The organism is Nocardiopsis quinghaiensis, from assembly GCF_008638365.1.
Classification (GTDB): domain Bacteria; phylum Actinomycetota; class Actinomycetes; order Streptosporangiales; family Streptosporangiaceae; genus Nocardiopsis; species Nocardiopsis quinghaiensis.
This window is the reverse complement of the sequence record NZ_VWVU01000003.1, coordinates 228,586-423,282: the sequence shown is the minus strand read 5'-3', so window position 1 is coordinate 423,282 and position 194,697 is coordinate 228,586. Positions and strand designations below refer to the sequence as shown.

The window sequence follows — 194,697 nt, the reverse complement described above, 5'->3', positions numbered from 1 at the left end:
ACATCGCCTGGTTCAACAACGAACGGGTGCATACCTACCTCGAGGGCCTGAGCCCGGTCGAGTACCGAGCCCAGGCCCTGACGGCCTAACCTTCAATTAGCCGGTCCAACATCTGGGGCCCAGTTCAGGTGACCCGGGGCCCTTGCCGTCGTGTCCGCGGTACCCGGGACTACTCGGAGCCGGGCTCCTCGGGGTGGCGGCGCAGGTGCAGGATGGCCGCGACGAGGCCGCCCCACAGCAGGACGATGGAGACGACCATCATGACGATCGCGCTGACGGACATCAGCGGTCCCCCTCCTTGTCGGTGTTCTGGGCGCTTGCGGTCCTGCTCTGCTCGGCGTCCTGGGCGGCCAGAACGTCAGCCCGCTTCCACGGGATGAACGAGAGGACGACGCCGAAGACGATCGCGCCGATGGCCACGCCCCATCCGGCGGTGAGCAGGAACCCGGACGGGTAGCCCCCGTAGTTCTCCATCAGCTCCGTGCGCAGGCTGTCCCACATCATGAAGCCGAGCAGGACGGGAGTGATGACGCCCAGGGCGACCTTCCACCACAGGCCGAGTCGGAGAGTGGAGACCGCGTTGGCGTGGTTCTGGAACATGGGCAGCCTGCGCAGGGCCCACGCGAACACGACCAGCATCACCAGGGCGGCCAGGGCGATGCCGTACTGGTTGATGAAGTGGTCGAACACGTCCAGGTAGTGCAGTCCCTCGGGTGTGGGGAAGAGCAGGATCGAGACCAGCGCGGTGAGGCCGCCGACCAGCAGCACGGACGGGACGCGGCCCAGGCCGGTGCGGTCCCGCACGGCCGAGATGTTGACCTCCACGATGCTGATCAGCGAGCTGACGCCCGCGATGGTCAGGGACCCGAAGAAGAGCACGCCGAACAGGGCGCCGCCGAAGGGCAGGGTGGAGATGATCTGCGGGAAGGCGACGAACGCCAGGCCGATGCCGGAGGTGGCGACCTCGTCGACACCGGTGCCGGCGGTGGTGGCCATGAAGCCCAGGGCGGCGAACACGCCGATACCGGCGAGCAGCTCGAAGGAGCTGTTGGCGAAGCCCGCCGTGATGGCGGTTCCGGTCAGGTCGGTCCTGCGCCGCAGGTAGGAGGCGTAGGTGACCATGATGGCGAAGCCGATGGACAGGGAGAAGAAGATCTGTCCGTAGGCGGCCACCCACACGCTCCCGTTGAGCATGGCGCCCCAGTCGGGGGTGAACAGCGCGTCCAGACCCGTGGCGGCTCCGTCGAGGGTGAGCGCTTGGACGACCAGGACCAGGAACAGCACCACCAGCAGCGGGATGAAGATCCTGTTGGCCTTCTCGATGCCGTTGCGGATGCCGAGTGCCAGGATCAGCAGCACCACGGCCCACACGCCGATGAGCGGCAGGGCGACTCCGGGAACGTAGCCCGAGATCGCGCCCGGTGCCTCGCTCATCTGGAGGTAGTCGCCGAAGAAGAAGGCGTTGGGGTCGTCGCCCCAGGACTCGCGCACGGAGAAGACCAGGTAGGCGCAGCTCCAGGCGATGATGGCCCCGTAGTAGACCGCGATCACGAAGCAGATGGCCACCTGCCACCAGCCGATGGCCTCGGCGGGTCTGGCGATGCGCCGGTAGGACAGCGGCGCGGAGGAGCGGTAGCGGTGCCCGATGCTGTATTCGAGGATCAGCAGCGGTACACCTGCGGTGATCAGGGCGACGAGGTAGGGCACCAGGAAGGCGCCGCCACCGTTCTCGTAGGCGATGTAGGGGAATCGCCAGATGTTGCCCAGGCCGACGGCGGATCCGATCGCCGCCATCAGGAAGCCCGCGCGCGTCCCCCACTGCTCGCGAGTCTGTTGGACCATGTTCAGGTCTCCTAAATCATCCCGTAGTTCGCGATCCGCACGGTAGCAGGAGTTGGCCTGGTCAGCATCGTGGGGCGTTCCTGCTGGGCATGGTGTCGCTCGACCATGGGTCTTTCGGTGGCTTTTGTCTTGGCTCGCACAGTGCCCCAAAGTTCCCAAGGAACACTTACCGGACATCTTCAGGCGTGCTTGCGCGTGCGCGTGGCGCCGGTGCCGAGGGCGGGGGAGTGGGCCGCGCGGAGGAGGCCCCGTGCGGCGCCGCCGCGTACCTAGGAGTGGTGGCGCGGGCGTGCCCGCTCGCCGAAAAGCGGGTGACGGCCGGGCGGTGCCGTGTCACGGTGGAACTCCCCGGCGGAGGAGTCCTGCGGTGAGCGACTGCGTGTTCTGTCTGATCAGGGACGGCCGGGCCCAGGGCAGCGTCGTCTACGCCGACGACCTGGTGCTGGCCTTTATGGACCTGTATCCGGTCACACCGGGGCACGTGCTGGTGGTGCCGTGCGAGCACCTGGTGGGGCTGGGCGAGGTCGGCGACGCGCTGGGCGGGCGGTTGTGGGGGGTGGCCCGGCGGGTGGGTGGAGCCCTGCGCGCCGCCGCGCGGGGCACCGACTCGGGGGGTGTGCGCTGCGAGGGGGTCAACCTGTTCCTGGCCGACGGTGAGGCGGCGGGCCAGGAGGTCTTCCATGTGCACCTGCACGTCTTCCCGCGCTTCGCGGGCGACTCCTTCTCCGTCCGGGCGGTGTGGGAGGAAGCCGGCCGCGGCGAGCTGGACGGCCACGCGGCCAGGCTGCGCGCCCTGCTGACCTGACCTGGCATAGCCGTGCTGACCAGCGGGTACGCGGATCCGCGCACGCATGTCCCCGGGTTCTGGGCCCACGCGCCGACACCGCGTGTGGTTGCCGCGCATCCGGTACGGACCGCTCGCGTCGTGGCTGGTCCAGGGGTCCCTCTGGTGCGAAAGGTGGGTTTGGCGTACGCTGGAAAGCGCTTTCACACGGAAGGATGGTAACAACCTATGGGTGATCACATGCTGGGTGTCGCGATGAACGGCGTCACCGGACGCATGGGATACCGGCAGCACCTGACCCGGTCGATCCTGGCCATCCGCGAGGCGGGCGGCGTACGCCTGCCCGACGGATCCCGGATCATTCCCGAACCTGTCCTGATCGGGCGCTCCGAGCGCAAGCTGCGCGAGATCGCCGAACTCCACGGAATCGAGCGGTGGTCCACCGACCTGGACTCCGTGCTCTCCGACGACGACGTCAAGATCTACTTCGACTCCCAGATCACGCACGCCCGCGAGGCCGCCGTACGCGCCGCCATCACCGCCGGCAAGCACGTCTACGTCGAAAAGCCCACCGCGAGTACGCTCAGCGCCTCCCTGGAACTGGCCAAGCTGGCCCGCGACGCGGGCGTGCGCAACGGTGTGGTCCAGGACAAGCTGTTCCTGCCCGGCCTGATCAAACTGCGCAGGCTGGTCGAGAGCGGCTTCTTCGGGCAGATCCTGTCGGTGCGCGGTGAGTTCGGCTACTGGGTCTTCGAGGGTGACTGGCAGCCCGCGCAGCGCCCGAGCTGGAACTACCGTGCCGAGGAGGGCGGCGGCATGGTGCTGGACATGTTCCCGCACTGGCACTACATCCTGGAGCACCTGTTCGGTCCGGTGCGGGCGGTCACCGCCAAGGTGGCCACCCACATCCCGCGCCGCTGGGACGAGAACGGCGAGCCCTACGAGGCCACCGCCGACGACTCCGCCTACGGCATCTTCGAGTTGGACGGCGGTGTCATCGCCCAGATCAACTCCTCCTGGAACGTGCGCGTGGCGCGCGACGAGCTCGTGGAGTTCCAGGTCGACGGCACCCACGGCAGCGCCGTGGCGGGGCTGCGCTCCTGCCGTGCCCAACACCGCTCGGCCACGCCCAAGGCGGTGTGGAACCCCGACCTGGAGGACCCGGGCCGCTACCGCGACCAGTGGGAGCCGGTGCCCGACAACGCCGAGTTCCCCAACGGCTTCCGCGCCCAGTGGGAGAACTTCCTGCGCCACGTGGTCCTGGACACGCCCTTCCCGCACGACCTGCTCTCCGGGGCCCGCGGCATGCAGATGGCCGAGGCCGGACTGCAGTCGGCGCGTACCGGGCGCACGATCGAACTGGACGAGGTCACCCTCGCATGAACACACTCCTGCTACCCACCACCGACGGTGCCCTCTCCCCCCACACCCTGGTCGGCACCCCCGTCGACACCTCCCCGCTGCCCCCCGCGCGCTCGCGCACCGCCTACGCGGCGGCCCACGTGGTCGCCGACCCCCTCTCCCCCAACGCCCCCGGGGCACCCGCACGCCTGGACTGGGACGCCACCCTGGCCTTTCGCCATCACCTGTGGGACCAGGGGCTCGGCGTGGCCGACGCCATGGACACCGCCCAGCGCGGCATGGGCCTGGACTGGGCGGCCACCGCCGAGCTGATCCGCAGGTCGGGGGCGGAGGCCGCCGCGCGTGGCGCCGCCCTGGCCTGCGGCGTGGGCACCGATCAGCTCGATCCTTCGCACGCCGATGTGGAAAGCGTTATCACTGCGTACGGGGAGCAGCTCGACGTCGTCCAGGGCGCCGGTGCCACACCCATCCTGATGGCCTCCCGCGCCCTGGCCGCCGTCGCCTCCGGCCCCGAGGACTACGCCAAGGTCTATGGACACCTGCTGCGCCAGGCCGACCAGCCGGTCATCCTGCACTGGCTGGGCACCGCCTTCGACCCGGCCCTGGCCGGGTACTGGGGCCACGCCGACCCGGCCGAGGCGATCGAGCCGGTGGCCGCCCTCATCGCCGAGCACGCGGCGAAGGTGGAGGGCATCAAGGTCTCCCTGCTCGACGCCTCCCTGGAGGTGCGGCTGCGCCGCCTGCTTCCCGAGGGGGTGCGCCTGTACACCGGTGACGACTTCGACTACCCGGACCTGGTCCTGGGCGACGAGCACGGCCACTCCCACGCCCTGTTGGGCATCTTCGCCGCCATCGCGCCGGCCGCCGCCCGCGCGCTGGCGGCCCTGGACGAGGGCGACACCAAGGGTTACCGGGCCCTGATGGACTCCACGGTCCCCCTGGCCCGGCACCTGTTCGCCACGCCCACCTTCTACTACAAGACCGGTATCACCTTCCTGGCCTGGCTCAACGGCCACCAGAAGGGCTTTCACATGGTGGGTGGGCTGCACAGCGCCCGCGACCTGCCCCACCTGGCACAGGCGGTGCGCCTGGCCGACGCCGCCGGGGCCCTGACCGACCCCGACCTGGCGGCGGCACGTATGCGGGCGCTCCTCGAAGTCTCGGGGGTGCGGCAGTGAGCACGGTTTCCGACGACGCCACGACGGCCGCTCCCACGGTGGTGGACGTGCCCTCCGGTCTGCCCGCGGCGATACCCACCCCCCGACCGGGTGACCCCCGGCTCTCACGGCTCTCGCTCAACCAGGCCACCGTCAAGTACTGGAGTCTGTCCCAGGCCGTGGACGGTTGCCTGCGCGCGGGAGTGCCCGCCATCGGTGTGTGGCGCGAGCCGGTCGCCGAGATGGGCCTGGCCCAGGCCGCCCGCCTGTTGCGCCGGTCCGGGTTGCGGGTGTCCTCCCACTGCCGTGCCGGATTCCTCACCGACCCCGACAGGGCCGCGGCCCTGGAGGACAACCGACGCGCCATCGACGAGGCCGCCGAACTGGGCGCACCCTGCCTGGTCATGGTGCTGGGCGGCATGCCCGACGGCGACCGCGACCTGGTCGGAATCCGGGAACGAGCGGCGGACGCCCTCGCCGAGTTGGTGCCCTACGCCGCCGAGCGCGGGGTGCGGCTCGCCCTGGAGGCCCTGCATCCGATGTTCTGCGCCGACCGGGCCGTGCTCTCCACGCTGGGTCAGGCCCTGGACCTGGCCGAGCGCTTCGACGCCGCCGCCGTCGGCGTGGTGGTGGACGCCTACCACGTGTGGTGGGACCCGCAGGTGTGGGAGCAGATCGCCCGTGCCGGGGCGGGCGGGCGCATCGCCTCCTTCCAGGCCTGCGACTGGGAGTTGCCGATCCCCTCCGACGCCCTGCTGGGTCGGGGCATGGTCGGCGACGGCCACGCCGACGTGGGCGCCCTGCGCCGCGCGGTGGACGCCGCGGGCTATGACGGCGACATCGAGGTGGAGATCTTCAACAAGCGGGTCTGGGAGGCCGACGGCGACGACGTCGTCGCCACCGTGGCCCGCCGCCACGTCCAGCATGTCCTGTGAGGTGGTCCGGGGACGCTCCGGCGTCCCCGGACCACCCCGGTAAGGAGTACGAGGAGCAGTATGAACTTCGACGGAATCCTGTTCTTTCCCCTGACCCCCTTCGACACCGGGGGAGGGGTGAACGAGACCGTGCTGGCCGAGCACGTGGCCTCGGGTGTGGAGCACGGTGCGGGCGGGGTGTTCGCGGCCTGCGGCACCGGTGAGGTGCACGCCCTGTCGGCCGCCGAGCACGCCGCCGTGGTGCGGCGGTCGGTGGAGGTCACCGCGGGCCGTGTGCCGGTGGTCGCCGGCGCGGGCGGCAGCGTGGGCACCGCCATCGAGCAGGCCCGTGCTGCCAGGGAGTTGGGCGCGGACGCGGTCCTGCTGCTGCCGCCCTACCTGGTGGGCGCCCCCCAGCGGGGGCTGGTGGAGTACGTGCGCACGGTGACCTCGGCCGTGGACATCCCGGTGGTGGTCTACCAGCGCGGTTCGATGGTCTTCACTCCCCAGAGCGCGGCTGAACTGGCCCGGATCCCCACGGTGGTCGGTATCAAGGACGGGGTCGGGGATCTGGGGCGGATGCACCAGATCGTGCTGGCGGTGCGTGAGGTGCGCGGTGAGGAGTTCACCTTCTTCAACGGGCTGCCCACGGCCGAGCTGACCGTGTCCGCCTACCGGGCGGTGGGGGTGCCGCTGTACTCCTCGGCGGCGTTCGCGTTCGTGCCCGAGGTCGCCAACGCCTTCTACACCGCCTTCCACGCCGGTGACCCGCTGGCCGACGCCCTGATGCGCGAGTTCTTCGAGCCGCTGGTGCGCCTGCGCGACCGGGTGCCGGGGTATGCGGTGTCGTTGGTCAAGGCGGGCGCCCGGCTGCGCGGGGTGGACATGGGCGGGGTACGGGCCCCGTTCGTGGAACCCACCGCCGAGGAGGAGGCCGCCCTGACCGAGCTGATCGGGACCGGCCTGTCCCTGGCCAAGGGGGCGTGAGCGTGCGTGTCACCGAGGTGGGCGCCCGTGCCTTCCGGCTGCCGCTGCACCGTTCCTGGGACGGGGGCGTGGACCGCAACGACGTCGTCGTGGTGCGGGTGTCCACCGACGCCGGCCTGGTGGGCACGGGTTTCGCGTGGACCCCGCTGATCGGGGCCCGGGCGGTGGCCGCTCTGGTCAACGACGACGTCCGGCCCGCGCTGGTGGGGCAGCGGGCCCATCCGGCCCGGTGGGAGGAGCTGCGCTGGCACCTGCGTGAGGCGGGTACCAGCGGGCTCACCCTGATGGCGCTGGCCGGGGTGGACATCGCCCTGTGGGACCTGAGTGCCCGTGCGGCGGGGATGAGCCTGGTGGACCTGGTGGGACGGCGCCGGGAGTCGGTGCCCGCCTACGGCAGCGGGGTGAACCTGGACTACCCCCTGGAGGACCTGCTGGAGCAGGTGCGCGGATGGGTGCAGGCCGGGCACTCGGCGGTCAAGATGAAGGTGGGCTCGTCCGACCTGGCCCGCGACGTGGAGCGGGTGGGGGCGGTGCGCGAGCTGGTGGGTTCCGAGCGCCTGCTGATGGTGGACGCCAACCAGCGCTGGGACGTGCCGCGTGCGGTTCGTGCGCTGGAGGCGCTGGAGGATCTGGACCCGCACTTCGTGGAGGAGCCGCTTCCCGCGGAGGACCTGGAGGCGCACGCCCGGCTGCGTGAGCGCACCCGGATCCCGTTCGCGGTCGGGGAGAACCTGCGCACGGTCGCGGAGTTCGAACGGGCCGTGGAGTTGGGGGTGTGCGACGTCGCCCAGCCCAACGTGGTGCGGGTCGGCGGCATCACCCCGTTCCTGCGGATCGCGGAGTCGATGGCGCGCCGGGGCGTGCCGGTGGCTCCGCACCTGTTGCCCGAGCTGTCGGGGCAGTTGGCGCTGTGCCTGCCCCGGGTGGCCATGGTCGAGGACATCGACCGGGCCTCCTTCGCCGCGCTGGGCGCGTTGGCCCGCCCCAGCGGGGTGGAGTTCGACCGGGGCCGGGTGAGCGCCGAGACCGGGCACGGCCACGGCCTGGTGTTCACCGACACGCTCACACCGGTCGCGGACGCCTCCCCCTAGCACCGGGTGCGCGACCGGCGGGCCGGGGTACCCCGTGGCGGGGTGTCCCGGCCTTGTCGTGAGTACGGGTACTCACAAGGGGTGGGTGCGGGTACCGATGCGCGGGGACGGGTGCGTTCCTAGGTTCGGGGGCATGACTTCCTTCCTCGGCCACACCGCGATGGTCCTGCACTTCTGCTTCCTCGGCTTCGTCGTCTTCGGCGGTTTCCTGGCCTGGCGCCGGCCCCGACTGTTCTGGGTGCACCTGGGCGTGGCCGCCTACGCCCTGGGCATCGTCATCGTCGACTGGCCGTGCTTGCTGACCGGGATCGAGAACTGGTCGCGGCTGGAGACCGGGCGCGCGGTGATGGAGGACGGCTTCATCGACTTCTACCTGACCGGCATCCTGTATCCGCGTGAGCACCTGCTGACCTCGCGCCTGGTCATGGCGGGGACCGTGGCGGCCTCCTGGGCGGGCGTGGGGTGGGCGCGCCTGCGGTGGCGCTTTTCGGAGCGGACCCGGGTGTGAGCCGCCGGGTCGCTTCGGGGACGGCGTCGGGGGCGAGCCGCTGCCGGAGTTCGCCATGGACCGTGAGGAGTCGGCCCGGCGGACCACGGGGTCAGCGGGTGGGCGGTGCGGTGCTCTCGCGTTCGACGACCTCGCCCCGCACGGTGATCACACGGGGCTGGTCACTGGGCTCGCCTTCCAGGGCGAGCAGGGCGGCCCGTTCGCCCATCTCCTCCAGGGGAAGGCGCACCGTGGTCAGCGCGGGGGTCAGGTCGCGCAGGGTGGGGATGTCGTCGAACCCGGCCACCGACAGGTCGGCGGGCACCCGCAGTCCCAGGTCGCGCAGGGCCGCCATCGCCCCGGTGGCCATGACGTCGTTGACCGCGAACAGGCAGGTGGCGTCGGTGCCCACCGCCATCAGGCGTCGGGTGGACTCATAGCCGCCGTCGCGGGTGAAGGCGCCGTGCACCACGTTGTGGTGGGCCAGTTCCAGGCCTGCTCCCGAGAGCGCGGAGTGGAAGCCGTCCAGGCGTTCGCGGGCGGTCTGCAGGTCGGTGGGACCGGCCAGGATGGCGAACTCGCGGTGTCCCTGGGCGATGAGGCGGCGGGCCAGGTCGGCCGCGCCGGTGTGGTTGTCGGGGGTGACCGTGTCGGCGGGAAGGCCCTCCTGGGACACGCACGCCACCTGTCCGCCCTGGCGGCGGAACATGAGGATCTCCTCGGACAGGCGCCGGTTGCTCTCCTCGTCGGTGGAGCGCGATCCGACCAGCACCACCGCGCGGGCCCGGTGCGCGCGCAGCGTGGCCAGGATGCGGCCCTCCGTCTGCGCGGAGCGGCTGGTGGTGCCCAGCACCAGGACCAGGCCCTGCTCCTCGGTGTGGCGGGTGACCCCGGCCGCGATCGAGGAGAAGTAGGGGTCGGAGATGTCGTGGACGAGCAGTCCGACCAGGGAACTGCTGTTGCGGGCCAGGGTCTGGGCCGAGGCGTTGGCCAGGTAACCGAGTTCCTGGGCGCTGGCGGTCACCTTGTCCCGCAGGCGCTGGCTCACCTGTCGGGTGCTGCCGTTGATCACCCTCGAGGCTGTCGCCAAGGACACCCCGGCGTGCTCGGCGACCTGTTCCAGGGTCACGTAACCGGACTCCACGCCGCTCCCTCTCCTGCCTCGGCCCACGGGAAAACTCTTTCCTAGCCTAGCGGAGCCCTCAGCCCGCTCACGTATGTTCTGATGTCTCCCTCACCTCGTCAGTCCCTGTGGCCTCCGGAGGGGGCGGCGGATCCGCCGGTCTCGGTGCGCAGCTGTTCGCGCCAGGTCCGTGTGGGGGTCCAGCCCAGGGCGGTGCGGGCCGCTTCGGAGGAGAACACGGCGCGGCCGTCGGCCAGGGCGGCGGCCGCCGCCGCGGTGGCGGGGTGGTGCTGGGGCAGCAGGGCGTCGACCGGTCCGGTGGCCAGGGGGTCGGGGGCCATGGCGTTGAACACCTGCCCTCCACGGATCTTGCCGGGGTTCTCCACCACCAGGGCGAACAGCTCGGCGGCGTCGCGGGCGTCGACGTAGTTGAACAGGGAGGTGGCGGCCAGCGCGGGGTCGGCCAGCCGCTCGGCCATGGTGTGTCCCAGCTGGGTGGGGGCGCCCTCCCACTCCTCGGGGGCGACCACGTATCCCGGGCGCACGCCCGACAGGACGCAGGTACGGGCGGTGCGTGCCAGGGCGCGCACGGTGTCCTCGATGATCGTCTTGCTCAGCCCGTAGGCGTGCCAGGGCGCTACCGGGTGCTCCTCGTCCAGCGGCAGGTAGCGGGGTGTCCAGGAGGGGGTGTTGTACCCGTAGACGGTGGGGCTGGAGGCGGCCACCGCCGAGTGCGCGCCGTGGGCGACGGCGGCGGAGAGCACCGCCCAGGCCAGTCCGGTGTTGACCTGGAGGGTCTCCACGTCGGGGCGTGCGAAGGGCACGGCGATCCCGGCCAGGTGGACGACCGCCTCGGGGCGGGCGCGGGTGAAGGCCTCCTCCAGCGCGGCGGGGTCCAGCAGGTCGGCGGTGATGCCCTCGACGCCTTGGGGTTGGCCTGCCGGAGCGGTGTCCACGGAGGTCACCTGGTGTCCGCGGGATGCCAGGACGGACACGACGCTGCGGCCGAGACGCCCGGAGCCGCCGGTGACGAGAACGCGCATGGGTGTTGTCTTCCTTCCGTGCCCCGGTCGGTCCGGGGCGGTTGTGCACAGGTCAGGCTGGGCTCTGGTGCCGCCTGGTGGGGCGGGCCTGACGTTGGTGTCAGGGGCCCAGGGGTCTTCGGTCTCGTGCTGCCCTTGTCGGGGGTCGCCCGCGCTCCCCGCCTCAGGTGTTCAGGTCAGCTCCCGCGCGGAGGCGGCCAGGTCCCGCAGGGCCCCGTCGTCGGGATGCCCGTCGCACACCGCCACGCGCAGGCGCCGCTGCAGGCGCTCGCCCTCGGGCAGGGGCAGGCGTGCGTCCCAGGCCAGTGCGGGCCCCACCCCGGGGTACTCCTCCGCGCGCAGGAACCAGGGGTCGGTGTGCCCACCGGGCTGGAGGAAGAGCAGGGTCCATCGTCCACCGTCCTCGCCCGTTCCGGCCATGGCCAGCCACTCGGCGCGCGAGCCCTGCAGGGCCTCCTCGCCCCGCAGCCCGCCGTCGCCGGTGACGGCGGGAGGGGTGGCGGCGAGGGGTGCGCGCCAGAACAGGCCCCCGTATCCGGCGCCGGGGCGTCCGTTGGTGGCGGGACTGCCGATACTCAGCTCGCGTCCTGAGGTGTTGCGCAGATCCGTGCGCACATCCAGCACCCAGGTGTGTTCGTCCAGGCCCGAGGCGCGCACGGTGCGTTCCTCACGCAGGAGTTCGGCCCCCTCCGGGTCGGTCCACGACAGGAGTTCGACGCGGCGGTCCTCGCCCAGCTCCAGCCAGGACAAGTGCCGTTGGCGGCCGTGGTTGTCCAGGAGCACCGACCCCCGGTCGCGGGTGAAGGTGCGCCCGCCCCAGAAGCTGATCCCCGACACGTCGGGCACGGCCACGCTCATACCGAAGTGGTGCAGGTGGTCGGCGGGCCGTTGTTCGGTGACCACCGTTCCCGCACGGGTGCGTACCGGGTGCAGGTAGGGGCGCGGGGACAGGGCCGGTTCGATGTCGGTTCCGTCGTGCAGGACGGCCAGGGTGCGACCGTCCAGGGTCAGCGTGTTCACGGTGTGGCCTTCGGGTCGGCCGACCCCGCCGGGGAGGCGGGAGACCAGGCGGGGTCGAGTTCGGAGAACAGCGCCAGGTGCTCGGCGCTGCGGTGGATGAGGGTGTCGATGCCGGGGATGATCCGGCGCACGCCCTCGTCGGTGTGGTGGACCTGTTGCCTGTGGTCCGGGACCGCCACGGGGTCGGGTGCGGTGCGCACCGCTTCGAGCACGTGCATGAACGCTCGGGTGGCCGGGGGCGGGACCAGGAGCGGCTCCTCCCCGCGCAGGTGGGCGAGGAGGTTGGTCAGCAGGGGGGTGCGTGGATGGGTGGTGGTGACCGGGGTGCGACCGGGCCGGTGCAGGGTGAGGCGGTCCAGGGTGTACTCGAAGTCGATGCGCCCGCGCTCGCCGTGCACCACCAGGCGCGGTGGCAGGTGTTCGGGCGCGCACAGGGTCACCGCCAGGGTGATGGGCAGGCCGTCGGCGGTGTGTACGCGCACGCAGGAGGTGTCGTCGGCCTCGATGGGGTGGGCGTGGAACATCTCCAGTTCCACCCGGGCCGGTGCGTCGGCCTCGGCCTGGGCCACGGCCAGGGCGGTGGCCAGTGCGTGGGCGAAGGGGTTGGTCAGCGCGCCGTCCACCACGTCGCGCCCCTGCAGGCGGCGCCGGCCGGCCCAGGGGGCGCGGTCGTAGTAGGCCGAGGTGCGCACCCAGGTGCCCGAGCCGCCGATACCGCGCACCCGGCCCACCGCTCCCTCGCGCACGAGGGCGCGCACGGCTTCCACGGCGGTCGACCCCAGGCTCTGAAAGCCCACCTGGCAGGCCAGCCCGGAGGCGTCCACGGCCGCGTTGAGCTGCTCGAACTCCTCCAGGGTCGCGGTGGTGGGCTTCTCCAGAAGAACGTGGGAACCGTGCTCCAGCGCGGTGCGGGCCAGGGACAGGTGGGTGTGGATGGGCGTGGACAGGATGGTGATCCGCGCGCCGGTGCGCTCGATCGCCTCGCCCAGGTCGGCGTGGCAGGGCAGCGGGCCGTGTCCCTCCAGGTCGTCGCCGTCGGGGACGGGACGCTGGTCGCACAGGCCCACGAGCCGGACCTGGCCGCTCTCACCCATCTCGCGCAGGGCGCGAAGGTGGGAGCGGCCGTGCCCGTGGACCCCGGCCAGCAGTACGGGCACGGGCGCGCCCATCAGCTGTTCCCGAGCAGGTCGGCGACGCGGATCGGGGTGCCCGAGGTGATGGAGGCGTTGGCGGCCAGTCCGGTGAGCAGGGCGTTGCCACCGTCGGCGTGGTCGGGGCGGATGCCGTCGTCGCCGCCGCCGAAGAGGGAGTCGAGCATGAGCTGGTCGCCGCCGCCGTGGGTGCCCTCGCCCACCGCGACCTGGATCTCCTCGGGCGGCTGCCAGTGGCGGCGCAGCCACAGCCGGGCACTGGTGTGTTCCTTGGGGGCGGGCATACCGCGCACGGGCGTGGCCTCGTCCTGGTGGGGCGAGGTGTACTCGAACTCGGTCATGTCCAGTTCCAGGCGGCCCTCGCTGCCGGTGACGGCGATCCGGTAGCCCTCCCAGGGGGCGTAGGCGACCAGGTGGTAGGTGAGCCGGGCGCCGGTGTCGTAACCGACCAGCACGGACATGTCGTCCTCGATGGTGATGCCGGGGCTGAAGACGTTGAGGTCGCGGCGGTAGCCGTCCTCGTGTTCGGCCTCCAGGTACAGGGCCCTCAGGTCGGGGCTGTCCTCCATGTGCAGGGCGAAGGGGTCGTGCTCGGCGGCGTCCTCGCCGTGGCCGCGCTCGTAGTCGGCGGCCAGACCGTGGCGGCGACCGTTCTCCTCTCCGTAGAAGAACAGGCGGCCCGAGGCGAACACGTCGGTGGGCCGGGCGCCGATCCACCAGTTGACCAGGTCGAAGTGGTGGCTGGCCTTGTGCACGAGCAGGCCGCCGGACTGGGCCTTGTCGCGGTGCCAGCGGCGGAAGTAGTCGGCGCCGTGGCGCAGGTCCAGCAGCCACTCGAAGTGCACCGAGCCGACCTCGCCGATGGTCCCGGAGGCGATGAGGTCGCGCATCTGGCGGTGGACGGGGTTGTAGCGGTAGTTGAAGCCGACGGTCACCCGGCCCCCGGTGCGGGCCTGGGCCTCGTTGATGCGCCGCAGCCCGTCCAGGTCCGCGGTCATGGGTTTCTCGGTGATGGCGTCGAGGCCGGCGTCCAGGGCGGCCACGACGTAGTCGGCGTGGGTGCGGTCGACGGTGCACACGATGACCTCGTCGACCCTCTCCTGCTTGAGCATGCGGGTGAAGTCGTCGGGGGAGTGGGTCGGCACGGGATCGAGGCCGGCGTCGGTGACGATCCGGTTGTGCACGGCCATGCGGGTGCTGTTGGTGTCGCAGAGGGCGACCAGTCGCCCCCGGTCCCGATGGGATCCGACCAGGGCCCGGGTGTACATCCGAGCGCGGGAGCCGGTGCCGACGATCGCGTACCTGCGTAGGGTGGTGTGGTTCACACAGGGCATGGTAAACGCTTTCCCCGCTGGGCGACAAGGGCGCGGCCCAAGAAGAAGCCACTCCGCAACTCTCAACGCAGGGTGTTCGAACTTGCTCGGAAAGTGATATTCCTTGCGGAAAACCGCGCCAGGAGCGGGCTCGTGGGGCGTCGGGGAGACCTCGGGAGGGTAACGATCTGGGGCCTGGATCACACTTTTCGGGAAACGTGCCGTTGACACCCATGTAACCCGGTGCTAGAAACTGAACATCTTAGTACGTGGATAGCGCTTACCAAAACGGGTTTTGGCAGTTCATCCCGTGTTCTCGAACACAGAGCGTACGCGCCCTTCCGAACGAGATTGGCAGTTTCCATGAATCCAGGACCGCACGCGTCCGCCAGCGTCCCGGCGGTGGCCCCACAGGAGGGTGGATCCCCGTGAGCGCCCTCCTGCAAAGGCGGCCCCCCAAGGACCCGCAGAACACGGCCGCCCCCAAGCCGGGAACGCGGGCCGGCAAGAGGCCGGCTCAGGGCAGGAAGCGGCGAGAGAACCTCGCCGCCTACGGTTTCCTGACCCCCTGGTTCCTCGGCCTGGTGTTCATCACCGCGGGACCCCTGCTGGCCTCCCTGTACTTCTCCTTCACCGACTACAGCCTCATCGGCGACCACAACTGGGTCGGCCTGGAGAACTACGAGCGGATGCTCAGCGACGAACGGCTGTTCAGCGCGCTGAAGGTCACGTTCGTGTACGTGTTCGTGTCGGTGCCGCTCCAGTTGGCCCTGGCCCTGGCCCTGGCGATGGTCCTGGACCGGGGTGTGCGGGGACTGCCCCTGTACCGGTCGGTGTACTATCTGCCCTCCCTGCTGGGCGGCAGTGTGGCCATCGCCATCCTGTGGCGCCAGGTCTTCGGTGCCAACGGCCTGATCAACCAGTTCCTGGCCTTCTTCGGCATCCAGGGCGAGGGCTGGGTCTCCCACCCCGACTACGCACTGGGCACCCTGATCGTGCTCAACGTGTGGACCTTCGGCGCACCCATGGTGATCTTCCTGGCGGGCCTGCGGCAGATCCCCGCCATGTACTACGAGGCCGCCGCGGTGGACGGAGCGAGTCCGCTGCGCCGCTTCTGGAACATCACCGTGCCGATGCTCACACCGATCATCTTCTTCAACCTGGTGCTGCAGTTCATCAACGCCTTCCAGACCTTCACCCAGGCGTTCATCGTCAGTGGCGGCACCGGCGGGCCCTCCGACTCCACGCTCTTCTACACGCTCTACCTCTACCAACGCGGCTTCGGCGCCTTCGACATGGGATACGCCTCGGCGATGGCGTGGCTGCTGCTGATGATCATCGGCGGGTTCACCGCGGTGAACTTCTTCGCCTCCAAGTACTGGGTCTTCTATGGCGACTAAGACAGGGGCCCCCGTGACCTCCCAGAGGAGCACACGGGCCCAACGCGTACGACGGCTTATCACCCACATCGGGCTGATCGGGTTCGGGCTGGCCATGCTCTACCCGCTGCTGTGGATGCTCTCCAGCTCCTTCAAGCCCACCGCGGAGATCTTCCGCGCGCCGGGCCTGATACCGGACACCTTCACCGGCGGCAACTATCCCGAGGGATGGACGGCCCTCCAGTTCCCCTTCCACCACTACATGCTCAACTCGGCGATCGTGGTGGGCGGGGCGATCATCGGCAACCTCGTGGGCTGCTCCATGGCGGCCTACGCCTTCGCCCGGCTGGAGTTCCGCGGCAAGCGGCTGTTCTTCGCCATCATGCTCGCCACGATCATGCTGCCGATCCACGTCGTGATCGTGCCGCAGTACATCCTGTTCTCCGAACTGGGCTGGATCAACACCTTCCTGCCGCTGATCGTGCCCAAGCTCCTGGCCACCGACGGGTTCTTCATCTTCCTCATGGTGCAGTTCATCCGTGGACTGCCCAAGGACCTGGACGAGGCGGCGCGCATCGACGGCTGCGGCCACGTCCGCATCTTCTGCCAGCTGATCCTGCCGCTGTCCATGCCCGCCCTGGCCACCACGGCGATCTTCACCTTCATCTGGACGTGGAACGACTTCTTCAGCCAGCTGATCTTCCTCACCGACCCGGAGATGTATACCGTTCCCGTAGCCCTGCGCACCTTCGTCGACTCGACCTCGCAGACCTCCTGGGGTCCGCTGTTCGCCATGTCGATCGTCGCTCTCGGGCCGGTTTTCGGATTCTTCCTCGCGGGACAGCGATACCTCGTCAAGGGCATCGCCACCACCGGAATCAAGTAGTCGAAGGGAAACAGACACATGCGTGCACACCCTGGCAACGGGCGCCCCCAGGCCCGTCGCCGTAATCCCCTCCTGTCCGTGGCCGCGGGGGTGGGCGCCATCGTCATGGTGGCCACCGCCTGTGGTGGTTCCGGCTCCGACGACGACGGCGTCGTCGAGCTGCGCTTCGCCTGGTGGGGAGCGGACGATCGCCACTCCACCACCCAGGAGGTCATCGACCTGTTCGAGGCCGAGAACCCCGACATCGAGATCGTGCCGGACTACACCGACTGGGCCGGGTACTGGGACCGTCTGGCCACCAGCACCGCCGCCGACGACGCGCCCGACATCATGACCCAGGAGGAGCGCTACCTGCGCGAGTACGGCGACCGCGGCGCCCTCCTGGACCTCAACGAGGTCGGCGAGCAGCTGGACCTGTCCCAGATCGACCCGCTGGTGGCCGAGAGCGGCGACCTGGACGGGCAGACCTACGGTGTGGCCACCGGCGTGAACGCCTACGCGATCCTGGCCGACCCGCAGGCCTTCGAGGAGGCGGGCGTGGAGATGCCCGACGACTCCACCTGGTCCTGGGACGACTACGTCGATATCTCAGCCGAGATCAGCGAGGCCACCGACGGCGAGCTCGTCGGCGTCCAGAGCATGTCCTACAACGAGTCGGGCTTCCAGATCTTCGCCCGTCAGCACGGGGAGAACCTCTACAACGAGGACGGCTCGCTCGGCTTCTCCAAGGAGACGCTGGAGGAGTGGTTCTCGGTCACCCAGGAGCTCCTGGACAACGGGGGCCAGCCCAGCGCCGCCGAGAGCGTGGAGATCGAGGCGGGCGGCCCCGACCAGTCGGTGCTGTCCACCAGCCAGGGCGCGATGGCCCACTTCTGGACCAACCAGCTGGGCGGGATCTCGGAGTCCGCCGGGAGCGACATCGAACTGCTGCGCTACCCCGGTGAGACCACCAACGAGCGGACCGGCATGTACTTCAAGCCGGCCATGTTCTACTCCGTCTCCGCGGGCACCGAGCACCCGGAGGAGGCGGCCCGCTTCGTGGACTTCCTGCTCAACAGCAACGAGGCGGCCGAGCTGATCCTGGCCGACCGCGGCCTGCCCGCCAACGTGGACGTGCGCGAACACATCCTGGGCTCCCTGCCCGAGGCCGACGCCCGCAGCGCGGAGTTCCTGTCCGAGATCGAGGACACGATCGTGGACGGCAACCCGCCGCCGCCGATCGGCGCCGGCGAGGTCGTGAACATCACCAAGCGCGTCAGTGAGGAGATGGCCTTCGGCGATCTCACCCCGGCCGAGGCCGCCGAGCAGTTCATGTCCGAGGTCGAGACGGCCACCAACGGCTCCTGAGCCACCCCCTGAGCCAGATCCGGAGAAAAACCGGGCCCTGCGGGAGACTACTCCCCTCTCGCAGGGCCCGGTTCCCGTGTGTACGGGCTCGGTGCCCCACAGGCCGGCCCCCAACCCCGCGTGCCCTCGGCTCGGCCCCGGCCTGTGCCCGGGGACCTGTTCAGGGTGCGATGGGGGCCTGGGGCCGGCGGGGCGCGGCCCCCGATTCCGGTACGGGGGCGGAGGGCACGGCGGTCTGGGCGACGAAGGCGCCCGTGACGATCACGACCGAGCCCAGGATCTGTACGGGGGTGAGCGCCTCGCCCAGCAGCACCCACGCCAGCACGATCGCGGTCACCACCTCCAGATAGGCGACCCCTCCGGCCACCTGCGGGGACAGTCGCCGGATCGCCGAGATCCCGAGGAAGTAGGCGAGGGCGGTACACACCAGGCCCAGCCACAGGGCGGCCGCCCAACCGGGGAGGCCGAACCCGCCCAGCACGACCGGGTCGGCCAGCACCCCCCCAGGGCAGTGTCCAGGGCTGGGCGAGGGCGCCCAGCAGTACCGCGGCCACCAGGGAGCCGAAGGCGACCACGGCCAGGGGGTCGGTGTCCTCGCCCATGCTGTCCGACAACAGGAAGAAGGCGGCCTGCGCGGCGGCGGCGCCCAGCGCCAGCGCCACCCCGACGGCGTCCAGGTGCATGCCCGACCACACCTCCAACAGCAGGCCCACCCCGGCCACCGCCAGGACCACGCCGACCACGGCGGCGGGGGAGACGCGGGTGCGGCGCACCACGCGCAGCCACAGCAGGACCAGGACCGGGCCGAGGAACTCGATGAGCAGGGCGATGCCCACGGGGATACGGGTGATGGCGGCGAAGTACAGGGCCTGCACGCCGGCCATGGGGAAGACGCCGTAGGCCAGGACCAGCATCGGGCGGCGCCGGGCGGTCCGCCAGTGGGCCAGTGCCACGGGCAACAGCAGCAGCGCCGCCCCGGCCACGCGCAGCCAGGTGACGTGGAGGGGGTCCAGCCCCGCGTCCAGCAGGGGGCGGGCGAACACACCCGAGCCGCCGAAGGCGAGCGCCGAGGCGAGTGCGAAGGCCAGCCCCGAGGGGCGGTGGCGCGCGGGTGGCACGGACACGGCGGCGCTCCCGGGGATTGGTGGGGACATGGGACCGCTGACGAGCATACGGTCGGCGGAGGAGTGTCGCGCGGCGCGTCCTCACGGCCACAGCTCGGTCTGTCCGGGCACCTGCCCGTGCTCGGTGCGGGCCCGGCCCAGGCACCGCCGGCAGGTCACCGCCCCGGTCGCGGGGAACAGCCGCAGCGGGTCCGCCGCGGCGTGGCAGGACACCGCGGGAACCTCGATCCCGGCCCACATGTGCGTGGTCAGCCCGTGCACCACCGTGCCCCGCCCGATCCGGACTCCGTCGGCGTTGGCCAACTCCTGGCGGCGGCGCAACGTGGCGGCCAGGTGCTCGACCTCGGTGTCGGTGAGCTGCTGTTCGGTGTGCTCAGGCATGTGTCCCAGGATGGCCCAGGGACAGGCCCCCGCGGGCCATCGCGGACGGTACGGGCGTGAGGTGGACACCGCATCGTCCGGTTCCCGAGGGGGAGGGCACGGGCGCCTCGGCCGCTCTCCCGGCCGCGCTGGGATTCCCCGGCGACAGGCGCCGCACGTTCCAACGGAGCGGCTGAGGTTTGGCGGCCTTCACCCATGGACACCATAGGTAACCAGGAGTCACTAGTAGATACCTAGAGTGATGGGATTCGCATGAAGAGCACCAGTCGGACGCTGACCGTCGTCGCCCTGGCCCTGGTCGGCTCCCTCGTCGCCGCCAGCCCCGCAGCCGCCGCCCTCGGGCTCGGTGGCGGCGGTGGTATCGGTGGTGGTGTACTCGACAGCATCCTCCGTGCGCTCCCCATCGGGTGAGAAGGCGCACTGAGACGTCGATGCGCACGCCGTGCCGGCTCCGAGTACGGCGACGGGCATGAAGGCCCGCACCTCCAGCCGGGAGGTGCGGGCCCTCGTTCGTTGTCGGGCGTCCCCGGACCTCAGCGGGCGGGGCGCGGGGATGTCGGGTTCCTCGTTCTCCGCTCCCTCACTCCGGTGGGCGGAGCCGCCCGGCGGCACCGGCGTCGCTGCCGCGGAACGTCGCAGGCGCGTGTGAGTTCGGGCTCTGCCCGGTTGAGGAGGCCCCATGTCGTTCCAGGCCTATCTGGACTCCGTCGAGGACAAGACCGGCCTGCTCCCTCGCACGCTCGTCGAGCGTGCCAAGGAGAGGGACTACGACGGTTCCGCAGGCGTCTCGGGCGGATCCCCGTGATCGGTTACGGAGATTCCGTGGACCGTGCCCCCGAGGCGGTCAGCCGCGCTGTGTGCAGTCCGTACCGCGCGAACACCAGTTCACCGCTGCTTCCCGGACTGCCCGCCGAGCGTGCGGGAGCGGGGTTCGCACGCTCCACTGTCTGTCTGGGAACGGTCTACTACCAGAGCTCGTTCACGATGGTCTCGGCGTCCTCGACCTGGTGCTGGTAGCGGTCGGGGTAGGCCGAGCGCTGCACATCCTGGGCGACCTCACCGAGCGGCTCGTCGTCCCAGCTGCCGTCGGGGTGTACGCGGTCCAGCTCGTCGTAGAAGGCGTTGGTGGCCCAGGTGGGGTCGAGCCGCTGCTCCTGGGAGCCATAGTGGTCGCGCTGCTGGAACAGGCCGACGCTGTCGCGGTCGCCCCAGTCGAGGTTGTCCAGGTGGGTCTCGACGATGGAGGTGGCGACCGCCATGGTGGCGGCTTCCTCACCCAGGTCGCGCTCCTGCGCCGCCTCGACCATCGCGCGGGCGTTGTCGACGTGCTCCTCGGTCATGTTGCCGGCCATGTCGTCGTTCAGCTTGTCGTTGAGAGTGGCGGCGAGCTCCTTGTCGGAGGTCGTGTCCGCGGCGGCCACGCCCGGACCGGCCAGGAGGAGTCCGCCGGTGATGAGCAGGCTGGAGGTCGCGGTAAACGTCAGCTTGGGTATCGATCGCATAAAGTTCACGCATGCAATGTATGCGCTGGTCAAAGCTTTGGACAGTGTTTGAAACCACTTCGCAGGGGTGGGAAAGACAACACCAAGTCCGAGCAACCTCTGGGCCATCACCGGCGGGACCAGCGCGAGCGTGACCGGGATGGTGCCCCCTGGTGGCGGTTCTGGCGGCGCCGACCGCTGGAAGACGGGCCTTCCTGCGGCCAGAACAAACCTTGGGACACGAAGCCCGCCGCCTGGCAGACTCACCTGCCATGGGCAAGATCTACGACACCATCGACGCGCGGTTGACGCGCTTCCTCCTCGACCAGCCGGTGTTCTTCGTCGGCAGCGCGCCCCTGGCGGGCGACGGTCACGTCAACGTCTCCCCCAAGGGCATGAGCGGCACTTTCGCCGTCCTCGGTGAACACCAGGTCGCCTACCTCGACTACACCGGATCGGGCGCGGAGACCATCGCGCACCTGCGTGAGAACGGGCGCGTCACGATGATGTTCTGCGCGTTCGGCGGACCGCCGAAGATCGTCCGCCTGCACGGCCGCGGACGCGTCGTCCTCCCCACCGACCCCGACTTCGACGGACTACGGTCCCACTTCCCCAAAGAGCGCGTTCAGGGCCAGCGCGCCGTCATCGTGGTCGACGTGCACCGCGTCTCCGACTCCTGCGGGTTCTCGGTTCCGCTCATGGACCTGCGCGGCGACCGCGACCTCCTGGACCGCTACCACGAACGCCACGACACCGACTACTTCGACGAGTACCACCTCACCCGCAACGCCACCAGCATCGACGGACTGCCCGCCCTGCCCGGGATGTGAGGAACGACGGGACAGGACCCGGCGGTCGGCTTCCCAGGCCTTCGGGGCCGAGAGGCCGCCGGCTCGGTCAGACCCGAGGCGGCCGGCCGCTCCCCCGACCGTCAGACGGGGCGGGTCGGCCTTTCCTCATCCCGGTCCTGGTCGTGGTCGACGTGTCCGTGCAGGTCGCGGTGGGCCAGGTCCACGGTGTGCCCGCGGCCGCGCAGGCGTTCGGCCACGTCACGGGCCACGGTGGGAGCGCGGTGCTCACCGCCGGAGCATCCCACGGCCAGGACCACGTCCTCGGTGCCCGGCCCGGCGACGAGGGCCTCGGTGGCCGCGACCAGAGCCTCGGTCAGGGCGCTGACACCGGGGGTGGCCAGGACGTGCTCGCGCACGCGGGCGTCGGGAAAAACCAGGTCCGGCAGGTGTGGGGCGGGATTGAGGAAGTGGTCGCGAAGGTCGGCGACCAGGTGGGCGTCGTCGGGGGCGTCACCGTGGAGGTAACCGAAGCTGATGACGTGGAGGGCCTGCACAGTGGGTCCTTGGGGTTGTCGGTGTCTGGAACCGGGGTCTGGCACCCCGAGGGGCCGGGTGGGTTTCACCCGCATCGCGGGGGGTGCGGGACGGGCGGAGCCGTCACCGGGTGGGCTCGGACGGTTTCGGGCCCACGCTCGAAGGGTGGCACGGGCGGGCCCCGTAACACCCCGCTCCGCTCTACGCCGGTCGCCAGTCGCCGGGTGCGGAGCGGCCGGTGGGTCAGGACTGCCCGGCGTGGGTGGAGAGGTCGAGCTGGACCCAGGCGATGTCGTGCCAGGCGTCGAACTTTCGGCCCGCCTTCCGCATGACGCCGACGTCCTCGAAGCCCAGGGACCGGTGTAGGCCCAGGCTGGCGTCGTTGGGCAGGCTCATGCAGGCGATGGCGGTGTGCATGCCGCGTTCGGCCAGGCGGGGCAGCAGTGCCCGGTAGAGGGTGCGGCCCGCGCCGGTGCGGCGGCGGCCGGCCCGGAGGTAGACGCTGACCTCGCATGTCCACCGGTAGGCGTCCCGGGGGCGGAAGGGGCCGCCGTAGGCGTAACCCGCGACTCCCTCCAGGTCCTGGAGGACGATCCAGGCGTGTCGTTCCTGGGCCGCGTCGATCCGGTCGGCCATCTGCCCTGCGGTGGGCGGCTCGTACTCGAAGGTGATCGCGGTGTCGGTGACGTAGGGCGCGTAGACCGCCGCGCACGCCTCGGCGTCCGCCCGGGTCGCGTCGCGGACGGTGAGGGTCGGCATCGAACTCATGTCAACCATAGTAGGCGTCGATGTCTTCTATAATGAACACATGAGCGACGACCTGGGCACGGCCCTCGCCCTGGCCCTGCAGGAGCTGCGCCAGGCCCGCGGGCTGAGCGGAGGCGCCCTGGCCGAGCGTTCCGGTGTCTCCCGGGGCATGATCAGCCGGATCGAGAACGGCGACGTCCAGCCCACCGCCGCGTTGCTGGGCCGCCTGTCCGCCGCGCTGGGCATCACCCTGTCGGAGCTGATCGCCTTCGCCGAACAGGGCGACCGGCGCCTGGCCCGTGCGCATGAGCAGCCCGTGTGGACCGATCCGGAGACGGGGTACCGGCGGCGCGCGGTCTCGCCCGCGGCCGGTGGACCGCTCGAGCTGGTGGAGGTCGAACTGCCCCCGGGCGCACGGGTGGCCTTCCCCGTGGAGGCCTACACCTTCACCCACCACCAGATCTGGGTGCTGGAGGGCACGCTCGCCTTCTCCGAGGGAGGTGTCGAGCACGTGCTGGGCACGGGCGACTGCCTGCACCTGGGCCCGCCCGAGCCGTGCGAGTACCGCAACCCGGCCGGAGAGCCCTGCCGCTACCTGGTGGCCGTCGCCCGCCGCCAGGCCTGAACCGGCCCCGGCGTGGTCGGACCGGAGGCGGTTCAGCCGTTCGGTCCGGTCAGGGCGGCCAGGAACACCGGTCGCTGGTCGGCCAGCCAGGCCTGACGGCGGTCCCATCGTTCCCACCCACCCAGACGTTCCAGGTCGCGGACGAAGAGCCCGTCACCGCTCTCGACCCGCCCGGCCACGAAGGCGCGTGCGACGGCGGTGTACTGCTCGACCACCCCGGGCAGGGAGTGGCGCTCGTCGAAGGAGAGCCCGTAGGCGTCGGCGAGAACGCGCAACCGCCGGGGGACGTCGAGCCCTTCGCGCGGTGTCCCGGCCGCCGACACGGGATCGAGTGCGGGCACCAGGTAGTAGGCCAGGGCCGCCACGTCCCAGACCGGGCGGCCCGGTGCGGCCAGGTCGAAGTCGATCAGGGCCGCCGCCCGGCCTCGGCGGAAGACGACGTTCTCCAGGCACGGGTCGTTGTGGCACAGGACCGGTCCGCCCTCGGGGTCGGCCAGGTCGCGCGACCAGGGGGCCGTGGTGTCCACGGGTACGCGCGCGGCGCCCTCGTGGTAGCGGTGCAGCAGCTCGGCGGTCGAGCGCAGGGCCTGTTCGCTCATCGCCCACGCGGGAAAGGGTGGCAGCGCCACGTCGCCCTCGACGAAGCCGAGCTCCTCGCGGCCGTCGTCGCGCAGCCGGAGCGGGACGGGTGCGCCGTCGAACCCTGCCCGGGCCAGGGACCGCAGGTGGGCATGGATGGCGGGGGAGGCGGGGGTGGCCGTGCGCACGACGCGGTCGCCGTGGCGGAAGACGGTGTTCATCATGCCGCCGGTGAGCGGTCGGCCCTTCTCCTCGGCCGGGTCGCCGGGGTCACTGGAGTGGGTCATCGTTCTCCGTCGCTCTCGGAAAGAGGCGGGACAGGGGAAGAGCGGGATAAGGGTATGAGATGACAAGGGTGGTTTTGCGCGTTTTCCCTGGTGAAAGCGGCAAAAACAACGGGGCGTTTTTCCGCCCAACCGCACCCGCACCTGTGTTCGTCCCGCTACCGTGAGACCGGAAAAGGAAAACCCGGTCGGTGCTGACAACACCGAGCCGGGTTGTGGCCGCCTGCCTGCGCGAGCAGGAGAGCGGCCCACCGCTTCCCTGAAGACACCAGGAAAGCAGCTCACCATCTCCCTGCAAACCCAGGAAGACAGCGCATGCCGCAGTCTAGCGTTTCCGGCCCTGCCGTAGCAGCGATATCGAACATGTCGCGCGTCGAAGTCGCGCACGAGGCACCGCTGTCGCCCGCCCCGACCCACCTCTCGCCCCGCAAGCGTCCCCGAAAGAGCATGAGCGGTGTCAGGTTCAGGCCCGGCCTGTGGGTCGTCGACGCCCTCAAGGCCGGGCACATGCCCAGCGCCAGCGCGCACACCGTCGCCACGGTCATCGCCGACGCCGCCGACGCCGACGGCCGCTGGTGTTTTCTGTACCTGGAAACGATCGTCGACCGCTGCGGCGGGACCGTCAGCCTGCCCACGGTCAAGCGGGTGATCGACGAACTCGTACGAAAAGGACTGGTCCGCAAACTGTCGCCGTCGCAGAAGCGGGAGTTCTTCCACGAAAGCGTCGCGTCGAAGAGCATGTGGAAGGAACGCCTGCCGTCGGTGCTGGAGTTGATGATCCCCGCCAGCGCTTTTCCGTCGGCGGAACTGAGGAAGATCAACCGGATACGTGCGTCGCTGGGGGAGGAGCCGCTGACCGAGCGTTCCCGCCCGCGCCCGGAGGTGGAGGAGGGGGCTCACCGTGAGTCCGGTGCCAGCTCACGACGAGCTACAGACGTTTCCCCTAAGAACCCTTCCCCGAACAAACCCGGTCCGTCCGTCCGTGGGAGCTCAGGCACAGCTCGCGCGCCCGCGCGCGAGGCACCGGACGGACACGACGTCGGCGGTGGTGGCGGTGAAGTGCGGCGGGAGCCGAGCGGCAGGGCCTTGGAGCTCTTGTCCCGCGTTCCCGACGCGGTCCTGCGCAACCCCGGCCCGGACCGGGCTGCGCTGGCCCACGCCGTGGACCGGCTCATCGCGCAGGGGCTGACCCAGGAGGAGCTCGTCGCGCTCCTGGGCGGCCTTCACGCCTCGCGCCGCCCCTTCGCCGCGCTCATGCGTCGTCTCAAAAGCCCGGAGGACGCACGCGCCTTCCTCGACGGCCACCTGGGCGCGGGCGTCCATCGCCCTGCGGAACGCGCCTCGCCCCCGGGCCTGGGCGGGATCCCCCTGCCCCGTTGCGGCGAGAACGGCTTCGACGTGGAGGGCGGGGACATGTTCGCCCGGCCCATGGAGTTCGTGGTCGACGCGCAGGGTACGGCGCCGCGCACCTGCCCCGACCACCCGGGCGTACGCAACGTCCCAGGCGGGACCTGCCGTGTGTGCGGCAGAACGTGTCGGTCCGTGCCCGGCGAGATCCTGCATCCGCCTGCCCCCGCTGTCGCCGCACCGGCACCACCGGCCGAGGTGTCCGCCCCCGAACACGCCTGCGGCGTCCCCGCTGAGGAGACGGAGACCGATCCTGCGGTGTTGGAGCTGATACGGGCCTCCCTCACACCGCCATGCCATGAGGATCCCCGCCCTGTTCGTCCCGCTCGTACCGCCAAGCGCCTGCCCACCGCCGGGGCGCGTGCGGCGGTGGACACCGTGCGCGAGCAACTGGCCCGTCTCCGACCTCGGGAGCCGGGGTGAGGCCTGGTCACGGCCTCACCGCGCCGGTGCGAGCAGGACCGGAACCGGATACGTCGGAGGTTTTCCCCACGCGTGAGTGGGGATGCGCTGGTATGGGCGCGCCATATGGCGGAAACACCCGCGCAACACAGCCTCGAAGCGGGCGACCGCATCCGGACTTCGCTGACATCTCCCGCGAGCTGGAGGGATTCCCGTCCCGGTAGAGCGTGAGCCGGTCTGGCGCATGCTGGGCCACAAGATTTATGTTCATATCGAGGTAATACACTCCTAACACAGCCACGGCCCGCAGGCGTGAGGACCTCAGAGCCTCGGGTCATCCGACGCATGGCGCCAGCGTGCGCGTTTTTCGAGGTTCCCGACACAACGGCGTGTGGGGTGCCCGTTCCACATGAGCCGAAAGGAACGCCACCCATGCCCTTCTCCTCCGAGGCACGCCGAGACCACCACCCCGGGGTCCGGTCGGCCTATGAGCACATGGCTCGCCGCAACCCCGACGAGCCGGAGTTCCAGCAGGCGGTCCTGGAGGTCCTGGACGACCTCTCACCTGCCCTGACCAGGCATCCCGAGTACGCCGAACAGCGCATCCTGGAGCGCCTGTGCGAGCCCGAGCGCCAGCTCATGTTCCGGGTGCCCTGGCGCGACGACCAGGGACAGGTGCACATCAACCGGGGCTTTCGGGTGGAGTTCAACAGCGCGCTGGGCCCCTACAAGGGCGGCCTGCGTTTCCACCCCAGCGTCGACCTGGGCGTGATCAAGTTCCTGGGCTTCGAGCAGATCTTCAAGAACGCGCTGACCGGTATGAACATCGGCGGCGGCAAGGGCGGCAGCGACTTCGACCCCAAGGGGCGCTCGGACGCGGAGATCGAGCGGTTCTGCCAGTCGTTCATGACCGAGCTGCACCGCCACCTGGGCGAGCACACCGACGTCCCGGCCGGAGACATCGGCGTGGGCGCCCGCGAGATCGGCTACCTGTTCGGCCAGTACCGGCGCCTGGCCAACCGGTGGGAGGCCGGAGTGATCACCGGCAAGGGCCTGGAGTGGGGCGGCTCGCGGGTGCGTACCGAGGCCACGGGGTACGGCAGCGTGCTGTTCACCCAGCGCATGCTGGAGCGTGTGGGCAAGGCGCTGGACGGACAGCGCGTGGTGGTCTCCGGATCGGGCAACGTGGCGATCTACTCGGTGGAGAAGGCCCAGCAGCTGGGCGCCACCGTGGTGGCCTGCTCCGACTCCGCCGGTTACGTGGTCGACGACAAGGGCCTGGACCTGGATCTGCTCAAGCAGATCAAGGAGGTCGAGCGTGAGCGGATCAGCGTCTACGCCGAGCGGCGCGTCGGCGCCCGCTACGTGGAGGGCGGCAGTGTGTGGGACGTGCCCTGTGACGTGGCGCTTCCCTCGGCCACCCAGAACGAGTTGGACGCCGAGGCGGCACGGGTTCTGGTGCGCAACGGGGTGATCGCGGTGGCGGAGGGCGCGAACATGCCCACCACTCCGGAGGCGGTCCAGGTATTGCGTGAGGCGAAGGTGCTGTTCGGGCCGGGCAAGGCGGCCAACGCCGGGGGTGTGGCCACCAGCGTGCTGGAGATGCGCCAGAACGCACGGCGGACCTCGTGGTCGTTCCAGCACGCCGAGTCCGAGTTGGCCGAGACGATGGCCGACATCCACGACCGCTGCGAGGAGGCGGCCGAGCGCTACGGGACCCCGGGCGACTACGTGCTGGGCGCGAACGTGGCCGGGTTCGAGCGGGTGGCGGGCGCGATGCTCGCCCAGGGGCTGATCTAGCAGGGCCTGCCACGGCCGGGGCGCTGACGAGGGCGCCCCGGGCTCAGCCGTGCTCCAGCCGGTATCCGCCGGCCGGCGCGCGCCGAGTGTGGCGGCCGACCGGCGGTGCTGTCCGCGGTCGGCCGCCGTGTGGGTTCTAGGTCCTCACCACAGGTGGTGGACCTGGGGGCGGATGAGCTCGTCGTAGATCTCACGGACCCGGGCGTGTGTGGCGGCGTCCAGCGGGGGCAGCTCGGCGGCGGCCGCGTTGCCGTGTGCCTGGTCGGCGTTGCGGGCACCGGGGATGACGACGCTGACACCCTCCTGGTCCAGGATCCAGCGCAGTGCGAACTGGGCCATGGTGGCGCCCTCGGGCACCAGCGGGCGCACGCGCTCGACCGCCTTCAGACCGGTGGCGTAGTCCACGCCGGAGAAGGTCTCGCCCTTGTCGAAGGCCTGGCCCTCCCGGTTGAAGTTGCGGTGGTCGTCCTCACCGAAGGAGGTGTCGGCGGTGAACTTGCCCGACAGCAGGCCGCTGGCCAGGGGGACGCGCGCGATGATGCCGACACCGGCCTCGCGGGCGGCGGGCAGGACCCGCTCCAGGGGCTTGTGCCGGAAGGCGTTGAGGATGATCTGGACGGTGGCGACGTTGGGGCGGGCGATCGCGGCCAGGGCCTCCTCGCAGGTCTCCACCGAGACGCCGTAGGCGCGCATGCGGCCCTCCTCGACCATGGCGTCCAGGTCGTCGAAGACGGCGCCGGTGTCGATGACCCGCGCGGGCGGGCAGTGCAGCTGGACGAGGTCGATGGTGTCCACGCCCAGGTTCTCGCGGGAGCGGTCGTTCCAGGCGCGGAAGTTGTCGGGGCTGTAGTTCTCGGGAACCTGGTTGGCGCGGCGGCCCATCTTGGTGGCCACGGTGATGCCCGGGCGTTCCTTGAGCAGCTGGCCGACGAACTGCTCGCTGCGGCCGTCGCCGTAGACGTCGGCGGTGTCGAAGAAGGTGACACCGGCGTCGGCGGCCGCGTGCAGGGCGGCCAGGGCGTCGGTCTCGCTGACCTCCTCCCCCCAGGAGGCTCCGATCTGCCAGGCGCCGAAACCGACGACGCCGACGTTCTTGCTGGTGCGGCCAAGTACGCGTGTTTCCATAGGGTCGATCCTAAGCCCTTGGGAGCGCTCCCAAATGCACATGGTCCGATGATCCCAACTCGGCATCCGGGCCGCTCGGAGTGCGAACGCGGGCCGGATCGCTCCGGGTGGGCGGAGGGGCCCGTGTGCGGCGCCGGAGGCCGCACCGTGCCGTGGAGCGCCGTGTCGGCGACGTTCACCCGACCGCTACCACTGGTCACAGTGAGTTCACAGCACGTTACCCGCGGGCGGTTACCTTCACTGCGTCAGCTTCCCCCTGGCAGAAAGGCACCGCCTTGTCCCGCTTCGCTGCCCGCCGCACCCTCGCCCTGTTCGGCACCACCCTGCTGGCCCTGACCACCGCCGCGACCGCCGCACCGACCGCGGCTGCGGCCACCACACCCGAGCGCGTGGTCCTGTCACCCACCGCCGCCCCCTCCACCTCCCAGACCCTGACCTGGCGCTCGGACACCTCGAACACTCCCACCCTGCAGATCGCACCGGCCGCCGACCCCGGCCAGGTCACCGCGGTGGAGGGCACCAACACCTCCTCGGTCCGCGGCACCTTCCACGCCGCCACCGCCACCGGCCTGAGCCCCGACACCGCCTATCGCTACCGCATCGGCGACGGCTCCTCCTTCAGCCCCTGGCGCACCTTCACCACCGCAGCGCAGGGGGCCGAGCCCTTCACCTTCCTCTACTTCGGAGACGTCCAGAACGGCATCTCCACCGGCGCCGCCCCCGTGGTACGGGCCGCGCTGGAGGCCGAACCCGACGCGGAGCTAGCAGTGCACTCCGGAGACCTCATCAACTCCGCCAACAGCGAGTCGGAGTGGAGCGAGTGGTTCGACGCCTTCGGCCCGGAGACCACCGGCACCATCAACCACATCACCACCCCCGGCAACCACGAGTACTCCCTGTTCTCCCTGAGCCGTTACTGGGCCCCGCAGTTCCCCGGCGCCGGCAACGGGCCCACGAGCGGCACCCACCTGCCCCAGACCGTCTACCACACCGACTACCAGGGCGTGCGGTTCATCGCCTTGAACTCCAACTACCGCAACGCCGCCCCGCTGAGCAGCACCTCCTGGCTGGCCACCCAGCAGCGCTGGCTGGAGCAGGCCCTGGCCGACAACCCCCACGAGTGGGCGGTCGTCACCTTCCACCACCCGGTCTTCTCCAACAGCCCCAGCCGTGACAACGGCCCCTTGCGCCGCTCCTGGCTGCAGACCCTGGAGGAGTACGACGTCGACCTCGTCCTGCAGGGCCACGACCACTCCTACGCGCGCGGCAACCTGACCGCCAACCGCACCGGCGACCCGGCCGTGCAGACCGGTCCGGTCTACACCGTCGCGGTGACCGGCACCAAGATGTACGACGTCTCCGACGACAACTGGACCGGCAACGGCGCCGAGGCGCGCGTGCAGATGGCCGACACCCAGACCTTCCAGACCATTGAGGTCGACGGCGACGACCTGTACTACACCGCCCGCACCGCGGACGGGACCGTCGTGGACTCCTTCACCATCGACAAGAGCGACGGCAAGCGCGTCACCGACACGTTCTGACCTCATCACGGTGGTGCCCCCAGTAGGTCGGGGGCACCGCCCGTGCTTCAGGGCTCCGCTCCGGTCGACGGCCTGGGCCCGAACCGCTCACGGTAGGCCGAGGGGCTGGTCCCGGTCTGGGCGCGCAGGTCGGCGGTGCCGCCCAGACCGCTGGTACGGGCGATCACCTCCGGTCCCAAGCCACCCGCCTCGATCAGGCGGCATGCCGGAAGCACCCGCTCCGAGCGCAGCCAGGACAGCGGAGCCGTGCCCAGTCCCGGCCCGGAAGCGGCGGTGCAGGGTCGCGGTGCTGACCGGGGGGCCGGGGTGTCTCTCACCGCGCCAGGCTGGATCGCGCGGGCGGGGGGAGGCCCGGTTCCGGGGCTGTGGACGACCCGCCGCACGGGGACGGCCATGCCTTCGAGCCACCGCGTCGCGCTCTGTCGTGTCGCGGTTCCTGTACCGACCGGCACCGCATCGGAGTTCACCGCGGTGGCCCGGCCTCCTCCTGAGCTCAGGTGTCCCGGACGCCAACGGCTTCGCGCCCGGGACACCATCCGTCAGGTAATGGTTACAGACTGATCCACTTGTGGGAGGAGATGTTGTTGTCCAGCACCTCGCCCGAACCCCTCCCGGTGTTCGCGTCGAAGGTCCACTGGCGAAGGTTGTTGAGGACCACACCGTTGTGCACACCCCGGTAGGCGCCGGAGTGGTTGAGTCCCCAGTAGACCCGCACGTCGTCGTGGCCACCCGGGTAACCGTTGTTCCACAGCGAGGAGACCTCGTTGCGGCACTTCCCCCAGTGCGAGGAGTAACCCTCCCACGAGGCGCAGTGGCGGCTGAGGTTGAAGTCGTAGTAGACGTGCAGCTTGCCGTCGGCGGCCGCCGAGAGCGGGACCGTGGGCCCGGCTTCGGCGGCCTGTGCGGCGGGGGCGTTCATCACGGCCACGGCGGCGACCGCCATGGCGAGGGCCATCACGCGTTTGGTCTTCACAGGTTCTCCATCTCGTGTGTTTCCTACTTCCTTCGGGAGCGGTGTTCACCCCCGGAGTTCACTGCCGCCCGCTCGTCCGCTCCGCCTCCTCGATGACGGAGCGGGCGCGGGGCAGGGCGTCCAACTGCAGCCGGAGCCTCGCCTCCACCGCGGAGCGGTGCCGCCGCTGCAGTTCCTCGCCGTGGTGCGCGTCCAGGTCCGCCGCCGTCGCGGCCAGTCCGGAGTCGAGGGCGCAGCGCGCCTCCGCCAGCGCGAGCCCGACCTCCTCCTCCCTGGGCAGCGGATCCTCCGGCGGAGGTAGCGCACCGCGGATCTCGGTCGGTGTGGCGTAGTCGTGCCCGGCGGCGCCCATGCACTCCGCCCACGGCCGGACGGCCTCCTGGTAGCGCGGGTCGCTGACGACGCGCTGGTAACGGATCTCGGGCAGGGTGTCGACGGTGGTCTCGGCCTGGAACCACGCCGGAAGGTCGTCGTAGAGCTCACGGTCGGCCCGTGACTGGCATCCCTGGTCGCTGCGGCCGAATTCCATCCCGTCGGGTGCCGTCGCCGTCAGCCCGACGGGACTGGGTCCGTTGGCGGCCCGCAGCGCGGCCGCCCTGCGCTCCTTCGGCAAATGGTCGAAATAGCGCTGGTTGGGGTCGTTCTCGTGCGATTCGGTCGCCTCGCGCTGAAGCTCGGACCCGTACCCGTGTTCGGCGGCCCAGTCCGGATCGTCGATGACGTAGCGGAATTCCCGGTCCTCGGAAGGGGAGCCCCCGGATACTATCCAGTATTCGAAACCGTGATTCCGCATGCATTCTCGGAGAAGGAGTTGTTCGGCCCGTTCCAAGGTGCCCTCCTCCTTCGGGGTGAGTGCGCGCACGGGGGCGTTCTCCGGATCGCGCCCGTCGAGGCAGGAGGCCGTGAAAAGCGTGGTCAGGGACACCAGGGCCGCGCCTGTGGCCAGAGCGGCCACGCGGTTCCTGTGGTATTTGTGGTGCGTTCCCGCCGCCGTCGTCCCCATGTCCCCTCCTTTGTTGTTCGCCCTTCAACGATTTCCCCTGTCAGGCTCGTTGGTTATTCTTCACCCTCGGCGCCGAACTCCGGTGTACGTTTTCCTTCGGACGACAACGTGACCAGATGATCCAGAAGTGCTGGAGAAGTCCGAAATGTCAAATAATAGTTCGGGGCTGCGCATCTATTTCAGCCGTGATGATCTCCTGCGAATTCGACTGACCGATTCCGCCGATCTGATGTGGGAGACCGTCAACAGCCTTCACCTGCTCCAGCACAGGGGCGGAGCGCTGTTCTTCGACCCGTGGCGCGACGCGGCCCGCAGGGCGCTGCTGGACGGCGGCGCCGGGGAGCGCGCACTGCGCTTCCTGTTGGCCCTGGCCCCGTACGCGAGCTACTGCCCGGACTTCCTCACTCCGGCCGACGCCGGACCCAGCCCCGACCTCAGCGTCGAGACCGTGCTGAGCACACCGGTCCCCCGGATCCGAGAGGAACTGCGCGTCCTGTCCGACCACGGCCATGCGTCTCCGGCACTCGGTCTCCTGGCCAGGGGCGGCCCCGACGCCATGCGCCTGCTCGGCCACGCCCTGCGTATCTACCACCGAGCCGCCCTCACACCGTTCTGGTCCCGGATCCGCGCCCACGTGCACGCGGATCTGATCCAGCGCGTTCGGACCCTGCGGGGCGGCGGCGCCGAAGCGCTCCTGTCCTCCTTGGGCCCTGAGGTGCGATGGAGGCCGCCGGTCCTGGAGGCCGACTATCCCTTCGACCGCGAACTCCACCTGAACGGGCGCGGCCTGCTCCTCACCCCGTCCTTCTTCTGCTGGGCCAGGCCCGTGATGCTCGCCGACCCGGAGCTGCCACCGGTACTCGTCTATCCGGTCGAGCGCAGTCTCGACTGGGCGCAGCGGACGCCACGGCCGACGAGTCTGGAGCCGCTGATCGGCTCCACCCGGTCCCGGCTCCTCGCGCTGGTGGCCGAGGGCGGGGTGTGCACCACTACCGGCCTCGCCCGCACGGCCACGGTCTCGCCCGCCACGGTGAGCAAGCACCTGAACGTGCTCCGCGAGGCCGGTCTGGTGCGCAGCCGACAGGAGGGGAAGTACGTCCTGCACGGTGTCACCGACCTCGGGCTGGACCTACTGCGCAGGTCCTGAGCACCGGGCGTGACAGGGGCCGGTTCCGTCGCACGCGGCGGGTTCGGCGAGTCGGAAAACCCGGTGACGTCGGGGGAGCGGTCGGCCACAATGGCCCGATGGTCGACCGCCTCTTCTCACGACCGGACATGGCCGGGCTCTACGACTCCTTCTGCTTCTGGGGCTGTTCCCCCGACGACGACTTCTACCTCGACCTGGTGATGGACGCCCGTTCGGTACTGGACGTGGGCTGCGGCACCGGGCTGCTCCAGCGGGTGGCGCGCGAGCGCGGCCACACCGGGCGCCTGGTCGGGCTCGACCCGGCCGACGCGATGCTGGAGGTCGGGCGGCGCGACCGCGACGACATCGAGTGGACCCTCGGCGACCTGGCCCGCGGCCCCTACGACGGGAGGGCGGGCGGCCCCTATGAGGACGAGTTCGACCTCGTGGTCATGACCGGCCACGCCTTCCAGGTGCTCACCACCGACGACGAGCTCCGGGAGGCTCTGGCCGCGGTGCGCCGGGCACTGACCGAGGACGGCCGGTTCGTGTTCGAGACACGCAACCCCGCGGTACGGGGCTGGGAGGCCTGGCATCCCGAGCGGGTGCGCACCGTGACCACTCCGGACGGGCGCGAGGCCACGTCGGTGCACCGACTGGAGAGCGTGGAGGGCGAACTGGTCACCTTCACCTCCAGCCACACCGTCGAGGGGTGGACCGAACCGGGGCGCAGCCGCAGCACGCTGCGCTTCCCGGACGCCGACACCCTGAACGGTTTCCTGGCCGAGGCCGGGTTGGGCGTGAGCGCTCAGTACGGCTACTGGGACCGCGGCCCGCTCACCGAGAGCAGCGAGGAGATCATCACCTTCGCGCGTTCGAGCTGATCCGCGCCTCCACCCCGTCGAGCAGGGCGTTCAACCCGAACTGGAAGGTCTCCCACGCCTCCTGCTCCAGGTAGGGCTCGTTCTCGTTCTCGTTGTCGAAAGCACCCTGTTCGGCCATGAGGGTCAACACGGGGAAGCGCTCGGAGAAGTCGGGCGCCACCTCCTCCAACTGCGCCGAGCGCGCGTACCACCACTCGTCCTCGGGCACGCCGGTGACCGCGAACGCCCGACGCGCCTCGGCCGCGGTCCGCACGGGTCCGCTGACCAGGGTGAACAGGTTGCCGTAGGTGCTGCGGACCTGGGCGGCGCCCAGCCCGGCGCGATGCAGCACCGAAGCCAGCGACTCGAAGAGCCTGTACTCGTTGGGGCCCAGCACGGGCCGGGCCTGGGAGATCTCCAGGGTCCAGGGGTGGCGCAGGTAGAACTCCCACAGGCGGGTGGCCCAGGATGTCGTAGCCGTCCGCCAGCCTTGTTCCCCGTCGGCCTCCGCGGCGTCGGCCAGCTCGCCGAACACGTGGTCGTACATCAACTCGATGAGCTCGTTCTTGCTGGCCACGTAGGTGTACAGGGACATGGCGGTGCGCCCCAGGCGCTGCCCCACAACGCGCATCGACAGCGCGTCCATGCCCTCCTCCTCGGCGACGGCGACGGCGGTCTCCACCACCAGGTCCACGCTGAGCTCGGGTTTGGGGCCGGGTGCGGTACGCGCGGTCCCGCTGTCGGGGGCGCGCCACAGCAGGGCCATGGAGCGACGGGCGTCCCCCTGTCCGGCGTAGATCACCACTTGCGTCTCCTTATGCCATAAACTAGCGTTCTTGAAATATTAGTTTACCCTATAAGTAATCTCTGGGAGCAGCGTGCCCTCCGAACCCGTCACCGCGGACACCCACGACACCATCCAGGTCAGAGGGGCCAGGGAGAACAACCTCGCCGACGTCTGCGTGGACATCCCCAAACGGAGACTGAGCGTCTTCACGGGCCTGTCCGGCTCGGGGAAGTCCTCCCTGGTCTTCGGCACGATCGCCGCCGAGTCCCAGCGGCTCATCAACGAGACCTACACGACGTTCGTCCAGTCGTTCATGCCGAGCCTGGGCCGCCCCGACGTGGACAGCCTGCGCAACCTGAGCGCGGCCATCATCGTCGACCAGGAGCGGATGGGCGCCAACTCCCGCTCCACCATGGGCACCGCCACCGACGCCTCCGCCATGCTGCGCATCGTCTTCAGCAGGGTGGGCACCCCGCGCCTGGAGCCCTCCAGCGCCTTCAGCTTCAACCACTCCGAGGGCATGTGCGGTGGGTGCGAGGGCCTGGGCCGCACGAACCAGATCGACGTGGGAGAGCTCTACGACCGCGACCTGTCCCTGAACGAGGGCGCCATCACCGTCCCCGGCTACGGGGTGGGCTCCTGGTACTGGCAGGTGTTCGTCCACTCGGGCCTCCTGGACGCCGACAAGCGGCTGGCCGACTACACCCGTGAGGAGTGGCAGACCTTCCTGTACCAGCCCACCACCAAGGTCAAGGTGGGAACCAACTCCTTCTCCTACGAGGGCCTGGTCCCCAAGATCAGGCGCACCTACCTGGCCAAGGACCGCGAGAAGATGCAGCCGGCCGTGCGCGCCTTCGTGGACCGGGCCGTGGTCTTCGCGGTGTGCCCCGAGTGCGAGGGCACCCGCCTCAACGCCCAGGCGCGTTCGGTCAGGGTCTTGGGTCGCACCATTACCGAGTGCTCGGCCATGCAGGTCAACGAGCTCGCCGAGTTCGTGCGCTCCCTGGACGAGCCCTCGGTCAAGCCCCTGCTGGACAACCTCGGCCACACCCTGGACTCCCTGGTACAGGTGGGTCTGGGCTACCTGAGCCTGGACCGGGAGTCGGGCACCCTCTCGGGCGGGGAGGCCCAGCGGGTCAAGATGGTGCGCCACCTGGGCTCCAGCCTCAGCGACATCACCTACGTCTTCGACGAGCCCACCGTGGGCCTGCACCCGCATGACATCGAGCGGATGAACAACCTGCTGCTGAGCCTGCGCGACAAGGGCAACACGGTGCTGGTGGTCGAGCACAAGCCCGAGACCATCGCCATCGCCGACCACGTGGTGGACCTGGGCCCCGGCGCCGGCCCCTCGGGCGGACACGTCACCTACGCCGGAGACGTGGCCGGGCTGCGCGCCTCGGGCACGCTCACCGGGGACCACCTGGACCACCGGGCCACCCTGCGCGCGCGGGTGCGCCGGCCCACGGGAGCCATTCCCATCACCGGGGCCAGCACCCACAACCTGAAGGACGTGAGCGTCGACGTCCCGCTGGGCGTGCTCACCGTGGTCACCGGTGTGGCGGGCTCGGGCAAGAGTTCACTCATCCACGGCGCCCTTCCCGGCCGCGAGGGCGTGGTGGTGGTCGACCAGTCGCCGATCCGGGGATCGCGCCGCTCCAACCCGGCCACCTACACCGGTTTGCTGGACCCGGTCCGCACGGCCTTCGCCCGCGCCAACAAGGTCAGGGCGTCGCTGTTCAGCGCCAACTCCGAGGGGGCCTGCCCCGAGTGCAAGGGCGCCGGAGTCGTCTACACCGACCTGGCGATGATGGCCGGGGTCGCCACCACCTGTGAACAGTGCCAGGGCAAGCGGTTCCGGCCCGAGGTCCTCACCCACACCCTGCACGGCAGGAACATCAGCCAGGTACTGGCGATGTCGGTGGTGGAGGCGCGGGAGTTCTTCACCACCGGCAACGCCCGCACCATCCTGGACCGGCTCCACGACGTGGGCCTGGGCTACCTGGGTCTGGGGCAGCCGCTGACCACCCTGTCGGGCGGTGAGCGCCAGCGCCTCAAGCTGGCGGTCAGCATGGCCAAGGAGGGGGCGGTGTACGTGCTGGACGAGCCCACCAGCGGCCTGCACCTGGCCGACGTGGACCGGCTCCTGGCGCTGTTGGACCGTCTGGTGGAGGACGGCGACACGGTGGTGGTCATCGAGCACCACCAGGCGGTGATGGCCCACGCCGACCACATCATCGACCTGGGGCCGGGCGCCGGACACGACGGGGGCCGCGTCGTCTTCGAGGGCAGTCCCGCCGACCTGGTCGCCGACGGTGACACCCTCACCGCCCGCCACCTGCGCGCCTACCTGGAGCGCTGAGCCCCGGGTCCCACCGCCTCCGCCCGGACGCCCCCGTCCCGCGGGACGGGGGCGTCCGGGCGGAGGCGGCTCCGGCCCTGGAGGGGCCGCGGGATCGGCGGTGCGGCTCAGGCGGTGACGTCGGCCCTGACGCCGGAGGTCTCACACAGACCGCCCCAGCCGAGCAGGACACCGTCGGCGGCGGGGACGAAGGGGCCGCAGTAGTCCGAGAGGCCCTCGGTCTGCAACCGGTAGGTGGTGCCCGCCCCGGGGTCCCACATGCTGAACTCCCCGAGGCCGGTGGCGAGCAGCCCCAGTCCGTCCACGTAGTCCATCTCACCCGCGTCCAGGCCACGGGTCGTCAAGGAGAACGGAAGGCGAAAGCCGGTGTAGCGGGTCTCGTCGACCAGGTCCGCCTGTCCACGTCCGTCCACCTCGTACAGCCTCGCGTTCTCACCGACCCGTACCGCCAGGAAGGTCTCGCCGACGGGGGAGGCCGCCAGTCCGGCATGGAGGCCCGTCCGCTCCTTCGCCTCCTCCAGGCCGGTGAGCCTTCGTACCGACGCGTCCGCGTCGTCCACACCGAACGTGGCCACGGACATCCCCTGGACTCCCCCTCCGACGGCCACCACCTCGTCGCCGAGGACCTGCATGTCGTACAAGGCGAAGTCGTCGTCCACCCCGTCCAGGGCGACGGTGTCCCAGGTGTCCTCGACCAGCGAGCACACCAGGAAGCCCCTTCCACCCTGCTCACGGTGCCCACCGCCGAAGACCACGTGCTCGCCCACGGTCACCGCCCGTGCCAGGGACCTCGCCTCGGGTGCCGGTGCGATCGGCTCCCAGGAGCCCGCTTCGATGTCGTAGAGAGCTCCGTCTCCGGCCAGGTGTGCTTCGGGGCCGCCGGAGTGCGTCGGGGTGAACCCTCCCCAGACCAGCATCCGGTCCTTGACCATGACGGCGTTGTGGCGGGTCCTGGACTCCAGGTCCACCTCCGGCAGCCTCCGCCAGGAACCGGTGTCGGGGGAGTAGGCGGCGCCGCCGGCGAAGGAGTCGTGCTGGGTCGTGCCGTGCCCGCCCCAGACGAGGAGTTCCTCACCCGACCAGACGAGGCTGTGGTCCTGCCTAGGTGCGAGGGGGCCGGGGGGAAGTTCGCTCACGGCGACGTCCACGTCCCATGATGCGGGCTCCTCCAGACCGCAGGAGACGGCCGACAGGGAGAGGGCCAGCAGGGGGACAGCCGCTCTGGACGGGGGATTCATCAAACCACGCATTCCATGCTTTTTCTCCGCAGCGGGGGCGGTCCCCGCCCGGCGTGCGCAGTGTACGGGCAGGCCTCGTCCCGGCCGGTTCGGCGCCTGGGACGCTCCACGAGCGCGCGGACACGGAACCCGGGCCCCAGGGATTCCCGGGAAGGGCGTCAGGGGGTTTCGCCCGGCGAAAGTATCACTGGTGATAACAGGAAACACCAGGTCTGCTCGCGAGAACGTGGGGGCCGTGCTCTGCACGGGACAGCCGACCGGGCGGCCGTGGCCTGCGGACGGGAACCCTCCCGTCCGCAGGCCACGGGGTCAGGCCCCTTCCTGCTCCAGCAGGTCCTTGAGCCGTGCCAGGCGCTGCCTCCAGAACACCTTGGCGGCCCCGGCCGCCTCGTCGTCGGCCAGCTTGGAGTGCTCGGAGGCGACCACGGCCTTGTCCTCGCCCTTGGCCGTGAACCTGACGGTGAGCCGACTCGCGTGGTCGAAGTCGGCGGTCAACCTCTGGGGCTCGGTGGCGGTGCGCACCGACAGGTCGCTTCCAGGCAGCCACCGCTCACACCAGGCCTCCTTCGTGAAGGCCGCGAAGAGCCGCTCCACCGGCACGTCGACGGTCTTGCTGGCGCTGACGGCGAATCCGTCCTTCTTCTGTCCCGGCACCCGCAGCCCGCGCGCCTGCTCGTAGGCGACGGTGACGGTCTGCGCCCACCAGCCGGGCACGTCGTGCTCCCGGACCAGCCAGGCGGCGATCTCGGTGTGGGTGCGACCGGGGGCGCCCCAGGCGTCCAGCAGCGCGGACCATCCGGCGTAGTCGCGGCCGGTGCGTTCCCTGACGGACCCGTCGGGGACGCGGGTGTTCATCGCCGCCGTGGAGGCGGTGTGTTCGGCACCGGCTCGCACACCCTCTGAGGCGGTGTCCGCGTGCGTGACGGAAGCGGAGGCGGGAGCGCTCTCGGCGCGGGGGAGCAGGTGGACGCGGGCGGCGGAGTAGCTCTCGCCGGTCCTGTCCATCCGGGCTCGCACCCGCTGTTTGAAGGACTTGTTCCTGGTCATGACGGCTCCTCGGCGACGGCGTCGAAGCCCACGCTTTCTCCGCCTCGCCGGATGAGGCACGTCAAGACCGGCGTCCCGAGAACTCCAGGGTCCCCTTTGCCCCCTCACAGCCGGTGGCGTGGGCACCGGAACCGGGGGTTGGGGCCTACCCGGCCGTGGCGGGCTCGGGATCGCCGGTGGCGAACTGGGTCCGGTACAGCTCGGCGTAGCGGCCGCCCCGGGCGAGCAGTTCCGTGTGCGTGCCGCGCTCGACGATCCGCCCGGCCTCGACCACGAGGATGGCGTCGGCGGCACGGACCGTGGAGAGCCGGTGGGCGATGACCAGGGCGGTCCTCCCCTCCAGTGCCCCGGCGAGGGCCTCCTGCACCGCGGCCTCGGAGGTGGAGTCCAGGGCCGAGGTCGCCTCGTCCAGGATGACCACCTCGGGTGCGGCCAGCAGTAGTCGGGCGATGGTCAGGCGCTGGCGCTCACCGCCGGAGAACCGGTATCCGCGCTCACCGACCACCGTGTCCAGCCCGTCGGGCAGGGAGGCGACGAGTTCGTCCAGGCGGGCGCGGCGCAGCACGTCCCACAGTTCCTCCTCGGCGGCCCCGGGACGGGCCAGTGACAGGTTGGCCCGGATGGACTCGTGGAAGAGGTGCCCGTCCTGGGTGACCATGCCCAGGGTGGCGCGCACCGAGTCGAAGGTCAGGTCGCGCACGTCCGTCCCGGCCAGACGCACGGCGCCGGAGTCCACGTCGTGCAGGCGCGGGGCCAGTTGGGCGATGGTGGACTTGCCCGCGCCGGAGGAGCCGACCAGGGCGACCGTCTGCCCGGGTTCGATCCGGAAGGAGACCCCGTGCAGCACGTCGCGCTGCTCGGTGACGTCCAGGGTGGCGACCTCCTCCAGGGAGGCCAGCGACACCTTGTCGGCGGTGGGGTAGGCGAAGGTGACGTCGTCGAACTCCAGCGACACCGCTCCGGCGGGGACAGTTCCGGCTCCGGGCCGCTCGTCCACCAGCGGTTCGAGGTCCAGGACCTCGAAGACCCGGCTGAAGCTGACCAGGGCGCTCATGACCTCCACGCGTGCGCTGGCCAGGGCGGTGAGCGGGGCGTACAGGCGGGTGAGCAGCATGCCCATGGACACCACGGTGCCCGCGTCGAGCTGGCCGCGCAGGGCGTAGAAACCGCCCAGCCCGTAGACCAGGGCCAGGGCGAGCGCGGAGACCAGGGTCAGTGCGGTGAAGAAGACCTCCTGGACCATGGCGGTGCGCACACCGATGTCGCGGACCCGTCCGGCCCTGCGGGCGAACTCGGCGGACTCCTCGTCCGGGCGGCCGAAGAGCTTGACCAGGGTGGCGCCGGGCGCGGAGAAGCGCTCGGTCATCTGGGTGCCCATGGCGGCGTTGTGGAGGGTGCGCTCGCGCTCGATCCTGGCCAGACGGGCGCCCATACGGCGGGCGGGTACCACGAACAGCGGCAGGAGCACGAGTGCGAGCAGGGTGATCTGCCAGGACAGGGCGAGCATCACCCCCAGGGCCAGGACCAGGGTGACCAGGTTGCTCATCACTCCGGAGAGCACGTCGCTGAAGGCGCGCTGGGCGCCGATGACGTCGTTGTTGAGGCGGCTGACCAGGGCACCGGTGCGGGTGCGGGTGAAGAAGGCGACCGGCATGCGCTGGACGTGGTCGTAGACGGTGGTGCGCAGGTCCAGGATGAGGCTCTCGCCGACCCGCGCCGAGAGCCAGCGCACGATCAGCTTCAGGACGGCTTCAAGGATCGCGACGGTCGCGATGAGCCCGGCCAGAAGGAGCACCGGTCCCAGCGCGCCGCCGCCGATAATGGCGTTGACGACCCTTCCGGCCAGAAGCGGGGAGGCCACGGTCAGGACGGCGGTGAGCACGCTCAGGGCCAGGAACCAGCCCAGGTGTCGTGCGTGGGGGCGGGCGAAGGATGCGATCCTGCGCAGGACGGGCAGGGAGAAGGGGCGCTGGTCCTCGCGGGCGTGCATCGCGTGGTAGACCGAGCTCCACGCGGCCATTTCCATGCTCATGGTCGTTCACCGGGTCTGTCGGGGTTGTTGCCATGAACCGTAGAACCTCAACAAATATTGAGGTCAAGCTCCGGCGAGGGAGCCGGAGGGGGAACTACCGCTCGCGCGCGTGCCCCGCGGTCAGGGCACTGGTGGCGTTGGCCGCCACGACCGCCGCGATCGCCGACCAGTCCACCGGGTCCAGTGCCTGGTCCAGCACCACCAGCCCCGCCAAAGCCGCCATCACGGGGTGGACGCTCATGAACAGGCCGAAGAAGCGGGCCGGGACCCGCCGAAGGGCGAACAGGTCTCCCAGGAACGGCACGGTCGAGGACAGCACGCCCGCCACGGCGGCACAGGCCAGCGCGGCCGGTGTCGGCGGGTGGTGCCAGAGCACCCACGCCCCCACCGGCACGAACAGCAGGGCGGAGATTCCGGCGGAGGCGGCCGAGCCCTCGATACCCGACACCCTGCGCCCCACCGTCCGGTTGAGCAGGATGTAGCCGGCCCAGCACGCGGCGGCCAGCAGGGCCAGCACCAGGCCCGTGTAGTCGCTGCTGGGTTGGGGGCGCATCAGCACCGCCACCGCGCTCCCGGCCACCAGGGCGCACACCAGGTCCACCCACCGGCGCGAGGCGGCCAGCGCCACGGCCAGCGGGCCGAGGAACTCCAGGGTCACCGCCAGCCCCAGGCCGATCCGGTCGACGGCGAAGTACAGCGTCAGGTTCATGGTCGCGAAGACCAGGGCCATGGACAGTACCGGCCACCACTGGTGCCAGGTGAGGGCACGCAGACGGGGACGTCCCAGCGACATCAGGACCAGGCCCGCGACCCACTGGCGCACGGCCACCACGCCGGCCGGGCCGATCACGGGAAAGGCCAGCGCGGCAGTGGAGGCACCGAGCTGGTTGGACATCCCGCCGCACAGCATCACCGCCATACCCGCAAGGCGCTCCCGGGGTTCCGGAACCGCTCCGGTGGAGGAGACCGCCGCGAGATCCGTGCCTGTCGAGGTCTTCATGAGGCGAGCATGCGGTCTGTGTTCACATACGCAAAATGCATGTTCCGACGCGTCTATACGCTGTGCGTATGGATATGGAGCTGCGGCACCTGCGCTGCCTGGTCGCCATCGTCGACACCGGCGGCTTCACCGAGGCCGCCCTCGAACTCGGCACCTCCCAGGCAGCGGTCTCACGCAACCTCGCCGCGCTGGAGCGGTTCCTGGAGGTGCGTCTGCTGCACCGCACCAACCGCGACGTGGCCCCCACCACGGCGGGCGTACAGGTGCTGGCCCGGGCACGGGCCGTGCTGGCCGAGGCCGACAACCTGGTGCGCGAGGCCACCACCGGGCACAGCCGCCTGCGCCTGGGGCACGCGTGGTCGGCCGTGGGCCGCCACACCCGCGAGTTCCAGCGGTGCTGGGCCGCCCGCCACCCCGACGTCGACCTGCACCTGGTCCGGACCAACTCGCCCACCGGGGGCCTGGCCGAGGGACTGTGCGACCTGGCCGTGGTCCGCGCCGCCTTCGACGAACGCCGCTTCGACAGCGCCGTCGTCGGCCATGAGCGCCGCTACTGCGCCGTGGCCTCCGACGATCCCTGGGCGCGGCGCCGCTCCATCCGTCTGGCGGAGATCGCCGACCGACGTGTCCTCGTCGACCGCCGCACGGGCACCACCACCGTCGACTTGTGGCCCGAACAGGCGCGGCCGACCCTGGAACACGTCAGCGACATCGACGACTGGCTCGCCGAGATCGCCGCCGGACGCAGCGTCGGCATCACCGCCGAGAGCACCGTGACCCAGTACCGGCGCGACGGCATCGCCTTCCGCCTGGTGGGAGACGCCCCGCGTATCCCGGTCCGGGTGGTCTGGCGGCGCCACGACCCCCATCCGGCCACCTACGCGGCCGTGGCCCTGCTCTCGGACCTGTACGGGGAGCGGCCGGCGCGCTGGGGGCCGGGCGGGGAGCCGCGTCGGGGCCGCGTCACAGACCGTCCAGGAAGACGGCGGACCCGTCGAGGAGTCCGGTGACCTCCAGGCCGTGCACCAGGACCAGGAAGCCCACGATGCCGAGGATCCAGCCCACGGCCTCCCGGGAGCCGGACTCGACCTTGGTACGCCAGCGCTCCAGGTGCGGGCGCAGGCGCTCCCCGAAGACCCGGTGGCCCAGGTAGAGCAGCACCGGCGGGAGCACCATGACGACGTTGTAGGCGGCGAGCACGGGCATCCACGCGGCCGCGGACAGTCCGGCGGCGGTCATGACGCCGATCGCACCGAAGTAGGGCAGGGCGGTGCCGCCCTCCAGCAGGCCGGTGGCCAGCCCCAGGGCGACCATCGCGGTGGTGTTCGGGGAGGCGGGCCTGCGCTGCCCGCGCGGCCGGCCGGGTGCGAACAGCGCGTAGGCGAGCATGCCCCCGCCCAGGACCACCAGCGGCCAGCCCAGGACGGGGCTCCCGGCGAGACCGTCCAGCGCCTCGAACAGGAAGCCGAAGCCGAGCATGAGCGCGCAGCCCAGGGCGAGGTAGAAGGCCGCGACGGTGGTCAGGTAGGCGAACAGGGGACGGGCCACCCGGCGTGCCCCGCTGAGCAGCACATACAGCGAGACGCCGATGGTGGCGGGACTGAGCGTGTCCAGCAGGGCCAGCCCGGCGACCGGGACCAGAACGTCGAGGGGCGGCATGGGGCTCTCCCGTCTTTGCCACACAGCTGTGCTAAATAAGTTATCACAACTGTGCTAGAAAAAGGGGGTGCCCAAGATCGTCGACCACGAGCAACGCCGCAGGGAACTGGCCGAGGCCCTGTGGCGGGTCATCTCCGCATCGGGCCCGACCGCCGTGTCCATCCGCTCCGTCGCCGCCGAGGCGGGCTGGTCGCCCGGAGCGCTGCGCCACTACTTCCCCACACGCGAGGACCTGCTCGTCTTCGCCGTGAACCTGTCCGAGGAGCGTGTCACCGAGCGCGTCCTGGCCCTGCGGCACACCCAGTCACCGGACACGCCCCTGCTGGAGCGGGTGGCCGAGTACGCCGAGCAGCTCCTGCCCCTGGACCAGACCCGACGCACCGAGTACCGGGCCTGGGAGGCCGCCGGGATCCTGGGGGAGTACGACCGCGACCGGGAGCAGCGCTGGACCAGCCAGCGCAGGCTCTACCGCCAACTGGCCGCGGCCATCACCGGACTGCCCGTGCAGGACCCCTTCCAGCCCCATCCCGACCCGTGGACGGAGGAGTGGTCCGGCTACCTGCACACCTTGGTGGACGGATTCGCCCTACAGCTGATGGTCACCCCCGGAATGACCGATCCGGAGGACGTCCGGCACCGGCTGCGGGCCTTCCTCTCCCGCGTCGAGGAGGCCTGGCACCGCCACGCCGGCTCCTGACCGGCCACCCTGGTGAGAACCCTCTGTGCTCGCGCGGGTGTCCGCGTCGCCCCTTGTGTCGAGGGCCCGTGTTCTCCGCTGCTTCCGGTAGCCGATACTGGGTGGGACCAGGGACCGGAACCACCAGGGGAGATACGCGTGACCAGCAGTCAGACCAGTGAGACGGCATCCGGATCCCAGCTTGAACTGACCTACAGGAACGCCGTGGCCGCTGACGTTCCCGTCCTCGTCGAACTGGTCAACTCCTGCTACCGGGGTGACTCCTCCAAGCGGGGATGGACCACCGAGGCCGACCTGCTCGAAGGCCAGCGCGTGGACGCCGAGAGCATGGCCGAACTGCTGGAGCGCACCAACACCATCGTCCTGGTCGCCGAGGCCGAGGGGCGGATCGTGGCCTGCTGCGAGCTCCAGCGCGGCGTCAGCGGCGCCTACTTCGGCATGTTCTCGGTGCTGCCCACCATCCAGGGCGGAGGTCTGGGCAAGCGGGTCCTGGCCGAGGCCGAGAGCACCGCGGCCCGCGAGTGGGGCTGCCGCCTGATGCGGATGAAGGTGCTCAAGCAGCGCCCGGAGCTGATCGCCTGGTACGAGAGGCGCGGCTACACCAACACCGGCAAGACCGAGCCCTTCCCCTACGGGGACGAGAGCTTCGGCCTGCCCAGGCGCCCCGATCTGGCCTTCGTCGAGCTCACCCGGGAACTGCCCGCTCCCTGACCTCGCCGAAGGCCGCCCGAACCGAGTCAGCGGCCCGGCCGGGTCAGTCCTGTTCGAGGTTGGCCGACATCCGCTCCAACACGTCGACGGCGATGCGGTACTCCTCGTCGTCGATTCCGCGCGAGATACGGCTGCGGGCGTCCTGCACCTTGGCGAAGAGCGCCTCGTGCGCGCTCTCGCCCGCCGGGGTCAGTTCGAGGGCGACCAGTCCCTTGGCCCAGCCGCGCTGGCGCAGGTGCTCCACCACCGGGGTGACGGTGTACTCGTTCTCGTCCAGGAACGGGGCGAGCCTGCGGTCCAGGTCGGCGATCGTTCCGGGGTCGGCGTGCAGGGAGTTGAGCACCTGCCAGTGGCGGCGCCCCAGTTCCTCCGAGGCCAGGACCCGGTCGAAGTCGTTCTCGATGAGCCGGTCCAGGTGTTTGAGCCAGTAGCCGATCGGCAGGTCGGACATGGTGCCTCCTCCTCCAGTACGGCGTCAGCGGACTGCCACATCTTCTCGATAGATCGAAGATATATCGCTGTATCGCGGCTTACCAGTGCGTCGGGAAGATGTCGCCGCTGTCCGTCAGCGTTCCCCATGTCCTTCCCCACTCCTCCTCCCGGACCGCGGACCGTCCGCTGTGACGCCGTCCACCCTCGCGGTCCCGGGCCCGGGGTCCTCGCCCACGGGTGCGACGACCGGGGCGGCAGGGGCAGGGGTTCGTACCGGCTCGCTCCAGGCGCCGGCCCGAACCCGAACGTGACTACCGCGCCCTGTCACCGCGAGCGCGCACGCGACGAGTTCGCGCTGGGCGCCGTGCGCCGGATGCCGGCCGGAGCCGGCATCCGGGTGGCGAACCCACTGGTACTCCACGGTCCGGGGATCCCCGGGATGGTGCGGACGTCCCGGCCGGTCACCCCGCCGTGCGCGGATGAGTTCGCGGTGGCCATGCCGTGCGGTGGGACCGCGCGACTCTGCGAACCGACCTACGCATCCCATGCCTGCGAGGCACTGCTTCCTGCCCTGCCGCCATGAAGTGGCCGGAGGGCCACAAGGTGGGCGACCGACCGCGCACGGGTTACGGCTCAGGTACGGCGTGCGGCCCAGACGGTGCGCTCGGTACGTACCGCGAGGTCGTTCCGGGCCAGGAGGCCGTGGGGGCCGCCGGTGTCGAGCAGCCGGTCCAGCGCGGCGAGATCCTCGGCTGAGAGCGCGTCCGCGACAGAACCGCGGACGCGTTGCAGGACGGAGAGGGCGTAGCGGCCGATCGCCTCGTCGCGGGAGCCCTCGATGTTCACGGTGAGGGTGCGTTCCCCCTCGACGGTGAATCCGGCGCCGGTCAGCTTCGGCCCCCAGTCGGCGCCGCGGTGGGGCATGTGCTCGGCGTGGAGGCGGTCGCTCGCGGCATGGCAGCGCTCCTCCAGGCCGGGCCGGTCCTGCGGGGCGTCCTCCGGTAGGAAACGGGGGAATCCGGCCAGTTCGACGACGGCGAACAGGCCGCCGGGCACGAGCGTGTCGTGGACCTTGCGTATCGTGCGGTCGGGATCGGCCATGTGGTGCATCGAGGCCGAGGCCCACACAAGGTCCGGTGCGCCCAGGTCGGGCCAGTCCGCGTCGAGGTCGGCCTGGACGGTACGCACACGCCCCTCCACCTCCTGCGCGCGAGCCTTCTCCCGCAGGCCGCGAAGGTGTTCGGCCGAGGAGTCGACGGCGGTGACGTGTGCCTCGGGGAAGCGGGCGAGAAGGGCGAAGGTGCCGGCGCCCGTTCCGCATCCCAGGTCCACGATCTGGTGGGGGGCCGTCCTGATGGGCAGCCATCCGGTGACGGCGGCGATGTGCTCGGCGAGGACCTGCGCGTCCAGGTCGAGGATCTCCGCCTGACCGTCGGAATCGTGCTGGTGGTCGTGATGCGCGCTGCGGCGGGTCGCGTGCGGGTGTGCGTGGGTCATAGCCCCACGTTAGAACGATCCTGCGTTCAGGGCATGGTTTCTTGCCTCATCCGCAAGGCGAGGACCGTATGGGCTGCCGAACGCGCAAAACACGTCGAGTGGGTTCCGCGGGTCCCACGGCGGCCGGAGGCGGGGCTCGCGTGTCGTCACGGTCGGGAGCGGTTCGCGCCGCGGTCGTCGTCGCTCCGCTGGTGGCCGCGGCGTGCGTCACGATCGAAGATCCCCAGGATCTCGCAGGGGCCGCCCTCGGCCCCGATGGCGTGCGGCAGCATCGTCGGGAACTCCGCGGCCTGGTTGGTCTCGACGCGGAAACGGCGGTGACCCAGCATGAGGACCACGGTACCGGAGAGAACGACCAGCCATTCCCGGCCGGGGTGGGCGCGCATCCGCGAAGGACTGTCGGGGGGCGGTTCGGTCATGCGCTGCCGCACGACGGTCATACCGGGATCCGCCTTGACGGGCCAGCGCATCAGGCTGTGGGCGCTGTCGATCACCGGACTGGTGACGACGTCGTCGGATCCGGTCTCGACGAGCTGGTCCAGGGTGGTGTCCAGGGCGCGGGCGAGGGTGACGAGACTGTCCAGGGCGAGACGGCGCTGACCGTTCTCGATGCGGCTGAGCGTGGACTGGCTGAGCCGGGCCCGGGTGGCCAGCTCCTCCAGGGACCAGCCCTGCGCCACGCGCAGGGCACGGATGCGCTTGCGCACCAGGCTGTCCAACTCGCGATCTTCTTGCGTCATAGGCAAAAGTGTATGCCCTTAGTGCAAAGCGCGGTTAGCGTCGTGCACAGACGTCCCGGATGGGCCGGGGCCTCGCACGAAGGAGAGGGCACGCGGACATGCCTGAGACGACTACTGCATACGCGACCGACACACTGCCGGACGGGCCCGTCGACACCGTGGTGATCGGCGGCGGTGCCGCGGGACTGAACGGTGCACTGATGCTCGCCCGCTCGCGCCGCTCGGTCATCGTGATCGACGGCGGCACACCCCGCAACGCGCTCGCCCAGGCCGTGCACGGCCTCCTGGGCCTGGACGGCACCCCGCCTGCCGAACTGCTGGAGAGGGGCCGGGAGGAGGTGCGCCACTACGGCGGCCTGGTCATCGCCGGAGAGGTGGCCTCCGCCGCCCCGACCATCCCGTCCGCCGAGGGCGATCCGCGCTTCACCGTCACCCTGGCCGACGGTCGAACGCTGTCGGCCCGACGTCTGCTGGTGGCGACCGGTCTGCGCGACGTGCTGCCGGAGATTCCCGGGCTGGCGGAGCACTGGGGGCGCGGTGTGGTGCACTGCCCGTACTGCCACGGCTGGGAGGTACGCGACGAGCCCATCGGCGTCCTCGCGGTCGGCCCCGCCTCGGTCCACCACGCGCTGCTGTTCCGCCAGCTGACCGACGACCTCGTCTACTTCACCCGCGGCACCGAGCTGGACGAGGACACCCGGGCACGTCTGGGCGCACGCGACGTCCGCGTCGTCGACACCCCGGTGGAGGAGGTCGTCAAGGCCGACGACGGCGGCGTCGCAGGCGTGCGCCTGGCCGACGGGCGGCTCGTGTCCCGCCGCGTCCTCGCCGTCGCCACCACGATGCGGGCCCGCACCGAGGGCCTGGACGGCCTGGGGCTGGCGATGGAGGACCTGCCCCACGGCATGGGCCGCCGCCTCGTCTCCGGCATGGCCGGCACCACCGACGTGCCGGGCGTGTGGGTGGCCGGCAACGCCACCGACCTGACCGCCCAGGTGGGCGCTTCGGCCGCGGCCGGCGCCCTGGCCGGCTCCCACATCAACGCCCTGCTGGCCACCGCCGACGCCGAAGCGGCCCTCGCCGCGGCCGAGAACCGCGCCTCCCGCGCCTGAGGTCCGGATCCGCGTCGGCTGCGCGCGAACCTGTTCGCCGTCATGGGCGCCCTGTTCCCCCACCTCCTCGTCCGCGGTCCGAGGAGTTCGCCTCCCGCGCCCCGGGTGGCCGGGTCCAGCACGGACGGGCCGCCCAAGGACGCCGTGAACGGTCCCCTGGGGCTGAGTAGAGACCGCCAACGGTTACCAGAACCCGAGGGGTGGTGCACGGGGCCACTCTCGTGCCCCATCCCGTGTCGGCGCGAGGGGCGATCGTTGCGGCCCGCGAGACGGGGCCGAGAGGGCTCCCAGTCAGCCGGTGGCCTCGCAGTGGCTGCCGCCGCATCCCCGGAAGGGCGGCCCGGGAGGGGGAGGGGCGGCGGCTCAGACCCGGCACAGGACCGCGCCGCGCGGGATCACGAACACCCCGTCCGGGTCCTGGCTCCACGCCGTCCAGCCCGCCGAGATGCGCTCCAACTCCTGCCGGGTGGCGTGGCCCTCCTCGACGGCCTGGCGGCCCATGTCCGACTCCAGGACGCGCCTGGCCCACATGCCGCCCCACCAGGCGCGGCGGTCGGGCTCGGAGTGGCTCCACACCTCGGCCACATAGGTGACGTCGGTGAACCCGGCCTGGCGAAACCAGGCCGGCATGTGCCGTCCCGCGTCCGGTTCGCCGCCGTTGCGGCGCGCGATCCGCTGGTAGAGGTCCATCCACGCGTCCAGCTCGGGCAGGCGCGGATACCAGTACATACCCGAGTAGTCGCTGTCGCAGGCGGCCACGACCCCGCCGGGCCTGGCCACCCGACGCATCTCGGACAGGGCGCGGACCGGATCGGACACGTGCTGCAGGACCTGGTGGGCGTGGACGACGTCGAAGGTGTCCGCGGGCAGGTCCAGGTCGTGGACGTCGCCGACCAGGAACTCGACGTTGTCGGTTCCGGCCTCCCGGGCGGCGGCGCGGGCCAGCTCGACCGCCTCGGCCGAGGAGTCCACCGCCGTGACGGTCCCGGGGGCCACCCGCCGGGCGAGGTCGGCGGTGATGCTGCCCGGACCGCAGCCCACGTCCAGCAGGGAGCGGCCGGGGACCATCTCGTCGAGCGCGTAGGCGGCGGAGTTGTCCGCGTTGCGCCAGCGGTAGGAGCTGGTGACCGACGGATGTTGGCCGTGGGTGTAGCGCGTCATGGATCGCCCTCTCATAGGTCGCCGAGGCGTACCGACACCCTGGACCCTACACCCAATGTCTCTCTTTGTGAGATTCAATTCTCATATTTTGAGACGCATTGGCGTATCTCCTGGTCAGTCCCTGGCGTTCTTCGGAGGAAACCTCCACCCGGCGAAGACCACCGGCTGCTCCGCCACCGTGCCAACCCTGTTCACCGGTCCCGCCGGCCCGCTCGCGAGGAAACCTAGGCGGGTGCCGATGAGTTTCGGCGCCCGACCGTGTCCGCGTGGGCGGGAAGACGCGTAGGGCGCGCGGCCGAGCACGGAAGGGCCAGTGCGGCTGTGGCCCAGGGACCGCTTCGGCTCCTCCTGGCAGGTCCTTCCCGCCGCCCTCGGTCCGCTGTCGCACGCGGGTCAGACCCGGATCAGGGACAGGTAGGCGAAACCGATGGTCTCCCGGGTGCCGCGGACACGGAACTCGCGGTGCCGGTCGGCCCCGGCCCGGACCTCGTCGGCGTCCGGTGAGCCGGGGTTGGCCAGCAGCCAGTCCTCCCAGCCGTGGCGGAGGACCGACGGCAGCGCGGATCCGTCACCGCGGACCCTCAGGGCCGCAGCGCGCAGTCGCCGCAGTAACCCGTGTTCGGCACCCGGTAGTACAGACAGCACGTGGTGCGCCGGAACACCGCCGATCCCGCTGCGTCCGTTCCCGTGTAGCCCCCGGTCCCGGTCAGGGACGGGCGCCCCAGCAGGTCCCCGGCCACCTCCTCGGCCCGCTCCCGCCAGGCGGGCCGGCCCACGCCCAGGGAACGCACCGCCCCGGCCAGGGCGGCGGCCGTGTTGCCGCGCAACAGCCCCCGCGCCACCTTGCCCACCCCGGCCAGATCTCGCGCGACGCGCGCCATCACCCCGAGAACCACCGTGTGCTCGACCCAGTCGGCCACCTCCGCCGTCCCGCCGGCGACCTCCCCGGCCCGCTCCTGCGAGGTGCGCAGCACCACCGGCCCCTCACGGCTCGGATCCCAGTGGAACCGCGCCGCGTCCAGCAGCGCCCCGTGGCACAGCGCCGCCGCCAGCACCGGTGACAGCAGCCGCGTGGCCAACCCCTGGTGGAACACCGAGGCCGCCACCCGCCACTCCACCGAGGTCCCCGGCCGTCCCGACAGCTCCGCCAGCCGCCCGCGTACCCGCTCCACCTCCGCGGAGAGTGTCCCGACCCCCACCGCGTCCGCGTCCGTGCCGCCCAACGGCAGCCACCCGGGACCGGGAGGCCGCGTCTCCAGCGCGAAGAGCATGTTGATCCGGCCGACGTCGGCCAGCACCGGCCGCACCGCCACACCCGCAACGTCCACTCCCGACCCCTTCCGCCTTCGGGAGCCGTACCGGTAGTGCCAGTACTACTCCCACTTCACGTGCTGATGGCCTCGTGTCACCGGAGCCGTCAAACCTAGATTGGTTCCGTGACCGGTCAGAGCACACACGACAGCGTGAGCGGAGGCGGGGACGGGGCTTCCCCGCTCTCCCCCGCCGGCCTGCCCCGTGTCGCCGAAGCCTACGGGGCCACCTGGCGGGTGCGCCTGGTCGAGGTCCTGCATCTGATGACCTCCCTGGCCCTGGCCCTGTTCTACCTGGTGCCCGTGTTCATGCTCATCGTCTCGGCCACCTGGATCGGCTTCGCGCTCACCGCCCCCTGGCAGCCCGACGTGCCCCGGCGTGAGCCCGGCCAACTGGTCGTCGACGCCGTCGCCTTCCTGGTGGCCCTCCCGGTCGCCGCGATCCTGCTGGCCCGCCTGGCCTGCCGCGTCCAGCGCAACCGGTTGGACAACGTGTTCGGGATCGTGGAGACCAGCCCGCCCGACCCCCTGGCCGAGGACAACCCACTCCTGCGCGCCTCGCGGTTCCTGCTCGGACGCGACGCCTGGTCGGCGATCGTCTACAGCACCGTCGCCGGAGCCCACGGCCTCCTGGCCGCGGGCGTGGTGGTGGTGCTGGTGGTGTGCGGAGGCGCGGCCGCCGTCGGCGCTCTGGTCGGCATCGTGTTCGTGCTGGTCCAGGGCGCCCCCGGCGATCTGGTCGGCCCGCTGGTCCTGGTCGTGGTCGGCCCGCTGTGCGCCCTCGTGGGCCTGCGCCTGGCCCCCGTCATCGTCGCCACCGAGGTCCTGCTGCACCGCATGCTGCTGTTCGAGGCCCCCGAGGTGCGCATCCGCCGCCGCCTGGTCCACGTCCAGGACAGCCGTCTGCGCATGGTCGACGCCGCCGAGTCCGAGCGGCGCCGCATCGAACGCGACCTGCACGACGGCGCCCAACAGCGGCTCCTCGCCCTGTCCATGACCCTGACCCGGGCCCGTTCACGTGTGAGCACCGACCCCGAGACGGCTCTGGAGCTGATCACCGAGGCCCAGCACGAGTCCCGGGAGGTCATGGACGAGTTGCGCCAGGTCGCACGCGGACTCCACCCCCGTGTCCTGACCGACCACGGACTGGGCGCGGCCCTGCCCGTGGCCGCCGGACGCGCCCCGGTGCCCGTGCGGGTCGACGTCGAACTGCCGGAGCGCCCCTCACCGCGGGCCGAGGGGGTGGCCTACTACGTGGCCTGTGAGGCGCTCACCAACATCGCCAAGCACGCCGATGCCACACGGATCACCGTGGCCGCCGAGCGGATACCGCGCCCGACCCGGCGCGGTCGCGACCTGCTGCGGCTCACCGTCACCGACGACGGCGTCGGAGGGGCCGATCCCGAGGCGGGTACGGGCCTGTACGGCCTGTGGGACCGCGTGGACGCGGTCGACGGCACCCTGACCGTACACAGCCCCTCGGGTGAGGGCACCGTTCTGACCGCCGACATCCCCTGGGAGGCATGACCGTGCACACCAGCGCTCATCCCACACCGTCAGCCGAGAAGGGCCCCCGGGTGGTCATCGCCGAGGACTCGGTGCTGCTGCGCAGCGGGATGGCCCGATTACTGGAGGACTCGGGTGTGGAGATCGTCGAACAGGTCGGAGACGCCGAGGCCCTGCTGCGCGCGGTGGAGGAGCACCCCGACGTGGACCTGTGCCTGGTCGACATCCGCATGCCGCCCACCTACTCCGAGGAGGGCATCCAGGCGGGCATCGCCATCCGTCAGAGGCACCCGGAGGTGGCGGTGCTGCTGCTGTCCCAGCACGTGGTCAGCCGCTACGCCGCCGACCTGCTGGGAGGCGGGTCCAGCAAGGTCGGCTACCTGCTCAAGGACCGGGTCGCCGACATCGACGAGTTCCTGGGAGTACTGCGCCGGGTGGCCGGAGGCGGTGCGGCCATCGACCCCGAGGTAGTCTCACAGCTGCTCAGCAGGAACCGGGACAACGCGCTGGACCGTCTCACCCCCCGCGAGGCCGAGGTGCTGGAGGTGATGGCGCAGGGGCTCAACAACGCGGGTATCGCGGCCCGGCTGACCGTCACCGAACGCGCCGTGGAAAAGCACATCCGCTCGATCTTCACCAAGCTCGACCTGAGCCAGGACGACCACGACCACCGCAGGGTTCAGGCCGTCCTGCGCTACCTGCGCGGCGCGGACCGGACCTGACCGCCTACACCAAGGGGGCGCGAGCCCGCCGGAAAGGAAAGACCGTGACATTCAAGGCGCGGGGCCTGTACGCCTCGTCGAGCAAGGAGCCGCGCAGGTTCCGCGTGGGGCCGTGGCTGGTCCTGGGCGCGGTGCTGGTGGTGGCCCTGGTGGTGGCGACCGCGTTCTCGGTCCTGGGCAGCGTGGGCGTGGACCGCGGGGACCGAAGCGACACGTTCGACGGCCCCCGGACCGTGCGGATCGACAACCGCACCGGGGGCGAGGTCACCCTCACCGGTGGCGGAGACGAGGTGCGGGTGGACCGCACCCTGCGGGGGACCCCCCTCACCAAGCCCGAGGAGACCGTCCGCGAGGACGGGGAGGCTCTGCGGGTGGAGGCCCTCTGCGTGGGCGTGCCTTTCCTCAGCGGCTGCGCGATCGACTACGAGGTGGCCGTCCCGGCGGGGACCGAGGTGATAGTGGAGACCATCAGCGGCGAGATCAGCGCTGAGGGCGTCGACGGCTTCCTGGGCCTGTCCAGCACCAGTGGTGAGGTGGAGGTGTCGGGTAACAGCGGCGACGTCACCGTCGAGACCACCAGCGGCGAGATCGACGTGTCCGGGGTGGAGGGATCACTGGCCGCCGAGACCACCAGCGGCAAGATCACCGCCGAGGGCACGGGCGAGCGGCTGGAGGCCAGGAGCACGTCCGGGAGGGTGGACGTGTCCGGGTTCGACGCGCGCACGGTCGTGGCCGAGAGCACCAGCGGCGGCCTGGACGTGGGCGGGGGCTTCACCGAGGCACAGGCCTCCACGGTCTCGGGGAGTATCGAGGTCACCACCGACGAGGCCTTCGACCTGCTGAGTCTGGAGAGCACCAGCGGCGGTATCGACGTGCGGGTGCCCGAGGGCACCTACGACGTCACCGGCGAGTCCATGTCCGGCTCGCGCGAGGTGGAGGTGGGCACCTCCCCGGAGGCGGACTCGCGCATCGAGGCCGATACTGTCAGCGGCTCCCTGACCGTCACCCCCGGTTAGGGGCTCCCGACGCGTTCGAAGCGCAGCGCCGCCCAGTCCGAGTCGATCGGCACCTGGGCGGTGCTGCGCCACCCGGAGTCCACGAGGAGGTCCCAGCCCTTGTCGGCGGCCAGGTCGGTGATGATGGTCCCGCCGCGCTGGGGATAGCACATCCACAGGCGGGTGCGCGGACCCACCAGGGCCAGCGTCCGGGGCGCCTCGCGGTCCACGGTCCCCCGGTCCAGGGCGAACATGTGGACGTCGTCGTACTCGGCGCCCTCGATGGGGCCCAGGTCGATGTGGATGTCGGGGGGCGGATCCAGCAGTCGCAGGTAGCGCTCCGGGGCGTTGAGAACGAGCAGCCGGTCACCGGGCTGCACCCCGAGCCTCTGGGAGAGGGTCTTCGTCATGTCCTCCTCCGTTCGTGGCCTACGGGCGGCCTCGCCCGCGTCCCTGGACACCGTACGGTCCCGGGGCGGGGAATCCGAGTACCTTCCCCGCCTCGATCCCGAGATGACCGTGTTTTTAGGATGCTCCCATGACAGATGACAACGGCGGACTGCGCTGGGGCGTGGTCGGGACCGGCGGTATCGCACACTCCTTCGTCGAAGGGCTCAGGGCCACACCCACGGCCCGCATCACCGCGGTCGGCTCACGTACCCCCGAACGGGCCGAGGAGTTCGCCGATGCCTGGGGCATCACCGAACGCCACGGCAACTACGAGGACCTGGCCAAGAGCCCCGAGGTGGACGCCGTGTACGTGGCCACCCCCCACCCCTGGCACCATCCCAACACCCTGACCTGCCTGAACGCGGGCAAACACGTGCTGGTCGAGAAGCCCATGGCCATGAACGCCCTCCAGGTGGCGGAGATGACGGCGGCGGCCCGCGACAACGACCGCTTCCTGATGGAGGCGATGTGGACCCGCTACCTGCCCGCCTCCCGCCTGGTGCGCGACCTGGTCGGGGACGGGGCTATCGGCGAGGTGACCTGGATCTCGGCGGAGTTCGGCAGCAACGTCCCCTACGACCCCGACCACCGGATCTTCAACGCCGACCTGGGCGGCGGCGCCCTGCTCGACCTGGGCGTGTACCCGCTGGCCCTCGCCTCCCAGTACCTGGGCGAGCTGACCGTCGTGGGCGCCACCCGGCAGTTGTCGCCCGACCGGATGGTGGACACCCACACCAGCGTGCTCGTGCGCGGTGAGAACGGCGGCACCGGCTCGCTGACGTGCTCCTCGCGCACCACACTGCCCAACCGGGCGGTGCTGGCCGGGTCCGGGGGGTGGCTGGAGATCCCGCACTTCTGGGCGGCCACCGAGGTGGTGCTGCACCGCGACGGGCGTGAGCCGGAGGAGTTCCACCGGCCCTTCCGCGCCAACGGCTACGAGTACGAGGCCGAGGAGGTGGCGCGCCGCGTGGCCGCGGGCGAGCGCGAGAGCCCCGACATGCCCTGGGCGGAGAGCCTGCACCTGGCCCAGCTCACCGACCGGATCCGCGACATGGGCGGCCTGGTCTACAGCCCGGCCACCGTCAAGGCCGTACCCCTGGCATGAGTCCGGCCGGGCCCGCCCCGCTGGGCGCGGTCCCCGAGACCGGGTCCACGGGGTCGGCGCCGCGCACGGGGCGGCCGCCGACCACCGGCATGGTCTGGGCCCGCGCCCGCAGCACGCGTGCCGCGGTGACCCGTGCCAGAACGGGCGCGCTCGTGCGGGCCACGACCAGGACGGCGTCCTTGGGGCCGACCTGGTGGGAGAAGTAGTCGTCGAGCGGAGTGTGGCCGCTGCGGGGCCGGGTGCCGTAGATCTCGCCGTCGAACATGCGGTAGGCGTCGCGGACGAGCAGGGTGTCGGTCTCCAGGCGGGGGCCGTCACCCAGCCATTCCGCGGCCTCGCCCGCGATGCGCCGGACCCGAGCGGGGAGGGGCCGGAACTCGTTGGGGAAGACACGGGCGGCGCCCAGGCCCTTGCGCCATCCGGCGTAGACGGCCGGGTGGCGGGTGCGCAGGACCACGTAGGTGCGCCGGAGCGGGTGAAGGAGGATCTCGCGGGCCAGGAAGTGGGTCATCAGGGCGGCGGAGAGGCCGAACCGGCGGTGGGCGGGGACCACGCCCGCGGCGTCCAGGTACAGGGCGCGCCGGGAGGCGAAACGGCGGCGGTGGTAGCCGCCCCAGCCGACGGGGGAGCCGTCGGGGCCCAGGATGAGCGCCAGGGTGGCGATCTGGTCGAAGAACCCGGCCTCGACGCGAGTGCGCCAGTAGCCGGAGTGGTCGGCGCCGAAGGCGCGTGCGGCCAGGTCGCGCAGGGTGTGGTGGAGGCGCTCCCGACAGGGTGGTGACAGGGCGGCGGGGGAGTCCCAGCGTGCGACGCGGTAGCCGGGGCACAGGTCCCGCACGGTGGGCGGCGTGCTCAGGCCGCGCAGTTCGGGGCTCTTGATCTGGACGGACACCTACACCACTGCCTTCGCTACTCCTCGGATGTGAATGGTTCCCCAAAGTAGCGGTTCTGGCGTGCGTCCGGGCGGACTTCGCCCAATCGGGGAGTGGCGGGGCCACCGCACCGAAGCGCAGCGGCGTATCCGGGGGTTTCAGCCGGAGGCCGCCGCACGGCCGAACCTGGTGGCCAGACGGGCCATGTGCCCACGCAACTCCTCCGGCTCCTCCACCTCCATGTCCATGTCCATGTCGAGCATGCCCAGGTAACAGGCCATGTGCAGCAGCGAGCCCCCGGAGCACACCAGCACGCACGAGCGCTCGTCCACCGGCTCGATCCGCCCGTAGCCGCCCGCCGTGCGCTCGGCCTCCTCCGCCGGGACGAACAACCTGATCCGCGCCCGCACGGGCCACATGCGCACGTTCATCCGCTCCTCCAGGTAGGCGACCACGCCCTGCCCGGGCGGGTCGCGCGGGGGCACGCGCGGGCCGGTCGGGGTGAGCGGGCGCATCCGGTCCACCCGGAAGGTGCGCCAGTCTTCGCGGGCGGTGTCCCAGGCCACCAGGTACCAGCGCCGCCCCCGCGCGACCAGCCGGTGGGGCTCCACGGTCCGGCGTGAGGCGCTGCCGTCGTGGCGCTCGTAGTCGAAGCGCAGCCGCTCGCTGTCCCGGCAGGTGGCGGCCACCAGTGCCAGCGTGGCGGCGTCGACCATGGGCCCTCCGGCGGGCATGGGAACGGTGAAGGTCCCCACGGCGTCCGCCCTGCGACGCAACCGCGAGGGCAGTACCTGCAGGAGTTTGGCCAGGGCACGCACCGAGGTCTCCTCGATCCCCGACACCCCGCCCTGGGCGGCGGTACGCAGCCCCACGGCGACCGCCACGGCCTCGTCGTCGTCCAGCAGCAGCGGCGGCAGGGAGGCGCCCGCACCGAGCTGGTAGCCGCCCCCGGTGCCCATGGTCGCCTGGATGGGATAGCCCAGCTCGCGCAGCCGGTCCACGTCCCGGCGCACGGTGCGCGGGCTCACCCGGAGCCGTTCGGCCAGTTCGCCACCCGGCCAGTCCTTGCGTGTCTGCAGGAGGGACAGCAAGCGCAACAGGCGTGCGGAGGTCGCTCTCATGAGCGCAGTCTGCCAGGAGTGAAGGACAGATCCGGTCCTGTACTCGCACGGATGCTCGTGCACACCGGAGCGGTCCGCCAGGAGCACGGCGGGGGAGGAGGTCAAGGCGAGCAGGGCCGACCCGGCGCCCGCCGACCCCGACCGCCTCCGGCGCGGGGTCAGTCGGCCGCGGACACGACGGCGACCGCCTCCACCTCGACCAGCTGGTCCTCGTAGCCGAGCACGGTCACCCCGAGCAGAGTGCCGGGCGCGTCGTGCACGCCCATGTGGGCGCGTACCACCTTCCAGGCCCGGACCAGGTCCTCCCGGCGGGTGGAGGCGACGTACACCGTGGTCCTGACGACGTCGGTCAGGTCGGCCCCGGCGTCGTTCAGGGCGGTACGCAGGTTGCGCATGACCTGCTCGGCCTGACCCGCGTAGTCGCCCACGGCGACGGTCCTGCCCTCGGTGTCGAGTGGACAGGCGCCCGCGGTCCACACCACCCGCGCGGGCGACTGGGCCGTGGCGGCGTAGGCGTAGTCCACGGCCCCGGTCAGGCTCTGGCTGCGGATCAGCGTGACAGCGCTCATCGTGCTCCCGGGTGTTCGTCGGTCGATACGTCCTGGATAACGCACGCGTCCATCCGGGAGGTTCCGGCCCCCTCCTTCATGGCAACTGGTTGTTATCGGTAAACCACCTCGGGTAGCTTTGCCGCGAGCTTGACCCCCGAACCCCCACGCAGAAAACGGCTTCGTCGGCGGACACCCCCAATCGTCCACCAGACGTTGGGCGTTTTGCCCCCTTGAGGAGTGAATTGGAACCAGGAATCCACGCCGGTAGCCCATCCGGAGTGACACTCCCCAACACCGAATACGCCCGGGGCGCGATCCCACGTCCTCCGGCGGTCCGAGCCGAAAGCCTGGTCAAGACCTATTCCGGGGCGGAGGCGGTCCGCGGGATCGACCTGCTGGTGCGCCCCGGGGAGATCTTCGGACTGCTGGGCCCCACCGGAGCGGGCAAGTCCACCACCATCGCGATGCTGTGCGCGCTGGTCCGCCCCACCTCCGGAAGCCTGTGGGTGGCCGGACGCGATGTGCGCACCGACCCCGTCGGGGTCCGTCGCTCCATCGGCGTGGTGTTCCAGAGCACCACCCTGGACGGCAGGCTCACGGTCGAGGAGAACCTGCGTGTGCACGCCGCCCTCCACGGCCTCGCGCGCCGCCGGACACACCGGCGCATCACCTCGATGCTGGCCCTGGCCGGCCTGACCGACCGGCGGCATGCGCTGGTGAGCACACTCCCCGGCGGGGCGAAGCGGCGCCTGGAGATCGTCCGGAGCCTGCTGCACCACCCCGAGGTCCTGCTCATGGACGAGCCCACGGTCGGCCTCGGCCCACATGAGCGCGCCGACGTGTGGCTGTACCTGCACCGCGTGCACCGCGAGTCCGGTGCCACGGTGCTGCTGAGCACCCAGTACCCGGCCGAGACGGACCACTGCGACCGGATGGCCGTCCTGGACCGGGGCCGGGTGGGGGACGTGGGCACCCCGGCCCAACTCCGCTCCCGTCTCGACGACGACCCCGTCCGCCTGGTGCTCCCACCCCCACGGAGCCTGAACGACGTGCTCCCGCACCATGCGGGGCACAACCCGCGCTTCCAGGCAAGGTCCCACACGTGAGCACGGCGATGGCGGCCCGGCTGGGCGCCGAGGCGCGCGCGACGGCCGCCGTGTGGCGGCGCGAGATCATCACCCTCCTACGCGAGCGGCTACGCCTGGTGCTCAGCCTGGTACAGCCCATGCTGCTCATGGCCGCCCTGGGCATCGGGTTGGGCACGGTCGTGTCCGACGGCGGCTCGGGCGTGGGCTACGTGACCTTCCTCTTCCCCGGCGTCATGGTGATGGCGGTCCAGTCCCCGGCCCTCGCCACCGGCGCATCGATCCTGGGGGACCGCGAACTCGGCTTCCTCCGCGAGATGCTCATGGCGCCCGTGCGCCGCGGGTCCCTGCTGTTGGGCAAGGTACTCGCGGGCACCACCACCGCCACCTGCCACGGCGCCGTCCTGCTGGTCTTCGCAGGAGCCGCGGGCCTGCCCTATGATCCGGCACTGCTCGGCTCACTCGTGGCGGTGCTGGTGCTGGCCTCGTTCGCGCTGACCTCCCTGGGGGCACTGCTGGCGGTCTGCCTACCCAGCCCGCAGACCTTCCAGGCCGTCACCGGCCTGCTCCTGGGGCCGCTGGTGCTGCTGTCCGGGGTCTTCTTCCCGCTCAGCGTCCTACCGTCCTGGCTGACGGTGCTCACCGCACTCAACCCGTTGACCCACGCGGTGGAAGCGGCACGCCACACCCTCACCGCCCACCTGCCCGCCGCAGCCTCCGACGCCCTGTTCGCCAACCTGCGGGTGTGGGGTCTGCGGCCGTCGGTCGCGGAGGAACTGGCGGCGCTGACCTGCTTCGGTGCGCTGTGCCTGTTTCTGGCCGTGCGGCGCTTCTCCAGGCCCGATCAGCAGGAACACCCGCCGACGCCCTCCCCGGAGCACCGTCCGCGGGACCGCGACGGCCACGGCACACCCACCCACACCCACCGCTACGGCCGGAGCTGGCTGTGCCGCCTCCACCGGACCACCTGCCGGTGCGGTAACCGACACCACCTCCCGCGCGCCGGGACCGGCATGATGAGCGGATACGCCGAGCATGCGAGCGGCGACGGCAGGCGGAGCCGCACCGGTCGCGTCGACGACGTTGAGGCCCAGCGATCCAGTGGAGGGGACCGATGAAGGACGACGGGGACCTGGGCCTCGCGCACCGGCTGGCCGACCTCGCCGGGGAGATCGTGACGCGACACGTCGCCGCGGGCGATGACGAAGCCGAGGCGAAGGGTGACGGCACGGCATGGCGCACCGTCCCACGCACTGAGTGTCACGGCCACGGCACGCCTGGACCGCGCCTCGGCCGGGATCTGGCCGCCTCCGCAGCGCATCACCGACCACGCCCGCCGGGCGGCCGCCGGACTCGCTGCCAGGGCGGGGCGCACGATCCCCGCGCTCGACTGGACCGGCCACGACCGCACGGCGCCCGCACCCCCCGAACCCTCGGCGGGCTCGGGAACCTGTCACGGCGGGCTGCTGGTGGCCACGGGCCGGCTGGACGCCGTACGGCCCGCCCTCTGACGGGGTCTCAGGCACCGGCGCCCTGGTCCGCAACCAGGACACTCAGACAGGTCACGCACGCCTCCAGCTTCTCGAACTCGGAGATGTCCACCGGCAGCACCCGCCAGCGGTCGGCGGTCAGCTGGTGGATGGTCTCGTGCGCCGCCGCGCTGACCAGGACGTCGTGCCCGCCCAGCGGCAGCACGTGCGCGCCCGGCTCCTCGACGGCGCGGCGCACCGGCGGCAGGACGTCGGTCTCCACCAGGTCGGGCAGACCCACGAGCGATCCGTCCGGCAGCGCGGTCACCGCCGACTTCAGGTGCAGCGCCGCGCCCATCCCCACACGCTCGACCTCCCTGCCCAACGGTTTGAGCAGCTGTTCGAGCTGGGCGGCGCCCTCGGCGTTGGTGCGCCCGCCCACCCCCACGTAGACGGTGGAGCCCACCTGGAGCACGTCACCACCGTCCAGGGTCGCGGGCGCCTCGATGCGCGCCACCCGCAGTCCGAGCGCGCGCACCACCGGCTCGACCCCCTCCACCTCACCGCGGCGGGCCTCGGCGCCGGGGCGGGTCAGGACCGCCAGGTCTCCGCACACCACCACGGTGTCCTCCACGAACACCGAGTCCGGGTGCGCGGGCGCCGCGTCGACCTCGCACACCCGCCACCCGGCCGAGGCGACGGCCTCCTGGTAGATCGTGTACTGGCGTGCGGCCAGGACCGGGTCCACCGTCGCGCGGGGGATGTGGGTGACGAGGCCCCGGGCCAGGTCAGGGCTGGGGCGGCGCATCAGGGCGACCCCGTAGTAGGTGTATCCGTCCACGTACACGTCCTCCAGGGTCTGGCTGCGGGGATTTCGGGAGAGCACAACCTATCGCGCACCCGTACCCGTTTCCCGGGTGCGGCACGCGGGCCGTCCGGCTTGTCCGTGAACGGCCCGAGGGGCAGAGTGAACCCCATGGACGTGATCGTTGTCGGTGGCGGGATCGTGGGGACGAGCGCGGCGTTCCACCTGGCCAAGAAGGGCGTGTCCACCGCGCTGGTGGACGCCGCGCACCCGGGACAGGCCACGGCCGCCGGACTGGGGGTCGTCTACCCGTGGCCGTTCCCCTGGGATACCGGGCCGGTGTGGGACTTCAAGGCCCGCGCGGCCGAGCACTATCCGCGACTGATGGCCGAACTGGCCCAGGACGGGCAGACCACCGGCTACGAGGTGGTCGGAGGCATGTCCGTGGACCTGGAGGGGGACGACGCCGGGTTCGAGCTGATGCGCACCCTGTCCGAGCGTCCGGAGTTCACCACGATGGGTCGGGTGGAGCGGCTGGGCCCAGGTGAGCCGCGCGAGCGGTTCCCCCTGGTACCCGCGTCCTACGGCGGGGTGTTCGTGCAGGGAATGGCCCGGCTGAACGCTCCGGTGGCACGGTCCGCCCTGTTCAACGCCGCGGAGGAGCGGGGCCTGCGCTACTTCAAGGGCGAGACCCGCCTGCTGTGGAACGGTCACCGCGTGACGGGCGTGCGGGTGGGCACCGAGGACCTGGAGGCGCCCATGGTCGTCGTGGCGGCGGGCGCGTGGTCGGCCGGACTGCTCGCGGTCACCGGTGTGGACCTGCCCGTGCGACCGGTCCGCGGGCAGACGACGCACTTCGCGCTGCCCGGGCGGGACACCAGGGCCTGGCCGGTGGTGCGCTTCGGCGAGCGCGGGTACTTCGCGTCGGCGTTCGGCCCGGACCGGGTGGTCACCAGTGGCACGCTGGAACCGGAGGCCGGGTTCGACCGGCGGGTGACGGCCTCAAGCCTGCTACACAACCTCTCCACCGCGCTGGAGGTGCTGCCCGGCCTGGACGAGGCCACGGTGGCGGAGACGCGCGTGGGCCTCCGGCCGGGCACACACGACGGCAGACAACTGCTGGGGCCCGTGGAACGGCTGCCCGGCGTTGTGGTGGCGACCGGGCTGGGCGGCGAAGGACTGACCTTCGGCCCCTTCCAGGGGCTGGTCGCGGCCCGGTTGGCGATGGGGGAGGACCCCGGAGTGGACCTGTCCCCCTTCCGCCCCGACCGGACGGTTGCCCCCGCCGACGAGGATGTCGCCGAAGTACGGGGGAACGTGGCCCTGGCCGAGGGCGAGGCACAACGCTGAGAGGGCGCACCGAGGACGGTGAGTAGCCGTACTCAGGCGCGGGACCGGGGCGACCGGCAGCATGGACGCCATGAACACCTACACTCCCCAGCCCCGCTCCACCCCGCAGTTCTTCCTCCAGTCCGTCCTGTCCTTCGGGGCCTCGGCGGCCGGGGTGGGCGCGGGGATCGTCTATCTCCCCGTCGACCTGTGGATCCGTGCCTTCCTGGGCATGGGCCTGCTCTACGTCATCACCTCCACCTTCACCCTGGCCAAGTGCGTGCGAGACCGCCAGGAGGACGTGCTGGCCGCCGAGGCGGCGCAGAACCACCAGCAGGTCCCCCTCTGGTACGGCAACGAGCAGCCCGTCCCGCGCCCCTGAGGCAGAGGGGTCCCGGACCGTGTCGGCGTCAGGCGTTGGGCGGAAGAGCGGTTCCGGCGCCGCGCCGACGGGTCCTGAGCAGGCCGTGACGCCGACTGGGCAGGGTGGGCTCTCCCGCGCCCTGCACGGTGAACCCGGCGTCGGCGATCATCTCCAGGTCGGCCCTGCCCTCCTGGCCCTCGCTGGTGAGGTAGTCCCCCAGGAAGAGCGAGTTGACGATGTGCAGCGCCAGCGGCTGCAGGGAGCGCAGGTGGATCTCCCGGCCTCCGGCCAGACGGACCTCCACGTCGGGGAAGACGAACCGGGTGGCGGCCAGGACACGTAGGCACCGCTGCGGGGTCAGTTCCCAGGTGCCCTCCAGCGGAGTTCCCTCGAAGGGCATGAGGAAGTTGACCGGCACCGAGTCCGGTTCCAGCTCGCGCAGCGCGAACAGGGCGTCCACCAGGTCGTCGTCGCTCTCTCCCATCCCCGTGATCAGTCCGGAGCAGGGGGAGAGCCCGGCGTGCTTGGCCCTGGCCACGGTGTCCACCCTGTCGGCGAACTCGTGGGTGGTGCAGATGTCGGCGTAGCGCTCCTTCGAGGTGTTGAGGTTGTGGTTGTAGGCGTCGGCCCCGGCCTCGTGCAGCCGGTCGGCCTGGCCCTCGGAGAGCAGGCCCAGGCAGGCGCACACCTCCACGCCCGGGTGCTCGGCCTTGATGCCCTCGACGGCGGGGACGAGGCGCTCCACGTCGCGGTCGGTGGGTCCGCGCCCGCTGGCCACCAGGCAGACCCGGGCGGCACCCGCCCTCACCCCGTGGGAGACGGCCTCGCGGGTCTGGTCGGGTTTGAGCCAGGTGTACTTGACGATCTCGGCCTCGGATCCCAGGCGCTGGGAGCAGTAGAAGCAGTCCTCCGGGCACAGGCCGCTCTTGATGTTCACGAGGTAGTTGAGCTTGACGCGGCGCTCGAAGTAGCGCAGCCGGACCTGGAAGGCGGCGGCGACCAGGTCCATCAGGGCGTCGTCGGAGCTGCGCAGAACCCCGAGGAGTTCGTCGCGGGTGGGCGTCTCACGGCGAAGGGCCTTCTCGGCCAGGGAAGGGAATGTGGTCACGGAGACGATCCTGGGTCCCGGGGCGGGGACGGCGCAGCCGCGGAAGAAGCCAAAAACGCAGGAGAAGTCTTGTGCGGGACGGCTGTTTGCGTTCCGGTGGCACCCCGGTACCAAGCGTGACGGTCAAGGCTCCGCGTGGAGGAGCGGAGTGGGCCGGCGGCGGATCTGCCGGAGACGCCGGCTCAGGCCGAGGCGGCGGCGTCCCAGCGGGCGAGGTCCTCCCTCAGCCGGTCGGCGGTGGTGAACAGGTGTGCGCGCATGCCCGTCTCCCGGGCGCCCCGCACGTTCTCCTGACGGTCGTCGACGAAGAGGACGCGTTCCGGTTCGGTCCGCAACGCATCCTGACACCACCGGTAGGCCTCCGGTTCGGGCTTGACGTGGCCGATCCGGCAGGAGAAGGCACGCACGTGGAAGCCGCGGAGCCAGGGATGGTGCTCCTCGTAGTGCAGAGCCAGCTCCTCGGGGATGTTGGACAGCAGCCCGATCCGTCGGCCCGAGGCCGCGAGTTCCTCGACCAGGGCGACCATGGTGTCGTCGACGGCGTTCCAGCTGGCGATGTCGGCCTCGACCAGCCCGGCGATCCGGTGGCCGTCGAAGCGCACGCCCAGGTCCTCGCCCACACGGTGCCAGTACTCGGAGGCGCTCACGTCCGCTCGGTCGTATGAGGGGCGCCTCGCCCAGTACGCCTCCCAGAAGGCCGGGGCGGGTGCGCCCGCGACGTGGACCAGACGGTCCTTGCCCTCCTCGGACTGGTGGCATGCCAGCACACCGAACAGGTCGAAGAGCACGGTCAAGAGGTCACCTCTTCATCGGGGGCCCAGGAGTGGCGTCGTCCAGATCGTACGCGCCCGGGCCCGTTCGGATGAGGACTCCGGCGGTGTCGTGACCACCACGTGTCGGCCGTGACCAATACAGGTTGTGTGCCAAACACTGGACATCTTTTGGCCTATGGGCGTTTTGTCCGTGACGCTTCGCTGCCGGCGTGGTCACCCTGGGGCGACAACTGTTGTGCCACGGGGGAAGGAAGCGAATGTGAGCGGAGCCAGAGAGACCGGGTACGGGAGAGTCCCCGAAGGCGAGGCCAACATCGTCCACGTGACGATGATCGCCGCCGCCGCGGCGATGGGCGGTTTCCTGTTCGGTTATGACAGTTCCGTCATCAACGGCGCGGTACCGGCCATCCAGGAGCGCTTCGGCGTGGGACCGGCCACGCTCGGCTTCACGGTCGCCTCAGCGCTCCTTGGCTGTGTGGTGGGTGCCGCGACAGCGGGGGCCCTGGCCGACCGGGTCGGCCGTATCCGCACCATGCAGGTCGCCGGTGTGCTGTTCGCGGTCAGCGCCATCGGCTCGGCGCTTCCGTTCGGGATCTGGGACCTGACCGCCTGGCGGGTCCTGGGCGGTGTCGCCATCGGCCTGGCCTCGGTCATCGCCCCGACCTACATCGCCGAGGTGTCACCGGCCGCCTACCGCGGTCGGCTGGCGTCACTGCAGCAGCTGGCGATCGTTCTGGGCATCGCCACCTCACAGCTGGTCAACTTCGCTATCGCCCAGATGGCCGACGGCAGCGCGAGCAACATGCTGGGACCGGTCCAGGGCTGGCAGTGGATGCTGGGCATCGAGGTCCTGCCCGCCATGATCTACGTGGGGCTGAGCCTGCTCATCCCCGAGTCTCCCCGCTACCTGGTCCGTGTAGGACAGGTGCCCCGGGCCCGTCGCATCCTCGCCGAGGTGGAGGGCGGAGGCCCCGACCGGGTGGATCAGCGCATCGGAGAGATCCGTGAGGCGCTGGGCTCGGAGGTCAAACCGAAGCTGAGCGACCTGACCGGCCGCTACGGTCTGCTGCCGATCGTGTGGATCGGTATGGCCATCTCGGCCTTCCAACAGCTGGTCGGTATCAACGTCATCTTCTACTACTCCGCTTCGCTGTGGCAGTCGGTGGGCGTGGCCGAGACCAACTCCCTGCTGTTGAGCCTGTTCACCTCCATCGTGAACATCGTGGGTACGTTCGTGGCGATCCTGCTGGTGGACCGGGTCGGCCGCAAACCGCTGCTGCTGGTGGGTTCGGCCGGAATGACGGTTTCGCTGGCACTGGCCGCCTACGCCTTCAGCCACGCGGTGGTGCGGGGCGAGGAGGTGTCGCTGCCGTTCGAGTGGGGTGCGGTGGCACTGACCGCGGCCAGCCTGTTCGTGCTCTTCTTCGCGCTGTCGTGGGGTGTGGTCGTGTGGGTGCTGCTGGGGGAGATGTTCCCGCTGCGCATCCGTGCCGCCGCGATGGCCGTGGCCACCGCGACCCAGTGGCTCACCAACTGGCTGATCACCGTGAGCTTCCCCAGCCTGCGCGACTGGAGCCTGAGCGGCACGTACACGATGTACGCGTTCTTCGCGCTGGTGTCGTTCTTCTTCGTGCTGAGATTCGTCAAGGAGACCAAGGGCAAGACCCTGGAGGAGATGCAGGGCTGAGGGCTCAGCGCTCCAGGTCGATCTTCCTCTGGAGGAACTCCTCCCGGTCGATCTCGCCCCGCGCGTATCTGAACCGCAACTCCTCCTCCGCCGCGTCCAGGGCCTGCTGTCCGGGCGCGGCGGGGGAGGGACTCCGCCCCGGACGAGCACGCCTCTCACCGGCCGTACCCGCCACGGACGCGACCGTGACGACGAAGAAGACACCCAACGCCACCATGATGAGGATCACGAGCGTGGCCATCATGTAGGTCATCTCCACTCCTCACGAGGAAACCGTTCTTACTTCCCTGTGTACCCCGCTCGGGGATCCTTCCCCAGAGGCACTTCGCTTCTGTGGACCACCGCCCTCGTCCGGACCGCCGTAACCTGGAGTGCCGCGATCCGGACGAAAGGGGCAGGATGCGTGTCCTCCTCGTGGACAACCACGACTCGTATACGTACAACCTCTTCCAGCTCCTGGCGCGCGTCCTGGGGCAGACCCCCGAGGTGCTCACCAACGACGACCCCCGCTGGGACGCCCGCGACCCGGCCGACGCGGACGCCGTGGTCCTCTCACCCGGACCGGGCCGTCCCCAGCACCCGCGCGACCTGGGCCGCGCCCCCCAACTCCTGAACCACACCCGCCTGCCGGTCCTGGGCGTGTGCCTGGGCCACCAGGCCATCGCCCACCTGGCCGGGGCGGACGTGGTCTCGGCCCCCCAGCCCCGCCACGGCCACCTGACCCGGATCCGACACACCGGGTCGGGCCTGTTCGCGGGCCTGCCACAGGACTTCACCGCCGTGCGCTACCACTCCCTGGCCGTCGCCGACCCCCTGCCCGAACCGCTGACCGCGACCGCATGGTCAGAGGACGGCGTGGTCATGGGACTGGAACACCGCGCCCTGCCCCGCTGGGGAGTGCAGTTCCACCCCGAGTCGGTGGCCAGCGAGTTCGGCGCGCAGACGGTCGCCAACTTCCTGGACCTGGCCCGCCCGCACATCACGGCGGGTCGCAACCCTCCCCCGGCTCAGGCCCGGCCCTTTCGGCAACGCCCCGCCCAAGCGCGCGAAGACCCCGCCCCCCGCACACGCGAACTCCCCCTGGCCGTGGACACCGAGGCCGCCTTCGCCCACCTGTACGGCGACGCCGAGTACGCGTTCTGGCTGGACAGCTCCCGCCCCGAGGGCCCCGCCCGCTTCTCCTTCCTGGGCACCGCCACCGGCGAGGTGCTCACCTACCGGGTCGGCGGCCCCGTCCGCGTGCACGCCGCGGACGGCACCGAGCACACCGAGCCCGGCAGTATCTTCGACGCCCTGGACCGCCGCGTCCCCCACCCCTCGCCCTCCGGACTGCCCTTCGACTTCACCGGAGGCTACGTCGGCTACCTCGGCTACGAACTCAAGGCCGACTGCGGCGCCGCCAACGCGCACACCTCGACCCATCCCGACGCCGTGTGGCTGCGCTGCGACCGGTTCGTGGCCGTGGACCACCACCGGAACCGCACCTACGCGGTGTGCGCCGACGGCCTCCCCGACGGCGACGCCTGGCTGGAGGAGACCCTGGCCGCCCTCACCGACCTGCCGCCCCTGGACCCGCCCGCCCCTCCCGCGCCGGCCACCGACCTGGCCCCCCTGCTGGAACGCCCGCGCGAGGACTACGTCGCCGACGTCAAGGAGTGCCTGGCCCAGCTCACGGCCGGGGAGAGCTACGAGATCTGCCTGACCAACCGGCTGCGCCTGCCCCACACCGGCGGCGACCTGGACGCCTACCGTCGTATGCGCGCCGCCAGCCCCGCGCCCTACGCCGCCCTGCTGCGCCTGGGAGCGACGAGCGTGCTCAGCGCCTCACCCGAGCGGTTCCTGCGCGTGGACGCCGAACGCAACGCCGAGAGCCGCCCCATCAAGGGCACCGCACCCCGCCACCCGGACCCGGCCATCGACGCGCGCACCGCCGAGGAGCTGCGCACCGGCGCCAAGACCCGCGCCGAGAACCTCATGATCGTCGACCTGCTGCGCAACGACCTGGGACGTGTGTGCGAGGTGGGCAGCGTCGGGGTGCCCGCGTTCATGTACACCGAGTCCTACGCCACCGTGCACCAGCTCGTCTCCACCGTGCGCGGCAGGCTGAGTCCGCAGGTGTCGGCCATGGACGCGGTGCGCGCCTGCTTCCCCGGCGGGTCGATGACCGGAGCCCCCAAGGAACGCACCATGGAGATCCTGGACCGGCTGGAGCCCTCCGCACGCGGAATCTACTCCGGCGCGCTGGGCTATGTGTCCTCCTCCGGCACCGCCGACCTGAACATCGTCATCCGCACCGCCGTGCTGGCCGAGGGCGAGCTGAGTATCGGTGCGGGCGGGGCCATCGTGCTGGACTCCGATCCGCGGGAGGAGTACGAGGAGATGCTCCTCAAGGCCGCCGTACCCGCCCACGGGCACTGACCGCCGAGGCGGAAAAACCGTTTGCCGCGGCCGGGTCCCGGCCAGCACGCTGAGCCCCATGGACATCCCCCGACACCAGATCCGCGCACGCCACACCGACGCCACGGTCACCGTCTACCAGGCCTACAGCCCGTCCATCGGCGTGCCCGCCGCCCGCGACGGCCGCTTCCCCTCCGCATGGAAGCGCGGGCGCATGACCTGGATCAAGCCCTCTTTTTTGTGGATGGCGTACCGCTGCGGGTGGGGGCTCAAGAAGGACCAGGAGACGATTCTTGCCGTCGAGATCACCCGCGCGGGGTTCGAGTGGGCGCTGCGCAACGCCTGCCTGTCGCACTTCACGGCGAACGTGCACGCCGACCGCCAGGCGTGGAAGCGCCAACTGCGCGAGAACCCCGCACGCGTGCAGTGGGACCCCGAACGCGACCTGCACCTGAGACCGCTGGAGCACCGCTCCCTGCAGCTGGGGCTGGCGGGTGAGGCCTCGCGCCGCTACGCCGACGAGTCGATCGTCTCCATCACCGACGTCACCCCCCTCACGCACCGGATCCACACCCTGGTCCAGGCCGGGGAGTCGGAGGCCGCCGCCCGGCTGCTGCCCGACGAGCGCCCCTACCCGGTCGCGCCACACGGGCTGGACCACCTGCGCCCCGCCCCGACCGCGCGCGAGGAGGACACCCACACGGCCTGAGCGGCACGGATCCGCACCCGCCCCGTCCTGTGCCGGGCCCTGGACGAGACCGTGCCCGGCCTGGCCGGGCACGGCGGGCCCCTGGTACTCGGCGTCGCCGTCGCACCGGATCCGGAGTGCCAGCCCTGGGACCGCGGTGTCCTCCGGCCCCGGTCACCGGGCAACGACACACCTGCGCCCCGAGGAGCTGCTGCGAGCGCGCGACGGCCACGCCAGAGGTGAGATCGGCGACGACGAACTGCGCGCGACCGAGGACGAGGCCGTTCGCGAGGTCGTGCGCACGCAGGAGGAGGTGGGACTGCGGTCGGCGACCGACGGCGAGTTCCGCCGGGCCTCCTGGCACATGGACTTCATCTACCAGCTGGGCGGTGTGTCCAAGGTCCGGGACGAGCTGACGGTCACCTTCCACAACGAGCGGGGCGACATCGAGTTCACCCCCCTCCGGACTGCGGATCGCCGACAGGATCCGGTTCGAGCGGCCCGTCTTCGCCGAGGCGTTCACCTTCCTGCGCCAGACGGTCACCCGAACCCCCCAAGCTGACCATCCCCTCGCCGAGCATGGTGCACTACCGAGGCGGATCGGCCTCCATCGACCCGCGGGTCTACCCCGACCAGGAGGAGTTCTGGGCGGACCTGTCGGCGGCCTACGCGGCGCAGGTACGCGCGCTGGGCGATCTGGGCTGCACCTGCCTGCAACTGGACGACACCAGCCTGGCCTACCTCAACGACCCCGGTCAGCGCGGGATGCTCGACGAGCGCGGCGACGACAGCGACCGGCTGCACATGCGCTACATCCGCCAGATGAACGCCGCCCTGGCCGACCGCCCCGAGGGCATGAACGTGACCACGCACCTGTGCCGGGGCAACTTCCGCTCCTCGTGGGTGGCCAGGGGAGGCTACGACTACGTGGCCGAGGAACTGTTCAACGAACTGGACGTGGACGGGTTCTTCCTGGAGTTCGACGACAAGCGTTCGGGCGGCTTCGAACCGCTGCGCTTCGTCCCCGAGGGCAAGTACGTGGTGCTGGGCCTGGTCACCACGAAGAGGGGCGAGCTGGAGAGCAAGGACGAGCTCAAGCGGCGCATCGAGCGGGCCAGCCGCCACATCCCGCTGGAGCAGCTGTGCCTGTCCCCGCAGTGCGGGTTCTCCTCCACCTCCGAGGGCAACGACCTGACCTACGACGAGCAGGTCGCCAAGCTGCGGCTGATCGTGGAGACCGCCCAGGAGGTCTGGGGGTAACCGGAGCGGCCCTCGCCCGGGGCGTTGTGCGCGTTCGCCGGGGCCGCGCGGGGACACGCTCGGGGGTGGTGTTCGCTCATACCCCGGACACTGGACCACCGGCCCCGCCGCCGATCCCACGTCTTGCACTCACTCAGGGGGCCGCCTCCGGCCGGTCCGGCGGCACCGGTTCGGCTGCTTCTTCGGTGGTGCGGCCCAGTTCGGCCCTGAGCGCACGGACCTGCTCGGTGAGCTCGATCAGCTGCTCCCGCGTGGCCGTGTCGGCCTCCTGCCCCTGCTTGTCGGAGCCGTCCTCAACGCGCTGGACGAGCCAGGTGGACAGCGTGCCGGTGATGACACCGAGCAGGCCGATACCCATGATGAAGAGGAAGGAGGCGATCAGACGACCGGTGCCGGTGACCGGGTAGAAGTCTCCGTAGCCCACGGTGGACACCGTCACCAGCGACCACCAGAACGCGTCGGTGAGCGTGGTGATGTTGGCGCCGGGGGCGTCCTGCTCCGCTCGCAGCACGCTCAACGAGGCCATGAGGAGCATGATGACGGTGATACCCGCGGTGTACAGGATCACGTTCCCGCGCAGGGACACCGCCATGTGGCGGTGCAGCAGCGACAGGACGGTCAGGAGTCGGACCAGTTGCAGGGGGCGCAGCATCGGCAGCACCACGATCATCAGGTCCAGCAGGTTCCCGCGGATGAACGTCCACCGGTTCGGCGCCAGGTACAGGCGCGTGGCGTAGTCGGCGGCGAAGACCACCCACACGGCCACGAGGACTATCTCGCAGAACTCCCGCCAGTTCTGCGACAGGCCGGGGTCGAGGATGGGCCAGGCGTAGGCGGCGACGAAGGCCAGGGCCGCGCCGACCAGGGGCAGTTCGGTTACGGACCGCCAGCGGGTCAGACGTTCCTGTGACCTGGGGGGACTGGGAGAGGATGTGCTGTGTTGTTCCACCCTCCGATTCGACCAAACGCTTCCGCCCAGACCAAATCGGGGGAGGGGCGAACCGCTCCGGTCCGTCCACGGGCACGGTGCACAAATGGTGGCCGATGAGCGGTCCGCGATACGGTTACGGTCATGGAAAACGCACCGACACGACCGTCCACGTCGGTTGAGGACTACGTGAAGGTCATCTACGACCTCCAGGAACGCGGCACCGGGCCGGTGACCATCTCCGGTATGGCCGAGCGCCTGTCGGTGTCCAACTCCTCGGTGTCGGGCATGCTCCGCAAACTCAGCGAACTGGGCCTGGTGGAGCACCGGCGCTACGGCGCGGTCACCCTCACCGAGCCCGGGACCAAGGCGGCGCTTTCGGTGCTGCGCCGCCACCGGTTGCTGGAGACCTACCTGGTCGCCGAGTTGGACTACTCCTGGGACGAGGTGCACGACGAGGCCGAGATCCTCGAACACGTGGTCTCGGACAAGTTCGTCGACCGCATCGCCACCCACCTGGGCGACCCGGTGGTCGACCCGCACGGCGACCCCATCCCCACCCGAGAGGGCCACATCATCCAGCACGAGAGCGTGCTGCTCTCGGAGGCGGACAAGGGTGTCCACGGGGTGATCGTGCGCGTCAACGACACCGACCCCGACCTGCTGCGCTACCTGGCCGAGATCGAGATCGGCATCGGGATGAGCGTGGAGGTGGTCGAACGCCGGCCCTTCGCCGGATCGATGCAGATCAACGTGCGCCCGGACGAGGACTCTCCCGAGCGCTCCCAGTCCCTGGGCCTGGTGGCCGCCGAGGCCCTGTGGATCAGCACTGACGGTAACGGATAGGGATTCTCCGAAACATCGTCACCGCACGAAGGAAGACATCATTTCTCCGGCGCCGCTGAGCCGACGCCCGGTCCGGAACCAGCCGCGGGTGCGCACCCCCGCCGACCGGCCCCGGACCGGACACACCACTACGGTGCCTCACCCCTGGGCGCGCACGCCCGCGACACCGTCGTCGATGACGAACCGGGCCCGGTCGCTGATGGGCGCGCCCGGCTCGCTCACGTAGTCCACGGTCCGGTAGTCGGCCCTCCACTCGGTAGGCGTGACGACGTTGCGCACGTAGCCCCGGTTGCGGTTGATGAACCTGATGTGCGGGTTCTCCCGCAGCTGCACCGCGTCACCCGGGTTCTGGTCCGCGCCGTCGCCGCCGCTGGTGAAGGACGTGCCCACCAGCTCGGTGGCCACCGTCGCCGACTCCGGGGCGTCGAAGTCGGCCTTGACGTCGCACACGTAGTTGGCGTGCACGTCACCGGTGATCACCACCCCGTTGCGCGTGCGCGCCAGCTGGTCGCGGACCTCGTCGCGCTCGACGCGGTAGCCGTCCCAGGCGTCGTTGCTGAAGTTGCTCGCCTCACCGTCGAGGAAGTCGCGCTGGGAGAAGAACACCTGCTGGGCCAGCACGTTCCAGCGGGCCCGCGAGGAGGACAGCCCCTCGAACAGCCACTGCTTCTGTGCGGCGCCCAACAGGGTGCGCGAGGGGTCGCCGTGACCGGAGTCGCCCACCTGCGGGTCGCGGTACTGGCGGGTGTCGAGCAGGTGCATGTCCACCAGGTCGCCGAAGGCCAGCCTGCGGTGGAGCCGCATGTCGGGGCCGTTCGGCCGCTGGGCGCGGCGCAGCGGCATGTGCTCGTAGTAGGCCTTCATCGCCTGGGCGCGCCGACGGAGGAACTCCTCGGCCGGGATGTCCTCCCCGTGGGACTGCTCGTCGGCCCAGTTGTTCTCCAGCTCGTGGTCGTCGAAGACCACCGCCCACGGAAACGCGGCGTGCGCGGCCTGGAGGTTGGTGTCGCTCTTGTACTGGGCGTGCCGGATCCGGTACTGGGTCAGGGTGCGGGCCTCCACCGGCGGCACATGGCCCCGGCCCAGGTCGCCCTGGGCGCCCGACTCGTAGATGTAGTCGCCCAGGAACGCGACCAGGTCCAGGTCCTCCTCGGCCAGGTGTGCCTGGGCGGTGTAGTGGCCGCTGATGTAGCTCTGGCAGCTGGCGAAGGCGAAGGCGAACCGGTCCAGCCGCATCCCGGGAGGCGGAGCGGTCTTGGTGCGGCCCACGGGGCTGATCTCGTTGCCGACGCGGAACCGGTAGAAGTACTCCGCTCCGGGACGCAGTCCCTCGGCCTCCACGTGCACCGAGTGAGCGGCGTCGGGACCCGTCTCCGCGGTCCCGGAGGCGGCGACGCGGCCGAAGCCCTCGTCCTCCGCCACCTGCCACTCGACCTCCACCCGCCGGTCGGGCATGCCGCCGAGGCCGTTCTCGGCGAGGGGGTCGGGGGCCAGACGGGTCCAGAGCACGACGCTGCTGTGGAAGGGGTCTCCCGAGGCGACGCCCAGGGTGAAGGGCTCGACGACGCGGCCCGGCCGGGCGGCGGTGTCCGCGCGGGCCTCGGTGCTCCACGCGGTGCCCAGCGCGACGGCGCCCAGGGTGGCCGCGCCGCCGACCAGGACCTGGCGCCGGCTGGTGCGCGCGGCCGGGGCGGCGGGGGTGGGGACAGGTGCGGGGACGGAGGCGGGGGTGTGGGGGGTTCCCGGCATGCACGGTCTCCTGACAGGTTGCGGGGGAACCCGACCCCTTGTCGGGTCGGGCGGGGGACCGTGCTCCATCCGGCCACAGAAGGCAGAACGTCCCAACCACCGCGTGGTGAACGTTGGCCCCCTATGGGTAACTAGCAGGTGACAGACTGTCGCGACACAGGTCAGGGGCCCAACACGCCGGGGAGATGAAAAACCTGTTGGCCGCGGTCCGCCGGAAGACCGTGTCCAGCGCCGTCCACACCCACCTTCCAGAGCGCACTGCCCGGCCTGACCGGGGGCCGGGGCGGGGAGCCGTCCGGTGACCGCTGCCCCGCCGTGTCGGACCCGTACCGACGGCGGTCCGTTGAACCGGCAGGAGTACCTCGTCCGCCTGGGACGGCCCGGTCCCGGTGGGCGCAGCTGACCGGGCTCACGCTCGCTCGGCGCCGCGCGAGCGGGGGGTTCGGCACCCTCGGACCATAACACTTCGGATATCCGAAGTATGATGTGCCGTAGCGAAGGGAGACCGGTCATGGCACCGGAGAAGACCGCCTACCCCAAGGCACGATTCCGCGCACCCTCACCCTCGGGCTACCTCTACGTCGCCCTGTCCGTGGCACCACCCCACGGCTCCCTCCCGCGCCACAGCGCCGAGCGCGACGACGCCGTCCAGGAGTGCCTGTCCCTGGCACGGGCCCTGACCGAGCGCCTTGACGTACTGCGCGCCCGGGTCTTCGAGGCGGTCCTGATGCCGCCGTTGAAGGAAGCCCCCGGATTCGACGTCACCATGCTCGTGGAGACCGTCTCGCCAGAGGTCCCGGACGGGGTACGCCGGGCCGCGGCCCCCGACGGGCTCGGCGCCGAACTGGTCATGCCCGCCCACAACCCCGCCCGCATCGGCGACACCGAGCACCCCGCGAGCGGAACCTACCTGTTCAACCACTTCCGCGCCGCCGACGGCGACACGGCCGTAGGCGTGTGGGAGGAACTGACCGGCTGGTACACGGCCAAGACCGGCGTCGACAACTCCACACCGCTACGCGCCCTGGAGGAGTCGCCCTTCCCCCTGGTCAACTACGCGCGCCTGCCGGCGGGCGCGGCCTCCTTCCTTCTCGGGCAGCTGCCCAGGCCCAGCTTCCACCGGTTCGTCCGCGCCAGGCTCAGGGCCAACGGCATGACCGCCCTTCCCGTGCTCTACCGTCCGGCCTGAGCCGGCCCCGGACGCCAAGGCATCGGTCAGGCCCTGGCGACCGGGGCCGCCTGCTGCCCGCTGACCGGCCACGGCCCCGATAACATCGGCCCCATGGACCAGGAAGCGGCGGACCGGGACGGGACAGAGGACGAGACACGCGTACCGGACCGCGCACTGGCCGAGGGAGCGCTGCGCTTCGTGCCCCTGATCGAGACCTACTACCGGCGCGCCCGCTCCGAGATGCCCGAGGCCCTGCGCCGCCTGTTCACCGAACACCACCTCACCGCCCGCCACGGCGCGGTACTGGCACAGCTCGCCCACGGACAGGAACTCGGCGTGAGCGAGTTGGCCTCCCGCCTGGAGGTGGGCCTGTCCACCGTCAGCGAACTGGTCGGCGACCTGTCCCGGGTGGGCCTGGTGGAGCGCCGCAGCGACCCCGCCAACCGGCGGCGCGTCCTGGTGTCCCTGGCCCAGGAGCACCGCGGCCTCATGCGCACGTTCACGGCACGCAGGGCCCGGCCGCTGCTGCGCGCCTTCGAACGGCTCTCCCCGAACCAGCGGGAGGGATTCGCCGCCGGACTGGAGGCATGGGCCCGCGAGCTACACGGCGGCTGACGCCCCCTCCGCCGGCACCGGCCCGTCTCCGGCGCGTCACCGTTCTCCGCCGAGCCGTCGATGGCATCGTGGGCACGGAGCACCTGGTGGGTCCCCCAAAAGCTCCGAGCCTGAGGGTGAACGCACCGTCAGCCGCTCCCGCGGACACCGCGCGACCCTCCAGACACAAGGACCTGCATGGGAACGGGAAGAAGGAGCAAGGAGTACGACACCCGGTGGGGCCGGTCACTGGCGGCCACAGCCGTGATCGGCATCGGCCTGATGGCCGCGGTCGACGAGATCGTCTTCCACCAGATCCTGGCCTGGCACCACTTCTACGACCGCTCCACCCCGACGGTGGCGCTGATGTCCGACGGGCTGCTGCACGCCGGCGAACTCGTCGCACTGGTCGCGGGTTTCTTCCTCCTCGCCGACCTGTGCCGCCGCCACGCCCTGCACCGGCGTGCCGCGTGGGCGGGACTGCTGCTGGGCCTGGGCGGTTTCCAGCTGTTCGACGGCATCATCGACCACAAGGTGCTGGGACTGCACCAGATCCGCTACGGCGTCGACCTGCTGCCCTACGACCTGGCGTGGAACGGCACGGCAGTGCTGGTGCTGATCGCCGGAGCGGTCACGGCCTGGCGGTCACGCCGCGCTCCCGGTACCGGCCACCCGACCACCCCGCGATGAGTCCGGCCCACCCCCCGCACGAGGGCGCCGCCCCGGCCGTCCCCACCTGGGACCCGGTACCGGTCCTGCTCCTGCTCGCCCTGGCCCTGGTCGCCTACACCGCCGCGGCACGACGGGCACGGCGCGCACCGCGCGGCTGGAACGGTCTGCGCACGGCCTCCTTCACCCTGGGGGTGGTGCTGTTGGCCGCCGCCCTCCTGCTGCCCCTGGCACACACCGCCCACGATCCGCGCGTCCACATGCTCCAGCACCTGCTCATCGGCATGTACGCGCCCCTGGCACTGGTCATGGCCGCGCCCCTCACCCTGACCCTGCGCACCCTGCCACCCACACGGCGCCGCCCGGTGGCCCGCGTGCTGCGCAGCCGACCGCTGCACGTCCTGGGCCATCCGGTCTCCGCCCTGCTGCTCGACACCGGCGGCCTCTACCTGGTCCACCTCACCCCCGTGCACGCGGCCACGCAGACCCACCCAGCGGTACACGCCCTGGTCCACCTGCACTACCTCGCCGCCGGTTACCTGTTCGCCTGGTCCATCGCCGGGCCCGACCCCGCACCGCGCCGTCCCGGCATGGCCACCCGCCTCACGGTCCTGCTCCTGGCCATCGCCGCGCACTCGTTCCTGGCCAAACTCCTCTACGCCCATCCCCACACCTGGCCGCCGGGAGCCGCACACACCGCGCTGGCGGAGGAGGCCGCCCAGTGGATGTACTACGGGGGTGACCTGGCCGAACTACTCCTGGTCGTGGCCCTGTTCACCGTCTGGTACCGCCGCCGGGCCCGTACCTCCCGCCCCCTGGTCGAACGCGGCGCACGAGCCTATCCTGGAGCCATGTTCCAGCGACATTAAGTCCTTCCTCGGTCCTCGGCCCGAGCGCGGGGCCCACCGGGCGATCCCCACCCCGGTGTCCTCCTCCGCTCGACCGAAAGACCTCCATGACCACCCTGCCGCCGCGTGCACCCCACACGCACGCGTCCCGCCTGACCTGGCCCCTGTACGCCTACGCGGCACTGGGGGAGTTCGTCCTCCTCTACCCGCTGTACGCGGTCCTGTTCGACCAGAGCGGCCTGTCCGTCACCCGGATCAGTTCACTGTTCGTGCTCTGGTCCCTGACCTCGGTCGCCGTGTCCGTGCCCGCCGGAGCCTGGGCGGACGTGGTGCCCCGCCGCCACCTGCTGGCCGCCGCACCGCTCCTGGCCGCCGCCGGGTTCTCGCTGTGGCTGCTCTGGCCCGGTTACTGGGCCTTCGCCTCGGGCTTCGTCCTGTGGGGTGCGGGCGGGGCCCTGGCCTCCGGGGCCCTGGAAGCCCTCGTCTACACCGAACTCGGCCACCGTGGCGCCACCGACCGCTACGCCCAGGTCATGGGTGTGGCCCGCGCCCTGGACGTGGCCGCCGTCGGAGCCGCCACCCTGCTGGCGATCCCCGTCATGGCCCACGGCGGCTACACCGCGATCGGTGCGGGCAGCATCGCCGCATGCGTGCTGTGCGCCCTGGCCGCGCTGGCTCTGCCCGAACACCGAGCCGGCACGGCGGCCACCGACCACGCCGACGGCTCCGAAACCGGTGAGGGGCAGCCTCCCGGTTACCGGACCGCCCTGCGCGAGGGGCTGTCCCAGGCCCGCTCCAGCCGCCGGGTGCGCGGCGCGGTCATGCTGGTGGTCGTGGTCTCCTCCTTCTGGACGATGCTGGAGGAGTACGTCCCCCTGCTGGCGGTCGAAGCCGGCGTCCCCACCGACACGGTGCCCGTCGTGGTGCTGGTGGTGTGGGTGTGCATCACCATCGGAGGCCTGCTCGCCGGCCCCGTCTCCCGCCTGCCCGTGGGGGCCTTCGCCCTCCTTCTGGGCCTGGCCGCACCCGCCATCGCCGTCGGCGCCCTGCTCGCGGGTCCACCGGGGTGGGTCCTGCTCGGAACGGGCTTCGGTGCGTGCCAGGCGGCGGGCGTGGTCGCCGACGCCCGGCTCCAGGACCGCATCACCGGTTCCAGCCGGGCCACGGTCACCTCAGTGGCCGGACTGGGCGCCGACGCCCTCACCACGGCCTCCTACCTGCTGTACGCGGGGGTGTTCACCCTGACCGGCCACAGCGCCGCCTTCGCGCTGTTCGCCGCTCCCTACCTGGTGGCGTCGCTGTTCCTGGTCCGGAGCCGCTCCGGGAGGGCCTCGGCGGGGGCCCGCTGAGGGATCCGCCGGGGAAGACCCGCGCGTCCGGAAGGTCAGGAGCGAACCCGACGGCGTTCGCGGGCGTCTTCCCGGTGAGCGGGCGCCGAGCGCTCCGGCACCACGGGGCGGGCCGCGCCCGACACGCCGTGCCCCCGAGGACGAGGGGCCACAGTGCGTTCGGGCCGCAGGTGAGAAGGAACCGCCTGCGGCCCGGCCACCGGCCCCACCGGTGTGCCCCCTCCCGGTGAAAGCACCCCTTGCGCACGTGAATAGCATCGGTTCTTGTGGCACACCAGACGACGAACACCGCGAACAGTGACGGCCCGGGCATCGCCTCCGTGCGCGGGATCAGCGTCACCTACACCGACCGCGGAGCCGGATACCCCGTCCTCTTCGTCCACGGCCACCCCTTCGACCGCACCATGTGGGAACCGCAGGTCAGGGCGTTGGCAGGACGCGGCTATCGGGTGATCGTCCCCGACCTGCGCGGATACGGGAGCAGCACCGTCGTGCCCGGAACCACCAATCTGGACACCTTCGCCCGCGACCTGTCCGCGCTCCTGGACCACCTGGACCTGGACGTGGTGAGCGTGGTGGGGCTGTCGATGGGCGGTCAGGTCGCACTGGAGCTGTACCGACTCTTCCCCGACCGGATCGACTCGCTGACCCTGGCCGCCACCAACCCCCGCCCCGAGACCGAACAGGGCAGGGCCGCCCGCCTGGCGCTGGCCGAGCGGCTGCGCGCCGAGGGCATGCGCGGCTACGCCGACGAGATGCTCGTGGGCATGATGACGGCCGACAACGCGCGGGAGCTGCCCGCCGTGGCCGACCACGTGCGCGCCATGATGTACGCGGCCCCTCCCGAGGGCGCGGCGGCCGCGCTGCTGGGCCGGGCCCGACGCCAGGACTACGTACCCCTGCTGCGCCGGGTGTCCGCTCCGACCCTGCTGGTGGGAGGCCAGTACGACGGGTTCACCCCGCCCGGCTTCACCGAGTCCATGCACGTGATGGTCCCCGACTCGGTCGTGGAGATCATCGAGGGGGCCGGGCACCTGCCCAACCTGGAGCGGCCCGAGCGGTTCAACGAGGTACTGCGCCGCTTCCTGGACCGCTGCCGCGCCCGCGTCTAGGCGTACCCGGCCACAACGTTGGTCGCATCGCTGGGGTAGGGCGAGGTTCACGGATCCGGCTCGACCCCACGGTCGCGTGAGGCTGGAGGGTGGGGTGCGGTGACTACCACAACGCGTCCGGGATGAGTCCCGTGCCCGGCCCCGACCGGGGCCGGGGCCTCGCGGGCACCGGGCGGGCGCTTTCAGGCCCGCTCGACGGGCAGCCACAGCTCACCCTCGGCGGAGGTGGGGTCCTGCCCGTAGTCCACCCTCAGGACCGAGGGGCCCTCCTTGGTCCGGTAGGAGGGGTGGGAGGGGAACCACTGCGCGAACGCGTCCGCCCACATCCGCTGCAGGGACTCCGGGAAACTCCCCGAGGAACCGGAGAAGGGGAAGACCACCCAGGTGCCCGCGGGCACCCGTAGGACCTCCATCCCCTCCGGGGCGGGCGAGGAGGTGGCCGCCGCCTGGTAGTAGTCCAGCTCGCTGCCCTCCTCCCAGGACGGGTCGACGTTCGCGGTCACCGACAGGACACCGTGCGGCTCCTGTTCGGACAGCTCCGCCAGCTTCCGGTGGACACTCTTTCCCAGACTCCGGACGAACTCGGTGATGGCCGGGTTCTCCCCCTCGTGCACCAGTGGCACCCTGGCCCTGGGTCCCACGAGCCGGAAGGCCTCCTTGTCCACGATCCGGTAACGCATGGTGGTGCTCCCTTCGACGGTCAGGCGAAACGTCATCCGCGGTTGGGAGTTGAGCACCGCACCGGTCCTGCGGGCCTCACCCGGCCCCACGCCGTGCATGGCGCGAAACGCCCGGGCGAAGGCCTCCGCCGACCCGTAGCCGTGGCGGACCGCGATGTCGAGCAGGCCGTCCCCGCCCCGGAGCACCTCGGTGCCCGCGAGCGTGAGCCTGCGCCGACGCACGTACTCCGACAGGGGCATCCCCGCCAGCGTCGAGAACAGGCGGCGGAAGTGGTGCTCGGAGGTGAGCGCGATACGCGCCATCTCCGCCACGTCCACTGGCGCCCGGGTGTCCTCCTCGACCTTCTCCAGCGCCCGGTTGAGCCGGTCCAGCATGTGGTGCCTCCCTCTCCTTCACCACCGACGTTAGGGACACGGCCCCCACCGCACCCGACAGTCGGGGATCCTCTCCGATCGGCCACCACTGTCTCCCGGCTCTCTGGGTAGGGGCAGGCCAAGGCCAGGAAATCCTTGGGCAAGGAGCGTGTCTGTATCGACGTGGCGCGCACCCCATGAGCAGCATGGAACCGAGGATGGCCCGCAGACCGACCCCGAGAAGGAGGTGAGCGGGGCGGGGACACACGCCCCGCGGATACATGGACCTGGGTTTTCTGCGACCTCTGTACGAGAGCGATGCTCCGGTGGCCTCGGTACACCTGGACACCAGCCGCGACAGGACCGACGCCGGCAAGGAGCTTGAGCTGCGCTGGCGGCACCTGCGCGAGGACCTGTCCTCCCAGGGCGCCGACAAGACCACCCTGGACGTACTCGAGGAAGCGGTGAGGGAAAGCTCCTCCCGGGCCTTCGGCGACCACGGCCAGTCCCTGTTCGCCTCCGAGGGACGGCTGCTGGGCGCCTACACCCTCTCGGAGCCGCCCCAGCAGAACCGCGCCCGGCTGATGCCGGTTCCCGATCCCCTTCCCCTGGTCACCGACCGGGGACGCTACCTTCCCTACGTCCTGGTGGCGCTGGACCGGGTCAACGCCAAGGTGTTCTCCTACACGGCCAAACCCTCCACCAAACCGGTCTCCGAGCAGGAGTTCTCCGGAGCCAATCTGCGCAACATCGACACCATGGGTCGCGGCGGGCCCGGCGTCCTCAGCGGCTACAACGGCCGGTTCGACGGCAAGCACTTCCCCCGTGAGACATGGCGGGAGAACGCCAGCCGGATCGCCCAGCACGTGCGCGACGCGGTCGCCGAGGTGAACGCCAAGGTCATCTTCGTCGGCGGAGACGAGGAGGCCATCGCCTTCCTGCGTGACAACCTGGGTGAGCGCAAGCTGACCATCCCGATCCGACTGGTATCCGGCGGACGGGGCGGCCCCGACGCGGAGGAGCGCCTGCACGAGGCCGCGGAGGAGGCGCTGCGCGACTTCGTCATCGACAGCCACGACGACGTCCTCGCCGACTACCAGCAGAAACTCGCCAACGACCAGGCGGTGCACGACGTCAAGGAAACCCTGCCGATGCTCTCGGAGGCGCGGGTGCAGACCCTGCTGCTGGGCGCGGAGCGCGACGGCGAGCCCGAACTGTGGGGTTCGCCCCACGAGCCGATACTGGTCGCCGACGACCCGGCGAACCTGGACGACGCGGACGCGGCGTTTCGCGCCCCGGCCAGCGCGCTGATGCTGCGCTCGGCGCTGGCGTCCGGCGCCGGGTTCAGCGAACTGCTCGACCACGGCCACACCAGTGAAGGGACCTGCGCCATCCTGCGCTTTCCCAACACCGAACAACACGGGGCCTGACCGACACGGCCGACCGCCCGCCTCCGCGGTGGAGGCGGGCGGTCGGCCGTGTGCGGCCCCGCTCAGGCTCCGGTGGTCATCCCCAGCAGAGCGAGCAGTTCGGCCTCACTGACGAAGTCGATGCGCTGGCCACGCGCACGGTAGTCCTCGGCCCGCAGGTGCTTGGCGGTCTTGCCGGCACCGCCGTGACCGCCCACCACGAGCACGTCGGTCTTCCTGGTGACGTTCTTGGCGGGGTGGCCGCCCGCCTCGGCCACACGCCGCCACACCTCGGGCTTGTCCATGGACGCGAGGTCGCCCGAGACGCACACGGTGCGCCCGTACAGCGGCCCCGAGGGATCGGCGTCGGGGGAGGGGGCGGGCAGAGGAGTCTGGGCGTCGCGCTGCCACCTGCCGAAACGGTCCTCTCCCGGCGCGGGCGCGGACACCGCCGCGGCCGGGGCCGCGAAGGGCTCGGGAACCCCGCCCCGGTGCCCGGCGGCGGCCTGCATCCGACGCAGGTCCAACCGGGCGGCGCGGGCCAGGTCGGCCAGCGAGGAACTCCCGTACCGGACCATGGCGGCGATCATGATGTGCGCGGCGGCCTCGGCGTCGGCGTCGGCCCGGTGGTGGTGCACCACCCGGTGGCCGATGTGGGCGCACACCGTCGGCAGCTTGTGGTCGGGCAGTCCGACCCAGGTGCGCCGGGACAGCGCCAGCGTGCACGCGTACTCCCACGCCGGGTGGGACAGCCCGGTGTGCGCACAGGCCTGGCGCAGCACACCCATGTCGAAGGCGGCGTTGTGCGCCACCAGCGGGTCTCCGTCGGTGAACTCCACGATGCGCGTGTGCACCTGGGGCCAGGAGGGGGCGTCGACGACGTCGGCCGCGGTGATGCCGTGCACGGCGGTGTTGTGGTGGGAGAAGAAGTCCGCCTGCCGGGGCGGCCGTATCAGGGTGGTGTACCGGTCCACGACCGCGCCGTCGCGTACCCGCACCAGCCCGACCGCGCACGCGCTACCGCGGTCGTGGTTGGCGGTCTCGAAGTCGATCGCGGTCCAGGTGTGGGACACCGAGCACCTCCTACAGCAGGGAACGGACCGAGGCTATCCGCGCGCGGGCGCCACCGTGCACGAATCGCTTCCCCCGGCCCGGAAAAGTGGCGAACGCAGCGTAACCAGCGCCCTCCCGCTCCACGCACGGCCCACTCCCCCGACCAGAACAGGGACACCGGCGCATCCCTTCCCCCAAGCGCGCCCTGCGGAGAACCCCACCCCGGTCAGGTCCGCCCCTACCGGGAGCTGGACCGGCCCCTGCACCACGTGGGCGCCGGCCTGGACGCCCGCGCCGCGCACCCGGGCCGCAGCGCCCGCGCCCACCGCGTCCCCGACCGCCGGGTGCTGGCGGTGCTGCGTCACCTGGACAGCTGGGCGGGCCGTGGGGGCGGGCGCGGGGGGTGCCTGCCCCCACTCAGGGGCCTGTGCCCCGGTGACCTGCACTGGTCGCCATTCAACACGGAAAGTGACGGGTTTTTGCCCGATGCATTCACGGGCGACCTGAGGCGGAACGAGAAAAGCCCCCGCGCGACGTTTGGTCGCGCGGGGGCTTTCGCGTCTCGCCGGGCCCTGCGGATCCCCCGATACCGGCGGTCCGGCGCGGGCCGTGCGCGCTCAACCCCCGTGGGCGCCCGGCCCCGCACCCGCGCCGTTCCATCCCGGAGCCACACGGCCGTGAAGGCCGCCCCCCGTGGCCCGCGAGGCGCGCAGGTGCACTCCCAGCCCTACCCGCCCTGCGGGGAGCAAACATCGGCCGGGCCCGTGGATGGCGGCGCCCTCACCGGGAACCGCCGAGGGCGATCCCCAGACCGTGTGGAAGGTCGGCGAGAGCGACCAGGTGGTGCAGGTGGTGCACTCCCGGCTCCGACCCCGCGGTCAGGCCGACCGTCCAGGCGGTGAGGGCCGCGGTGGCCCGTGACTGGCCGTGCCCCCGCGCCCAGCGGTCATGGGCCCGAACGGGCGAGCACGGTCCAGGCATCCGAACCTGTGGTGTGCGCGCCCACGACCAGACGTCCGGCGGCGGGAACCCGTGCGAGCAGGGACAGCACCCTGGTCAGGGCCCGCGAGTCCAGGCCCAGGTGGGTGCGCACCGGCCGTCCCAGGTCGCGGGTCAGCGTGTGCTGGTCGCAGAAGTTGACCCGCAGCAGACGCCGCCCACCGGCCCCGGGCAGGTCGAGGACCGGCCCAGGAGGGCGCGCAGCGCCTGGACCACCTCGGCCGGGGCCTCCTCGGCCATGAAGTGGCCACAGGCCACCGTGCTGTGGTGCAGGTCGGGCGCCCAGGCCCGCCACACCGCGGCGGCGTCGTAGCCCAGGGCCGCGCCCCAGTCCTGCTGCAGCACCGACACCGGCATACGCAGCCGGTTCCCGGCCGCCCGGTCGGTCTCGTCGTGCTCGACGTCGACGCCGGCCGAGGCCCGGTAGTCGGCCACGATGGAGGGCACGGCCTCACGGGAGGCCGTGAGGTAGGCGGCGCGCACCTCGGCGGGGATCGCCCCGGGGTCGCGCACCCAGACGTCCAGGAAGTGCCCGAAGAACACGTCCGGGCTGGCGCCGATCAGCTGCTCGGGCAGGCCGGGCGGCTGGGCCATCAGGTACAGGTGAAAGCCCACGGCCGCCGAGGCCCCGCTCAGCACCTCCCACATGTCCAGGGTCGGCAGCACGTCGAGGGAGGCCAGGTGGGTGACCGCCTCGGGGTGGTCCAACCCGGCGCGAACGGCGACCAGGGCACCCCGGTCATGGCCGGCCAGGGCGAAGCGCTCGTGTCCCAGGGACCGGGCCAAAGCGACGATGTCGGCGGCCATGGTGCGCTTGGAGTAGGCCTGCCCGTCGGCGTCGGCGGGTTTGTCACTGTCGCCGTAACCGCGCAGGTCCGGGCAGATGACGGTGTGGTCGGCGGCCAGGTCGGCCGCCACGTGCCGCCACATCAGGTGGGTCTGGGGAAAACCGTGCAGCAGCACGAGGGGACTGCCCGATCCGCCCACGGCGGCGTTGAGCGCCACCCCTTCGGCGACGGGGACGCGCTGGTAGTCGAATCCCTGGATTCTGGGTTCCACGGGGCTTCCTTCCGGTCGGTTGCGTGAGGCGCCCCCGAAGAACCCCGGGGACGCGGTCGCGCACGAGCCTGCCGGGAGCCGATGAGCAGCCGGTGAGCGACGGATGAGCACGGGCGCCAACGGTCCTGGCCGGGGCGGCTCGCCGGATAGATTGGCCGCCATGACGGGCGAGGCGACGGACGCGGCGGTGGCGGTGTCCTTTCGCGTTCTGGGCCCCGTGGAAGCCGTCAGCACACACAGTGCGCTCGACCTGAAAGGGCCGCGGCACCGCGCCGTGCTGGCGCGTCTCCTGATCGCCGAGGGGCGGGTCGTACCCGTGGACCGGCTCGTCGCGGACCTGTGGCCCGAGCCCCCCGACGGCGCGGTGGCGGCGGTGCGCACCTTCGTCTTCGCGCTGCGCCGCTCCCTGGAACCGGACCGGCCCGCGCGAGAGCCCGCCCGGCTCCTGGTGACCGCCCCTCCCGGTTACGCGCTGCGCACCACCCCGGAGACGGTCGACGCCCGACGCTTCGAGGCGGCCGTGGCGCGCGGGAGCGCACTGCTCGCCCAGGGCCGGGCCCACCAGGCGCTGGCCGGGCTGGAGGAGGCGCTCGCGCTGTGGCGCGGGCCCGCCTACGCCGAGCTCTCCGCCCACCCGTGGGCGCGCGCGGAAGCCGACCGGCTGGAGGGGTTGCGGCTGCTGGCCGTGGAGCGGCGGATCGATGCGCTGCTGGACCTGGGCCGGGAGGGGCAGGCGGTCCCCGACCTGCAGGCGCACACCCTGGCCCATCCGCTCCGGGAGGACGCCTGGCGGCAACTGGCGCTGGCCCTGTACCGCTCCGGCCGCCAGGGTGAGGCCCTGGCGGCGCTGCGCCGGGCACGCCAGACCCTGCTGGAGGAGCTGGGCGTGGACCCCGGCCCCGAACTGCGGCGGCTGGAGGCCGACGTCCTCGCCCAGGCACCGCGCCTGACCCCCCGCGCCCCGGCCTCCGTGCGCCCCGGCCCGCCCGGGCCCCCGTCGCACCCGTTCGTGGGCAGGACACGGGAACTGGAGCTGCTGGAGGAGACCGCCGCCTCCGCCGCGCCCCACGACACGGCCAGGGTGGCGCTGGTCTCCGGCGACGCCGGAGCGGGCAAGACGGCCCTGGCACACGCCCTCACCCGGCGCCTGGCCGCACGCGGGTGGACCACGGCCTGGGGCCGCAGCCCCGAACACGACGGCGCACCCGCCACCTGGCCCTGGACACAGATCACCGCCGCGCTCACGGGCACGGACACCGGTGACCCCGGCGGGGCGGCACCGAACGGCTCCCTCACCGAGGGGCACACCGGCGCGGAGGGCGCCAGGGCCCACAACCCGGCCACGGATCCCGCGGCGGCCCGGTTCCACACCCTGCGCGAGGCCACCCGGCTCCTGGCCGCCACGGCCCGCCGAGGCCCCGTCCTCCTGGTCTTCGACGACCTGCACCACGCCGGGCGGGAGACCCTGGAGCTGGTCACCGCCCTGGCCGCCGAACCCCTGCCCGGACCTGTACTGGTGGTCGCAGCCCACCGCGCCGGTGAGATCGGCCCGGAGCTGGCCGAGGCCCTGGCCCGCCTGGCCCCACACGAACCGGCCCGGGTCTACCTGGGCGGCCTGCCCGCGGCCGCCACGGACGAACTCGTGCGCCACCTGGTCGACCACGACGTCGACGCGCGGTCCCTGCGCACGATCCACCGGCGCAGCGGCGGCAATCCCTTCTTCGCCCGCGAGCTGGCCCGGCTCCTGGCCGCCGAGGGAGGCGCCGCCCTGGACGCGGTCCCCGCCGGGGTCCGCGACGTCATCCGCCACCGCCTGGCCGCGCTGCCGCGTCCGGCCCAGCGCCTGCTGCGGCAGGCGGCCGTGATCGGCCGCGACGTCGACCCCGACATCCTGGCGGCCCTGTCACCGGACGAGGAGGAGCTGCTCGACGCCCTGGAGGCGGCGCTGCGGGCGGGTCTGCTCACCGAACGGGCCGACCCGCCGGGTCCGGGCGAGACCCGCTCGCTGCGGTTCGCGCACGTGCTGGTGCGCGACACCCTGTACGAGGACATCTCCCGGCCTCGCCGGGCACGCTGGCACACGGCCGTGGCCGAGGCGATCGAGGCGCTCCACCCCGACCGCTCCGCCTGGTTGGCCCACCACTTCGGCCGGGCGGGCACCCGCGCCACGGCCGCCCGGGCCGCGCACCACGCACGTCTCGCGGCGCTCCGGGCACAGGAGCGCTTCGCCCCGCACGAGGCGGCCCGGCTGTGGCGGGAGGCCGTCACCGCACACGCCCGCTCAGGCGGGGCCGACCAGCGCACCCGCCTGGAGGCGGTGATGGGCATGGTGCGCGCACTGGCCGTGACCGGACGGTTGGAGGAGGCCCGCCGACACCGCGCCCAAGCGGTCGCCGCGGCCGAGGAACTGGGCGATGCGGACCTGACCGCGCAGGTCATCACCGCCTTCGACGTGCCCGCCGTCTGGACCCGCAACGACAACGAGAAGCTGGCCCGCCAGGTCGCCGAGGCGGCCGAGCGCACCCTGGCCGCCCTGCCCGGACAGCACCGGCGGCTGCGTGCCCGCCTGCTGAGCACCCTGGCCCTGGAACTGCGGGCCGCCTCCGGCGGGCGGGGCCGCCACGCCGCCCACCAGGCCGAGCGGATCGCCCGCGGACTCGACGATCCGGCGCTGCTCGCCCTGGCCCTCAACGCCCGCTTCATGCACTCCTTCGAGCGGGCGGGGCTAGCTCCCCGCCGCGTGGAGATCGGCGAGGAGCTGGTCGCGCTGGCCGCCCGGCACCACCTGGTGACCTTCGAGGTGCTCGGCCACCTCGTCCTCCTCCAGGCCCACAGCGCGCTCGCCGACTTCTCCACCGCCGACGTCCACGCGGCGGCCGCGGACCAGCTGGGCGCACGGTACGAGATCCCGCTCGTGGGGGTGTTCACCCGCTGGTACGGGGCGCTGCGGCTGACCGCGGCCGGACGAGTGGACGAGGCCGAGGCCGCCTACCGCGCCGCGAGCACACACCTGGCCGGCAGCGGGATGCCGGGGATGGAGGAGGGCATCCTGCCCCTGGCACTGCTGTGCCTGCGCGTGCGCGAGGGCGAACCCGCGTCGGTGGACCTCCAACAGCACTGGGGACCCTACGCGTCCTGGGCCCGCGCGCTGGCCCGCCCGGGCGCCTGCGAGGAGCCGGTGCCGGACGCACCACCGGGCCTGCTCCAGGAGGTCCTGACCTGTCTGGCCGCACGCGCCGCCACCACCGCCGCTCACCGCGGCGCGATGGAGCTCGCCCACCGCCGGCTGCTGCCCGCCCGCGGGGAGCTGGCCGGTGCGGGCAGCGGCCTGCTGACCCTGGGGCCCGTCGCCCAGCACCTGGGCGACCTCGCCCGCGCGCTCGGGCACCGCGACCAGGCCGCCCGCCACTACCGCCAGGCCCTGCGCGTGGCCGACAGGGCCGGGGCGGCGCACTGGAGCGCCGACGCCCGCAGGGCCCTGGACGGCCTGGGCTGAGGCGGTTCAGGCGGGGACGAACGACTCCAGGGCCGCGACACGCTCCTCCTCCTGGGAGGCCCACGAGGGCTCCGGGGACACCCAGGCGAGCGTGTAGTACGTTCCCGGGGCCACGGTGATGTTGCGGGCCAGGAGGTGGCGGACCTGGCCGTCGCTGTTCCAGGTGAACTCCCACTCCGAGGCGGAGTGGAAGTCGGTGGCCTCGGTGACGTCCTCGATCCTCAGGCGCTCGTAGCCCGGCATGCGCCCCGAGGTGCGCACGTTCTCCTCCTGGTCCAGGACGTGCTGGTACTCGTCGTCGGTGGGGTGCTGGGCCAGGTCGACCTGGAGGTAGGAGCCGTCGGTGGGGGAGTCGTAGAAGACGGCGCTCCCGTCCACCCGGCGGATCCAGCCCTCGGGAACCAGGATCGCGAAGCCCTGGGGCTCCTCCCTCCAGGTCATCCCCTGCGCGGAGGGGACGTCGCCGCCCTCCCCGCCCTCACCGGTGGTCTCCTCCGCCCCGCCCTCACTGGAGGCCTCCTCTCCCGCGTCCGCCTCGGAGGCCGCCGCGACGGTGTCGGGCTCCTCCTCCAACGCATCGAGCGCGACCAGCAACGTCGCCGCGGCCACCACCGAGGCCAGGCCCAGGGTGAGGACCACCACCGGCCAGGACAGCCGCACGGCCACAGGCGCCGCCTGTGGTGGCGGGGAGCCCGCGAAGGGCAGCGGGACGGTCCTCGTCCCGGCTCCCCGCCCGGCCACGGCGGACAGCAGGACGCGGCAACGCGCGGCGTCGAGCCTCTGCTCCGGGTCCTTCACCAGCAGGCCGCGCACGGTCTCGTTCAGCGGCCCGTGCTCCAGGAGGTCGGCGGGCTCCTCGGAGGTGATGGCGTGCAGGGTCGCGGAGACCGCCTCCCTGCGGAAGGGGGAGGTCCCGGTGGCGGCGTGGTACAGGGTCGCGCCCAACGACCACAGGTCACTCGCCGAGGTGGCCGGGGACGACGCCAGCCGTTCGGGGGCCAGATAGGCGGCGGAGCCGACCATCCCGCCGGTCTGGGTGAGGGCGGTGGCGTCGGCGATGGTGGCGATGCCGAAGTCGGTGAGCACCACCCGACCGGTCTCGGTGACCATGACGTTCTCGGGTTTGACGTCGCGGTGGGTGATGCCCTGCCCGTGCGCGGTGGTCAGCGCACCGAGCAGGTCCAGCCCCCACCTGGCGACCACGTGGGCGTCGAACGGCCCCTTCTCGCGGACCAGCTTGTGCAGGGAGCGCCCGGTGAGGAACTCCATGACGATCCACGGACGCCCGTCGTCCTCGACGATGTCGTGCACGGTGACGATGTTGGGGTGGCCGCCCATGGCGGTGGCCTGCGCCTCGCGCTGGGCCCTGGCGGCCATCCGGTCGCGTTCGTCCTCGTCCAGCCCCGGGCCCAGGAGGATCTCCTTGACCGCGACCGTGCGGTTGAGCCGCGCGTCGTGGGCCCGCCAGACCCTGCCCATCCCGCCCCGGCCGATCTCGGCCATCAGGTGGTAACGGTCACGTAGTACGCGGTGCGGCTCGGCCCGCATGGGACTCCCTGGGGGTGTGGGCCGCTGCGGCCCCTGAACGTGGAAAAGCCCGCAGGGACAGAGGGTTTCCCGCGTGCCGGGCGTCAGTCTAGTGACATCCCCGTCCACTCCGGGCCGGGGATGCGTCCCCCGGGAACCAGTCCTTTTCGGTCCCCGCCGGGAGGCCGACCCCTCCGACGCCTCCCGCCTCCGGTGTGTCAGAGGTACCCGCACGGGTAGTGGGTGTTCCATCCAGTGAGCGTGACCCGCCCGGAGATTCCACCGCGATGTGTAGTTCGGCTCTCTTGTGGTAAAAGTTAGGCATGCCGAACTTCAGAGATGAGGCTCCCATAAACCCCTGGTCGGCGAGACTCCCCGCCGCCCTCCTCACTCTTGCCCTAGCCCTGACCGCCTGCTCCACCTCCGCCGGTCAGACCCGCGACGACGGACGGCTCCTGGTCCTGACCACGTTCACCGTCATCGCCGACATGGCCCGCAACGTCGCCGACGGCCGCGTCGAGGTCGCCTCCCTCACCCGCCCCGGCGCCGAGATCCACGGCTACGAACCCACCCCCGACGACCTCGTCCGCGGACAGGGCGCCGACCTCATCCTGGAGAACGGACTCGGCCTGGAAGCCTGGTTCGCCCAGTTCACCGAACGCGTGCAGGCCCCCACCGCCGTACTCAGCGAGGGCATCGAGACCATCCCCATCTCCTCGGGCGGATACGAGGGCGAACCCAACCCGCACGCGTGGATGTCCCCCGACAACGCCCACACCTACGTCGACAACATCCGCGACGCACTCACCGGACTCGACCCCCAGGGCGAGGCCGTCTACGCCGAGGCCGCCCAGGACTACAAGGCCCGGATCAGCGAGGTCGGCGAGTACCTGGAGACCGAACTGGCCGGGGTCCCCGACAGCTCACGGGCCCTGGTCACCTGCGAGGGCGCCTTCTCCTACCTGGCACGCGACGCCGCCCTCACCGAGATGTACCTGTGGCCGGTCAACGCCGAGACCCAGAGCGCACCCCAACAGACCGTCGCCGTCACCGAGTTCGTCCGCGACAACCGGGTACCCGCCGTGTTCTGCGAGAGCACCGTCAACGACGGCGTCCAGCGCTCGGTGGCCCGCGAGGCCGGCGCCCGGATGGGCCGGACCCTCTACGTCGACTCCCTCTCCGAGGAGGACGGACCCGTCCCCACCTACCTGGACCTGCTCCGCCACGACGCCGAGGCCATCGTCTCCGGACTCAAGGGGGGAGCCACGTGAGCGCCGCCATCGAGGTCACCGACGCCACCGTCCGCTACGGGGACGTCCTGGCGCTGGACGCGGTCAGCCTCTCCGTCGCCCCCGGCCGGATCTGCGGCCTGCTCGGCACCAACGGTTCGGGCAAGTCCACCCTGTTCAAGACCGTGCTCGGCCTGGTCCCCACCGACCACGGCAGCGTGCGCATCCTCGGCCACACCGGCGCCACCGCCCGCCGCCGGGGAATGATCGGCTACGTCCCCCAGTCCGAACAGGTCGACTGGGCCTTCCCCGTACGCGTGTGCGACGTGGTGATGATGGGCCGCTACGGACACATGGGACGCCGCCGCAGGGCCCGACCCGCCGACCGGGAGGCCGTCGCCCACGCCCTGGCCCGCACCCACCTGAGCGACCTGGCCGACCGCCAGATCGGCGCGCTCTCCGGCGGCCAGCGCAAACGCGCCTTCATCGCCCGCGCCATCGCCCAGGGCGCCGACGTACTGCTGCTCGACGAACCCTTCGCCGGGGTCGACAAGCGCTCGGAGGCCCGCATCACCGAACTGCTCCTCCAACTGCGCCGGGAAGGCCACACCCTGCTGGTGTCCACCCACGACCTGGCCCAGGTACCCGTCCTGTGCGACGAGGCGGTGCTGCTGCAGCGCCGCGTCCTCGCCCACGGCGACCCCGAGGAGGTCCTGCGCCCGGAGACGCTCATGGAGGCCTTCGGCATCCACACCGACGGGAGGGGAGCGGCATGGACGCTCTGATGGCGGTCGCGGAGTGGTTCACCGTGCCCATGGGGTTCGACTTCGTGCGGCGGGCCCTGCTGATCAGCGTGGTCGCCGGGGTGGCGTGCGCCGTCCTCTCGTGCTGGATGACCCTGGTGGGCTGGTCGCTGATGGGAGACGCCGTCTCCCACGCCGTCCTGCCCGGAGTGGTGCTGTCCTACCTGCTCGGCCTGCCCTTCGCCGCGGGCGCGCTGGTCTTCGGCGCCGGATCGGTCGCCCTGATCGGAGCGGTCAACCGCACCTCCAGGGTCAAGGAGGACGCCGTCATCGGAGTGGTCTTCACCGCCATGTTCGCCCTGGGCCTGGTACTGATCTCACGGGTCCCCAGCCAGACCGACCTGGGACACATCCTGTTCGGCAACGTGCTGGGGGTCTCCGACACCGCCATCTGGCAGGTGCTGATCCTGGCCGGTGCGGTACTGGCGGTGGTCTGGTACAAACACCGCGACCTGACCCTGTACGCCTTCGACCCGGTCCACGCGCACGCGATGGGCATCAACCCGCGCCTGCTGGAGACCCTGCTGCTGGGCCTGTTGTCGGTCACCGTGGTGGTGGCGCTGCAGGCGGTGGGGATCATCCTGGTGGTGGCCATGGTCATCATCCCCGGCGCGACCGCCTACCTGCTCACCGACCGCTTCGAGCGGATGCTGGTGATCTCGGCGGCGGTGGCCGCGACCTCCGCCGTGGTGGGGGTCTTCGCCAGCTTCCACCTGAACGTGTCCACCGGCGGGCTGATCGTGCTCACCCAGGCCGCGGCGTTCACCCTGGCCTACCTGGCCTCACCCGGGCACGGCGTGCTCTGGCGGGGCCGTACCGCGCGCCGGATCCGTACGCGCGCCGCCGACGCGGGACCGTCCACGGTCTAGGCGCACGGGTGGGCCCTGACGCCCCCAGGCGCCCGCGCGGTCTAGCCTTCGACGTACCTCGACGGGAACGGCGGACCCGCGCGGACCCGTGGTCAGGAGACGCCGGACCGCCCGCGGGCACCGGCACACGCCCCTGCCACCACGAGATCGGCCCGCAGGCCCCACCGGTGTCCGGATCGCCGATCCCCTTGAGGGCCCCAACCCGCCCGACCACGAGGACGACCATGACGCTCCTGCTCGCCCACGTCAGCGACCTGCACCTGGACGGAACCGCGCACACCACCGAGCGCGCCACACGCACCGTGGACTACCTGCGCGGACTCGCCCAGGCACCGGACGCGCTGCTGGTCACCGGCGACATCGCCGACCACGCCGGCGCCGAGGAGTACCAGGAAGCCGCCCGACTGCTGGACCTGCCCTTCCCGGTACTGGTCTGCCCCGGCAACCACGACGACCGCGAGACGATACGGGAGGCGATGCTGGGGGAGCAGCCCTCCAAGGAACCGTTCAACCGGGTACACGAGGTGGCCGGCGCGGCCGTGCTGGCCTGCGACTCCACGATCCCCGGCCAGGACGGCGGCCACCTGGACGCGACCACCCTGATGTGGATCAACGAGACCCTGAGCTCCCTGCCCGGCGAGGGGCCCGCACTGCTGGCCCTGCACCACCCGCCCGTGCGGGTGCACCACCCGCTGCCCGACTCCATGCGCCTGGACAACGCCGACGACCTGGCGGGACTGCTCCAGGCCCACCCCAGGGTGGCGGGGATCCTGGTCGGGCACGCCCACACCGGCGGGGCGAGCACCTTCGCCGGACGGCCCCTGTTGCTGGCGCCCGGGGTGACGTGGACGCTGCGCATGCCCTGGGAGGGCGAGCCGGTCGCCAACCGCGACCAGCCGCCGGGGGTGGCCTTCCACGTCCTGGAGGAGGACCACCGCCTGACCACGCACTTTCGCGCGGTGGTCTGAGCGAGACCGCGCCCGGGGCGGGGCCACCACAGGAGCGGGCGGCGGCCCCGCCCGGAGCGCTCAGACCAGCATGGCCAACTGGCGGCACTGGGCCACCAGGGTGCCCGTGCCGTCCCAGATCTCCATGTCCTCCTCGTGCAGGCCGCCCGACACGTGCTTGGTGAACACCCGGCAGGCCAGCCATCCGGGGGCGGGCCGGGCGCGCACGTGCACGCTCAGCTCGACGGTGATGGTGGCGAACTCGCCGATCTCCAGCACCGCCGGGGGAGCGAAGTCCACCATCGAGGCCAGGGAGTGCGTGTCGGGCTCACGGCCGTCGGCGAAGCGCATCCAGAACTCGACGTGCGGGCGGCCGTCCTTCCTCCCCTCCAGCCAGCCCGGGCGCTCGGGGTAGCGGTACTCCACGCTGTGGGCGATACCCAGGCCCTCGGGTCGGTCGAACTCGGGCTGAACGAAGCAGTCCTGCGGTGAGGGCAGGTTCGGGGGCTCGTCCAGGGTCAGCACGCGCGCCGCGGGGTCGGGGGCCAGGGCGCCGTAGGTGGCGGTGGCGCGCATGACCTCCTTGCCGCCCTGTTCCAGAACGACCTGTCCGGTGGCGGTACGGCGCCCCTCACGGATCACCTCGGTGCGTACGGTGACCTCGCCGGGGGCGGCGGGGCGCAGGAAGAACACCGAGACGGCCAGGGGGTCGGGCTGACTCAGGCCCTGGCGCAGCGCGTTGAGGGCGGCGCCCAGGACGTATCCGCCGTTGGGGTGGGAGGTGAAGGTGGTCCAGGCGTCGGTGAGGGTGGCGGTGAACTCGCCGTCGGACCGCTTCTGTACACGGGTGTCCCGGTCGAACCGGAAGTCCCCGGTGGTGTGGTCAAGGCTCATACCCCAACATTACTGGTGAGTAAAAAAGGGTGGTCGAACCGGGTCGGCGCCACCGGGGAGGACCCCCTTGGCCCCGACGCGGCGTCGGGCCCCGGACCGCTCGTCCCGGCCGAGCGCACCCCTGCGGGCTACCGCGGCCACGGCGGCCGCGCCCGGGGCCCGAGCGCCTACCCGTGCGAGGTCCTCGCCGCCGACGCCGCCCGCCGACAGGCGCCCGGGGGAGCGGCGCGGTGGCGGTCAGCGGAGCGGAATGTCGTGTTCACGCCCGCGTTCCCCGTCCGGGCGGGGGCCGAAGTAGCGGCGCTCGGCCTCGGCGATGGTGACGTCGTTGATGCTGGCCTCACGGCGGCTCATCAGGCCGTGTGCGTCGAACTCCCACAGTTCGTTGCCGTAGCTGCGGTACCACTGGCCCTCGGTGTCGTGCCACTCGTACTGGAACCGGACCGCGATGCGGTCGTCGTGGAAGCTCCACAGGCTCTTGCGCAGCACGTAGTCGAGTTCGCGCTCCCACTTCGCGGTCAGGAACTCCACGATCTGGGCGCGGCCGGTGAGGAACACGTCGCGGTTGCGCCACACCGAGTCCTCGGAGTAGGCGAGGCTGACACGGTGCGGGTCACGGCTGTTCCAGGCGTCCTCGGCCGCCTGGACCTTGGCGACGGCGGTGTCGAGGGTGAAGGGGGGCAGCGGCGGGCGGGTCCGGGACATGAGGGCTGGGCCTTTCTGAGGGCGTTCACGGTCCGCTTCACGGCGGCGCGGGCGACGGGGGGCGACGTGCTCACGAGCGCCCTCCCGTCCATTTTCTAACGCTTTACTTACATTCCAAGCATGAGAACTCTTGCATGTCCGCCACCCCTTGTCAACGGATGGAGTAAGTTGCGAACGTGAGAAACGAGGTGGGGGCAAGGTATGCAGACAAGCGCGCCACTGCTGGGTGAGCCGCTGCCCGTGGAGCTGATGAACACCGTCTGGGCCGACCGGGACGGCCTCCACGACGCACTCGGCGCGACGGCCACCACCCAGGCATGGTTGCGTGCCATCGCCCCGCGCGCGGACCTGCTGACCGAGGAAGACCTCGACGCCCTGACCGCCGCGGACACCAGCCATCTGGCGGAACGGCTCTCCAGGCTCCGCGCCGCCCTGCGACGGCTCGCGGCCCAGGCCACCGGTGACCCCAGGACCGCGGCCTCCTCCCCCGTGCGCGAGCTGGACACCGCCGTCACCGAACTCAACAGGACCGCCGCCGCGGTACCACGGTGGCCGGAACTGGTCTGGGAGGCCGGCCGAGCACCATCCCGCCTCACCCGCGCCAGCGGACAGGCCACGGCAGCCGCGGTCTCGGCCCTCGCCCAAGAGGCGGTCGACCTGTTCGCGGGCCCCGACCGGCTGCGCCTGCGCGCCTGCCTGGCTCCCGGATGCGTCCTGTACTTCGCGAAGCACCACTCTCGGCGCGAGTGGTGCTCGACGAACTGCGGGAACCGGGCCCGCGCCGCCCGCCACTACCAACGGCACCGCGCGTCCAGGACCTGAGCCACCGGCGGACCGAACCCCGGCCGACACGGGCGCACGGAGAGGGCGGGGCCGTGCGAACCTGGTAGCCCCGCCCCTCCGCCCTGGGAGCCGCCCGTGCGCTGGACCGTCCACTCCGAGAAGAGCCTCTACTCCGACCCGTGGATCGACGTGCGGGCCGCCGACGTCGAACTCCCCGACGGGCACAGGTTCGACCACCGCCTCGTGCGCCGCCCGCCCGGCGCCGGGGCCGTGGTGCGCGACGGCCAGGGGCGTGTGCTGCTGCTGTGGCGGCACCGGTTCATCACCGACACCTGGGGCTATGAGATCCCCATGGGCGGCGTGCACCCGGGGGAGAGCCCCGAGCAGGCGGCCGCGCGCGAGGTACGCGAGGAGACCGGGTGGCGCCCGTGGCCCCTGCGACCGCTGGTCTACGCCCAGCCCTCCAGCGGACTGATGGACAGCGAACACCACGTGTTCGTCGCCGATGGCGCCGAGCGGGCGGGGGAGCCCGAGGACACCTGGGAGGCCGAGCGCGTGGAGTGGGTGGCGCTGGAGCGGGTCCCCGCCCTGGTGCGGGAGAGGCTGCTGGTGAGCGGCACCTCCATGAACGCGCTGCTGTACCTGTACGCCACCGAACCGCGGTAGGCGCGGCCACCGCCGACCGCCGAGCCCACCCGGAAAACCGGTCGTCCCGCCAAGAGCACCGCACTACCGTGTCCGGTGATGAACAGTCCTCGCAGGCACTGGCGCACCCGGGACCTGGCCCGGACCATGGACGCGATCGGCGCGGAGACCGACCGCGCCCAGTCGCGCACCGTGGCCTCCTACCAGGAGTTGGAGGACCTCACCGGGGGCGCCCAGAACGAAGCGCCCCCTCAGCGCATCAGCGCCAGCTTCCCGGTGAGCCTGTTGACGTCCTCGCGTGAGCCGAGGACGGCCACCCCCACGTACTCCACCTCCTGCGGGCCGGTGGCCGCCAGCGCGTCCAGGTACTCCACGTAGTCGCGCGAGCGGCGGGCCACCTCGTTGAATCCCACCACCGTCAGCTCCCGCTCGTCGGCCCCGGCCTTGAGCTGGCGCAGCTGCTCGCCGGAGGCCACCAGGGTCGGCACCGGGTGCGGGTTGAGCCCGGCGTGCACTCCACCGCCCGCGTCCTCGCCGTCGGCGGCCAGCGAGTTCTCCAACCGCCCTCCCAGCGCCAGGCCGAGCACCACCCCGGCGTTGGCGGCGAGCGCGGGCTCCAGGCCCTGGCGCAGGACGACGACGAGCTTGGTGGACATTCCCATGACTACCCCGTTCATATGGTGTGTGAACGGTTCAGAACCTAGCCAGAAAGACAGTGTGAAGGCAGCAGGGCCGAACACCATTCGCCAGAAGCTCTAGTGTGGATCCCATGGACGAACTTGATTCGGCGATCGTGCGCGAACTCCAACAGGATGCCCGGCAGACCAACCGCGCCCTGGCCCACAAACTCGGCGTGGCGCCCTCCACCTGCCTGGAGCGCGTACGCCTGCTACACCAGCGCGGCGTCATCCGCGGCTACCACGCCGACATCGACCCGGCCGCGCTCAACCGCCAGGTGGAGGCGTTCGTCTCGGTGCAGCTGCGCCCGCCCAGCCGCCAGGTCATCGAGGGCTTCAAAGTCGCGATGTTCGCCCTGCCCCAGGTGATGGCGGTCTACGTCGTGGCGGGGGAACAGGACTTCCTGGTGCACGTGTCCGTACCCTCCCTGGACGCGCTGCACAGCTTCCTCATCGACCGGCTCACCCAGCGCCGCGAGGTGGCCGGCTTCCGCAGCCAGATCATCTACGACAGCGCCCGCAAGAACGTCGCCACATCCCTGGAGTGAGGAGTGGAAACCATGAGACCCACCCTCCACGTCCGAAAAGTACTCACAGTGACGGAAAACCATCAAAGGTGACACATGAGCAAGAAGGACAAGAACCTGGGACTGGGTCTGGCGCTGGGGCTCTGCTTCGGCACCGTCTTCGGCTCCCTCACGGACAACCTGGCGACAGGCGTGGCCCTGGGCCTGTGCCTGGGCCTCGCCCTCGGCTCGGCCACCCGCGGGAAGGGCAGCGAGGAGGGGGAGTAGCCGACCGGGTGGCGATCACCACACCCCCTCACATTTGAACACCCCCTCCACCAGGCACGACAGGGGTTCTCACCGAGAACACACGTGTCGGGTGAGCCGACTGTTTCCCGTGTGTTACGACCGGACACCTCCAGGCAATGCGGCCTTCCTACCTTCGACTTCGTCAGCAGTTGTCGATCAGGAAGGCACGGTCGTGACCCCCGAGAGCGGACGACGCGCACAGCGCACCGGTAGGAGCTGGATCTCCCACTGGAACCCCGAGGACGAGGGGTTCTGGAACAACGGAGGACGCGCCGTCGCCCGCCGCAACCTGTGGGCCTCGATCTTCTCCGAACACATCGGCTTCTCGGTATGGAGCCTGTGGTCGGTCCTGGTGCTGTTCATGACCCCGGCGGTCGGCTTCGACTGGTCCGCCGAGCAGAAGTTCCTGCTGGTCTCCGTCGTCTCCCTGGTCGGCGCGGTCCTGCGGGTCCCCTACACCCTGGCCGTACCGATCTTCGGCGGCCGCAACTGGACGGTCATCTCCGCCAGCCTGCTGCTCATTCCCACACTCCTGGCCGCCTATCTCATCCAGAGCCCCGACACGCCCTACTGGCTGTTCGTGCTCCTGGGCGCCACCGCCGGGTTCGGCGGCGGCAACTTCTCCTCCTCCATGGCCAACATCAACTTCTACTTCCCCGAGAAGGAGAAGGGATGGGCCCTGGGCATGAACGCCGGCGGCGGCAACATCGGCGTGGCCACCGTCCAACTGGCGGGCCTCGGCATCATCGCCCTGTTCACCGTCCAGGCCGGATACCTCGTACCGCTGATCTACGTGCCCCTGCTGATCCTGGCCATCTGGGTGGCGGTGCGGCACATGAACAACCTCTCCAGCGCCCGCACCGACGTCTCCGCCCAACTCGCCGCCACCCGGGACCGCCACTTCTGGATCATGTCCTTCCTCTACGTCGGCACGTTCGGATCCTTCATCGGCTTCGGATTCGCCTTCGGACTGCTGCTGCAGAACCAGTTCGGCCTGGACCCCCTCCAGGCGGCCTCCCTCACCTTCCTGGGACCGGCCATCGGCTCCCTCGTGCGCCCCCTGGGCGGTAGACTCGCCGACCGCGTCGGCGGCGCACGGGTCACCCTGGTGAACTTCCTGGCGATGGTGGCCGGAACCGGTGTGGTCGTGGCGGCCATCAACCTGGACTCCCTGCCCCTGTTCGTCACCGCGTTCGGCATCGTGTTCGTCCTCACCGGCATCGGCAACGGCTCCACCTACAAGATGATCCCCTCCATCTACGCCGCCAAGGCCCAGAACGCCATCTCCCATGGCACCCCGCCCCAGGAAGCCCACTCCTACAACAAACGCATCGCCAGCTCCATGCTCGGCCTGATCGGCGCCATGGGAGCCCTGGGCGGCGTCGGCATCAACCTGGTCTTTCGCGAGTCCTTCCGCCTCACCGAATCCGCCGCCCCCGGCTTCCTCGCCTTCGGTGCCTTCTACCTGGTCTGCGCCGCCCTCACCTGGGCCGTCTACCTACGCCGCCCCTCCCGCACCACCGCACCCGCCGCCGACCGCGTGGAGACCAACACACGATGACCACCACCCACTGCCCCTACTGCGCCCTGCAGTGCGCCATGCACCTGGAACCGGGCCCCGACGGACGCCTGGCCGTCCGCCCGGCCCCCTTCCCCACCAACCGCGGCGGACTGTGCCGCAAGGGATGGACCTCCACCGAGGTCCTGACCGCCCCCGACCGCCTCACCCGGCCCCTGATACGCAAGGACCGCGACTCGGAGCTGGTGGAGACCGACTGGGACACCGCCCTGGACCACGTCGCCGAACGCCTGCTGGCCCTGCGCGCCCAATCCGGACCCGACACCGTCGCGGTCTTCGGCAGCGGCAGCCTGACCAACGAGAAGTCCTACACCCTGGGCAAGTTCGCCCGCCTGGCCCTGGCCACCTCCCAGATCGACTACAACGGCCGCTTCTGCATGTCCTCAGCGGCGGCCGCGGGCACACGCGCCTTCGGCCTGGACCGGGGCATGCCCTTCCCGCTCACCGACATCGGCGAGGCCGAGGTGGTCCTGCTGGCCGGAGCCAACCCGGCCGAGACCATGCCACCCATGATGGGCCACCTGTCCGCACCCACCCTGATCGTCATCGACCCGCGCCGCTCAGCCACAGCCCAGGTCGCCCTGGACGGCGGCGGCATCCACCTGGCGCCCCGCCCCGGTACCGACCTGGCCCTGGCCTTGGGCCTGCTGCACTCCGCGCGCGTCCAGGGCTGGTACGACGAGGACTTCGTCCAACACCGCACCACCGGCTTCGAAGCCGCCTGGGAACACGCCGCCGCCTGGTGGCCGGAGCGCACCGAACAGGTCACCGGCGTTCCCGCCTCCCACATCCGCGCCGCCGCCGACCTGCTGGGACGGGCCTCCAGCAACCGCTCGGCCTACATCCTGACCGGACGCGGCACCGAACAGCACGCCACGGGCACCGACACCGTCTCGGCCTGGATCAACCTGGCCCTGGCCCTGGGCCTGCCCGGCCGCCAAGGCTCCGGATACGGATGCGTCACCGGCCAGGGCAACGGCCAGGGCGGACGCGAACACGGCCAAAAAGCCGACCAGCTACCCGGCTACCGCAAGATCGACGACCCCGCCGCCCGCGCCCACGTGGCCCGGGTGTGGGGCGTGGAACCCCACACCCTGCCCGGCCCGGGCCGCTCGGCCTTCGAACTCCTGGACGCCCTGGGCACCGACGGCGGCCCGCGCGCCATGCTGCTGCTGGGCTCCAACCCCCTCGTCTCCGCCCCCGAGACCGACCGCGTCCGCGACCGCCTGGCCTCCCTGGACCTGCTGGTGGCCGCCGACTTCGTCCTCTCCGAGACCGCCGCCATGGCCGACGTCGTCCTGCCCGTGGCCCAGTGGGCCGAGGAATCGGGCACCATGACCAACCTGGAGGGACGCGTCCTGCGCCGCACCCGGGCCATCGCCCCGCCCGAGGGGGTACGCACCGACCTGGAAGTGCTCTCCGACCTGGCCGTGCGCCTGGGACAACCCCGCCAACGCTTCCCCACCGACCCCGACACCGTCCTGGCCGAACTGGGCCGCGCCTCAGCCGGAGGCGCCGCCGACTACTCCGGCGTCACCCCCCAGCGCCTGGCCTCGGGGGAGGCCCTGCACTGGCCCGTACGCGCACAGCAAGAACCCACACCCCGCCTGTTCCTGGACTCCTTCGCCCACCCCGACGGCCACGCCCGCTTCACAGCGGTCCCGCACCAGCCCCCCGCCGAGACCACCGACACCGACTACCCCCTCATCGCGACCACCGGACGCACGATGGGCCACTACCAGACCGGCGCCCAGACCCGCCGCGTCCCCGAACTGAACCAGGCCGAACCCGAGGCGTACGTGGAGGTACACCCCGACACCGCCGCCCGCGCCGGACTGGCCACAGGGCAGTGGGCCCGCATCACCTCCCGACGCGGCCACACCCGCGCCCGGGTACGCCTGACACCCACCGCCCGCCTGGACACGGTGTTCCTGCCCTTCCACTTCGCCGGAACCCAGGCCGCCAACAACCTCACCAACCCGGCCCTGGACCCCACCAGCCGCATGCCCGAGTTCAAGGTCAGCGCCGTACGCCTGGAACGCGAACCCGCCCAACCCTGACCCGCCCCGCAACACCCCACCGCACCCTCGCGAACACCCCGGCCGGCGCCGCCCGGAAACGCACACACCCACACCAGGAGGCAGCAGTTGAGCACCGTGCAGGGCGCGTCCCCGCGTCAGATCGTGGTCATCGGCAACGGAATGGTCGGCGCCCGCTTCGCCGAGGAGGCGGCCCGCCTGGACCCGGCGGGGGAGCGGGCCCACATCACCGTGGTCGGCACCGAACACCACCACGCCTACAACCGCGTCCTGCTCTCGGGCGTGATCGCCGGGGACTACACCCCCGACCAGATCCGCCTCCCCGTCCCCGACACCCCCGGCGTGACCGTGCGCACCGGCACCACCGCCACCGCCCTGGACACCGAGAGCCGCACCGTCACCCTGGACGACGGCACCCACCTGCCCTACGACGAACTGGTCATGGCCACGGGCGCACGCGCCGCCTTCCCCCCGATCACCGGCGTGACCGCCCCGGACGGAGCCCCGGAGGAGGGGGTGACCGCCCTACGCGACCTGGCCGACTGCCAGCGCCTACTCGCCCTGGCCCGCCCGGGCGCACCCGTCGTGGTCCTCGGCGGCGGCATCCTGGGACTGGAGGCCGCACGCGGCCTGGTGGGCCGGGGCATGCGGGTGTCGGTGGTGGAGTCCTCCCCCTGGATCATGCGCCGCCAGATCGACCAGCCGGCCGCCCGCATCCTCGCCGAACGCTACGCCGCCCTGGGCGTGGCCGTGCACTCCTGGCGGGTGGCCGCACGCTGGATCCCCGGCACCGGCCTGGAACTGGACGACGGCCGCGTACTGCCCGGCGACGCCCTGGTCGTCACCGCCGGAGTGCGCGGCAACACCGAACTGGCCAAGGACGCCGAGATCGAGGTCGAGCACGGCATCGTCGTGGACGACCGCCTGGCCACCTCCAACGCACGCGTGCACGCCATCGGCGACTGCGCCCAGCACCCCGGAGGCGGCGCGGGACTCATCCAGCCCGGCTGGGAACAGGCCGCGGTACTGGCCCAGCGCCTGATCGGAACCGCGCCCCACGCGCTCTACACCGGAGCCAGGCCGCTGACCCGCCTCAAGGCCCAGGGCATCGAGTTGACCGCGTTCGGGCAGGTCCATGAGGAAGCAGACGCCCAGGGCCTGGAAACGGTCACCATCAGCGACCCCTACGGCGGCCGCTACGCCAAGCTGACGGTGCGCCAGGAAAAGGTGGTGGGCGCGGTACTGCTGGGCTTCCCCGAGGCCGCCGCCACCCTGGCCCAGCTCTACGACACCGGAGCCCCCGTACCCGCCGACCGGCTCGCCCTGCTCCAGGGACTGCCCACCGCCGCCCCCGACCAGGACCAGGAGGAGGCCACGTCGCTGGTGTGCCGGTGCAACGCGGTCAGCCGCACCGACATCGAACAGGCCTGGCTGGACGGGGCGCGCACCCGCGAGGCCATCGCCCAGCAGACACGCGCCACCACCGGCTGCGGCGGGTGCGTGCGCGACGTGCAGGCCCTGCTCTCGGGGATGCAGGGACAGACCAGCGCCCCGGTCGGCTAGGAGGGGTCCGGCGGCTCCCGGCCCGCGCACCCGTCAACGCGCTCACGCGACGGGTCGGCGTGTCGCGCAGGAGGGCACCGGGCGGCGGGCCGGAGCCCCGGCGCCAACCCCGCGAGGGGTTTCCCACGCCCCCGCTCAGCGCACCGTCAGGGCCACCACCGCGCAGACCAACGCCACCAGGGAGAGCACCGTGCGCAGGTGGTTCCAGCGCACCCACACCGACTCGAAGGCCCCGCGCACCGCGGCCGGGTCCCCGATCCGCTCGGCCGGACCCGCACGCTCCAAAGCGTCGTTGCGCGGCACGTTGACGGCGAAGGTGACCACCAGCACCGCGCACAGGCAGGCCAGCGCCACGCCCGACCACACGGCCGCGGCCATGGCCCCCACACTGGCGTACAGCACCACACAGGCCAGCACCGCCACCGGAGCGCCGATGAAGACCACGGCGAAGCACGGGTTGAGGACGGCCACGTTGACACCCTGCATCGCCTCGATCATCACCCGGTCCCCGGCCCTGCCCAGACCGGGCATCACCGAGACCGAGAACGCGAAGAACAACCCGGCGAACAGCCCGACCGCCACCGCGGCGAACACCGGAACGACCACGTGCACCATCTCCGCCACGCTCTACCCCGAGTCCGTCGTCATCCGCGCCTGGCCGGATTCTACGCCCCGACCGGCCGGCCACACCCTCCTTCTCCACGGACCCGCACACACCACGCCCACCTGAGGCCAGCGGGCCTCAACCGTGCCATTCGCAGAAGAGCACGGTGGCGTCGTCGCCGAACCGGCCGTGGTGGTACTCCAGGACCCCGTGCACCAGGCGGCGCAGCGTCTCGGGGACGGGCATGTTGTCGGCCTGGTGCCGGATGACGAAGTCCACGAACCGGTCCACACCGAACTCCCGCCCCTGGGAGTCACGGGCCTCGATGATGCCGTCGGTGTAGAGCAGCAGCCGGTCGCCGGGCTCCAACTGCTCACGGCACACCGTCACCGGCAGCCCCAGATCCATCCCCAGCGGATGGGAGGGGTCGCACTCCAGGCTGCGCACCTGGTTGTTGCGGATGAGCACCGGCGGCAGATGGCCGCAGTTGACCCAGTGCAGCTCACCGGTGGTCATGTTCAACTCGGCCAGGATCGCGGTCGCGAAACGGGTGCGTACGAACTCCTGGATCAGGGTCTCCTCCACCCCACGGCACATGTCGGCCAGGGCGGTGCCCTTACGGCGCTCGTTGCGGAAGGCCCCCACCGCCAGGTTCGCGATCAACCCCGCGGCGGTGTCGTGCCCCATCGCGTCGAACATCGCCAGATGCGCGACCTCCCCCGCCACCGCGTAGTCGAAGGAGTCCCCGGCGTTGTCGTAGGCCGGCTCCGTGGCGGCCGAGATCGTCACCCGCGAATCAGCGAAGGTCCCCGGCGGCATGAGCGTCCACTGCATCTCCGCCGAGACCGACATGGACCTGGTGCGCACCAACCGGGCGTAGGCGTCACTGTTGGAGCGCTTGGCGATGACCAGCAAAGCCACCATCGAGGCCAGATCCCGCATCGCCGAGCGGTCCGGATCGCCCGCATAGCCCACGTGCAGCACACCCAGACGCTGGGCACCCTCCAGGATCGGCACCCAGTACCGGTGCTCACCCTCCACACGCACGGTCACACCCGTCACGTAGGCCTGCCCGGCCACGGAGTCGTCCACACTCAGGGCCTCACCGCCCCCGTTGGCGTCGATCCCCGCACCGGTGAACTCCCGCAGCACCTGCTGCTGGTGGTCGGCCAGGTAGACACGGGCCTGGGACAGATCGGCGCCCTCGGCCTTCTTGGCGATCAGCGAGGGCAACTCCTCGAAAGTGGCCAGGTGACCGGCTCGCACCAGGGAGATCATCAACTCGTTGGACGCGTGTTGCACCGGCATGGCAGCACCCCGGATTCTGGCGCGGTAAGCGTTCTCTCCCACCCCTACCCGCCGCATCGCCTCTGGACCACAGACCTCATCGCCGCACGGCCCCACCCGAACCGAAACAGCCCCGAACCCGTCTCTGAACAGCCGATACCCGCTCCTTGACCCTCCACACGAAAAAACATTCCCCTCCCCGGCCCGGACGGCCACCCCCGCCCCGAGGCGCCCGACCGCCACACCCCGGGTGTGACCCAACACCCATCCACCCCGCCCGCGCCCCACACGACCACCCCACCCTGGGACTTCACCCCGCCCCACCCCCATCACGCGTTTCCCACCTGCGAGAGGAGCACAACGAAACAACCGCGTCACACACGGCTGACCCCGCAGAAACACCCTGCGGGTTGCCTGAAACCCGTCCGACCCCGCAGCAGGAGGAGCCGCACACCCATGGAAGAACTCGTCGTCATCGGCAACGGCATGGTCGGCCACCGACTCATCGAGGCCCTCCACGACCGCGACAGCGCCCACCACTGGCACATCACCGTCGTGGGCGAGGAACCCCGCACCGCCTACGACCGCGTCGCCCTCTCCTCCTACTTCGACGGCGCCAGCGCCCAGGACCTGTCCCTGGGCGACGTGAGCGGCCCCCACGTGGACGTGCACGTCAACGAACGCGCCACCGCCATCGACCGCGCCCACCGCACCGTCACCACCGCCACCGGCCGCGTCCTGCCCTACGACCGCCTGGTCCTGGCCACCGGATCCACCCCCTTCGTGCCGCCCATCCCCGGCCACGACCTGCCCGGCTGCCACGTCTACCGCACCATCGAGGACCTGGACGCCATCACCGCCTCCGCACAGGGCGCACGCACCGGCGTGGTCATCGGCGGCGGCCTACTGGGCCTGGAAGCCGCCAACGCCCTACGCCTGCTGGGCCTGCAGGCGCACGTGGTCGAACTCGCCCCCCACCTGATGCCCGCCCAGATCGACGAGGGCGCCGGATCCCTCCTCCGCAACCTCATCACCGACCTGGGCGTGCACGTGCACACCGGATCGGCCTCCACCGCCGTCCAGGCAGCGGACCACGGCCGCGTGTCCCACCTGACCCTGGGGCAGGACACCCACCTGGAGGCCGACCTGGTCGTGTTCTCCGTGGGCATCCGCCCACGCGACGACCTCGCCCGCACCGCCGGGCTGGAGGTCGGCGAACGCGGCGGCATCGTCATCGACGACACCTGCACCACCAGCGACGCCCACATCCACGCCATCGGCGAGGCCGCCAACCACCGCGGCACCGTCTACGGCCTCATCGCCCCCGGCAACGCCATGGCCGAAGTGGTCGCCGACCAACTCGTGGGCGGCGCCGCCACCTTCACCGGCGCCGACACCTCCACCAAGCTCAAACTCCTGGGCGTGGACGTGGCCAGCTTCGGCGACGCCCACGGCCGCACCCCCGGCGCCCTGGACGTGGTCGTCAACGACGCCGCCAGCGGACGCTACGCCAAACTCGTCCTCTCCGACGACGCCACCACCCTGCTCGGCGGCATCCTGGTCGGCGACGCCACCGCCTACGCCACCCTGCGCCCCCTGGTCGGATCCCCCCTGCCCGCCGACCCGCTGGCCCTGATCACCCCCGAGGGCGCAGCCGGCCTGGGCGCCGACGCCCTCCCCGACTCCGCGCAGATCTGCTCCTGCAACGCCGTCACCAAGGGCGAACTCACCGAAGCCATCGACTGCGGAAACCACGACGTTCCCGCCCTGAAGGCCTGCACCAAGGCGGGCACCAGCTGCGGCTCGTGCGTACCCATGCTCAAGAAGATCCTCGCCCAGGCCGGCATCGAACAGTCCAAGGCCCTGTGCGAGCACTTCCCCCAGTCCCGCGCCGAACTGGTCGAGATCATCCGCGCCACCGGCACCACCACCTTCTCCGCGCTCATCAGCGCCCACGGCACCGGATACGGCTGCGACATCTGCAAACCCGCCGTCGCCTCCATCCTGGCCTCCCTGGGAGGCGGACACATCCTGGAGGGCGAACAGGCCACCCTGCAGGACACCAACGACCGCTACCTGGCCAACATGCAACGCAACGGCACCTACTCGGTCGTGCCCCGCATCCCCGGCGGAGAGGTCACCCCCGACAAACTCATCGTCATCGGCGAGGTCGCACGCGACTTCAACCTCTACACCAAGATCACCGGCGGCCAGCGCATCGACCTCTTCGGCGCCCGCCTGGAACAACTGCCCGACATCTGGAAACGCCTGGTCGACGCCGGATTCGAATCCGGCCACGCCTACGGCAAGTCCCTGCGCACCGTCAAGTCGTGCGTGGGCACCACCTGGTGCCGCTACGGCGTCCAGGACTCGGTGGGACTGGCCATCCGCCTGGAGGAGCGCTACCGGGGCCTGCGCTCACCCCACAAACTCAAGTCCGCCGTCTCCGGATGCGCCCGCGAGTGCGCCGAGGCCCGCGGCAAGGACTTCGGCATCATCGCCACCGACCAGGGCTGGAACCTGTACGTGGGCGGCAACGGCGGCTTCACCCCGCGCCACGCCGAACTCCTGGCCGGCGACCTGGACGAGGAGACCCTCATCCGCTACATCGACCGCTTCCTGATGTTCTACGTGCGCACCGCCGACCGCCTCCAGCGCACCGCACCCTGGATCGAATCCCTGGACGGGGGCCTGGACCACCTGCGCGAGGTCATCGTCCACGACTCCCTGGGCATCGCCACCGAACTCGAAGCCGCCATGGAAGACCACGTGGCCGCCTACACCGACGAGTGGGCCGCCGTCCTGGCCGACCCCGACAAACTCGCCCGCTTCGTCTCCTTCGCCAACGCCCCCACCACCCCCGACCCCACCATCAGCTTCACCACCACCCGCGACCAGCCCGTACCCGAGGCACCCCTCAACCTGGGCATGCCCACCCCCCGACCCCAGGAGGCCACCCGATGAGCACCACCACCCAGACCCGGCCCACCACCTGGACCGACGCCTGCTCCATCGACCGCCTCCACCCCGAGGACGGGGTGGCCATCCTCCTGCCCGACGGAACCCAGGTGGCCCTGTTCCTCACCCGCGACGAACACCTGTACGCCGTGGACAACATCGACCCCTACACCGGCGCCGCCGTCATCTCCCGCGGCATCGTCGGCGACCGCTCGGGAGAGCCCACCATCGCCTCACCCATGCTCAAGAACGTCTTCTCCCTCCGCACCGGCCACAGCCTGGACGAGGACGGGGTACACCTGGACACCTGGCCCGTACGCCGCGACGGCGCCACCGTGCAGATCGCCACCCGCGCCGAGGAGAACACACCATGAACACCCTGCCCCACGCACCGCCCACACCCGCCACCACCGCACCACTGGCCGGATTCACCGTCGCCGTCACCGCGGCACGCCGCGCCGAGGAACTCAGCGCCCTACTGCGCCGCAAAGGCGCTCAGGTCATCGCCGCACCCGCCCTGCGCATCGTGCCCCTGAGCGACGACCAGCGCCTGGCCTCGGCCTCGGACCAACTCGCCCACCGCCCCGCCGACGTCGTCGTGGCCACCACCGGCATCGGCTTCCGCGGCTGGGTGGAGGCCTGCGAAACCTGGGGCACCGCCGAGGCACTCCTGAACAGCATGCGCTCCTCACGCCTGCTGGCACGCGGCCCCAAGGCCAAGGGCGCCATCCGCGCCGCCGGACTCACCGAGGAGTGGTCACCCCCGTCCGAATCCTCGGCCGAAGTCCTGGACTACCTCCTCAACCAAGGAGTGCAGGGCCTGCGCGTGGCCGTCCAGCTCCACGGCGAACCCCTGCCCGACTTCACCGCCGCCCTCCGCCTGGCCGGCGCCGAAGTGGTCGAGGTACCCGTCTACCGGTGGACCCAACCCGAGGACACCGCACCCCTGGACCGCCTCATCGAAGCCGTCACCACCGGGGGAGTGGACGCCCTCACCTTCACCAGCGCCCCCGCCGCCGCCGGACTGCTCACCCGCGCCCACACCACCGGACACCAGGACGCACTGGTCCAGGCCCTGCGCGGCGACGTCCTGGCCATGTGCGTGGGCCCGGTCACCGCCCGCCCCCTCATGGCCCACGACATCCCCACCGTGTGGCCAGAACGCGCCCGCATCGGCTCCCAGGTCCGCAAACTCACCGAAGAACTCCCCGCACGCTTCCCCACCCTGTCCGTGGCCGGACACCGCCTACGCCTGCGCGGCCACGCCGTCCTGGTCAACGGCACCGTCCACACCCTCTCGCCCACCCTGATGCGGCTGATGCGCGAACTGGCCCGCCGCCCCGGACAGGTCCTGGACCGCACCCGCCTGCTCACCTGCCTGGGCGAGGACGCCGACGCCCACGCCGTGGAAACCGCCGTGGCCCGCCTGCGCACCGCACTGGGCGACGCCCGCATCGTCCAGACCGTGGTCAAACGCGGCTACCGGCTGGCCCTGGACACCACCGACCGCACCCACCAGCCCTGACCCCGCCCGGAAGGAAGACCCCCGGACACAGGCGCACCAGAGCACGGAACGGAAAGGAAGAAGCGGCGCCCACCCCCACCAGGCCCGCCCCACCACGCGATGAACCGACACCCGACCCTGCTGCTGGCCGTCCACGGCACCCGCGACCCCCACGGCACCGCCGTGGCCCACTCCCTGGCCCTGCGCGTGGCCGAGGTGACGCACCGGCCCACCCGTCTGGCCTTCGCCGACGTCCTGACCCCCACCGTCGGCGACGTCGCCTCCACCACCCCCGGCCCCCTGGTGGTCGTGCCCGCCTTCCTGGCCTCGGGCTACCACGTGCGCACCGACATCCCCCACCAGCTCGCCCTGGCGGGCCGCGCCGACGCCGTCATCACCCCCGCCCTGGGCGAGCACCCCGCGCTACTGGACACCGCGGTGCGCCGCCTGGTCCGGGCCGGCTACCGCCCCGGCGACGCACTCGTGCTGGCCTGCGCCGGAACCTCCGACCCCCACGCGCGCGCCGAACTCGACCAGGCCCGGGCCCGCCTGTCCCAGCGCCTGGGCGCCCCGGTGGCCCCGGGCTTCATCGCCACCGGCCGCCCCACCGTCACCGAACAGGTACGGCGCCTGCGCGCCCAGGGGCACCCCCGTGTGGCCCTGGCCAGCTGGCTCCTGGCCCCCGGCCTGTTCCAGGACCGCCTGGCCGGCGCGGGCGCCGACGTGGTGGCGCGCCCGCTGTGCCCGGACGCGGCCATCGCCCACGCCGTGGCCGCCCGCTACCGCCAGGCCGCCATCGCCCAACCCGTCTGAGACCGCCCGACGCGCCGACCCCCTCGCCAAGGCACACGGGGCCGGCGGGAAGGACACGGCGCCCCGGCGGGGGAGCAGGGGGGCGGGGGGAGAAGGGGAGCGCGGTGTGGCACTCGCCCACGCCGGAGCACACCACCGCGGCATGGAGAACCGGCGCGCACACCAACAGGTGTGGCCACAACCGGCCGCAGCGCGCAACGGGCCACCGGAGAGGGAAAACCCCCACAGGGTCCCCACCCCACGCCCGAACCGCACCGCCCGCAAGGACGACCATGCCCACAGCGCCCGCACCCCTCCACTTCCACGACCCCGCAGGCGACCGGACCGTCGGAGCGCTCTTCGGAGCCCCCCTCGCCGCGGCCCTGGTCGGCGCACCCCCCGCACAGGCCGCACACTTCACCGACCCCGCCCACCACCCGGCACGCCTGATCCGCGCCGCCCTGAGCGACCTGAACGGCCCCCACCACCTGCCCCACCCACCCGCGGACCCCCTCCAACACGCCTGGGCCCAGGTCCTGCGCACCACCGCCCGCACCGGCACCGCACCCACCAGCGCCCCCGCACTGGAACACACCACCGCCCAGGACCCCCTGGGCGCCTCCTGGCGCGCCCTGACCCGCACCCGCCACCCCACCCACGACCCCGCCCACGGCTCCTTCGCCTGCACCCACCTCACCGAAGCCGTCCGGCACGCCCACACCAGCGCCGGAGACCAGGCCGCCCTGCACACCGGCACCCTGGCCGCCGCCCTGTGGGGCGCCTCCGCCCTCCCCCTGCACGCCCTACGCCGCCTGTCGGAGACCACCGATCCCCACACCCTGACCGTCACCGCCCTGACCAGCGCACGCGGACCCCACTCCCGCCTGTGGCCCGAACACCCCGTCCTGGCCAGCGAACCCCGCCGCCTGCCGCCCTTCGCCGTCCCCCACCCCCTGGACCCCCACGTCCTGCTCGGCAACCTCGACCACCTGCGCGCCCACCCCGAAACCGTCGACGCCGTGGTCTCCCTGTGCCGCACCCACCCCAGCGACGCACCCCACCTGCCCGACCCCGACTGGGTACGGGTCTGGCTCCACGACCGCGCGGGCGCCAACCCCAACGCGCACTTCACCCTGAACGAGGCCGCCGCCGCCCTGGCCGCCCTGCGCGCCGAGGGAAAACGCGTACTGCTGCACTGCTGGGCGGGCGCCTCACGCACACCGGCCGTGGCCACCCGCTACGCCGTGGCCACCCTGGGCGCACCACCGCTACCCACCCTGGCCACCATGATCCGCGCCGTCGGCGGACACCTGGACAACCCCAGCCTGTCCACCGCCGTCGCCCAGCTCAGCGGAGTGGACCTGCCCGACCCCGCCCGCACCCTCTTCCCCCACGGCATCCCACCCCGACGCCCCGACCTGCCCGAACCCCACATCACGGGATGACGCACACGAGTAGTCACCCGGGGTGGGAAGGCACCAACGATCCCCGGTGACAAGTTCCACAAACCATCCCTTTCCGGTACCGTTACCCTCGCGTGACCCCTAGGATCTGCGCCCAGACCCCCGCGCACCACCGGCGGTCCCAGCTCCACCCGCACCACGCCCTCCCGCATCCCGGGGCGTCGCACCCAGCGCGCCCTGCCACGGCAGCCGCACACCGCACCCCCAGGAGTGGACCCGCCACGTCCTGTTCCCGTTCGAAGGAATCTCGCCGTGGGCACACACCAGCCCCAGACCCCACCGGATGATGACGGCACCACCCGCCCCGACACACCCGTGGGCCCCCGCATGGCCGCCAAACGCTCCCGCCGCAAACGCACCCTGATCCTGGCCTCAGCCACCACAGCGGTACTTCTGGCCGCAGGCACCGCCACCGCCGCGGTCATCGCCACCGGAACCGGCCCCGACACCACCACCAACGCCACCGGCGTCCCCGAGGCCGACCCCGACCCGCTGGCCACCGACGACACCACCCCCCAACACGGCGAGGACCTGCGCCAACAAGCCGAGGACGCCATCACCTCCGCCATCCAGAACAGCAGCACCGAGGCCTCCACCGTCCTCGAAGAACCCGAGGAGACCGAAGAACCCCAGGACACCGGGGAACCCGCCACCGACGGCGACACCCCCGACTCCACCGGCCAGGGCGGCACCTGCGAGGCCTCCTACTACGGCGCCGACTTCGCCGGACGCCAAACCGCCAACGGCGACATCTTCGACCCCAACGCCATGACCGCCGCCCACCTGACCCTGCCCTTCGGCACCCAGGTCCAGGTCACCAACCCCGACAACGGCAAATCCGTGACCGTACGCATCAACGACCGCGGCCCCCACGTCGCCGGCCGCTGCCTGGACCTGTCCACCGCCGCCTTCGACCAGATCATCGGCACCGGAGCCGGAGTCGGCCAGGTCCAATGGCAGGTCGTCGGCTAAAACGCGCACGGCCCACCCCCACCGCCCGACCAGACCCCAGAGCCCCGCCCCGCACCCGGGGCGGGGCCCGCGCGCGTGTGAGCCCCCACACCCCGCCCCGACATGGCACAATCCCCAACACCCACCACCACCGACACCACAGGGAGCAGGGGCGTTGTTCCGCACCACCACCGGCTGGGTCGTCTCACCCACCGACCTCGTCGACACCCTGGAGTGCGACCACCGCAGCGCCCTCAAGAGCGCACTCGCCGCCCGCCTGCCCGGAGCCCCCGCACCGGAGAAGGTCGACCCCCTCATCGCCCACCACGGCCTGGCCCACGAACAGGACGAACTCGACCGCCTCACCGCCCTGTTCGGCGACATCACCCACATCCAGGACCCCCGCCCCGACGACACCTCCCTGGCCGCCGCCGCGGCCGCCACCACCCAGGCCATGGCCGCCGGGACCCCCGTCATCTACCAGGGCAGCTTCCACCACCCCCTCACCCCCCACGACGCCGACCACCCCATCGCCTTCCACGGACGCGCCGACTTCCTCATCCGCTCCGACCTGGACCCCGCCACCGGCGACCGGCGCACCCCCGCACCCGACACCCCCGCCTACGAACCCTGGGACACCAAACTCGCCCGCCGCCCCGGCCCCGGCGCCGTCATCCAACTGGCCGCCTACGCCCACGCCGTCGCCCAGGCCACCGGCCACACCCCCCAGCACATGCACCTACGCACCGGCGACGGCCACACCCACACCCTGGCCACCACCGATTTCCTCCCCATCCTGACCACCGTCACCACCCGCCTCATGGACCGCCTGGCCCAAGAACCCGCACTGCCCACCCCCACGTGGGGCGAGCCCCGCCCCGCCTGCGAGAGCTGCGGCTACACCACCTGGTGCTCCCAGGGACGCACCGCCGCCCGCCACCTGTCCCTGGTCGCCGGACTACGCACCGACCAGGCCGCCAAACTCACCGACGCCGGCCTGAACACCATCGACGCCCTGGCCAACGCAGCCCAGGACCAGCGCCCGCCCACCCTGCCCCGCCGCTCCTTCGACCAACTACGCGCCCAAGCCGCCCTGCAGGTACGGCAGGACACCACCCGCACCCCCACCAACCCCCAGGGCACCGTCACCGCCGAAGTCTTCGCCCCCGACGGCCTGGCCAGCCTGCCCGCCCCCAGCCCCGGCGACGTCTTCTTCGACATGGAGGGCTACCCCTACCACTCACGCGAGGGCGAACGCGGCCTGGAATACCTCTTCGGCGCCACCACCGAGGACACGGACGGCACCGAGACCTTCCACGCCTTCTGGGCCCACGACCGCGCCCAGGAGAAGAAGGCCCTGGAGGACTTCGTCGACTTCGCCCTCACCCGCATCGACGACGACCCCGGCGCCCACATCTACCACTACGCCTCCTACGAGGTGGACCGCCTCAAACACCTCAGCTCGGAGTTCGCCACCCGCGAGGAGGAGGTCAACCGCCTCCTCCGCGAGAACCGCCTGGTGGACCTGTACACCGTGGTCCGCAAAAGCCTGCGCGTGTCCCAACGCTCCTACTCCATCAAGTACCTCGAACCCCTCTACCTCAGCGGCGCACGCTCAGGAGGCGTCACCACCGCCACCTCCAGCATCGACGCCTACGCCGCCTACCTACGGGCCGCACAAACAGGCGCAACCGACCAGGCCCGACGCGTCCTGGCCGACATCGCCGCCTACAACCGCGACGACTGCCACTCCACCGCCCGCCTACGCGACTGGCTGGAGGACCACCGCACCCACCAGGGCATCACCGACCGCCCCCTGGTCCAACTCGAACTCACCGAAACCGAAGCCGAACGCGCCCGCAAACGCGCCGAGAAGGCCGCCCGCCACACCGCCCTGACCCAACCCCTGCTCGACCAGGTCCCCGACAAGGCCGAAGAACGCCAGGCCGACCACCACACCCGCGCCCGACTGGCCGCCCTGGTCGGCTACTACCAACGCGAGAACCTTCCCCCCTGGCGCGAACACTTCCGACGCACCAGCGCACCCCTGACCGACCTGGAAGCCGACACCGACTGCGCCGTCCCCTGGCAGGCCCGCGCGGGGGAGTGGACCGAACCCACCGGCCGCCAACGCAAGTCCCGCCGCGAACTCACCCTGCGCCTGGACACCGCCCACCCCCACCCCTTCACCACCGGACAACAAACCCACCTGCTCTACCCCGGCGCCCCCGGACAGGCCGCCACCACCACCCAGGCCACCATCACCCACGCCGACGCCCACACCCTGACCATCACCGAGACCTGCGACCCCGACGCCACCTACTCCCGGCCCCCCGTCGCCGTCCTGCCCGGCTCCCCGGTCAACCCCGCCCCCAAGGACGGCGCCCTGGAAACAGTGGCCCGCACCGCCCTGGACCACCTGCCCGACTGGCCCCACCACCCCGGCCTGGACGTGGTCCGCCGCACCCCGCCCCGCCTGACCCCGCCCGGCCCCCTACCCGACCCCACCGAGCACGAAGGCGACCCCATCAGGGCCGCCATCGCCGCCGTGGACCGCCTGGACCACTCCTACCTGGCCGTACAGGGACCACCCGGCGCCGGAAAGACCTACCTGGCCGCCCAACTCATCACCCACCTGGCCCAACAGGGCAAGAACGTGGGCGTGTGCTCCACCAGCCACAAAGCCGTGGAGAACGTCATGTCCGCCGCCCTGCGCGCCACCCAGGACGCAGGAGTGCGGGTGGCCGCCGCCAAACGCGCCAAGAGCCGCACCAAGGACACCGGCGAGACCGAACCCCCCTGGGAACAACCCTCCACCGCCCAGGCCCTGGCCACCTGGCGCACCCAACACACCGCCCGGGCAGAGCCGGTCCTGATCGGCGGCACCGCCTGGGCCATGTCCAACGCCGCCATGATCGCCGACCCCTTGGACGTCCTCATCATCGACGAGGCCGGACAGTTCGCCCTGGCCGACACCCTGGCCGTCTCCGCCGCCGCCCACAACCTCGTCCTGCTCGGTGACCCCCAACAACTGCCCCAGGTCGTCCAGGGCACCCACGGCGAGGGCGCCGACGCCTCCGCCCTCCAACACCTGATGGCCGGACGCCAGATCATCGACCCCACACGCGGCTACTTCCTGGACCAGACCCGGCGCATGCACCCCCGCCTGTGCTCCACCGTCTCCACCCTGGCCTACCAGGGCCGCCTGCACGCCCACCCCACCACCACCCACCGCACCCTCTCCACCCTGCAACCAGGCGTGTACACCCACCCCACCACCCACCACGGCCGCACCACCCACAGCCCCGAAGAAGTCCAGGCAGTGGTGGAGGTGGCCACACGCCTGGTCACCGAAAAACTCACCACCCACCCCGACCAGGGCCCACGCCCCCTGACCGGACACGACATCCTGGTGGTGGCCCCCTACAACCTGCAGGTACGCGCCCTACGCCAGGCCCTGGCCGCGGCCGCCCGCACCCTGCCCGCCCTGGAAGGGACACGCGTGGGCACCGTCGACCGCTTCCAGGGCCAGGAGGCCGCCGCCGTCATCTGCTCGATGACCACCTCCAACGCCGCAGACACCAGCCGCGGCACCGCCTTCGTCCTGGACCGCAACCGGCTCAACGTGGCCCTCTCCCGCGCCCAACTACTCGCCACGGTGGTCTTCTCACCCGGCCTGCTCACCACCACCCCGCGCAGCATCGACGAACTACGCCTGCTCGCCTCCTTCACCGGCCTGGTCCAGGACGCCCACCCCTGGACCACCACCCCCTGACCCCTGACCCCGGCCACCGGTTCCGGACACCCGCCGGGTGGAGTACGTTTTACACAGCACCACACCCGACCCGGACGCCACCGCGCACCCGGGCGGGCGCCACGCGCGTGCGACGGCCCCACCGCCCGCACCCCGCGGCGCGGGCGCCCCTTCGCCCTGGCCCGCCACCCGTCCTCGAAAGGCACCCCGGCCCCCGTGTCCGAACGACCCTCCGCCCCCGGCGGCGGCCGCAACACCCGCCACCCCACCGGCATCCGCGTCGTCATCGCCCTACTGGCCCTGTTCGCCCTGGTCCTGGGCCCGGTGGGCTACCTACGGGGTCTGACCGCCGTCGCCCACTCCGGCTCGGCCGCCGAATGGTTCACCCTGGCCTTCGGCGCCGCCGTGGGCATCCCCTTCCTGGCGGCCGCCGTGGCCACCGTCGCCGGAGACCGCAAAGCAGCCCTGTGGTCACTGGCCCTGCTGGTGTGGCCGGTGGTCTTCGTCACCGTCCTGCACCTGACCACCTGAAACTCCCGCCCCCCACACCGATGCGGGAAGCGGCACGCAGGGCCCACAACCCCACACCAGCGACGGTAGGCTACCGGCGTGTCACCCAAGAAACGCAAGCGCCGCAAGGCCCCACAGGCCGACACCGCCCCCACGCCCCGGGCGGGCACCGAACAGGCGGGCACGGCCCAACACGCCCCAAGGGAGCGGATCAGCCGCACCCCGGTGGTGGTCACCGACCCACCCGACCGCAGGATCACCGCCCTGTGGGTGGCCCTGGCCCTGCTGTGGGCACTGGGCACCCCACTGGCCCTGGCCCACCTGCTGTTCGTGGCCATGGACCTGCAGGAAGCGGCCCTGCGCGCCCAGGACCCCGCCGCCCCGCCACCGCAGACCAACGTGGACGCGATCGGCGACGCCCTGGTCTGGTTCCTGGTCCTGGCCCTGGCGGTCCCGGCCGTCTCAGCCCTGACCGCGCTGGTACTGCGCCGCAAGATCGCCGCGATCGGCTTCACCGTCGCCCTGGCGGCCGCGGCGCTGCCCCTGCTGTGGATCATGCCGCCCCCCGAACTGTGGGACGCTCTTCGCACACACCTCCTGGGACCCTGACACCCGCACGACCCCACCTGCCATGCCCACGCCCCGTCCTGGGCCATCATGGATAACCGTGAACACACCCCGACCCACCCACCACACCCCACCCATCGACGAAGGCGCCCTCCCCGAACCCGTACGCGCCCGCCTGCAACACACCACCCACAGCGTCCTGGTCGACACCCGCGCCCTGGCCCAGGTACGTGAACGCTTCGACACCGAGCAGGCCCAGACCCTGGGCCGCTACCTGGCCAACGCCCAATCACCCAACACCCTGCGCGCCTACCGCACCGACTGGACCTCCTTCACCGCCTGGTGCCTGGCCGAACACCGCCAGTCCCTGCCCGCGGACCCGGTGGACGTGGCCGTGTACCTGGCCTCCTGCGCCCAGACCCGCACCCCCGACGACACCGCCTGGGCCCTGGCCCCCTCCAGCATCGAACGGCGCGCCGCCGCGATCGCCGCCGTCCACGGCGCCCACGGCCTGGAATCACCCACCCGCGCCGAAGTGGTACGCATGACCATGCGCGGCATCCGCCGCACCCGCAAGGCCCGCCCACGCCGCAAGGACCCGGTGGTACTGGCCACCCTGGAAGCCCTCCTGGCGGTACGCCCCGACCCCGGCCACCCCCAGGGCGTGGCCCGGCGACGCGACACCCTGCTGCTGCTGACCGGATTCGCCGGAGCCCTACGCCGCACCGAGCTGGCCTCGCTCACCTTCGACGACGTCACGGTACGCACCGACGCCTCCACCGGCGCCCCCGCACTGGTGGTACGCCTGGGCCCCACCAAGACCGACCAGGAGGACCGCTACGGCCAGGTGGTGGCCCTGCCCCGGGGACGCCACCGCCACACCTGCCCGGTGTGCGCCCTCGCCGACTGGTCCCACCTGCTCCAGACCCACCACCAGGGCGGCACCCGGGCGGTACGCGCCCTGCTGGCGCAACCAGACACCAACGCCCCGCTCACACACCTGTGCCGCGACTGGCACGGCACCGACCTGCGCGACGGATCCGGGCGCCCGCTCCTGCCCGCCGTGGACCAGCACGGCCACATCGCCCCACGGGCGATGTCGGGCCGGGCCGTGGGCGAGCTGGTCAAACGCTACGCCCGCCGCGCCGGACTCAACCCCGACGACTTCGGCGGACACTCCCTCAGGTCCGGCTTCGCCACCCAGGCGGCGCTGGGCGGGGCCAGCGACCGCGAGATCATGCGCCAGGGACGGTGGACCAACCCGCGCACGGTGCACGACTACATCCGCACCGCCAACCCGCTGGAGGACAACGCCGTCACCCACCTGGGCCTGTGACCGAACCCCCACAGCAACTCTGGTGTCTCAGCTTGTCAACAAACACACCAGCAGTACTCGAAAACACCCGTTAAAGTGCGATCCTGCCCTGATGAGACATTAGGTTGGTTGCGTAAGAAAGGGGACGGACCTATGGTCGACGAGTTTCGCGCGGCATTCCAAGAACTGATCGACGCCTCCGTGGCCACCGACCCCCAACACTTCCCCACAGCAGTCCACAAGGTCTACCTCCTGGCCTCCCAGATCCCCGTCGCCGAACGCGAACTCGCCCTGGAAGCCCTGACCCCCCTCCTGTCCGGAGACCACGCCGCCCCCGGCATCATCGCCGACCTGTCCGTGGTCGCCGGAGCCCTGGTCGAAATGGGCACCGACCCCGGCCCCACCGGCGTGGAAATCCTCCACCGCGCACACACCATGGGCAAGGGCGCCATCGTCTTCGCACGCGCCTGGGAACGCACCGGCGGCGGCACCCCACCCGACCCCGACACCATCACCGCCGACGCCGAAACCCGCGTCGCCACCGACCTGGGCCCCGACGCACCCAGCGCCACCATGTGCTGGTGGACCATCCGCCGCCACGGCCTGGCCGCCAAAACCATGCTCAGCGAACCCGGCGTGCGCGCCCACCTACGCCGCACCCCCTCCCTGCACGCCGAACTCGTCGCCATCGCCAACCAACTCAGCGACCTGCTCACCGAGTTCGACGAGGTCCGCGCCCTACTCCACATGACCGAAGCCACCAACGCCCTGGTCATGGACCGCCACTCCGGACGCGCCTTCCGCGTCCTCTTCGACGGCATCGGCGACAACTCCCAACTCCACACCCTGCTCGCCGACGCCCTCATCGGCCCCGAACGCCAGGGCCTGCACGGAGACCCCCCCGACCCGCGCTGGGTCACCGCCTTCCGCGACGGACCCCCCGACCCGCAAGCCCAGACCGTACGCGGCTGGTGGAACCTGGTCGCCCACGACGGCACCTGGGTGTGGAACGAGGGCCTACCCGCCCAGATCCCCACCATCGACGGCGAACACGTCCTGATCCTGGACGAACAGCCCTACCCCCGCTCCTGGAACGCCGCACGCCGCCACCCCCAGGTACGCGGCTGGCTGGAGGTGGAAGCGGAACTGGACACCGAGGAAGCGGCCCGGTGGTGGGAACGCGTCGCCCCGGCCGAACCCGCCATCCCCAGCGCCGAAACCCAACAGGACCACCCGCCCCTGCCCGAACCGGTGGTCCTACAGAACGAGGACACACCCCAGCCCCACCGGGTACGCAACTTCCTGCCCGAGGACACCCCCGCCCCCACGCCCCAGATCCCCACCACCCCGCCTCCACCGGCCCCACCCGCCGCAGAGCCCGCACCCGAACCCCTCCACCAGAACCCCCCAGAACCCGACCCGACCAGCGCCTCCGGCAACGGATTCCTGCCACCCCTGCCCCGGGGAGTGTCCAAAAGCGCCAACTGGGGACCCACCTGGCGCTGAGAGCCGGCCACCCCACCCCCAGGCCAGCGCCCCACAGCGCCCACACCGCACCGGCCCGGGCACCCCCCGCGCACCGAGAACACAGGGACCACCCGGGCCGGATCCGCCCTCAGACGCGGTGCCGTGCCGCCCGGGCCGCCGACGCCGACCGAGCACCCTCCTCGTCGTCGCCGTACAGGCCCTCGAAGTACTCCTCCTCCTCCGTGGAACCCTCGCCCTCCCGCCCCCGGCGCCAGCGCCCACCCACGAACAGGGGGGCCAACAGCACCACCACGAGCGGAACGAACACCCCCAACGGCAACAGCACCAGAGCGCCCTCCGTCCCGGGCACCTGCGGCAACCGCTCCAACAGGTGCATCCGCACCAGCGACACCGCGCTCAACGCCCCCACCGTCAACGCCATCGCGAAGGGCAGCATCGGTGTCAGCCGCGCAGGGACCGCGGCCAGCGCCACCAGCAGGCCCACACCCACCAGCCCCGCCACCGCCAGGGGACCCGCTCCCTGCAACACGCCCAAACCCGCGGTGTGCAGGCCACGAAGGTGGGAGAACGCCCACCCCGTCACCAGCACCAGCACGGGCCCCACAATCAAACCGGACAAAAAACCGACGAAATGTCGCACAGGGGTGCTCCTCTCAGGGGTTGCGCAGCACCTTAGCGGCAAAAACGATCTTCAGCACGACATCCCACCATTACCGACACCGTCGCCACCCTCCTCCACCACGGCGCAAACCCTCAGCACCCGCACGGCCCGGCACACGCAGCACCCGGTCACTGGGCGCCCCGGCACCCCACCGGCGCCGCAGCTCATAGGCCACCAACACCACCAGCACCGACCCCACCGACGCCGCCAACGCCTGACGCTGGTCGGGCAACACCGCCATCGCCGCGAAAACCGTCACCAGACCAAGCAACACCACCCACGTCAGGTACGGAAACCCCCACATACGCAAGGTCAACCGCTCAGGCTCACGCCTGCGCACCCGCGCCCCCACCACCAACTGCGAGGCGCAGATGGTCAAGAACAAGACCAGCAGGATCGCACCGATCGAAGCCACCAGGAACGCGAACACCCGGTCAGGCCACAGGTAGTCGGCCACCACCGCGGCATAGCCCACCACCGTGCCCAACAGGATCGCCCGCACCGGCACACCCCGACGGTTGGTCCCACGCAACGCACCAGGAGCATCACCCTGCCGCGTCAGGGTGAACAACATCCTGGAAGAGGTGTACATCGCCGCGTTGAGCACACTCAACACCGCGACGAGCACCACGATCTCCATGATCAGCGCCGCCCCGGGCACCCCCACACGCTCCATCACGGCCACGAACGGACTACGCCCCGGCTCCACGGTGTCCCACGGCAACACCATCACCACCACCAGGATCGAAGCCACATAGAACAACCCGATCCGCCAGAGCACATTGGTGATCGCCGAAGCCACACTCCGCTCAGGCTCCGCACTCTCACCAGCGGCAACAGTAATGATCTCCACCCCGCCAAAGGCGAAGAGCACCACCACCGTGGCCGCCAGCACCGAGACCCACCCGTTGGGCACGAACCCGCCGTGCTGCCACAGATTGGCCACACCAGAACCGCCCGAACCACTCCACAACCCCAACGCCCACAGGCCACCGACCAACAGGAACGCCACGATCGTGGCCACCTTGACCAGGGAGAAGAACGACTCGGTCTCCGCGAAGACACGCACCGAGACCAGGTTGGCCGCCGTCATCGACAACAACACCAACAACGCCAACGCCCACCCGGGAACACCCGGCACCCACTGACCCAGAATGGTCGCACCGGCCACCGACTCAGCGGCCACCAACACCGCGTACATCCACCAGTACACCCAACCGATGGTGAAACCGGCACGAGGACCAAAAGCCAGACGGGCGTAGTCGGAGAAGGACCCGCCCGCGGGAACCGCCACCACCATCTCACCCAGGGCACGCAGGGTGAAGAACACCAACGCACCGGCCAGGACATAGGAGAGCACCGCGGCCGGACCCGCCAACCGGATCACCGAACCCGAACCGATGAACAACCCGGCGCCCACCGAACCGCCGATCGCGATCAGCGCCATGTGACGCCGCCGCAGCGAATGGGCCAGCCCCGCACCGGAGGCACTCGTCTCGTTGGCCGCCCCCGAGGGCGGCATCGCACTGCCTGCCACCCGGCCAACCCTAGGCACACCTCACCCCCCGAACACCCGACCACCCCACCCGAACACACAAAAAGAGGAGGTGAGGGCCACCACACCCCCACCCCCTCCCGGGCGCCCACACCTCAACCCTCCTCGGCCTCCACCTCACGCAACTCCCGCAACCGAGCCAGCTCACGCACACCCACCACCTCAGCCGCATCAGCCACGATCCGCGAAAAATTCACCGGCTGATCCAAACTCACCATGTGCCCCGCACGCGGCACATTCACCAACCGACCATCCGCACACGTGTCAAAGAACCGCTTCTCATGAATCCGAAAGTGGTCCCGCGACCCGTTGATCAACCACACCGGCCCCGGATACGCCGACAACGCCGACAACACATCCATCTCCGAGACCGCGTCGATCACCGCCGTGGCCGCCTCCACCGCCAAACCGCCGTCCAACACCGCCTCCGCTGCACCATCACGCAACGTCAACCGGTGAAAACGCTCATTGACCGCCGCACCCCGGTCCGGCAACCGATCCATCAACACCGCCGGAATCCGGTACAACTGCGCCAACAACTGCGCGGGCTTGGCCGTACACCCAGCCGCCACCAGCCCCGCCACCCGATCCGGAGCCGCACCCGCCGTCGCGATCGACACGAACCCGCCCAGACTCAACCCCACCAACAGCGCACGACCACCCACACCATCGATCGCCTCCAACACCGCATCCACCGCACCCCCCAGCGAGAACTCCTCCCCACGCCGCGAACCGTGCCCAGGAAGATCAGGCGCCACCACCGTGCACCCCTGAGCCTCCAACAACTCCACCTGCGGACGCCACATACTCCCCGACAACCGCAACCCATGCACCAGAACAATCGGCACACCCATGAACGCCTCCTCCTACCGCGCCCCGTAGCGCACCGTCACCGGAGCATGATCAGACCAACGCAACCCGTGCTCCGCCGCACGCTCCACCCGCGCCGACACGGCACGCGCGGCCAACCCCGGCGTAGCCACCTGCAGATCGATCCGCCACCCCGTGTCATTGTCAAAGGCCCGACCCCGATAGGACCACCACGTGTAGGGCCCCTCCCGCTCCGGATGCAACGCCCGGACCACGTCCACGTACCCGGCCTCGTCGAAGACCCGCGACAACCACGCACGCTCCTGCGGCAGGAACCCCGCCTTCCTCCGGTTGTTGCGCCAGTTCCTCAGATCCACCTCGGCGTGCGCGATGTTCCAGTCCCCGCACACCACCAACTCACGCCCCTGGTCACACACCTCCCGGCGACGCCTGACCAGATAGGGCAGGAACGCCTCCATGAAACGCTCCTTCTCCAACTGACGCTCCGTACCCACCTCACCCGAGGGCAGATACAAACTCGCCACCGTCACCCCACCCAGATCCACCTCCACATACCGGCCCGAATCCTCGAACTCGGCATGACCGAACCCCACCCGCACACCATCAGGCTCCTCGCGCGAGTACACCGCCACCCCCGCACGACCCCGCACCGACGCCGGAGCCAACACCACATGCCACCCCTCAGGCTCCACCACCCCAGCGGGCAACTGGTCGGCCTCAGCCCGCGTCTCCTGCAAACACACCACGTCAGCCTCGGTCGAGGCCAACCACCCCACGAACCCCGGATCCTTCTTCGCCGCGGCCCGCAGACCGTTCACATTGACACTCGACACCGTCACAGCACTCGTCATCACAGGGCAAAGCCTAGCCACACCTCAACCACCTCCGCCCTCGGCCACCAGACGCCGCAACACCCCATAGGTCCGGTTGGACGAAGCCGCCTCCCGCTGCGCCCGAGCCGTCACCTCGATATAGGCCTGCGAGGAAGCCACCGACGCATGCCCCAGCAAATGCATGATCTCGGTGACCGAGGCCCCGTCCTCCGCCAACCGCGTCGCGAAGGTATGACGCAACGCATGCACCAACGTCCCCCGCGCCACCCGGTCATGCACCCCCGCATGCCGGTAACACTGCTTGACCAGGTACTGCAGCCCGCCCCGCCGCAACCCCTGGCCCCGGTTGTCCACCAACAACGGATCCGCCCCCCGCACCACCCCGAACCGCTCACGCCGCGAGACCAGATAGGCCTCCAACAACGCCTCCAACGGCACCTCGATCGGCAGGACCCGCTCACCCCCGCCCTTGCCCACCACACGGATACGCCGCTCACCCGAACGACCACCCACCGACTCCACCCGCAGCGCGAGCATCTCCGCCGAACGCATCCCCGTCAGCAACGCCAGGGCCAGCACCGCCAGATCCCGCTCCGGCCACGGATCACGCGCCTTACGCGCCCCCCGCGCCAACGCCTCCAACAACCGCTCAGGGGTGTCCTCACCCATCAACGGCTTGGGAGACGAAGGCCGCACCCGGGGCCGCGGCACCGCCGACATCGGATTGCCCGCCACCACCTGCTCCGACACCCAGAACGCGAAGAACCCGTTCCACGTCGACCAGGCCCGCAACACACTCGAAGCCGCCCGCTCGGTAGCGAACTCCGCGAACGCCGCCCGCAACACCGGCGCCCCCAGATCCGCCCACACCACCCGCTCGGGCCCCACGCCCCTCACCTGGGCCACACACTCCAACACCCCGTGCAGATCACGCCGGTAGGCGGCCACCGTGTGGGGGGAGGGCTTGGCCGCCCGACGCGCCACCAGATACTGCTCAACAGCCTCGACCACAGGACCCGTCTGACCACTCATACCCACAGCATCCCCGATCCCGCAGGCACTTCCACCGCCCGCCGTCGGGATTCGCACACCGTGGGCGGGGGAGCGGGGCACAGGAAGGACGAGCACCGGGGCGGGGGCACGCACGGGGGAGAGGGGCGCCCCCGACCCGCGCGCCCACGTCCCCACGGGGACGGAGCACCGCCGCACACGACGCATGCACAAAACGCGACATTCCCACAACCCTGGGTGACAACCGGTGGCGCGTGGCCCCGGCGGGGCGGGGGAGTGGGCGTGGAGCCCACGGGCGCCCCCGGGGCGCACACCGGGCACGGACAGCCCGGCGACGGGCGGCGGAGGGCGCACCAGGGCACCGGGCACCAGCAGCACCGAGGCGGCCGGGGAGTGGGCGCACGCGGAGCCGGGAGCATCCATCCGAACACACAAAACGTGCATAAGAACACAGAAACCTACAAAGTCATGCATAACACGGTTTATGCATGAAACATGGAGAGAACCGGCATCCCGCGAGCGCGAGGAGGCCGAGACCCCGCCCCCCGAAGCCTCACGCCGGCGAGCCACCCTCACGACCGGGCCCACCCACCACGAACACCGGGGGACCACCCCGAGACACCCGCACGCACACCCCGCACAGCGGCGCCCGCCAGCCGACCCGGCCGGATACACAGCCCTGAACAGCCACAACACCAGGACACAGCCCGACAGGCACACACCGCACACGAACCCGAGACGGCGAGACCGAGCAACCAGGCCAGCACACGAGCAGGCCAGCACACGAGAACCGACCCGGTGGACACCACCAGCCCGCACCGACTCAATCGCTCCGACGCCGAGCACCCGGCCCGGACACACCAGCCCCGTCAGCCCACACCAACACCCAACGCCCGACCCGAGCGGAAACCACGCACAACGCACGGCCGCAAGACCTCCACAACCCCTTCCCTAACCCCCACACCAAAACGCCGATAATGCACATTATGTCAAGTAGAGGTGTCGGATGCCCCCACGACACCCCTCCTCACAGACCCACACCCATGACCATCTGAACCAGAACCTACTCCGGCAACCGCAACCACCCCGTACGCACCCGCCACGAACCCCCCGACTCCAACCGCTCCACCACCGCACGCTCCAACCGCGTCCGCCTCGGCGCCGCCCCCACATCCACCACCGGCATCCCGAAAACGAACCGGAACACATCCGACTCCCCCGGCTGCCCCTCACCCACCAACGTGAACCGACGCTGGAACCGCACGATGTTGGACCCCTCCCCCAACACCTCACCCCACTGCGGATCCAACAACCACGACGTACACGTGGCCACCACCGGATCAAACCCCAAATGCTCCCGGGCGAACCCCCGAGCCCGACCCAACGCACCATCCACCGACACCGGATCCAACCCACCCGTGGGAATGTGCACCCGCAGAGCCATATCCCCCCGACCCATCCCCGGACCCAGCCCCGCCGCCTCCACCTCCGAAAACCACTCCACACCGCCCCCATCCACCAACACACCAGGCTCGAACTGCAACCCACCCAACCAGTACAGGCGCCCACGGAACTGCGCGGCCACCCACGCCGCCGTCTCCACACCCAACCGACCGAACATCCGACGCGACCGCGCCACCTGCACACCCACATCGGCCAACGTCGCCACCGTCACCGACCGATCCACACCCAACGCCCCATGCGCCTCGAACTGCGCCGGCACCCGCGCCGCGAACGCCCACAACGACGCCGCCCGCACCCGCGGATCCTCCACCTCCACCAACGCCGGCCAATCCCGCCACCGACCCACCGGCAGATCCGCGTCCGCGCACAACCGCCGGTACATGCACCCCACCAGATGCCACAACTCCGGCGGCCACTCCCCCCACGGCGCACCCGAACCCGGCCACAACGACTCCACCTCGGCCCGATCCACCGCATCCAACGCGAACAGATCCAACACCCGAGCCGCCTCAGCCCCCACCGGAACCTCCAGAGCCCTCACCGGCTCCGGCAACCGCTCCGCCTCCTCCAACCACACACGCACATCCGCACCCAAGCCGAACCGTTCCACCACCGCGACGCTGTCCATCCCCACATCATGGCCAACCACCACAGCACGCGCCAGTGAGGCCAGCCTCACAAGTGGGCATAGTGTTGACGTAACCCACCAACACCACCCCACCAACCGAAAACGAGGACCACCACCGATGCCCGTGCACGACCCGGCGCACCACGTCCGCGACTGGATCGCCACCTACGACACACCCACCACATCGGTGGCCCACCTCCTCTGCGACCGCCACACCCCCCACACCACCGCCACCACCGAAATCGGCCCCACCCTGGCCGCGACCACCCTCACCTTCGGCGAACTCACCGAACGCTCCCGCGCCCTCGCCGCCGGACTCGCCGACCTGGGCATCACCACCGGCGACCGCGTCGCCACCCTCATCCCCAAGGGCACCGACCTCACCGTCACCGCCCTGGCCACCTGGCGCCTGGGAGCCGTCCTGGTCCCCCTGCTCTCCTCCCTCGCCCCCTCCGCCATCACCGAGCGCCTCACCGACTCCCACGCCCGCCTGATCGTGTGCGACGCCGAGTACCGCAACAAACTCGACCCCGGCCCCGACACGGCCCCCTCCCCCACCCCGCACATCGCCACCACCGGCACCCACCCCCTGCGCGAGGGCGACCACACCCTGGTCGACCTCACCGAACGCGGCGCCACCGCGACACCCCTCCCCGACACCGCGGTCGGCGGCGACGGCCTACTCGCCATCGTCTACGTCTCCAGCGTCATCGGCCCGCCCCGCGGCGTACGCGTACCCGTACGCGCCCTGGCCGCCATGCACGCCTACCACCACTACGGCCTGGGCGTGCAGGACGACGACGTGTACTGGAACACCGCCGACCCCGGCTCCGCCTACGGCCTCTACCACGGCCTCATCTCGCCCCTGCTCGCCGGGCACAACTCCCTGGCCCTGCGCGCCGGGTTCTTCGACCCCGAACTCACCCTCGACGTACTGGGCGTCCACGGCGTCACCAGCCTGGCCACCGACCCCACCACCTACCGCACCCTGCGCGCCGCCACCAAGACGCTGCCCCCCGAGGTGATGGTCCAGAGCCTGGCCAGCGCCGGAGAACCCCTGACCCCCGACGTCATCGACTGGGTCACCGACATCTTCGGCGTGCCGGTACGCGACCACTACGGGCAGACCGAACTGGGCTGGTGCGTGGGCATCCCCAACGGCGACACCGGCCAGGACGTCGCCCCGCCGCCCGGATCGATCGGCCCCGCGCTGCCCGGCTGGCGGATCGAGGTCCTGGAGGCCATCTCCGACGACCCCGCTCCCCCGGGCACCTACGGACGCATCGCGGTGGACCTGGCGAACAGCCCGCTGGCATGGTTCGACGGCTACGTCGGCCACGAGAGCGCCTCACAGGTACGCTTCACCCCCGACCACGCCTACTACCTGACCGGGGACACCGGGATCCGGGACCGCGAGGGGTCCCTGTTCTTCTCCACCCGTGACGACGGCGCGATCCTGACCTACGGCTACCGGATCGGTCCCACCGAGGTGGAGTCGGTGCTCAACGCCCACCCGGCCGTGGAGGAGTGCGGGGTCTACTCCATCCCCGACGAGCTCGCCGGCCAGGTCATCGGCGCCCGTGTGGTCCTGGCCCCGGGCCGGGACTCGGCCCCCGAACTGGCCGGGGAGCTCCAGGAGTGGGTGCGCGACCGGATCGCCGAGCACGCGGCCCCGCGGGTGGTGGACTTCGTGGACGAGTTGCCCAGGACGGCCTCGGGCAAGATGCGGCGGGCCCGCCTGCGGTGAGCGCGTGCGTTCCCGCTCCCCCGCCTCCACCGCGGGCGGTGCGGTGGCACCGGGGGCGTGGACGGGCGGATGCCCGCCGACCGGTCAGGGGACGAGTTCGTCCACGCGCGCGGCCAGGGTCATGTCCTTGTCGGTGACGGCCCCCTCGGAGTGGGTGCTCAGGGCCAGGTGCAGGGTGTTGTACCTGATGTCGATGTCGGGGTGGTGGTCGGCCTGCTCGGCGGCCTGGGCGATCTCGTTGACCAGGGCGATGGCGGCGGAGAAGTCGGGCAGGCGGACAGTGCGGCGGATGGCGGGTGTGTCGGGGTCCAGTTCCCAGTCGTTGAGCCGGGTGAGGCCGTCCCGGAGCTGGTCCTCGGTGAGCTTCATGGTGGCTCCTCTCCCCCGTGGCCGGTCGTGTGGTCCGTAGTGGGTGTTCCCGGAGCTACCTACCCCCGGTGAGCTGTCCGATCACGCTCGGAACCGGTTTTCGGGTGGTCGGTGCGGCGGAGCCGCTCCTCAGATCTTCTTGTTGTGTTTTGACAGAAAAAAACGCCCACCTTTACTACGTAGATCCTTAGTAGGTCCGTGTTACCAAGCTGAGGCCCGCGCCCTGACCTGCGCAAACCCCTCCCCCATCGGCCCGAGCCCACCTCGCAGGCTTGCGAAATCCCCCGCAGAGCGGTTCACTCTGGGGAACTCCGGCCCTCCCCCACCCGGCGGACGCCTCCCAGGCAACGCCCGCCTCTGCCCCCGGAAGCGAGCCCATGCCCCACCAGAAGCGCCGGTCGCTTCGCGCCCGCATGATCACGCTGGTCCTCATCCCCAGCACCGTGCTGCTCGTCCTGTGGTCCGCCTTCACCGTCCTGCTGGTCAACGACATCGACGAACTACGCACCACCGCCGCCCTCACCGAACAGGTCGGCACCCCCGTCGTCGAGGCCATCGGCGCCCTGCAACGCGAACGACGCGCCACCATGGACTCCGCCCGCGGCTCCAGAAGCGCCGCCATCTCCCTGAACCACACCCGGCAACAGACCGACGCGGCCGTGGAGACCCTCAGGCAGAACCTCGAGGGGTTCGACGGCGGGGACCTGCCCGAACAGGCCGTGGACTTCCAGAAGGCACTCAACCGGCTCGGCGCCCACCGCGCCCGGGTGGACGTCACCTTCCCCTCCGGGCTCAGCCTGGGGAACACCGCCGCCGTCTACACCGAGATCATCGAGCAGGGTCTGCGCGTGTGGGACGCCCAGGTCGAACGCGCCGACCCCGCACAGGTACCCCACCTGCGCTCCCTGACCTCACTGATGCGCACCCGCGAGCTCCTCAACCAACAGGACACCGTGCTGGCCCACGCGGTGGCCACCAACACCTTCTCCTCCCAGGCCCACGCCCAGTTCGCCGCGGCCGCCGGAGCCCAGCACTACACCTGGGACCGTGTCGGCGCGGAACTGAGCGAGGAGGACGGCGAGGAGTACGTGATGCTGGAGTCCTACTCCGTCCTGCAGCGCATCTACCAGCTCCAGGCGAGCATCATCGCCATGCCCATCCGGGGCACCGACACCATCCCGGTCAACGCCACCGCCTGGCAGGGCGCCGCCGAGGCCGTGGACGCACGCATGCGCGGCGTCGAACAGGACCAGGTCGACCACGTCATCGCCTTCAGCCACACCCAGTCCACGGAACTGCGCAACAGCGTCCTGCTGATGAGCGTGCCCGCCCTGGTCGCGGCACTGGCCTCCTCGGCCGTGGCGGTGGGCGGCACCCAGCGGCTGGGACGACGGCTGCAGGACCTGCGCACGGCCACCCTGGAACACGCACGGGTACGCCTGCCGGAGGTGACCGCACGGCTGCGCGTGGGCGGCAGCGTGGACGTGGACGCCGAGGTGCCCCGGCTGCACGTGGAACGCAGCGACGAGATCGGACAGGTGGCCGAGGCCTTCAACGACGCCCAGCGCGCGGCGGTGGCGGCCGCCGTGGAGGAGGCGCAGGTACGCGCGGGCGTGCGCAACATGTTCCGCAACATCGCCCGGCGCACCCAGGCCCTGGTACACCGGCAGCTGGGACTGCTGGACACCCTGGAACGCGGCGAGACCGACCCCAAGGTGCTGGAGGCGCTCTTTCGCATCGACCACTTCAGCACCCAGCTGCGGCGCAACGCCGAGAACCTCATGCTGCTGAGCGGGGACGCCCCGGTACGGCGGGGCCTGGGGCCGGTGCTGCTACACGAGGCGGTCCGTGCGGCGGCGAGCGAGATCGAGGACTACACCCGGGTGCACATGCTGGCGCTGCCCCAGGTGGCACTGCGCGGCGAGGTGGGCTCGGACGCGGTACGGCTGCTGGCGGAGCTGTTGGAGAACGCCACGTCGTTCTCCCCTCCGGGCACGGAGGTGATGGTGCGGGGCCGGGCCGTTGAGGACGGCGGCTACGCGCTGGAGGTGGAGGACCGCGGACTGGGGATGACCGAGACCCAGCTGGAGGCGGCGAACGTGCTGCTGTCGGACCCGCCCCGGTTCGACCTGGCCACGATGCGCGAGGACTCACAGCTGGGACTGTTCGTGGTGGCCACGATCGCGGCACGGCACGGATTCGAGGTGACACTGCGGGCCTCGGCCTCCCAGGGCACACGCGCGGTCGTCATCGTGCCGGAGCGGCTACTGGTCTCCAAACCCCAGCACCCGCGCGCGGTGGAGGCGACGGGACCGCACCGGCGCCTGGACATCGCGGGCGCGTCCGCGGGCGGGACGGGCACCCTCTCCGCCCCACCGACCCCCGACTCCCCCGAACCCTCCCAGGACACGGTTCCCGCGCCGGAGGAGACCGCCCGCTCCGGTGGGGAACCGAGCGGCGCCCAGGGCACCACCACACAGGTGCGGGCCGTGGAGGACACACAGGAGACCTACAAGGGCCTGCCCCGGCGGCGACGCAAGAACGTGGCCCCCGCCCCGGCGGCTCCCACCGCCCGGCCAGAGGATGAGGGGGAGGACGGCGGGCAACGACCGCTGTCGGAGATCCAGTCGATGATGAGTGCTTTCCAGACCGGGACGCTGCGCGCACGCGCCGGGTCCGGGGAGTGGAACGAGGACGGCGCGCGCGATGCGCGCCCCGATGAGAGCGCGAAAGGGTGATGTCGATGATGGCGGACGCTGCGGCGCAGGGCCGCGTCAGCGACGCTGACGCTGCGGAGGAACAGTCTCCGGTCAGGACGCTGGACTGGCTGTTGGGCGACCTGGTGGAACGGGTGGCGGGAGCACAGCACGCGCTGCTGCTGTCGGCGGACGGGCTGCTGCTGTCGGCCTCACCCGACCTGGACCACGAACGCGGTGAACGCCTGGCGGCGATCGCGTCGGGGTTCGCCAGCCTGGCCCGCGGGGCCCGAGGGCAACTGGGCGCCGCCGAGGTGCGCCAGACGGTGGTGGAGATGGACAGCGTGTTCTTCTTCGTGCTGGCGGCCGGACGGGGCGCCTCGCTCGCCCTGGTGGCCGCGTCCACGTGCGACATGGGCCAGGCCGCCTTCGAGGTGAACCGCCTGGTGCGCCAGGTGGGGCCGCACCTGTCGGCACTGCCCCGACGCGGTGGCAGGGGCGGAGGGGGGTGAGCCCATGGAGGCGGTGCCGCCCGGATGGGATCCCGGGCAGGAGGAGCCGTTCGAGTCGAGTCTGATCCGGCCCTACTCGCTGACGGGTGGGCGTACACGCCCCTCACGCTCGGATTTTTCGGTGACGTCACAGGTCGTGGCGGTCCCGTCGGTGTCACAGGAGCGCATGGACCCGGAGGTGGAGTTGATCCTGTCACTGTGCGCGCGGCCGGTGTCGATGGCCGAGGTGGCCTCCCGGTCGGGCCTCCCGTTGGGTGTGGTGCGGATCCTGCTGGCCGACCTGTTGGACCAGGGATACGTGACGGTGCGTACCTCGGACTGGGAACGGCGGCGCCCGGACGCCGGGACGCTGCGTTCGGTGCTGGAGCGTATCCGGCAGCTGTGAGGTGGAAGTGGTGTGACGTGGAGTGGATGGGACGTTGGTCATGATGGGCGCCGAGGGCGCGGGACCGGTTCCCGACACCTTGAAGATCGTGATCGCGGGAGGTTTCGGGGCGGGTAAGACCACCCTGGTCTCAGCGGTGAGCGAGGTGGAGTCGTTGCACACCGAGGAGGTGATGACCTCCGAGAGCGTGGGTGTGGACGACCTGGACGGGGTGGAGGGCAAGGCCACCACGACGGTGGCGCTGGACTTCGGACGGATCACGTTGGACGGGTCCACGGTGGTGTACCTGTTCGGCACACCGGGTCAGCGGCGGTTCTCGTTCATGTGGGAGGAACTGGCCGATGGAGCGCTGGGCGCGGTGGTACTGGCCGACACGCGCCGCCTGACGGACTCCTTCGACGTGATCGACTTCTTCGAGTCGCGCGGGGTCCCGTTCGTGGTGGCGGTGAACTGCTTCGACGGGCAGCGCACGCACCGGGCCGACGACGTGCGCGTGGCGTTGGACGTGGAGGAGCGCGTACCACTGCTGCTGTGCGACGCGCGGGACCGGGAGTCGGTCAAGGAGGTGTTGACGGAGCTGGTGGCGTTGGTGCTGCGGCTGGAGCTGTCGGGCGCCTGAGGGCGCCGGTGAGGGGGGAGGCGTGGCGAGGTGGGCCCGGCGCGGAGCGCGCCGGGCCCACCCGCGCGGGAGGTCAGCGTGCGGCGGCTCGACGGTTCACGGGCACGATCATCGGGGTGTGGGTCTCGGGGTCGTCGATGACGCGCACCGGCAGGCCGAAGACCTCCTCCACCAGATCGGCGGTGACGACGGTGGCCGGATCGCCCTCGGCCACGATGGCGCCCTCCTTCATCACGATGAGGTGGGTGGCGTATCGGCAGGCGTGGTTGAGGTCGTGCAGGACGGCCACCAGGGTGTGGCCGCGCTCGGCGTGCAGATCGGCGCACAGGTCGAGCATGTCCATCTGGTGGGCGATGTCGAGATAGGTGGTGGGCTCGTCCAACAGCAGCAGAGGCGTCTGCTGGGTCAGGACCATGGCCAGCCACACGCGCTGGCGCTGGCCTCCGGAGAGCTCGTCCACCGAGCGGTCGGCCAGATCGGCGATCCCGGTGGCCTCCATGGCCTCGGCGACCACGGCCTCGTCCTGCGTGGACCACTGGCGCAGGAACCCCTGGTGGGGGAAGCGGCCGCGGGCGACCAGGTCGGCCACGCCGATGCCGTCGGGGGCGATGGAGGTCTGCGGGAGCAGGCCCAGACGGCGGGCGACCTCCTTGGCGGGGTAGGAGCCGATGACCCGACCGTCCAGGTGCACATGGCCCCGCGCGGGCTTGAGGGTGCGTGAGAGCGCCCGCAGCAGGGTGGACTTGCCGCAGGCGTTGGGCCCCACGATCACCGTGAAGGAGTTGTCGGGGATGGTGACGGCCAGGTCCTGGGAGATGACGCGCTGCTCGTAGGCCAGGGTGAGGCCCTGTCCGTGGAGGCGGGAGGCGGCGTCGTCTGCAGTGGTCATGGTTCTTCCTCGGTCTCGCTCAGGCACGTCCGCCGCGCCATTCGGTGTACAGCAGCCAGATCAGGTAACTACCGCCGATGACGGCGGTGACCACGCCGGCGGGCAGCTGGACGGGTGCCAGGGCGCGCAGGGCGACCAGGTCGGCGACCACGAGCAGGGCCGCTCCCATCAGCGCGGAGCCGACCAGGGTGGTGCCCCCCGCGCGTGTCAGGCGCCGGGCCAGCTGGGGCGCGGCCAAGGCGACGAAGCCGATGGGACCCGCGACGGCGATGGCGGCACCGGTCAGGGCGCTGGCCGCGGCCAGCGAGGTGAGCTGGGTGGCCTGGGTGGACACGCCCAGGCCACGCGCGGTGTCATCGCCCAGTTCCATGAAGCGCAGCCGCTTCCCCTGGGCGAGCAGGACCGGACCCAACAGGGCCAGGCAGACCCACACGGCGGCGACCTCACCCCAGCCGCGGCCGTTGAGGCTGCCGATCATCCAGATCTGGGCGCCCAGGGCGTCGGTGAGTTCGGCGCGTGTCAGGAGGTAGTCGCGCACCGAGCCGAGCATGGCGGACACGCCGATACCGACCAGGACCAGCCGGTAGCCCTGGACGCCGTTCTTCATGGCCAGCAGGTAGACGACGGCGGCGGTGAACAGCCCTCCGGCGATGGCGCCCAGGGAGACGGCCACACGTCCGGCACCGAAGACCAGGATGACGGTGACGGCTCCGGTGGCGGCGCCGGAGGTGAAGCCGATGATGTCGGGGCTGCCCAGGGCGTTGCGCGACAGGCTCTGGAAAACGGCTCCGGCGACACCCAGGGCGGCGCCCACACCGATCGCGGTCAGGGCGCGGGGCAGGCGCACGCCCTGGACGAAGAACACGTCGAGGCGCTCCCCGTAACCGGCGATGGCACCGGGAACGGCTCCCAGGGGGATCCCGTAGTCACCGACGGAGACCGACACGATCAGCACCAGGGCGCTGAGGAGCGTCAGGGACAGGCAGACCACGAGGGTGCGCGGGCGCACGAGCAGGGACAGGCGTTCGCCGAACAGGCGCAGGGCGAAGGAGCCGCGGGGTGTGGTGCGGCCCCCGCTGGTCCCGGAGCGGCGCGGTGGGGCCAGGGTGTCACTCACAGCTGGGCCATCCTTCTGCTGCGGACCAGGGCGATGAACAGGGGCGCCCCGACGAAGGCGGTGATGATGCCGACCTCCAGTTCGGAGTTGGGCAGGACGACGCGGCCGAGGATGTCGGCCGCGGTGAGCAGGACGGCGCCCAGCACAGCGGAGTAGGGCAGCAGCCAGCGCTGGTCGGGGCCGGTGATCAGGCGTGCGGCGTGCGGGATGACCAGGCCGACGAACCAGATGGGGCCGGCGGCCGCGGTGGCGGCGCCGCACAGCAGGATGACCGCCACGGCGGTGGCGGCACGCACGAGGGGGATGTTGGCGCCCAGGGTGGCGGCCAGGTCGTCGCCCAGGGCGACGGCGTTGAGGGAGGGACCCAGGCACAGGGTCAAGGCCACGCCCGCGACGAGGAAGGGGGCGACCTGCCAGAAGACGTCGAGGTCGCGGCCGGTCAGGGAGCCGACCTGCCAGAAGCGGATGCGGTCGAAGACGAAGTCGTTGAGGACGAAGACGCCGTGGATCAGGCCCTGGAGGACGACGGTCAGGGCGGTTCCGGCCAGGGCCAGGCGGACGGGGGTGGCGCTGGCGCGGCCGCGTGAGCCCAGGGTGTAGACGGCGGCGGCGGCCAGGGCGGCGCCGACGAAGGCGGGCCAGACGTAGGTGGCCCCGGTGGAGCCGAAGGCCAGGGCGGTGACGACCACGGCCGCGGCGGCGCCGGAGTTGACGCCGAGGATGCCGGGTTCGGCCAGGGGGTTGCGGGTCAGGGCCTGCATGAGGGCTCCGGCCAGGCCCAGGGCGGCGCCGACGAAGACGCCGATGACGGTGCGGGGCAGGCGCAGGCTGCGGATGACGTCGTGGTCGTAGGAGCCGTCGTAGGCGGTCAGGGCGGCCCAGACGTCGGTGGCGGGGATGGGTTTGGAGCCGACGGTGACGCTGAGCAGGGCGCAGACGGCGAGGATGCCCAGGGCGGCGAGGAGTCCGATGGGGCGGATGACGCGCCTGGCGGGTGTAGGGCGCGTGAGGGTGGGCGCGCGCAGGGCCACGGCTTCCCCGTTCGTCGTTGCGTGGGTGGTGTTCCGGGCTGGTCGGGTGGTCGCAGCCCTGGTGGCATCGTCGGGAGACCGCGTGCCAACTAGGACAGGCTAGCCTTACCTACGCCTTGTTCGCACGGAAGGGTGCCTTTTGTTCCGGTAAGGCGCAGATCCGGTCCCGGGCATGGCCCTCAGGCGAAGAAGTCCCAGCCCATGCGCACCAGCAGGGCCAGAACGACCACGAGCAGGACGGTACGCACGAACCCCGAGCCGCGTCGCAGGGCCATGCGGGCGCCGACCTGGGCGCCGATGATGGTGCAGATGGCCAGGCCCAGGCCCAGGAGCCAGTCGACGTGGCCGCCCAGGGCGAAGACGGTCAGCGCGCCGAGGTTGGTGCACACGTTGACGATCTTGGCCGAGGCGGAGGCCGAGACGAAGTCCATGCCGATGACGGCGGTGAAGGCGACGATGAGGAAGACACCGGTGCCGGGGCCGATGAGGCCGTCGTAGAAGCTCACGCCGAGCCCGGCCAGGGCGACGGCGGCCAGGACGCGGTTGCGGGTGCGCAGGCGCGGGTCGGTGGCGGCGCCCATGGCGGGGCGGAAGTAGACCATGAGGGCCACTCCGGCCAGCACGACCATGATGACGGGTTTGAGGACGTCGGCGGTGAGCGCGGCGGCCATGGCGGCGCCCAGGCCCGAGCCCAGCAGCGCCAGGGCGGCGGTGGGCAGGACCACGCGCCGGTCGATCCTGACCTTGCGGGCGTAGGCGATGGCGGCGGAGGTGGTGCCGAAGACGGCGCCGAGCTTGTTGGTGCCCAGCAGGGTGGCCAGGGGTGTGGTGGGTGCGGCGACCAGCAGGGCGGGCAGCAGCAACAGGCCGCCTCCGCCGACGACGGCGTCGACCCAGCCCGCGGCGACACCGACCAGCAGGAGCAGGCCGAGGATCTCGGGGTCCATCTACCGCACGTGCCTGGGGGGAGAGGTGATCATGGGTTCTTTTCGGGACGGGGACGGGGGTGTTGTCCGGAAGAGCTTATCCCTCGTTCGGCGGGGTGGTCCTGCTTAGAACCGTTTCGGGAAACACATTACGAAGCGCCACCTGTACTAAGTAGATTCGTAGTGGTGGAAAGAAGGCGGCGACGCCCGGAAGCAGGGGGCGTCGCCGCCGTCCGTGGGACCGGTCAGAACCGGGAGCGCTCGAACCAGGCCCGGGCCTGCTCCAGCGCCTCGGGGGCCAGTTGGTGTCCCCAGGGATGCTCGTACTCCTCCACCCGCGCTCCCCTGTCCTCCAGCTGGGAGGCCAGCAGGCGCGCCTGGTCGATGGTGGTGATGGGATCACTCACCCCCGAGCCCAGGAACACCCGGATCCCGGACAGGTCCACCGGATCGGGCTCGCGCCCCTGCAGCGGCGCCCCGGCCGCGAACAGGGCCGCGCCGCACAGCAGGTGGGGGTGGAGCAGCAGCAGGGCCGCGCCGGTGTTGGCGCCGTTGGAGAAACCGCTGACCACGATCCGCCCGGGGTCCAGGTCATAGGCGCGGGTGGCGGCGGCGACGAAGTCGGCGAGTTCGGCGGTGCGCCCGATGAGGTCCTCGACGTCGAAGACGCCCTCGCGCAGGCGTCGGAACCAGCGGTTCATGCCGTTCTCGCTCACCTTGCCGCGCGGCGAGAGCAGGGCCGCGCCGGGTGCCAGGGCCCGCCCCAGGGGCAGCAGGTCGTTCTCGTCGGCGCCGGTGCCGTGGAGTAGCAGCAGGGTGGGCGCCCCCGGTTCGGTGGCCGGGGTGAAGACGTGGACGAAGTCATCGGTGGTGGTCACTGGTCGATCTCCACGGCGGGCAGGCGTGCGGCGATCTGCTCACGGTCGGGCTCCAGCCACGGCGGGAGCCTGAGGGATCGGCCCAGTTCCAGCAGCGGCTCGTCGTAGTCGAAGCCGGGTCCGTCGGTGGCGATCTCCAGCAGGACCCCGCCGGGCTCGCGGAAGTAGATGGAGGTGAAGTAGCGGCGGTCGCGGATCTCGGTGACGCCCACGCCGTTCTCCTCCAGTTTCTGGCGCCAGGCCGCCTGGACGGGTCCGTCGGGGGCGCGGTAGGCGACGTGGTGGACGGTCCCGGCCGCGACCAGTCCGCGCTGCGCCCGGGGCCGGGCTAGGACGTCGACGATGGTGCCCACGCCCTGCCCGGAGGCGTTGGTGTGGAAGCGCAGCCGCTCGCCCTCCTCGCTGGCCAGGCGGAAGCCGAGCTGCTCGCCCAGCATCTCCACGGTGCCCTCCACGTCGTGTTCGGTCAGGGTGATGCCGCGGATGCCGCGGACGGCGTGCTCGGTGGGCACCGCTCCCCCGTCCCAGGGGTCGGTGTCGTGGTGGTCGGCGCTGGCGGCGAGCTCGATGACCAGCCCGTCGGGGTCGCGCAGGGTGAGCACATCCTCCTCGCCGCGCTCGGCGGGGCGGGTGGCCTCCACGCCCGTGGCGGCCAGGTGCTCGGCCCACCAGCCCAGGGAGCCCTCGGGGACGGAGAAGGTCGTGGTGGTGGCCTGGCCCGCGCCGACGCGCCCCGGGGGCGCGTCGGGCCAGGGGAAGAAGGTCATGATGGTGCCGGGGTTGCCCGACCGGTCGCCGTAGTAGAGGTGGTAGGTCTCGGGCGCGTCGAAGTTGACCGTGCGCTTGACCATGCGCATCCCCAACGCGTGGAGATAGAAGTCGGCGTTGGCCTGGGGGTCGCTGGCGATCGCGGTCACATGGTGGATTCCCGCGGGGCGCACGTCCATGTCCTCACCCTCCGTCGAGGTCGCGGCGTACCCGCCGACCAATGTAGTTTAATTTTAAACTATTCCATCCGTGTTGTCTCCTCCCACCCTTCCCCGGCACGCCTCGCGGAACAAGCAGGACCGCCCGTGTCGTACCGCCGCGCACGGGGCCGGTGGCCACGGTGCGGCGCCCCCGCGCGGCGACCGCCCGTGAGCCCGTCAGACAGCGCGGCACCGGGCCGAGCTGGAACTGGTCGGCCATGCTGGTGACGGCGTGGACCACCCCGGTCAGGGCGGTGGAGACGGCCGCGCCGGTGAGCAGCGTGGAGTCGGCCGCGCGGGCGCGGCGGGCCGCCCGCTACTCCCCCGGCCAGGGCCGCCGCGGTCAGCAGTGGCGCGGCCGGGGGCAGGAAGGCGGCGCAGGCGCAGGCCCACCAGCGCCGCACTCGCGCACAGCCCCAGCGCGAAGGCCACCGCCCCGCCCCAGCCCACGGTGTCGTAGACCAGGCCGCCCAGCCAGCCGAAGAGGCTGGAGCCCAGGTAGTAGGCCAGGGTGTAGACCGCCATGGCCTGGGCGCGCCCGGCCACCGCGCGGGCGCCCACCCAGGCCGACGCGGTGGCGTGGGCGGAGAAGAAGGCGAAGGTCATCACCAGCAGGGCCGCCAGCAGCCCGGGCAGGGCCGTGCTGAACAGCCCGCCCAGACCGGCGGCCATCAGCGCGGTGGAGGTGGCCAGCACGGCGTAGCCGCCCCAGCGGGCGACGGCGTTGCCGGCCACGGCCGAGCCCAGCATCCCCGCGGTGTAGGACAGGAAGAGCAGCGAGGCGGCTGCCTGGGACAGCCCGAAGGGTTCGGCCATGAGGCGAAAGCCCAACAGGTTGTAGACCGTCATGAAGGCGCCCATGAGCAGAAGCGCCTGGGCGTACAGAGCCGGCAGGCCGCGCGTGGCCAGGGCGGCGCGCAGGCGCACGCCCGTGCCGGAGGCGGCGGGCCCGGGACCCGCCGGAGCGCTGTTCCCGGCGGCCGGCGCGCCACCGGCCGTGGCCGCACCGGACCCGGCCCCGCCGCGGCGGCGGCCGCGGGGCAGGACCAGGACGAACACGGCCAACGCGGCCAGGCCCAGCAGGGTGTTGGCGGCGATCCCCCACTGCCAGCCGCCCAGGTCGGTGGCGAACCCCGCCAGCAGGCGCCCGCCCATACCGCCCAGCGGGTTGCCCGCGATGTACAGGCCCGTGGCGCGCGGGGCGTCGGAGGGGTGGACCTCCTCGGCCAGGTAGGCGACGGCGGCCGCGGGCACCCCGCCCAGGGCCGCGCCCTGCAGGGCGCGCAGGCCCAGCAGCAGCCACAACTCCCCCGAGAAGGGGGTCAGGCAGCCCAGCACGGTCGCCGCCAGCAGGGAGGCGGCGATGATCCGGGCACGGCCGAAGCGGTCGGCGGCTCCGCTCCACACCAGGGTGAAGCCGGCCAGGCCGCCGGTGGCCAGGGAGACCGCGAGCGCGCCCTGGGAGGCCGAGGCGCCGAACCCGTCGGCGATGGCGGGCAGGATCGGCTGGACCGCCCACAGTTGGGCGAAGGTCGCCACGGCCGCGGCCACCAGCGCGAGGACCGTGCGCCGATAGGCGCTGGTGCCCGCACGGGGCCGGGTGTCGTGATCGGGCGGCGAGGCGCCGGTCAGGGTCATGGTTCCACGCTAGGAAGACCCGTTTCATACGTCCAATCCATGATTTCGCGTTGGCTCATACTGAAATGCATGGAACGTGGAGAACACCCCGACAGCTCCGACCTGGACGCGCTGGCGCGGGTACTGGCGCCGAGGCTGCGCATGGTGGCGGCGGTCGCCGCGACCGGACACATCACCCAGGCCGCCGAGTCCCTGGGAATGCCCCAGCCCACCCTGAGCCGGTCCCTGGCCCGGATACAGGAGGAACTGGGAGTGGCCCTGGTGGAGCGCAGCGGGCGCGGGGTGCGCCTGACCCGGGCCGGGCGGCTGCTGCTGCCGCACGCGGAGCGGGCACTACAGGACCTGCGGCAGGGGATGACGGAACTGGCGGGCGCCGAGGAGGGGCGGGTGGCGTTGACCTTCCTGCCCACGCTGGGTGTGGAGGTGGTCCCGGCACTGCTGCGGGGCTTTCGGGCCGAGCACCCGGGGGTGCGGTTCTCCCTCACCCAGGAGCCGTGGGCGCAGTCCCTGCGCAGGCTCTCGGCGGGCGGCGCCGACCTGGCGCTGACCTCGCCGCTGCCCTCGCGGCCGGGGTTGGCCGCGGCGACGCTGCACACGCAGATGCTGCGGCTGGTGGTGCCCGAGGGGCACCCGCTGGCACGGGGCAGGGCCCGGGAGCGGGGGGTGCCGGGCAGCGCCGCGGCGCGCGAGGGGTTCGTCCTGCTCAAGCCGGGGCGGGGAGTGCGTCACCTCACCGACCAGCTGAACGAGCGGGCCGGATTCACGCCCCGGGTGGCCTTCGAGGCCGACGACATCGCGACCGCGCGCGGGCTGGTGGCGGCCGGACTGGGGGTGTCGGTCCTGCCCGCACGGCCCAAGGGGGCGCTGAACGGGACGGTGGAACTGCCGCTGCGGGGCGTGGACGCCCGTCGGCCCGTCGTGGTGGTCTGGCCCGAGGAGGGTTCGGGCGGCGGGTACGAGTCCCCGGCGGTGGCGTTGTTCCGCGACTACGTGCGGCGGGTGGGCCCCGGCGTCATCCCCGACATGACCGGGTGAGGCGGGCCCCGAAGGTGCCGCTCCGGCCACACGACCGCGTGAGGACGTCTTCGATGCTTCGCGGAGCGTCCCGGACCCGCCTCTGTTCCTGAGGCACCCCCGCGCCGGCCTCCGTGCCAGGCCGGCGCGGGGAGTCCTTCCGTACGCTCCGGCCTGGCACGGACCGGCCCCGGCAGCTCACGCGTGGCGGTCCGCCGGGCACCGCCTAGAACGGGTAGCGCGCCGGGTCGGCCTGCATGGTCACCCACTGGGTCTCGGTGAACGCCTCCAGGTTGGCGCGGGTACCTCCGAACCGCGAACCCGTACCCGAATCGCCCACCCCGCCGAACGGGGCGACGGCCTCGTCGTCCACGGTCTGGTCGTTGATGTGCACGATGCCGCTGGGCACCCGGTCGGCGATCTCCATCCCCCGCATCGGGTTGCTGGTCAGCACGCCCAGTGACAGCCCGTACTCGGTGGAGTTGGCCAGCTCCACCAGGTCGTCGATCGAGGAGAAGCGCACCACCGGCGCCACGGGGCCGAACACCTCCTCGGCGTAGGCCGGGGTCTGGGCCCGCACCCCGTCCAGGACGGTGGGACGGTAGAACAGCCCCTCATAGGTGCCGCCCGCGCGCAGCCGAGCGCCCGAGTCCACGCTTCCCGTGACCAGCGCGTGGATCTTGTCGCGCTGCCCGGCGTCGATCACCGGGCCCAGTGCCGCACCGTCGACCTCGGTGCTGCCCACGGTCAGCGCGTCGGCCCTGTCGGCCAACCGCTCCACGTACTCGTCGGCGACGGACTCGTGCACCAGGTGGCGGCCGGTGGTCATGCAGATCTGCCCCTGGTGCAGGAACGACCCCCACGCGCCGATCGAGGACGCCGACTCCACGTCCACGTCGTCCAGGACCACCAGCGGGGAGTTCCCGCCCAACTCCAGGTGGACGCGTTTGAGGTGGTGCCCGGCGGCCTCGCCGACCTTGCGCCCGGCCTGCGTGGAGCCGGTGAAGGAGATCGCGCGCACGTGCGGGTCGGCGACCAGCGCCTCACCGGCCTCCGCACCGCCCGGCAGCACCTGGAAGACGCCCTCGGGCACACCCGCCCGGCGGAACACCTCGGCCATGACCGCACCGCCGCACACGGCCGTGCGCGGGTCCGGCTTGAGGATGACCGCGTTGCCCACGGCCAGCGCCGGGGCCACCGAGCGGATGCCCAGGATCAGGGGCACGTTGAACGGGGCGATCACCCCGACCACCCCGACCGGCACCTGGCGGGAGAAGCTCAGCCTCGGCTTGCCGGTGCGCAGGATCTCGCCGTGCGGCTGGGAGGCCAGGGCCGCCGCCTCGAAGCACTCCCCCGCCGCCACGTGCACCTGGAAGCCCGCCATCCCGGCCGCCGCGCCGCCCTCGCGGCGCAGCCAGCCCATGATCTCCTCGGAGTTGGCCTCCAGCAGGTCCCCGGCACGGCGCAGCACGGCGGCGCGCTCCTCGAAGGAGGCGGCCGCCCACTCGCGCTGGGCCCGGGCGGCCCGGGCCGCGGCCTCGCTCACGTCCTCGGCGTTGGCGATGCCGGTGCGGCCCAGAACGGTGCCGGTGGAGGGCGAGACCACGGGGGCGTCGCCGCCCCTGGCCGGTGTCCAGGCCCCGGTGAAGAGGGCGGAGGTGTAGTCCTCGGCGATCAGGGTCACGGTGTCTCCTTTGACGGATTCGACGCTATTCTCCGCGTGCGGAGCGAAACGGGTGCCGTGTGCGGACCCGCCGACCGCCGCGGACGGTGTACTCGGCTAGTGCGCGACGGAGGAAGCGGCGGGCCGGTCCGCCCCGGCGCTCTTCTTGGCCTGCTGGATCTCGGCGTAGACGCGGGCGCGCAGCTCGGTGAAGCGCTCGTCCTGGCGGGTGGTGAGCTGGTCGCGCTCGGTCGGCAGGTCGACGGTGATGTCATCCTGCACCACGGTCGGCGAGGAGGACAGCACCAGCACCCTCTCCCCCAGGTAGACGGCCTCGTCGATGTCGTGGGTGACGAACAGCACGGTCACCCCCATGCGCTGCCAGATCTGGCGGATGAGGTCCTCCAGGTCGGCGCGGGTCTGGGCGTCCACGGCGGCGAAGGGCTCGTCCATCAGCAGGACCTGGGGCTCGTAGGCGATGGCCCGGGCGATGGCCACGCGCTGCTGCATACCGCCCGAGAGCTGCCAGGGATAGGCGTTGGCGAAGCTGGTCAGCCCCACCGCCTCCAGGGACTCGTCGACCAGCTCCTTGCGCCGCCCGCGGGGGATCTTCTTCTGCTTCAGCGGCAGCTCGACGTTGGCGCGCACGCTCATCCAGGCGAAGAGGCTGCGCCCGTACTCCTGGAAGACCACGGCCATGCCCGGAGGCGGCGCGGTCACGCTCTGGCCGGCGAGCTCGACTGTGCCGCTGGTGGGCGGCATGAGCCCGGCGATGCACTTGAGCAGGGTGGTCTTACCGCAACCGGAGGGACCCACGAGGCAGACGAGTTCGCCCTCCCCCAGGTCGAAGGTCAGGTCGCGCACCGCCTCGACGGCGTTGGCTCCCCCGTTGTAGATCTTCTGCAGGCCGGTGACCTTGAGCATGGTGGGGCGTTCTCCTTGGTGGTTCGTCGTGGCGCCCGGGTTCCCGGTGTCCTCACCCGCGCTCGTACCGCTGTTCGCGCTCATCCGGATCACTCCCCCCGGTTGGCGGCGCGCAGGCCGCGGTACCAGCCCAGGACACGGCCCTCCGCGAACTCGAACAGGGCCGACAGGGCGAAGCCGACCAGCCCCAACAGCACCATGCCCGCCCACATCTCGGGGATGGCGAAGGTGCGCTGGAACTGCACGATGGCGAAGCCCAGACCGCTGGAGCTGGCGAACATCTCGCTGATGACCATCAGGATGATGGCCAGTGCCAGCGCCAGGCGCAGCCCGGCCATGATCTGCGGGCTGGCCGAGCGCAGCACGAGCACGCGCAGCCTCGCGGTGCCGGTGATCCCGTAGCAGCGGGCGGTGTCGGCCAGGACGGGGTCCACCGCGCGCACGCCCTCGACGGTGTTGAGCAGGATGGGCCACACGCAGCCGGAGACGATGACCAGGACCTTCATGGAGTCGTCGATCCCGGCGAGCAGGATCATCAACGGCACCAGGACGGGCGGCGGGATGGCCCGCAGGAACTCCAGGACCGGTTCGAAGAGGGCGCGCACCCTGGTGGACAGCCCCAGCAGCACGCCCAGGCCCACGCCCAGCACCGCGGAGATGGTGAAGCCGGTGGCCAGGCGGGCCAGGCTCGGCAGCACGTCCACGAAGAAGCGCTCGGAGAACCACAGTTCGGCGAACGCCGCGGCGATGAGGTCGGGGGTGGGTGTGTAGTAGCTGTCGGAGTTGGCGCTGGAGTAGGCGTAGAGGCCGATGAGCAGCGAGGGCAGCAACAGGACGTGCAGGACCTTGGTGCCCGCGCGCCGCACGGAGGCCGTGACGCCGGACCCCGTGCTCAAGGTGGTGGATCGGCTGCTCATGCGGTGGCCTCCCCGCGGACGGACGTGTGCCAGCGCAGGACGCGGCGTTCCAGGGCGCGCACCCCGATGTTGATCAGCACGCCCAGGGCGCCGGTGGCGACGATGAGCGCGTAGACCGAGGAGACGGCGCCGCTGGACTGGGCGACGGCGATCTCCCGGCCGATGCCGGGAGAGCCGATGATCAGCTGGGCGGTGATGGCCAGGATGAGGGCGACCGCGGCGGCCAGGCGCACCCCGGTCATCAGGTAGGGCAGTGTCGTGGGCCAGACCACGTAGCGGATCCGGGCCAGGCGGCCCAGCCCGTAGGAGCGGGCGGTCTGCTCGGCGACCGGGTCCACGTCGGCCACACCGTAGAGCACCTGGATGTAGATGAGCCAGAAGCAGGCGTAGACCACCAGGAGCAGGGTGGAGCGGATGTCGGTGCCGTACACCAGCACGGCCAGCGGGATGAGCGCCACCGACGGGATGGGGCGCAGGAAGTCCACCGTGGAGTTGGTGAAGGCGCGCACCCGCGGCAGGGCGCCCATGGCGAAGCCGAGCAGGACGGCGCCGACGAAGGCGATGGCCAGCCCCAGGCCCCACCCGATGAGGGTGTCACCGACCGCGGTCCAGAAATCGGGTGTGGTGGCGCGCCGGGCCAGGGCGGCCAGGACCGTCGAGGCCGGGGGCAGGTAGCGCTCGGAGACCAGGCCCACGTGGGGCACGGCCTCCCACATGCCCAGGAAGGCCACGATGCCCACGGCGCCGAGGAGCGGTTTGCTGGTGCCCGTGCGGGTGGCCCCGCGCGGGCGCCCGCCGGCTCCCGCAGGAGCCTCGGGGCGCTCGCGCGCGGGGCCTTGGGCGGTGGTTTCGGTCATCGAATGAACGTGTCCAGGTCGGGTGCGGAGTCGATCAGGCCGTCGGTGACCATCAGGTCGGCGACGGTTTCCAGGGCGCCGCGGTCGATCTCGGTCTCAAAGCGCGGCCAGCGCAGCTGGTCGATGAGCTCGGGGTCGATCTCGGTGAAGGTGGTCAGGATCTGGGAGGTCTCGTCGGGGTGCTCCTCGGCGTAGACCAGGGAGGCGTTCATGGCCTCGGTGAAGGCGTCGACCGTGTCGGGGTCGGAGGCGATGAGTTCGTCACCGGTGAAGTAGGTGGCGATGGAGAGTTCGGGGTCGAGTTCGACGAAGTTCGCGGCGATGGGGGTGGCGCCCTGCTCCAGGGCGATGGTCAGGAAGGGCTCGACCACCCAGGCGGCGTCGATCTGACCGTTGTCCATGGCGCCGACCATGTCGGGGAAGGCCAGTTCGACGAAGTCGACGTGGTCGGCGTCGCCGCCGTCCAGGCGCACCGAGTTCCGCACGGAAGTGTCACCGATATTGCGCAGGTTGTCGATGGCCACGGTGGCGTCCTGCAGCTGGGCGGGGGCGGTGATGTCGCTGCCCTCGGGCACGACCAGGGCGCTGTAGTCGGTCTCGGCGTCGCCGGTGGTGGTCATGCCGTTGGCGACCACGGTCAGGGGCAGGCCCTGTTCGCGGGCCACCATGAGGGAGACCACGTTGCCGAAGGCGAAGTCGAGCTCGCCGCTGACGATGCGGGGCACGGTGGTGGCGCCGCCGCCACCGGTCTCGATGGTCACGTCCAGGCCCTGCTCCTCGAACAGGCCCTGTTCGACGCCGAGGTAGAGGGGGCGACCGCGGTGATGGGCAGAACCCCGACCGTGACGGGGGTGAGCCCGTTTCCGGCCGGGTCGCCACTGGCGTCGCCGCCGCAGGCCGTGGCCGTCAGGGTGAGCGCCGTGCCGGCGGCCAGTGCCACCAGGGCGGTTCGTGTCGCGGTCATGGTCTTCTCCTGTACAGAGAACGGGGGATGTGGATGGGGGTGCGGTGGGCCCGCCGGGAGGACGGATGTCCCCGGCGGGCCGGGAGTCTGGGCCCGGCCGGGTGTGGTGCGGTCCGGGCCCGGGATCACTCCTTGGCGCCGTAGAGGGCGTCCAGGTCGGGCTCGGAGTCGATGAGACCGTCGGTGACCATCAGGTCGGCCAGGGTCCGCACGGACTCGCGGTTGATGTCGGTGGGGAAGCGGGGCAGGATCAGCTCGTCGAGGACGCCCTGGTCGATCTCGGTGTAGGTGGAGATGATCCGGCGGGTCTCGTCGGGGTTGTCCTGGGCGTAGGCCAGGGACTCCTCCAGGGCGGCGGTGATGTCGGCGAAGAGCTCGGGGTCCTCGGCCTGGCGCTGCTCGGAGGCGAAGTAGGCGGCCACCGAGAGCTCGGGGTGGGTGTCGACGAAGTTGGAGGCGATCTCGCGGTGCCCGGCCTGGCGGATGATCGAGGCGAAGGGCTCCACGGCCCAGACGGCGTCGATCTGGCCGGTCTCCAGGGCGGCGGGCATGTCGGGGAAGGGCAGTTCGACGAACTCCACCGAGGCGGGGTCTCCCCCGGCCTCGCGCACGGACTGGCGCACGGTGGTGTCCCCGATGTTCTTGAGGTTGTTGCTGGCCACGGTGAGCCCCTCCAGGTCGGCGGCGTCCTGGACGGAGCTGTCGTCCCGGACGAACACGCCGCCCATGTCCGCGCCCTGCTCACCGGTGGTGGTGACGCCGTTGGTGAGGGTGGTCAGGGGCAGCCCCTGCTCACGGGCGACGACGAGCGAGACGATGTTGCTGAATCCCAGGTCGAACTCTCCGCTGACGACGCCGGGCACGATGGCCGCGCCACCGGAGCTGGACTCCAGTCGCAGGTCGATGCCGTGTTCCTCGAAGACCCCCTGCTCCACACCGAGGTAGACGGGGGCGACGTCGACGATGGGGATGACGCCCGCGGTGACCGTGGTCAGGTCACCGGAGTCGGAATCGGAGTCGGCCTCCTGTGAGCCGCACGCGGTGGCGGCCAGCAGTGCCGCGCCCGTGGTGAGGGCGGCCAACGTTCGGCGCATCAGGAACTCCAGCTGGATCGGGGGCGCTGTCGCCCGTCTTTGTACGTTTAGCGAACACGTGTTCTTCTAGCGAACATAAGTGATCCACCTCATTCGGTCAAGGCACGACGAGGGCACGTTTCCGACTCGTGAACAGCCGGTGATGGGATGACCGTGCCTGGTCAGGGTGCTTTCGGAGCCGCCTCACCCCACGCGGGGGCCCACTGGGCCCACTCGGCGTTCGCAAAGCGAATAAGGGTTCGAATAGTGAACGACTGCGTGTCCGAGCGCCGCGCCAGGGGCGACGACGCGCACGCGCGTCGTCGCCATGGGGGCCGGCACCAGGGGCGGGCCGACTCCCCCAGGGGGTGGCCAACGGAAGGGCGCCGCGCCGGGCGCGCGCGTGGATGGAGGCGGAACCGCCGAAGGCCCGATCGGCCACCGCGACGGCCGGTCGCCGTCCGCCGGAGCCCCGGCGCCCCGGCGCGTGGCCTCGACCCGACCACGGCGGGCGGCCGGACCGCGGGCGGCCCAGGGGGCGCGCCCGCGGTCCGGATCAGGACGGAATCCGGACAGCGGGCGCGGAACTTCCCTCCGTGCCTCATCCTCGGGCAGCGATTGTCCGGGTGTCAACATTTGAACGTTGAATCAGATCGGCGCCCGAAACGCCCCCACCTCCGGGTACACGGGTACACCCGTACACGCGGCCCGGCCTGAGGGGACACGGACCGGATCCCCACGGGGCGCGTCGCACCGGAGCGGGACGATACCCCCGACCGAGCGGGGCACTCACAGAATGGGTAGGCTAACCTAACCTTCGCGACCCCGTTTCGCGCGGTCCCGTGACCTGGTTCCACGGGCGCCGTGCACCCGCCACCCGATTGGACGTGATCCGTGCGTCTGCCCACCGCCCCGGACGGCAGCCGGGGATGCTCGGCCCTGGCCCGCTACACCGGCGAGCCGATCTCCGGAACGGCCGGGCGCACCACCGGCTGGCTGCTGGTCGAACACCCCGGGCCCTGGCGCCACCCCGCCTTCACCAGCCCCGGCCTGGACAAGGCCGTGGTCTCACGGCTGGCCGAGCGCATCGCGGGCAGGGACATCAAACCCCAGCTGATCAAGCGCCCCGGCGACACCGGCCGCACCGGGACCGGAGCGGGCCCCAGACGCGCCTACTTCGTGCATGTCAGCCGCACCAGCCCCTGGGCGCGCCAGGTGGACTTCACCGATCTGGCCGAACTGCTGGAGTACGACACCACCGCCGTGGAACGGCCCCGGCCGCCCTCGTTCGGCACCGCCGTGGACCACACCCTGTACCTGGTGTGCACGCACGCCAAGAAGGACCCGTGCTGCGCGGTACTGGGCCGCCCGGTGGCCGCCGCGCTCACCGGAGGCCGGGCCCAGGTGTGGGAGACCACGCACGTGGGCGGCGACCGCTTCGCCGCCAACCTGGTCGCCCTGCCCCAGGGGGCCTACTTCGGCCGCCTGGAACCGGAGTCGGCGCGGCGCACGGTCGCCGCCTTCGAGAGCGGCGTGGTCCTGCCCGGCAACTACCGGGGGCGGTGCAGCGACTCCTCGGCCGTACAGGCCGCCGAGGCCGCGCTGCGCACCCGCCTGGGCGCGGTGGGCGTGGACGCGCTGACACACCTGGACGAGGAGGAGACCGCCGAGGGGGTCCGGGTCACCCTGGGCCACGGCGGCGGCCTGTACACGGTGTCGGTGGCCGCGGCGGAGGGACCGGAGTGCCCGACCACGTGCTCGGCGCTCTCCCCCACCCGCCCGGTACACCACCGGGTGACCGAGATCCGCCAGGACCGGGCGGGCGTCTCCACCCCCGGCTGACGTTCCGGATGTGGGTCGGCGCAGGGTCTCCCGTCGTCGGCGGCCCGGCACTCCCGGGCCCGCCGGGTATGCTCCCGGCCCGGCGGGGTGCGGGTGCTCCCTGGGCGGCGGGTCCTCAGCCCCAGAAGCCGAAGCTGTACAACAACCCGTTGGTCGCCGCGACCGCTCCCAGCGCCAGCACCGCGCCAGTGACGAACGAGGTCCGCAGCGACCGCACCAGGTACTCCAACGACACCAGGTTGTTGAAGACGAAGTAGCCCAGCATGGTCGCGTGCCAGAAGGAGTCCATGGTCAACGGCTCGAAGGCGTAGGCCGTCCCGTTCCACACGCCGCTCTCGGCGGTGAACCACGACCACGCCAGCGCGGCGCCGTAACCCAGCGGAATCTGGATCAGCGGGATGATCAGCAACGGCAGCAGCTTGACGAAACCCCACAGCCCCGGCTGGTCGGCCTGGCGCGCCTGTGCCTGCGCCCGGCGGGCGGCCTCCTGCTCGGCGCGCACGCGTTCGCGGTGGGCGCGCTCGGCCTCCTGCCGGCGGCGCTGTTCGACCCGCTGCTCCTCCACCCGCCTGTGCTGCTCCTGCTGGTAGCGCTGCTGCTCCTCCATGCGGCGCTGCCGCTGCTCCTCCTGCTGGCGCAACTGCTCCTGCTGCTGGCGCGGATCGGCGGCGGCCTCAGAGCGCGAGTCACGCCGCGTGCCGTACAGGTCGGCGTAGGGATCCTCCCCGCCCGGATGGCCCTGCTGGTAGGCGGTGGGCGGCACCTGCTGGGCGCCCGGGAACGGGGCCGTGGGCTGGTGGGTCTGCTGGTAGGTCTGCTCCCCCAGCACCGAGGTGGCGCCGTTGTCGGCCCCCTGCGCCCCGCCCGCGACCCTGGTGGACTGGTCATCGCCCCACGCGCCCGCCGCGGCGGCTCCGGCGGCCGCACCGCCCAGGGCGGTGGCACCGCCCTGGCCCAGGACCTCGGTGCGCTGGTGCGCGCCGGTGGCCCGCACGTCACCGGCCGAGGCGGCCAGCGCCTTGTTGACCTTGGCGACCTGCTCCTCCACGCCCATCATCACGGCCGGCGGCAGCCAGGTCGGACCCACGTGCACATCGCCCAGGTAGTCCAGGATCTCCCCCGGCCCGGGGCGCCCCCGCGGGTCCTTGGACAGGCACGCGGCGACCAGGTGGCGCAGCGACTCGGGAACGGTCGACAGGTCCGGCTCGTGGCTGATGATGCGCATCACCATGGTGGGCATGTTGCCCTCGCCGAAGGGACCGGTGCCCGTGGCGGCGTAGGCCAGCACGGCGCCGTAGGCGAACAGGTCGCCGGCGGGGGTGAGGGTCTCGCCCTGCACCTGCTCCGGACTCATGAAACCGGGGGTGCCGATGACCGACTGCGTGGCGGCGGTCCCGTCGGTGGCACGGGCGATACCGAAGTCGATCACCCGGGGCCCGTCCTCGGCGAGCAGGACGTTCCCGGGCTTGAGGTCGCGGTGGATGAGGCCGACCCGGTGGATCTCGGCCAGCGCCTCGGCCAGACCGGCGGCCAGCACGCGCACGCTGGCCTCGGGCAGCGGGCCGTGCGCCCGCACCGCCTCGTCCAGGGGCAGGGAGGGCACGTAGGAGGTGACCAGCCAGGGCACCTGGTCGTCGGGGTCGGCGTCGATGACCGGGGCGGTGAAGGCACCGCTGACCTGGCGTGCGGCGGTGACCTCGCGGGCGAAACGCTGACGGAAGGACGCGTCGGCGGCCATGTGCGGGTGAATGCGCTTGATCGCCACCGCCCGCCCTCCGGCCGAGCGGCCGAAGAACACCTGACCCATGCCGCCAGAGCCCAAGCGGCCGATCAGCCGGTACCGGCCGATGCGTTCGGGGTCGACGCTCTCCAAGGGACCCAACGTCCTCATCCTCCGACTCTGCGCGTTGCTCTTCCACCCAGGAACCCCGTGAGCGGCGCCGACCGGCGGAAACAGCACCCGCCCTCCCGCACCGCGGCACGGAAAAACCGCCGCGTCCGCCGCGGAGGAGCCCAGTCTAGGGGGTGGCGGGTCCCGGGGAGGCGGCCGCCACGAGCCCGCGCACACCCACTCCGACCACCCACGCGGCGCCCTCGCGACGACGTGTCCGCCGCGGGCTCCGCGGGCCCCGCACACCGCCCGGGCCGGATTTTCCCGGCGGTGGAAGGGTCCCAGGAGTACGGTCTTCTCAGATCCGTGCGACTCCCCACTCCCTACGGCCAGGCCGAACGTGGGAACGCGGCGGCCCGGAAGGCGTGCCAACGCCCCCGGGCCGCCGGGAAGTTCCCCGCTGACCGCCAACGGCCAAGTCGCCAGACCTCATGACCGCACGGGGGAAGCACGCCTAGTGTCGTTGGTACGCAGGAGAGGACCCACCACCATGCAGATTCTCGACGCCCTCCGCACCGACGCCCGGCTGCGCACCGCCCACGGACTGTCGTGGCTGGCCGCACAGACCCAGGACCACCCCAGCCGGCTGCTGCACCACCCCTGGCGCGACAACCCCTATCCCACCTACCGGCGCCTGCGCGCCCAGGGTCCCTTCGTCACCAGCCGGCTGGGCTTTCGCACCGCGCACACCCACGAGGCCGTGAGCACACTGCTACGCGGCCGGGAGTTCGGCGTGCGGTCCCCCTCCCAGGAGGCACTGCCCGAACAGTTCGACGTCCTGGACCTGTCCTTCCTCATGAAGGACCCGCCCGAACACACCCGGCTGCGCGCAATCGCACGGCCCGCGTTCAGCCCGCGCCGGATGAGGCAGTACCAGACCGAGATCGAGAAGATCACCCACGCGCTCCTGGACGCGGCGGCCGCCCGCGGCGACTTCGACCTCATGCGCGACTTCGCCCAACCGCTGCCCATCGCGGTCATCAGCCGCCTGCTGGGCATCCCCGAGTCCGACGACGCCGAGTTCGTACGCATCGGCTACACCGTCGGCGGCGCACTGGACGGCGCGCGGTCGGCGAACCACCTGCGCCGGATCCGCCAGGCCACCGCACGGCTGGACGCGCTGTTCGAGCGGCTGCTGGACCAGCGGCGCGCCGACCCCCGGGAGGACGTGATCTCCGCCCTGGCCGCCGAAACCGACAACGGCCGCCTCACCGCCGCCGAGGTGAGCACCATGTGCCGGCTGCTCCTGGTCGCCGGATTCGAGACCACGGTGAACCTGATCGGAAACGGGATGGCGGCCCTGCTACGCCACCGCGAACAGTGGCGGCACCTGGTGGAGGAACCCGCGCTGGCCGAGAGCGCCGTGGAGGAGGCACTGCGCTTCGACTCCCCCGTGCAGATGACCACCCGCTGGGTCCAGGCCGACACCACCGTCCAGGGCCACCACCTCCGCAGAGGCGACTACACCCTGTGCCTGATCGGCTCGGCCAACCGCGACCCCGAGCGCTTCACCGACCCCGACCGCTTCGACATCACACGCCCCGACGCATCCGACCACCTGTCCTTCTCCGGCGGCCTCCACTACTGCCTGGGCGCCCCGCTCGCCCGACTCGAGGGCCGGATCGCGCTGCGCGCCCTGGCCGAGCGCCTGCCCGGCCTACGGCCCACCGCACGGCCCACCCGCCGCGGCACCACCGTCGTACGCGCCCTGTCGGCCTTCCCCGTCACCACGGGACACCAGTAGAAGTGGGGGACAGGATGCGCGGCGCGGCCCCCGTCCGATGGCACGCACTCACCCGGGGACGCGAGGTCCTCCTGACGGCGGGGGCCCTGTGCGCGGTGATCCTCGTGGTCACCGCGATCCTCGCGGTCGCCCTGCCCCAGCCGGAGCGGGAGGAGGCCGAGAGGGGGCTGCCCCAGCTGGCCGGCGCCCACGAGATCGGACTGGGGGTCGCGGTGGCGGTCGACCCGCTGACGCACGACCCCGACTACCAGTCCGTGGTCACCGACAACTACACCTCGGTGACCGCCGAGAACGCCATGAAGTGGGAACACGTCCAACCCGAGCGGTACCAGTTCGACTGGAACGGACCCGACGCCGTGGTGGACTTCGCCGAACACCACGGTCTCGACGTGCACGGGCACACACTGCTGTGGCACAACCAGCAGCCCTCCTGGCTGGCCCGGGGCGACTGGGACACGGGGGAACTGCGCGAGGTGATGCGCGAGCACATGGAGGCGCTTCTGGGGCGCTACCAGGGACGCATCACCTCCTGGGACGTGATCAACGAACCCTTCGAGGACCACGGGCCGCGCCCGCGCGAGAACCTGTGGTACCAGGTCCTGGGCGAGGACTACATCGCCGAGGCGCTGTCCATGGCCCACGAGATCGACCCCGCGGCCAAGCTGTACATCAACGAGTTCGGCATCGAGGGCGGCGGCGCCAAGACCGACGCCATGTACTCCCTGGTGACCGACCTGCTCGACCGCGGGGTGCCCCTGCACGGCATCGGCTTCCAGGGGCACTTCGTCCACGGCAACGTCCCCCGGGACCTGGCCGAGCACATGCGCCGCTTCTCCGACCTCGGGCTGGAGGTCACCGTCAGCGAACTGGACGTGCGCATCCCCGAACCCCCGCGGGAACAGGCGCTGCGACAGCAGGAACAGGAGTACCAGCACGTGGTCCAGGCGTGCCTGGAGGTGCCCCGGTGCATGAGCGTGTCGGTGTGGGGGGTCAGCGACCAGCACTCCTGGATCCCCGAATGGTTCCCCGGGTACACCGCCGCACTGCCCTTCGACGAGGACTACGAACCCAAACCCGCCCTGGACGGCATGGTCGAGGCGCTGTCCCGGCGCCCCTGAGGACGCCGGGCACACCCCCGGGCCCCTCCCTAGAACGTGTAGGGCGTCAGGTACTCGGGCACCACGACCCGGCTCCCGGGCGAGACCCGGCGCACCAGGGCGGTGAACTCCCCCACGCTCATGCCCTTCCCGGTACCGTCCACCGGCGGGTTGGCCAACTCGCGCTCGAAGTGGTCCCAGTGCACGGGCACCACGGTCCCGGGCCGATCCAGGGCCTCCAGCAGCCGGGGCACGTACTCGTGCGTGCTGGAGGTGGAGGGCAACGCGACCATCGCCACGTCGGGCGCCAGCCCGGCCACCTCGCGCTCGGCGAAGTCACTGGCGCCCATGAAGAACGCCGAGGGCCCCGAGGGCGGGGTGACCTGGAAGGCCAGAGTGTCGCCCTCGGGCAGGTCGGCGATGGTGGCGGGGGCCTCCGGCACACCCACACGCACACCCGCGAAGAGCACCGAGTGGTGGGCGTTGCGGCTGTGCCGGGAGGAGACGGCCTCCACCACACACCCGTCGAAGTCCAGCACCTCCCCACCCCGCACCGGGGAGGTCTGCCCCACGGGGACGCCCATAGCCTGGGCCAGGTGGTACGTGGTCAGGGTGCCCACGACCTGGGCGCCGGTCGTGGTGGCGATGTGCGGCACGTCCGAGAAGTGGTCCCAGTGCGTGTGGGTGACCAGGACGACGCCCCTGTCACCGATGTCGGCGGTGTGCTCGTCGACGGTGGCCGCGTCCACGGTCAGGGACGTCTTGGCGTCGAACTTGCGGTCTGGGTCGAACAGGCCGGTGCTGAACCGGGTGAGGAAGGGATCGACCAGCACCGACGACCGGCCCGGCATGTCGATCCGCCAGCCGCTGGTGCCCAACCAGCGGAAGACGACCCTGCCGCCCCTCCCCGTGGGGGAGGCCCCCGGTGCGGCCGCCGCGGCGGTGGCGTGGGCGGGCGCCGCAGCGCCCGCCAGCAAGGGGGTGAGCGCCCCGCCCGCGACCGCGCCCCGCAGGAATCCCCGTCGTCCGATCGACATGTGCTGACCTCGTTCTCTCTGGCCTGATGGGTCGAACGGCGCACAGACAAACACGGTTCACGACACAGCGTCCAATAAGCGGCGCGACCGGTTCCGATAGGCGTTCGCCTATCGGAACCGGTCAGCGCCGCGCCGACGGACCCTCAACCGCCCGAAAACGGAACACGCAACCGCTCCACGGCCTCACGCGCGGCCCGCCCCAGGGCCATGTCGGCCTCCAGGGCGGTGCGCCCCGCGTCGGGACCCGCCGCGCACACGGCGACGGCGTAGCGACCACCGTCGGGGTACTCGATCACCCCCGCCTCCATACGCAGCCCGGGCAGGGTCCCGGACTTGACGCTGACACGGACGTCGGGACCGAAGCCCGAGGCGATGCGGGTACGCACCAGCTGACGCGCCATGAGGTCGCGCACGAACGCGCACGCCCTCGGCGGAGCGGCGGCGTCGGTCCACACCAGCCGCAGGAGGCGGGTGATGTCGGCCGGGGTACTGGAGGTGGTCCGCGAGGGATCACGGGCCAGGAGGGTGGCCGGATCGGTACCGGTGGCGTCGCTCTCGTCGAGCAGGGCGTGCAGCAGGGCCCGGGGTCCGCCGGTGAAGCGGGTGCGCTCCAGCCCCAACTCCGTGGCGAGCAGGTGGACGGGCTCCACGCCCACACGGTCCACGATCAGGTCGGCGGCGGTGTTGTCACTGATCGTCATGGCCAGCAGGGCACAGTCACGCAGGGACAACTCGACGTCGTCGGCGAAGTCGGCGGTGCCCCAGCCCCCCAGCCGGTCGTCACGGCGCACCACGACACGCTCGGTGGGGTCCACGAGCCCCGTGGAGGCCTGACGGGCGAACTCCAGGACGATGAGGACCTTGGCCACGGAGGCCAGGACGACGGGCTCGTCGGCCAGACGGCCGACCTGTCCGGTGCCGTCGATCTCACGCGCGTGGACACGGACGACGGGGGCGCTGGCGGTGGTCACGGCGCTCACGCTAGCGCTCTCCGGCGGTGGTCTAGAGTCGGGCCGTGGATCTTGGACGGCACCTGCGGTACTTCCTGGTGGTGGCACGGGAGGGTCACTTCGGCGAGGCCGCGGTGGAACTGGGCATCGCCCAACCCGCGCTGAGCCAGTCCGTGCGCCGCCTGGAGGAGGAACTGGGGGTGGCCCTGTTCGACCGGTCGCGCCGCCGCGTGGAACTGACGCCCGCCGGACGGCTGCTGGTCTCCCAGGCCCGTGACCTGGTGGCGGGCGAGACACGCCTGCGCGAGACCATGCGGCGCGTGCGCGACGGCGAACTGGGCACCCTGCGAGCGGCGGTACCGCCCGCGACCCCGGCGGTCGCGCTGCGCGGCCTGGTGGAGCGGATGGCCGACCAGGCACCGGGCCTGGAGGTGGACCTGTGCGAGATGACCGGTACGGAACTGGTACGCGCGCTGAGCGGGGGATCGGTGGACACCGGACTGCTGACCGCGCCCTTCGAGGGCGCGGGACTGGTCGGCCAACCGGTGCACCGCGCGCAACTGGGCGCGGTCCTGCCGCGCGGTGAGGCACTGGCACGCGCCGGCTCCGTGGACCTCGGGGACCTGGCGGGGTGGGACCTGGTACTGTCCGCGCGAAGAAGCGCCCCGGTGTGGTTCGAACGCGTCCTGGCGGTGTGCCGGGAGAGCGACTGGATACCGCCCCGGGTACGCGAGGCCGGCGACACCGAGTTCCTGCTGGGACTGGTGCTGGCCCGGCGCGGAGTGGCCCTGGAGACGGCGGCTGTGGCCGCGCGGGAACCGCGTCTGGCCTGGCGGCCCCTGACCGGCGCACCGCTGCACCGGCGCACGGAGGCGGTGCGCCCGGCCCAGGACGCCCACCCGGCCGCCGCGGCCTTCGCCGAGGCCGCCGCACGGGTACTGGCCGATCCCCCCGGCAACGACGGGTCGCTGACGGTCGGCAACGGCCACCGTCCCTGGTCACGGGTGTACGGGGAGGAACCGATCACCCCGCCCGGCTGACACGGCCCCCGCCGGACACCCCCGCGTCCGCGGCCGCGGACCGCCCGGCACACGGAGAACGGGGGCGCGGCACCGGCCCACCGGGTACGGTCACGGCGACCGGCGACGACAGCGAGGTGTTCGGTATGCGTTAGACACGCGCTCCTCCCCTCACTCCTTCGACCAGGACCCGGCGACGAAGGAGACGACGAACATGTGCGGGACCACTCCCCCGATCAGCGTGCCCGAGGAACTGGCCAGGACGGTCGGCGACTTCTTCGGCCCCGAGTGGGTGGACCGACTGCCCCGGACGGCCGCCCGGCAGTGCGACCTGTGGCGGCTGCGCCCCACCGGTGGCCGGCCCCTGCACGGAGCGGTGTCCCTGGTGGTACCGGTACGGCGCGCCGACGGAACCCCCGCCGTGCTCAAGGTGCTGCCCGTGGACCAGGAGAGCGAGGGCGAACCCGGCGCGCTGCGCGCCTGGGCGGGTGACGGCGCGGTACGCCTGCTCGCACACGACCCCGGCAACGGAGCGATGCTCCTGGAGGCCCTGGACCCGGCCCGGTCCCTGGACGACGTGGAGGTGGACGAGGCCCTGAGGGTGATCGGCGGTCTGCTCGCCCGCCTGAACGCGTGTCCCGGCCCGACCGGGATGCGCTCTCTGGGCCCGATCGCCCAGACCCTGGTCGAACGCGCCCGCCCCTTCCTGACACGCGAGCGCGTCGACCACCGGTTCCGGCGACTGCTCGCCCGGTGGTCGGCCGTCGCCCGGGAGATGGCGGCCCAGCCGGGTGACCGGCTCCTCCACTGGGACCTGCACTTCCAGAACGTGCTGGCCCCGCTGCCGGGAACCGGCCGGGAGCCGTGGGTGGCCATCGACCCCAAGCCGCTGGTCGGCGACCCCGGATACGAACTCCTGCCCGCGCTGCGCAACCGGTTCGCGGAGGAGGCCGAACCGGGCGGGGCGCCCCGGTCGGTGCGCCGCAGGTTCGACCTGCTGACCGAGGTCGCCGGAGCCGACCGCGAGCGGGCCCGCGCCTGGACACTCGTCCGGGTCCTGGAGGACTGCGTGTGGCGCCTGGAGAGCGGCCACCTCCAGGCTCCGCGTCCCCAGGTGACGATCGGCGAGGCCCTGGCGGGCTGAGCACGGGCCGTGAGGGCACGGGTGCCCTCACGGCCCCGACCCCGCGGGAAGCGGGCTCCGGCCCGTGGGCCTCTCCCGCCGGCCGGCGGCGCGTACCGCCACACGGCGCCGCCCCGCCGGTCACCGCTCGGCCACAATGGTGACGCCCCACACGACTCCCCACCCCGTCCGGAGGCGCACATGCCCACCCCTCCCCCCTTCGACTCCGAACTGGCCGCGGCCCTGGCCGTGTTCCGCGAGGAGGTCCCCTACCAGCTCACCCCCGACATGATCCCGGCCCTGCGCGAACGCCAGGCCCACCAGGCCCCCGGCCCGGAGGCCGACCTGACCCTGGACGGCGCCTACACCGAGACCGAGCACCACGCACCCGGCCACGACGGCGCCGACGTGCCCCTGCTGGTGTGGAGGCCCGCCGGGGCCACCGAACCCGTGGGCGCCCTGTACTGGGTCCACGGCGGCGGCATGATCGCGGGCACCCACCGGGGAGCGGAGATCCCCGGGCTGCTGCTGACCGCGCGCGAACTGGGCCTGGCCCTGGTGTCCGTGGACTACCGGCTCGCCCCCGAACACCCCCACCCCACCCCGGTGGAGGACTGCTACGCGGGCCTGGGATGGGCCGCCGAGAACACCGCCGGCCTGGGCATCGACCCCCAGCGCCTGGTGGTGGGCGGAGTGAGCGCGGGAGGCGGGCTGGCGGCCGCCACCGCCCTGCTGGCCCGCGACCGGGGCGGACCGGCCCTGCGGGGACAACTCCTCGTCTGCCCCATGCTCGACGACCGCAACGACTCGGTCTCGGCCGAGCAGATGGCCGGAGCGGGCGTGTGGGACAAGGTCGCCAACGCCACCGGCTGGGGCGCGCTGCTCGGCGAGGCGGCGGGCGGCCCGGACGTGTCCCCCTACGCCGCTCCCGCACGCGCACAGGACCTGTCCGGCCTGCCCCCGGCCTTCCTGGACGTGGGCTCGGCGGAGACCTTCCGCGACGAGGTCGTGGACTACGCCTCCCGGATCTGGAAGGCGGGAGGCTCGGCCGAACTGCACGTGTGGCCGGGCGGGTTCCACGGCTTCGACGGCCTGGCTCCCCGGGCCGCGCTCAGCCGCAGTGCCACCGCGCAGCGCCTGCCCTGGCTACGCCGGACCATCGGAGCCTGAGCCTTCCTCCCCCGTTTCCGGACACGGCGGAAATGAAGGTGAGAGGAGCGGGCTTCGACAGCACTTCTGACTCCTGGCTCCACGGATGTCCGCATCCGTCACGGCGTACTCGTGGCGGTGGCCCTTGATCCTCACATGATCAGCCGATCATGAAAAGAAGCAGCACCTTTACGATGTAGATTATTAGCTGTGCCCAAGGCGGCGGCGCCGGGCCCCGGGCACGGCGTCCGCTAGGGAGTGAGTGTTTTCCAGAAGGCTTTCGGGTCGGCGAGCGGCCCTCCCGGGCGATCTCTCGCAAGACGATGTGCGAAGTCCAGCCTGGTCGTGCTTCACGAGCGCAAAGGCGTAGCGAGGGGCAGCTTGGCGGACGCGAGCCCGGAACGGTGCAAAAAACACGACCTAGTCCACCACCGTGATGCCCAGGGCGCCCAGGATCGTGCCCGCCTGCACGGGGCTGATACTGGCCCCGCGCAGGTATCCGGCCTGCTCCAGGGTGGGCTCCCCCAGGTCGGCGCCGCGCAGGTCGGCCCCCGAGAGCCGCACGTTGACCAGGTTGGCGCCGCGCAGCCGCGACTCCGCCCACACCGTGTCGCGCAGGTCGGCGCTGGCCAGGTCTGCCTCGTCCATGCGCAGCCCCTCCAGGGTCTGCCCGCGCAGTGTGATGCCCTTGCAGCGGGCCAGCATCAGGTTGCAGTGGTCGAAGGTGTAGCCGATCCCCCGCAGGGAGTTCAGCCCCGCCCCGGTCATCCGGCAGCCGGTGAAGACGGTGTCGGTGAGCAGCGCGCCCTGCCAGCGGGTGTTGGCCAGGTCCACCCGCTCGAAGCGGGTGTCGGTGCACTCGGTGTGCGCGAACACGGCGCCGGCCGCGCTGCCGCCGGTGAACCCCGCCCCCTCCAGGACCGCCCGCTCCAGGCGGGCTCCGTCCAGACGACAGTCGTGGAAGGTGGCGTCGGTCAGGTCGGCCTCGGACAGGTTCGCCTCGGTCATGTCGCAGCGGGTGAACACGCGCGGTCGGTCCGGGGGATCGGCCAGGACGTCGCGCAGGTCGGCGCCGGACAGGTCCGCGTCCGTGGTCTCGGGGAGGGAGAGGTCGGTACTCATCGTGGGGACCCTAGCGGCGACCGGTGACACTTCCGCGCAGGGCACGCCCCTTCCCTCCCCTTCCTCCCCGGCTGCGTCCCCGAACCCTCAGTCGCGGAGCTTGAGCGCCAGGAAGAGGTCCACCCGGTGCTCCAGGCTGCTCAGGTCCCGACCGGTCAGGTCCTCCACCCGGCCGATCCGGTACCGCAGCGTGTTCACGTGCACGTGTATGGCGGCGGCGCAGCGCTGCCACGACCCCGAGTGGGCCAGGAACTGCTCCAGGGTCTCCACCAGTTCCGAGCGGTGGTCCCGGTCGTAGGCCAGCAGTGGTCCCAGCAGCCGCTCCCGGTAGGAGGACTGGACCTCCTCGGGGACCGAGGCCAGCAGCAGCTCGTGCGAGTCGATCTCGGCCCCGGCGATCACCCGGGAGCGGCCGCCGCGCAGCTCGGCCAGGCGGCGGGCGTGGCGGGCCTCCACCGTGGCGCCGCGCAGTTCGGGCACCTCCCGCACGGCCGAGCTGAGGCCGATGGCGATCCGGTGGTCGAGCAGGCCGCCCTCCAGGACGCGGGCCCGGTGGAGCAGTTCGGCCCGCACCTCCTCGGCCCGGGCGCGGACATCGGTCTCCGGACCGCCCACGGGGACCACGGCCAGTGTGTCCTCGTCCCCGGTGACGACGGCGCCGGGACGGTCGGCGACCAGTTCGGTGACCACCCGCCGGGTCAGGTCGGGCACGCGGGGCTCGGGCAGCATCACGGCGCTGACCACGAGGTGAGCGCCCTCCCCTCCGTCGGCCGGACCGGTACCGCGCATGAGCTCGGTGACCTCGTCGAAGCGCTGGGCGGCCAGCAGCCGGGGCAGCCCCTCCAGGTGGCGGGCACCGGTCAGGGCGCGCTCCTCGATGCGGCTGCGGGCGAGCACGGCGATGGACGCCATCTCGGCCACCGACTCGTGCACCTCCTCGGACCAGGCGGTGTGGTCGCCCTCGCAGACCAGCAGCCAGGTGGCCAGGGGGTGGGAGTCCTTGGTCTGGACGGGCAGGATCGTCAGTGCGCGTCCGCCCTCCCCGGGCAGGCGGACGGTGTGCGGGAAGGACGGACGGGTCAGGGCCCGGGCGGCGAGCCACTCGCGGTCGCCCCCGGGCAGGGGCTCGCCGGAGGCGGCGACGTGGCGTCCGGTGGAGGAGACGATCCAGGCGGTCAGCCCGGCCTGTCCGGCAGCCTCGGCGAAGGTACGGGGAAGGTCGGCGCCGGAGGCGACCTCCGCGATGAGGCGGCGGTGGCGGTCACGGGTCTCGGCGATGGAGCTGAAGCGTTGCTGGGTCAGGGAGCGCAGCACCTCCTCGGTGACCGCGCCGAAGGAGGTCTCCGGGGGCACCTCCACCAGGGGCAGGTCGTGGGCGCGGCACGCCTCCACCAGGTCGGGTGGGACCTCGCCCAGGGCGGTTCCGGCGCCGAGGGCGACCGCCCCGGCACCCGCGATGGAGGACACGAAGGTCCCGGAGTCCTCGGGGCGGGTACGCCACATCATGCCGGTGAGGACGAACTCGCCGCCGCGCAGGTAGCGGGCGGGTTCGAGCAGATCGGTGGTGTAGGCCCACCGCAGGACGCGGTGCGCGTGCTCCGCCCCCGTCAGAAACCTCAGGTGCAGCCGCTTGACCGCGATCAGCTCACTGATCCGCATGAACGTCCCTCTTGTCGCTCGTGTGGTGCGCGGCGGTGACGGTGGTGGCTGTCGCCGTCTCCCGGGAACACCGCTTGTAGGAAACGCCCAACGATAACCGTTCGTTCCACGCACACTTCATGTCTTCACTTGCTGGTAGGGAACGCGGTTCCGGTGGTGTACTTCACAACACCACCCGACCAACCAGGGACAACGCGACTGACGAAGGACGCGCCGACCGTGTGCGAGCGGCGGCGAGAACGCGGCGACAAGAGGACCAGCATGGAGTTCCTGAGCCCCTCCACACTGGAGGAGGCACTCGAGGCGAAGAGCGCCCATCCCGACGCGGTACCCATCATGGGCGGCACGGACGTGATGGTGGAGCTCAACTTCGACAAGAGGCGCCCGCCCGCCCTGATCGACCTGGCCCGGATTCCGGAACTGGCCGAGTACGGGCCCGACGGCGACCGTACCCGTCTGGGCGCGGGGGTGTCCTACACCGAGGTGGTCGAGCACCTGTCAGGAACGGCTCCGGCCCTGGCCAAGGCCTCCCGGTCGGTGGCCTCCCCGCAGATCCGCAACCGGGGCACCGTGGGCGGCAACCTGGGCGGCGCCTCGCCCGCGGGCGACGCCCACCCGTCACTGCTGGCCACCGACGCGACCGTGGAGCTGGCGTCGGTGCGCGGCAGGCGCCGGGTGCCCGTACGCGAGTTCTTCCTGTCGCTGCGCAAGACGGCCAGGCGCGACGACGAGCTGATCACGGCGGTGCTGCTGCCGGAGCCGTCGGGGCCCCAGCAGTTCGCCAAGATCGGCACGCGCAACGCGATGGTCATCGCGGTGACCTCCTTCGCGCTGGCCCTGGACGGCGAGCGCCGGGCCGTGGGCACGGGGCTGGGCTCGGCCGGGCCCACGCCGCTGCGCGCGGAGGCGGCCGAGGAGTTCCTGGCCCAGGAGTTCGACTGGGAGAACGGCCGGTCGCCCTCGGAGGCCACCGTGCGCCGGTTCGGCGAGCTGGTGGCCGCGGCGGCCCGCCCCATCGACGACCAGCGGGGCAGCGCCGAGTACCGCAGGCACGCCCTGGCGGTGATGGCGCGCCGCGCGCTGAGCTGGTCGGTCACCGACTACCGGAAGGGAGTCACGCGATGCGCGTGAGTTTCAACGTCAACGGCGAGGACGTGACCGCCGACGATGTGTGGCCGGGCGAGAGCCTGCTGTACGTGCTGCGCGAGCGGCTGGGGCTGCCGGGTAGCAAGAACGCCTGTGAGCAGGGTGAGTGTGGTTCCTGCACGGTCTACTTCGACGGTGTGACGGCGTGCTCGTGCATGATCGCCGCCGGACAGGCGCAGGGACGGAGCGTGCGCACCGTGGAGGGCCTGGCCGAGGGCGAGGGCGCCGAGCGCGAGCTGGGCACGGTGCAGGAGGCCTTCGTGGAGGCGGGCGCCGTCCAGTGCGGTTTCTGCACGCCGGGCCTGCTGGTGCAGACCGACGACCTGCTGGAGCGCACGGTGGGCGCGGGGCTGCCCGCGCCGGCCGACGCCGAGATCCGGGAGGCGCTGGCGGGCAACCTGTGCCGGTGCACCGGGTACGAGAAGATCATCGACGCGGTGCACCTGGCCGCAGGGCGCCGCGCCGGAGCCGGGAGCGGAGCATGAGCGGGACCGGAACCACCCCCGTGGCCGGCGGGGCCTTCGCCGTCGAGGGCGCCCATGTGGTCACCGTGGACGGCGCCGAGTACGCCGACGGGCACGTGGTGGTCCGCGGGGGCCGGATCGCCGCCGTGGGCGCGGGTCCGGCTCCCGGAGCCGACGACGCCGAGCGTGTGGACGGGCGCGGGTGCCTGGTCACCCCGGGCCTGGTCAACACCCACCACCACCTCTACCAGTGGGCGACGCAGGGACTGTTCGCCGACGGCACGCTCTTCGAGTGGCTGGTGGGTTCCTACGAGATCTGGGGCCGTCTGAACGCCGAGGTGGTCTCGGGGACCACCTCGGCCGGGCTGGCCCACCTGGCCCTGTCGGGGTGCACGACCGCCTCCGACCACCACTACGTCTACCCCTCCGGCCGGGGCGACATCGTGGCCGCGGAGGTGGAGGCCGCCCGCGAGGTGGGCGTGCGCCTGGACCTGGCCCGCGGGTCGATGGACCGGGGCCGGAGCCAGGGCGGGCTGCCGCCGGACGCCGTCGTGGAGACGCTGGAGCAGGCCCTGGCGGGCACGGCGTCGGCGATCGAGGCCCACCACGACCCCTCTCCCGGGTCCATGACGCGGGTGGCGGTGGCGCCGTGCTCTCCGTTCTCGGTCTCGCGCGGACTGATGGTGGAGGCCGCGGCGCTGGCCCGGGACAAGGGCGTGCGGCTGCACACCCACCTGGCCGAGACCCTCGACGAGGAGGAGCAGTGCCTGGCCGAGTTCGGCTGCACCCCCGTGGAGTACGCCGAGAAGCTCGGCTGGCTGGGTCGGGACGTGTGGTTCGCGCACGCGGTGCACCTGTCCGACGCGGCGATCGGGCGGATCGCGGCCACGGGCACCGGAGTGGCGCACTGCCCCACCTCCAACGCACGCCTGGGCGCGGGGATCTGCCGGGTCACCGAACTGCTGGACGCGGGCGTGAGCGTGGGGCTGGGCGTGGACGGCCCGGCCTCCAGTGAGCTGACCCCGCTGGCCGGTGAGATGCACCAGGCGCTGCTGATGGCCCGCGCTCGCAAGGGCCCCCAGGGGCTGACCGCCCGCCAGGCGCTGGAGATGGCCACCCTGGGAGGGGCCCGGGTGCTGGGCCGCGACGCCGAACTGGGTTCCCTGACGGTCGGCAAGCTCGCCGACATCGCCCTGTGGCGGATGGACGGGTTCGGCTACGACGTGATCGAGGACCCGGTGGTGGCGGCGGTCTTCGGCCCCACACCGCCCCTGGAGCGGCTCTGGGTCGGCGGCGGCACCGTCGTCGACCGGGGGGAGCTGCGCACCCTGCCCGCCGAGACCGCCGCCGCGCGCGGCCGCGCGGCGCACCGAACCCTGACCCAGGAGGTGAGCCGCTGATGGCGGTGACGACCCGTATCGTGACGGACCTGTCCAGCACCACCAGGGACGGGGTGGGCGCCAGCCCGCGCCGCCCCGACGGAACGCTGAAGGTCACCGGCGAGTTCGCCTACTCCTCGGACGTGTGGATGGAGGACATGCTGTGGGGGGCGACCCTGCGCAGTCCCCATCCGCACGCGAGGATCCTGGGCATCGACATCACCGAGGCGCTGAAGGTGCCGGGGGTGTACGCGGTGCTCACCCACGAGGACGTGCCCGGAGACAAGCGCTACGGGCTGGAGCACCAGGACCAGCCGGTGCTGGCCTTCGACAAGGTGCGTTACAAGGGCGAGGCGGTGGCCGTGGTGGCCGCCGACCACCCCGAGACGGCCCGGCGGGCGATGGAGCGCGTCCGGGTGGACTACGAGGTACTGGAACCGGTCAGCGACTCCCGCAGGGCGGCTCTGGACCCCGACTGCCCGCTGGTGCACGAGCCGGACACGATCCCCGAGCACCCCGAGTACAACCAGCGCGGCAACCGGCTGCGCTACCAGCCGGTCCGCACGGGCGCCTTCACCGGGGCCGCGGGAGCAGCTGAGCGCGAGAGCGGGGTGCTGGAGCGGCTGCGCGCCGAGGCCGACGTGGTGGTGGCCTCCGAGTACGAGGTCGGCATGCAGGACCAGGCCTTCCTGGGCCCGGAGTCGGGCATGGCCGTCCCGGCCGAGGACGGCGGCGTGGACCTGTACGTGGCCACGCAGTGGCTGCACGTGGACCAGCGCCAGATCGCCCCCGCGCTGGGGCTGCCCCAGGACAAGGTGCGCCTGACCCTGGCGGGCGTGGGCGGGGCCTTCGGCGCCCGCGAGGACCTGTCGATGCAGATCCACGCGTGCCTGCTGGCGCTGCGCACCGGCAAGCCGGTCAGGTTCGTGTACAACCGCGAGGAGTCCTTCTACGGACACGTGCACCGGCACCCGGCGAGGATGCGCTACGAGCACGGTGCGCGCACGGACGGCACGCTGCTGTACGCCACGGCGGAGATCATCGTGGACGGCGGCGCGTACGCGTCGGCGACCCCGGCCGTGGTGGGTGTGGCCTCCTCCCTGGGCATCGGCCCCTACGAGGTGCCGAACGTGCTGGTGGACGCCTACGGGGTGTACACCAACAACCCGCCGTGCGGGGCGATGCGCGGCTTCGGCGCGGTGCAGGCCTGCTTCGCCTACGAGTCGCAAATGGACCGGCTCGCCGAGGAGCTGGGCATGCACCCGGTGGACCTGCGGATCAGGAACGCCATGTCGCAGGGTTCGCGGATCATCACGGGCCAGGAGATCGACATGCCGCTGCCCATGGCGGAGATGTTGGAGCGCTGCCGCGACCTGCCGATGCCGCCCGAGCGCGGCGATCTGGCCGACCCCTCCGACCTGCGCACGCTGCCGGGCGGAGTGGCGGGCACCACGCGCGGCGAGGGTGTGGTGCGCGGTGTGGGCTACGGCCTGGGTCTGAAGAACCTGTGCTTCTCGGAGGGGTTCGACGACTACTCCACCGCCCGGGTGCGGCTGGAGGTCGTGGGCGGCGAACCGGTGGTGCTGGTGCACACGGCGGCGGCCGAGGTCGGCCAGGGGCTGGTGACCGTCAAGGGCCAGATCGCCAGGACCGAGCTGGGTGTGGAGAAGGTGGTCATCGCCCCCTCCGACACCCAAGTGGGTTCGGCCGGCTCCTCCTCGGCGTCGCGCCAGTCGTACATGACCGGAGGCGCGGTCAGGACGGCGTGCGCGTCGGTACGCGCGGAGGTGTTCGCGCTGGCGCGCGAGCGCGGGCTCGTGCCCGAGGGTCTGCCGGACACCGACCTGTCGCTGTCCGGCGGCAAGCTGGTGTCGGCCACGGCCGGTGCGCTGGTGTCGCTGGCGGACCTGCTGGGAGATTCGACGCGGGGCGGCACGGTGGTCGAGCAGACCCGGGAGTACCACCACCGGCCCACCGAGATGCTGGACCCGAAGCTGGGCCAGGGCGCCTCTCACACCCAGTTCGGGATGTGCGTGCACCGGGCCGTGGTGGACGTGGACGTGGACCTGGGCCTGGTGAAGGTGGTGGCGCTGGACGCGGTGCAGGACGTGGGCAGAGTGATGCACCCCCAGCAGCTGCTCGGGCAGATCCAGGGCGGTTCCACCCAGGGGCTGGGCCTGGCGCTGATGGAGGAGGTCCAGGTCACGGACGGGCAGATCCGCAACCCGTCGTTCACCGACTACCTGATCCCGACGATCCTGGACACACCGCCGATGCGGATCGAGGTGCTGGAACACCCGGACCCGCACTCGCCCTACGGACTGCGGGGCGCGGGTGAGCCGCCGACGCTGTCGTCGACCCCGGCGATCGTGGCCGCGGTACGCGCGGCGACGGGGAGGCCGCTGACGCACGCGCCGGTGCGCCCGGAGGACATCGTGGGCATCGAGCTGTAGCCGCGGGGCGGTGCGGCGGGCCGGACCCGCCGCACCGCCCTCCCCCCGACTCCCCCGTGACCACCGGACCCGGCGGGCGCGGCCCGTGGCGTGCGGGCGGCCGGGACCGGTCACCGTTCGGGACGAGGGTGTCCCGGAGCCAACCCACGCATGGGCACACACAGTAGCCATGTCGTTCCACACGGTGGCAGAGTGCCGCCCCGTCGCCCCCCAGGAGGGGACATGACCCTCGAAGACGGCGCGCAGCAGCGCCAGCAGACACCCCCGGCCCCGGACGGCCGACCCTGGCTCGACCGCTTCTTCCTCATCGGCGAGCGCGGCTCCACCGTGGGCCGGGAGGTCCGCGGCGGACTGACCACGTTCATGGCGATGGCCTACATCATCGTCCTGAACCCGGTGATCCTCAGCGGAGTCCCCGACGCCAACGGGGACTTCCTGTCCCCGGCCCAGCTGACCACCATGACCGCCCTGGCCGCGGGGCTGGTCACCATCATGATGGGGGTGGTCGGCCGCGCGCCGATCGCCTGCGCCGCCGCCCTCGGGGTGATGGCGGTGGTGGCCTACCAGGCCGCTCCGGTCATGTCGTGGCCCGAGGTGATGGGCCTGGTGGTGTGGCAGGGCGTGACCATCGTCCTCATGGTCGTGACCGGTGTGCGCACCGCCGTGATGAACGCGCTGCCGCACAACCTCAAGCTGGCGATCGGGGTGGGCATCGGCCTGTTCGTGTCCCTGATCGGCCTGGCCAACGCCGGCTTCGTCAGCGGCGGCGACGGCAGCAGCCTGCTGCAGCTCGGAGCGTCGGGCGACGGCGGGAGCCTCACCGGCTGGCCGGTACTGGTGTTCGTGTGCGGCCTGGTGCTGGCGGGCGTGCTGCTGGTGCGCGGAGCGCCCGGCGCGATCTTCTACGGCATCGTCGGCGCCACGGTGCTGGCGGTCGTGGTCCACCAGGTGGCGGGGCTGGGCGCCGAGGACTGGGGCGGCCGCGCGCCGGAGCTGTCCGGCGGTCCCGTGGCCGTGCCCGACTTCGGGCTGTTGTTCCAGGTCGACATGTTCGGCGCCTGGACCACCGCCGGGCCGACCACCGCCGGAGTCATCCTGTTCACCCTGGTGCTGGCCGGGTTCTTCGACGCGGTGGGCACCATCCTGGCGATCGGGGCCAAGGCCGGGATCGCCAGGGCCGACGGGAGCATGCCCCGGGTCAACCAGATCCTGGCCACCGACGGGACCGGAGCCGTGGTCGGCGGTCTGACCAGCTCCTCGGCCACCCTGGTGTTCGTGGAGTCCACGGCCGGGGTGAGCGAGGGCGCCCGGACCGGGCTCTCCAGCGTGGTCACCGGGCTGCTGTTCCTCGCCGCGATCGTGTTCGCGCCGGTGTTCTCCATCGTGCCCTCCCAGGCGGCCTCGGTGGCGATGGTGATGGTGGGGGCGCTGATGATGGCGCAGGTCCGCGGGATCGACTGGTCGGACATGACGGTGGCCGTCCCGGCGTTCCTGACCATCGTGATGATGCCGTTCGCCTACGACATCGCCACCGGTATCGGCGTCGGCATCATCGCCTACACCGTGCTGCGCTCGGCGCAGGGCCGCTTCGGCGAGGTCGGCTGGCTGATGTGGGTGATCAGCGCCGTGTTCGTGTTCCACTTCTCCATGCACGCCCTCGGGCTCTAGCGCCGAAGCGCCGGAAACGGGGAGTCCGAGTTGTCAAGCAGTGCGGCCCGGGCTCCCCTTTCGCCCGAAATTGGTGAGGGCACTGTCGCCTCCCGGTTAGCGACGAAGGCGTTCCCTCCCACATCAGAGTGGTCGATGGAGACCGCATCCGGCGGCTCCTGTGCGACAGGGGGCTCCCATGACCACTCCGCTCCTTCCCTCGGATCCGGTACGCATCGGCCCCTACGCCGTGGCGGCGCGCATCGACAGCGGCGGCCAGGGCACCGTGTACCTGGCGCACGCCTCCGACGGCTCCCCCGCGGCCGTGAAGGTCCTGACCCGCTCCTGGGCGGATGACACCCGCCAGAGGGGCCGCTTCGCCAAGGAGCTGGCGGCGGCGCGCAGGGTGGCGCCGTTCTGCACGGCGGCGGTACTGGACGCCGACATGCACGCGGACGTGCCGTTCATCGCGAGTGAGTACGTACCGGGGCCGACACTGCGCTCGGCGGTGCGGGACGAGGGGCCGCGCACCGGCCCCGCGCTGGACCGGCTGGCCATCGCCACGGTGACCGCGCTGACCGCCGTGCACGAGGCGGGGGTGGTACACCGCGACCTCAAACCCGGCAACGTCATCCTGGGGCCCGACGGGCCCCGGGTGATCGACTTCGGCATCGCGAGCCTGGTCGACGCCACCCAGCAGACCACCACCGTGGCGGGGACCCCCTCCTACATGTCGCCGGAGCAGGTCCGGGGCGGCCTGGTGGGCCCCTCCAGCGACATGTTCTCCTGGGCGGCGGTGATCGCCTACGCGGCGACCGGGCACCACGCCTTCCCCGGGGAGGACACCATGGCGGTGATCGACCGGGTGCTGACGGCTCCGCCGGACCTGTCCGGCGTCCCGGACCGGCTGCTGCCGGTACTGGAGGCGTGCCTGGCCAAGGACCCGGTGTCGCGCCCGGCCGCGGTGAAGGTGCTGGGAGCCCTGATCGGCCGGGACGGAGGGCTGACCGCACCGGTCGCCGCCACGCGGATCCTGGCGGAGGCGAGCACGGCCGTGGACGACGGCACCGCGCGCATCCGCCTGCCGGAACGGGGCTGGGCGGAGACCGGGTCCGGCCACGGGCCGCCGTCCTCGGAGGTGGCCGGCGGCCCGTCCGGCGCCGCTCCCACGACCCGGGACCTGGGCTTGGGCGGCTCGGGCGGTCTCCCCGGAGGTGCCCGCCACGACGGCGGACCGGGGGACGGGCCGACGGCCCCCGGCGGGCGCGCACGCTCCCGCCGGCCGGGTGGGCGTGGGGGCCCGGTGGGATGGGCGCTCGCGGGCGCCCTGGTGGTGCTGGCCGTGATCGGTTACCTGTCGCCCCTCTGGCCGGACGGCCCCTGGGAGATGACTCCCACGGGCTCCACTCCGCCGGGGTCCTCTCCCCCGCCCGCCGACGAGTCCTCGGCCGCGGAGGGAGAGCCCGTGACCAACGAGGAGCCCGTGACCGGGAGGGAGGGGCCGGCGGCCGAGGAGGCCCCGGTCGACACGGGCGCCGAGGAGAGCACCTCACCGGGCCCGGGCCCCGGGACGGACTGCACCGCCGATCCGTACGCCCCCGGCTGCCCTTCGCCCGACGACTGCGGGCACGCGCCCTGCGACGACCCCTCGTCCGAGGCCCCGGACGAGACCGCCACGGGCACGGACGGCACCCCCGGGGACGGCGACGGCTGGGAGGCACCGACCTCCCCCGCCTCGGAGGAGACCGGAGGCGGCGGATCGGGCGAGGCCCCCTGAACACCGCGGCCGCACCGCCCACACCAGCGGGGAGGGCGGGCACCGGCGCCCTCGTCCGAGGAGCCGACGGCCCCGAGGTCCGCTCACGCACGTGCCCGAGCCCCACCGGGCGCCGTTGACAGTCCCATGACAGCGCACCTAAGTTGTCACTGTCAACTTCGTATCGAGGAAAGCTCCCATGAACGTTCGACTGAACGGCTCCTCCTCCCCCGTCCCCGACTCCCCCGACACCACCGCGGCCGAGCACATCCGCGACCGGCTCGGCCTGACCGGCACCAAGACCGCCTGCGGGACCGGGGTCTGCGGCGCCTGCACCGTCCTGGTGGACGGCGCCCCCACCGCCTCGTGCCTGCTGCCCGCCGACCGTCTGGCGGACAGTGTCGTCACCACCGTGGAGGGACTGGGCGGCGACCACCCCGTCCAGCGCGCCTTCGCCGCCCACGACGCGCTCCAGTGCGGCTACTGCACCCCCGGGTTCGTGGTGGGCTCCTCCGCCTTCGTCGACGCCTGGCGCGCCGAGCACGGCGACGCCCGCCCGGGCCGTGAGCGCATCGCCGACGCCCTGTCCGGACACCTGTGCCGCTGCGGCGCCTACGAGGGGATCTTCGCCGCCGTGGCCGCCGCCTGCGCCGGGGAGTTCGACGCCGAGCCGGACCGGGACCCGCCGCGCGTGGACGCCCTGGACAAGGTCACCGGCCGGGCCCGCTTCAGCGCCGACCTGGCACCCGAGGGGAGCTGGGAGGGGGTGATCGTGCGCTCGGCCCACGCCCATGCGCGGGTGTTCTCCGTCCACCCCGGTGAGGCGCGCGTCAGTGCGACGCGCCGCCCCGTGCCCGGAGTCGCCGTGGACGGGCGGCCGGTGTTCACGGACCTGCTGGGCGAGGAGCGCCTGGTGCGCTACGTCGGCCAGCCGATCGCCGCCGTGGCCGCGCCCACCGCCGCCCTGGCCCGTGCCGCAGCGGAGACGGTGCGGGTGGACTACGACCCCCTCCCCGCCGTACTGGACGCGGACGAGGCGCGCGCCGAGGACGCCCCGCGGGTGTACACCACGCGCGCCCAGCGCCGGGCCGCGCCCTCCTACGGCGAGGCCCCCACTCCCCCGGCCCCCTGGCGGGGCAACGTGCACGGACCCGCCACGGTCGGCTGGCGCGGCGCCACCGCCGTGCGGCGCCTGCGCAGGGCCGCCGAGCGCGACGACCCTCGCCTGGTGGCCCAGGAGTACTCCACCGCCGTCCAACTGCACAGCCCGTTGGAGCCCCACGTGTGCGTGGCCTCCTGGGAGCGCGACGGCACGCTGACCCTGCGCGTGTCCACCCAGACGGTGGCCAAGGTCGCCCGGAAGGCCGCCGAGCGCTGGGAACTGCCACCGGAGCGGGTGCGCGTGGTCAGCGAGTACGTCGGCGGCGGCTTCGGCGCCAAGAACGGCCTGTCGGCGGACGTGGTGGCCGCGGCCGAGCTGTCCCGGCTCGCCCACGCCCCGGTGCGCGTGTCCTTCGACCGCGCCGAGGAGCTGACCGACGCCGGGCACCGCGCCGCCACCCGCACCCGGGTGGCGCTGCTGGCCGACTCCGGCGGGAACCTGGCGGCGATGACCGTGGACTCCCACGGTGACGGCGGCATCGCGGTGGGCTCCACCACCGCCACGCTCGGACTGCTGGGGTACGGGCGCTCGCCGCGCCGGGTCCGCGACTTCGACGTGGTCACCCACCGGCCGCCGGGCGAGCCCATGCGCGCCCCCGGCGGCGCACCGCTGGCCTGGGCGCTGGAGCAGGCCGTGGACACTATGGCCGACCGGCTGGGCGAGGATCCCCTGTCCCTGCGCCGCCGCTGGGACGGCAACCCCAAACGGCAGGCGCTGTACGAACGGGTGGCCGCCCTGGACCTGTGGCGCGAGCGCCCGCGCGGACCGCGCACCGGCCGGTTCCGGCGCGGGGTCGGGATCGCCACCTCCAACTGGCTCTACCTCATGGGCCCCAAGGCACGTGTGGAGCTGTCGGTCCGCGACGGCCAGGTGGTGTTGCGCTCGGCCACCCAGGACATCGGCACCGGAATCCGTACTGTCCTGGGCGAGGTGGTCGCCGACCGGCTGGGGGTACCCGCCTCCGACCTGCGCGTGGAGATCGGCGACAGCGGCTCGGTGCACGGCACCGGGTCCTTCGGCAGCCGCACCACCACCTCCATGGGACCGGCCGCGGCCGACGCGGCCGACCGGCTGCGCGCCGCGCTGCGTGAGCACGATCCGCGGGTCCCCGAGGCGGGACCGGTCCCCGAGCACGCTCTCAAGGACGCGCTGGCCGCCGCCGAGGGAGTACGGGTGGTCGGCGAGCGCGGCCGCGACCGCTGGGGGGCGCTGTCCCCGGACATGGGCGACCTGGCCGTGGGCCGGGGCATGAGCGGCGCCGTGCACGTGATGGAGGTGGAGGTGGACACCCTGCTGGGCCGGGTGCGTCCCACCCGGTGCTGGGCGGGGATGGCCGTGGGACACGTGTACGCCGAGCGGCTGGCCCGCAACCAGGTCGAGGGCGCCGTGGTACAGGGCGTGGGGTACGCGCTCTTCGAGGAGCGCCGCCACGATCCGACCACCGGGGTGGTGCTCACCGACAACCTGGAGGACTACCGGATCCCGGGGATGGGCGACGTCCCCGAGACCGAGGTGTACTTCCACCAGGAGGGGTTCGAGCACGCCGCGGGCGCCGGTGTCGGTCTGGGCGAGGTCTCGGTGGTGGGCGTGGCCGCGTCCGTGGCCAACGCCGTGCACGACGCCACCGGGTGGCGTCCCCGTGACCTGCCCGTCCGCCCGGACCGACTGCTGGAGGGACTGCGATGACCGCGACCACACGACCCGCGGGGCTGGACGAGGCCCTGACCCGGTTGGACGGCACGGGCGCCCGCCCGCGCGCCGGGGGAACCGACCTGACGGCGTGCCTGTCCTCGGGGGTCCTCGAACCCGCTCCCGTGGTGGACCTGTCCGGGGTGGAGGAACTGCGCGGCGCGGAGTGGCGTCCCGACGGCTCGGTCCGCCTGGGCGCGCTGACCGGCGTGGGCGAGCTGTCCGCGGATACGCGGCTGGCGGACGCCTACCCGGCGCTGGCCCTCACGGCGCGGGAGCTGGCCACGCCGCAGGTGCGCAACGCCGCGACGCTGGGCGGCAACCTGCTCCAACGCAACCGCTGCTGGTACCTGCGCAACCCGGCCTTCGACTGCTTCCAGACGGGTGGTGACTCCTGTCCCGCACGCGGGGGCGACCACCTGTACGGGGTGGTTGTGGACCGGGGTCCGTGCGTGGCGCCGCACCCGTCGTCGCTGGCGGTGGCGCTGCTGGCCCACGACGCGTCGGTGCTGGTGGCCGGTGGCGGCCGGGCGGAGAGGGCGGTGGCGGACCTGTACGACGCCGCCGACCCCACCCGCGACCACGTGCTGGAGCCCGGACAGGTGCTGGTGTCGGTGACGCTGCCGGCCCCGGTACCGGGCGAGCGGGTCGCCTACCGGCGGGCGACCGGACGCTCCCGCGCGGAGTGGCCGCTGGTGGAGGCGGTGGCCCGCCTGTCCCTCGCGGACGGGGGCTCGGGGCCGGTGGCCTCGGCGGCGGTGGCCGTGGGCGGGGTCGCGCGTACCCCGTTGCGGCTGCCGGAGGTGGAGGCCGCCCTGGTGGGCGCGCGTCCCGGGAGCCCGCTGGGAGCGGACGTGGAGGAGTCGCTGGAGGGCCTGGCCGGCCTGTGCTCCCCGCTGCCCGCGACCGGGTACAAGGTGGACCTGCTGTGCGCCACCGTGCGTGACGTCCTCGGACGGGCCCTGGACGTACCGGAGGCGTAGGGGCGTGAGGCGACGCGGGGGCCGCCGGACGGGAATCCGGCGGCCCCCGCGCGCGGGCTTTCAGCCGCGCAGCAGCGCCTGGTGGGCCAGTTCCCGGCACACGACCGCGAAGTCCAGCCCGGCGGCGGCCGCCGCCATGGGGAACGTGGAGGTCTCGGTCAGCCCCGGGGCCACGTTGGCCTCCAGGAAGGTGACCCGGCCGTCGGCGCCCACGATGACGTCGGTGCGGGAGAAGTCCCGCAGGCCCAGGACGCGGTGCGCGGTCAGCGCCACCTCGGTGGCCGCGGTGATGGCCTCGGTCCCCAGGCGCGCCGGGCAGAAGAACTCGGTGCGCCCGGCGGTGTAGCGGGCGGCGTAGTCGTAGACCCCGCCGTCGGGCACGATCTCCACCGGCGGCAGCGCCACCGGCCCCTCACCGGTGTCCAGAACGCCCACGGCCAGCTCGGTGCCCTGCATCTGCTCCTCGACCAGGGCCGAGTCGCCGTAGGCGAAGCAGGACACCAGCGCGGCCGACAGGTCCTGCACCGAGGTGACCGGGGTGGCGCCGAACGCGGAGCCGCCCCGGTCGGGCTTGACGAACAGCGGCAGGCCCCACCGGTCGGCCAGCCGCTCCACCAGCGCCGGGGCGCCCAGGTCGTGGAAGGCCGACTTGGGCAGCACTGTGCCGCGCGGCACCCGCACGCCCCTCTCGGTCAGCAGCGCCTTGGCGGCGGGCTTGGAGTAGGCCAGGCGGCAGGCGCCGGGGCGGGCGCCCACGTAGGGCGCCCCGACCAGTTCCAGGACCTCCCGGATGGTGCCGTCCTCGCCCGCCGATCCGTGCAGGACGGGGAAGACCACCTGCGGCGGGTCCTGGGAGAGCCGCTCCAGCAGGCCGGAGCCGACGTCGGCGACCTGGACCTCCACGCCCAGGCGGCGCAGTGCCTCGGCGACGCTGCGTCCGGAGTGGACGCTCACCTCGTGTTCGGGGGACAGGCCCCCGGCGAGAACGAGAACCCGGTCAAGGTCTGCCACGGCGCGGACCTCCTTCTGTGCTGCTGTCATCAGTGCTGTGCCCTCGCGGGGGTGTCAGGGCAGGTCGGCGGCGGGGGTCTGCGTGCCCTCGGAGTCCGGGACCAGGGTGGTGCCGAACGTATCACGCAGGTCGACCTCCCCCTCGATGGCTCCGACCAGGCGGCGCACGCCCTCACGGATCTGCTCGGGTGTGGGGAAACAGAAGCTCAGGCGCATGTTGGCCCGGCCGCGCTCGTCGGCGTAGAAGCCGGTGCCGGGGACGTAGGCGACCCGCTCGGCGACGGCTCGGGGCAGCATGGCCTTGGAGTCGATGCCCTCGGGCAGGGTGGCCCAGACGAAGAATCCGCCCTCGGGGCGGGTCCAGGTGCAGTCCTGCGGCATCATCGCCGTCAGCGCGTCGAGCATCGTGTCGCGGCGCTCTCCGTACATGGTGTTGAACGCCTTGATCTGCTCCTGCCAGGGGAAGGTGTGGAGGTAGCGGCGCACCACCAGCTGGTTGAAGGTGGAGTGGCTGAGCATCGCCGACTCGGCCGCCAGGACGAGTTTGGCCCGTACGGCGGCCGGGGCGAGTGCCCAGCCGATGCGCAGGCCCGGGGAGAGCGTCTTGGACAGCGATCCCAGGTAGACGACGTTGCCCTCGCTCTGGGAGTAGAGGGTGGGTTCGGGGTCGCCGTCGTAGCGCAGCAGGCCGTACGGGTTGTCCTCGACGATGAGCACGTCGTGGCGCTCGCAGGCGGCGACCACGCCGGCGCGGCGCTCGGACGACATGGTGATCCCGGCCGGGTTCTGGAAGTTGGGGACGGTGTAGAAGAACTTCACCGGTCGCCCGTCCAGTTCGGCGCGGACCAGCGCCTCCTCCAGCTCCTCGGGGATCACGCCCTGCTCGTCCATGCCCACGTGGCGGATGTCGGCCTGGAAGGCGGCGAAGGTGTTGATCGCGGTGACGTAGGTGGGGGCCTCGGTCAGGACGATGTCGCCGGGGTCGACGAAGACGCGGGTGATGAGGTCCAGCGCCTGCTGGGAGCCGACGGTGACGATGACGTCGTCGGGGCTGGCGGTGATGCCCTCCAGCGTCATGTAGTCGCAGAGCTGCTCGCGCAGGACGGGGTCGCCCTGGGCCGACCCGTACTGGAGCGCGGCCGCGCCCTCCTCGGAGACGACGTCCTTGACCAGCTCGCCGATCTGGTCCAGTGGCAGCGCCGCGACGTTGGGCATGCCTCCGGCGAGGGAGACCACCTCCGGGCGGGACGCCACCGCGAAGAGTGCCCGGACCTCCGATGCGACCATGCCCTGTGCTCGGCGTGCGTAGCGGCCGAAGTGCGGGTCGATGCGCGAGCCCTGTTGGCCGGGCTGCTGCTCTCGGTGGTCAGCGGACACGGTCCACCTCCGAAGGAAGGACGGTCTGTGGGGTCGACGGGGTGTCGGCCGGGATCTTGCCGGTCCCGGGTTCGACGCCCTTGTCGCCCCCGTGGTTCACACGGTGCCCCTGCCCCGTCCGCGGGCGGGCCGTGGAGGGCCGGGGCGGTCGGGTCGGCCGAGCCGCGGGTGAACGCGGCTCGGTAAACGCACAGAGTCTAGCTGAGTGGGTGGACAAGGGTACGGAGGGCACCCTTCCCGTACTGTTCACCGCATCGGCCATGTCCGCCCCCTTCGCCCTGTTTCCTCCGGGGTACCCATCCTCCACGCGCGACTCACGCGGCGGCGGCCGGAACGTGGACCGTTCTTCCCTGGTCGGCGTGCCCGCGCCGGGCGACGGCTCCGGAGCGCCTGGAGTCCCGGTCCCGCGGACCTCGTTCCGGGACAGGGACAGGGGTGGTGCGCGGGGACGGGCCCCCACCCGTCCCCGCGCAACGCCGCGCCCCGGAGGGGTTTCTCCTCCGGGACGCACCGCCGGCGCGATGGCCGCGGGGTTCCCCCGAATCCCGTGGGCGGCCACCCTCAGCCCGGTGGCATCTCTCCCGTTCTCTCCCCCGGGACCCCCCTCAAGGTCCGAAGGCCGTGAATATGCCACATGTCCACCGGTGGCCGATCCGTCGTGCCCTCTTTCGCCCGACGAACGCCACCGGTTCGGGGCCGCGCGTGCCCAGTCCACCGCACGGGCCCCGGAACGGCAATGGTTGCACTAGGTTGCGAAGACGTCGCCTAGAGCCATGGTGCGGTTTCGCCGCGGAGCGCCTCACGCAGGGCGTGCACCCCCGGGGCCACCGAGCCGGGCAGCAGGTCCTCCGGGTGTCCGGGCCCGGACACCCGGACACGGACCTCCTCGCTGAAGCGGTAGGGGCGGCTCTCGATGATCCCGCCCAGGTGGCGGCGCACACGTGAGAGCTCGGCGCGCACCGTCACCACGTGTCCGTTCGCGCCGAACACGTCCTGGGACAGCTGTGCGCCCGTGCGTCCCTGCCGGTGCACGGCCAACAACAGCAGCAGTTCCGCGTGGCGCGGGGTGAGCCGGTGCGCCCACTCCCCGCTGGGTCCGGACACCACCATGGTCGGCGAGGCCCCGGACAGGTCCAGGGTGACCGTGGAGGGCGCGGACCGCTCCACCGGCCGGGGCCGGACCAGCCAGCCGCCGGGCAGGGGTTCCAGGGCGCAGTCCCCCAGCGCGGGCAGCCAGGCCGTGCCCGTCTCCCGGTACTTGGGCAGCAGCACCCGCCGGACCGGCTCCATGTGGACCGCGGCCGCGGTCCACCCGGCGTCGTCCACCACCAGCGCGCGCTCGGTCATCCCGGCCAGCAGGGGCGCGGCCACCGAGCGCAGTCGTTCCAGGTGGGTGTGGTGAATGCTCTGCAGGTGCGCCTCGGCCAACTGGGCCACCGCGTGGACCAGCGCCAGGGTGGAGGGGTGGATGGTGGACACCGGGCCGGTGACGTCGACGGCGCCGAGCAGGCGCCCGTCGCGGGGGTCGTGTATGGGGGCGCAGGCGCAGGTGAGGGGATGCAGGCTCCGGACGAAGTGCTCGGCGGAGTAGACCTGCACGGGCCTGCCCACGGCCAGGGCGGTGCCGATGGCGTTGGTGCCGACGCTGCCCTCGTTCCAGAAGGCGCCCTCCACGAGCCCCACCCGGTCGCCGACGGCGCGGATCCGTCGGGCTCCGTCCCGCCACAGGATCTGGCCGGAGGCGTCGGTGACCAGCATGACGTGGTCGGCCTCGTCGGCGACCGAGACGAGTGAGCGGCGGATCAGCGGCAGGACCTCCGCGATCGGAGAGGCGTCGCGGTGGCGCTGGAGTTCGTCCAGACGCGCCATCCGGGGCGGCGGCGCGCTGTCGGGGTCGATCCCGAAGCGGCGCGTACGCCCCCAGGAGTCCTCGATGACCGGACGCAGCGGGGCGGGCGCCGGGCGTCCGGTGAGCGCTGCCTCGTGCACCCGCCGGAGCAGGAGCGCGTGCTCGCGGGCGTCGGCCCCCGTGGGCAGGGCCGTGTCCAGCGAGGAAAACGACATGTGGCCCCCTGGCCTCGGTTTCACAGCGGCGTTCAAAAGTCTCCTGCCTCGGCTTCGACAGGGTGGGAAGAATGGGGGCATACGCTTCCTTTCGGAAGCCGGGAACGCCCCCGCTTCCGCCTCTCCACCGGATTATGCCCCACTCCGTCCACGTCCTGAGGGCGATCTCGGTACCGGGAACCGACGGAAACCGAAAAAGGCCCCCGTTTCCCGATACGGAACCCGCACGGCCTTCCCCGGTGCGGAACGGCGGGTGGAGATTGTTCAGCACCATCGTGTCCACGGAATCGTCCTTGGTGGGCCGAACAGCGATATCGGCCGGTAACGGCCGATTACCGCGTCCACAGGACACGAAAGGAGCGGCACGGGACAAAACACGCGCACGGGCACCGGTACGTTTTCTCCGGGTACCGGAGCCCGGCGCCGGTTCAGTCGTCGGAGCACCGGCGGGTCAGTGCGAACCACAGGCGCATGCGCTGCTCGGCGTCGGCCAGGTCCACGCCCAGGTCGCGCTCGATCCGGCCGATCCGGTAGCGGACGCTGTTGCGATGGGTGCCCAGGTCAGCGGCGGCACGGTCCCAGTTGCCGTGCCGGGTGAGCCAGGCCCGCAGGGTGCGGCGCAGGCCGCGGGCGGAGTCGGTCTCCTCGGCCAGGGGGCCCAGGACGTGGCGGGCCAGGTCGGCGGAGGCGGGCGCGAGGAGGGCCTCGAAGGGGTCGGTGCCCTCCTCCATCAGTGGTCCGCCGACCGCGCGGGTACGGGCGAGCAGGGCCGCTGCCCTGCGGTCCGCCCCGGTCAGCTCCGCGGGGGGCACCGGTCCGCTCAGTGCGCCGGTCCATCCGTGGGTGAGGAGCAGGTCCAGATGGTCGCGGTGGGCCGCGTCGCCCCGGTCGGCGAGGATGGCGCGCAACCGGCCTGGGCCGGCCTCCAGCAGGCGGGTGCCCAGGGGCAGCGCGGCGGGGAGGGTCCTGTACGCCCCTCCTGCCGGACGGGCGTGCAGGACCCGGTAGGTACCGGAGCCCGGTGCGCCGGAGCTCGGGGGAAGGGGGGTCCGGGCGTCGGGGCCCTCCTCCCCGGGAGCGGCGAGTCCGGCCAGCAGCGGCGCGGCCTCCTCGGTGAGCCCTCCCTCCAGGAGCATTCCGGTGAGCAGGCGCTCGGGGACGGGCGGGGCGTCCCCTCGGGAAGTGCGTGCGAGCAGCTCCAGCAGGGCGGTCGCGGTACGCAGCACGGCGCGGTCGGTGATGCCCAGCGGTACGGCCCCGCCGACCAGGACCACCCCGTGCTCCTCCGGCGGCGTGCCCACCGTGTGCAGGAAGACCTCGTCCCCGCCGGAACGGGCCTTGGCGCTGCGCGGTCCCCGGGGCCGGGTGAGCCGGGCGGTGAGTTCGCGCAGCTCCGGATCCAGTTCCTGCGGCGCGCCCGTGGTGCGGTGGGCCCCATCCGGCACGGAGGCGGACGGGCGGGCCAGGAACGCCCAGCCGTGCAGGGCCTCTGCGAGCACCCGCAGGACCCGGTCCACCGGGGCCGCGTCGGTGACGGCGAGCGCCAGGGCCTGGTGCGCCTCACCGAGCCGGCGCAGGTCGCGCAGGTGCAGCTCCTCCAGTTCGGCGCCGACGGCCTGGCTGACGGCCGCGAAGGGCGTGGGCCTGGGTACCTCGACCAGGGGCAGTCCCCGCACGCGGCACTGCTCGACCAGTCCGGCCGGGACGGTGTCGTGCACCGGGGTGACGCCGAAACCGACCGCGCCGACCCCGGCCTCGGCCAGGGAGTCCACGTAGTCGCGCAGTCCGGCGCGGGTGCCGGGCAGGTTGACGCCCGCGGTGAGCAGCAGTTCTCCGCCGCGCAGGTAGGCGGCCGGGTCGGCCAGCTCGCTGACCACCGCCCAGCCGATCCCCGGGTCGCCCGCCGCCACGACGGTGGCCAGTCCCAGGTCGCGGCGGCCCACTACGGTGCTCAGCGGCACCGTGCGACCGTCCGTACGGGTCGCGGACCCGGCCATGGCCTCCTCCTCGCCTGTGGTCCGCGCCCCCTCCCTCCCCGCCCAGGCGGGGCCGGGGCGGGCCCGACCGGGACTCTCCGGAGCCTTCGCACGGGGACGCGCTGACCGCAGCTTATGGATACTTCGTCCACACGGGCAAGTGAAGCAGTACTGTTCGTCCACTGGAGTACGCCCCGGAGCCTGCCTAACCTGACCGGGGTTCGTGTGACCCGCGCCGACCCCGCCGACAGCACCGACCACGAGAGGGACACCACCACCCGATGAACGCACCGATCGGACCCACCGACTCCAGCCTCGTACCGCGCTTCGCCGGACCGGCGACCTTCGCCCGGCTGCCCCGCATCGACCAGGTGGAGCGGGCCGACATCGCCGTGGTCGGCGTTCCCTTCGACACCGGCGTCTCCTACCGTCCCGGCGCCCGTTTCGGGCCCTCCTCCATCCGCGAGGCCAGCCGCCTGCTGCGCCCCTACAACCCGGGGCTGGACGTGTCCCCGTTCGCCACCGCGCAGGTGGTCGACGGCGGCGACATCGCGGTCAACCCCTACTCCGTCGGCGACGCCGTGGAGACCCTGGACGAGGCCTCCTCCCAGTTCGTGCGGGCGGGCACCCGCCTGGTCACCCTGGGCGGCGACCACACCATCGCGCTGCCGCTGCTGCGCTCGCTGTACCGGCGGCACGGGCCGATCGCCATGCTGCACTTCGACGCCCACCTGGACACCTGGGACACCTACTTCGGTGAGCCCTACACCCACGGCACCCCCTTCCGCCGGGCCGTGGAGGAGGGCCTCCTCGACACCGAGGCCATCTGCCACGTGGGCACCCGAGGCCCGCTGTACGGCAAGAGGGACCTGGAGGACGACCGCCGGTTCGGGTTCGGCATCGTCACCTCCGCCGACGTCATGCGCAAGGGCGTGGACGAGATCGCCGACGCGCTGCGCCAGCGCATCGGCGACCGCCCGCTGTACGTGTCGGTGGACATCGACGTGCTCGACCCCGCGCACGCGCCCGGCACCGGCACCCCCGAGGCAGGCGGCCTGACCAGCCGCGAACTGCTGGAGATCCTGCGCGGGCTGTCCGCCTGCAACCTCGTGGGCGCCGACGTGGTGGAGGTCGCACCGGCCTACGACCACGCGCAGATCACGGCCACCGCCGCCTCGCACGTGGCCTACGACCTGGTCAGCTTGCTGGCGCTGAACCACGGGGGCTGAACCCGGGAACGCGCGGCGCGGCGGCGGCCGGAAGCGGTCCGGTGGCCGGGTCAGGGGCTGGCGGCCCCGCGGCGTGAGCGCAGGTGGGACCAGGTCAGCTCGGTCACGTGTCCGGCCATGGCGTCGGGGGACTCCCCGGGATGCTCCAGGAGCCAGTCGGCGAAGGCGTCCGCTGTGCTGACCGCGATGCGCGCCAGAAGCTGGGTGTCCCTGGGGTCGAGGTCGTCGTAGTCGCCGCGCGTACAGGCGGTGATGAGCCCGACGACCTCGGCCACGACACGGTCGCGCAGCCGCGCGGTCTCCTCCGCGAGGGGGCCGCCGCGCAGGGCGGCGCGCCGGTACAGCACGGTCCAGCTCTCCCGGTTGCCGGTGACGAAGGCGAAGAAGGCGTGCATACCCCGGCGCAGGGGGTCCTCCCCCGCCGGGGCGTGCGGGTCGTGCACGGCGGCGCGCACGGCCTCGACGAGCCGGTCGGTCTCCCGGCGCACGCAGGCGGTGAAGATCTCCTCCTTGGAACCCAGGTACTGGTACACCGTGGGTTTGGAGGTCCCCGCCTCCGCGGCGATCTCCTCCATGCTGACCGTGTGGTAGTCGCCGCGTGAGAACACGGTGACGGCGGCGTCGATCATCTGCTGTTCCCTGATTCGACGCGGGGGTCTGCTTTGCTTGGTCTTCACGGGTTCCGACTTTATTGCGGTGGGGGCGTTCGGCCAGGGACCGTTGTCACCAGCACGCGCTCCCTCCGTGTTCTCCGGTGCTTTCGCGCATGTGTGACCTGTGGTTACCGGTGACTCCCCCTGCGCGGGGTGGCGTTTCCCACATCCATTCTGGCGGGACGAGCGCATTCCGCACGAATGTGCGCGGTTTTCGGCCGCCTCTTGTCAGACGGGTGCGTCGCGCAGTACCAGGGTGCAGCATTTGGCGCCGCCCCCGGCCCGGCGCAGTTCGTCCAGTTCGACGGGGTGGACGGTGTACCCGAGGACGCGCAGGCGGTCGGCCAGGGCGGTGGCCTCGGCGGCGATGACGACGTCGCGTCCGTCGCACACGGCGTTGAGTCCGAGCACGGCGGCGTCCTCCTCCGTGGCCAGGAGCGCGTCGGGGTAGAGCGAGCGCAGCACCCGCTGGCTTCCGGCGGAGAAGGCCCCGGGGTAGTAGGCGATCTGGTCCCCGGAGAGCGCGAACAGCGCGGTGTCCAGGTGGTAGAAGCGCGGGTCGGTCAGCTGGAGGGTGACGACGGGGCGGCCGAGGAAACGCTCGGCCTCCTGGTGCGCGGCCGCCTCGGTGCGAAAGCCCGTGGCGGCCAGGATCACGCCGTCCAGGGTGATGAAGTCGCCCTCGCCCTCGTTGACGTGCTTGGGCTCGCGGGTCTCGGCGTAGCCCGCCTTGCGGAACCAGTCCAGGTAGGCCGGACCCTCGGGGGTGCGTTCGGCGCTGGCGAAGCGCGCGCCGTAGACCCTGCCGTCCACGACCAGGCCGCCGTTGGCCGCGAAGACCATGTCGGGCAGGCCCTCGACGGGGGCGACCTCGCTGACGCGGTGTCCCAGGGAGAGGTGGAGGTCGCGCAGTTCCTCCCACTGCCGGAGGGCCCGTGGGCGGTCGACCCCCGCGTCGGGGTCCATCCAGGGGTTGATCGCGTACTCGACCGCGAAGTAGGTGGGCCGGCACATGAGGTAGTGCCGTGCGACCTGTGCCGAACCGACCGGCCGAGCCATGGAACCTCCCGTGCACCGCGCGAAACGCCGGATGACTCTCAGTGGTACGCGTGTCCACCACGTCGTGGTCCACGCACGGACGCAGGGGAGATACCCGCGCCCGGGGCCGGTGAACAGGGCACCCCGCGGGGTTTCCGGGAACAGGGGCGGCGCGACCCCGCCGGGAGGAGCCGCGCCGTGTCGGGGTCAGCCCGCGGAGCAGGCCGAACCGTTGAGGGTGAAGCCGGTCGGCCCGCTCGCGTCGCCGGTGTGCGTGGCCTGGTAGCCGATGCTCACACTGGCGTCGGGGGCGAGGGTGGCGTTGTAGGAGACGTTGCCGGCGGTGACCGTTCCGCTGTCGGGACTGTAGTCGGCGTTCCAGCCGGAGGTGATGGCCTGGCCGCCGGGGAGGGTGAAGTCCAGGGATCAGCCGTCGACGGGGGGTGGGGGCGTTGGGGGCAAGGGTCGGCGGCGGTTCTGGGAGCGCTCCCAAGCACTGTCGGGTCAGCACGGGGGTTCGTCAACCCCTGTTGTGGTTCCTCGATCGCGGCGGCGCCCCGCCGGGGCGCCTCAGGAGCGATGGCCGTCGACACCGGCCAGTCCGACGGCCTCCTCCAGTTCGTCACGGCTCATCTTCGACCGGCCCGGCACGTCCAGTTCCGAGGCCCGCTGGAGGAGTTCGCGCTTGGTGACCCTGCCCTCGGGCCTCCTCTCGACCCTGGTGCCTCGTACGCGCGGCTGCGCACGTGCGGCGCGCGACCGCGTGCCCTTGCCGCGCTGCGCCGGCAGGCTCCGGCGCAGGGCCTCGTCGAGCCCGGCCGCCTCCTCCGGGGGCGCGGCCTGCTCGGGGCGGTGGGTGAACGTGCTGCCCTTGGCCTTGGCCCGCACCAGCTCGGTCAGGCGCCGGCCGTAGCTGTCCTCGTAGTCCCGCGGGTCCCACTCGGCCGAGAGCGCGCCGACCAGTTCCCTGGCCAGTTCCAGCTCGCTCTTGGTCAGCGCCGCGTGGGCCACGGGCGGCATGACGTCGTCGGGCTCGCGGACCTCGTCCGGCCACCACAGGGTGGAGGCCGACAGCACGCCCCGGTTCGGCTCGACCAGGACGGGATACTCGCGGTCGCGCAGGACGACGGTGGCCACGCCCATACGGCGGGTCTGCTCCAGGGCCGTGTACAGCAGCTGGTAGGGCTTGGCGTCCGCCGCCGCCCTGGGGGCGACGTAGTAGGTGGAGGCGTACCACAGCGCGTCCACGGCGCCCTGTGACAGGAAGCCGGTCAGCCCCATGGTGCGCGAGCCGTGCGGAAGGATCTCGTCCAGCTCCTCGGGCTCCAGGACCACGTACTCGTCCTCGGGCCCCGTCCTGGCCCCGCGCACGACGTCCTCGCTCGCGACCTCCTCGCCGGTGCGCTCGTTGACGCGGACATAGCGGATGCGGTCGGCGGTACCGCGTTCGAACTGGTGCAGCACGGGTCCCCTGCGTTCGCGCGCGCTGTAGAGGCGCACGCCGATCGGCACCCTGCCGAACATCAGCGTTCCCACCCAAACCGGATTGACCATGATCCCCTCCTTCGCCTCCCATCATCACCGCTACCAGGCAAAATATCGGTCCGTAACAGCAAAAGCCCGAAAAAGGCGAAGCATCCGGGGCCGTCCGGGAAGGTACGGGTCCTCAAGGCCCCGACTCTTGACCGACCGGTCGGTATTGCTACTGTCGCGGCAGTCCCCGATTGGAGTTCTCCCATGAGTACGACCGTCAAGGCCGCCGTCTTCTCCGAGCAGGGCGCCCCTCCGCAGATCCGGGACCTGGTCCTGCCCGACCCCGGCCCCGGCCAGGTACGGGTGCGCCTGGCCGCCGCGGGCGTGTGCCACTCCGACCTGTCCCTGTCCAACGGCACGCTGGCCCAGAAGTGGCCCGCCGTGCTCGGCCACGAGGGCGCCGGAACCGTGGACGCCGTGGGCGAGGGCGTCACCGGCCTGATGCCCGGCCAGCAGGTGATCCTGAACTGGGCTCCGCCGTGCCGCGAGTGCTGGTTCTGCCGCCAGGGCGAGCCCCACCTGTGCGAGCACGCGCTGGACCGCACGGTGCAGGCCTACGCCGAGCTCTCCGACGGCACCCCCGTCTATCCGGGGCTGGGCTGCGGCGCGTTCGCCGAGGCCACCGTGGTACCCGCCCACTCCGTCGTACCGCTGCCCGACGGGATCGACCCGGCGGTGGCCGCGGTCCTGGGCTGCGCGGTGCTCACCGGCTGGGGCGCCGTCAACAACTCGGCGGGGGTGCGCGAGGGCCAGTCGGCCGTGGTCCTGGGCCTGGGCGGGGTCGGCCTGTCGGTACTCCAGTCGGCGCGTCTGGCCGGGGCCGACCCGGTGATCGCCGTGGACGTCGCCCCCGACAAGGAGGAGCTGGCCCGCTCGCTGGGCGCCACCGACTTCCTGGTCGCCGACGACTCGCTGACCAAGGCCGTGCGCAAGCTGACGGGCGGCCGGGGCGCCGACCACGCCTTCGAGGTGGTCGGTTCGGCCAAGGTGGTGCGTTCGGCCTGGAGCGCGTCCCGGCGCGGAGGCACGATCACGGTGGTGGGTGTGGGCAGGGCGGACGACGAGGTGTCGTTCAACGCCCTGGAGCTGTTCCACCAGGCCCGCACGCTGCGCGGGTGCGTCTACGGCTCCGGCGACCCGAACCGCGACATCCCGCTCATCGCCGACCAGGTGCGTTCGGGAGGACTGAAGCTGTCGGCGATGATCACCGACGAGATCCCGCTGGAGGGTGTGCCGGAGGCCTTCGAGCGCATGGCCCGGGGGAAGGGCGGCCGGTCACTGGTGCGTTTCGGCCGCTGAGGGCGGAGGGTCCCGGCGGTGCCGTGCGCGGCACCGCCGGGACCCGTCTCACGCGGGCGGCCCGGACGGGCTCAGCGCCCCGGCCGTGGGACGGGGGTGCCCTCGGCGTCGAGCATGGTGACCTCCAGCGGCGCCGCCGCCTGGGACAGTCGGAGCCGGTGCCGGCGCAGCGCCCGGCCGTAGAGGTAGGCGAACGCGCACCAGGCGGCCACGGGCACGAACAGGGAGCCGGAGGTCAGGAAGGCGTGGGTCAGCGCCATCAGCAGCCCGTACACGGCCATGGTGAACATCTGCTGGAAGCCGCTCCCCCACTGCTGTCCTCCCATGATCAGCGCGATGGCGGCGGCCGCGGCCATCGGGCCGACGAACACCGTGACCAGCGGGTAGACGACCACGAAGAGCACGACCGTGGTGCACAGGCCGCCCAGGGGGAAGGACCAGAGCGCCTAGCGCCAGTCGGTGTCGGTCCACTCGGAGAGCCCGGGCTGCTCCGCGTGCGTCCGGGCCGGCCCGGCACCGCCCCCGTACCTCTCCACCAGCAGGATCGCCACGAACAGCGCGATCCACACCAGGGTCACGGCCGTTCCGGTCCAGGACACGAGGTCGTCCGCCAGCAGGGAGGGCGTGTCGGGATCGTACTCGTGCAGCCGGGGCGGGACGAGGCCGATGTCGGCCGGGGTGACGACCCGGGCGGAAGCCACGAAGGCCATGACCGCGAAGACCTCGACGAGGGACAGCCAGACCCCCAGGTGGTGGAGGCGCGTCACGGGCGGGGGGCGGCCGGGTTCGGCGGGTTCGCCCATACGGCGGGCCAGGGGCCGCGTCAGCAGGGGCTGGGCCGTCAGGAACAGCAGTGCGGCGAACCCGATCAGGAGGGCGGCCGGGCCCGGGTCGAAGGTCGGGGGATGGAAGTACACGAGGGGTCCTCTTCGGTCAACACGGTGTCACCAGCGTGAACGGGTCCGGACGGACTCCGGCGCGCGGGCCGGATGATTCTGTCCGAACCCGGATTGTTTGTCACCCGGTGACAAATGATGTGGCGTACGACACACATCCCCTTGCCGAGCCGGTCGTGCGGGGGCACAGTCGTCACCATCGCGCACACCGTGCCCGGGGCACGGCCGACCTGAGGGGAAGAACCGTATGGACAGCGGAGACGACCACGCCGACGCGATCGTCGTCGGTGCCGGACTGGCGGGCCTGGCCGCGGCCGCCGAACTGGCCGACGCGGGCAAGCGGGTGATCCTGCTCGACCAGGAACCCGAGCAGTCCCTGGGCGGCCAGGCGTTCTGGTCCTTCGGCGGGCTGTTCCTCGTGGACTCCCCCGAGCAGCGCCGCATGGGCGTCAGGGACTCGGCCGAACTGGCCCTGCAGGACTGGATGGGCACCGCCGGGTTCGACCGCCCGGAGGACGCGTGGCCCCGCCGGTGGGCCGAGGCCTACGTGGACTTCGCCGCCGGTGAGAAGCGCTTCTGGCTGCACCAGCAGGGCCTGCGGTTCTTCCCTATCGTGGGCTGGGCCGAGCGCGGCGGCTACCTGGCCGACGGGCACGGCAACTCCGTGCCCCGCTTCCACATCACCTGGGGCACCGGCCCCGGCGTGGTCGCGCCCTTCGAGCGGCGGGTGCGCGCGGCGGCCGAGCGCGGGCTGGTCTCGACGCGCTTCCGCCACCGGGTGGACGGACTGGTGGTCACCGACGGAACGGTCACCGGCGTGCGCGGCTCCGTCCTGGCCCCCAGCGACACCGAGCAGGGGCGGGCCAGCAGCCGCGAGGTGGTCGACGACTTCGAGGTGTCCGCGCAGGCGGTCATCGTCACCTCGGGCGGGATCGGCGCCAACCACGACCTGGTGCGCCGCAACTGGCCCGAGCGTCTGGGCACCCCGCCCGAGCACATGCTCTCGGGCGTGCCCGAGCACGTGGACGGACGCATGCTCGCCATCACGGAGGAGGCGGGCGGACAGGTCATCAATCCCGACCGCATGTGGCACTACACCGAGGGCATCCGGAACTGGGACCCGGTCTGGGCACGGCACGGCATCCGCATCCTGCCGGGTCCGTCGTCGCTGTGGCTGGACGCGACCGGCAAGAGGCTTCCCCCGCCCTACTTCCCCGGCTTCGACACCCTGGGCACGCTGGAGCACATCATGGGAAGCGGCCACGAGTACACGTGGTTCGTGCTCTCGCAGAAGATCATCGAGAAGGAGTTCGCGCTGTCGGGATCGGAGCAGAACCCCGATCTGACCGGCAAGGACATCGGCCTCGTCCTCAAACGGGTGCTTCCCGGCGCGCCGGGTCCGGTGGAGGCCTTCAAGAGCAACGGCGCGGACTTCGCGGTCGCCGACAGGCTGCCCGAGCTGATCGGGAAGATGCGGAAGATCGCGGGTGACGGGGTGCTGGACGCCGACACCGTCACCCGCGAGGTGGTGGCCCGTGACCGGGAGATGGTCAACACCTTCACCAAGGACCTGCAGGTGACGGCCATCCGCGGTGCGCGCAACTACCGGGGCGACCGCCTGGCGCGGGTGGCGAGCCCGCACCAGATCCTGGATCCCAAGGCGGGCCCGCTGATCGCGGTGCGCCTGCACGTCCTCACCCGCAAGACCCTGGGCGGGCTGCACACCGACCTGGACGCACGGGTGCTGCGCGAGGACGGCACCCCGCTTCCGGGGGTGTACGCCGCGGGCGAGGTCGCCGGGTTCGGCGGCGGCGGGATTCACGGCTACCGGGCGTTGGAGGGCACCTTCCTGGGCGGGTGCCTGTTCTCCGGCCGCACCGCCGGTCGGGCCGCGGCGGCCGCCCTGGGCTAGGCAGCGGGCGTCCACCGGGCCGTGGGGCCGGGTGCCCCTCGGGGCCCGTCCCCACGGCCCGATCCCTCACTCCGGTGAGGTGTCGTCCCCCTGGCCCGTCCCCTCGTCCGGTCCGGGCCCGCGCGGCCGGCCCCGACGGGGGATGGCCCCGGCCTCCTTCGGCATCCGTCCCGCCTCGTCCAGCGCGCGGCGCAGGAGGAACTCGATCTGTGCGTTGGTGCTGCGCAACTCCTGCCCGGCCCACCGCGCGATCGCGTCGTGGACGGCGGGGTCGAGCCGCAGCAGCACCTTCTTGCGCTCGGGCACGGCCACCTCACGCGGATTACTGGTACAGGGTCCCTGCGTTGACGACGGGGCTGGCGGGGCGGTCGGAACACAGCACCACCAGCAGGTTACTGACCATGGCGGCCTTGCGCTCCTCGTCCAGCTCCACCACCTCCTCCTCCGACAGGCGGGCGAGCGCGCGGTCGACCATCCCGACGGCTCCCTCGACGATCTCCTGGCGGGCGGCGATCAGCGCGCTGGCCTGCTGTCTCTGGAGCATGGCCTGGGCGACCTCCGAGGCGTAGGCCAGATGGGTGAAACGCGACTCCACGATCCGCACCCCCGCGGCCTCGACCCGCTCACCGACCTCCTGGGACAGTTGCTCGGTGATCAGGTCGGCGCTGCCGCGCAGGGACCGGCTGGTGTCGGCGTCATAGGAGTCGTAGGGGTAGTTGCCCGCGATGTGGCGCACGGCGGCCTCGGTCTGGATGGAGACGAACTCGACGAAGTCGTCCACCTCGAAGGAGGCCCGGGCGGTGTCGTCGACCTGCCAGACGATGACGGCGGCGATCTCGACGGGGCTGCCGGAGGCGTCGTTGACCTTCATGACCGAGGTCTCGTGGTTGCGGATG

Annotated in this window: 180 protein-coding genes and 1 pseudogene (1 of these 181 only partly in view); 93 read left to right on the top strand and 88 right to left on the bottom strand. The window is 71.8% G+C overall.

What is annotated here, in order from left to right; translation table 11 throughout:
* Positions 1-2: 2 nt before the first annotated feature.
* Complete coding sequence (locus FYX01_RS27235; protein WP_223830402.1) at positions 3-89, top strand: IS3 family transposase; 87 nt, start codon at positions 3-5, stop codon at positions 87-89.
* 80 nt (positions 90-169) lie between these two features.
* Here FYX01_RS27235 and FYX01_RS10685 read toward each other — a convergent pair whose 3' ends face one another.
* Both FYX01_RS10685 and FYX01_RS10680 read right to left on the bottom strand, forming a co-directional pair.
* The gene (locus FYX01_RS10685; RefSeq protein WP_150240038.1) at positions 170-283 is read right to left on the bottom strand and encodes a methionine/alanine import family NSS transporter small subunit; all 114 of its coding nucleotides are present in this window, start codon (positions 281-283) and stop codon (positions 170-172) included.
* Positions 283-1,842: a sodium-dependent transporter gene (locus FYX01_RS10680; RefSeq protein WP_150240036.1), complete on the bottom strand. Its 1,560-nt coding sequence runs from the start codon at positions 1,840-1,842 to the stop codon at positions 283-285. Before FYX01_RS10680 ends, FYX01_RS10685 begins: the two co-directional genes overlap by 1 nt.
* A 367-nt stretch (positions 1,843-2,209) precedes the next feature.
* On the opposite strand from FYX01_RS10680, the gene FYX01_RS10675 reads away from it, so the two are divergent.
* From FYX01_RS10675 to FYX01_RS10645, 7 genes are all read left to right on the top strand, one after another.
* On the top strand, positions 2,210-2,647 hold the full coding sequence (locus tag FYX01_RS10675) for an HIT family protein (RefSeq protein ID WP_150240034.1): 438 nt from the start codon (positions 2,210-2,212) through the stop codon (positions 2,645-2,647).
* 207 nt (positions 2,648-2,854) lie between these two features.
* Positions 2,855-4,009, top strand: coding sequence for a Gfo/Idh/MocA family protein (locus tag FYX01_RS10670; RefSeq protein ID WP_150240032.1), 1,155 nt, complete (start codon positions 2,855-2,857; stop codon positions 4,007-4,009).
* Entirely contained in the window at positions 4,006-5,166 is a 1,161-nt protein-coding gene (locus FYX01_RS10665; protein WP_150240030.1) for a dihydrodipicolinate synthase family protein, read from the top strand. Before FYX01_RS10670 ends, FYX01_RS10665 begins: the two co-directional genes overlap by 4 nt.
* Positions 5,163-6,080 (top strand): sugar phosphate isomerase/epimerase family protein, encoded by a 918-nt coding sequence (locus FYX01_RS10660; protein WP_223830393.1) that lies wholly within the window; start codon positions 5,163-5,165, stop codon positions 6,078-6,080. The genes FYX01_RS10665 and FYX01_RS10660 overlap by 4 nt, the downstream gene beginning before the upstream one ends.
* Before the next feature lie 60 nt (positions 6,081-6,140).
* A complete protein-coding gene (locus tag FYX01_RS10655; protein ID WP_150240028.1) occupies positions 6,141-7,046 on the top strand; it encodes a 5-dehydro-4-deoxyglucarate dehydratase in 906 nt (301 codons plus the stop codon).
* Positions 7,047-7,048: 2 nt separating this feature from the next.
* Positions 7,049-8,137, top strand: coding sequence for a mandelate racemase/muconate lactonizing enzyme family protein (locus FYX01_RS10650; RefSeq protein ID WP_150240123.1), 1,089 nt, complete (start codon positions 7,049-7,051; stop codon positions 8,135-8,137).
* Between the two features lie 133 nt (positions 8,138-8,270).
* Positions 8,271-8,645 (top strand): DUF2784 domain-containing protein, encoded by a 375-nt coding sequence (locus FYX01_RS10645; protein ID WP_150240026.1) that lies wholly within the window; start codon positions 8,271-8,273, stop codon positions 8,643-8,645.
* Between the two features lie 91 nt (positions 8,646-8,736).
* Here the strand turns inward: FYX01_RS10645 and FYX01_RS10640 are convergent, their stop codons facing one another.
* The 5 genes from FYX01_RS10640 to FYX01_RS10620 form a co-directional block, all read right to left on the bottom strand.
* On the bottom strand, positions 8,737-9,768 hold the full coding sequence (locus FYX01_RS10640; protein WP_150240025.1) for a LacI family DNA-binding transcriptional regulator: 1,032 nt from the start codon (positions 9,766-9,768) through the stop codon (positions 8,737-8,739).
* Between the two features lie 98 nt (positions 9,769-9,866).
* Complete coding sequence (locus FYX01_RS10635; RefSeq protein ID WP_150240023.1) at positions 9,867-10,790, bottom strand: NAD-dependent epimerase/dehydratase family protein; 924 nt, start codon at positions 10,788-10,790, stop codon at positions 9,867-9,869.
* A 171-nt stretch (positions 10,791-10,961) separates the two neighbouring features.
* Complete coding sequence (locus FYX01_RS10630) at positions 10,962-11,810, bottom strand: DUF6807 domain-containing protein (RefSeq protein WP_150240021.1); 849 nt, start codon at positions 11,808-11,810, stop codon at positions 10,962-10,964.
* On the bottom strand, positions 11,807-12,979 hold the full coding sequence (locus FYX01_RS10625; protein WP_150240019.1) for a Gfo/Idh/MocA family protein: 1,173 nt from the start codon (positions 12,977-12,979) through the stop codon (positions 11,807-11,809). The genes FYX01_RS10630 and FYX01_RS10625 overlap by 4 nt, the downstream gene beginning before the upstream one ends.
* The gene (locus tag FYX01_RS10620) at positions 12,979-14,295 is read right to left on the bottom strand and encodes a Gfo/Idh/MocA family protein (protein WP_190394264.1); all 1,317 of its coding nucleotides are present in this window, start codon (positions 14,293-14,295) and stop codon (positions 12,979-12,981) included. The genes FYX01_RS10625 and FYX01_RS10620 overlap by 1 nt, the downstream gene beginning before the upstream one ends.
* Before the next feature lie 407 nt (positions 14,296-14,702).
* On the opposite strand from FYX01_RS10620, the gene FYX01_RS10615 reads away from it, so the two are divergent.
* Genes FYX01_RS10615 through FYX01_RS10605 form a run of 3 tightly spaced genes read left to right on the top strand, consistent with a single transcriptional unit; the run spans position 14,703 to position 17,886 of the window.
* The gene (locus FYX01_RS10615; protein WP_150240015.1) at positions 14,703-15,674 is read left to right on the top strand and encodes a carbohydrate ABC transporter permease; all 972 of its coding nucleotides are present in this window, start codon (positions 14,703-14,705) and stop codon (positions 15,672-15,674) included.
* Positions 15,664-16,539, top strand: coding sequence for a carbohydrate ABC transporter permease (locus FYX01_RS10610; protein ID WP_150240013.1), 876 nt, complete (start codon positions 15,664-15,666; stop codon positions 16,537-16,539). The genes FYX01_RS10615 and FYX01_RS10610 overlap by 11 nt, the downstream gene beginning before the upstream one ends.
* 18 nt (positions 16,540-16,557) lie before the next feature.
* Positions 16,558-17,886 carry an ABC transporter substrate-binding protein gene (locus FYX01_RS10605; protein ID WP_150240011.1) on the top strand — a complete coding sequence of 443 codons (1,329 nt, stop codon included), beginning with the start codon at positions 16,558-16,560 and terminating at the stop codon, positions 17,884-17,886.
* A 160-nt stretch (positions 17,887-18,046) separates the two neighbouring features.
* Here FYX01_RS10605 and FYX01_RS10600 read toward each other — a convergent pair.
* Both FYX01_RS10600 and FYX01_RS10595 read right to left on the bottom strand, forming a co-directional pair.
* A pseudogene (locus tag FYX01_RS10600) lies at positions 18,047-19,010 on the bottom strand (EamA family transporter).
* A gap of 81 nt (positions 19,011-19,091) precedes the next feature.
* Entirely contained in the window at positions 19,092-19,391 is a 300-nt protein-coding gene (locus tag FYX01_RS10595; protein WP_150240009.1) for a hypothetical protein, read from the bottom strand.
* 252 nt (positions 19,392-19,643) lie between these two features.
* On the opposite strand from FYX01_RS10595, the gene FYX01_RS26100 reads away from it, so the two are divergent.
* Both FYX01_RS26100 and FYX01_RS10590 read left to right on the top strand, forming a co-directional pair.
* Positions 19,644-19,802 (top strand): hypothetical protein, encoded by a 159-nt coding sequence (locus tag FYX01_RS26100; protein ID WP_190394263.1) that lies wholly within the window; start codon positions 19,644-19,646, stop codon positions 19,800-19,802.
* Positions 19,803-20,070: 268 nt separating this feature from the next.
* Positions 20,071-20,196: a hypothetical protein gene (locus tag FYX01_RS10590; RefSeq protein ID WP_394350449.1), complete on the top strand. Its 126-nt coding sequence runs from the start codon at positions 20,071-20,073 to the stop codon at positions 20,194-20,196.
* Between the two features lie 160 nt (positions 20,197-20,356).
* On the opposite strand, the gene FYX01_RS10585 is transcribed toward FYX01_RS10590, so the two are convergent.
* Positions 20,357-20,893: a hypothetical protein gene (locus FYX01_RS10585; RefSeq protein ID WP_150240121.1), complete on the bottom strand. Its 537-nt coding sequence runs from the start codon at positions 20,891-20,893 to the stop codon at positions 20,357-20,359.
* A 251-nt stretch (positions 20,894-21,144) separates the two neighbouring features.
* Between FYX01_RS10585 and FYX01_RS10580 the strand changes: the two genes are divergently transcribed.
* Positions 21,145-21,702: a pyridoxamine 5'-phosphate oxidase family protein gene (locus tag FYX01_RS10580; RefSeq protein ID WP_150240007.1), complete on the top strand. Its 558-nt coding sequence runs from the start codon at positions 21,145-21,147 to the stop codon at positions 21,700-21,702.
* A 101-nt stretch (positions 21,703-21,803) separates the two neighbouring features.
* Here the strand turns inward: FYX01_RS10580 and FYX01_RS10575 are convergent, their stop codons facing one another.
* Both FYX01_RS10575 and FYX01_RS10570 read right to left on the bottom strand, forming a co-directional pair.
* Positions 21,804-22,217: a RapZ C-terminal domain-containing protein gene (locus tag FYX01_RS10575; protein WP_223830392.1), complete on the bottom strand. Its 414-nt coding sequence runs from the start codon at positions 22,215-22,217 to the stop codon at positions 21,804-21,806.
* 223 nt (positions 22,218-22,440) lie between these two features.
* Entirely contained in the window at positions 22,441-22,974 is a 534-nt protein-coding gene (locus FYX01_RS10570; RefSeq protein WP_150240003.1) for a GNAT family N-acetyltransferase, read from the bottom strand.
* 31 nt (positions 22,975-23,005) lie between these two features.
* On the opposite strand from FYX01_RS10570, the gene FYX01_RS10565 reads away from it, so the two are divergent.
* Positions 23,006-23,569 (top strand): helix-turn-helix domain-containing protein, encoded by a 564-nt coding sequence (locus FYX01_RS10565; protein ID WP_150240001.1) that lies wholly within the window; start codon positions 23,006-23,008, stop codon positions 23,567-23,569.
* A 32-nt stretch (positions 23,570-23,601) separates the two neighbouring features.
* Here FYX01_RS10565 and FYX01_RS10560 read toward each other — a convergent pair whose 3' ends face one another.
* Positions 23,602-24,435: a phosphotransferase family protein gene (locus tag FYX01_RS10560; RefSeq protein ID WP_150239999.1), complete on the bottom strand. Its 834-nt coding sequence runs from the start codon at positions 24,433-24,435 to the stop codon at positions 23,602-23,604.
* A 360-nt stretch (positions 24,436-24,795) separates the two neighbouring features.
* Here FYX01_RS10560 and FYX01_RS10555 point away from each other — a divergent pair, with 360 nt between their 5' ends.
* The gene (locus FYX01_RS10555; RefSeq protein ID WP_150239997.1) at positions 24,796-26,262 is read left to right on the top strand and encodes a helix-turn-helix domain-containing protein; all 1,467 of its coding nucleotides are present in this window, start codon (positions 24,796-24,798) and stop codon (positions 26,260-26,262) included.
* 411 nt (positions 26,263-26,673) lie between these two features.
* The gene (gdhA, locus tag FYX01_RS10550; RefSeq protein WP_150239995.1) at positions 26,674-28,041 is read left to right on the top strand and encodes an NADP-specific glutamate dehydrogenase; all 1,368 of its coding nucleotides are present in this window, start codon (positions 26,674-26,676) and stop codon (positions 28,039-28,041) included.
* A gap of 144 nt (positions 28,042-28,185) precedes the next feature.
* On the opposite strand, the gene FYX01_RS10545 is transcribed toward gdhA, so the two are convergent.
* Complete coding sequence (locus tag FYX01_RS10545) at positions 28,186-29,166, bottom strand: aldo/keto reductase (RefSeq protein WP_150239993.1); 981 nt, start codon at positions 29,164-29,166, stop codon at positions 28,186-28,188.
* Positions 29,167-29,441: 275 nt separating this feature from the next.
* Here FYX01_RS10545 and FYX01_RS10540 point away from each other — a divergent pair, with 275 nt between their 5' ends.
* Complete coding sequence (locus tag FYX01_RS10540; RefSeq protein WP_150239991.1) at positions 29,442-30,710, top strand: purple acid phosphatase family protein; 1,269 nt, start codon at positions 29,442-29,444, stop codon at positions 30,708-30,710.
* Between the two features lie 47 nt (positions 30,711-30,757).
* Here the strand turns inward: FYX01_RS10540 and FYX01_RS10535 are convergent, their stop codons facing one another.
* The 3 genes from FYX01_RS10535 to FYX01_RS10525 form a co-directional block, all read right to left on the bottom strand.
* On the bottom strand, positions 30,758-31,027 hold the full coding sequence (locus FYX01_RS10535; RefSeq protein ID WP_394350448.1) for a hypothetical protein: 270 nt from the start codon (positions 31,025-31,027) through the stop codon (positions 30,758-30,760).
* Between the two features lie 233 nt (positions 31,028-31,260).
* On the bottom strand, positions 31,261-31,683 hold the full coding sequence (locus FYX01_RS10530) for a hypothetical protein (RefSeq protein ID WP_150239989.1): 423 nt from the start codon (positions 31,681-31,683) through the stop codon (positions 31,261-31,263).
* Positions 31,684-31,741: 58 nt separating this feature from the next.
* A complete protein-coding gene (locus FYX01_RS10525; protein ID WP_150239986.1) occupies positions 31,742-32,686 on the bottom strand; it encodes a hypothetical protein in 945 nt (314 codons plus the stop codon).
* A 145-nt stretch (positions 32,687-32,831) separates the two neighbouring features.
* Between FYX01_RS10525 and FYX01_RS10520 the strand changes: the two genes are divergently transcribed.
* Both FYX01_RS10520 and FYX01_RS10515 read left to right on the top strand, forming a co-directional pair.
* Positions 32,832-33,833: an ArsR/SmtB family transcription factor gene (locus FYX01_RS10520; protein WP_150239984.1), complete on the top strand. Its 1,002-nt coding sequence runs from the start codon at positions 32,832-32,834 to the stop codon at positions 33,831-33,833.
* Between the two features lie 98 nt (positions 33,834-33,931).
* Complete coding sequence (locus tag FYX01_RS10515) at positions 33,932-34,696, top strand: class I SAM-dependent DNA methyltransferase (protein ID WP_150239982.1); 765 nt, start codon at positions 33,932-33,934, stop codon at positions 34,694-34,696.
* On the opposite strand, the gene FYX01_RS10510 is transcribed toward FYX01_RS10515, so the two are convergent.
* The gene (locus FYX01_RS10510) at positions 34,674-35,480 is read right to left on the bottom strand and encodes a TetR/AcrR family transcriptional regulator (RefSeq protein ID WP_150239980.1); all 807 of its coding nucleotides are present in this window, start codon (positions 35,478-35,480) and stop codon (positions 34,674-34,676) included. The two genes, FYX01_RS10515 and FYX01_RS10510, sit on opposite strands and share 23 nt — an antisense overlap.
* 73 nt (positions 35,481-35,553) lie before the next feature.
* Between FYX01_RS10510 and FYX01_RS10505 the strand changes: the two genes are divergently transcribed.
* Positions 35,554-37,824, top strand: a complete 2,271-nt coding sequence (locus tag FYX01_RS10505) for an ATP-binding cassette domain-containing protein (RefSeq protein ID WP_150239978.1) — start codon at positions 35,554-35,556, stop codon at positions 37,822-37,824.
* A 107-nt stretch (positions 37,825-37,931) separates the two neighbouring features.
* On the opposite strand, the gene FYX01_RS10500 is transcribed toward FYX01_RS10505, so the two are convergent.
* The 4 genes from FYX01_RS10500 to FYX01_RS10485 all read right to left on the bottom strand — a co-directional run bounded on the left by FYX01_RS10500 (position 37,932) and on the right by FYX01_RS10485 (position 43,141).
* On the bottom strand, positions 37,932-39,062 hold the full coding sequence (locus FYX01_RS10500) for a Kelch repeat-containing protein (protein WP_150239976.1): 1,131 nt from the start codon (positions 39,060-39,062) through the stop codon (positions 37,932-37,934).
* 309 nt (positions 39,063-39,371) lie between these two features.
* The gene (locus tag FYX01_RS10495) at positions 39,372-40,109 is read right to left on the bottom strand and encodes an SRPBCC family protein (protein WP_150239974.1); all 738 of its coding nucleotides are present in this window, start codon (positions 40,107-40,109) and stop codon (positions 39,372-39,374) included.
* A gap of 145 nt (positions 40,110-40,254) precedes the next feature.
* The gene (locus tag FYX01_RS10490; protein ID WP_190394262.1) at positions 40,255-42,141 is read right to left on the bottom strand and encodes an ABC transporter ATP-binding protein; all 1,887 of its coding nucleotides are present in this window, start codon (positions 42,139-42,141) and stop codon (positions 40,255-40,257) included.
* A gap of 94 nt (positions 42,142-42,235) precedes the next feature.
* The gene (locus tag FYX01_RS10485) at positions 42,236-43,141 is read right to left on the bottom strand and encodes an EamA family transporter (protein ID WP_150239972.1); all 906 of its coding nucleotides are present in this window, start codon (positions 43,139-43,141) and stop codon (positions 42,236-42,238) included.
* 68 nt (positions 43,142-43,209) lie between these two features.
* On the opposite strand from FYX01_RS10485, the gene FYX01_RS10480 reads away from it, so the two are divergent.
* The gene (locus FYX01_RS10480) at positions 43,210-44,151 is read left to right on the top strand and encodes a LysR family transcriptional regulator (protein ID WP_223830391.1); all 942 of its coding nucleotides are present in this window, start codon (positions 43,210-43,212) and stop codon (positions 44,149-44,151) included.
* Here FYX01_RS10480 and FYX01_RS10475 read toward each other — a convergent pair.
* Positions 44,105-44,800 carry a GAP family protein gene (locus FYX01_RS10475; protein ID WP_150239971.1) on the bottom strand — a complete coding sequence of 232 codons (696 nt, stop codon included), beginning with the start codon at positions 44,798-44,800 and terminating at the stop codon, positions 44,105-44,107. The two genes, FYX01_RS10480 and FYX01_RS10475, sit on opposite strands and share 47 nt — an antisense overlap.
* Before the next feature lie 67 nt (positions 44,801-44,867).
* Between FYX01_RS10475 and FYX01_RS10470 the strand changes: the two genes are divergently transcribed.
* Positions 44,868-45,497, top strand: a complete 630-nt coding sequence (locus tag FYX01_RS10470) for a TetR/AcrR family transcriptional regulator (RefSeq protein WP_150239969.1) — start codon at positions 44,868-44,870, stop codon at positions 45,495-45,497.
* Between the two features lie 132 nt (positions 45,498-45,629).
* The gene (locus FYX01_RS10465) at positions 45,630-46,208 is read left to right on the top strand and encodes a GNAT family N-acetyltransferase (protein ID WP_150240117.1); all 579 of its coding nucleotides are present in this window, start codon (positions 45,630-45,632) and stop codon (positions 46,206-46,208) included.
* Positions 46,209-46,251: 43 nt separating this feature from the next.
* On the opposite strand, the gene FYX01_RS10460 is transcribed toward FYX01_RS10465, so the two are convergent.
* The 3 genes from FYX01_RS10460 to FYX01_RS10450 form a co-directional block, all read right to left on the bottom strand.
* On the bottom strand, positions 46,252-46,659 hold the full coding sequence (locus FYX01_RS10460; RefSeq protein WP_150239967.1) for a MarR family winged helix-turn-helix transcriptional regulator: 408 nt from the start codon (positions 46,657-46,659) through the stop codon (positions 46,252-46,254).
* A 614-nt stretch (positions 46,660-47,273) separates the two neighbouring features.
* Positions 47,274-48,137: a class I SAM-dependent methyltransferase gene (locus FYX01_RS10455; protein WP_150239965.1), complete on the bottom strand. Its 864-nt coding sequence runs from the start codon at positions 48,135-48,137 to the stop codon at positions 47,274-47,276.
* Between the two features lie 146 nt (positions 48,138-48,283).
* Positions 48,284-48,877, bottom strand: coding sequence for a helix-turn-helix domain-containing protein (locus FYX01_RS10450; RefSeq protein ID WP_150239963.1), 594 nt, complete (start codon positions 48,875-48,877; stop codon positions 48,284-48,286).
* Between the two features lie 98 nt (positions 48,878-48,975).
* Between FYX01_RS10450 and FYX01_RS10445 the strand changes: the two genes are divergently transcribed.
* A complete protein-coding gene (locus tag FYX01_RS10445; RefSeq protein WP_150239961.1) occupies positions 48,976-49,989 on the top strand; it encodes an NAD(P)/FAD-dependent oxidoreductase in 1,014 nt (337 codons plus the stop codon).
* Positions 49,990-50,352: 363 nt separating this feature from the next.
* Here the strand turns inward: FYX01_RS10445 and FYX01_RS10440 are convergent, their stop codons facing one another.
* The 3 genes from FYX01_RS10440 to FYX01_RS10430 form a co-directional block, all read right to left on the bottom strand.
* Complete coding sequence (locus FYX01_RS10440; RefSeq protein ID WP_150239959.1) at positions 50,353-51,150, bottom strand: methyltransferase domain-containing protein; 798 nt, start codon at positions 51,148-51,150, stop codon at positions 50,353-50,355.
* Positions 51,151-51,543: 393 nt separating this feature from the next.
* Positions 51,544-51,795: a hypothetical protein gene (locus tag FYX01_RS27230; RefSeq protein WP_394350447.1), complete on the bottom strand. Its 252-nt coding sequence runs from the start codon at positions 51,793-51,795 to the stop codon at positions 51,544-51,546.
* On the bottom strand, positions 51,732-52,478 hold the full coding sequence (locus FYX01_RS10430; protein ID WP_223830390.1) for a (2Fe-2S)-binding protein: 747 nt from the start codon (positions 52,476-52,478) through the stop codon (positions 51,732-51,734). Before FYX01_RS10430 ends, FYX01_RS27230 begins: the two co-directional genes overlap by 64 nt.
* 246 nt (positions 52,479-52,724) lie before the next feature.
* On the opposite strand from FYX01_RS10430, the gene FYX01_RS10425 reads away from it, so the two are divergent.
* From FYX01_RS10425 to FYX01_RS10415, 3 genes are read left to right on the top strand one after another with little or no spacing between them, the layout of a single operon-like run.
* The gene (locus tag FYX01_RS10425) at positions 52,725-53,987 is read left to right on the top strand and encodes a sensor histidine kinase (protein ID WP_150240113.1); all 1,263 of its coding nucleotides are present in this window, start codon (positions 52,725-52,727) and stop codon (positions 53,985-53,987) included.
* Positions 53,984-54,688 carry a response regulator transcription factor gene (locus FYX01_RS10420; protein ID WP_150239957.1) on the top strand — a complete coding sequence of 235 codons (705 nt, stop codon included), beginning with the start codon at positions 53,984-53,986 and terminating at the stop codon, positions 54,686-54,688. The genes FYX01_RS10425 and FYX01_RS10420 overlap by 4 nt, the downstream gene beginning before the upstream one ends.
* Positions 54,689-54,732: 44 nt before the next feature.
* Entirely contained in the window at positions 54,733-55,704 is a 972-nt protein-coding gene (locus tag FYX01_RS10415; RefSeq protein WP_150239955.1) for a DUF4097 family beta strand repeat-containing protein, read from the top strand.
* On the opposite strand, the gene FYX01_RS10410 is transcribed toward FYX01_RS10415, so the two are convergent.
* Complete coding sequence (locus tag FYX01_RS10410) at positions 55,701-56,093, bottom strand: hypothetical protein (RefSeq protein WP_150239953.1); 393 nt, start codon at positions 56,091-56,093, stop codon at positions 55,701-55,703. The genes FYX01_RS10415 and FYX01_RS10410 overlap by 4 nt on opposite strands.
* A gap of 128 nt (positions 56,094-56,221) precedes the next feature.
* On the opposite strand from FYX01_RS10410, the gene FYX01_RS10405 reads away from it, so the two are divergent.
* The gene (locus FYX01_RS10405) at positions 56,222-57,238 is read left to right on the top strand and encodes a Gfo/Idh/MocA family protein (RefSeq protein WP_150239951.1); all 1,017 of its coding nucleotides are present in this window, start codon (positions 56,222-56,224) and stop codon (positions 57,236-57,238) included.
* Here the strand turns inward: FYX01_RS10405 and FYX01_RS10400 are convergent.
* From FYX01_RS10400 to FYX01_RS10390, 3 genes are all read right to left on the bottom strand, one after another.
* On the bottom strand, positions 57,216-58,130 hold the full coding sequence (locus FYX01_RS10400; RefSeq protein WP_150239949.1) for a GNAT family N-acetyltransferase: 915 nt from the start codon (positions 58,128-58,130) through the stop codon (positions 57,216-57,218). The genes FYX01_RS10405 and FYX01_RS10400 overlap by 23 nt on opposite strands.
* Before the next feature lie 138 nt (positions 58,131-58,268).
* Positions 58,269-59,231 (bottom strand): helix-turn-helix transcriptional regulator, encoded by a 963-nt coding sequence (locus tag FYX01_RS10395; RefSeq protein WP_150239947.1) that lies wholly within the window; start codon positions 59,229-59,231, stop codon positions 58,269-58,271.
* Positions 59,232-59,389: 158 nt separating this feature from the next.
* Positions 59,390-59,800: a RidA family protein gene (locus tag FYX01_RS10390; protein WP_150239944.1), complete on the bottom strand. Its 411-nt coding sequence runs from the start codon at positions 59,798-59,800 to the stop codon at positions 59,390-59,392.
* 260 nt (positions 59,801-60,060) lie between these two features.
* On the opposite strand from FYX01_RS10390, the gene FYX01_RS10385 reads away from it, so the two are divergent.
* The 3 genes from FYX01_RS10385 to FYX01_RS10375 all read left to right on the top strand — a co-directional run bounded on the left by FYX01_RS10385 (position 60,061) and on the right by FYX01_RS10375 (position 62,378).
* Positions 60,061-60,888 (top strand): ATP-binding cassette domain-containing protein, encoded by an 828-nt coding sequence (locus FYX01_RS10385; RefSeq protein WP_223830389.1) that lies wholly within the window; start codon positions 60,061-60,063, stop codon positions 60,886-60,888.
* Positions 60,885-61,985, top strand: coding sequence for an ABC transporter permease (locus FYX01_RS10380; protein WP_223830388.1), 1,101 nt, complete (start codon positions 60,885-60,887; stop codon positions 61,983-61,985). Before FYX01_RS10385 ends, FYX01_RS10380 begins: the two co-directional genes overlap by 4 nt.
* A 102-nt stretch (positions 61,986-62,087) precedes the next feature.
* On the top strand, positions 62,088-62,378 hold the full coding sequence (locus tag FYX01_RS10375) for a hypothetical protein (protein WP_150239942.1): 291 nt from the start codon (positions 62,088-62,090) through the stop codon (positions 62,376-62,378).
* Positions 62,379-62,385: 7 nt separating this feature from the next.
* Here the strand turns inward: FYX01_RS10375 and ddaH (FYX01_RS10370) are convergent, their stop codons facing one another.
* On the bottom strand, positions 62,386-63,177 hold the full coding sequence (ddaH, locus tag FYX01_RS10370; protein WP_150240109.1) for a dimethylargininase: 792 nt from the start codon (positions 63,175-63,177) through the stop codon (positions 62,386-62,388).
* A gap of 135 nt (positions 63,178-63,312) precedes the next feature.
* Here ddaH (FYX01_RS10370) and FYX01_RS10365 point away from each other — a divergent pair, with 135 nt between their 5' ends.
* Both FYX01_RS10365 and FYX01_RS10360 read left to right on the top strand, forming a co-directional pair.
* The gene (locus FYX01_RS10365; RefSeq protein WP_150239940.1) at positions 63,313-64,491 is read left to right on the top strand and encodes an NAD(P)/FAD-dependent oxidoreductase; all 1,179 of its coding nucleotides are present in this window, start codon (positions 63,313-63,315) and stop codon (positions 64,489-64,491) included.
* 70 nt (positions 64,492-64,561) lie between these two features.
* Complete coding sequence (locus FYX01_RS10360; RefSeq protein ID WP_150239938.1) at positions 64,562-64,852, top strand: YiaA/YiaB family inner membrane protein; 291 nt, start codon at positions 64,562-64,564, stop codon at positions 64,850-64,852.
* A gap of 28 nt (positions 64,853-64,880) precedes the next feature.
* Here the strand turns inward: FYX01_RS10360 and bioB are convergent, their stop codons facing one another.
* Positions 64,881-65,942 carry a biotin synthase BioB gene (gene bioB / locus FYX01_RS10355; RefSeq protein WP_150239936.1) on the bottom strand — a complete coding sequence of 354 codons (1,062 nt, stop codon included), beginning with the start codon at positions 65,940-65,942 and terminating at the stop codon, positions 64,881-64,883.
* 182 nt (positions 65,943-66,124) lie between these two features.
* Positions 66,125-66,736, bottom strand: a complete 612-nt coding sequence (locus FYX01_RS10350) for an HAD family hydrolase (RefSeq protein WP_150239935.1) — start codon at positions 66,734-66,736, stop codon at positions 66,125-66,127.
* A 238-nt stretch (positions 66,737-66,974) separates the two neighbouring features.
* Between FYX01_RS10350 and FYX01_RS10345 the strand changes: the two genes are divergently transcribed.
* A complete protein-coding gene (locus FYX01_RS10345; RefSeq protein WP_150239933.1) occupies positions 66,975-68,402 on the top strand; it encodes a sugar porter family MFS transporter in 1,428 nt (475 codons plus the stop codon).
* A gap of 4 nt (positions 68,403-68,406) precedes the next feature.
* Here FYX01_RS10345 and FYX01_RS10340 read toward each other — a convergent pair whose 3' ends face one another.
* Positions 68,407-68,655: an SHOCT domain-containing protein gene (locus tag FYX01_RS10340; protein WP_150239931.1), complete on the bottom strand. Its 249-nt coding sequence runs from the start codon at positions 68,653-68,655 to the stop codon at positions 68,407-68,409.
* A gap of 146 nt (positions 68,656-68,801) precedes the next feature.
* Here FYX01_RS10340 and pabB point away from each other — a divergent pair, with 146 nt between their 5' ends.
* The 4 genes from pabB (at position 68,802) to FYX01_RS26595 (ending at position 72,747) form a co-directional block, all read left to right on the top strand.
* The gene (gene pabB / locus FYX01_RS10335; protein ID WP_150239929.1) at positions 68,802-70,820 is read left to right on the top strand and encodes an aminodeoxychorismate synthase component I; all 2,019 of its coding nucleotides are present in this window, start codon (positions 68,802-68,804) and stop codon (positions 70,818-70,820) included.
* A 58-nt stretch (positions 70,821-70,878) separates the two neighbouring features.
* Positions 70,879-71,508 (top strand): DUF4291 domain-containing protein, encoded by a 630-nt coding sequence (locus tag FYX01_RS10330; protein WP_150239927.1) that lies wholly within the window; start codon positions 70,879-70,881, stop codon positions 71,506-71,508.
* A 136-nt stretch (positions 71,509-71,644) separates the two neighbouring features.
* Entirely contained in the window at positions 71,645-72,049 is a 405-nt protein-coding gene (locus FYX01_RS26600) for a uroporphyrinogen decarboxylase/cobalamine-independent methonine synthase family protein (protein WP_223830387.1), read from the top strand.
* Between the two features lie 17 nt (positions 72,050-72,066).
* The gene (locus tag FYX01_RS26595) at positions 72,067-72,747 is read left to right on the top strand and encodes a uroporphyrinogen decarboxylase/cobalamine-independent methonine synthase family protein (RefSeq protein ID WP_263363741.1); all 681 of its coding nucleotides are present in this window, start codon (positions 72,067-72,069) and stop codon (positions 72,745-72,747) included.
* A 133-nt stretch (positions 72,748-72,880) separates the two neighbouring features.
* Here the strand turns inward: FYX01_RS26595 and FYX01_RS10320 are convergent, their stop codons facing one another.
* Complete coding sequence (locus FYX01_RS10320) at positions 72,881-73,696, bottom strand: potassium channel family protein (RefSeq protein ID WP_150239925.1); 816 nt, start codon at positions 73,694-73,696, stop codon at positions 72,881-72,883.
* A gap of 123 nt (positions 73,697-73,819) precedes the next feature.
* On the opposite strand from FYX01_RS10320, the gene FYX01_RS10315 reads away from it, so the two are divergent.
* A complete protein-coding gene (locus FYX01_RS10315; protein WP_150239923.1) occupies positions 73,820-74,521 on the top strand; it encodes a metal-dependent transcriptional regulator in 702 nt (233 codons plus the stop codon).
* A 138-nt stretch (positions 74,522-74,659) separates the two neighbouring features.
* Here the strand turns inward: FYX01_RS10315 and FYX01_RS10310 are convergent, their stop codons facing one another.
* Complete coding sequence (locus FYX01_RS10310) at positions 74,660-76,270, bottom strand: alkaline phosphatase D family protein (RefSeq protein ID WP_150239920.1); 1,611 nt, start codon at positions 76,268-76,270, stop codon at positions 74,660-74,662.
* Between the two features lie 511 nt (positions 76,271-76,781).
* Between FYX01_RS10310 and FYX01_RS10305 the strand changes: the two genes are divergently transcribed.
* The 6 genes from FYX01_RS10305 (at position 76,782) to FYX01_RS10280 (ending at position 82,013) form a co-directional block, all read left to right on the top strand.
* A complete protein-coding gene (locus FYX01_RS10305; RefSeq protein WP_150239918.1) occupies positions 76,782-77,459 on the top strand; it encodes a hypothetical protein in 678 nt (225 codons plus the stop codon).
* Positions 77,460-77,552: 93 nt separating this feature from the next.
* On the top strand, positions 77,553-78,056 hold the full coding sequence (locus tag FYX01_RS10300) for a MarR family winged helix-turn-helix transcriptional regulator (protein ID WP_150239915.1): 504 nt from the start codon (positions 77,553-77,555) through the stop codon (positions 78,054-78,056).
* Between the two features lie 177 nt (positions 78,057-78,233).
* Positions 78,234-78,725 carry a DUF2243 domain-containing protein gene (locus FYX01_RS10295; protein ID WP_150239913.1) on the top strand — a complete coding sequence of 164 codons (492 nt, stop codon included), beginning with the start codon at positions 78,234-78,236 and terminating at the stop codon, positions 78,723-78,725.
* Positions 78,722-79,573 carry a cytochrome c oxidase assembly protein gene (locus FYX01_RS10290; RefSeq protein WP_150239911.1) on the top strand — a complete coding sequence of 284 codons (852 nt, stop codon included), beginning with the start codon at positions 78,722-78,724 and terminating at the stop codon, positions 79,571-79,573. The genes FYX01_RS10295 and FYX01_RS10290 overlap by 4 nt, the downstream gene beginning before the upstream one ends.
* 86 nt (positions 79,574-79,659) lie before the next feature.
* Complete coding sequence (locus FYX01_RS10285) at positions 79,660-80,901, top strand: MFS transporter (RefSeq protein WP_150239909.1); 1,242 nt, start codon at positions 79,660-79,662, stop codon at positions 80,899-80,901.
* A 266-nt stretch (positions 80,902-81,167) separates the two neighbouring features.
* Positions 81,168-82,013, top strand: coding sequence for an alpha/beta fold hydrolase (locus tag FYX01_RS10280; RefSeq protein WP_263363740.1), 846 nt, complete (start codon positions 81,168-81,170; stop codon positions 82,011-82,013).
* Positions 82,014-82,195: 182 nt separating this feature from the next.
* Here FYX01_RS10280 and FYX01_RS10275 read toward each other — a convergent pair whose 3' ends face one another.
* Positions 82,196-83,068 (bottom strand): AraC family transcriptional regulator, encoded by an 873-nt coding sequence (locus FYX01_RS10275; RefSeq protein WP_150239907.1) that lies wholly within the window; start codon positions 83,066-83,068, stop codon positions 82,196-82,198.
* 260 nt (positions 83,069-83,328) lie between these two features.
* Here FYX01_RS10275 and FYX01_RS10270 point away from each other — a divergent pair, with 260 nt between their 5' ends.
* Positions 83,329-84,477, top strand: a complete 1,149-nt coding sequence (locus tag FYX01_RS10270) for a baeRF2 domain-containing protein (protein WP_150239905.1) — start codon at positions 83,329-83,331, stop codon at positions 84,475-84,477.
* Between the two features lie 62 nt (positions 84,478-84,539).
* Here FYX01_RS10270 and FYX01_RS10265 read toward each other — a convergent pair whose 3' ends face one another.
* The 4 genes from FYX01_RS10265 to FYX01_RS10255 all read right to left on the bottom strand — a co-directional run bounded on the left by FYX01_RS10265 (position 84,540) and on the right by FYX01_RS10255 (position 87,567).
* Positions 84,540-85,529, bottom strand: a complete 990-nt coding sequence (locus FYX01_RS10265) for an exonuclease domain-containing protein (protein WP_150239903.1) — start codon at positions 85,527-85,529, stop codon at positions 84,540-84,542.
* 760 nt (positions 85,530-86,289) lie between these two features.
* The gene (locus FYX01_RS26095) at positions 86,290-86,490 is read right to left on the bottom strand and encodes a hypothetical protein (protein ID WP_190394260.1); all 201 of its coding nucleotides are present in this window, start codon (positions 86,488-86,490) and stop codon (positions 86,290-86,292) included.
* Positions 86,456-86,602 (bottom strand): hypothetical protein, encoded by a 147-nt coding sequence (locus FYX01_RS26090; protein ID WP_190394259.1) that lies wholly within the window; start codon positions 86,600-86,602, stop codon positions 86,456-86,458. The genes FYX01_RS26095 and FYX01_RS26090 overlap by 35 nt, the downstream gene beginning before the upstream one ends.
* Positions 86,603-86,622: 20 nt before the next feature.
* Positions 86,623-87,567: an alpha/beta fold hydrolase gene (locus FYX01_RS10255; RefSeq protein ID WP_223830386.1), complete on the bottom strand. Its 945-nt coding sequence runs from the start codon at positions 87,565-87,567 to the stop codon at positions 86,623-86,625.
* A 160-nt stretch (positions 87,568-87,727) separates the two neighbouring features.
* Here FYX01_RS10255 and FYX01_RS10250 point away from each other — a divergent pair, with 160 nt between their 5' ends.
* A complete protein-coding gene (locus tag FYX01_RS10250; RefSeq protein WP_150239901.1) occupies positions 87,728-91,063 on the top strand; it encodes an ATP-binding protein in 3,336 nt (1,111 codons plus the stop codon).
* Between the two features lie 6 nt (positions 91,064-91,069).
* On the opposite strand, the gene FYX01_RS10245 is transcribed toward FYX01_RS10250, so the two are convergent.
* Entirely contained in the window at positions 91,070-92,611 is a 1,542-nt protein-coding gene (locus tag FYX01_RS10245) for a serine/threonine-protein kinase (protein ID WP_150239900.1), read from the bottom strand.
* Positions 92,612-92,913: 302 nt separating this feature from the next.
* Between FYX01_RS10245 and FYX01_RS10240 the strand changes: the two genes are divergently transcribed.
* The 4 genes from FYX01_RS10240 (at position 92,914) to FYX01_RS10225 (ending at position 96,459) form a co-directional block, all read left to right on the top strand.
* Positions 92,914-93,861 (top strand): metal ABC transporter substrate-binding protein, encoded by a 948-nt coding sequence (locus tag FYX01_RS10240; RefSeq protein ID WP_150239899.1) that lies wholly within the window; start codon positions 92,914-92,916, stop codon positions 93,859-93,861.
* Positions 93,858-94,604, top strand: coding sequence for a metal ABC transporter ATP-binding protein (locus FYX01_RS10235; protein ID WP_150239898.1), 747 nt, complete (start codon positions 93,858-93,860; stop codon positions 94,602-94,604). The genes FYX01_RS10240 and FYX01_RS10235 overlap by 4 nt, the downstream gene beginning before the upstream one ends.
* Positions 94,592-95,491, top strand: a complete 900-nt coding sequence (locus FYX01_RS10230) for a metal ABC transporter permease (RefSeq protein ID WP_150239897.1) — start codon at positions 94,592-94,594, stop codon at positions 95,489-95,491. The genes FYX01_RS10235 and FYX01_RS10230 overlap by 13 nt, the downstream gene beginning before the upstream one ends.
* A 224-nt stretch (positions 95,492-95,715) precedes the next feature.
* The gene (locus FYX01_RS10225) at positions 95,716-96,459 is read left to right on the top strand and encodes a metallophosphoesterase (RefSeq protein ID WP_150239896.1); all 744 of its coding nucleotides are present in this window, start codon (positions 95,716-95,718) and stop codon (positions 96,457-96,459) included.
* A 60-nt stretch (positions 96,460-96,519) separates the two neighbouring features.
* Here FYX01_RS10225 and FYX01_RS10220 read toward each other — a convergent pair whose 3' ends face one another.
* Positions 96,520-97,332 (bottom strand): thioesterase family protein, encoded by an 813-nt coding sequence (locus tag FYX01_RS10220; protein WP_150239895.1) that lies wholly within the window; start codon positions 97,330-97,332, stop codon positions 96,520-96,522.
* 237 nt (positions 97,333-97,569) lie between these two features.
* The gene (locus FYX01_RS10215) at positions 97,570-98,037 is read right to left on the bottom strand and encodes a nuclear transport factor 2 family protein (RefSeq protein ID WP_150239894.1); all 468 of its coding nucleotides are present in this window, start codon (positions 98,035-98,037) and stop codon (positions 97,570-97,572) included.
* 201 nt (positions 98,038-98,238) lie between these two features.
* Here FYX01_RS10215 and FYX01_RS10210 point away from each other — a divergent pair, with 201 nt between their 5' ends.
* Positions 98,239-98,859, top strand: coding sequence for a CGNR zinc finger domain-containing protein (locus FYX01_RS10210; protein ID WP_150239893.1), 621 nt, complete (start codon positions 98,239-98,241; stop codon positions 98,857-98,859).
* A 96-nt stretch (positions 98,860-98,955) separates the two neighbouring features.
* Positions 98,956-99,486, top strand: a complete 531-nt coding sequence (locus FYX01_RS10205; RefSeq protein ID WP_150239892.1) for an NUDIX hydrolase — start codon at positions 98,956-98,958, stop codon at positions 99,484-99,486.
* 230 nt (positions 99,487-99,716) lie between these two features.
* Here FYX01_RS10205 and FYX01_RS10200 read toward each other — a convergent pair whose 3' ends face one another.
* Complete coding sequence (locus FYX01_RS10200; protein WP_150240105.1) at positions 99,717-100,127, bottom strand: DUF2000 domain-containing protein; 411 nt, start codon at positions 100,125-100,127, stop codon at positions 99,717-99,719.
* Positions 100,128-100,234: 107 nt separating this feature from the next.
* Here FYX01_RS10200 and FYX01_RS10195 point away from each other — a divergent pair, with 107 nt between their 5' ends.
* The 5 genes from FYX01_RS10195 to FYX01_RS10180 all read left to right on the top strand — a co-directional run bounded on the left by FYX01_RS10195 (position 100,235) and on the right by FYX01_RS10180 (position 106,138).
* A complete protein-coding gene (locus tag FYX01_RS10195) occupies positions 100,235-100,690 on the top strand; it encodes an Lrp/AsnC family transcriptional regulator (protein WP_150239891.1) in 456 nt (151 codons plus the stop codon).
* 75 nt (positions 100,691-100,765) lie between these two features.
* On the top strand, positions 100,766-100,936 hold the full coding sequence (locus tag FYX01_RS26085; RefSeq protein WP_190394258.1) for a glycine zipper domain-containing protein: 171 nt from the start codon (positions 100,766-100,768) through the stop codon (positions 100,934-100,936).
* A 193-nt stretch (positions 100,937-101,129) separates the two neighbouring features.
* Positions 101,130-102,518 (top strand): MFS transporter, encoded by a 1,389-nt coding sequence (locus FYX01_RS10190; protein WP_150239890.1) that lies wholly within the window; start codon positions 101,130-101,132, stop codon positions 102,516-102,518.
* Positions 102,515-104,596 (top strand): molybdopterin oxidoreductase family protein, encoded by a 2,082-nt coding sequence (locus tag FYX01_RS10185; RefSeq protein ID WP_150239889.1) that lies wholly within the window; start codon positions 102,515-102,517, stop codon positions 104,594-104,596. The genes FYX01_RS10190 and FYX01_RS10185 overlap by 4 nt, the downstream gene beginning before the upstream one ends.
* A gap of 87 nt (positions 104,597-104,683) precedes the next feature.
* A complete protein-coding gene (locus FYX01_RS10180) occupies positions 104,684-106,138 on the top strand; it encodes an FAD-dependent oxidoreductase (RefSeq protein WP_150239887.1) in 1,455 nt (484 codons plus the stop codon).
* Positions 106,139-106,273: 135 nt separating this feature from the next.
* On the opposite strand, the gene FYX01_RS10175 is transcribed toward FYX01_RS10180, so the two are convergent.
* Together FYX01_RS10175 and FYX01_RS10170 are read right to left on the bottom strand one after the other, a co-directional pair.
* Positions 106,274-106,762, bottom strand: coding sequence for an anthrone oxygenase family protein (locus FYX01_RS10175; RefSeq protein ID WP_150239885.1), 489 nt, complete (start codon positions 106,760-106,762; stop codon positions 106,274-106,276).
* Positions 106,763-106,880: 118 nt separating this feature from the next.
* Positions 106,881-108,050 (bottom strand): PP2C family protein-serine/threonine phosphatase, encoded by a 1,170-nt coding sequence (locus FYX01_RS10170; protein ID WP_150239883.1) that lies wholly within the window; start codon positions 108,048-108,050, stop codon positions 106,881-106,883.
* 435 nt (positions 108,051-108,485) lie between these two features.
* On the opposite strand from FYX01_RS10170, the gene nirB reads away from it, so the two are divergent.
* The 11 genes from nirB to FYX01_RS10115 all read left to right on the top strand — a co-directional run bounded on the left by nirB (position 108,486) and on the right by FYX01_RS10115 (position 123,349).
* Positions 108,486-110,993 carry a nitrite reductase large subunit NirB gene (nirB, locus tag FYX01_RS10165; protein ID WP_150239881.1) on the top strand — a complete coding sequence of 836 codons (2,508 nt, stop codon included), beginning with the start codon at positions 108,486-108,488 and terminating at the stop codon, positions 110,991-110,993.
* A complete protein-coding gene (nirD, locus tag FYX01_RS10160) occupies positions 110,990-111,361 on the top strand; it encodes a nitrite reductase small subunit NirD (RefSeq protein WP_150239879.1) in 372 nt (123 codons plus the stop codon). The genes nirB and nirD overlap by 4 nt, the downstream gene beginning before the upstream one ends.
* Positions 111,358-112,512: a uroporphyrinogen-III synthase gene (locus FYX01_RS10155; protein WP_150239877.1), complete on the top strand. Its 1,155-nt coding sequence runs from the start codon at positions 111,358-111,360 to the stop codon at positions 112,510-112,512. The genes nirD and FYX01_RS10155 overlap by 4 nt, the downstream gene beginning before the upstream one ends.
* 99 nt (positions 112,513-112,611) lie before the next feature.
* A complete protein-coding gene (locus FYX01_RS10150) occupies positions 112,612-113,304 on the top strand; it encodes a sirohydrochlorin chelatase (protein WP_150239876.1) in 693 nt (230 codons plus the stop codon).
* A 272-nt stretch (positions 113,305-113,576) separates the two neighbouring features.
* Positions 113,577-114,728: a protein-tyrosine phosphatase family protein gene (locus FYX01_RS10145; protein WP_150239874.1), complete on the top strand. Its 1,152-nt coding sequence runs from the start codon at positions 113,577-113,579 to the stop codon at positions 114,726-114,728.
* 270 nt (positions 114,729-114,998) lie between these two features.
* Positions 114,999-115,718 (top strand): septal ring lytic transglycosylase RlpA family protein, encoded by a 720-nt coding sequence (locus FYX01_RS10140; protein WP_263363739.1) that lies wholly within the window; start codon positions 114,999-115,001, stop codon positions 115,716-115,718.
* 154 nt (positions 115,719-115,872) lie between these two features.
* A complete protein-coding gene (locus FYX01_RS10135) occupies positions 115,873-119,472 on the top strand; it encodes a TM0106 family RecB-like putative nuclease (RefSeq protein WP_150239872.1) in 3,600 nt (1,199 codons plus the stop codon).
* 195 nt (positions 119,473-119,667) lie between these two features.
* Positions 119,668-119,982, top strand: coding sequence for a hypothetical protein (locus FYX01_RS10130; RefSeq protein WP_150239870.1), 315 nt, complete (start codon positions 119,668-119,670; stop codon positions 119,980-119,982).
* A gap of 78 nt (positions 119,983-120,060) precedes the next feature.
* Positions 120,061-120,570 carry a hypothetical protein gene (locus FYX01_RS10125; RefSeq protein ID WP_150239868.1) on the top strand — a complete coding sequence of 170 codons (510 nt, stop codon included), beginning with the start codon at positions 120,061-120,063 and terminating at the stop codon, positions 120,568-120,570.
* A gap of 58 nt (positions 120,571-120,628) precedes the next feature.
* Complete coding sequence (locus FYX01_RS10120) at positions 120,629-121,864, top strand: site-specific integrase (protein ID WP_190394257.1); 1,236 nt, start codon at positions 120,629-120,631, stop codon at positions 121,862-121,864.
* A 132-nt stretch (positions 121,865-121,996) separates the two neighbouring features.
* Positions 121,997-123,349, top strand: a complete 1,353-nt coding sequence (locus FYX01_RS10115; RefSeq protein WP_150239864.1) for a hypothetical protein — start codon at positions 121,997-121,999, stop codon at positions 123,347-123,349.
* A 109-nt stretch (positions 123,350-123,458) separates the two neighbouring features.
* Here the strand turns inward: FYX01_RS10115 and FYX01_RS10110 are convergent, their stop codons facing one another.
* The 6 genes from FYX01_RS10110 to FYX01_RS10085 form a co-directional block, all read right to left on the bottom strand.
* Positions 123,459-123,971 (bottom strand): hypothetical protein, encoded by a 513-nt coding sequence (locus tag FYX01_RS10110; RefSeq protein WP_150239862.1) that lies wholly within the window; start codon positions 123,969-123,971, stop codon positions 123,459-123,461.
* A 70-nt stretch (positions 123,972-124,041) separates the two neighbouring features.
* A complete protein-coding gene (locus tag FYX01_RS10105) occupies positions 124,042-125,439 on the bottom strand; it encodes an amino acid permease (RefSeq protein ID WP_150239860.1) in 1,398 nt (465 codons plus the stop codon).
* A gap of 203 nt (positions 125,440-125,642) precedes the next feature.
* Positions 125,643-126,401: an alpha/beta fold hydrolase gene (locus FYX01_RS10100; RefSeq protein WP_150239858.1), complete on the bottom strand. Its 759-nt coding sequence runs from the start codon at positions 126,399-126,401 to the stop codon at positions 125,643-125,645.
* Positions 126,402-126,413: 12 nt separating this feature from the next.
* The gene (locus tag FYX01_RS10095) at positions 126,414-127,229 is read right to left on the bottom strand and encodes an exodeoxyribonuclease III (RefSeq protein WP_190394269.1); all 816 of its coding nucleotides are present in this window, start codon (positions 127,227-127,229) and stop codon (positions 126,414-126,416) included.
* Between the two features lie 24 nt (positions 127,230-127,253).
* Positions 127,254-128,243, bottom strand: a complete 990-nt coding sequence (locus FYX01_RS10090) for a tyrosine-type recombinase/integrase (RefSeq protein WP_150239854.1) — start codon at positions 128,241-128,243, stop codon at positions 127,254-127,256.
* Positions 128,244-129,285: 1,042 nt separating this feature from the next.
* The gene (locus FYX01_RS10085; protein WP_150239852.1) at positions 129,286-130,314 is read right to left on the bottom strand and encodes an acyltransferase domain-containing protein; all 1,029 of its coding nucleotides are present in this window, start codon (positions 130,312-130,314) and stop codon (positions 129,286-129,288) included.
* Positions 130,315-130,432: 118 nt separating this feature from the next.
* Here FYX01_RS10085 and FYX01_RS10080 point away from each other — a divergent pair, with 118 nt between their 5' ends.
* Entirely contained in the window at positions 130,433-132,061 is a 1,629-nt protein-coding gene (locus FYX01_RS10080) for an AMP-binding protein (protein WP_150239850.1), read from the top strand.
* Positions 132,062-132,145: 84 nt separating this feature from the next.
* Here the strand turns inward: FYX01_RS10080 and FYX01_RS10075 are convergent, their stop codons facing one another.
* Positions 132,146-132,430, bottom strand: a complete 285-nt coding sequence (locus tag FYX01_RS10075; protein ID WP_150239848.1) for a 4a-hydroxytetrahydrobiopterin dehydratase — start codon at positions 132,428-132,430, stop codon at positions 132,146-132,148.
* Between the two features lie 377 nt (positions 132,431-132,807).
* Between FYX01_RS10075 and FYX01_RS10070 the strand changes: the two genes are divergently transcribed.
* Genes FYX01_RS10070 through FYX01_RS10055 form a run of 4 tightly spaced genes read left to right on the top strand, consistent with a single transcriptional unit; the run spans position 132,808 to position 136,642 of the window.
* Positions 132,808-135,168, top strand: coding sequence for a nitrate- and nitrite sensing domain-containing protein (locus FYX01_RS10070; protein ID WP_150239846.1), 2,361 nt, complete (start codon positions 132,808-132,810; stop codon positions 135,166-135,168).
* A complete protein-coding gene (locus tag FYX01_RS10065; protein WP_150239844.1) occupies positions 135,168-135,638 on the top strand; it encodes a roadblock/LC7 domain-containing protein in 471 nt (156 codons plus the stop codon). Before FYX01_RS10070 ends, FYX01_RS10065 begins: the two co-directional genes overlap by 1 nt.
* 4 nt (positions 135,639-135,642) lie before the next feature.
* A complete protein-coding gene (locus tag FYX01_RS10060; protein ID WP_150239842.1) occupies positions 135,643-136,023 on the top strand; it encodes a DUF742 domain-containing protein in 381 nt (126 codons plus the stop codon).
* Positions 136,024-136,066: 43 nt separating this feature from the next.
* Entirely contained in the window at positions 136,067-136,642 is a 576-nt protein-coding gene (locus FYX01_RS10055) for a GTP-binding protein (RefSeq protein ID WP_190394268.1), read from the top strand.
* A 73-nt stretch (positions 136,643-136,715) separates the two neighbouring features.
* On the opposite strand, the gene FYX01_RS10050 is transcribed toward FYX01_RS10055, so the two are convergent.
* The 7 genes from FYX01_RS10050 to FYX01_RS10020 form a co-directional block, all read right to left on the bottom strand.
* Positions 136,716-137,531, bottom strand: coding sequence for an ABC transporter ATP-binding protein (locus FYX01_RS10050; RefSeq protein ID WP_150239840.1), 816 nt, complete (start codon positions 137,529-137,531; stop codon positions 136,716-136,718).
* A 19-nt stretch (positions 137,532-137,550) separates the two neighbouring features.
* Entirely contained in the window at positions 137,551-138,648 is a 1,098-nt protein-coding gene (locus FYX01_RS10045) for a FecCD family ABC transporter permease (protein ID WP_150239838.1), read from the bottom strand.
* Positions 138,645-139,679: a FecCD family ABC transporter permease gene (locus tag FYX01_RS10040; RefSeq protein WP_150239836.1), complete on the bottom strand. Its 1,035-nt coding sequence runs from the start codon at positions 139,677-139,679 to the stop codon at positions 138,645-138,647. Before FYX01_RS10040 ends, FYX01_RS10045 begins: the two co-directional genes overlap by 4 nt.
* Before the next feature lie 179 nt (positions 139,680-139,858).
* A complete protein-coding gene (locus FYX01_RS10035) occupies positions 139,859-140,626 on the bottom strand; it encodes a sulfite exporter TauE/SafE family protein (RefSeq protein WP_150239834.1) in 768 nt (255 codons plus the stop codon).
* A gap of 224 nt (positions 140,627-140,850) precedes the next feature.
* Positions 140,851-141,483, bottom strand: a complete 633-nt coding sequence (locus FYX01_RS10030; protein ID WP_150239832.1) for an alpha/beta hydrolase — start codon at positions 141,481-141,483, stop codon at positions 140,851-140,853.
* Positions 141,480-142,430 (bottom strand): ring-cleaving dioxygenase, encoded by a 951-nt coding sequence (locus FYX01_RS10025; protein WP_150239830.1) that lies wholly within the window; start codon positions 142,428-142,430, stop codon positions 141,480-141,482. Before FYX01_RS10025 ends, FYX01_RS10030 begins: the two co-directional genes overlap by 4 nt.
* A 267-nt stretch (positions 142,431-142,697) precedes the next feature.
* Positions 142,698-144,089: an MFS transporter gene (locus FYX01_RS10020; RefSeq protein WP_150239828.1), complete on the bottom strand. Its 1,392-nt coding sequence runs from the start codon at positions 144,087-144,089 to the stop codon at positions 142,698-142,700.
* 69 nt (positions 144,090-144,158) lie between these two features.
* Here FYX01_RS10020 and FYX01_RS10015 point away from each other — a divergent pair, with 69 nt between their 5' ends.
* Positions 144,159-145,124 (top strand): LysR family transcriptional regulator, encoded by a 966-nt coding sequence (locus tag FYX01_RS10015; protein ID WP_150239826.1) that lies wholly within the window; start codon positions 144,159-144,161, stop codon positions 145,122-145,124.
* A gap of 205 nt (positions 145,125-145,329) precedes the next feature.
* Here the strand turns inward: FYX01_RS10015 and FYX01_RS10010 are convergent, their stop codons facing one another.
* The 7 genes from FYX01_RS10010 to FYX01_RS09985 form a co-directional block, all read right to left on the bottom strand.
* Positions 145,330-146,787, bottom strand: coding sequence for a benzaldehyde dehydrogenase (locus FYX01_RS10010; protein ID WP_150239824.1), 1,458 nt, complete (start codon positions 146,785-146,787; stop codon positions 145,330-145,332).
* Positions 146,788-146,883: 96 nt separating this feature from the next.
* The gene (locus tag FYX01_RS10005) at positions 146,884-147,690 is read right to left on the bottom strand and encodes an ABC transporter ATP-binding protein (protein WP_150240099.1); all 807 of its coding nucleotides are present in this window, start codon (positions 147,688-147,690) and stop codon (positions 146,884-146,886) included.
* 89 nt (positions 147,691-147,779) lie between these two features.
* Positions 147,780-148,607, bottom strand: a complete 828-nt coding sequence (locus tag FYX01_RS10000) for an ABC transporter permease (protein ID WP_150239822.1) — start codon at positions 148,605-148,607, stop codon at positions 147,780-147,782.
* Positions 148,604-149,464, bottom strand: a complete 861-nt coding sequence (locus FYX01_RS09995; RefSeq protein WP_150239820.1) for an ABC transporter permease — start codon at positions 149,462-149,464, stop codon at positions 148,604-148,606. Before FYX01_RS09995 ends, FYX01_RS10000 begins: the two co-directional genes overlap by 4 nt.
* Complete coding sequence (locus tag FYX01_RS09990; protein ID WP_317846057.1) at positions 149,461-150,225, bottom strand: ABC transporter substrate-binding protein; 765 nt, start codon at positions 150,223-150,225, stop codon at positions 149,461-149,463. The genes FYX01_RS09995 and FYX01_RS09990 overlap by 4 nt, the downstream gene beginning before the upstream one ends.
* Entirely contained in the window at positions 150,222-150,428 is a 207-nt protein-coding gene (locus FYX01_RS27145; protein ID WP_317846056.1) for a hypothetical protein, read from the bottom strand. Before FYX01_RS27145 ends, FYX01_RS09990 begins: the two co-directional genes overlap by 4 nt.
* 125 nt (positions 150,429-150,553) lie before the next feature.
* A complete protein-coding gene (locus tag FYX01_RS09985; protein WP_190394256.1) occupies positions 150,554-151,522 on the bottom strand; it encodes an ABC transporter substrate-binding protein in 969 nt (322 codons plus the stop codon).
* 873 nt (positions 151,523-152,395) lie between these two features.
* Here FYX01_RS09985 and FYX01_RS09980 point away from each other — a divergent pair.
* The gene (locus FYX01_RS09980) at positions 152,396-153,343 is read left to right on the top strand and encodes a sucrase ferredoxin (RefSeq protein WP_150239816.1); all 948 of its coding nucleotides are present in this window, start codon (positions 152,396-152,398) and stop codon (positions 153,341-153,343) included.
* Positions 153,344-153,458: 115 nt separating this feature from the next.
* Here the strand turns inward: FYX01_RS09980 and FYX01_RS09975 are convergent, their stop codons facing one another.
* Positions 153,459-155,234 carry a serine/threonine protein kinase gene (locus tag FYX01_RS09975; protein WP_223830385.1) on the bottom strand — a complete coding sequence of 592 codons (1,776 nt, stop codon included), beginning with the start codon at positions 155,232-155,234 and terminating at the stop codon, positions 153,459-153,461.
* 490 nt (positions 155,235-155,724) lie between these two features.
* Here FYX01_RS09975 and FYX01_RS09970 point away from each other — a divergent pair, with 490 nt between their 5' ends.
* Positions 155,725-156,978, top strand: coding sequence for a cytochrome P450 (locus FYX01_RS09970; RefSeq protein WP_150239814.1), 1,254 nt, complete (start codon positions 155,725-155,727; stop codon positions 156,976-156,978).
* A 14-nt stretch (positions 156,979-156,992) separates the two neighbouring features.
* On the top strand, positions 156,993-158,096 hold the full coding sequence (locus FYX01_RS09965; RefSeq protein ID WP_150239813.1) for an endo-1,4-beta-xylanase: 1,104 nt from the start codon (positions 156,993-156,995) through the stop codon (positions 158,094-158,096).
* Positions 158,097-158,125: 29 nt separating this feature from the next.
* Here the strand turns inward: FYX01_RS09965 and FYX01_RS09960 are convergent, their stop codons facing one another.
* Entirely contained in the window at positions 158,126-159,112 is a 987-nt protein-coding gene (locus FYX01_RS09960) for an MBL fold metallo-hydrolase (RefSeq protein ID WP_150239811.1), read from the bottom strand.
* Positions 159,113-159,255: 143 nt separating this feature from the next.
* Positions 159,256-160,083, bottom strand: coding sequence for a serine hydrolase (locus FYX01_RS09955; protein ID WP_190394255.1), 828 nt, complete (start codon positions 160,081-160,083; stop codon positions 159,256-159,258).
* A 44-nt stretch (positions 160,084-160,127) separates the two neighbouring features.
* Here FYX01_RS09955 and FYX01_RS09950 point away from each other — a divergent pair, with 44 nt between their 5' ends.
* The 3 genes from FYX01_RS09950 (at position 160,128) to FYX01_RS09940 (ending at position 163,374) form a co-directional block, all read left to right on the top strand.
* Positions 160,128-161,102, top strand: coding sequence for a LysR family transcriptional regulator (locus FYX01_RS09950; protein ID WP_150239807.1), 975 nt, complete (start codon positions 160,128-160,130; stop codon positions 161,100-161,102).
* Between the two features lie 193 nt (positions 161,103-161,295).
* The gene (locus FYX01_RS09945; RefSeq protein WP_150239805.1) at positions 161,296-162,225 is read left to right on the top strand and encodes an aminoglycoside phosphotransferase family protein; all 930 of its coding nucleotides are present in this window, start codon (positions 161,296-161,298) and stop codon (positions 162,223-162,225) included.
* A 180-nt stretch (positions 162,226-162,405) separates the two neighbouring features.
* Positions 162,406-163,374, top strand: a complete 969-nt coding sequence (locus FYX01_RS09940) for an alpha/beta hydrolase (RefSeq protein WP_150239803.1) — start codon at positions 162,406-162,408, stop codon at positions 163,372-163,374.
* Between the two features lie 399 nt (positions 163,375-163,773).
* Here FYX01_RS09940 and FYX01_RS09935 read toward each other — a convergent pair whose 3' ends face one another.
* Positions 163,774-164,475, bottom strand: coding sequence for a pentapeptide repeat-containing protein (locus FYX01_RS09935; RefSeq protein WP_150239800.1), 702 nt, complete (start codon positions 164,473-164,475; stop codon positions 163,774-163,776).
* A gap of 87 nt (positions 164,476-164,562) precedes the next feature.
* Positions 164,563-166,134: a PucR family transcriptional regulator gene (locus FYX01_RS09930; RefSeq protein ID WP_150239798.1), complete on the bottom strand. Its 1,572-nt coding sequence runs from the start codon at positions 166,132-166,134 to the stop codon at positions 164,563-164,565.
* 261 nt (positions 166,135-166,395) lie between these two features.
* Here FYX01_RS09930 and FYX01_RS09925 point away from each other — a divergent pair, with 261 nt between their 5' ends.
* The 8 genes from FYX01_RS09925 (at position 166,396) to FYX01_RS09890 (ending at position 178,813) form a co-directional block, all read left to right on the top strand.
* A complete protein-coding gene (locus tag FYX01_RS09925) occupies positions 166,396-167,265 on the top strand; it encodes an FAD binding domain-containing protein (RefSeq protein WP_150239796.1) in 870 nt (289 codons plus the stop codon).
* A complete protein-coding gene (locus FYX01_RS09920) occupies positions 167,256-167,765 on the top strand; it encodes a (2Fe-2S)-binding protein (RefSeq protein WP_150239794.1) in 510 nt (169 codons plus the stop codon). Before FYX01_RS09925 ends, FYX01_RS09920 begins: the two co-directional genes overlap by 10 nt.
* Entirely contained in the window at positions 167,762-169,144 is a 1,383-nt protein-coding gene (locus tag FYX01_RS09915) for an 8-oxoguanine deaminase (RefSeq protein ID WP_150239792.1), read from the top strand. The genes FYX01_RS09920 and FYX01_RS09915 overlap by 4 nt, the downstream gene beginning before the upstream one ends.
* The gene (pucD, locus tag FYX01_RS09910) at positions 169,144-171,576 is read left to right on the top strand and encodes a xanthine dehydrogenase subunit D (RefSeq protein WP_150239790.1); all 2,433 of its coding nucleotides are present in this window, start codon (positions 169,144-169,146) and stop codon (positions 171,574-171,576) included. The genes FYX01_RS09915 and pucD overlap by 1 nt, the downstream gene beginning before the upstream one ends.
* Before the next feature lie 222 nt (positions 171,577-171,798).
* A complete protein-coding gene (locus FYX01_RS09905) occupies positions 171,799-173,244 on the top strand; it encodes an NCS2 family permease (RefSeq protein WP_150239788.1) in 1,446 nt (481 codons plus the stop codon).
* A 178-nt stretch (positions 173,245-173,422) separates the two neighbouring features.
* The gene (locus FYX01_RS26585; RefSeq protein ID WP_223830384.1) at positions 173,423-175,000 is read left to right on the top strand and encodes a serine/threonine-protein kinase; all 1,578 of its coding nucleotides are present in this window, start codon (positions 173,423-173,425) and stop codon (positions 174,998-175,000) included.
* 178 nt (positions 175,001-175,178) lie between these two features.
* On the top strand, positions 175,179-177,827 hold the full coding sequence (locus FYX01_RS09895) for a molybdopterin-dependent oxidoreductase (RefSeq protein WP_150239786.1): 2,649 nt from the start codon (positions 175,179-175,181) through the stop codon (positions 177,825-177,827).
* Entirely contained in the window at positions 177,824-178,813 is a 990-nt protein-coding gene (locus tag FYX01_RS09890) for an FAD binding domain-containing protein (protein WP_150239784.1), read from the top strand. Before FYX01_RS09895 ends, FYX01_RS09890 begins: the two co-directional genes overlap by 4 nt.
* A gap of 60 nt (positions 178,814-178,873) precedes the next feature.
* On the opposite strand, the gene FYX01_RS09885 is transcribed toward FYX01_RS09890, so the two are convergent.
* The 4 genes from FYX01_RS09885 to FYX01_RS09870 all read right to left on the bottom strand — a co-directional run bounded on the left by FYX01_RS09885 (position 178,874) and on the right by FYX01_RS09870 (position 185,262).
* Positions 178,874-179,824, bottom strand: a complete 951-nt coding sequence (locus tag FYX01_RS09885; protein ID WP_150239782.1) for a D-alanine--D-alanine ligase family protein — start codon at positions 179,822-179,824, stop codon at positions 178,874-178,876.
* 54 nt (positions 179,825-179,878) lie between these two features.
* On the bottom strand, positions 179,879-181,111 hold the full coding sequence (locus tag FYX01_RS09880; protein ID WP_150240095.1) for an aminotransferase-like domain-containing protein: 1,233 nt from the start codon (positions 181,109-181,111) through the stop codon (positions 179,879-179,881).
* Between the two features lie 855 nt (positions 181,112-181,966).
* Positions 181,967-183,265, bottom strand: a complete 1,299-nt coding sequence (locus tag FYX01_RS09875; RefSeq protein WP_150239780.1) for a GAF domain-containing protein — start codon at positions 183,263-183,265, stop codon at positions 181,967-181,969.
* Positions 183,266-183,693: 428 nt separating this feature from the next.
* Complete coding sequence (locus FYX01_RS09870; RefSeq protein ID WP_150239778.1) at positions 183,694-185,262, bottom strand: PucR family transcriptional regulator; 1,569 nt, start codon at positions 185,260-185,262, stop codon at positions 183,694-183,696.
* Positions 185,263-185,522: 260 nt separating this feature from the next.
* Between FYX01_RS09870 and speB the strand changes: the two genes are divergently transcribed.
* Positions 185,523-186,470, top strand: coding sequence for an agmatinase (gene speB / locus FYX01_RS09865; RefSeq protein ID WP_150239776.1), 948 nt, complete (start codon positions 185,523-185,525; stop codon positions 186,468-186,470).
* A gap of 50 nt (positions 186,471-186,520) precedes the next feature.
* Here speB and FYX01_RS09860 read toward each other — a convergent pair whose 3' ends face one another.
* The 4 genes from FYX01_RS09860 to ku all read right to left on the bottom strand — a co-directional run bounded on the left by FYX01_RS09860 (position 186,521) and on the right by ku (position 189,715).
* On the bottom strand, positions 186,521-187,147 hold the full coding sequence (locus FYX01_RS09860; protein WP_190394254.1) for a TetR/AcrR family transcriptional regulator: 627 nt from the start codon (positions 187,145-187,147) through the stop codon (positions 186,521-186,523).
* Positions 187,148-187,351: 204 nt separating this feature from the next.
* A complete protein-coding gene (gene ddaH, locus FYX01_RS09855) occupies positions 187,352-188,182 on the bottom strand; it encodes a dimethylargininase (protein WP_150239774.1) in 831 nt (276 codons plus the stop codon).
* 186 nt (positions 188,183-188,368) lie between these two features.
* Positions 188,369-188,584, bottom strand: coding sequence for a cellulose binding domain-containing protein (locus FYX01_RS09850; protein ID WP_223830398.1), 216 nt, complete (start codon positions 188,582-188,584; stop codon positions 188,369-188,371).
* A 147-nt stretch (positions 188,585-188,731) separates the two neighbouring features.
* Entirely contained in the window at positions 188,732-189,715 is a 984-nt protein-coding gene (ku, locus tag FYX01_RS09845; RefSeq protein WP_150239772.1) for a non-homologous end joining protein Ku, read from the bottom strand.
* Positions 189,716-189,898: 183 nt separating this feature from the next.
* On the opposite strand from ku, the gene FYX01_RS09840 reads away from it, so the two are divergent.
* On the top strand, positions 189,899-190,993 hold the full coding sequence (locus FYX01_RS09840) for a Zn-dependent alcohol dehydrogenase (RefSeq protein ID WP_150239770.1): 1,095 nt from the start codon (positions 189,899-189,901) through the stop codon (positions 190,991-190,993).
* Between the two features lie 71 nt (positions 190,994-191,064).
* Here the strand turns inward: FYX01_RS09840 and FYX01_RS26580 are convergent, their stop codons facing one another.
* Complete coding sequence (locus FYX01_RS26580; RefSeq protein ID WP_223830383.1) at positions 191,065-191,397, bottom strand: hypothetical protein; 333 nt, start codon at positions 191,395-191,397, stop codon at positions 191,065-191,067.
* A 42-nt stretch (positions 191,398-191,439) separates the two neighbouring features.
* Complete coding sequence (locus tag FYX01_RS26575; RefSeq protein WP_223830382.1) at positions 191,440-191,910, bottom strand: hypothetical protein; 471 nt, start codon at positions 191,908-191,910, stop codon at positions 191,440-191,442.
* Between the two features lie 226 nt (positions 191,911-192,136).
* Here FYX01_RS26575 and FYX01_RS09830 point away from each other — a divergent pair, with 226 nt between their 5' ends.
* The gene (locus FYX01_RS09830; RefSeq protein WP_150239768.1) at positions 192,137-193,801 is read left to right on the top strand and encodes an FAD-binding dehydrogenase; all 1,665 of its coding nucleotides are present in this window, start codon (positions 192,137-192,139) and stop codon (positions 193,799-193,801) included.
* Between the two features lie 66 nt (positions 193,802-193,867).
* Here the strand turns inward: FYX01_RS09830 and FYX01_RS09825 are convergent, their stop codons facing one another.
* Together FYX01_RS09825 and FYX01_RS09820 are read right to left on the bottom strand one after the other, a co-directional pair.
* The gene (locus FYX01_RS09825) at positions 193,868-194,107 is read right to left on the bottom strand and encodes a type II toxin-antitoxin system antitoxin (protein ID WP_150239766.1); all 240 of its coding nucleotides are present in this window, start codon (positions 194,105-194,107) and stop codon (positions 193,868-193,870) included.
* Between the two features lie 16 nt (positions 194,108-194,123).
* Positions 194,124-194,697: the 3' portion of an SPFH domain-containing protein gene (locus tag FYX01_RS09820; protein WP_150239764.1), read on the bottom strand. The gene runs 329 nt beyond the window's last position; the window shows 574 of its 903 coding nt (coding positions 330-903); the start codon falls outside the window, past its right edge; its stop codon occupies positions 194,124-194,126.

Excerpts from the sequence above, each read along its gene's own strand:
- FYX01_RS10685 (WP_150240038.1), bottom strand. The coding sequence starts at position 283 with ATGTCCGTCAGCGCGATCGTCATGATGGTCGTCTCCATCGTCCTGCTG.
- FYX01_RS10680 (WP_150240036.1), bottom strand. The coding sequence starts at position 1,842 with ATGGTCCAACAGACTCGCGAGCAGTGGGGGACGCGCGCGGGCTTCCTG.
- FYX01_RS10670 (WP_150240032.1), top strand. The coding sequence starts at position 2,855 with ATGGGTGATCACATGCTGGGTGTCGCGATGAACGGCGTCACCGGACGC.
- FYX01_RS10665 (WP_150240030.1), top strand. The coding sequence starts at position 4,006 with ATGAACACACTCCTGCTACCCACCACCGACGGTGCCCTCTCCCCCCAC.
- FYX01_RS10655 (WP_150240028.1), top strand. The coding sequence starts at position 6,141 with ATGAACTTCGACGGAATCCTGTTCTTTCCCCTGACCCCCTTCGACACC.
- FYX01_RS10645 (WP_150240026.1), top strand. The coding sequence starts at position 8,271 with ATGACTTCCTTCCTCGGCCACACCGCGATGGTCCTGCACTTCTGCTTC.
- FYX01_RS10635 (WP_150240023.1), bottom strand. The coding sequence starts at position 10,790 with ATGCGCGTTCTCGTCACCGGCGGCTCCGGGCGTCTCGGCCGCAGCGTC.
- FYX01_RS10625 (WP_150240019.1), bottom strand. The coding sequence starts at position 12,979 with ATGGGCGCGCCCGTGCCCGTACTGCTGGCCGGGGTCCACGGGCACGGC.
- FYX01_RS10620 (WP_190394264.1), bottom strand. The coding sequence starts at position 14,295 with ATGCCCTGTGTGAACCACACCACCCTACGCAGGTACGCGATCGTCGGC.
- FYX01_RS10610 (WP_150240013.1), top strand. The coding sequence starts at position 15,664 with ATGGCGACTAAGACAGGGGCCCCCGTGACCTCCCAGAGGAGCACACGG.
- FYX01_RS10605 (WP_150240011.1), top strand. The coding sequence starts at position 16,558 with ATGCGTGCACACCCTGGCAACGGGCGCCCCCAGGCCCGTCGCCGTAAT.
- FYX01_RS10595 (WP_150240009.1), bottom strand. The coding sequence starts at position 19,391 with ATGCCTGAGCACACCGAACAGCAGCTCACCGACACCGAGGTCGAGCAC.
- FYX01_RS26100 (WP_190394263.1), top strand. The coding sequence starts at position 19,644 with ATGAAGAGCACCAGTCGGACGCTGACCGTCGTCGCCCTGGCCCTGGTC.
- FYX01_RS10590 (WP_394350449.1), top strand. The coding sequence starts at position 20,071 with ATGTCGTTCCAGGCCTATCTGGACTCCGTCGAGGACAAGACCGGCCTG.
- FYX01_RS10585 (WP_150240121.1), bottom strand. The coding sequence starts at position 20,893 with ATGCGATCGATACCCAAGCTGACGTTTACCGCGACCTCCAGCCTGCTC.
- FYX01_RS10580 (WP_150240007.1), top strand. The coding sequence starts at position 21,145 with ATGGGCAAGATCTACGACACCATCGACGCGCGGTTGACGCGCTTCCTC.
- FYX01_RS10570 (WP_150240003.1), bottom strand. The coding sequence starts at position 22,974 with ATGGTTGACATGAGTTCGATGCCGACCCTCACCGTCCGCGACGCGACC.
- FYX01_RS10565 (WP_150240001.1), top strand. The coding sequence starts at position 23,006 with ATGAGCGACGACCTGGGCACGGCCCTCGCCCTGGCCCTGCAGGAGCTG.
- FYX01_RS10560 (WP_150239999.1), bottom strand. The coding sequence starts at position 24,435 with ATGACCCACTCCAGTGACCCCGGCGACCCGGCCGAGGAGAAGGGCCGA.
- FYX01_RS10555 (WP_150239997.1), top strand. The coding sequence starts at position 24,796 with ATGTCGCGCGTCGAAGTCGCGCACGAGGCACCGCTGTCGCCCGCCCCG.
- gdhA (WP_150239995.1), top strand. The coding sequence starts at position 26,674 with ATGCCCTTCTCCTCCGAGGCACGCCGAGACCACCACCCCGGGGTCCGG.
- FYX01_RS10545 (WP_150239993.1), bottom strand. The coding sequence starts at position 29,166 with ATGGAAACACGCGTACTTGGCCGCACCAGCAAGAACGTCGGCGTCGTC.
- FYX01_RS10525 (WP_150239986.1), bottom strand. The coding sequence starts at position 32,686 with ATGGGGACGACGGCGGCGGGAACGCACCACAAATACCACAGGAACCGC.
- FYX01_RS10520 (WP_150239984.1), top strand. The coding sequence starts at position 32,832 with ATGTCAAATAATAGTTCGGGGCTGCGCATCTATTTCAGCCGTGATGAT.
- FYX01_RS10515 (WP_150239982.1), top strand. The coding sequence starts at position 33,932 with ATGGTCGACCGCCTCTTCTCACGACCGGACATGGCCGGGCTCTACGAC.
- FYX01_RS10500 (WP_150239976.1), bottom strand. The coding sequence starts at position 39,062 with ATGAATCCCCCGTCCAGAGCGGCTGTCCCCCTGCTGGCCCTCTCCCTG.
- FYX01_RS10495 (WP_150239974.1), bottom strand. The coding sequence starts at position 40,109 with ATGACCAGGAACAAGTCCTTCAAACAGCGGGTGCGAGCCCGGATGGAC.
- FYX01_RS10490 (WP_190394262.1), bottom strand. The coding sequence starts at position 42,141 with ATGAGCATGGAAATGGCCGCGTGGAGCTCGGTCTACCACGCGATGCAC.
- FYX01_RS10485 (WP_150239972.1), bottom strand. The coding sequence starts at position 43,141 with ATGAAGACCTCGACAGGCACGGATCTCGCGGCGGTCTCCTCCACCGGA.
- FYX01_RS10480 (WP_223830391.1), top strand. The coding sequence starts at position 43,210 with ATGGATATGGAGCTGCGGCACCTGCGCTGCCTGGTCGCCATCGTCGAC.
- FYX01_RS10475 (WP_150239971.1), bottom strand. The coding sequence starts at position 44,800 with ATGCCGCCCCTCGACGTTCTGGTCCCGGTCGCCGGGCTGGCCCTGCTG.
- FYX01_RS10460 (WP_150239967.1), bottom strand. The coding sequence starts at position 46,659 with ATGTCCGACCTGCCGATCGGCTACTGGCTCAAACACCTGGACCGGCTC.
- FYX01_RS10455 (WP_150239965.1), bottom strand. The coding sequence starts at position 48,137 with ATGACCCACGCACACCCGCACGCGACCCGCCGCAGCGCGCATCACGAC.
- FYX01_RS10450 (WP_150239963.1), bottom strand. The coding sequence starts at position 48,877 with ATGACGCAAGAAGATCGCGAGTTGGACAGCCTGGTGCGCAAGCGCATC.
- FYX01_RS10445 (WP_150239961.1), top strand. The coding sequence starts at position 48,976 with ATGCCTGAGACGACTACTGCATACGCGACCGACACACTGCCGGACGGG.
- FYX01_RS10440 (WP_150239959.1), bottom strand. The coding sequence starts at position 51,150 with ATGACGCGCTACACCCACGGCCAACATCCGTCGGTCACCAGCTCCTAC.
- FYX01_RS10425 (WP_150240113.1), top strand. The coding sequence starts at position 52,725 with ATGACCTCCCTGGCCCTGGCCCTGTTCTACCTGGTGCCCGTGTTCATG.
- FYX01_RS10420 (WP_150239957.1), top strand. The coding sequence starts at position 53,984 with ATGACCGTGCACACCAGCGCTCATCCCACACCGTCAGCCGAGAAGGGC.
- FYX01_RS10410 (WP_150239953.1), bottom strand. The coding sequence starts at position 56,093 with ATGACGAAGACCCTCTCCCAGAGGCTCGGGGTGCAGCCCGGTGACCGG.
- FYX01_RS10405 (WP_150239951.1), top strand. The coding sequence starts at position 56,222 with ATGACAGATGACAACGGCGGACTGCGCTGGGGCGTGGTCGGGACCGGC.
- FYX01_RS10395 (WP_150239947.1), bottom strand. The coding sequence starts at position 59,231 with ATGAGAGCGACCTCCGCACGCCTGTTGCGCTTGCTGTCCCTCCTGCAG.
- FYX01_RS10390 (WP_150239944.1), bottom strand. The coding sequence starts at position 59,800 with ATGAGCGCTGTCACGCTGATCCGCAGCCAGAGCCTGACCGGGGCCGTG.
- FYX01_RS10365 (WP_150239940.1), top strand. The coding sequence starts at position 63,313 with ATGGACGTGATCGTTGTCGGTGGCGGGATCGTGGGGACGAGCGCGGCG.
- FYX01_RS10360 (WP_150239938.1), top strand. The coding sequence starts at position 64,562 with ATGAACACCTACACTCCCCAGCCCCGCTCCACCCCGCAGTTCTTCCTC.
- FYX01_RS10340 (WP_150239931.1), bottom strand. The coding sequence starts at position 68,655 with ATGACCTACATGATGGCCACGCTCGTGATCCTCATCATGGTGGCGTTG.
- pabB (WP_150239929.1), top strand. The coding sequence starts at position 68,802 with ATGCGTGTCCTCCTCGTGGACAACCACGACTCGTATACGTACAACCTC.
- FYX01_RS10330 (WP_150239927.1), top strand. The coding sequence starts at position 70,879 with ATGGACATCCCCCGACACCAGATCCGCGCACGCCACACCGACGCCACG.
- FYX01_RS26595 (WP_263363741.1), top strand. The coding sequence starts at position 72,067 with ATGGTGCACTACCGAGGCGGATCGGCCTCCATCGACCCGCGGGTCTAC.
- FYX01_RS10315 (WP_150239923.1), top strand. The coding sequence starts at position 73,820 with ATGGAAAACGCACCGACACGACCGTCCACGTCGGTTGAGGACTACGTG.
- FYX01_RS10310 (WP_150239920.1), bottom strand. The coding sequence starts at position 76,270 with ATGCCGGGAACCCCCCACACCCCCGCCTCCGTCCCCGCACCTGTCCCC.
- FYX01_RS10305 (WP_150239918.1), top strand. The coding sequence starts at position 76,782 with ATGGCACCGGAGAAGACCGCCTACCCCAAGGCACGATTCCGCGCACCC.
- FYX01_RS10300 (WP_150239915.1), top strand. The coding sequence starts at position 77,553 with ATGGACCAGGAAGCGGCGGACCGGGACGGGACAGAGGACGAGACACGC.
- FYX01_RS10295 (WP_150239913.1), top strand. The coding sequence starts at position 78,234 with ATGGGAACGGGAAGAAGGAGCAAGGAGTACGACACCCGGTGGGGCCGG.
- FYX01_RS10290 (WP_150239911.1), top strand. The coding sequence starts at position 78,722 with ATGAGTCCGGCCCACCCCCCGCACGAGGGCGCCGCCCCGGCCGTCCCC.
- FYX01_RS10285 (WP_150239909.1), top strand. The coding sequence starts at position 79,660 with ATGACCACCCTGCCGCCGCGTGCACCCCACACGCACGCGTCCCGCCTG.
- FYX01_RS10275 (WP_150239907.1), bottom strand. The coding sequence starts at position 83,068 with ATGCTGGACCGGCTCAACCGGGCGCTGGAGAAGGTCGAGGAGGACACC.
- FYX01_RS10270 (WP_150239905.1), top strand. The coding sequence starts at position 83,329 with ATGGACCTGGGTTTTCTGCGACCTCTGTACGAGAGCGATGCTCCGGTG.
- FYX01_RS26095 (WP_190394260.1), bottom strand. The coding sequence starts at position 86,490 with ATGCCTGGACCGTGCTCGCCCGTTCGGGCCCATGACCGCTGGGCGCGG.
- FYX01_RS10250 (WP_150239901.1), top strand. The coding sequence starts at position 87,728 with ATGACGGGCGAGGCGACGGACGCGGCGGTGGCGGTGTCCTTTCGCGTT.
- FYX01_RS10245 (WP_150239900.1), bottom strand. The coding sequence starts at position 92,611 with ATGCGGGCCGAGCCGCACCGCGTACTACGTGACCGTTACCACCTGATG.
- FYX01_RS10240 (WP_150239899.1), top strand. The coding sequence starts at position 92,914 with ATGCCGAACTTCAGAGATGAGGCTCCCATAAACCCCTGGTCGGCGAGA.
- FYX01_RS10230 (WP_150239897.1), top strand. The coding sequence starts at position 94,592 with ATGGACGCTCTGATGGCGGTCGCGGAGTGGTTCACCGTGCCCATGGGG.
- FYX01_RS10225 (WP_150239896.1), top strand. The coding sequence starts at position 95,716 with ATGACGCTCCTGCTCGCCCACGTCAGCGACCTGCACCTGGACGGAACC.
- FYX01_RS10220 (WP_150239895.1), bottom strand. The coding sequence starts at position 97,332 with ATGAGCCTTGACCACACCACCGGGGACTTCCGGTTCGACCGGGACACC.
- FYX01_RS10215 (WP_150239894.1), bottom strand. The coding sequence starts at position 98,037 with ATGTCCCGGACCCGCCCGCCGCTGCCCCCCTTCACCCTCGACACCGCC.
- FYX01_RS10210 (WP_150239893.1), top strand. The coding sequence starts at position 98,239 with ATGCAGACAAGCGCGCCACTGCTGGGTGAGCCGCTGCCCGTGGAGCTG.
- FYX01_RS10200 (WP_150240105.1), bottom strand. The coding sequence starts at position 100,127 with ATGGGAATGTCCACCAAGCTCGTCGTCGTCCTGCGCCAGGGCCTGGAG.
- FYX01_RS10195 (WP_150239891.1), top strand. The coding sequence starts at position 100,235 with ATGGACGAACTTGATTCGGCGATCGTGCGCGAACTCCAACAGGATGCC.
- FYX01_RS26085 (WP_190394258.1), top strand. The coding sequence starts at position 100,766 with ATGAGCAAGAAGGACAAGAACCTGGGACTGGGTCTGGCGCTGGGGCTC.
- FYX01_RS10185 (WP_150239889.1), top strand. The coding sequence starts at position 102,515 with ATGACCACCACCCACTGCCCCTACTGCGCCCTGCAGTGCGCCATGCAC.
- FYX01_RS10170 (WP_150239883.1), bottom strand. The coding sequence starts at position 108,050 with ATGCCGGTGCAACACGCGTCCAACGAGTTGATGATCTCCCTGGTGCGA.
- nirB (WP_150239881.1), top strand. The coding sequence starts at position 108,486 with ATGGAAGAACTCGTCGTCATCGGCAACGGCATGGTCGGCCACCGACTC.
- nirD (WP_150239879.1), top strand. The coding sequence starts at position 110,990 with ATGAGCACCACCACCCAGACCCGGCCCACCACCTGGACCGACGCCTGC.
- FYX01_RS10155 (WP_150239877.1), top strand. The coding sequence starts at position 111,358 with ATGAACACCCTGCCCCACGCACCGCCCACACCCGCCACCACCGCACCA.
- FYX01_RS10150 (WP_150239876.1), top strand. The coding sequence starts at position 112,612 with ATGAACCGACACCCGACCCTGCTGCTGGCCGTCCACGGCACCCGCGAC.
- FYX01_RS10145 (WP_150239874.1), top strand. The coding sequence starts at position 113,577 with ATGCCCACAGCGCCCGCACCCCTCCACTTCCACGACCCCGCAGGCGAC.
- FYX01_RS10115 (WP_150239864.1), top strand. The coding sequence starts at position 121,997 with ATGGTCGACGAGTTTCGCGCGGCATTCCAAGAACTGATCGACGCCTCC.
- FYX01_RS10105 (WP_150239860.1), bottom strand. The coding sequence starts at position 125,439 with ATGGCGCTGATCGCGATCGGCGGTTCGGTGGGCGCCGGGTTGTTCATC.
- FYX01_RS10100 (WP_150239858.1), bottom strand. The coding sequence starts at position 126,401 with ATGGGTGTGCCGATTGTTCTGGTGCATGGGTTGCGGTTGTCGGGGAGT.
- FYX01_RS10095 (WP_190394269.1), bottom strand. The coding sequence starts at position 127,229 with ATGACGAGTGCTGTGACGGTGTCGAGTGTCAATGTGAACGGTCTGCGG.
- FYX01_RS10090 (WP_150239854.1), bottom strand. The coding sequence starts at position 128,243 with ATGAGTGGTCAGACGGGTCCTGTGGTCGAGGCTGTTGAGCAGTATCTG.
- FYX01_RS10085 (WP_150239852.1), bottom strand. The coding sequence starts at position 130,314 with ATGGACAGCGTCGCGGTGGTGGAACGGTTCGGCTTGGGTGCGGATGTG.
- FYX01_RS10080 (WP_150239850.1), top strand. The coding sequence starts at position 130,433 with ATGCCCGTGCACGACCCGGCGCACCACGTCCGCGACTGGATCGCCACC.
- FYX01_RS10075 (WP_150239848.1), bottom strand. The coding sequence starts at position 132,430 with ATGAAGCTCACCGAGGACCAGCTCCGGGACGGCCTCACCCGGCTCAAC.
- FYX01_RS10070 (WP_150239846.1), top strand. The coding sequence starts at position 132,808 with ATGCCCCACCAGAAGCGCCGGTCGCTTCGCGCCCGCATGATCACGCTG.
- FYX01_RS10065 (WP_150239844.1), top strand. The coding sequence starts at position 135,168 with ATGTCGATGATGGCGGACGCTGCGGCGCAGGGCCGCGTCAGCGACGCT.
- FYX01_RS10060 (WP_150239842.1), top strand. The coding sequence starts at position 135,643 with ATGGAGGCGGTGCCGCCCGGATGGGATCCCGGGCAGGAGGAGCCGTTC.
- FYX01_RS10055 (WP_190394268.1), top strand. The coding sequence starts at position 136,067 with ATGGGCGCCGAGGGCGCGGGACCGGTTCCCGACACCTTGAAGATCGTG.
- FYX01_RS10050 (WP_150239840.1), bottom strand. The coding sequence starts at position 137,531 with ATGACCACTGCAGACGACGCCGCCTCCCGCCTCCACGGACAGGGCCTC.
- FYX01_RS10035 (WP_150239834.1), bottom strand. The coding sequence starts at position 140,626 with ATGGACCCCGAGATCCTCGGCCTGCTCCTGCTGGTCGGTGTCGCCGCG.
- FYX01_RS10025 (WP_150239830.1), bottom strand. The coding sequence starts at position 142,430 with ATGGACGTGCGCCCCGCGGGAATCCACCATGTGACCGCGATCGCCAGC.
- FYX01_RS10020 (WP_150239828.1), bottom strand. The coding sequence starts at position 144,089 with ATGACCCTGACCGGCGCCTCGCCGCCCGATCACGACACCCGGCCCCGT.
- FYX01_RS10015 (WP_150239826.1), top strand. The coding sequence starts at position 144,159 with ATGGAACGTGGAGAACACCCCGACAGCTCCGACCTGGACGCGCTGGCG.
- FYX01_RS10005 (WP_150240099.1), bottom strand. The coding sequence starts at position 147,690 with ATGCTCAAGGTCACCGGCCTGCAGAAGATCTACAACGGGGGAGCCAAC.
- FYX01_RS10000 (WP_150239822.1), bottom strand. The coding sequence starts at position 148,607 with ATGAGCAGCCGATCCACCACCTTGAGCACGGGGTCCGGCGTCACGGCC.
- FYX01_RS09995 (WP_150239820.1), bottom strand. The coding sequence starts at position 149,464 with ATGACCGAAACCACCGCCCAAGGCCCCGCGCGCGAGCGCCCCGAGGCT.
- FYX01_RS27145 (WP_317846056.1), bottom strand. The coding sequence starts at position 150,428 with ATGACCGCGACACGAACCGCCCTGGTGGCACTGGCCGCCGGCACGGCG.
- FYX01_RS09985 (WP_190394256.1), bottom strand. The coding sequence starts at position 151,522 with ATGCGCCGAACGTTGGCCGCCCTCACCACGGGCGCGGCACTGCTGGCC.
- FYX01_RS09975 (WP_223830385.1), bottom strand. The coding sequence starts at position 155,234 with ATGAGGACGTTGGGTCCCTTGGAGAGCGTCGACCCCGAACGCATCGGC.
- FYX01_RS09970 (WP_150239814.1), top strand. The coding sequence starts at position 155,725 with ATGCAGATTCTCGACGCCCTCCGCACCGACGCCCGGCTGCGCACCGCC.
- FYX01_RS09965 (WP_150239813.1), top strand. The coding sequence starts at position 156,993 with ATGCGCGGCGCGGCCCCCGTCCGATGGCACGCACTCACCCGGGGACGC.
- FYX01_RS09960 (WP_150239811.1), bottom strand. The coding sequence starts at position 159,112 with ATGTCGATCGGACGACGGGGATTCCTGCGGGGCGCGGTCGCGGGCGGG.
- FYX01_RS09945 (WP_150239805.1), top strand. The coding sequence starts at position 161,296 with ATGTGCGGGACCACTCCCCCGATCAGCGTGCCCGAGGAACTGGCCAGG.
- FYX01_RS09940 (WP_150239803.1), top strand. The coding sequence starts at position 162,406 with ATGCCCACCCCTCCCCCCTTCGACTCCGAACTGGCCGCGGCCCTGGCC.
- FYX01_RS09935 (WP_150239800.1), bottom strand. The coding sequence starts at position 164,475 with ATGAGTACCGACCTCTCCCTCCCCGAGACCACGGACGCGGACCTGTCC.
- FYX01_RS09930 (WP_150239798.1), bottom strand. The coding sequence starts at position 166,134 with ATGCGGATCAGTGAGCTGATCGCGGTCAAGCGGCTGCACCTGAGGTTT.
- FYX01_RS09925 (WP_150239796.1), top strand. The coding sequence starts at position 166,396 with ATGGAGTTCCTGAGCCCCTCCACACTGGAGGAGGCACTCGAGGCGAAG.
- FYX01_RS09920 (WP_150239794.1), top strand. The coding sequence starts at position 167,256 with ATGCGCGTGAGTTTCAACGTCAACGGCGAGGACGTGACCGCCGACGAT.
- FYX01_RS09915 (WP_150239792.1), top strand. The coding sequence starts at position 167,762 with ATGAGCGGGACCGGAACCACCCCCGTGGCCGGCGGGGCCTTCGCCGTC.
- pucD (WP_150239790.1), top strand. The coding sequence starts at position 169,144 with ATGGCGGTGACGACCCGTATCGTGACGGACCTGTCCAGCACCACCAGG.
- FYX01_RS09905 (WP_150239788.1), top strand. The coding sequence starts at position 171,799 with ATGACCCTCGAAGACGGCGCGCAGCAGCGCCAGCAGACACCCCCGGCC.
- FYX01_RS26585 (WP_223830384.1), top strand. The coding sequence starts at position 173,423 with ATGACCACTCCGCTCCTTCCCTCGGATCCGGTACGCATCGGCCCCTAC.
- FYX01_RS09895 (WP_150239786.1), top strand. The coding sequence starts at position 175,179 with ATGAACGTTCGACTGAACGGCTCCTCCTCCCCCGTCCCCGACTCCCCC.
- FYX01_RS09890 (WP_150239784.1), top strand. The coding sequence starts at position 177,824 with ATGACCGCGACCACACGACCCGCGGGGCTGGACGAGGCCCTGACCCGG.
- FYX01_RS09880 (WP_150240095.1), bottom strand. The coding sequence starts at position 181,111 with ATGGTCGCATCGGAGGTCCGGGCACTCTTCGCGGTGGCGTCCCGCCCG.
- FYX01_RS09875 (WP_150239780.1), bottom strand. The coding sequence starts at position 183,265 with ATGTCGTTTTCCTCGCTGGACACGGCCCTGCCCACGGGGGCCGACGCC.
- FYX01_RS09870 (WP_150239778.1), bottom strand. The coding sequence starts at position 185,262 with ATGGCCGGGTCCGCGACCCGTACGGACGGTCGCACGGTGCCGCTGAGC.
- speB (WP_150239776.1), top strand. The coding sequence starts at position 185,523 with ATGAACGCACCGATCGGACCCACCGACTCCAGCCTCGTACCGCGCTTC.
- ddaH (WP_150239774.1), bottom strand. The coding sequence starts at position 188,182 with ATGGCTCGGCCGGTCGGTTCGGCACAGGTCGCACGGCACTACCTCATG.
- ku (WP_150239772.1), bottom strand. The coding sequence starts at position 189,715 with ATGGTCAATCCGGTTTGGGTGGGAACGCTGATGTTCGGCAGGGTGCCG.
- FYX01_RS09840 (WP_150239770.1), top strand. The coding sequence starts at position 189,899 with ATGAGTACGACCGTCAAGGCCGCCGTCTTCTCCGAGCAGGGCGCCCCT.
- FYX01_RS09830 (WP_150239768.1), top strand. The coding sequence starts at position 192,137 with ATGGACAGCGGAGACGACCACGCCGACGCGATCGTCGTCGGTGCCGGA.